This window comes from Pseudomonas entomophila L48 (assembly GCF_000026105.1).
GTDB classification, from domain to species: Bacteria; Pseudomonadota; Gammaproteobacteria; order Pseudomonadales; family Pseudomonadaceae; genus Aquipseudomonas; species Aquipseudomonas entomophila.
In genome coordinates, this window is sequence record NC_008027.1 from 3,600,094 (window position 1) to 3,797,500 (window position 197,407).

Annotated in this window: 169 protein-coding genes, 2 tRNA genes, 2 rRNA genes and 1 riboswitch (1 of these 174 cut by a window edge); of the genes, 101 read left to right on the forward strand and 72 right to left on the reverse strand. The window is 64.7% G+C overall.

The window, feature by feature from the left end:
• Nucleotides 1-59: 59 nt before the first annotated feature.
• Nucleotides 60-674 (reverse strand): LysE family translocator, encoded by a 615-nt coding sequence (locus tag PSEEN_RS15435; RefSeq protein ID WP_011534479.1) that lies wholly within the window; start codon nucleotides 672-674, stop codon nucleotides 60-62.
• A gap of 113 nt (nucleotides 675-787) precedes the next feature.
• Between PSEEN_RS15435 and PSEEN_RS15440 the strand changes: the two genes are divergently transcribed.
• Entirely contained in the window at nucleotides 788-1,240 is a 453-nt protein-coding gene (locus PSEEN_RS15440; RefSeq protein WP_011534480.1) for an Lrp/AsnC family transcriptional regulator, read from the forward strand.
• Nucleotides 1,241-1,628: 388 nt separating this feature from the next.
• Nucleotides 1,629-3,041: a purine-cytosine permease family protein gene (locus PSEEN_RS15445; protein WP_011534481.1), complete on the forward strand. Its 1,413-nt coding sequence runs from the start codon at nucleotides 1,629-1,631 to the stop codon at nucleotides 3,039-3,041.
• Nucleotides 3,042-3,144: 103 nt separating this feature from the next.
• On the opposite strand, the gene PSEEN_RS15450 is transcribed toward PSEEN_RS15445, so the two are convergent.
• A complete protein-coding gene (locus tag PSEEN_RS15450) occupies nucleotides 3,145-4,374 on the reverse strand; it encodes an acyl-CoA dehydrogenase (RefSeq protein ID WP_011534482.1) in 1,230 nt (409 codons plus the stop codon).
• A 140-nt stretch (nucleotides 4,375-4,514) separates the two neighbouring features.
• On the opposite strand from PSEEN_RS15450, the gene PSEEN_RS15455 reads away from it, so the two are divergent.
• From PSEEN_RS15455 to PSEEN_RS15475, 5 genes are all read left to right on the forward strand, one after another.
• Nucleotides 4,515-5,441: a LysR family transcriptional regulator gene (locus PSEEN_RS15455; RefSeq protein ID WP_011534483.1), complete on the forward strand. Its 927-nt coding sequence runs from the start codon at nucleotides 4,515-4,517 to the stop codon at nucleotides 5,439-5,441.
• A gap of 143 nt (nucleotides 5,442-5,584) precedes the next feature.
• Nucleotides 5,585-5,893 (forward strand): YecR family lipoprotein, encoded by a 309-nt coding sequence (yecR, locus tag PSEEN_RS15460; protein WP_011534484.1) that lies wholly within the window; start codon nucleotides 5,585-5,587, stop codon nucleotides 5,891-5,893.
• 131 nt (nucleotides 5,894-6,024) lie between these two features.
• Nucleotides 6,025-7,152, forward strand: a complete 1,128-nt coding sequence (locus PSEEN_RS15465; RefSeq protein ID WP_011534485.1) for a saccharopine dehydrogenase family protein — start codon at nucleotides 6,025-6,027, stop codon at nucleotides 7,150-7,152.
• Between the two features lies 1 nt (nucleotide 7,153).
• The gene (locus PSEEN_RS15470) at nucleotides 7,154-7,633 is read left to right on the forward strand and encodes a DUF2269 family protein (protein ID WP_011534486.1); all 480 of its coding nucleotides are present in this window, start codon (nucleotides 7,154-7,156) and stop codon (nucleotides 7,631-7,633) included.
• 171 nt (nucleotides 7,634-7,804) lie between these two features.
• Nucleotides 7,805-8,959, forward strand: coding sequence for a cysteine desulfurase family protein (locus PSEEN_RS15475; protein WP_044488215.1), 1,155 nt, complete (start codon nucleotides 7,805-7,807; stop codon nucleotides 8,957-8,959).
• 124 nt (nucleotides 8,960-9,083) lie between these two features.
• Here PSEEN_RS15475 and PSEEN_RS15480 read toward each other — a convergent pair whose 3' ends face one another.
• The 3 genes from PSEEN_RS15480 to PSEEN_RS15485 form a co-directional block, all read right to left on the reverse strand.
• The gene (locus PSEEN_RS15480; protein ID WP_011534488.1) at nucleotides 9,084-9,281 is read right to left on the reverse strand and encodes a hypothetical protein; all 198 of its coding nucleotides are present in this window, start codon (nucleotides 9,279-9,281) and stop codon (nucleotides 9,084-9,086) included.
• A 21-nt stretch (nucleotides 9,282-9,302) separates the two neighbouring features.
• Complete coding sequence (locus PSEEN_RS26685) at nucleotides 9,303-9,446, reverse strand: hypothetical protein (RefSeq protein ID WP_011534489.1); 144 nt, start codon at nucleotides 9,444-9,446, stop codon at nucleotides 9,303-9,305.
• 102 nt (nucleotides 9,447-9,548) lie between these two features.
• Entirely contained in the window at nucleotides 9,549-10,433 is an 885-nt protein-coding gene (locus PSEEN_RS15485) for a LysR substrate-binding domain-containing protein (protein WP_011534490.1), read from the reverse strand.
• Between the two features lie 101 nt (nucleotides 10,434-10,534).
• Here PSEEN_RS15485 and PSEEN_RS15490 point away from each other — a divergent pair, with 101 nt between their 5' ends.
• Nucleotides 10,535-11,491: a DMT family transporter gene (locus PSEEN_RS15490; RefSeq protein WP_011534491.1), complete on the forward strand. Its 957-nt coding sequence runs from the start codon at nucleotides 10,535-10,537 to the stop codon at nucleotides 11,489-11,491.
• 117 nt (nucleotides 11,492-11,608) lie between these two features.
• Here PSEEN_RS15490 and PSEEN_RS15495 read toward each other — a convergent pair whose 3' ends face one another.
• The 5 genes from PSEEN_RS15495 to PSEEN_RS15515 form a co-directional block, all read right to left on the reverse strand.
• Nucleotides 11,609-12,328: an HvfC family RiPP maturation protein gene (locus PSEEN_RS15495; RefSeq protein WP_011534492.1), complete on the reverse strand. Its 720-nt coding sequence runs from the start codon at nucleotides 12,326-12,328 to the stop codon at nucleotides 11,609-11,611.
• Entirely contained in the window at nucleotides 12,321-13,154 is an 834-nt protein-coding gene (locus PSEEN_RS15500; protein ID WP_011534493.1) for an HvfB family MNIO-type RiPP peptide maturase, read from the reverse strand. The genes PSEEN_RS15495 and PSEEN_RS15500 overlap by 8 nt, the downstream gene beginning before the upstream one ends.
• Nucleotides 13,155-13,221: 67 nt before the next feature.
• On the reverse strand, nucleotides 13,222-13,716 hold the full coding sequence (locus PSEEN_RS15505; RefSeq protein ID WP_011534494.1) for an HvfA family oxazolone/thioamide-modified RiPP metallophore: 495 nt from the start codon (nucleotides 13,714-13,716) through the stop codon (nucleotides 13,222-13,224).
• Nucleotides 13,717-13,967: 251 nt separating this feature from the next.
• On the reverse strand, nucleotides 13,968-14,528 hold the full coding sequence (locus PSEEN_RS15510) for a DUF4174 domain-containing protein (protein ID WP_011534495.1): 561 nt from the start codon (nucleotides 14,526-14,528) through the stop codon (nucleotides 13,968-13,970).
• A 207-nt stretch (nucleotides 14,529-14,735) separates the two neighbouring features.
• On the reverse strand, nucleotides 14,736-19,211 hold the full coding sequence (locus PSEEN_RS15515; protein ID WP_011534496.1) for an NEL-type E3 ubiquitin ligase domain-containing protein: 4,476 nt from the start codon (nucleotides 19,209-19,211) through the stop codon (nucleotides 14,736-14,738).
• A 269-nt stretch (nucleotides 19,212-19,480) separates the two neighbouring features.
• Between PSEEN_RS15515 and PSEEN_RS15520 the strand changes: the two genes are divergently transcribed.
• From PSEEN_RS15520 to PSEEN_RS15540, 5 genes are read left to right on the forward strand one after another with little or no spacing between them, the layout of a single operon-like run.
• Entirely contained in the window at nucleotides 19,481-20,818 is a 1,338-nt protein-coding gene (locus PSEEN_RS15520) for a UDP-glucose dehydrogenase family protein (RefSeq protein ID WP_011534497.1), read from the forward strand.
• Nucleotides 20,806-21,816: an NAD-dependent epimerase gene (locus PSEEN_RS15525; RefSeq protein WP_011534498.1), complete on the forward strand. Its 1,011-nt coding sequence runs from the start codon at nucleotides 20,806-20,808 to the stop codon at nucleotides 21,814-21,816. Before PSEEN_RS15520 ends, PSEEN_RS15525 begins: the two co-directional genes overlap by 13 nt.
• Nucleotides 21,817-22,548, forward strand: coding sequence for a glycosyltransferase family 2 protein (locus PSEEN_RS15530; protein ID WP_011534499.1), 732 nt, complete (start codon nucleotides 21,817-21,819; stop codon nucleotides 22,546-22,548). It begins immediately after the preceding gene.
• Nucleotides 22,545-22,817 (forward strand): lipid-A-disaccharide synthase N-terminal domain-containing protein, encoded by a 273-nt coding sequence (locus PSEEN_RS15535; protein WP_011534500.1) that lies wholly within the window; start codon nucleotides 22,545-22,547, stop codon nucleotides 22,815-22,817. The genes PSEEN_RS15530 and PSEEN_RS15535 overlap by 4 nt, the downstream gene beginning before the upstream one ends.
• Nucleotides 22,818-22,820: 3 nt before the next feature.
• The gene (locus PSEEN_RS15540) at nucleotides 22,821-24,392 is read left to right on the forward strand and encodes an ArnT family glycosyltransferase (protein ID WP_044488219.1); all 1,572 of its coding nucleotides are present in this window, start codon (nucleotides 22,821-22,823) and stop codon (nucleotides 24,390-24,392) included.
• A 47-nt stretch (nucleotides 24,393-24,439) separates the two neighbouring features.
• On the opposite strand, the gene PSEEN_RS26690 is transcribed toward PSEEN_RS15540, so the two are convergent.
• The 3 genes from PSEEN_RS26690 to PSEEN_RS15555 form a co-directional block, all read right to left on the reverse strand.
• A complete protein-coding gene (locus PSEEN_RS26690) occupies nucleotides 24,440-25,804 on the reverse strand; it encodes a pentapeptide repeat-containing protein (RefSeq protein ID WP_158020262.1) in 1,365 nt (454 codons plus the stop codon).
• A gap of 220 nt (nucleotides 25,805-26,024) precedes the next feature.
• Nucleotides 26,025-28,391: a DNA polymerase II gene (locus PSEEN_RS15550; protein ID WP_011534503.1), complete on the reverse strand. Its 2,367-nt coding sequence runs from the start codon at nucleotides 28,389-28,391 to the stop codon at nucleotides 26,025-26,027.
• 149 nt (nucleotides 28,392-28,540) lie between these two features.
• On the reverse strand, nucleotides 28,541-29,746 hold the full coding sequence (locus PSEEN_RS15555) for an MFS transporter (RefSeq protein ID WP_011534504.1): 1,206 nt from the start codon (nucleotides 29,744-29,746) through the stop codon (nucleotides 28,541-28,543).
• Between the two features lie 114 nt (nucleotides 29,747-29,860).
• On the opposite strand from PSEEN_RS15555, the gene PSEEN_RS15560 reads away from it, so the two are divergent.
• On the forward strand, nucleotides 29,861-30,772 hold the full coding sequence (locus tag PSEEN_RS15560) for a LysR family transcriptional regulator (protein ID WP_011534505.1): 912 nt from the start codon (nucleotides 29,861-29,863) through the stop codon (nucleotides 30,770-30,772).
• On the opposite strand, the gene PSEEN_RS15565 is transcribed toward PSEEN_RS15560, so the two are convergent.
• A complete protein-coding gene (locus tag PSEEN_RS15565; RefSeq protein ID WP_011534506.1) occupies nucleotides 30,753-31,673 on the reverse strand; it encodes a LysR substrate-binding domain-containing protein in 921 nt (306 codons plus the stop codon). The genes PSEEN_RS15560 and PSEEN_RS15565 overlap by 20 nt on opposite strands.
• Nucleotides 31,674-31,844: 171 nt before the next feature.
• Here PSEEN_RS15565 and PSEEN_RS15570 point away from each other — a divergent pair, with 171 nt between their 5' ends.
• From PSEEN_RS15570 to PSEEN_RS15605, 8 genes are all read left to right on the forward strand, one after another.
• Nucleotides 31,845-32,621 carry a YqcI/YcgG family protein gene (locus PSEEN_RS15570; protein ID WP_011534507.1) on the forward strand — a complete coding sequence of 259 codons (777 nt, stop codon included), beginning with the start codon at nucleotides 31,845-31,847 and terminating at the stop codon, nucleotides 32,619-32,621.
• A 2-nt stretch (nucleotides 32,622-32,623) separates the two neighbouring features.
• A complete protein-coding gene (locus tag PSEEN_RS15575) occupies nucleotides 32,624-33,247 on the forward strand; it encodes a LysE family translocator (RefSeq protein WP_011534508.1) in 624 nt (207 codons plus the stop codon).
• 28 nt (nucleotides 33,248-33,275) lie between these two features.
• A complete protein-coding gene (locus PSEEN_RS15580; protein WP_011534509.1) occupies nucleotides 33,276-34,361 on the forward strand; it encodes a hypothetical protein in 1,086 nt (361 codons plus the stop codon).
• Between the two features lie 93 nt (nucleotides 34,362-34,454).
• The gene (locus tag PSEEN_RS15585) at nucleotides 34,455-35,192 is read left to right on the forward strand and encodes a hypothetical protein (protein ID WP_011534510.1); all 738 of its coding nucleotides are present in this window, start codon (nucleotides 34,455-34,457) and stop codon (nucleotides 35,190-35,192) included.
• Nucleotides 35,193-35,382: 190 nt separating this feature from the next.
• Nucleotides 35,383-36,081: an AzlC family ABC transporter permease gene (locus tag PSEEN_RS15590; protein ID WP_011534511.1), complete on the forward strand. Its 699-nt coding sequence runs from the start codon at nucleotides 35,383-35,385 to the stop codon at nucleotides 36,079-36,081.
• Entirely contained in the window at nucleotides 36,078-36,392 is a 315-nt protein-coding gene (locus tag PSEEN_RS15595; RefSeq protein ID WP_011534512.1) for an AzlD domain-containing protein, read from the forward strand. The genes PSEEN_RS15590 and PSEEN_RS15595 overlap by 4 nt, the downstream gene beginning before the upstream one ends.
• Complete coding sequence (locus PSEEN_RS15600; protein WP_011534513.1) at nucleotides 36,389-37,225, forward strand: AraC family transcriptional regulator; 837 nt, start codon at nucleotides 36,389-36,391, stop codon at nucleotides 37,223-37,225. Before PSEEN_RS15595 ends, PSEEN_RS15600 begins: the two co-directional genes overlap by 4 nt.
• A 59-nt stretch (nucleotides 37,226-37,284) precedes the next feature.
• Complete coding sequence (locus tag PSEEN_RS15605; protein ID WP_011534514.1) at nucleotides 37,285-37,512, forward strand: hypothetical protein; 228 nt, start codon at nucleotides 37,285-37,287, stop codon at nucleotides 37,510-37,512.
• A gap of 155 nt (nucleotides 37,513-37,667) precedes the next feature.
• Here the strand turns inward: PSEEN_RS15605 and PSEEN_RS15610 are convergent, their stop codons facing one another.
• The 5 genes from PSEEN_RS15610 to PSEEN_RS15630 form a co-directional block, all read right to left on the reverse strand.
• The gene (locus PSEEN_RS15610; RefSeq protein ID WP_011534515.1) at nucleotides 37,668-38,147 is read right to left on the reverse strand and encodes a copper chaperone PCu(A)C; all 480 of its coding nucleotides are present in this window, start codon (nucleotides 38,145-38,147) and stop codon (nucleotides 37,668-37,670) included.
• Nucleotides 38,148-38,756 carry an SCO family protein gene (locus tag PSEEN_RS15615; RefSeq protein ID WP_011534516.1) on the reverse strand — a complete coding sequence of 203 codons (609 nt, stop codon included), beginning with the start codon at nucleotides 38,754-38,756 and terminating at the stop codon, nucleotides 38,148-38,150. It abuts the gene before it with no gap.
• 284 nt (nucleotides 38,757-39,040) lie between these two features.
• Nucleotides 39,041-39,625 (reverse strand): Fe-S biogenesis protein NfuA, encoded by a 585-nt coding sequence (gene nfuA / locus PSEEN_RS15620; RefSeq protein WP_011534517.1) that lies wholly within the window; start codon nucleotides 39,623-39,625, stop codon nucleotides 39,041-39,043.
• Nucleotides 39,626-39,682: 57 nt separating this feature from the next.
• Nucleotides 39,683-40,717: an acyltransferase family protein gene (locus tag PSEEN_RS15625; RefSeq protein ID WP_011534518.1), complete on the reverse strand. Its 1,035-nt coding sequence runs from the start codon at nucleotides 40,715-40,717 to the stop codon at nucleotides 39,683-39,685.
• Between the two features lie 164 nt (nucleotides 40,718-40,881).
• Nucleotides 40,882-43,182, reverse strand: a complete 2,301-nt coding sequence (locus PSEEN_RS15630; protein WP_011534519.1) for a fatty acid cis/trans isomerase — start codon at nucleotides 43,180-43,182, stop codon at nucleotides 40,882-40,884.
• A gap of 172 nt (nucleotides 43,183-43,354) precedes the next feature.
• On the opposite strand from PSEEN_RS15630, the gene metH reads away from it, so the two are divergent.
• Both metH and PSEEN_RS15640 read left to right on the forward strand, forming a co-directional pair.
• A complete protein-coding gene (gene metH / locus PSEEN_RS15635) occupies nucleotides 43,355-47,062 on the forward strand; it encodes a methionine synthase (RefSeq protein ID WP_011534520.1) in 3,708 nt (1,235 codons plus the stop codon).
• 355 nt (nucleotides 47,063-47,417) lie between these two features.
• Entirely contained in the window at nucleotides 47,418-47,690 is a 273-nt protein-coding gene (locus PSEEN_RS15640) for an acyl carrier protein (RefSeq protein WP_011534521.1), read from the forward strand.
• A 2-nt stretch (nucleotides 47,691-47,692) separates the two neighbouring features.
• Here PSEEN_RS15640 and PSEEN_RS15645 read toward each other — a convergent pair whose 3' ends face one another.
• Nucleotides 47,693-49,366, reverse strand: a complete 1,674-nt coding sequence (locus tag PSEEN_RS15645) for an AMP-binding protein (protein ID WP_011534522.1) — start codon at nucleotides 49,364-49,366, stop codon at nucleotides 47,693-47,695.
• Nucleotides 49,367-49,652: 286 nt separating this feature from the next.
• On the opposite strand from PSEEN_RS15645, the gene PSEEN_RS15650 reads away from it, so the two are divergent.
• Genes PSEEN_RS15650 through PSEEN_RS15665 form a run of 4 tightly spaced genes read left to right on the forward strand, consistent with a single transcriptional unit; the run spans nucleotide 49,653 to nucleotide 55,223 of the window.
• Nucleotides 49,653-50,816 (forward strand): isovaleryl-CoA dehydrogenase, encoded by a 1,164-nt coding sequence (locus PSEEN_RS15650; protein WP_011534523.1) that lies wholly within the window; start codon nucleotides 49,653-49,655, stop codon nucleotides 50,814-50,816.
• Nucleotides 50,817-50,835: 19 nt separating this feature from the next.
• Nucleotides 50,836-52,443 (forward strand): carboxyl transferase domain-containing protein, encoded by a 1,608-nt coding sequence (locus PSEEN_RS15655; protein WP_011534524.1) that lies wholly within the window; start codon nucleotides 50,836-50,838, stop codon nucleotides 52,441-52,443.
• 3 nt (nucleotides 52,444-52,446) lie between these two features.
• Nucleotides 52,447-53,262 (forward strand): gamma-carboxygeranoyl-CoA hydratase, encoded by an 816-nt coding sequence (locus tag PSEEN_RS15660; RefSeq protein ID WP_011534525.1) that lies wholly within the window; start codon nucleotides 52,447-52,449, stop codon nucleotides 53,260-53,262.
• Complete coding sequence (locus tag PSEEN_RS15665; RefSeq protein ID WP_011534526.1) at nucleotides 53,259-55,223, forward strand: acetyl/propionyl/methylcrotonyl-CoA carboxylase subunit alpha; 1,965 nt, start codon at nucleotides 53,259-53,261, stop codon at nucleotides 55,221-55,223. The genes PSEEN_RS15660 and PSEEN_RS15665 overlap by 4 nt, the downstream gene beginning before the upstream one ends.
• Before the next feature lie 88 nt (nucleotides 55,224-55,311).
• Here PSEEN_RS15665 and PSEEN_RS15670 read toward each other — a convergent pair whose 3' ends face one another.
• The gene (locus tag PSEEN_RS15670) at nucleotides 55,312-55,968 is read right to left on the reverse strand and encodes a LexA family protein (protein ID WP_044488837.1); all 657 of its coding nucleotides are present in this window, start codon (nucleotides 55,966-55,968) and stop codon (nucleotides 55,312-55,314) included.
• Between the two features lie 129 nt (nucleotides 55,969-56,097).
• Between PSEEN_RS15670 and PSEEN_RS15675 the strand changes: the two genes are divergently transcribed.
• The 3 genes from PSEEN_RS15675 to PSEEN_RS15685 all read left to right on the forward strand — a co-directional run bounded on the left by PSEEN_RS15675 (nucleotide 56,098) and on the right by PSEEN_RS15685 (nucleotide 58,679).
• A complete protein-coding gene (locus PSEEN_RS15675; protein ID WP_011534528.1) occupies nucleotides 56,098-56,412 on the forward strand; it encodes a DUF6124 family protein in 315 nt (104 codons plus the stop codon).
• A gap of 430 nt (nucleotides 56,413-56,842) precedes the next feature.
• Entirely contained in the window at nucleotides 56,843-57,361 is a 519-nt protein-coding gene (locus PSEEN_RS15680; RefSeq protein ID WP_011534529.1) for a DUF4880 domain-containing protein, read from the forward strand.
• 169 nt (nucleotides 57,362-57,530) lie between these two features.
• Complete coding sequence (locus PSEEN_RS15685) at nucleotides 57,531-58,679, forward strand: M14 family metallopeptidase (RefSeq protein WP_011534530.1); 1,149 nt, start codon at nucleotides 57,531-57,533, stop codon at nucleotides 58,677-58,679.
• A gap of 145 nt (nucleotides 58,680-58,824) precedes the next feature.
• On the opposite strand, the gene PSEEN_RS15690 is transcribed toward PSEEN_RS15685, so the two are convergent.
• The 7 genes from PSEEN_RS15690 to PSEEN_RS15720 all read right to left on the reverse strand — a co-directional run bounded on the left by PSEEN_RS15690 (nucleotide 58,825) and on the right by PSEEN_RS15720 (nucleotide 65,141).
• On the reverse strand, nucleotides 58,825-59,793 hold the full coding sequence (locus PSEEN_RS15690) for a Csu type fimbrial protein (protein ID WP_011534531.1): 969 nt from the start codon (nucleotides 59,791-59,793) through the stop codon (nucleotides 58,825-58,827).
• Complete coding sequence (locus PSEEN_RS15695; protein ID WP_158020299.1) at nucleotides 59,790-62,123, reverse strand: fimbria/pilus outer membrane usher protein; 2,334 nt, start codon at nucleotides 62,121-62,123, stop codon at nucleotides 59,790-59,792. Before PSEEN_RS15695 ends, PSEEN_RS15690 begins: the two co-directional genes overlap by 4 nt.
• A 68-nt stretch (nucleotides 62,124-62,191) precedes the next feature.
• Complete coding sequence (locus PSEEN_RS15700) at nucleotides 62,192-62,968, reverse strand: fimbrial biogenesis chaperone (RefSeq protein ID WP_011534533.1); 777 nt, start codon at nucleotides 62,966-62,968, stop codon at nucleotides 62,192-62,194.
• A 37-nt stretch (nucleotides 62,969-63,005) separates the two neighbouring features.
• Complete coding sequence (locus tag PSEEN_RS15705) at nucleotides 63,006-63,503, reverse strand: Csu type fimbrial protein (protein WP_011534534.1); 498 nt, start codon at nucleotides 63,501-63,503, stop codon at nucleotides 63,006-63,008.
• Between the two features lie 3 nt (nucleotides 63,504-63,506).
• Complete coding sequence (locus PSEEN_RS15710) at nucleotides 63,507-64,040, reverse strand: Csu type fimbrial protein (RefSeq protein ID WP_011534535.1); 534 nt, start codon at nucleotides 64,038-64,040, stop codon at nucleotides 63,507-63,509.
• A gap of 18 nt (nucleotides 64,041-64,058) precedes the next feature.
• Complete coding sequence (locus PSEEN_RS15715; RefSeq protein ID WP_044488839.1) at nucleotides 64,059-64,589, reverse strand: Csu type fimbrial protein; 531 nt, start codon at nucleotides 64,587-64,589, stop codon at nucleotides 64,059-64,061.
• 24 nt (nucleotides 64,590-64,613) lie between these two features.
• Entirely contained in the window at nucleotides 64,614-65,141 is a 528-nt protein-coding gene (locus PSEEN_RS15720; protein ID WP_044488223.1) for a Csu type fimbrial protein, read from the reverse strand.
• A 270-nt stretch (nucleotides 65,142-65,411) separates the two neighbouring features.
• Between PSEEN_RS15720 and PSEEN_RS15725 the strand changes: the two genes are divergently transcribed.
• The 3 genes from PSEEN_RS15725 to PSEEN_RS15735 are packed head-to-tail and all read left to right on the forward strand — an operon-like array spanning nucleotide 65,412 to nucleotide 70,529.
• Nucleotides 65,412-67,652, forward strand: coding sequence for an ATP-binding protein (locus PSEEN_RS15725; protein ID WP_011534538.1), 2,241 nt, complete (start codon nucleotides 65,412-65,414; stop codon nucleotides 67,650-67,652).
• Nucleotides 67,653-67,666: 14 nt separating this feature from the next.
• Nucleotides 67,667-68,128, forward strand: coding sequence for a response regulator (locus PSEEN_RS15730; protein WP_011534539.1), 462 nt, complete (start codon nucleotides 67,667-67,669; stop codon nucleotides 68,126-68,128).
• Nucleotides 68,129-68,138: 10 nt separating this feature from the next.
• Entirely contained in the window at nucleotides 68,139-70,529 is a 2,391-nt protein-coding gene (locus PSEEN_RS15735; RefSeq protein WP_011534540.1) for a hybrid sensor histidine kinase/response regulator, read from the forward strand.
• A 50-nt stretch (nucleotides 70,530-70,579) separates the two neighbouring features.
• Here PSEEN_RS15735 and PSEEN_RS15740 read toward each other — a convergent pair.
• Both PSEEN_RS15740 and PSEEN_RS15745 read right to left on the reverse strand, forming a co-directional pair.
• Nucleotides 70,580-70,654: transfer RNA gene (locus tag PSEEN_RS15740), tRNA-Gln, on the reverse strand.
• 605 nt (nucleotides 70,655-71,259) lie between these two features.
• Nucleotides 71,260-72,336: an ABC transporter substrate-binding protein gene (locus tag PSEEN_RS15745; RefSeq protein ID WP_011534542.1), complete on the reverse strand. Its 1,077-nt coding sequence runs from the start codon at nucleotides 72,334-72,336 to the stop codon at nucleotides 71,260-71,262.
• Nucleotides 72,337-72,552: 216 nt separating this feature from the next.
• Here PSEEN_RS15745 and PSEEN_RS15750 point away from each other — a divergent pair, with 216 nt between their 5' ends.
• From PSEEN_RS15750 to PSEEN_RS15760, 3 genes are all read left to right on the forward strand, one after another.
• Complete coding sequence (locus PSEEN_RS15750; protein ID WP_011534543.1) at nucleotides 72,553-74,205, forward strand: nitrite/sulfite reductase; 1,653 nt, start codon at nucleotides 72,553-72,555, stop codon at nucleotides 74,203-74,205.
• Nucleotides 74,189-74,683 carry a DUF934 domain-containing protein gene (locus PSEEN_RS15755; protein ID WP_011534544.1) on the forward strand — a complete coding sequence of 165 codons (495 nt, stop codon included), beginning with the start codon at nucleotides 74,189-74,191 and terminating at the stop codon, nucleotides 74,681-74,683. Before PSEEN_RS15750 ends, PSEEN_RS15755 begins: the two co-directional genes overlap by 17 nt.
• A 132-nt stretch (nucleotides 74,684-74,815) precedes the next feature.
• On the forward strand, nucleotides 74,816-76,384 hold the full coding sequence (locus PSEEN_RS15760; RefSeq protein ID WP_011534545.1) for a hypothetical protein: 1,569 nt from the start codon (nucleotides 74,816-74,818) through the stop codon (nucleotides 76,382-76,384).
• Between the two features lie 111 nt (nucleotides 76,385-76,495).
• Here the strand turns inward: PSEEN_RS15760 and PSEEN_RS15765 are convergent, their stop codons facing one another.
• On the reverse strand, nucleotides 76,496-77,344 hold the full coding sequence (locus PSEEN_RS15765; RefSeq protein WP_373694302.1) for an AraC family transcriptional regulator: 849 nt from the start codon (nucleotides 77,342-77,344) through the stop codon (nucleotides 76,496-76,498).
• Nucleotides 77,345-77,739: 395 nt separating this feature from the next.
• Here PSEEN_RS15765 and dkgB point away from each other — a divergent pair, with 395 nt between their 5' ends.
• The 6 genes from dkgB to PSEEN_RS15795 all read left to right on the forward strand — a co-directional run bounded on the left by dkgB (nucleotide 77,740) and on the right by PSEEN_RS15795 (nucleotide 84,050).
• The gene (gene dkgB, locus PSEEN_RS15770) at nucleotides 77,740-78,543 is read left to right on the forward strand and encodes a 2,5-didehydrogluconate reductase DkgB (protein ID WP_011534547.1); all 804 of its coding nucleotides are present in this window, start codon (nucleotides 77,740-77,742) and stop codon (nucleotides 78,541-78,543) included.
• A gap of 63 nt (nucleotides 78,544-78,606) precedes the next feature.
• Nucleotides 78,607-79,788, forward strand: a complete 1,182-nt coding sequence (locus PSEEN_RS15775; RefSeq protein ID WP_011534548.1) for an MFS transporter — start codon at nucleotides 78,607-78,609, stop codon at nucleotides 79,786-79,788.
• Nucleotides 79,789-80,059: 271 nt separating this feature from the next.
• Nucleotides 80,060-80,524 carry a nuclear transport factor 2 family protein gene (locus tag PSEEN_RS15780; RefSeq protein ID WP_011534549.1) on the forward strand — a complete coding sequence of 155 codons (465 nt, stop codon included), beginning with the start codon at nucleotides 80,060-80,062 and terminating at the stop codon, nucleotides 80,522-80,524.
• Between the two features lie 224 nt (nucleotides 80,525-80,748).
• Nucleotides 80,749-81,027 (forward strand): hypothetical protein, encoded by a 279-nt coding sequence (locus tag PSEEN_RS15785; protein ID WP_011534550.1) that lies wholly within the window; start codon nucleotides 80,749-80,751, stop codon nucleotides 81,025-81,027.
• Nucleotides 81,002-81,745 carry an ATPase gene (locus tag PSEEN_RS15790; RefSeq protein ID WP_044488228.1) on the forward strand — a complete coding sequence of 248 codons (744 nt, stop codon included), beginning with the start codon at nucleotides 81,002-81,004 and terminating at the stop codon, nucleotides 81,743-81,745. Before PSEEN_RS15785 ends, PSEEN_RS15790 begins: the two co-directional genes overlap by 26 nt.
• 124 nt (nucleotides 81,746-81,869) lie before the next feature.
• Nucleotides 81,870-84,050, forward strand: coding sequence for a KAP family P-loop NTPase fold protein (locus PSEEN_RS15795; RefSeq protein WP_011534552.1), 2,181 nt, complete (start codon nucleotides 81,870-81,872; stop codon nucleotides 84,048-84,050).
• 213 nt (nucleotides 84,051-84,263) lie between these two features.
• On the opposite strand, the gene PSEEN_RS15800 is transcribed toward PSEEN_RS15795, so the two are convergent.
• Complete coding sequence (locus PSEEN_RS15800; RefSeq protein WP_011534553.1) at nucleotides 84,264-85,325, reverse strand: sigma-54 interaction domain-containing protein; 1,062 nt, start codon at nucleotides 85,323-85,325, stop codon at nucleotides 84,264-84,266.
• 326 nt (nucleotides 85,326-85,651) lie between these two features.
• Here PSEEN_RS15800 and PSEEN_RS15805 point away from each other — a divergent pair, with 326 nt between their 5' ends.
• The 3 genes from PSEEN_RS15805 to PSEEN_RS15815 are packed head-to-tail and all read left to right on the forward strand — an operon-like array spanning nucleotide 85,652 to nucleotide 89,123.
• The gene (locus PSEEN_RS15805; RefSeq protein ID WP_011534554.1) at nucleotides 85,652-86,719 is read left to right on the forward strand and encodes an ABC transporter substrate-binding protein; all 1,068 of its coding nucleotides are present in this window, start codon (nucleotides 85,652-85,654) and stop codon (nucleotides 86,717-86,719) included.
• 13 nt (nucleotides 86,720-86,732) lie between these two features.
• Nucleotides 86,733-87,956 (forward strand): lipase family protein, encoded by a 1,224-nt coding sequence (locus PSEEN_RS15810; RefSeq protein ID WP_011534555.1) that lies wholly within the window; start codon nucleotides 86,733-86,735, stop codon nucleotides 87,954-87,956.
• A 15-nt stretch (nucleotides 87,957-87,971) separates the two neighbouring features.
• Nucleotides 87,972-89,123, forward strand: a complete 1,152-nt coding sequence (locus PSEEN_RS15815; protein WP_011534556.1) for an LLM class flavin-dependent oxidoreductase — start codon at nucleotides 87,972-87,974, stop codon at nucleotides 89,121-89,123.
• 82 nt (nucleotides 89,124-89,205) lie between these two features.
• Here the strand turns inward: PSEEN_RS15815 and PSEEN_RS15820 are convergent, their stop codons facing one another.
• From PSEEN_RS15820 to PSEEN_RS15830, 3 genes are all read right to left on the reverse strand, one after another.
• Nucleotides 89,206-89,607 carry a GFA family protein gene (locus PSEEN_RS15820; protein WP_011534557.1) on the reverse strand — a complete coding sequence of 134 codons (402 nt, stop codon included), beginning with the start codon at nucleotides 89,605-89,607 and terminating at the stop codon, nucleotides 89,206-89,208.
• 79 nt (nucleotides 89,608-89,686) lie between these two features.
• Complete coding sequence (locus PSEEN_RS15825; protein WP_011534558.1) at nucleotides 89,687-90,418, reverse strand: class II aldolase/adducin family protein; 732 nt, start codon at nucleotides 90,416-90,418, stop codon at nucleotides 89,687-89,689.
• A 15-nt stretch (nucleotides 90,419-90,433) separates the two neighbouring features.
• Nucleotides 90,434-91,480, reverse strand: a complete 1,047-nt coding sequence (locus PSEEN_RS15830; protein ID WP_011534559.1) for an ABC transporter substrate-binding protein — start codon at nucleotides 91,478-91,480, stop codon at nucleotides 90,434-90,436.
• Nucleotides 91,481-91,871: 391 nt separating this feature from the next.
• Here PSEEN_RS15830 and PSEEN_RS15835 point away from each other — a divergent pair, with 391 nt between their 5' ends.
• From PSEEN_RS15835 to PSEEN_RS15860, 6 genes are all read left to right on the forward strand, one after another.
• On the forward strand, nucleotides 91,872-93,104 hold the full coding sequence (locus PSEEN_RS15835; protein WP_011534560.1) for an acyl-CoA dehydrogenase family protein: 1,233 nt from the start codon (nucleotides 91,872-91,874) through the stop codon (nucleotides 93,102-93,104).
• A gap of 73 nt (nucleotides 93,105-93,177) precedes the next feature.
• On the forward strand, nucleotides 93,178-94,950 hold the full coding sequence (locus tag PSEEN_RS15840; protein ID WP_011534561.1) for an ABC transporter ATP-binding protein: 1,773 nt from the start codon (nucleotides 93,178-93,180) through the stop codon (nucleotides 94,948-94,950).
• Complete coding sequence (locus PSEEN_RS15845) at nucleotides 94,943-96,757, forward strand: ABC transporter ATP-binding protein (protein WP_011534562.1); 1,815 nt, start codon at nucleotides 94,943-94,945, stop codon at nucleotides 96,755-96,757. Before PSEEN_RS15840 ends, PSEEN_RS15845 begins: the two co-directional genes overlap by 8 nt.
• A 153-nt stretch (nucleotides 96,758-96,910) precedes the next feature.
• A complete protein-coding gene (locus tag PSEEN_RS15850) occupies nucleotides 96,911-98,059 on the forward strand; it encodes an LLM class flavin-dependent oxidoreductase (protein WP_011534563.1) in 1,149 nt (382 codons plus the stop codon).
• Nucleotides 98,060-98,070: 11 nt separating this feature from the next.
• Nucleotides 98,071-99,138: an ABC transporter substrate-binding protein gene (locus PSEEN_RS15855; protein ID WP_011534564.1), complete on the forward strand. Its 1,068-nt coding sequence runs from the start codon at nucleotides 98,071-98,073 to the stop codon at nucleotides 99,136-99,138.
• Nucleotides 99,135-100,193, forward strand: coding sequence for an ABC transporter substrate-binding protein (locus tag PSEEN_RS15860; RefSeq protein WP_011534565.1), 1,059 nt, complete (start codon nucleotides 99,135-99,137; stop codon nucleotides 100,191-100,193). Before PSEEN_RS15855 ends, PSEEN_RS15860 begins: the two co-directional genes overlap by 4 nt.
• 28 nt (nucleotides 100,194-100,221) lie before the next feature.
• On the opposite strand, the gene PSEEN_RS27110 is transcribed toward PSEEN_RS15860, so the two are convergent.
• The 5 genes from PSEEN_RS27110 to PSEEN_RS15875 form a co-directional block, all read right to left on the reverse strand.
• Nucleotides 100,222-100,356: a hypothetical protein gene (locus PSEEN_RS27110; RefSeq protein WP_269446428.1), complete on the reverse strand. Its 135-nt coding sequence runs from the start codon at nucleotides 100,354-100,356 to the stop codon at nucleotides 100,222-100,224.
• Between the two features lie 15 nt (nucleotides 100,357-100,371).
• Complete coding sequence (locus tag PSEEN_RS15865; RefSeq protein WP_011534566.1) at nucleotides 100,372-102,564, reverse strand: lipase family protein; 2,193 nt, start codon at nucleotides 102,562-102,564, stop codon at nucleotides 100,372-100,374.
• 8 nt (nucleotides 102,565-102,572) lie between these two features.
• Nucleotides 102,573-103,169, reverse strand: a complete 597-nt coding sequence (locus tag PSEEN_RS26215; RefSeq protein WP_231845275.1) for a hypothetical protein — start codon at nucleotides 103,167-103,169, stop codon at nucleotides 102,573-102,575.
• Between the two features lie 187 nt (nucleotides 103,170-103,356).
• Nucleotides 103,357-104,181, reverse strand: a complete 825-nt coding sequence (locus PSEEN_RS15870; protein WP_011534568.1) for a DUF4123 domain-containing protein — start codon at nucleotides 104,179-104,181, stop codon at nucleotides 103,357-103,359.
• Nucleotides 104,178-106,235, reverse strand: a complete 2,058-nt coding sequence (locus PSEEN_RS15875; protein ID WP_011534569.1) for a type VI secretion system Vgr family protein — start codon at nucleotides 106,233-106,235, stop codon at nucleotides 104,178-104,180. The genes PSEEN_RS15870 and PSEEN_RS15875 overlap by 4 nt, the downstream gene beginning before the upstream one ends.
• Before the next feature lie 319 nt (nucleotides 106,236-106,554).
• Here PSEEN_RS15875 and PSEEN_RS15880 point away from each other — a divergent pair, with 319 nt between their 5' ends.
• From PSEEN_RS15880 to PSEEN_RS15905, 6 genes are all read left to right on the forward strand, one after another.
• Nucleotides 106,555-108,795 carry a TonB-dependent receptor gene (locus tag PSEEN_RS15880; RefSeq protein WP_011534570.1) on the forward strand — a complete coding sequence of 747 codons (2,241 nt, stop codon included), beginning with the start codon at nucleotides 106,555-106,557 and terminating at the stop codon, nucleotides 108,793-108,795.
• A 280-nt stretch (nucleotides 108,796-109,075) separates the two neighbouring features.
• Nucleotides 109,076-111,508 carry a TonB-dependent receptor plug domain-containing protein gene (locus PSEEN_RS15885; RefSeq protein WP_011534571.1) on the forward strand — a complete coding sequence of 811 codons (2,433 nt, stop codon included), beginning with the start codon at nucleotides 109,076-109,078 and terminating at the stop codon, nucleotides 111,506-111,508.
• Nucleotides 111,509-111,759: 251 nt separating this feature from the next.
• Entirely contained in the window at nucleotides 111,760-112,521 is a 762-nt protein-coding gene (locus PSEEN_RS15890; protein ID WP_011534572.1) for an ABC transporter permease, read from the forward strand.
• Nucleotides 112,521-113,267 (forward strand): ABC transporter permease, encoded by a 747-nt coding sequence (locus tag PSEEN_RS15895; RefSeq protein WP_011534573.1) that lies wholly within the window; start codon nucleotides 112,521-112,523, stop codon nucleotides 113,265-113,267. The genes PSEEN_RS15890 and PSEEN_RS15895 overlap by 1 nt, the downstream gene beginning before the upstream one ends.
• An 11-nt stretch (nucleotides 113,268-113,278) precedes the next feature.
• Nucleotides 113,279-114,070, forward strand: a complete 792-nt coding sequence (locus PSEEN_RS15900; RefSeq protein ID WP_011534574.1) for an ABC transporter ATP-binding protein — start codon at nucleotides 113,279-113,281, stop codon at nucleotides 114,068-114,070.
• Between the two features lie 235 nt (nucleotides 114,071-114,305).
• Nucleotides 114,306-116,228, forward strand: coding sequence for a tyrosine-protein phosphatase (locus tag PSEEN_RS15905; protein ID WP_011534575.1), 1,923 nt, complete (start codon nucleotides 114,306-114,308; stop codon nucleotides 116,226-116,228).
• Here the strand turns inward: PSEEN_RS15905 and PSEEN_RS15910 are convergent.
• The 3 genes from PSEEN_RS15910 to crcB form a co-directional block, all read right to left on the reverse strand.
• The gene (locus PSEEN_RS15910) at nucleotides 116,216-117,205 is read right to left on the reverse strand and encodes a helix-turn-helix transcriptional regulator (protein WP_011534576.1); all 990 of its coding nucleotides are present in this window, start codon (nucleotides 117,203-117,205) and stop codon (nucleotides 116,216-116,218) included. The two genes, PSEEN_RS15905 and PSEEN_RS15910, sit on opposite strands and share 13 nt — an antisense overlap.
• Before the next feature lie 106 nt (nucleotides 117,206-117,311).
• Entirely contained in the window at nucleotides 117,312-119,189 is a 1,878-nt protein-coding gene (locus PSEEN_RS25815) for a tetratricopeptide repeat protein (RefSeq protein WP_011534577.1), read from the reverse strand.
• A gap of 103 nt (nucleotides 119,190-119,292) precedes the next feature.
• Nucleotides 119,293-119,670, reverse strand: coding sequence for a fluoride efflux transporter CrcB (crcB, locus tag PSEEN_RS15920; protein WP_011534578.1), 378 nt, complete (start codon nucleotides 119,668-119,670; stop codon nucleotides 119,293-119,295).
• A gap of 72 nt (nucleotides 119,671-119,742) precedes the next feature.
• Nucleotides 119,743-119,804, reverse strand: a riboswitch (Fluoride riboswitch).
• A 373-nt stretch (nucleotides 119,805-120,177) separates the two neighbouring features.
• Between crcB and nhaA the strand changes: the two genes are divergently transcribed.
• Nucleotides 120,178-121,380, forward strand: coding sequence for a Na+/H+ antiporter NhaA (nhaA, locus tag PSEEN_RS15925; protein WP_011534579.1), 1,203 nt, complete (start codon nucleotides 120,178-120,180; stop codon nucleotides 121,378-121,380).
• A gap of 111 nt (nucleotides 121,381-121,491) precedes the next feature.
• On the opposite strand, the gene PSEEN_RS15930 is transcribed toward nhaA, so the two are convergent.
• From PSEEN_RS15930 to PSEEN_RS15955, 6 genes are all read right to left on the reverse strand, one after another.
• Nucleotides 121,492-122,256, reverse strand: coding sequence for an SDR family oxidoreductase (locus tag PSEEN_RS15930; RefSeq protein WP_011534580.1), 765 nt, complete (start codon nucleotides 122,254-122,256; stop codon nucleotides 121,492-121,494).
• Nucleotides 122,257-122,474: 218 nt separating this feature from the next.
• Nucleotides 122,475-122,550 (reverse strand) — tRNA-Gly (locus PSEEN_RS15935).
• A gap of 64 nt (nucleotides 122,551-122,614) precedes the next feature.
• The gene (gene pgsA, locus PSEEN_RS15940; protein ID WP_011534581.1) at nucleotides 122,615-123,175 is read right to left on the reverse strand and encodes a CDP-diacylglycerol--glycerol-3-phosphate 3-phosphatidyltransferase; all 561 of its coding nucleotides are present in this window, start codon (nucleotides 123,173-123,175) and stop codon (nucleotides 122,615-122,617) included.
• A 33-nt stretch (nucleotides 123,176-123,208) separates the two neighbouring features.
• Nucleotides 123,209-125,032 carry an excinuclease ABC subunit UvrC gene (gene uvrC / locus PSEEN_RS15945; protein WP_011534582.1) on the reverse strand — a complete coding sequence of 608 codons (1,824 nt, stop codon included), beginning with the start codon at nucleotides 125,030-125,032 and terminating at the stop codon, nucleotides 123,209-123,211.
• Nucleotides 125,033-125,041: 9 nt separating this feature from the next.
• Nucleotides 125,042-125,680: a response regulator transcription factor GacA gene (gene gacA / locus PSEEN_RS15950; protein ID WP_011534583.1), complete on the reverse strand. Its 639-nt coding sequence runs from the start codon at nucleotides 125,678-125,680 to the stop codon at nucleotides 125,042-125,044.
• A 63-nt stretch (nucleotides 125,681-125,743) separates the two neighbouring features.
• The gene (locus PSEEN_RS15955; RefSeq protein WP_011534584.1) at nucleotides 125,744-126,133 is read right to left on the reverse strand and encodes a helix-turn-helix domain-containing protein; all 390 of its coding nucleotides are present in this window, start codon (nucleotides 126,131-126,133) and stop codon (nucleotides 125,744-125,746) included.
• Nucleotides 126,134-126,749: 616 nt separating this feature from the next.
• On the opposite strand from PSEEN_RS15955, the gene PSEEN_RS15960 reads away from it, so the two are divergent.
• From PSEEN_RS15960 to PSEEN_RS16010, 11 genes are all read left to right on the forward strand, one after another.
• Nucleotides 126,750-128,057: a nucleotide sugar dehydrogenase gene (locus tag PSEEN_RS15960; protein WP_011534585.1), complete on the forward strand. Its 1,308-nt coding sequence runs from the start codon at nucleotides 126,750-126,752 to the stop codon at nucleotides 128,055-128,057.
• A 29-nt stretch (nucleotides 128,058-128,086) separates the two neighbouring features.
• A complete protein-coding gene (locus tag PSEEN_RS15965) occupies nucleotides 128,087-129,619 on the forward strand; it encodes a glycosyltransferase (protein WP_011534586.1) in 1,533 nt (510 codons plus the stop codon).
• Nucleotides 129,620-129,635: 16 nt separating this feature from the next.
• A complete protein-coding gene (locus PSEEN_RS15970; protein ID WP_011534587.1) occupies nucleotides 129,636-130,781 on the forward strand; it encodes a PilZ domain-containing protein in 1,146 nt (381 codons plus the stop codon).
• 9 nt (nucleotides 130,782-130,790) lie between these two features.
• On the forward strand, nucleotides 130,791-132,239 hold the full coding sequence (locus PSEEN_RS15975; RefSeq protein WP_011534588.1) for a tetratricopeptide repeat protein: 1,449 nt from the start codon (nucleotides 130,791-130,793) through the stop codon (nucleotides 132,237-132,239).
• On the forward strand, nucleotides 132,236-133,678 hold the full coding sequence (locus PSEEN_RS15980; protein WP_011534589.1) for an alginate export family protein: 1,443 nt from the start codon (nucleotides 132,236-132,238) through the stop codon (nucleotides 133,676-133,678). The genes PSEEN_RS15975 and PSEEN_RS15980 overlap by 4 nt, the downstream gene beginning before the upstream one ends.
• Nucleotides 133,679-133,690: 12 nt before the next feature.
• Nucleotides 133,691-135,118, forward strand: coding sequence for an MBOAT family O-acyltransferase (locus PSEEN_RS15985; RefSeq protein ID WP_011534590.1), 1,428 nt, complete (start codon nucleotides 133,691-133,693; stop codon nucleotides 135,116-135,118).
• Between the two features lie 70 nt (nucleotides 135,119-135,188).
• Nucleotides 135,189-136,271 carry an alginate O-acetyltransferase gene (locus PSEEN_RS15990; protein ID WP_231845276.1) on the forward strand — a complete coding sequence of 361 codons (1,083 nt, stop codon included), beginning with the start codon at nucleotides 135,189-135,191 and terminating at the stop codon, nucleotides 136,269-136,271.
• Nucleotides 136,272-136,289: 18 nt separating this feature from the next.
• A complete protein-coding gene (locus PSEEN_RS15995) occupies nucleotides 136,290-136,919 on the forward strand; it encodes an alginate O-acetyltransferase AlgF (protein ID WP_011534592.1) in 630 nt (209 codons plus the stop codon).
• Nucleotides 136,920-136,949: 30 nt separating this feature from the next.
• The gene (locus tag PSEEN_RS16000; RefSeq protein WP_011534593.1) at nucleotides 136,950-138,344 is read left to right on the forward strand and encodes an alginate O-acetyltransferase AlgX-related protein; all 1,395 of its coding nucleotides are present in this window, start codon (nucleotides 136,950-136,952) and stop codon (nucleotides 138,342-138,344) included.
• A 92-nt stretch (nucleotides 138,345-138,436) separates the two neighbouring features.
• Nucleotides 138,437-139,546: a polysaccharide lyase gene (locus PSEEN_RS16005; protein ID WP_011534594.1), complete on the forward strand. Its 1,110-nt coding sequence runs from the start codon at nucleotides 138,437-138,439 to the stop codon at nucleotides 139,544-139,546.
• Nucleotides 139,547-139,560: 14 nt separating this feature from the next.
• Nucleotides 139,561-141,054 carry a right-handed parallel beta-helix repeat-containing protein gene (locus tag PSEEN_RS16010; protein WP_011534595.1) on the forward strand — a complete coding sequence of 498 codons (1,494 nt, stop codon included), beginning with the start codon at nucleotides 139,561-139,563 and terminating at the stop codon, nucleotides 141,052-141,054.
• Between the two features lie 22 nt (nucleotides 141,055-141,076).
• On the opposite strand, the gene PSEEN_RS16015 is transcribed toward PSEEN_RS16010, so the two are convergent.
• The gene (locus PSEEN_RS16015; protein ID WP_011534596.1) at nucleotides 141,077-141,508 is read right to left on the reverse strand and encodes a GNAT family N-acetyltransferase; all 432 of its coding nucleotides are present in this window, start codon (nucleotides 141,506-141,508) and stop codon (nucleotides 141,077-141,079) included.
• Between the two features lie 15 nt (nucleotides 141,509-141,523).
• Nucleotides 141,524-141,919: a DUF488 domain-containing protein gene (locus PSEEN_RS16020; RefSeq protein ID WP_044488232.1), complete on the reverse strand. Its 396-nt coding sequence runs from the start codon at nucleotides 141,917-141,919 to the stop codon at nucleotides 141,524-141,526.
• Nucleotides 141,920-142,047: 128 nt separating this feature from the next.
• Between PSEEN_RS16020 and PSEEN_RS16025 the strand changes: the two genes are divergently transcribed.
• Nucleotides 142,048-143,664, forward strand: a complete 1,617-nt coding sequence (locus PSEEN_RS16025; RefSeq protein ID WP_011534598.1) for an inorganic phosphate transporter — start codon at nucleotides 142,048-142,050, stop codon at nucleotides 143,662-143,664.
• Between the two features lie 78 nt (nucleotides 143,665-143,742).
• Here PSEEN_RS16025 and PSEEN_RS16030 read toward each other — a convergent pair whose 3' ends face one another.
• The 6 genes from PSEEN_RS16030 to PSEEN_RS16055 form a co-directional block, all read right to left on the reverse strand.
• On the reverse strand, nucleotides 143,743-144,438 hold the full coding sequence (locus tag PSEEN_RS16030; RefSeq protein WP_011534599.1) for a glutathione S-transferase N-terminal domain-containing protein: 696 nt from the start codon (nucleotides 144,436-144,438) through the stop codon (nucleotides 143,743-143,745).
• Nucleotides 144,431-144,979 (reverse strand): GNAT family N-acetyltransferase, encoded by a 549-nt coding sequence (locus PSEEN_RS16035; RefSeq protein WP_011534600.1) that lies wholly within the window; start codon nucleotides 144,977-144,979, stop codon nucleotides 144,431-144,433. The genes PSEEN_RS16030 and PSEEN_RS16035 overlap by 8 nt, the downstream gene beginning before the upstream one ends.
• Nucleotides 144,980-145,083: 104 nt before the next feature.
• Nucleotides 145,084-145,857: an OmpA family protein gene (locus PSEEN_RS16040; RefSeq protein ID WP_011534601.1), complete on the reverse strand. Its 774-nt coding sequence runs from the start codon at nucleotides 145,855-145,857 to the stop codon at nucleotides 145,084-145,086.
• A gap of 10 nt (nucleotides 145,858-145,867) precedes the next feature.
• Nucleotides 145,868-146,263 carry a DUF4398 domain-containing protein gene (locus PSEEN_RS16045; protein WP_011534602.1) on the reverse strand — a complete coding sequence of 132 codons (396 nt, stop codon included), beginning with the start codon at nucleotides 146,261-146,263 and terminating at the stop codon, nucleotides 145,868-145,870.
• A 518-nt stretch (nucleotides 146,264-146,781) separates the two neighbouring features.
• Nucleotides 146,782-147,270, reverse strand: coding sequence for a PaaI family thioesterase (locus tag PSEEN_RS16050; RefSeq protein ID WP_011534604.1), 489 nt, complete (start codon nucleotides 147,268-147,270; stop codon nucleotides 146,782-146,784).
• Nucleotides 147,271-147,458: 188 nt separating this feature from the next.
• Complete coding sequence (locus PSEEN_RS16055) at nucleotides 147,459-148,844, reverse strand: amino acid permease (RefSeq protein WP_011534605.1); 1,386 nt, start codon at nucleotides 148,842-148,844, stop codon at nucleotides 147,459-147,461.
• Between the two features lie 252 nt (nucleotides 148,845-149,096).
• Here PSEEN_RS16055 and gcvA point away from each other — a divergent pair, with 252 nt between their 5' ends.
• Together gcvA and PSEEN_RS16065 are read left to right on the forward strand one after the other, a co-directional pair.
• The gene (gene gcvA / locus PSEEN_RS16060; RefSeq protein ID WP_011534606.1) at nucleotides 149,097-149,993 is read left to right on the forward strand and encodes a transcriptional regulator GcvA; all 897 of its coding nucleotides are present in this window, start codon (nucleotides 149,097-149,099) and stop codon (nucleotides 149,991-149,993) included.
• 230 nt (nucleotides 149,994-150,223) lie between these two features.
• Nucleotides 150,224-151,474 (forward strand): 2-aminoadipate transaminase, encoded by a 1,251-nt coding sequence (locus PSEEN_RS16065; protein WP_011534607.1) that lies wholly within the window; start codon nucleotides 150,224-150,226, stop codon nucleotides 151,472-151,474.
• 3 nt (nucleotides 151,475-151,477) lie between these two features.
• Here PSEEN_RS16065 and PSEEN_RS16070 read toward each other — a convergent pair whose 3' ends face one another.
• Nucleotides 151,478-151,780 (reverse strand): hypothetical protein, encoded by a 303-nt coding sequence (locus PSEEN_RS16070; RefSeq protein ID WP_011534608.1) that lies wholly within the window; start codon nucleotides 151,778-151,780, stop codon nucleotides 151,478-151,480.
• 205 nt (nucleotides 151,781-151,985) lie between these two features.
• Between PSEEN_RS16070 and PSEEN_RS16075 the strand changes: the two genes are divergently transcribed.
• Nucleotides 151,986-152,414 carry a hypothetical protein gene (locus tag PSEEN_RS16075; RefSeq protein WP_011534609.1) on the forward strand — a complete coding sequence of 143 codons (429 nt, stop codon included), beginning with the start codon at nucleotides 151,986-151,988 and terminating at the stop codon, nucleotides 152,412-152,414.
• A 68-nt stretch (nucleotides 152,415-152,482) separates the two neighbouring features.
• Nucleotides 152,483-154,594, forward strand: coding sequence for an elongation factor G (gene fusA / locus PSEEN_RS16080; protein WP_011534610.1), 2,112 nt, complete (start codon nucleotides 152,483-152,485; stop codon nucleotides 154,592-154,594).
• 91 nt (nucleotides 154,595-154,685) lie between these two features.
• Here the strand turns inward: fusA and PSEEN_RS16085 are convergent, their stop codons facing one another.
• Nucleotides 154,686-156,128 carry a SulP family inorganic anion transporter gene (locus PSEEN_RS16085; RefSeq protein ID WP_011534611.1) on the reverse strand — a complete coding sequence of 481 codons (1,443 nt, stop codon included), beginning with the start codon at nucleotides 156,126-156,128 and terminating at the stop codon, nucleotides 154,686-154,688.
• 308 nt (nucleotides 156,129-156,436) lie between these two features.
• On the opposite strand from PSEEN_RS16085, the gene PSEEN_RS16090 reads away from it, so the two are divergent.
• The 17 genes from PSEEN_RS16090 to PSEEN_RS16170 all read left to right on the forward strand — a co-directional run bounded on the left by PSEEN_RS16090 (nucleotide 156,437) and on the right by PSEEN_RS16170 (nucleotide 177,512).
• A complete protein-coding gene (locus PSEEN_RS16090) occupies nucleotides 156,437-157,201 on the forward strand; it encodes a secretin N-terminal domain-containing protein (RefSeq protein WP_193383908.1) in 765 nt (254 codons plus the stop codon).
• A gap of 496 nt (nucleotides 157,202-157,697) precedes the next feature.
• Entirely contained in the window at nucleotides 157,698-159,023 is a 1,326-nt protein-coding gene (gene aceA, locus PSEEN_RS16095) for an isocitrate lyase (protein WP_008096174.1), read from the forward strand.
• A 236-nt stretch (nucleotides 159,024-159,259) separates the two neighbouring features.
• A complete protein-coding gene (locus tag PSEEN_RS16100) occupies nucleotides 159,260-159,922 on the forward strand; it encodes a lysoplasmalogenase (RefSeq protein ID WP_011534613.1) in 663 nt (220 codons plus the stop codon).
• Nucleotides 159,923-160,302: 380 nt separating this feature from the next.
• Nucleotides 160,303-160,716, forward strand: coding sequence for an NADH-quinone oxidoreductase subunit A (locus PSEEN_RS16105; RefSeq protein WP_011534614.1), 414 nt, complete (start codon nucleotides 160,303-160,305; stop codon nucleotides 160,714-160,716).
• Nucleotides 160,717-160,725: 9 nt separating this feature from the next.
• On the forward strand, nucleotides 160,726-161,403 hold the full coding sequence (locus tag PSEEN_RS16110; RefSeq protein WP_008096180.1) for a NuoB/complex I 20 kDa subunit family protein: 678 nt from the start codon (nucleotides 160,726-160,728) through the stop codon (nucleotides 161,401-161,403).
• A gap of 79 nt (nucleotides 161,404-161,482) precedes the next feature.
• Nucleotides 161,483-163,264, forward strand: a complete 1,782-nt coding sequence (gene nuoC, locus PSEEN_RS16115; RefSeq protein ID WP_011534615.1) for an NADH-quinone oxidoreductase subunit C/D — start codon at nucleotides 161,483-161,485, stop codon at nucleotides 163,262-163,264.
• A 2-nt stretch (nucleotides 163,265-163,266) separates the two neighbouring features.
• On the forward strand, nucleotides 163,267-163,764 hold the full coding sequence (gene nuoE, locus PSEEN_RS16120; RefSeq protein WP_011534616.1) for an NADH-quinone oxidoreductase subunit NuoE: 498 nt from the start codon (nucleotides 163,267-163,269) through the stop codon (nucleotides 163,762-163,764).
• On the forward strand, nucleotides 163,761-165,125 hold the full coding sequence (gene nuoF, locus PSEEN_RS16125; RefSeq protein WP_011534617.1) for an NADH-quinone oxidoreductase subunit NuoF: 1,365 nt from the start codon (nucleotides 163,761-163,763) through the stop codon (nucleotides 165,123-165,125). Before nuoE ends, nuoF begins: the two co-directional genes overlap by 4 nt.
• 133 nt (nucleotides 165,126-165,258) lie before the next feature.
• On the forward strand, nucleotides 165,259-167,973 hold the full coding sequence (gene nuoG / locus PSEEN_RS16130; protein ID WP_011534618.1) for an NADH-quinone oxidoreductase subunit NuoG: 2,715 nt from the start codon (nucleotides 165,259-165,261) through the stop codon (nucleotides 167,971-167,973).
• A complete protein-coding gene (gene nuoH / locus PSEEN_RS16135) occupies nucleotides 167,970-168,977 on the forward strand; it encodes an NADH-quinone oxidoreductase subunit NuoH (RefSeq protein ID WP_011534619.1) in 1,008 nt (335 codons plus the stop codon). The genes nuoG and nuoH overlap by 4 nt, the downstream gene beginning before the upstream one ends.
• A gap of 11 nt (nucleotides 168,978-168,988) precedes the next feature.
• On the forward strand, nucleotides 168,989-169,537 hold the full coding sequence (nuoI, locus tag PSEEN_RS16140; RefSeq protein ID WP_011534620.1) for an NADH-quinone oxidoreductase subunit NuoI: 549 nt from the start codon (nucleotides 168,989-168,991) through the stop codon (nucleotides 169,535-169,537).
• Nucleotides 169,538-169,547: 10 nt separating this feature from the next.
• Nucleotides 169,548-170,048, forward strand: coding sequence for an NADH-quinone oxidoreductase subunit J (gene nuoJ, locus PSEEN_RS16145; protein WP_011534621.1), 501 nt, complete (start codon nucleotides 169,548-169,550; stop codon nucleotides 170,046-170,048).
• A gap of 3 nt (nucleotides 170,049-170,051) precedes the next feature.
• Complete coding sequence (gene nuoK, locus PSEEN_RS16150; RefSeq protein ID WP_008096201.1) at nucleotides 170,052-170,360, forward strand: NADH-quinone oxidoreductase subunit NuoK; 309 nt, start codon at nucleotides 170,052-170,054, stop codon at nucleotides 170,358-170,360.
• Nucleotides 170,357-172,210: an NADH-quinone oxidoreductase subunit L gene (nuoL, locus tag PSEEN_RS16155; protein ID WP_011534622.1), complete on the forward strand. Its 1,854-nt coding sequence runs from the start codon at nucleotides 170,357-170,359 to the stop codon at nucleotides 172,208-172,210. The genes nuoK and nuoL overlap by 4 nt, the downstream gene beginning before the upstream one ends.
• 40 nt (nucleotides 172,211-172,250) lie before the next feature.
• The gene (nuoM, locus tag PSEEN_RS16160) at nucleotides 172,251-173,783 is read left to right on the forward strand and encodes an NADH-quinone oxidoreductase subunit M (protein ID WP_011534623.1); all 1,533 of its coding nucleotides are present in this window, start codon (nucleotides 172,251-172,253) and stop codon (nucleotides 173,781-173,783) included.
• Between the two features lie 7 nt (nucleotides 173,784-173,790).
• Nucleotides 173,791-175,260 carry an NADH-quinone oxidoreductase subunit NuoN gene (gene nuoN / locus PSEEN_RS16165; protein WP_011534624.1) on the forward strand — a complete coding sequence of 490 codons (1,470 nt, stop codon included), beginning with the start codon at nucleotides 173,791-173,793 and terminating at the stop codon, nucleotides 175,258-175,260.
• Between the two features lie 200 nt (nucleotides 175,261-175,460).
• Nucleotides 175,461-177,512, forward strand: coding sequence for a TonB-dependent receptor family protein (locus PSEEN_RS16170; protein WP_011534625.1), 2,052 nt, complete (start codon nucleotides 175,461-175,463; stop codon nucleotides 177,510-177,512).
• A 170-nt stretch (nucleotides 177,513-177,682) separates the two neighbouring features.
• Here the strand turns inward: PSEEN_RS16170 and PSEEN_RS16175 are convergent, their stop codons facing one another.
• Nucleotides 177,683-178,747 (reverse strand): AI-2E family transporter, encoded by a 1,065-nt coding sequence (locus PSEEN_RS16175; RefSeq protein WP_011534626.1) that lies wholly within the window; start codon nucleotides 178,745-178,747, stop codon nucleotides 177,683-177,685.
• A gap of 124 nt (nucleotides 178,748-178,871) precedes the next feature.
• On the opposite strand from PSEEN_RS16175, the gene trhP reads away from it, so the two are divergent.
• Complete coding sequence (gene trhP, locus PSEEN_RS16180; RefSeq protein ID WP_011534627.1) at nucleotides 178,872-180,197, forward strand: prephenate-dependent tRNA uridine(34) hydroxylase TrhP; 1,326 nt, start codon at nucleotides 178,872-178,874, stop codon at nucleotides 180,195-180,197.
• On the opposite strand, the gene PSEEN_RS16185 is transcribed toward trhP, so the two are convergent.
• Nucleotides 180,198-180,854 (reverse strand): hypothetical protein, encoded by a 657-nt coding sequence (locus tag PSEEN_RS16185; protein WP_011534628.1) that lies wholly within the window; start codon nucleotides 180,852-180,854, stop codon nucleotides 180,198-180,200.
• A 248-nt stretch (nucleotides 180,855-181,102) separates the two neighbouring features.
• On the opposite strand from PSEEN_RS16185, the gene PSEEN_RS16190 reads away from it, so the two are divergent.
• The 4 genes from PSEEN_RS16190 to PSEEN_RS16205 all read left to right on the forward strand — a co-directional run bounded on the left by PSEEN_RS16190 (nucleotide 181,103) and on the right by PSEEN_RS16205 (nucleotide 184,734).
• Entirely contained in the window at nucleotides 181,103-182,830 is a 1,728-nt protein-coding gene (locus PSEEN_RS16190; RefSeq protein WP_011534629.1) for a copper resistance system multicopper oxidase, read from the forward strand.
• Nucleotides 182,823-183,728, forward strand: a complete 906-nt coding sequence (locus PSEEN_RS16195) for a copper resistance protein B (protein ID WP_011534630.1) — start codon at nucleotides 182,823-182,825, stop codon at nucleotides 183,726-183,728. Before PSEEN_RS16190 ends, PSEEN_RS16195 begins: the two co-directional genes overlap by 8 nt.
• A gap of 140 nt (nucleotides 183,729-183,868) precedes the next feature.
• Nucleotides 183,869-184,297: a DUF411 domain-containing protein gene (locus tag PSEEN_RS16200; RefSeq protein WP_011534631.1), complete on the forward strand. Its 429-nt coding sequence runs from the start codon at nucleotides 183,869-183,871 to the stop codon at nucleotides 184,295-184,297.
• Complete coding sequence (locus PSEEN_RS16205; RefSeq protein ID WP_011534632.1) at nucleotides 184,297-184,734, forward strand: YqaA family protein; 438 nt, start codon at nucleotides 184,297-184,299, stop codon at nucleotides 184,732-184,734. The genes PSEEN_RS16200 and PSEEN_RS16205 overlap by 1 nt, the downstream gene beginning before the upstream one ends.
• A 100-nt stretch (nucleotides 184,735-184,834) precedes the next feature.
• Here PSEEN_RS16205 and PSEEN_RS16210 read toward each other — a convergent pair whose 3' ends face one another.
• The 6 genes from PSEEN_RS16210 to PSEEN_RS16235 all read right to left on the reverse strand — a co-directional run bounded on the left by PSEEN_RS16210 (nucleotide 184,835) and on the right by PSEEN_RS16235 (nucleotide 190,356).
• Complete coding sequence (locus tag PSEEN_RS16210) at nucleotides 184,835-185,419, reverse strand: DinB family protein (protein WP_011534633.1); 585 nt, start codon at nucleotides 185,417-185,419, stop codon at nucleotides 184,835-184,837.
• Nucleotides 185,420-185,430: 11 nt separating this feature from the next.
• The gene (gene zapE / locus PSEEN_RS16215; RefSeq protein WP_011534634.1) at nucleotides 185,431-186,531 is read right to left on the reverse strand and encodes a cell division protein ZapE; all 1,101 of its coding nucleotides are present in this window, start codon (nucleotides 186,529-186,531) and stop codon (nucleotides 185,431-185,433) included.
• Nucleotides 186,532-186,675: 144 nt separating this feature from the next.
• Nucleotides 186,676-187,824, reverse strand: a complete 1,149-nt coding sequence (locus tag PSEEN_RS16220) for a PQQ-dependent sugar dehydrogenase (protein ID WP_011534635.1) — start codon at nucleotides 187,822-187,824, stop codon at nucleotides 186,676-186,678.
• 21 nt (nucleotides 187,825-187,845) lie between these two features.
• Nucleotides 187,846-188,145 (reverse strand): hypothetical protein, encoded by a 300-nt coding sequence (locus PSEEN_RS16225; RefSeq protein WP_011534636.1) that lies wholly within the window; start codon nucleotides 188,143-188,145, stop codon nucleotides 187,846-187,848.
• Nucleotides 188,146-188,281: 136 nt separating this feature from the next.
• The gene (speB, locus tag PSEEN_RS16230) at nucleotides 188,282-189,253 is read right to left on the reverse strand and encodes an agmatinase (RefSeq protein WP_011534637.1); all 972 of its coding nucleotides are present in this window, start codon (nucleotides 189,251-189,253) and stop codon (nucleotides 188,282-188,284) included.
• A 23-nt stretch (nucleotides 189,254-189,276) separates the two neighbouring features.
• Nucleotides 189,277-190,356 (reverse strand): extracellular solute-binding protein, encoded by a 1,080-nt coding sequence (locus PSEEN_RS16235; protein WP_011534638.1) that lies wholly within the window; start codon nucleotides 190,354-190,356, stop codon nucleotides 189,277-189,279.
• Between the two features lie 102 nt (nucleotides 190,357-190,458).
• Between PSEEN_RS16235 and PSEEN_RS16240 the strand changes: the two genes are divergently transcribed.
• The gene (locus tag PSEEN_RS16240; RefSeq protein WP_011534639.1) at nucleotides 190,459-191,349 is read left to right on the forward strand and encodes a LysR family transcriptional regulator; all 891 of its coding nucleotides are present in this window, start codon (nucleotides 190,459-190,461) and stop codon (nucleotides 191,347-191,349) included.
• Between the two features lie 72 nt (nucleotides 191,350-191,421).
• The gene (locus PSEEN_RS16245) at nucleotides 191,422-191,892 is read left to right on the forward strand and encodes an LEA/WHy family protein (protein ID WP_011534640.1); all 471 of its coding nucleotides are present in this window, start codon (nucleotides 191,422-191,424) and stop codon (nucleotides 191,890-191,892) included.
• A gap of 3 nt (nucleotides 191,893-191,895) precedes the next feature.
• Here PSEEN_RS16245 and PSEEN_RS16250 read toward each other — a convergent pair whose 3' ends face one another.
• Nucleotides 191,896-192,819 carry a carbon-nitrogen hydrolase family protein gene (locus PSEEN_RS16250; RefSeq protein ID WP_011534641.1) on the reverse strand — a complete coding sequence of 308 codons (924 nt, stop codon included), beginning with the start codon at nucleotides 192,817-192,819 and terminating at the stop codon, nucleotides 191,896-191,898.
• A gap of 83 nt (nucleotides 192,820-192,902) precedes the next feature.
• Complete coding sequence (locus PSEEN_RS16255) at nucleotides 192,903-193,166, reverse strand: hypothetical protein (protein ID WP_011534642.1); 264 nt, start codon at nucleotides 193,164-193,166, stop codon at nucleotides 192,903-192,905.
• Nucleotides 193,167-193,294: 128 nt separating this feature from the next.
• Here PSEEN_RS16255 and PSEEN_RS16260 point away from each other — a divergent pair, with 128 nt between their 5' ends.
• Nucleotides 193,295-193,615 (forward strand): ElaB/YgaM/YqjD family protein, encoded by a 321-nt coding sequence (locus PSEEN_RS16260; RefSeq protein ID WP_011534643.1) that lies wholly within the window; start codon nucleotides 193,295-193,297, stop codon nucleotides 193,613-193,615.
• A 7-nt stretch (nucleotides 193,616-193,622) separates the two neighbouring features.
• Here the strand turns inward: PSEEN_RS16260 and PSEEN_RS16265 are convergent, their stop codons facing one another.
• Entirely contained in the window at nucleotides 193,623-194,240 is a 618-nt protein-coding gene (locus PSEEN_RS16265) for a MiaE family protein (protein ID WP_011534644.1), read from the reverse strand.
• Between the two features lie 156 nt (nucleotides 194,241-194,396).
• Between PSEEN_RS16265 and PSEEN_RS16270 the strand changes: the two genes are divergently transcribed.
• Entirely contained in the window at nucleotides 194,397-195,260 is an 864-nt protein-coding gene (locus tag PSEEN_RS16270) for a universal stress protein (RefSeq protein ID WP_044488240.1), read from the forward strand.
• A 161-nt stretch (nucleotides 195,261-195,421) separates the two neighbouring features.
• Here PSEEN_RS16270 and rrf read toward each other — a convergent pair.
• A 5S ribosomal RNA gene (gene rrf / locus PSEEN_RS16275) occupies nucleotides 195,422-195,537 on the reverse strand.
• Between the two features lie 133 nt (nucleotides 195,538-195,670).
• Nucleotides 195,671-197,407: ribosomal RNA gene (locus PSEEN_RS16280) — 23S ribosomal RNA — on the reverse strand; it runs 1,156 nt beyond the window's last position.

Below are 197,407 nucleotides of genomic sequence, written 5' to 3' on the forward strand. Positions count from 1 at the left end.
TCTCATAGACGCTGCTGGGGTTGCGGCGGGCATCTGGTGGCCCTGAAAGAGGTGCCTCCTCAACGCATCTGCCCGACCACCAACCCCAGCGCGATCGCGATCATCACCACCCCCGACAACCGCCCCACCACCCGCGCCGCCGCCGGCCGGGTGCGCAGCACCGCCTTGGCGCCATAGCCGACCATCAGGTAGATCACCAGCGAACTGCACAGGTGCACCAGCCCCAGCAACAGGATCTGCGCCGGCACCGGCCAGCTCGACTGCGGGTCGGTGAACTGCGGCAGCAGCGCCAGGAACAGCAGGAACACCTTGGGGTTCATCCCACTGACGCAAAAACCCTTGAACGCCCAACGCGACCCGGAATCGCCCGCGCCATCCTCGCCGGCCTGGGGTACCGACGGGCTGAGCAGCAGGTTGCCACCCAACCACAACAGGTAGGTGCAGCCGGCCAGCGTCAGCAGGGTCAACGCCAGCGAGTGCCCGGCAATCAGGCTGCCGACCCCGGCCGCCACCACCAGGGTCGCAAGGAAATGCCCCGACAACATCCCCGCCACCGCCGGCAGCACCCAACGCCCGCGCATGCCGGCGGAAATGGCATAGGCCCAGTCCGCACCGGGGCTGATCACGAACAGGAACGACACGGCCCAGAACGCCGCCAATACACTCATGGCCACTTTAAGTCTTCCTTTCAAACAGGTTTCGTTGAAAGAAAGATTACGGATATCGCCCGGGGATTTTCTTTCGTATATTCCCGTAACCACCCAAGAACCTGGAAGATTCTTCCCCCATGGACAGAACCGATCGAAAGATCCTTGCCGAGCTGCAAAAAGACGGGCGCCTGTCGGTGACCGAACTGGCCGAACGCGTGGGCTTGAGCCTGTCGCCCTGCCATCGGCGGCTCAAGGCGCTGGAAGAATCCGGCGCGATCCTCGGTTACCACGCGCGCCTGGCGCCCGCCGCCCTGGGCCTGAACTTCGCCGCGCTGGTGTTCGTGACCCTGCGCGAGGTGACCCGCCAGCCGGTGGCGGACTTCGAGGCGGCGGTGAGCGAGATCCCGCAGATCGTCGAGGCGCAACGGCTGTTCGGCGACCCGGACTACCTGCTGCACGTGGTGGCCAAGGACCTGCCGGCGTTCCAGAAGCTCTATGACGAGCAATTGACCAGCATTCCCAACGTAAAGCGGCTGAGCTCGACGCTGGTCATGAAAGAGGTGATCCAGGATCGGTTGTTGCCGATGTAAAGGGCAGCGCCTGGTTCGCCGGCAAGCCGGCTCCTACGGAGGCAACGCAAACCTCGGTAGGAGCCGGCTTGCCGGCGAATGGGCCAGCCCAGGCAATACAATTTTGTGCTTCAGTAATGCTCACTGTGCACCACCGCTGCGCCCCCAATACCACCTGACACCTCTGCAACCCAGCGGTTTCAGGGCCTTGCGCCACCTGGCACCTTCCTTGCTGCCGTCCACCGCTTGACCTCCCACCAGCCTTAGGTTTTTTAAGGCCCATGAGCACAAATTTACTAATTTCCCCTTCCCCGCCCGCCCCCCATCATCGCTCCAACAAGAACGCGTCGCCCTTTGCCGGCACGCCCCCGGGCACCCGCGGTTGCCCCTCCTTGCCTTGGAGTCAGTCATGACCAGTGCAGCCAATTCGGCACCCCTCATCGAGAAACACACGATCGGCTACGTGCCGCCGCAAGACCGCCATGGAAAGGTAAGGGATCTGTTCACACTGTGGTTCGGCGGCAACATCGCGCCGTTGCCCATCGTCACCGGCGCGCTGGGCGTGCAGCTGTTCCACCTGAACCTGGTCTGGGGCATCGTCGCGATCCTCGTCGGCCACCTGGTCGGCGGCGTGCTCATGGCGCTGCACTCGGCCCAGGGTCCGCAGATGGGCATCCCCCAGATGATCCAGAGCCGCGCCCAGTTCGGCTCGCTCGGCGCGCTGCTGGTGGTGGTGATCGCCGGGGTCATGTACATCGGCTTCTTCGCCTCCAACATCGTCCTGGCCGGCAAGTCGCTGCACGGGGTGGTCGAAGCCGTGCCGGTGTCGGCAGGCATCGTCGTCGGCGCCCTGGGTTCGGGGATCATCGGCATCATCGGCTACCGCTTCATCCACGTGCTCAACCGCATCGGCACCTGGGTGCTGGGCATCGGTATCGTGGTCGGGTTCGGCTACATCTTCAGCCACGTGCAGAGCGACGACTTCCTCACCCGCGGCGGCTTCAACCTGGCCGGCTGGCTGGCCACCGTGTCGCTGGCGGCGCTGTGGCAGATCGCCTTCGCGCCCTACGTGTCGGACTACTCGCGCTACCTGCCGGCCGACGTGAAGGTGTCCTCGACCTTCTGGACCACCTACCTGGGCTCGGCCCTGGGTTCGAGCCTGTCGTTCATCTTCGGTGCGGTCGCGGTGCTGGCGATCCCGGCCGGCATGGACACCATGGACGCCGTGAAGTTGGCCACCGGAACCTTGGGTCCGATCATGCTGGTGCTGTTCCTGCTCAGCGTGATCAGCCACAACGCGCTCAACCTGTATGGCGCGGTGCTGTCGATCATCACCCTGGTGCAGACCTTCGCCTACCGCTGGATCCCCACCGCCAAGAGCCGTGCCGTGCTGTCGCTGATTGTCCTGGCCGCCTGCTGCGTGGTGGCGGTGTTCGCCTCGGCGGACTTCATCGGCCACTTCGTCGACATGGTGCTGGTGCTATTGGTGGTGCTGGTGCCGTGGACGGCGATCAACCTGATCGACTTCTATGTCATTCATAAAGGCGACTACGACATCCAGTCGATCTTCAAGGTCGACGGCGGCATCTACGGGCGCTACAACCCGCAGGCGCTGATCGCCTATGCGGTGGGCATCGCGGTGCAGATCCCGTTCATGAACACGCCGCTGTATGTCGGGCCGGTGTCCGCGCACATCAATGGCGCCGACCTGTCGTGGCTGGTGGGCCTGGCGATCACCTCGCCGCTGTACTGGTGGCTGGCCAGCCGGGACAGCGCGTATCGTCGTCGCCAGGTGAGCGCGAAGCTGGCGGCTGCGGCCTGACGGCTCTTCGCCGGCAAGCCGGCTCCTACAGGTCAGATACGGGCCTGTAGGAACCTGCTTGCCGGCGCAACAAAAAACCCGCCAAAGCGGGTTTTCTGCCAGGTCAATGACTGCTGCGCAGCATCTCCTTCGGCACGTACTTGCCAATTTCGTACTTGCCGATCGCCGCCCGGTGCACTTCATCCGGCCCATCGGCCAGGCGCAGGGTGCGCTGCATGGCGTACATGTAGGCCAACGGGAAATCACCGCTCACCCCCGCCCCGCCATGTATCTGGATGGCCCGGTCAATCACCTTCAGCGCGACATTCGGCGCCACCACCTTGATCTGGGCGATCTCGCTGCGCGCCACCTTGTTGCCGACAGTGTCCATCATGTACGCGGCCTTGAGGGTCAACAGCCGCGCCATGTCGATCTCCATGCGCGAGTCGGCGATCTTGTCGATGTTGCCGCCCAGGCGCGCCAGCGGCCGGCCGAACGCGGTGCGCTCCACCGAGCGCTTGCACATCAGCTCCAGGGCGCGCTCGGCCATGCCGATCGAGCGCATGCAGTGGTGGATGCGGCCCGGGCCGAGGCGCCCCTGGGCGATCTCGAAACCGCGGCCCTCGCCGAGGATCACGTTTTCATAGGGCACACGCACATTCTCGAACAGCACCTCGGCGTGGCCGTGGGGGGCGTCGTCGTAGCCGAACACCGGCAGCGGGCGGACGATCTTCACCCCCGGTGTGTCGGTGGGCACCAGGATCATCGAGTGCTGCTGGTGGCGCTGGCCATCCGGGTTGGACAGGCCCATGAAGATCATCACCTTGCAGCGCGGGTCGCAGGCGCCGGAGGTCCACCACTTGCGGCCGTTGATCAGCCACTGGTCACCGTCGCGCACGGCGGTGGCGGCCATGTTGGTGGCGTCCGAGGAGGCCACGTCCGGCTCGGTCATGGCGAACGCCGAGCGGATCTCGCCGCGCAGCAGCGGCTCGAGCCACTGGCGCTTCTGCGCCTCGCTGCCGTAGCGCACCAGCACTTCCATGTTGCCGGTGTCCGGCGCCGAGCAGTTGAACGGCTCCGGGCCCAGCAGCGAGCGGCCCATGATCTCGGCCAGCGGCGCATACTCGAGGTTGGTCAGCCCCGCGCCATATTCCGACTCGGGCAGGAACAGGTTCCACAGGCCTTCGGCGCGAGCCTTGGCCTTGAGCTCCTCGACGATGGCGGTGGGTTGCCAGCGGTCGCCCTCGGCGACCTGGCGCTCGAACACCGGCTCGGCCGGGTAGACGTATGCATCCATGAAAGCGCTGACGCGCTCGCGCAGTGCCTGGACCTTGGGCGAATAGGCGAAATCCATCGGGGCTACCTTCCGTCAATGAAGAACATGGGCCTGAGCCTAGAACAGCCGCCCGTCATCCACCTAGTCTATTTTCTACGTGTATAAACATTCATAACCGATATATGATCGGCCGATAACTCCAACAAAGAGCGGCGCCCATGAACCTCAGCAAGGTCGACCTCAACCTGTTCATCGTCTTCGACGCCATCTACACCGAAGCCAACCTGACCCGCGCCGGGCAGATCGTCGGCATCACCCAGCCGGCAGTGTCCAATGCCCTGTCGCGCCTGCGCGAGACCTTCAACGACCCGCTGTTCGTGCGTACCGCCCAGGGCATGGTGCCCACGCCCATGGCGCAGAACATCATCGGCCCGGTGCGCAGCGCGCTGACGCTGCTGCGCACCTCGGTGCAGGAAAGCCGCATATTCACCCCGCTGCAGGCCAGCAAGACCTTCCGCATCAGCATGACCGACCTCACCGAGGCGGTGATCCTGCCGCCGTTGTTCCAGCGCCTGCGCCGGCTGGCCCCGGCGCTGGTGATCGAAAGCTTCCTGTGCAAACGCCGCGAGACCACCAAGGAGCTGGCCGCCGGGCGCCTGGACTTCGCCGTGGACGCGCCGCTGAACACCGACCCGCAGGTGCGCCACGTCAAGCTCATGCAGGACCGCTACGTCTGCGCCATGCGCCCCGGCCACCCGCTGGCCGAGCACAAGCTGACCCTCGACACTTACCTGGGCATGACCCACATCCACATCTCCAGCCGCCGCAACGGCCTGGGCTATGTCGACCTGGCCCTGGGCAAGATGGGCGTGCAGCGCCGCGTCGCCCTGCGTTCGCAGCACTACCTGATGGCCTCGCAGGTGCTGCAGCAGACCGACATGGTGATGACCGTGCCCGAGCGCTTCGCCCGCCGCCACCAGTTGCGCCATCAACCGCTGCCAGTGGAGGTACCGCCACTGGAAACCCACCTCTACTGGCACGAAAGCACCGACCAGGACCCGGCCAACCGCTGGATGCGCGAGCAGATCATCGAGTTGTGCGAACGGGTGGTGGTGCAGGACGAGCAGGCGCTGGAAAACGCCTGAACATTGCAATGATGGCGAACAGCCGCTAGCACACCCGTGCTATCGGCCAGCGCCTGGGCCCATGCTACCGTCGACGGCGTTCTCCCTTATGTGACACGTGGCCCGGCGCCTTCTGCCCGAGCCCTGCAAAGGACCCTGCCGACATGAAGACAACCCTCGCCACACTCACCCTCGCCGCACTGCTCCTCAACGGCTGCGCCACCCCCAAACAGTGGGAAGCCACCGGCGGCAGCAAGAACGACGGCCTGGTGCAGGTCTCCTACGAACAGGGCCAGTTCGAAAGCGGCCAGAGCGACGCGGCCCAGGGCCTGCAGGTCGCCACTGCGCGCTGCAAGACCTGGGGTTATCGCAACGCGGAAATCACCGGCAGCGAAAAGAGCATCTGCCGCACCATGGGCCAGTTCAACTGTCTGCAAACCACGGTCACCCAGGACTACCTCTGCCAGAAATGACCCCTTCCCCATCGCGGGGGCCGGCTGCATGGGCTCCCGCACCTTGCCCCGCTTGCATTGCCATGGCCTTTCGGTAACCCTTGCGCCGCCCTGAGACGGGCTTTTCGGATTCACGGCACAAGGAATGGAACATGGCCCTCAGGATTCTGGTGATCGGCGCCTACGGCAACTTCGGTCGCATCATCAGCCAGCACTTGAACCAGATGCCGGGCGTGCAACTGGTCATCGCCGGGCGCAATGCCGCTTCACTTGAAGGCCTCGGACACGCATTGGCCGGCCCCAACGCCTCGCTTCAAGGCACTTGGTGCGGCGATGCCATGGCCCCCGGCTTCGCCGAGGCCTTGCGCCAGCTGACGATCGACTGGGTAATCCACACCGGCGGCCCGTTCCAGGGCCAGCCATACAGTGTCGCGCAAGCCTGCATCGCGGCCGGCGTCAGCTACTGCGACCTGGCCGATTGCCGGGTGTTCGTCAATGGCATCGGCTGCCTGGACGCCCAGGCGCGGCAAGCCGGTGTCGCCGTGCTCAGTGGTTGCAGCTCGGTGCCAAGCCTGTCCTCGGCGATTCTCGATGAACAACGCCAACACTTCAGCCGCATCGACGTGATCGAGCATGGCATTTCCTCGTCGGCGAAGATGCCCGGGCTGTCCACCATCGAAGGCGTGCTCGCCTACGCCGGGCGGCCGATCCGCCAATGGCGCGATGGCCAACCCTGCGACGTCGACGGCTGGCTGGGGCTGCAGGTGCGTCACCTGCCGGGGCTGGGCTGGCGCCTGCTGAACAACGTCGACGTGCCGGACATGGACATCTTCGCCAGCCGCTACGGTGCCCGCACCCTGGCGTTCAAGGCCGGTTCCGGGCTGATGCTCGGCGGCCTGGCCAACGCGGCACTGGCGCTGCTGGTCAAGTACGGGCTGGTGCGCGACCCGCGGCCCTGGGCGCGGCGCCTGCACCGATGGGGTGGGCGCTTCGAGCGCTGGGGCGACGGCAAGAGCGCCATGTACCTGGATGTGCGTGGCGTCGATGGCCACGGCCAGCCGCTGCGCATGCAGGCCCAGGTCAGCGCCCTCGACGACAAGGGCCCGCAGATCCCCAGCTGCGCCTCGGTGGCGCTGATGGCCAAGGTGGTCGAGGGTTATGTACCCACCCCGGGTGCCCGCCCCTGCGTAGGCGAGATCAGTGTCGAAGAATACCTGGCCGCCATCGGTGCACCCGACCAGGTGCGCTTCAGCGTCGGCTTCCAGCACGGGCGCCACTGACATGGACTACCTGCTGCTCAAATACCTGCATGTGATCGCCGCCGTGTTCCTGTTCGGCTTCGGCATGGGCTCCTACCTGTACCTGATCGCCGCCCACCGTACCGGCGATGCGCGGGTCATCGCGGCCGTGGCGCGGATGGTGGTGCGCTTCGATGCCTGGATCACCACGCCGGCCGGGGTCCTGCAGTTGCTCACCGGCATCGGCATGGCCAGGCTGGCGGGCATGGACTGGAGCGCCGGCTGGTTGCGCGCGGCCTTGCTGATTTTCTTTGCCGTCGGGGCACTGTGGTTGCCGGTGCTGTGGCTGCAAATGCGCATGCAGGCCCTGGCTGCCGGGGCGGCGGCAACGGGTGCTGCGCTGGGCGCCACCTACCAACGGCTGTACCGCGGGTGGATGTGGATGGGGGTCGCCGGGTTTGCCGGGATGTTCCTGATGGTGGTGGTGATGGTTTTCAAGCAAGCGCCTTGGGAATGGTTTTGATGCCTTGTAATTAGCCTGGGGAAAAATTCCTACAAAATCGGCCTAACTAGAAATGTTTATCTCCAATTTCGCCATCAATCGTCAAAAAGAAAAAACCTTCCTCCAGGCGTGCCAGTAGGATTTCACACATGGGCACCGGCTGTCGGCGCCCCTGCACGGACACGCGCGATCATGCCCACCGCACCTTTGTATTTCGACTACGCCGCCACCACTCCGGTCGACGACCGGGTCATCGAAGCCATGATGGCCTGCCTGGGCCGTGAAGCGAATTTCGGTAACCCGGCCTCCAGCGGCCACGCCCATGGCAAGGCTGCCCGCGAGGCCGTGGAGCAGGCACGTTGCCAGGTGGCTGAACAGATCGGTGCGCAGCCCGACGAGCTGGTGTGGACCTCCGGCGCCACCGAGTCCAACAACCTCGCCCTCAAAGGCATCGCCCAGGGTTTTGATAAACCTGGCCACCTGATCACCAGCCAGCTCGAACACAAGGCAGTACTCGACACCGCCGCCGAACTCGAACGCCTGGGCTGGGCGGTGACCCGCCTGGCGCCGGACGCCCGGGGCCTGATCCAAGCCGAGGCCGTGCAGGCGGCGTTGCGCGCCGAAACACGCCTGGTGTCGCTGATGGCGGTGAACAACGAACTGGGCACGATCACCGATTTCGCCAGCATTGGCGCGCGGGTGCGTGCACACGGCGCGCTGCTGCATGTGGATGCCGCCCAGGCCGTTGGCAAGGTGCTGATCGACTTGGCCCGGCAACCCGTGGACCTGATGTCGTTCTCGGCACACAAGGCCTATGGCCCCAAGGGCATCGGCGCCCTGTTCGTCGGCGCCCGTGCCCACCCGCTGTTGCGCGCGCAGATGCACGGCGGCGGCCATGAGCGCGGGCTGCGCTCCGGCACCCTGGCCACCCACCAGATCGTCGGCATGGGCAGCGCGTTTGCCCTGGCCGGCCAGCCGGGCGATGGCGAGCATGCACGCCTGCAACGCCTGAGCGACAGATTGCGTGATGGCTTGCTGGGGTTGCCAGGGGTGCGCCTCAATGGCTGTCCGACGCAGCGCATTGCCCACACCCTGAACCTGTGCATCGACGCCAAGGGGTTCAACAGCAACGCGCTGGCCGGCGAGCTGGCGCTGTCGACCACCTCGGCGTGCAACTCGGCCGCCAACAGTGCCTCCCATGTGCTGCTGGCCCTGGGGCTCAGCGAGGCGCAGGCACGCAACAGCGTGCGGCTGAGCATCGGGCGCTACACCACAGAACAGGATGTGGACAAGGCGGTCGAAGTGTTTGGCCGAGTGATTGCGGCGGGGTCGGTTGCCTTGTGGTAACAAACGTCCCCCATTGACCTGATTTGAGCTCTGTAGGAGCGGCTTCAGCCGCGATCACCCGCACAGCGGGTGCCAGGCACCGCGTTGCCTGCATCGCGGCTAAAGCCGCTCCTACAGGAACACCTCAGAACCGGATTATCGGCCCTTCGATGTCGTTGGGCGGGGGTACCTCGGGATAACGTGGCAGGTGCGGTGGCGGAACGTCAGGCTTCGGATACACCGGCGGCATCACCGGCATGATGGTCGCATCGGTGCCGCCGGCAACTCGCTCCAATTCCTCTGGATCAAGCACACGCAGCATGCGCGAATCTTCAATCGACATGGGTATCGCTCCATTGTTGAGTCAGCAACCGGCGCGCGAACCGAACAGTTCTTCGGGCCATTCGGGAAACTGCGGTGGCGGGTCGCCCGGGCGCTGCCCGCCTCCGGCCACCGCTTCGATCTGCGCTTCATCCAGTTCCTGCAGCGCTTGTTCAACCTCGATCATCGTGAACGCTCCTTGTTGGGGAAAGCGTGTCGATTATCGGCCGGTTGCCCCGGCTTGACCCTAGGGCTGGTGTACTAGCTGCACATTGCCACCAGCCGTCCTTCACTGCCCGGACAGAAAACTCACCAACTGCCGCCCATGCGAGCTCAGCGCCTCCCAGCCACGGAAGCAAATGCGCAGTTCCAGGGTCGCCCAACGCTCCTCCAGCGCCACCGGACACACCGCCAGCTCCTGCTGGGCGCGCAGCGCCGCGGTTTCCGGCAGCATGGCGATGCCCGCATGCTGGGCCACCAGCTGGGCGATGGCCTCGAAGCTCGGCGCACGCACCCGCACCTTCAACGGCATGGCCAGGTTCATCGCCAGCTCTTCGACGAAACGCTGCATGGCCCGCTCGGGCGGCAGGCAGACGAAGGGATAGCCCAGGGCATCGCCGAGACGCAACTGGCCACGCCCGGCCAAGGGATGATCGACGGGCACCAGCAACACCAGGCGTTCGGTGCGAAACGGCAGCGAGACCACGCCGTCGTTGACCAGGTTGCCGTCGTACACACCAATCTCGCACTCCCCGCCCAGCACCACCCGCAACACATCGACGCTCTTGTGCTCGACCAGTTGCAGGTCGACCTCCGGATAGTCCGCCAGGAACGGCCCCAACACCGCCGGCAGCAACGTGCTGTTGGTCACGGTCGAGGCTGCCACATGGAGCGTGATGCGCCGTTGGCCGGCCAGTTCCCGCATCGTGTCCTGCAGCTTCTGCGCCTCGCCCAGCACACCACGCGCCGCCTCCAGCACCAGCCGCCCGGCCGGTGTGAGCTGCATGCCATCAGCCTTGCGGATGAACAGGGCCAGGCCGCTGCGCTCCTCGAACAGGCGCAGACGGGTGCTGGCCGCCGACACCGCCACCGGGAAGGTCGCCGCAGCCTTGCTCAGGCTGCCGCTGCTGGCGATGGCGGCGATCAGGCGCAGATCGGTCAGGTCGAAGTGCACGGGCTTCTCCAAATCAGAACGCTACGTTCGAGAAAAAGCGATTCTAGCGCGACAACCTTCTATTCAGAATAAGCCACGCCCTCACCTGCATCGGATTCGCCATGACCCACCTGCCCGCCCCGCTACAACGCGCCCTCGCCAACGGCAGCCTCTATGCCGTGCTCGCGGCACTGGGTTTCAGCTTCAAGGCCATCTTCGTCAAGCTCGCCTATGCCGCAGGTTCGGTGGATGCCATCAGCCTGCTGGCCTTGCGCATGGCCCTGTCGTTGCCGCTGTTCGACTGGCTGGTGTGGTCCAGTCGTCGCCAGGGCGGCGCGCCGCTGACGTTGAGCGACGGGCTGCGCGTGGCCCTGCTCGGGCTGTTCGGTTACTACCTGGCGAGCCTTTTCGACTTCTATGGGTTGCAGTACATCAGCGCCGGGCTGGAGCGGCTGATCCTGTTCACCTACCCGACCCTGGTGCTGCTGATCCAGGCCGTCGCCCAGCGCGAGCGCCCCACCCTGCGCACGCTGGCGGCCATGGGCCTGTGCTACCTGGGGCTGGGTATTGCCTTCGTCCATGACATCGCCAGCTCGGGTGTCGGCAGCCAGGTGATCCTCGGTTCGCTGTGGGTGTTCGCCAGCGCGGTGACCTACGCGCTGTACTACTCGGGCACCGGGGCGATGCTCAAACGCATGGGTTCGATGCGCCTGGCCGGGTTATGCGGCACGGCGTCGTCGTTGATGGTGCTGGGCCATTACCTGTTGGTGGCGGACGTTGCACCCCTGCTGCAACTGCCGAGTGCGGTATGGATGTACGCAGCGTTGATGGCGCTGTTTTCCACGGTGCTGCCGATCTACTGGGTGGCCCTGGCGATCCAGCGCCTGGGGCCGACCCACACGGCGGCGGTGGGCAACCTGGGGCCAGTGCTGACGGTGCTGGCGTCGTGGGCGATCCTCAACGAGGAGATCTCGCTGTACCAGGTGGCCGGGTTGGCGCTGGTACTGTTCGGGGTTTCGCGGTTGAAGCCGGCGAAGAAGGAAGCCCCTTCCTCCTCGGCCGAAGAAGCGGCGGCGTAGTTACCCCCAGGACCGCGCTGTCGCATAGGGTACAGAGCTGCGAGCCCCCTCAAATCTTGCACGCTCCCACGGGGAATCGCGTAAATCCCGAGCATTGTGCAAGACAGTCGCTCCCAATTACGCCGTGGGGCCTCGGCGGGTTCCGACGATGATGCTCTGGTCGCGTAGTTGCTCCAGCAGCATCAAGCCCTGGCGCTGCACCTCATCATTACCCAGTGCCCGCAAGCGCTCACGCCCGCTGCCCGGCAGCCCCATCAACAGTTGCCAGGCCATCGGCGCCACCCGGGCGAATCGCACCTGCAGCCCCGCGTCGCGATAGACCAGCAACAAGGTCGGTGCCCCGGGCGGCTCGACTGGCTGGAAATCCTGCCCGATGCGCTCCACCGGCCAGCGATAGGCCAACACCCGCGCCACGCACGAAAGCAGCGGCTCGCCGTCGAGCAGGTCCCCCAAGGGGTCATGCGGCGGATCCTCGGCATCGCTCAGGTACAGCTGCGCCTCGATCCATTCGTAATGCGCCAGCTCCAACTGCCAGGGCGCATCGAGCTCGATCCCTTTCAGGTAGTCGATGAACGCCGTGGCGACTTCGCTGAACAGCGGGGTCTGGCTGCGGTAGTGCGCGTAGAAATCCTGCACCCGCGCCTGCCAGCGCGCCTCCCCCAAGGTACTGCGCAACACCGGAAAACTGCCGGCCAGCAAGCCTTCGACAGTGCCAAAGAACAGTTCACGATAGACCGCCAGGCGTCGCGCCTCGATGCCCGGCGGCGGTGGATTGGCAACGGGGTCGCGCAGGTGCCGGGCCAGGGTGAACTGCTGCTCACGCAGGGAATCAGCCATGGCGCGGCCCTCCATGGCGCTGTTGCAGGTCACGAATACGGGCCGTTTCGGCCAGCAGCTCGGCCAGCGGCGGGTAGTTGAAGTCACGTTCGAGCACGGTCGGCTGCGCGCCAAACCGTTCACAAGCCCGGGCGAACAAGGCCCAGACATCCTCCTTGACCGGCGCGCCGTGGGTGTCGACCTTGAGGTCGGGCGCTTCGTCGTAGTGGCCGGCCACATGCATGCCCACCACTCGCTCGCGTGGGATGCCCGCAAGGAAGGCATGTGCCTCGTAGCGATGGTTGCAGGCATTGACGAAGACATTGTTGACGTCCAGCAGCAAGTCGCAATCGGCTTCATCGAGTACCGCGCGAATGAAGTCCAGTTCGCTCATGGCCTGGTACGGCGCGGCGTAGTAGCTGATGTTCTCTACCGCAATGCGCCGCCCCAGCAGATCCTGGGCCTGGCGGATGCGTGCCGACACATGGTGGACAGCCTCTTCGGTGAACGGGATCGGCAGCAGGTCGTAGAGGTGACCATCGTCACTGCAATAGCTCAGGTGCTCGCTGTACAGGTTCACCTGATGGCGGTCGAGGAAGCGCCGGGTGAGCCCAAGGAACGCCTCGTCCAGCGGCGCGGTGCCGCCCAGCGACAAGGACAGGCCATGACAGGCGATGGGAAAGCGCTCGGCCAGGCATTCAAGTTTCTGGCCAAAGGCACCGCCAACGCCAATCCAGTTTTCCGGGGCGCACTCCAGGAAGTCCACCTCGCCCGCTTGCATCTCCAGCAGTTCGGGCAGCAGGCCTCGGCGCAAGCCGAGCCCGGTATGCAACGGGGTGTCGATCATGATGGGAAGGCTCCAGCTAGGCGACGGGCCGACCGTGGCGCATATCGGCGCCACGGTCGGGTGCAGGTCAGGAATTGCCGGTCAGATGGCTGAACAGCCCGTCGGGCATCGCCTTGCCGTTGGCCTTGTAGATCGCCGCCAGGTGGTCGGCGGCTTCCTGTTCGGAGATCAAGCCATCGTGGTTGCTGTCGATCTTGTCGAAGTCAGCGGCGCGGTCCTTGGCCACCACGAGGAACTCCTCGCGCGAGACCTTGCCGTCGTGATTGCTGTCGGTGCGCGCGAACGAGGCGTCGCCGCACTTGCCTTCACCGCATTTGCCCTCGGTGCCGGCCTTGGCGCTGGCACCACACTTGCCCTCGCCACACTTGCCCTCGGCGCCGGCCTTGGCACTGGCGCCGCATTTGCCCTCACCGCACTTGCCCTCGCCAGGTGTCTTGGCCGAAGCCAGTTGGTAACCCTGGCTCAGGGGTTCCACGGCGAAGGCGGAATTACCCAGGACCATGCCGCCGAGCAGGGTGGCGCCGAGCAGGCCGAGCGTATTACGGGTGGTTTTGGTTTTCATGGTGTAGCTCCACGGGTGGTTGAAAAGTGGAGCCATTTGGCCTGGGCGGTGTGTCGCGGGTGTATCGCGCAGCAGCGGGTTTTGTATGAAAGCAGCACAAGACGAGCGTTGGATACAGTGCGATACAAGGAGTTGAGCATCGTGGCAGCGGGTTTGCCCCGCGATAGCGCAAATAGCTGCGCACAATCTGCCTGGTGGGCAGCCATCGCGGGGCAAGCCCGCTTCCACGATGGCCTCAGTCGCCTGCGTGATCAGTCGTCGAGCGGTTTGGGTGGCGCCGCGGGCTTGGCCGGCTTGGCCGATTTACCGGGCTTGCTCTCCTTGGGCGCGGGCTCCGGGACACTGGCCACCGGCTCCGGCGCCGTGACCGCTTTCTCGCTGGCGGGCAGTTCATCGACCGCCTTGAAGATCACCTGCGGGTCGATCTTCTCGCCGCTGTCATCGTCCTTGAGAATGTGCCGCTCGCCATCCTTGCCCACCAGGATCACCTTGGTGCCCTTGCTGGCACCCAGCTTGAGCTCGCGGATCAGGGCCATGGTGGCCTGCTGCTCGAGGTTCTTGTCCTCGCGCTTGCCCATCATGTTGGCAACGCTGTACAGCACCAGGTTGCGCTCGGTGAAGCCCGCCCGGGTGGCCGGGTCCTCCAACGCCTGGTTCAGGCCACGCAGGGTCGGATCGGCCGTGCTTGGGGCAATGATGACCAGCGGCCTGGCCTTGCCCAGCTCCTTGGCCAGCGGTGCGTCACTGTCTGCGGCCAGCAGCGGCCCGGCGATGGCGATCAGGGTGGCAAAGGTCAATGACCGAACGAGCATGCGTATCTCCTTGTTCTCTCGATAACACCAAAGACTGCGGATCAGGGAGAAAGATCCGACGCGGGAGCCTAAACCACCTGATCAAACAGGTGGTCAGGCGAAAGGTAACTGGCCATTACCGGATCGCCCCTGACCCGCCGCGGCCTCCCCGCGAAACCGCCCACGGCTGACCTGAGCATAGTCCAACGCCACTGCCCGCGAGGCGCTTCAGTGCAGGGCGACCTGCCAGGTACGCGCGCTCCGGGTCAAGGCTTCGCGGGTCAGTGCCAGCAAGGTGTCGTGCTCGCGCTGGCGGATCCGCGCCTGCAGCCGTTCGATGGCGGAGTCCGGCGCGTTCAGGGCGAGCAGGTCGTCGAGCTCGTCGTGGTAAGCCTGGGGCACGCGCAGCCGTTCGGCGAAGGCGCCTTCGAGGTACTGCCGCCAGAACCCCAGCCCGACCATCCATTCGGTGATCGCGTTCTCGGTCTGGGCCGCGACGATACGGTTGCGTGCCCAGGCGATGTCGGCGGGCGTGAGGTTGGCCACCCCACGGTAGAGCATGCCCTCGAGGGCCAGCGGCAGGTCCAGCTCGTCTCGCAGGTCAAGGCGATAGGCCAGCGCCACTTCGAGCGACTCCACGCCGGCGGTCGGCATGGCCTCGGCATGGGCCCAGGCCAGTTCGTCGAGCTTCTGCAAGCGCCACAACTGGCCACCGAGATGCACAAGCGCCTGCTCGCGATTGCCCGCCAACTGGCCGTGCTCGGCCCGCCAGACCTTCAGGCGCACTTCCAGGTCGCTGAAGCGGAAGGTGGCGCTGTCTTCGCAACGGGTCACCACCGCGTTGTCGAACAGCGTTTGCCGCAACTCGACGTGTTTCTGCATACCCAGCATCATTCGGCGCACCCGATCGGCCAGATAGCGGGCACTGAAATCGCCCTGGAAATCGGCCGACCCCGTCAACTCAGCCAATAGATGAAAAAAGGCGCGGGAGTCTTCCAGGCCTTCAAGATCGCTCCAGACGGCCGCCATCTCATCGCGTACCTCAGGCTCCACCAGGTCGAGCCAGCGTAGTTGAATGGGTACCTGACTGCCCGTGACGGCATGCCACGCTGACACGGCCTGGTCGTTCGCCGCCAGCAGGTTGCCGAACATCAGCACCCGGCCCCGGCGCCACAGACGTGATTGATGCAGGCCCTCCGGCAGCGTAGCGATGCCGTTGTCGCTCAAGTCCAGCGTATGCAGCCTGGGCAACTGCAGAACTCCGAAGGGCATGTCGTCGATCTGCGTCTGGGCCAGCAGCAGTGCGTTGAGCTTGGGCATGCCAAGCACCGAGAACGACCTGCGCAATGGGTTGTGCGACAAGTTGAGGTAGACCAACGACCTGCAGCCCATCAGGGTCAGGGTCTGCCCGGCATCCAGGGTAATTCGGTTACTGGACAGGTCCAGCACTTGCAGGTGCTCGTTCAGCGCCAGCGACAACGGCAGCTGTTGCAACTTGCAGCCGGTGATCTCCAGCGTGCGCAAGTTAGGGAACGCACGCAGGAAGTCGTCCGGGATCAGGCGCAACCGCATCGCGCGTAGGGCCAGGCTCGACACATGAGGAAAGCTGACCTGAGGGGGAATGCTCGGTAGCTGCTGCAGGCGACTGGCGGTCTGGGTCAGCAGGTACCCGCCCTCAACGGTCTCGCCACTGGCAAGCTCCGGGATCAGGAAGCGCCAGCAGTCCATAAGCCCCTGTCCCAGTTCGCGCCGGGCGTCCCACTCCGTGGTGGCGAAGGCCTTGCGCTGCCAGGTCTTCAGGGTCTTGGCCAGGAGGGCGTGCTGTTGCTCCAGCACGCCCAGTTCGGCATCGGCGTAGCGCCCCGCCTGCTGTACCTGTTCGAACCAGCCCTGCATCTGTGCATCGCTGAAGGCCGGGTACAAATCGCGCAACCTGGCCGACAGGGCCCTGGGCCTGTTGTTGGAGCGGCCGAGCCAGCGGCGCCAGCCGCTGAGCGGATAACCGATGCGGCCATCATCGAGCCGTTGCGGCGCCAGGAACGAGGTAGCTGGACGCTCAAGGCCAAGTGCCTCGGCAACGGCCTGGCGTTGCTCCGGTGTCTGGCGTGCCAGCTCTGTGCGCAAGCCCGCGGCGAACGGCTCGTCGATAGCCATCGCGGCACGCTGCTCGACGGAATAGCCCTGGGCCAGTGTTTCGAACAGTTCCCCCGGTGTGCCCAGCACATTCCCGTTCCTCTCCCTGAGCACGAACTCGCCGCCGCGATGGACCAAGTGCAGTTCGCGTCCTGTACCGTCGGTGCTCAGCAGCGGCTCGCTGGCCTCGCCATCGAACAGCTGCCAGCGCACCGCCGTGGTGGAGGCCGGTTTTTTCCCGAGCAGGGTCAGCACCACGCGCGCCAAGTCGAGGTTCTGCGGGGTATCGAAGGCCAGTGCCTCCAGCACCCTGGCCATGCGTATGCGCCTGACTCGGGTAGCGGCTGCCTGGGCCATCGCCAGGGGAACCTGGTCATGCTCGACCAAGGCTTGCCGATCACTGTCGCGGGCTGCACGGAGCAACGCCTGGGCAGCGGCACGATGCAGACTGGCAAAGTCGCGCTGCAGCACCCGAGTCGCATCGGTGGGTGGGTATTGCTCGTCGTACAGGCGTTGCAGCAGGTTGCGCCGTCGGGCCCAGAGGTGCTCCCCCAGCGCTTGGTCATCCATCCGTGCGGCACCCGGCAACGCCCTGGCCTCGGCCAGCATTGACAGGTCGGTGATATCAGCTCCCGAACGCAATTGGCCAGCCAGGCCCTGGATGCGCTCAGCCAGCGCCATGCGGTTCACCGTGTCGAGCAGTTCGGCATGCGCAGGCCTGCCAAGCACATGCAGGCCCCGCAAATGACTGGCATCCAGGCCATGGATGAACAGGGCCTGGTCGATCCGCGCATCGTCCAGCGTGGCGAACTCGCCACCGAGGCGACGGAACATCCTGTGGCGGTCCTCCCACTCCAGTGGCGACTCGTCCCATACTCGCCAGGCTCCCGCCGTGTTGTGCCGCAGCAGCGGCCCATGCCCCTGGCGTGGACGCAATTGCCATTGCTCATCCGAAACGCGTTGAATCACGGGATAATGGTGCCCCTCCATGTTGATCCAGTGGCGGTCGCCCTGGCGCAAGATACCCTGCTCGTCCATCACCGCATCGGCAGGCGGTGCCTCGCTGCGAAAGGGCACCAGGTCGCCATTCCACAGCTTTTCACTGCCATCCTCGAGACGCGCCGCCACCAGTTCGTCCACCGGGTGCCAGGCCCGGCGAACCGCCGCCACCCCCGCCACGGTACCCCCCACCACGGCCACGGTCCTGCCAACCGCCAGGGCATGGTCGAGCGCCGCCTTGGTATCGCCGTCCTGCCAGTCCTCGACCGCCTGGAACGTTTCCTTCAACAGGTCCCAGGCCATCACCGCCAGCAACGCGGCGCCGATCTGCGGCACGAACAACCCAGCCAGGCCCAGTAAGGTCCAGCCTTCGGCAACCAGCTGCTTGTCATGGGCAACCTGTACCGCACGATCGAGCTGCGCCACCGGTGGCGCGATCACTGCGGCGTCATCCTTGATCTGTGCGATGCAGGCGCTGGCCAGGTGCTCGAACAACGCAGCGGGGTAGGCTTGCATGTGTTCATCCAGGTCGCGGGTGGCCCAGTTGGTCACGTCACCCAAACGCTCATCAACCTTGGCGAAAAAGCGCTGGCTGTCGCGACGCTTCACGAAACGTCGGAAGAAGCGCTGGTACTCGGCCTTGCGCAAACGCATGCCCAGCACCCGTCGGGCAAACGCCTCCAGGTCATCACAGGCACTCCAGGGCCCCTGCGGGTCACCCGGGATGTACACCAGCACACGCTTGCTGGTATCGCGCAACCAACCCTTGTCGATCACATCCAGCACGACGATCTGCTGCAGGTCGCAACCGAAGGCCCGCAATTGCTTGGCGATGACTGGCGCCCCCGCCAGCGACCCCGGCTTGCCATCGTGATACAGGCCGGTCACCAGCGCCAGTTCGGCCTCGCTCAGCACGCCATCGACCTTTGCCTTGCAGGCATCGACCAACAGGTTGGCCCGCTGCAGTTGGGTGAGCAACGACTTGACGCCCTGCCCGTTGATCTCGGCGTCCAGTACACCGGCCAGGTGCTCCTGGTAACGCTTGCCCAGGTCCAGCTCACGGCACAGCGCGGCAAACCCCAGCGCACCGGGACGCGCCAGTCCCTTGCCTGCCGCATCGACCACGGCATTGCGGCGCGGCTGGCCACCGACGCCGGTTTCCTGCACGGTGAAGTTGCACAACGCCGCCTCGAGCAGCGGTATCTCGTAGTCGTCGGTGCCCTGCAAGGGATAGCGCCCCGCGACCAGGCCACCTTCGTTCGCCAGGTGGAAGTACTGCCGTCGCAGGTACAGCATGTCAACTGCGTGATCGACCTGGTAACGCTCGGCCAACGCCTGCTGCAGCAGAGGCCGGGTGAACGCGTCGATCCCCTGCAGGCGTGCGAACACCTTGCCCAGCGCCTGCCGGCAGGCCAGGCTGGTCTTCAGCGCCTCGCTCAACACGCTGAACTGCGCCGGGGTCAGCCCACTCATCCACGACGGCAGGCGCCGGGCGATCAGCCGGTCCTGATACGCCTGTTCGATGGCCAGCGTGTCGACGCTCGTTGCCGGTTGCTTGGCAGTAGTGCCCATGTCGTACCTCCAGGTCAAAGTGGCGTACGAGGCTATCCACTGCCTTGGTGCAACATCGGCTAGTTAATTACCACCCACCTTGCAGGCCGCCCCCCCGAACACGCCGCGTTGGTACCTACGCGGCCAAGTGTTGAGTGACAGCTTGATTAACAAAACTTAAACAACGCTGTGACATTTTTTTACAACTTGTCAGCCGAGGCTCTGCACGTCAGCACAGCCCTGAACGGCATTGGCCATTACCTGCCCAGATTCGATCATGGAGCTGCTAGATGAAGGTGACGGTTTTCGGTACCGGTTACGTTGGCCTCACCCAGGCGGTGTGCCTGGCCCAGGTAGGGCATTCGGTGATGTGCATGGATGTCGACGCTGAACGGGTCGCCCGCTTGAACCAAGGGCACTGCCCGATCTTCGAGCCGGGCCTGGCGGCCATGTTGGAGAAGAACCTCGAATGCGGCCGGCTCACCTTCACCACCGATGCCTGGCGCGCCAGCAACCACGCCGGTTTGTTGTTCATCGCCGTCGGCACTCCGCCGCTCACCGATGGCAGCGCCGACCTGCGTCATGTGTTCGCGGTGGTCGACAGCATCGTCGCGCACGCCGACGGTTCCCGGGTCATCGTCAACAAGTCCACCTCACCGGTCGGCACGGTCGACCGCATCAAGGCGCATATCGACCAGCGCGTGGCCGACAACCGTGTTTTCCAGATACTCAGCAACCCGGAATTTCTCAAGGAAGGTTCGGCCGTTGACGACTTCATGCGCCCCGAGCGCATCATCATCGGCGGCGCCGGGCCAGCCGAAGTGGAGCTGTTGCGCGAGCTCTACCTGCCATTCAGCCGCAACCGCGAAAAACTCATGGTCATGGACGCGCGCAGCGCCGAGCTGACCAAGTACGCCGCCAACTGCATGCTGGCGACGAAGATTTCCTTCATCAACGAGATCGCCAACCTGGCCGAGCATGTGGGTGCCGATATCGAGATGGTGCGCCGCGGCATCGGCTCGGACCCGCGCATCGGCTACGACTTCATCTACCCCGGCTGCGGCTTCGGCGGCTCGTGCTTCCCCAAGGATCTGCAGGCGCTGCGCAAGTGCGCCGAGGCCGAAGGCTTCGAACCGCACCTGCTGCGGGCAGTGGAGTCGGTCAACGAACGGCAGAAGAACCGCCTGTTCGACAAGATCGCCCGGCACTACCCCGAGGGTGTGCAAGGCAAGGTTTTCGCCGTCTGGGGCCTGGCCTTCAAGCCCAACACCAACGATATCCGCGAGGCCTCCAGCCGCGTGCTGATCGAAGCCCTGTGGGCCGCGGGCGCAAGGATCCAGGCCCATGATCCCCAGGCCATGGCGGAAATCCAGCGGCACTATGGCGAGCGCGCGGACCTGCGCCTGGTGCACTGCAAGGACGACGCGCTGGAGGGCGCCGACGCCCTGGTGATCGTGACCGAGTGGCAGGACTACCGGGTGCTCAACCTGGACCAGGTGCCGCAGTTGCTGGCCGACCGGGTAGTGTTCGACGGCCGCAACCTGTTCGAACCCGAGCACATGGCCGCCGCGGGCCTCACGTACTACGGCATCGGCCGTGGCCAGGCGCAGCCGCCATGCCCGTACTGATCACCGGCGCCGCCGGCTTCATCGGCTTCCACCTTGCCCGGCGCCTGTGCCAGGAGGGCCTGGAGGTGGTGGGCATCGACAACCTCAACGCCTACTACAGCGTCGAACTCAAGCACGCACGCCTGAAGCAGCTGGCCGAATGGCCGAACTTGCGCTTCGTGCCCCTCGACATCGCCGACCAGGACGCGCTGCTGCAACTGTTCGCCGCGCACGCTTTCACCGAGGTGATCCACCTGGCCGCCCAGGCCGGGGTGCGCTATTCCCTGGACAACCCCGGCGTGTACGGCCAGTCGAACCTGGTGGGTTTTCTCAACATGCTCGAAGCCTGCCGCCAGTATCGCCCCCGCCACCTGGTCTACGCCTCCAGCAGTTCGGTCTATGGCGCCAACGCCAAGCTGCCGTTCTGCATCGAAGACCCGGTGGAGCAACCGGTCTCGCTGTACGCCGCGAGCAAGCGCGCCAACGAACTGATGGCCCACAGCTACGCGCACCTGTACCAGATCCCCATGACCGGCCTGCGTTTCTTCACCGTGTATGGCCCCTGGGGCCGCCCGGACATGGCGCTGTTCAAGTTCACCCAGGCCATGCTCGAAGGCCGGCCGATCGACCTCTACAACCACGGCCGGATGGGCCGCGACTTCACCTACATCGACGACATCGTCGAAAGCATCCGCCGCCTGCGCGTCAAGCCGCCCAAGGCCAGCGAAGGGCAGCCGCCCTGGCAGCTGTTCAACATCGGCCGCGGCGAACCCGTCGAGCTGCTGAGCTTCGTCGAATGCCTGGAGGACGCCCTGGGCATCAAGGCACAGCGCAACTACCTGCCGTTCCAGCCGGGGGACGTGCACCAGACCTGGGCCGATGTGTCTTCGCTGGCGCACTGGATCGATTTCTCCCCGAGCACCTCGCTGGAACACGGTGTGCGGGCATTCGTCGGCTGGTACCGGGACTTCTACACCGCTACCCGCCGTGCAACCACGACAACAACACAGGAAGCCTGAATGACCGAACCCCTTGACCTGTCGGTACTGATCCCCGCGAAGAACGAGGTCGACAACCTGCCCTCGCTGCTGGCGGAAATCCGTACTGCATTGGCGAATGAGCGCTATGAAGTGCTGGTGGTCGACGACGGCAGCAGCGACCAGACCCTGGCCATGCTGCAACGGTTGAAAAACGAAGGCTTCCAGCCATTGCGCATCCTGCGCCACGAGCGCTCGCTGGGCCAGAGCACATCGATCTGGCATGCCGCCCAGGCCGCCCGTGGCCGCTGGCTGGCGACCCTGGATGGCGACGGCCAGAACGACCCGGCGGACATCCCCGGCATGCTCGCGTTGGTGCGCGGCAACGAGGGCGTCAAGCTGGTGGCCGGCCACCGCGTCAACCGCCGCGACACGGCCAGCAAGCGCTGGGCCTCGCGCTTGGCCAACGGCCTGCGCAGCCGCCTGCTGAAAGACGCCACCCCCGACACCGGCTGCGGCCTGAAGCTGATCGAGCGCGCGGCCTTCGTCGGCCTGCCCTATTTCGACCACATGCACCGCTTCATCCCGGCGCTGATCCTGCGCCACAACGGCCGCATGCTGGTGCACCCGGTCAACCACCGCCCACGGCATGCCGGCATCTCCAAGTACGGCAACCTCGACCGCGCGCTGGTCGGCATTCTCGATTTGTTCGGGGTCTGGTGGCTGATCCGCCGCACCCGCCTGGACGCCCGTCCACAGGAGCTCGAAGGATGACCCGCGAAACCCTCTGGCTGATCATCGGCTTCGCCGGCCAGGCCGTGTTCACCGGCCGCTTCGTGCTGCAGTGGCTGTACAGCGAATTCAAGCGCCGCAGCGTGATCCCGGTGGGTTTCTGGTACCTGAGCATGCTCGGCAGCGCGTTGCTGCTGACCTACGCCATCTACCGCCAGGACCCGGTGTTCATCCTCGGGCAGGCCTTCGGCATCCTGGTCTACCTGCGCAACCTGCAGCTGATCGCCCGTTACAAAGAGCAGAAGGAATAGCCCTTGCCACGGATCAAGACGCTCGGCGTCGAACGATTGGCGCTGGTCGCCCTCGCCTTGCTGCTGATCGGCGCCGGTATCGGCTGGCGCCAGCCGATGAACGTCGATGAAGAACGTTTTCTCGGCGTCGCCCTGGAAATGCTGCAGAACGGCAACTGGTTCATCCCGCACCGCGCCGCGGAGATCTACGGCGACAAGCCGCCGCTGTTCATGTGGACCGTGGCCCTGTTCACGGCCCTGACCGGGTTGCCCAAGGTCGCCCTGTACCTGCCCGGGCTGCTGTCGGCGGCGACCATCACCCTGGTCCTGCATGACCTCGGCCGACGCCTGTGGAACCGGCGGATCGGGCGTATCGCCGCGCTGCTGTTCCTGGCCACCTACCAGACCTACAGCATCCTGCGCACCGGGCAGATCGACAGCTTCCTGTGCCTGTGGGTGGCGCTGGGCCTCTACGGCATGGTCCGCCACCTGCTGCTGGGGCCGGCCTGGGGCTGGTTCTACCTGGCCTGCGCGGCCATGGGGCTGGGCATCATCAGCAAGGGCGTGGGTTTCGTCCCGGCGCTGATGCTGCTGCCCTACGCCTGGGCCGTGCGCCGGGGCTGGCGCGGGGTCGTGGCCATGCCCGGCCAGGGCTGGCGCTGGAGCCTGGGGTTGGTCTGGCTGCTGCTTGGCTGCGCGGTGTGGCTGCTGCCGTTGCTGGTGTCGATCGCCCAGGGCGGTGGCGCGGCGGAGCTGGCCTACCTGAAGGAGATCTTGCTGCGCCAGACGGCCAATCGCTATGCCAATGCCTGGGACCACCGTGAACCGTTCTGGTACTTCTTCGTCGAGGTCATTCCCAAGTACTGGCTGCCCCTGATACTGGCCCTGCCGTGGCTGGTGCCGGCATGGCGCAAGCAGCTGCAAAAGCGCGACGGGCGTATTCTCCTGCTGCTCGGCTGGGTGGCGCTGGTGCTGCTGTTCTTCAGCTTGAGCAGCGGCAAGCGCAAGCTCTATATCTTCCCGGCGCTACCAGGCCTGGTGCTGGCCATCGCGCCGCTGGTGCCCTGGCTGCTCAAGCGCTGGTTCCAGCAACGGCCGGTCTGGCGCAAGGTGTTCGTCACGGTCGCGGTGGTGTGGTTCTGCCTATGGTTCGCCCGAGGTTTCGTAGAGCCCGCCAAGGAAGGCCGCAACCCCCACGAAACCCTGATGGCCGATGCCGCGCGGGCCACCGGTGGCGCCGAGCTGGTGCTGGTCAACTGGCGCGAGGGGCATTGGCTGTTCGCTCGCCAGCCGATCATTCATTTCGGCTTCGCTGGCCGCTCCACCGCAGATACGGCGGTCTACTGGTTACGTCGCCACCCCAGAGCCTATGCGCTACTTCCAGCCAACGAAGTGGGGCGCTGCTTCAGCGCCGATAAGGCCCGCAGGTTGGGCGATACCTCTCGGTCCAAGTGGTTTTTGGTCAATGCCGATGCCGACAATGGCCAGTGTCACGTTACTGCCCCCACACAGGTCTTTTCATTCAGCTGGGCCAGCTCGTCCCAAACGCGCGCTCAATGTGAGTGCCTAGCATGGAAATGGGCAGCCAACAGGTGATGAGGTCGCTGAATATTCGGCAACCTGGGGGAAAGGCTGCCGATGGTTCACTTAATTCTGAATATATTCCTCAGGGCAAGGCCCACGAGAAAAATAAGTAGCAAGGAGATAGACTTCTGCAGCACTATGACAATGGTTGCAGCGAGGCTGATAAAGCCATCACTGGCAATAAGCGCCAACCTGAGAGGCTCAGCCATTTTCTCAAGACCAGGCAACGGGATCGCCTGCAGTACAGCAAATTCAACACCTGCCATATTGAAGCTGCAGCGCTGGGTGGTAGGTAGACAATGTGTTGCCCACGACAGTACTGCATAAATGCATGAAAACAGAATGAAGGATGCCAAGTAGGCAAACAAGGGCCTCGACAGACTGGAGCCATAACGGGAGAGTTTTTCGTAGAAGTAGAACAGGCAGCGCCTTGCGCCTTTCTGTCCATGGGCAATTTCCGCCATTTCCAACTGAAAGAACATATGTTCCTCTTGAGGCGCTTGTAGCTGGCTAAAGGAGAGCCGCAGGTTGCGATAAGTTCTGATGTAAAAATCCTTACCTGTTGCCGGCGGAAAAACAACGGCTTTAAATGACATATCCTGATGAAGTGCACAACCAAAAAAATCTGGAGGTTGATTGAATGTAACGCCATCAAAAATGGTAGTATCGCGAAACTCACGATTCTTGAAGCTAACGAAACCCTTGAAGACACTTCGCTCAAAGGAAATCTTATTGAATGTTTTACTCGTTGATCCGTAAGGTATCCAGTCCACCGCATCGACTGTAGGGTCCTGGATAGTTTCAAAACAGACGCCATCTGCAAAAAAACAATCAGAGAAATTTATATCAGAACCAAATTTCACTCCATTGAAACGCACAGAATGACCAAACGAAGACCCTGAAAAATCGTTATTCCCTTCAAACTCCGCATAATCAAAGTCAATCCAGTCATCCAGCTGGATCGACACCAGCTTTGTATACCTTGAAAATTTGGCATGCTTGAAGCTCGAGCGCGCGTCCACTGCAGCATTGGAAAAATCAGATGACTCCCCAAAGACAGCTCGCTCAAACGAAGTGTGACGCGGAAATATTGCATTTTTAAAGTCCGCTCCCGCTCCAAACTTGAAACCATCGAAGCATATTTCCCCGCCAAAATCCCACTGCTTCCCGTTAAAATCGACACTCGAAAAATCAGCAATGTTTACGTGATCAAAGTGACCATAGCGTTCCGCCGGAAATTTATCTCTCCAAGCGTTCCAGACAGTAGCGCCCAATTTGGCGAGTGCCATGCAACCTGCTTTGCTGATGCGCTCAGGCGTACCATGCTCTTCGCATTGAAAGAACATCACCAGTTGCTCCCTGATATGTTCCTCAATACCAGCGAGTCGTGTCCGGATGTCCGTGTGTTCCTGAGTTTCTGACATGCTGTGCCCCAGCAAAAATGATTGTTTTAGAAGGTGACCATCCCACCTAACAGCAGGCAGTTTGGTGGGATCTTCGCAGATATCTGGACTCAGTGGGTTTTACCCGCCTTTTTTGACTACCGGCAGGTTGAACCGAGCCTCATACTCCCTACAATGATAGCAATATGGCATCACCCAAGTTCCAACACAACCCTGCCATCCTTCAACACCCGTGCGAAGTCTAGAAGTTGAAACTCAGCTGTTTCAGGCTTCGTAAATCGACGGTCCGCTCGGCGACAAAGGGCAGGATGGCGTCGGCCACCGGCTGCAACTGCCGGGTCAGGTAGTGCTCGTGGTCGATGGGCGCCTGGCGGTTCTCCAGTGGCTCGGGGCCGGCCGTGGTGATGACGTAGCTGATCCAGCCGCCGCGTTGATACTGCAGCGGGCGCCCGAGGCGACGGTTGTATTCATCCGCCAGGCGCGCGGCACGCACATGGGGCGGCACGTTGCGCTGGTAGTCGGCCAGCGGACGGCGCAGGCGCTTGCGGTAGATCAGCAGTTCGTCCAGCTCTCCGGCCATCGTGCGCTCCACGTACTCGCGCAGGTAGTCGCGATAGGGCTGGCCACGAAAGATCCGCCCATAGAGTTCCTGCTGGAACTGCCGGGCCAGCGGCGACCAGTCGGTGCGCACCGACTCCAGCCCCTTGTAGACCATCTCCTCGCTGCCGTCGACGCGGCGCACCAGGCCGGCGTAGCGCTTCTTGCTGCCCTCTTCCGCGCCACGGATGGTCGGCATCAGGAAACGCCGGTAGTGGGTTTCGTACTGCAGTTCCAGGGCGCTTGCCAGGCCCATGGTTTCGCCCAGGTGCAGCCGCCACCACTGGTTGACCTCGGCCACCAGTTCGCGGCCGATGCGTGCAGCAGCGTCCTCGTCGTGGGCGCCTTTGAGCCAGACGAAGGTGGAGTCGGTATCGCCATAGATCACGTCGAAACCGCGCGCCTCGATCAACAGCCGGGTCTGGCGCATGATCTGGTGCCCGCGCATCGTGATCGACGAGGCCAGGCGCGGGTCGAAGAAGCGGCAGCCGCTGGAACCCAATACCCCGTAGAAGGCGTTCATGATGATCTTCAGCGCTTGCGACAGCGGCGCGTTGCCGTCGCGCTTGGCCGCCTCGCGCCCCTGCCACACACGCTCGACGATGGCCGGCAGGCAATGTTGGCGGCGCGAGAAACGCGCGCCCCGGAAACCCTCGACCGAATGCGCATCGTCCGGCTGGCGCAGCCCTTCGACCAGGCCCACCGGGTCGATCAGGAAGGTACGGATGATCGACGGGTACAGGCTCTTGTAGTCCAGCACCAGCACCGAGTCGTACAAGCCCGGCCGCGAGTCCATGACGAAACCGCCTGGGCTGGCTTCGCCTTCGCGGCTGCCAAGGTTGGGCGCGACATAGCCCATGCGGTGCATGTGCGGGATGTACAGGTGGCAGAACGCGGCCACCGAGCCGCCGCTACGGTCCACCGCCAGGCCGGTGACCGATGCGCGTTCGAGGAGGAAGTCGAGCAGCCGGGTGTGGGCGAAGATCCGCGTGACCAGCTCGCAGTCCTTGAGGTTGTAGCGGGCCAGGGCCGGCTTGTCCTCGGCGAACATGCGGTTGATCTCGTCCATGCGCTGGTACGGCGTGTCGATGGCCTTGCCCTCGCCCAGCAGCTGTTGGGCGACGCTTTCCAGGCTGAACGAAGGGAAGCTCCAGGTCGCCGAACGCAGCGCCTCGATGCCATCGATCAGCAACCGGCCGGGGGCCTCGGCGAAGAAGTGGCTGCGGCTGCCGTGCTCGCGCAGATGCATCGGCGCGCCATCGCGGCCCAGGCACAACGGCACGTTCAGGCGCTGGGCGTGCTCGTGGAGCAGGCGCAGGTCGAACTGCACCAGGTTCCAGCCGATGATCGCATCGGGGTCGTGGCGGGCCAGCCACTGGTTGAGGCTGTCGATCAGCGCGGCGCGGTCGGCGCAGTAATGCAGGTTGAAGTCCACCTCGCAGACCGCGCCGTTGGCCGGGCCGAGCATGTAGACGTCGCGCTGGCCGCAACCTTCCAGGGCGATGCTGTACAGCTCGCCGCGCTCGCTGGTTTCGATGTCCAGCGACACCAGGCGCAGTGGTGGGCGGTAGTCCGGGTCGGGCTTGAGCTGGGCGTCGAGCAGCACGCCCTGGGCGTCGAGACGGCCATCGAAACGCACTGGGGCGGTAATGAAGCGCTCCATCAAATAGCGCTCGGGTGGGCGGATATCAGCCTCGTAGACCTCCACCCCAGCCGTGCGCAGGCGCTTGTCGAGGGCGATCAGCTGGCGGTGCTGCTGGCAGTACAGGCCCAGCACCGGGCGCTGGTCGAAGTCGCGCAGTTGCAGGGGTTTGAGCTCGACGCCCTGCTCGCCCGCCAGCAATGCCCTGGCGTGTTCGGCATGCTCGACGGGGATGAACGCCACCGAGGGCTGCGCGGCCAGGCGCAGCCGTCGTGGCCCCTGGTCGGTGGCCAGCCAGTACTCCACGCAAGTGCCTTCGGGCGTGTCATGCCAATGACGGGTTAGGACAAAGCCCTGTTGCAGCTGCACCGCGTGAACCTCGGGTCGTCATGCTCGATGGCTGATTCTACCGCCTAACCGCGCCAGACGATGCATTCCTGTGGGCGCCGGCTTGCCGGCGAACCAGACGATGCGGTGGTTGGCACCGGCGTCGCCGGTGTTCGCCGGCAAGCCGGCTCCTACCTTGCGCCTGCTACAAACCCCGCTTGCCGCCCGCTGAAGGCCAGCAACCACGCCACGGCAACCAACACGAGCACCACCGCGCCAAACGACCCTGCCCCCGCGCCCGTCAACAACAACCCGCCCACGATCCCGCCCAGGGCAATCGCGCTGTTCCACACCGTCACCAACATCGACTGGGCGACATCCCCGCCCTCGCCCGCCGCGTCGGCGCAGGCCGTCTGCAGCAAGGTCGGCGCACCGCCATAGGTCAGCCCCCACAAGGCCACGCTGGCATGCACCAGCCAAGCCGAACCCTGCACATGCCCAAGCGCCAGGGTCGCCAGGGCGAAGCCGCCCAGGCTTATCAGCACCAGCCCACGCAGGCGTCGGTCGACACCCAGCCCGACCAGCACGATCCCCGCCAGCGAGGCCAGGCCGAAGGTCATCAGCACCTGGCCAACCTCGCCCGCCATGCCCGCGGCCGCCAGCAGCGGCACGATGTAGGTGTACAGAATGTTATGCCCAAGGATCCACGCCAGGATCACCAGCAGCACCCTCGCCACCCCCGGCGTGCGCAGTACCTGCATCGCCGCCGGGCGCTTGCCGGCCACCTGCCCCGGGAAGTCCGGTACGGCCCGCAGCACCCAGGCCGCCAACAGCAATGCGGCCAGGGTCACCACCACGAAGGTGGCACGCCAGCCCAGCCAGGCCCCCAGCCAGGTGGCAATGGGCAGCCCCAATGACAGGGCGATGGGTTGCCCGAGCATGGCCACCGCCATCGCCTTGCCCTGCTGCGCCGGCGCCACCATGCGCCGCGCATGCCCGGCGATCAGGCCCCAGGCCAGGCCGCCGGCGGCGCCACTCAGAAAGCGCAGCGCCAGCGTCAGGTAGTTGTCGGTGGACAGCACGGTCAAGCCGTTGAACAGGATGAAACCGCCAATGGCCAGAAACAAGGCACGACGGCGCCACCAACCCTGGGTCAGGGTCACCAGCGGGATGGCAGTGAGCAGCGAGCCCAGTGCGTAGGCGGTGACCCACTGCCCGGCCATGGCTTGGCTGATCGCCATGCCATCGGCGATCTGGTCGAGCAGGCCCGCCGGCAACGTTTCACTGAGAATCGCGATGAAACCGGTCAGGGCCAGGGCCAGCAGGCCGCTCAACGGCAGCCTTGTGGCGCTGGCGGCGGGTTCATTGACGCTGGCCGCGGTGGATGTCGAATTCATGGGTGCCTCCTGGGTTCAATCGAGGCAAGCATCTTGCGGCGTTGCGATATTGCGGAAAAAGCCGGGTAGAATTCCGCTCACCCAGGACATCGATGTCCGCAATCGGAGTGCAACATGGACAGCCTCAGCGGCTTCGTGGTCTTCAACCGGGTTGCCGAAACCCGCAGCTTCGTCGCGGCCGGCCAATCCCTGGGCATCAGCGCCTCGGCGGTGGGCAAGCGCGTGGCGCGCCTGGAGGCCCGGCTGGGGGTACGCCTGTTCCACCGCAGCACCCGCAGCATCACCCTGACCGCCGAAGGCGCGCTGTTCCTCGAGCGCAGCCGGCGCATCCTGGCCGAGATCGAGGCCACCGAACAGGCGCTCTCGCAAGCCAGCGGCACGCCACGCGGGCGACTGCGGGTCAGCCTGCCGCAGGTGACCGGGCTGGTGATGCCGGCACTGGCCGAGTTCATGGCGCGCTATCCGGATATCGAGCTGGACCTGGACTTCAGCGACCGCATGGTGGACATCGTCGGTGAAGGCTTCGATGTGGTGATGCGCGGCGGCCAACCCCTGGATTCGCGCCTGAACGCCAAGTTCCTCGGGCACTTCCAGCATTGCCTGGTGGCCTCGCCGCAGTACCTGCGCGAGCGCGGCACGCCGCAGCATCCGCGTGAGCTTGCCGCGCACAGTTGCCTGCATTACCGCTTCCCCAGCAGCGGCAAGCTGGAAACCTGGCCGCTGCGCCGGGAACACCCCGAGCAGGACTACGACATCCCCATCTCGATGGTCTGCAACCACGTCGAGACGCGGGTCTGCTTCGCCCTCAATCACCGCGGTATCACCTGCCTGCCGGACTTCAACGTGCGCAAGGAACTGGCCAGCGGCAGCCTGGTGAGCGTGCTCGACAGCTTCATGGAGCGGCGCGGCAGCTTCTACCTGCTGTGGCCGTCGGGCCGGCAGATGCCACCGAAGCTGCGGGTGTTCATCGACTTCATGCTCGAACGGGTGCTCCCCGCGACCCAGGTCAGCCGTACAGGTAGTTGATGTCCCGGTGCGGCAACGGCGGTACCTGGGCCAGCAGGAAGTCACGCAGTTTCTGCATCTGCCGGGCCTTCGGGCTGGATTTCAGCCAGGTCATGTAGTAACCGTCGCCGGTGGCCACCGCATGCGGGAAGGGGGTGATCAAGTTGCCAGCCGCCAGATCGGCGCTGGCCAGCACCAGGTCGACCACGGAGATGCCCAGGCCCTGCTGGGCCGCCGAAATACCCTGGTCGAGGGTGTCGAACACCTGGCCCTGGTCGATGCTGATATCCAGCGCGTCCATGCGCGCCAGCCAGCGCCGCCAGTCGCGCCGGTCCGGTGAAGGGTGCAGGAATTCGCAGTGCCTGAGCGCCGCCAGCTCCGGCGCGGGGCTGTCGAGGTACTCGGGGTGGCAGACCGGAATCAGCCATTCATCGAACAGCTTCAGGCTCTCCACGTCCGCCGGGAAACGCCCGTTGCCCAGCAGGATGGCGCAGTCGTAGGGCTCGGAATAGAAGTCCACCGCATCGATGTCCATCCACACACTCGACAACTGCACCGAACAGCTGTTGTCGACCTTCTTGAAACCATCCAGGGCCCTTAGCAACCAGCGCACGGTCAATGTCGACGGTGCCTTCAGGCGCAGGCCGTAGCGGTCCTGGCGCAACAGCGCGCAGGCGTTCTCGATGATCTTGAAGCCGACCTTGAGCTCCTGGGCCAGCAGTTGGCCGTGCTCGGTCAGGCGCAGCTTGGGGCCGCGCCGCTCGAACAGGTCGCAGCCGAACATGGCTTCAAGCGTCTTGATGTGGTGGCTGACCGCGCCCTGGGTGAGCGCCAGCTCCTGCGCCGCGCGGGTGAAAGAGCCGTAGCGCGAGGCCACTTCGAAGGCACGCAGGGCGTGCAAGGCTTGAATCCGTTCCGACATCGGCGCCATCCAGAGCATGAGTGAGGCTAATAGTAGGTCATAGTTCCAGGCGTTTTACAACGCGGGATGCATCTCGGAAAATGCCGGTAAATAACAATTATCTATAGCCAAACCGCCTGAATAATACGGAAAAGTTATTTAACGCTGCATTTGGATAGATCTGGGGAAATCATGTTTACGGGTTATGGAAACTGCTACCGCCTGGATGCGCTAGAGCTGGCCGATGAACATGTGCAGAACAGACACCACTGGACGCACAAGACCATAGAACACTTCAAGGAAACCCTCGCCCACCCCGACTTCCCGTGCCTGTTCGGGCGCAAGGCGGTCACCGCGCGCACCTGCCACATCATCTTCGCCCGGGCGCAGCAACTGGCCGACGACATCGCCCGGGGGCTGGCCGACTACGTCCGCACCGTCGAACCGCTGCCGATAAAGCAGCGCATCGGCCATCCGCTGCTGGTGTTCCTCGAGACTGCACCGAACACCACGCTGAGTGACCAGCAGGCCCTGGCCTGGGATGTGCTGCGCCAGGTCCATGCCCGCGACCCGCAGCCCTGGCCTGAAGCCGTCCCCCAGGACCCGCACGACGCGCACTGGTCGTTCTGCTTCGCCGGCATGCCGTTGTTCATCAACATGAGTTTCCCCGGCCACCTACAGATGAAGAGCCGCAACCTGGGCAAGCACATCGCCTTCGTCATCAACGCCCGCGAGAGCTTCGACGAAGTCGCCAGCGCCCAGACCGAAAGCGGCCAGCGCATCCGCGCGCGCATCCGCGACCGGGTCCGTCACTACAACGATGGCGTGATGCCAGACACCCTCGGCTTCTTCGGCCACGGCGACAACTTCGAATGGAAACAGTACCAACTGCAGGAACCCGGCTCGCTGAACCCCGCGCGCTGCCCGTTCCATACACAAGCAACAGCTGACTCACTGATCGAGAACTGAACGTGAATACCGCACTGACCGCCACCTACGCCCTCACCGTCCTGCTGCTGATCGCCACCCCAGGCCCAGTGGTGGCCCTGATCGTCAACACCGCCGCTGCCTCCGGCTCGCGCAAGGCCCTGTTCACCGCCGTCGGCACCAACTGGGCGTCGCTGGTGCTGATCGGCGCCGCCGCCTGGATCATCATGACCAGCGCGGCCATCGACAAGGCCTGGCTCAACGGCATGAGCCTGCTGGGGTGCCTGTTCATCGGCTACATCGCCGTGGGCACCCTGCGCGAGGCCCTGCAGGCGCCGGTCGAGGTCGCCCCCAGCACGGTGCCGGCAGGCCGTGGCGGCCTGGTCCAAGGGTTCATGGTGGGTATCTCCAACCCCAAGGACATCATCTTCTTCATCTCCTTCTTCCCGCAGTTCATCCAGATTACCGAGTCGTTCGGCAAGAGCATGGTGGTGCTGTCGCTGCTGTGGATCGCCATCGATTTCGCCGTGCTCAGCCTGTACATCTTCGCCATCGGCAAGATCGCCTCGCAGCGCAGCAGCCGGCTGATCAGCCTGGCCTCCGGGGTCGCGCTGCTGCTCATCGCCATCGTCGGCCTGGGCTACAACCTCAGGGAACTGGCGGCCTGAGCCCATTGCCCATCAACCAGGAGCGCCCATGACGATCCTCGACACCCCGGTGGCAGACCCCATGGGCAGCACCCATCCCCTGCAGCACGACTACCAGCGCTTCCTCCAGCTGGGCAGCCGGCGCATTCCGCACACGCTCTACGTGCATGAGCGCGGCTACCGCTCCGGCACCATCAACACCGACGCCCTGGGCATGCGCTACAGCCATTTCGCCGGCAAGCGCTTCTCGGTCGCCGAGCGCGGCGGCCTGGCGCGGGTCAACCTGCTGGTGGGCGGCTCGACCGCCATGGGCATCGGCGCCAGCTCCGACGAACATACGGTGGCCTCGTACCTCTCGCTGCTGACCGGCGAGATCTGGCTCAACCTGGCCGGCTGCGGGCTCAACGCCACCCAGGAACTGCTGATGTTCCTCACCCACCAGCACCGCTTCGGCCAGATTGGCCATGTCGTGGTGTTCAGCGGGCTGAATACGCTGGCGCAGGAAACGCTGGGCGAGATAATGACCAGCGCGCAAACCGGGCAACAGGACTTTTTCAACCGCTTCCATGAAGGCGTTCAGCCCACCGAGGAACCGCGCCGCGACTCCTTGTGGCAGCGCCTGGGCCATGCCCTGGCGCCGCGTCGCCCGGGGCCCTGCCCCGCACTGGAGCCGGTGTCCAGCCCCGACAAGCGCCTGATCCGCGCCGCCGACAGCATCGGCCGCACACTGCGCCAGTGGGACCGCCTGCTGGCCGACGGCCACACCACCCTGACCTTCATCCTCCAGCCCCTGCTGCCCTGGTGCAGGGAAGCGCTACCCACCGGCGAGCAGGCCATGCTCGAACGGCTCGAACAACAGCCGTCCAATTTCGATCGCCTCATCGATGGCGCCTTCGACAGCCAGTTGCACATGGCCTTCTTCCGCCGTATCAAGAGCCAGGCCGACCCCGTCCCCTGCTACGACATGAACAGCATGCTCAGCAGCTCGCCGGTGTTCGCTGAAAGCCTGTTCGCCGACCGCCTGCATTTCAACGATCTGGGCAACAACGCCCTGGCCAAGGTGATCACCGCCAAACTTGGCCTGGCCCAGGAAAAATACGCCCAGCGCAAGGTCACGCCGATCAAGCTCGTCTGATAAGGAATTCCCCGACTATCGTCGAGCACACTCGGGTGGATAGAATAGGCCGGTCATCGCCCCTGATCCGCCTGAGGCACCCGCGCCCCCGTCATGACCATCGAAGCCGCCCCCAAGCGCCGTAGCGCCCACGCAGCCCTGCTGCCGCTGCTGCTGACCTCCTTCGCTGCGCAGGCGCTCGACGTGAGCATCGACCCGCATGCCGACCTGCTCTATCGCCAGGCCCTCCCCCTGCTGGAGCAAGCCGACAACCAGGACGACACGGCCAGCCCCCTGCGTACCAGCGCCGGCGACCCGGAGCTCAGCCGCCAGGGCCAGGCCCTGGCCCGCACCCTGCCCACCGCGGTGGCGTTGCTGAAGAAGTCTGTCGCCCTCGACCACCCGGTGGCCCAGTATCGCCTGGCCCTGTACTACACCACCTATCTACCAGCCGGGCAGATTGCCGACGCCGCCTGCCCGCTGCTCGAAGCCAGCCTCAAGCAGGGTTTCGCGCCACCGGCCCTGGCCATCGCCCGCTGGTGCTCGCCCTACAGCGCCAGCCCTGCCTATCGCCAGGCGCTGGAGGCGATCCCCAGCATGGCCACCCTGTACGCGCCCTACTACCCCCAGCCGGCGACGCACCTGGCTTGCAGCCGCAGCCGGCCGCAAGGGCTGGAAATGCAATGGGGGCGCCAACGTGATTACCAGGCCGAGGTCTACCGCCTGCTCGGCGAGCTGGACCCGCAACAGCGCCAGGCGCTGATGCAGAAGGCCGTGGACATCAACGGCTGCGCCGCGGCGCAGCAACGCCTTGTAGGAGCCGGCTTGCCGGCGAACACAACACCTCGATAACGGTCACTGATCTGGCACGCCCCCTGTAGGAGCGGCTTCAGCCGCGACCACCCGCGAAGCGGGTGCCGGACACCCCGCTGCCTGCATCGCGGCTGAAGCCGCTCCTACAGGCCAAACAAGCAAGATCGTTCAAGCCAGCCCTTCGCCCCTCTGGCATGCTGGCCTGCCCTGTCGAGCCGTTGCCTTGCCCATGTCCAGCCCGCCTATCGCCCGTCACGCCTTCCTCAAAGGCGCCATCGCCATCCTGCCGCTGTCCCTGGCCGTCGCCCCCTGGGGCCTGCTGGCCGGCTCCATGGCCATCGAAGCCAACCTCAGCGCCTGGGAGGGCCAGGGCCTGTCCGCCATCGTCTTCGCCGGTGCCGCGCAACTGGTGGCCATCGGCATGCTCAAGGGCGGCGCCAACCTGTTCTCGATCCTGCTCACCACCCTGCTGCTGACTTCGCAGCACCTGCTCTACGGACTGTCGATGCGCCCGGTGATGTCCGGCCTGCCGACCCGCTGGCGGCTGGGCCTGGGTTTCCTGCTCACCGATGAGTTCTTCGCCCTCACCAGCCACCACGACCAACAGCAGTTCAACCGCTGGTACGCCCTGGGCGTCGGCCTGACGTTCTATGTAGCGTGGAACCTGTTCACCCTGGCCGGCATTGTCCTCGGCCAGAACATCCCGCACCTGGACCAACTGGGCCTGGACTTCTCCATCGTCGCCACCTTCGTCGCGCTGATCGCGCCGCTGGTACGCAACCTGCCGACCGTGGTGTGCGTGGCGGTGTCGCTGTTCTGCTCGGTGCTGTTCAGCTACTGGCACTGTGAAACCGCCCTGGTGGCCGCCGGCCTGCTGGGCATGGCCGCAGGCTTCGTCTGCCAGAAATTCTCCGGAGGCCGCTCATGATCTGGCTGCTGATCTTCGCCATGGGCGCGGTGGTGTTCCTCAACCGCTACGCCTTCCTCGAACCGCGCCTGCCGCTGCGCCTGAGCTCCAACGCGCGGCAGTTCCTCGGCTTCGCCGTGCCTGGCATGCTCACGGCGATCTGCGGGCCGATCATCTTCCTGCCCGGCCACCAGCTCGACCTGAGCCCGCTCAACCCCTACCTGCTCGGCTCACTGGTGGCCATCACCCTGGTGCTGTTGACCCGCAGCGTGTTGCTGAGCATGCTGGCGAGCATGCTGATCTTCTTCCTCCTGCGCAGCTGGCTGGCATGAGCACGCCCCTGCGCGAACAAGCCCACCTGTGGCAGGCGCCCGCCCTCGGCGACGTCGAGATGCTGCACGCCCGCTACATCCAGCAGCGTTTTGCCCCGCACGTGCATGAAGGCTATGTGTTCACGGTGATCGAGTCCGGCGCCCAGCGTTTCTGGCACCGCGGCAGCGAGCACCTGGCGCCGGTGGGCAGCATGGTGCTGATCAACCCCGACGAGTTGCACACCGGCGCCACCGCCCACGAGGCCGGCTGGCGCTACCGCGGTTTCTATCCCGAGCACGAGCGGGTCACCGGCGTGCTCGAGGAGCTGGAGCTGGGCCGCCACGGCCTGCCTCGGTTCAAGGACAGCGTGATCCAGGACCCGGCCCTGGCCGCCGCGTTCAGCCAGTTGCACCAGCTCTCCGAGAGCAACGCCAGCGCCTTGGAGCAACAGACCGCCTGGCGCCATGCCGTGCTCGCCCTGGTGCAGCGCCACGGCCATTGCGCCGAGCCCGCCGCCCCCGGCAACGAGCCACTGGCCGTGGCCCGGGCCCGTGAGCTGCTGGAGAGCCAACTGGCCGAACCGCCATCGCTGGAAGCCCTCGCGGCTGCGGTTAACCTCTCCCCGTTTCACTTCGCCCGGGTGTTCCGTCAGGCCACCGGCCTGCCACCCCATGCCTGGCTCAAGCAGCGCCGCCTGGCGCGCGCAAGGGAGCTCCTGAGAAGTGGCCTGCCGGCCCTGGAAGTCGCTTTCGTCCTGGGCTTCGCCGACCAGAGCCACCTCAGCCGCCAGTTCAAGCAAGCCTACGGGGTCACGCCCGGGGCCTATCGCCAGGCTTGCCTGGGCCTGGCATAGCGCTCAGGCAGGTCGGTGGGGCGCTGCTACACTCAAATGGCTGAACGGAGGATCCCGCCATGTCCGAACGAGAGCTCACCACCTTGATATCGCTGATGAACCAGCGCCAGGCCTGCCTGAGCAGCGCCTGCAAGGAGATCGCCGACTGGATCGACCGGCAGGGCGACGTGCCCGCCGCCGGGAAGATCCGCGCCAGCCTCAAGGCGCTGGAAGCCGACGAGGCCCAGGTGCGCAAGACCCTGACCTCGCTGAGCATCGAACGGCCACTGCCTCGTTTCCGCAGCTGACTGCCCCCGCAGACTTATCGGGATTTACGCCCTTCCCTGTAGGAGCGGCTTCAGCCGCGATGCAGGCGACGCGGTGTATGGCACCCGCTTCGCGGGTGATCGCGGCTGAAGCCGCTCCTACAGAGATGGCGCAGGGCTTGAGCTGGTGCAGTCGATCAGTGGTTCATGTGCATATGGTCGTGCCCGCTGCTCTCGGCGGTCAGCGCACGCACTGGCGCTTGAACCTGCAACGTCTCTTTCGCGCCCTTGGCATCCTCGATGGTCAAGGTCAGCGGCACCTGCTCACCTTCCTTCACCTGCTGGTTCAGGCCCATCAGCATCACGTGCAGACCATTTGGGTCCAGCGTCACCGCCTTGCCGGCCGGCAGCTCGACCGCCTTCACTTCACGCATGCCCATCACGTCACCGTTCATGGTCATCTCGTGTACCTGCACGGTCTTGGCCACGGGCGAAGCAACGCTTACCAGCTTGCTGTCGCTGCTGGCGGTGAGGGTCATGAAGGCACCGGTGGACTGCTGGTGCGGCACGCTGGCGCGCACCCAGGCGTCGCTCACGGTGGTCTGGGCCAGGGCCGGCAGGGCCAGGCTCATCAGGGCCAGGGCGGCCAGGCCGCGCTTGATCGGTTGCATCGACATTCAGCAGATCTCCATCAGGGTGACCAGGTCCTCGGCGCATTCCTGGGCGTTCAGGGAATGGCCCAGGCTCAGGCGCAGGGTGCCACGCGTATCGTAGACGTAGCTGGTGGACGAGTGAGAGATGGTGTAGGTATCGCCGGCCGGGACCTTTTCGTAGAACACCCTGAACTCCTTGGCCACCTCGGCGATTTCTTCCGGGGTGCCGGTCAGGGCGATGATCGAAGGGTCGAAGGCCTTGGTGTAGGCGTCGAGCACTTCAGGGGTGTCGCGTTCCGGGTCGAGGGTGATGAACACCGGCTGGAACAGGTCGCGGTCACGGCCCCGGAGGATCTTGCGGATCTGCGCCACACGCGCCAGCGCAGTCGGGCAGACCGCCGGGCACTGGGTGAAGCCGAAGAAGATCATCGGCATCGAGCCGTAGAAGCTCGACAGGGTGCGCTCGTTGCCTTGCGGGTCCTTGAGCTTGAACTTGCGCCCGAGGATTTCGTTGCTCATGTTCTTGCCGTACTTGAAGTCCAGGCCGCGGGCCGGGCTGCAGCCCGCCAGCAAACCAAGCCCCAGTACGCCCATCCCGGCGACTACCGCGCGCCGGGTCAACAGATCAGTCATGGAACCATCCTTTACAGGGAAGGTGCCGGCCCTTGGGGTGGGCCGAGCGAAAACCGGCGCATTCTGGCATGACACCCCCTGGGCATCTACCCGACCTAGGGGGAATCGGGCTGCAGCCCTTTGAATACGGGGCGCGACCGGTTGTCGCAGGGATTGAATCCGTAACAGTTTGTTGCTAGGAGTCAATGAAATTCGCCGGCAAGCCGGCTCCTACAAGTACAGCGCGGTCCACTGTAGGAGCCGGCTTTGCCGGCGAAAAGGCCAGTGCGAACACCCACTAACTATCAGTAGTAGGCGTTTTCCTTGTTGGTGTGGTCAGTCACGTCACGCACACCCTTGAGCTCCGGAATACGCTCGAGCAGCGTGCGCTCGATACCTTCCTTCAGCGTCACGTCAGCCTGGCCGCAACCCTGGCAACCGCCGCCGAACTGCAGCACGGCAATGCCGTCGTCGACCACGTCCACCAGGCTCACGGCGCCGCCGTGGCTGGCCAGGCCCGGGTTGATCTCGGTTTGCAGGTAGTAGTTGATGCGCTCGTTGATCGGGCTGTCTTCGTTGACCATCGGCACCTTCGCGTTGGGGGCCTTGATGGTCAGCTGGCCGCCCATGCGGTCGGTGGCGTAGTCGACCAGCGCGTCTTCGAGAAACGGCACGCTGACGGCGTCGAGATACGCGGTGAAGCTCTTCAGGCCCACCGGCTCGTCGTCGGGCTTCTCTTCGCCCGGCTTGCAGTAGGCGATGCAGGTCTCGGCGTACTGGGTGCCCGGCTGGGTGATGAAAATGCGGATGCCGATGCCAGGCGTGTTCTGCTTGGAGAGCAGATCGGCCAGGTAATCATGGGCGGCGTCGGTAATGGTTATAGCGCTCATGGAAGTTCCTCACAGACTTGCCGGCAGTGTACGCCAACCCGGCCTTCGAACAAAGTCCTAGCATTTGACTCGGGATAGCGCCAAGGCCGGTTCCCGCGCAGGTTCCACTGCGACCCAGCCCTGCAGGCGCCGGTACAGGCCACGTTCCAGCCATTGGTAGCTGAGCCACGACATTAGTCCGATTGACGGCACGCAGATCGCAAATACCAAGTACGGGTTCAACTGCAGCCGCTGGCTGGCGAACAAGCCGCCGTACAGCACCAGCACATGGACCAGGTACACCGAGTAGGAGCAATCGCCCAGCGCCTTGAGCACCCGGTTGCCCTTGAACCACGGCTCCAGGGCGATGAACGCCAGCACCACCAGCGCGCTGGGCAGGCCCCAGTGCAACAGGCGCTGGGAGGCATCCAGGTGATACAGGGCGAAACCGGCCACGCCCAGCAGCGCCAGCGGCAACCACAGGCCCTCGCGGATCAGCCCCCGGCGATAGAGCACGCCCAGGCCGATGCCCAGCAAGAACTCATAGACGATGTCGTTGTTGTAAAAGCGGCTCAGCACGCCCAACCGGCCCAGCACCTCGCTGACCAGCAGCAACGCCGCCGTCACCAGCAACAGGTGATGGCGCTGGCGCACCAGGAAGGCCAGGCCGAACAGCAGGTAGAAGAACATCTCGAAATTCAGTGTCCAGCCCACGTTGAGGGTCGGGTACAGGCCGTAGCCACCGGGGTTTTCCGCCGGGATGAACAGCAGTGACAGCAGCAGGTGCTGCCAGGCGAACACCTGGTGCGGCATCCAGCGGCTGGCGACCAGCATCAGCGCCGCCATCAGCAGGGTGTAGAACCAGTAGGCCGGAACGATGCGCAGGGCGCGGTTGAGCAGGAACCGCCCAGGGGCGATGGCCTTGTCGCGGGTCGAGAGGTAGATCACCAGGCCGCTGATGACGAAGAAGATGTCCACCCCGACCGCCCCGCGATCGCTGAGCAGTTGGCCAAGGGGGCCGGTGGCGTGGAAGTCGAAGAAGATCTGCATAAAGTGGTGGCAGACCACCACCCAGGCGGCGAATGCCCGGAGTGCCTGAAGCGAATACAGCATGAAATACCCTGCGATTGCCGGTGAGTTCGGGCCTTGCGTCGCGATCGTTCGCCGGCAAGCCGGCTCCTACGTGGGTTGTAGGAGCCGGCTTGCCGGCGAACGGGCTGCACAACACCCACCTGCCTCTCCGACCGCAGCATGCCGGGAAAGGTCAGGCCACCCGATCAGAGGTTCTCGTAGCGGTTCATGTCCAGCACCCCCGCCTCCACCGGATCGGTCTCCTGGATATAGCGGTTCAGGTCATGGAAGTAGCGCCAGAACTCCGGGTGGCTGCGGCGTACGCCCCAGCGCATGACGATGCGCTCGAACTTGGCCGTGTCGTCGCGGGCCGCTTCCAGGTCCTCGACGAACTCCGGCACCTCCTTCGCAGGCACGTTGAAGATGAAGTTCGGGTAGCTGCTGAGCACGCCCGGCACCAGGGTCAGGGTGTCCAGCCCCGGCTGGTAGCGGTAGGCCTCGCCCAGCAGGAACGCCACGTTGCTGTGGGCACGGTTGCGCAGCAGGCTGTACACCTGGCGCTGGCCGCCCTGCCCTTCGATGCGCAGCATCGTCGCCTCGGGCAACTGGTCGATCACTTTCAGGCCCGCGGCCGGGCGCGACACCAGGCGGCTGAGCGACTGCTCGACGTCGCGGAACTCTTCGCTCATCTGCGGTCGCGAGCAATAAGCGCTCAGGCAGCGGTTGATCGGATCTGGCGCGGCATTCAGGCTGCCGGTGCGCTGCAATAGTTTCAGGCCGAAATCACGCTTGGGGTCGTGCTTGTCCAGCTTCAACGCGCTCGGGGTGCTGGTGTCGATGTCCTCGTAGTCCATCCACATCTTCACCTTGCCGCTGTTCTGGTACCAGTTGCCCAGGATCTCACTGCGCTTGCCGGCCGGCATCAGGCGCAGGAAATTGACCTCAGCGCCATTGCGGATCAGGTCGAAGTACAGGCGCGTCTGCAACTGATGCGAGACGTTGCCGAACACATCGAAGTTCACCGCCAACTGATAGTAGGTGCGCTCGAACAGCGGGTAGTCGAACAGCCACATGGTCAGTGGCACGTCACCGATCAGGCCCTTGGTCACCGAGGCGCTGTCGAAGTGGCGGAAGATGCTGAGCAAGGCGTTGTCGTTGCCCGCCCACAGCGTCGACCAGCTCGGCGCCGGCTGCTCGGCGTAGGCCTCGCGGCGCAGCGCCTCGTACTCGTTGCGCTTGTCGCGGTAGGCATGCCAAAGGCCCAGCACGCTGCCGACGTCGTCGATCTGGCCGGGCATGGCCAGCAACGGCGTGGCCTCGCCCCGGTACTTGGCGTCGGTGATGTACAGGTCGTGGGCCGGCTCCTGGAACAGCGCCCAGAAGTTGTCGCGGATCACGTCGGTGGCGATCTGCCCGCGGCACACCGGGCCACGGATGAAGGTGCGCACGAAGTACTCGGCGTTGTCCAGCATGAACTGGTAGCGGGCCACCGCCGGGATCGCCTCGAAGGTCTCGAACGGGTTGGCGCGGTGCCGCGGGCCGTAGCCGGGCAGCGCGCTGGCATGCCAGTCGCCGCTGTAGAACAGCTGCTTGACCCGCTTGAGCTTCTGCGGGCCCATCGGGTAGGTGATGTGGGTCTTGTGGACGATCACGCCCTGCACCGGCACCAAGCGGTAATAGAAGTCGGTGCCCGGTGGATCATTGGGGCGGCGGGTGGCGATCAGGTCGACCGGCCGGCCGCTCGGGGTGCGCGAACGCACCCACTGGAAGAAGTGGCCCTGCTCACCGCCGACGAAATAGATGTGGGCCAGGAACAAATGCTCGTACAGCCAACGGGCAACCAGTGCCTCGGTCGAGCCCGGGCGGTTGAGCAACTCTTCCCATTCGAAGATCTGCCGGGCTTCCGCCGCGTTGGGCACGAACTGGGTCTTCTCCACCGGCGCGCCAGCCGCCAACCAGCGTTGCAGCGTCTGGTACTCCTGGTCGGTCAGGCCGGTGACCGCCAGCGGCATGCCCTCCTTCGGATGGGCACCGGCATAGGCGTCGAACTCGTGGGGCATGGGGCACATGTTGTTGCGGTTGAGCCCCAGCACGATCTCGTCCGGCAGCTTGGCGTTGGGCGTGAGCGGTGTCTTGTGGCCCAGCTCGAGCATGCGCGCCATCAGCGCGGCCTGGCTGCCCTGCTTGTCCAGCACCGAGTAGAACCCGGCCTTGCGCCAGCCGGCCTCGTCGTGGGCGTCGTAGAACAGCCGCGTGGTGGGCACCGCCTGGCTGCGCTCGCCCTGGTACACCGGCACCTTCGAGGCGCCACGCTCGGCGCCCTCGGCGCTGCCCAGGTTGAGCTGGCAGGCGGCATCGTTGCAGGCGTGGCAGGCCACGCACTTCTCGGTGAAGATCGGTTGGATGTCCCGGGTGTACGAAATCGCCGGGCTCGATTGGGGGGCCTGCGCGAACGCCACGCCACTGATCAGCAGGGCGAAGACGCTGGCAAGTATGCGAAGCAACATGTGCCGAAAGTCCTGGTTTCTGAAAGCCATCACGATATGCCTGACCGGGTCCTGGGTGCTGGGGCATGCGCCAACATGAAGGAAATTCATGCAAAACGGCGGCACGCCTAAAATCCGTGCAGCTTTGTTATTATTCGGCACCTTCTGATATTCGCCCGACCAGGTAGTTCCTATGTCCGACCGCAGCGCTCGTTTACAAGCACTCCAGAAAGCACTCAAAGAGCGCATCCTGATCCTCGACGGCGGCATGGGTACTATGATCCAGAGTTACCGCCTGGAGGAACACGACTATCGTGGCACGCGCTTCGCCGATTGGCCAAGCGACGTGAAGGGTAACAACGATTTGTTGCTGCTCACCCGCCCCGATGTGATCGCCGCGATCGAGAAAGCCTACCTCGACGCCGGCGCGGATATTCTCGAAACCAACACCTTCAACGCCACGCAGATCTCCCAGGCCGACTACGGCATGGAAGCGCTGGTGTACGAACTCAACGTCGAGGGTGCGCGCGTGGCCCGCCAGGTGGCGGACGCCAAGACCCTGGAAACCCCGGACAAGCCGCGCTTCGTCGCCGGCGTGCTCGGCCCGACCAGCCGCACCTGCTCGATCTCCCCCGACGTCAACGACCCCGGCTACCGCAACGTCACCTTCGACGAGCTGGTGACCAACTACATCGAGGCCACCCGTGGGCTGATCGAAGGCGGCGCCGACCTGCTGCTGATCGAGACCATCTTCGACACCTTGAACGCCAAGGCGGCGATCTTCGCCGTGCAGCAGGTGTTCGAGGAAGACAACGTCGAGCTGCCGATCATGATCTCCGGCACCATCACCGACGCCTCCGGCCGCACCCTGTCCGGCCAGACCACCGAAGCGTTCTGGAACTCGGTACGCCACGCCAAGCCGATCTCCATCGGCCTGAACTGCGCCCTGGGCGCGAAAGACCTGCGCCCGTACCTGGAAGAGCTGGCCGGCAAGGCCGATACCTTCGTCTCCGCGCACCCCAACGCCGGCCTGCCCAACGCCTTCGGCGAATATGACGAAACCCCGGCGGAAATGGCCGCGGTGGTCGAGGAGTTCGCCGCCAGCGGCTTCCTCAACATCATCGGCGGCTGCTGCGGCACCACCCCGCCGCACATCCAGGCCATTGCCGAGGCCGTGGCCAAGCACAAGCCACGGGCCATCCCGGACATCCCCAAGGCCTGCCGCCTGTCGGGCCTTGAGCCGTTCACCATCGACCGCCAGTCGCTGTTCGTCAACGTCGGCGAGCGCACCAACATCACCGGCTCCGCCAAGTTCGCCCGGCTGATCCGCGAAGAGAACTACACCGAAGCCCTGGAAGTGGCCCTGCAGCAGGTCGAGGCCGGCGCCCAGGTGATCGATATCAACATGGACGAAGGGATGCTCGACTCCCAGGCCGCCATGGTCCGCTTCCTCAACCTGATCGCCGGCGAACCGGACATTTCCCGCGTGCCAATCATGATCGACTCCTCCAAGTGGGAGGTGATCGAGGCGGGCCTGAAGTGCATCCAGGGCAAGGGCATCGTCAACTCGATCTCGATGAAAGAAGGCGTCGAGCAGTTCAAGCACCACGCCCGCCTGTGCAAGCGCTATGGCGCCGCCGTGGTGGTGATGGCCTTCGACGAGGTCGGCCAGGCCGACACCGCCGCACGCAAGAAAGAAATCTGCCAGCGCAGCTACGACATCCTGGTCAACGAAGTGGGCTTCCCGCCGGAAGACATCATCTTCGACCCGAACATCTTCGCCGTGGCCACCGGCATCGAGGAGCACAACAACTACGCCGTCGACTTCATCGAAGCCTGCGCCTACATCCGTGACCACCTGCCCTACGCCCTGAGCTCGGGCGGTGTATCGAACGTGTCGTTCTCGTTCCGTGGCAACAACCCGGTACGCGAGGCGATCCACTCGGTGTTCCTCTACCACGCCATCCAGAACGGCCTGACCATGGGTATCGTCAACGCCGGCCAGCTGGAGATCTACGACGAGATCCCCGCCGCCCTGCGCGAAAAGGTCGAGGACGTGGTGCTCAACCGCACCCCGCACGGCACCGATGCCCTGCTGGCGATTGCCGACGACTACAAAGGCGGCGGCGCCACCAAGGAAGTCGAGAACGAAGAGTGGCGCTCGCTGCCGGTGGCCAAGCGCCTTGAGCATGCGCTGGTCAAAGGCATCACCGCCCACATCGTCGAGGACACCGAAGAGTGCCGCCAGCAGTCGGCGCGCCCGATCGAGGTCATCGAAGGCCCGCTGATGAGCGGCATGAACGTGGTCGGCGACCTGTTCGGCGCCGGCAAGATGTTCCTGCCCCAGGTGGTCAAGTCGGCCCGGGTGATGAAGCAGGCCGTGGCCCACCTGATCCCGTTCATCGAGGAAGAGAAAGGCGACAAGCCCGAGGCCAAGGGCAAGATCCTCATGGCCACGGTCAAGGGCGACGTGCATGACATCGGCAAGAACATCGTCGGCGTGGTGCTCGGTTGCAACGGCTACGACATCGTCGACATGGGCGTGATGGTGCCGGCCGAGAAGATTTTGCAGACCGCCCGCGAGCAGAAGTGCGACATCATCGGCCTGTCCGGCCTGATCACCCCGTCGCTGGACGAGATGGTCCACGTCGCCCGCGAGATGCAGCGCCAGGACTTCCACCTGCCGCTGATGATCGGTGGTGCCACCACCTCCAAGGCGCACACGGCGGTGAAGATCGAGCCCAAGTACTCGAACGACGCCGTGGTGTACGTCACCGACGCCTCGCGCGCGGTGGGCGTGGCCACGCAACTGCTGTCGAAGGAACTCAAGGCCGGCTTCGTCGCCAAGACCCGCGAAGAATACGTGGAAGTACGCGAGCGTACCGCCAACCGCAGCGCCCGCACCGAGCGCCTGAGCTACGACCAGGCCATCGCCGCCAAGCCGCAGTACGACTGGGCCGGCTACCAGGCCGCGGTGCCTAGCTTCACTGGCGTCAAGGTGCTGGAGAACATCGACCTGCGCACCCTGGCCGAGTACATCGACTGGACCCCGTTCTTCATTTCCTGGGACCTGGCCGGCAAGTTCCCGCGCATCCTCACCGACGAAGTGGTCGGCGAGGCTGCCACGGCGCTGTACAAGGACGCCCGCGAGATGCTCGACAAGCTGATCGACGAGAAGCTGATCAGCGCCCGCGCGGTGTTCGGTTTCTGGCCGGCCAACCAGGTCGAGCATGACGACATCGAAGTCTATGGCGATAACGGCGACACCCTGGCCACCCTGCACCACCTGCGCCAGCAGACCATCAAGCCCGACGGCAAGCCCAACTGGTCGCTGGCCGACTTCGTCGCCCCCAAGGACAGCGGCGTGACCGACTACGTCGGCGGCTTCATCACCACCGCCGGCATCGGTGCCGAGGAAGTGGCCAAGGCCTACCAGGACAAGGGCGACGACTACAGCTCGATCATGGTCAAGGCCCTGGCCGACCGCCTGGCCGAGGCCTGCGCCGAGTGGCTGCACGAGCAGGTGCGCAAAGAGCACTGGGGTTACGCCAAGGACGAGCACCTGGACAACGAGGCGCTGATCAAGGAGCAGTACAGCGGCATCCGCCCCGCGCCAGGCTACCCGGCCTGCCCGGATCACACCGAGAAGGAAACCCTGTTCCGCCTGCTGGACGGCACCGCCATCGGCGAGACCGGCCCCAGCGGCGTGTTCCTCACCGAGCACTTCGCCATGTTCCCGGCGGCGGCGGTCAGCGGCTGGTACTTCGCCCATCCGCAGGCGCAGTACTTCGCCGTGGGCAAGGTGGACAAGGACCAGGTCGAGCGCTACAGCGCGCGCAAGGGGCAGGATGTGAGCGTGAGCGAACGTTGGCTGGCGCCGAACCTTGGTTACGAGGGCTGAGCCCCGTCGTCGACGATCCTGGTGGGAACAAAACACTGCTCCCGTTGACCCAACGAGGATCTTGTAGGAGCGGGCTTGCCCCGCGAACACCGGCTCTGCCGGTGCCAGGCTCCGCGTCGCCTGATTCGCGGCTGAAGCCGCTCCTACAGGGCCGTGCAAACCAAACCCCCACCCGGTAGGAGCCGGCTTGCCGGCGAACACCGGCACAGCCGGTGCAATCCTCCGCACCGCCTCCTCGCGGGTCGGGCAACCCGGAGCACAAATCCCACAGCCCCGCACCTAGCATTTCTACCAGTAGCCGCCAACACCAAGGCGCGCTAAAGAGGATCATCTCTCCTCCCACGGCAGCCCCAGCATGCACTCTCGGCTCTACATCGCTTTCCACCTGCGCTGGATCATCAGTTACTTCCTCGAGCAGAGCCTGCACCAGATCCGCCCCGACATTTCCCTTGGCGAACTGGGTGCCGACAGCTTCGACATGTTCGAGCTACAAGCGCTGATCGAAGAAACCTTCGGCATCCTGATCCACCAGCCACTGCGCCCCTACCTCACCTTCGCCGAACTGGTCGACCTGATCTTCCGGACCATGCCCGAGCCAGAAACATCGGCAGGGCCGCCCCTCACCTGACATCATCGCCCTGCCAGCTCCTCGACACTGATCTCCTGCATCCGAAACTTCTGCACCTTCCCCGTCACCGTCATCGGAAATTCATCGACAAAGCGGAAATGCCGCGGCGTCTTGAAATGCGCCAGCCGCGCCTTGCACCACTGCTGCAACTCCTCCGCCGTGGCACTGTGCCCCGGGTGCAAGCGAATCCACGCCACCACCTCCTCGCCATACTTGCTGCACGGTATCCCCACCACCTGCGCCTCGGCCACCGCCGGGTGGGTGTGGAAGAACTCCTCCAACTCCCGCGGATAGATGTTCTCGCCGCCACGGATGATCATGTCCTTGTTGCGCCCGACGATGCGCACATAGCCGTCATCGTCCATCACTGCCAGGTCGCCGGTATGCATCCACCCAGCCGGGTCGAGGGCGTCATGGGTGGCCTGCAAGTTGTCCCAGTAGCCGAGCATCACGCTGTAGCCCCGGGTGCACAACTCGCCGATCTCGCCACGGGCAACGATGCGCCCATCGACATCCACCAGCTTGGTCTCCAGCTGCGGATGGGTGCGGCCGACGGTGGTCACGCGCAGTTCCAGGCCGTCGTCGGGGCCGGTCTGCAGCGACACCGGGCTGGTCTCGGTCATGCCATAGGCGATCTGCACCTCGGCCATGTGCAGTTGGTCGATCACCTTGCGCATCACCTCGATCGGGCAGGTGGCGCCGGCCATGATGCCGCTGCGTAGCGTGGACAGGTCCAGCGCGGCACGGCTGGGGTGGTCGAGCAAGGCGATGAACATGGTCGGCACGCCATAGAGGATGCTGGCACGCTCCTCGGCCACGGCGCGCAGGGTGAGCTCGGCGTCGAAGGCGTCGTTGGGGTAGATCATGGCGCTGCCGTGGGTGATGCAGCCCAGGTTGCCCATGACCATGCCGAAGCAGTGGTACAGCGGCACCGGGATCACCATGCGGTCGCGCTCGGTCAGGCCCAGGCTCTCGCCGACCATGTAGCCGTTGTTGAGGATGTTGTAGTGGCTCAGCGTGGCGCCTTTGGGTGCGCCGGTGGTGCCGGAGGTGTACTGGATGTTCACCGGCTGATCGAATTGCAGGCCCTGTTGCCGGGCTTCGTAGGCGACTACCTCAACCTCCCCTGCCCGCCCGGCCAGCGCGGCCCAGGGCAGGAAGCCAGCGGGTGGCTCGGCGGCCAGGCTGATCACGCCGCGCAGGTCGGGCAGGCGTTCGCTGGCCAGCTCGCCCAGGGCATGGCTCGCCAGCTCAGGCACTAGTTCCTGCACCATCGCCTGGTAGTCGGAGCTCTTGAAGGCATCCGCGCACACCAGCCAGCGGCAACCGGACTGGCGCAGCACGTATTCCAGCTCGCCCACGCGGTAGGCCGGGTTGATGTTGACCAGGATCGCACCAACCTTGGCCGTGGCCAGTTGCAGGATGCACCACTGGGCGCAGTTGGGCGCCCAATTGCCGACCCGCTCGCCGACCTCCACGCCCAGCGCCATCAAGGCCCGGGCGTGCACATCGACCTCGGCGGCCAGCTCGCGCCAGCTGTAGCGCAGGTGCTGGTGGCGCACCACCAGCGCCTCGCGCTCGCCGTGGCGGGCGACGGTGGCGTCGAAGGCCTGGCCGATGGTCTGGGTGAGCAAGGGTTTGTCCTGGCGGCCGCGTGTGTAGCTTGGTTGAGGCATGGCGATCCCTTCTTGTGGTTGTTCTGGGCATGACTGAAGCAGGCGGCAATTACTCTGGCGCAGATTTACGTTTACGTAAAGGTTATGTTCCGATTGACACGTTCGAAAGGCAGGTTTACGTTAACGTCAACCACGCATCACGCCGACCCTGTAGGAGCGGGCTTGCCCCGCGATGAGGCCGGACCAGGCAGTACTGCTGGCCGTTCTGACGGGCATCGCGGGGCAAGCCCGCTCCTACAGGGCCGGCGTGGTACCTCGAATTTCAAGAACAAGAAGGTGCCCGCACATGCATTACCCCAGCCTGAACTTCGCCCTGGGCGAGACCATCGACATGCTCCGCGACCAGGTGCGCACCTTCGTCGCCGCCGAGCTGGCGCCGCGCGCCGCGCAGATCGACCACGACAACCTGTTCCCCGCCGACATGTGGCGCAAGTTCGGCGACATGGGCCTGCTGGGCATCACCGTCCCTGAAGAATACGGCGGCGCCGGCCTGGGCTACCTGGCCCACGTGGTGTCGATGGAAGAGATCAGCCGCGCCTCGGCCTCGGTGGCCCTGTCGTACGGCGCCCACTCCAACCTGTGCGTCAACCAGATCAATCGCAACGGCACCCACGAGCAGAAACTCAAGTACCTGCCCAAGCTGATCAGCGGCGAACACATCGGCGCCCTGGCCATGAGCGAGCCCAACGCCGGCTCCGACGTGGTGTCGATGAAGCTGCGCGCCGAGAAACGCGGCGACCGCTACGTGCTCAACGGCAGCAAGACCTGGATCACCAACGGCCCCGACGCCAACACCTACGTGATCTACGCCAAGACCGACCTGGACAAGGGCCCCCACGGCATCACCGCATTCATCGTCGAGCGCGACTGGAAAGGCTTCACCCGCAGCAACAAGTTCGACAAGCTCGGCATGCGCGGCTCCAACACTTGCGAGCTGTTCTTCGATGACGTCGAAGTGCCGGAAGAAAACATCCTCGGCCAGCTCAACGGCGGTGTGCGCGTGCTGATGAGCGGCCTGGACTACGAGCGCGTGGTACTCGCCGGTGGCCCCACCGGCATCATGCAGAGCTGCATGGACCTGGTGGTCCCGTACATCCACGACCGCAAGCAGTTCGGCCAGAGCATCGGCGAGTTCCAGCTGATCCAGGGCAAGATCGCCGACATGTACACCCAGCTCAACGCCAGCCGCGCCTACCTGTACGCCGTGGCCCAGGCCTGCGACCGCGCCGAGACCACCCGCAAGGACGCCGCCGGGGTGATCCTGTACACCGCCGAGCGCGCCACGCAGATGGCCCTGGAGGCGATCCAGATCCTCGGCGGCAACGGCTACATCAATGAATTCCCGGCCGGCCGCCTGCTGCGCGACGCCAAGCTGTACGAGATCGGGGCCGGCACCAGCGAGATCCGCCGGATGCTGATCGGCCGCGAACTGTTCAACGAAACCCGCTGAGCACAAGGAACCGGCGCACATGGCTACCTTGCATACCCAGATCAACCCGCGCTCGGCGGAGTTCGCCAGCAACAGCGCGGCCATGCTCGAACAAGTCCAGGCCCTGCGCGGCCTGCTCGCCCAGGTCAGCCAGGGCGGCGGGCCGAAAGCCCAGGCGCGGCACACCTCGCGTGGCAAGTTGCTGCCCCGCGAGCGCATCGACCGCCTGCTCGACCCAGGCTCGTCATTCCTCGAGATCGGCCAGCTGGCCGCCCATGAGGTGTATGGCGAGGACGTGCCGGCTGCGGGCGTGATCGCCGGCATCGGCCGGGTCGAAGGCGTGGAGTGCATGATTGTGGCCAACGACGCCACGGTCAAAGGCGGTTCTTATTACCCGCTGACGGTGAAGAAGCACCTGCGCGCCCAGACCATCGCCCTGCAGAACCGCCTGCCGTGCATCTACCTGGTGGACTCCGGCGGCGCCAACCTGCCGCGCCAGGACGAGGTGTTCCCCGACCGCGAGCATTTCGGGCGGATCTTCTTCAACCAGGCCAACATGAGTGCCTTAGGGATTCCGCAGATCGCCGTGGTGATGGGCTCGTGCACCGCCGGCGGCGCCTATGTGCCGGCCATGGCCGACGAAGCGATCATGGTGCGCCAGCAGGCGACCATCTTCCTTGCAGGCCCCCCTTTGGTGAAAGCCGCGACCGGTGAAGTGGTCAGCGCCGAGGACCTCGGCGGCGCCGACGTGCACTGCCGCACCAGCGGCGTGGCCGACCATTACGCCGACAACGACGAGCACGCCCTGGCCATCGCCCGGCGCAGCGTCGCCAACCTCAACTGGCACAAGCAGGGCAAGCTGCAATGCCAGGCGCCGATCGCGCCGCTGTACAACGCCGAGGAGTTGTACGGCGTGGTGCCGGCCGACGCCAAGCAGCCGTTCGACGTGCGCGAGGTGATTGCGCGCCTGGTCGACGGTTCGGTGTTCGATGAATTCAAGGCGCTGTTCGGCACCACCCTGGTGTGCGGCTTCGCCCACCTGCACGGCTACCCGGTGGCGATCCTGGCCAACAACGGCATCCTCTTCGCCGAGGCCGCGCAAAAAGGCGCGCACTTCATCGAACTGGCCTGCCAGCGCGGCATCCCGCTGCTGTTCCTGCAGAACATCACCGGCTTCATGGTCGGCAAAAAATACGAAGAAGGCGGCATCGCCAAGCACGGCGCCAAGCTGGTGACCGCGGTGGCCTGCGCCCAGGTACCGAAGTTCACGGTGATCATCGGCGGCAGCTTCGGTGCCGGCAACTACGGCATGTGCGGCCGCGCCTACGACCCGCGCTTCCTGTGGATGTGGCCCAACGCACGCATTGGCGTGATGGGCGCCGAGCAGGCGGCCGGGGTGCTGGCCCAGGTCAAGCGCGAACAGAGCGAGCGCAGTGGCGAGGTGTTCAGCGCGGACGACGAGAAGAAGCTCAAGCAGCCGATCCTCGACCAGTACGAACGCCAGGGCCACCCCTACTACTCCAGCGCCCGGCTGTGGGATGACGGCGTCATCGACCCGGCGCAGACCCGCGACGTGCTCGGCCTGGCGCTGTCCGCCGCGCTGAACGCCCCGATCGAACAGAGCCGCTTCGGCATTTTCCGGATGTGACCCATGAGCGACTTCGCGACTATCGAACTGGTCAAGGACCCTCGCGGCTTCGCCACCCTGTGGCTGAGCCGGGAAGACAAGAACAACGCCTTCAACGCGCAGATGATCCGCGAGCTGATCGTCGCCCTCGACCAGATCGCCGAGGACGCCAGCCTGCGCTTCGTGGTGCTGCGCGGCCGTGGCCGGCATTTCAGTGCCGGCGCAGATCTAGCCTGGATGCAGCAGTCGGCCGAGCTGGACTTCAACACCAACCTTGACGACGCCCATGAACTGGGCGAGCTGATGTACGCCCTGCACCGGCTCAAGGCGCCGACCCTGGCCGTGGTGCAAGGCGCGGCCTTCGGCGGCGCGCTGGGGCTGATCAGCTGCTGCGACATGGCCATCGGCGCCGAAGACGCCCAGCTGTGCCTGTCGGAAGTGCGCATCGGCCTGGCCCCGGCGGTGATCAGCCCATTCGTGGTCAAGGCCATCGGCGAGCGCGCAGCGCGCCGCTATGCGCTCACCGCCGAGCGTTTCAGCGGTGTGCGCGCCCGTGAGCTGGGCCTGCTGGCCGAGGTGTGCCCGGCCGCCGAGCTGGACGCGCAGGTCGAGGCCTGGGTCGACAACCTGCTGCAGAACAGCCCCCAGGCCCTGCGCGCCACCAAGGACCTGCTGCGCGAAGTGGACGATGGCGAGCTGAGCCCGGCCCTGCGCCGCTACTGCGAGAACACCATCGCCCGTATCCGCGTCAGCACCGAAGGCCAGGAGGGCTTGCGCGCCTTCCTGGAAAAACGCCGCCCCGCCTGGCAAACCGAGCACAAGAAGGAGCCGCGCCCATGAGCCGCCCCACCCTCACCACCCTGCTGGTCGCCAACCGTGGCGAGATCGCCTGCCGGGTGATGCGCACCGCCAAGGCCCTGGGCCTGACCACCGTGGCCGTGCACAGCGCCACCGACCGCGAGGCGCGCCACAGCCGCGAAGCGGACATCCGCGTCGACCTGGGCGGCACCAAGGCGGCTGAAAGCTACCTGATGATCGACAAGCTGATCGCCGCGGCCAAGGCCAGCGGTGCCCAGGCGATCCACCCGGGCTATGGCTTCCTCTCGGAGAACGCCGGTTTCGCCCGCGCCATCGAACAGGCCGGGCTGATCTTCCTCGGCCCACCGGCCAGTGCCATCGATGCCATGGGCAGCAAGTCAGCGGCCAAGGCGCTGATGGAGGCTGCCGGCGTGCCGCTGGTGCCGGGCTACCACGGCGAGGCCCAGGACCTGGACACCTTCCGCGCCGCCGCCGAGCGCATCGGTTACCCGGTACTGCTCAAGGCCAGCGCCGGGGGCGGCGGCAAGGGCATGAAGGTGGTCGAGGACGAAAGCCAGCTGGCCGACGCCCTGGCCTCGGCGCAGCGCGAGGCGCAGTCGTCGTTCGGCGATGCGCGGATGCTGGTCGAGAAGTACGTGCTCAAGCCGCGTCATGTGGAAATCCAGGTGTTCGCCGACCAACATGGCAACTGCCTGTACCTCAACGAACGTGACTGCTCGATCCAGCGCCGCCACCAGAAAGTGGTCGAGGAAGCGCCGGCGCCGGGCCTCTCCCCGGACCTGCGCAAGGCCATGGGCGAGGCCGCAGTACGCGCGGCCCAGGCCATTGGTTATGTCGGCGCCGGCACCGTGGAGTTCCTGCTCGATGCCCGGGGTGAGTTCTTCTTCATGGAGATGAACACCCGCCTGCAGGTGGAGCACCCGGTCACCGAAGCCATCACCGGGCTCGACCTGGTGGCCTGGCAGATCCGCGTGGCCTGTGGCGAGCCGCTGCCGATCACCCAGGATCAGGTGCCGCTGATCGGCCATGCCATCGAGGTGCGGCTGTACGCGGAAGATCCGGCCAATGAATTCCTGCCGGCCACCGGTACCCTGGCGCTGTACCGCGAGTCTGCGCCGGGCGAAGGGCGCCGGGTGGACAGTGGCGTCAGCGAGGGCGATGTGGTGTCGCCGTTCTACGACCCGATGCTGGGCAAGCTGATTGCCTGGGGTGAGGACCGCGAGCAGGCGCGTCTGCGGTTGCTGGCGATGCTCGATGAGTTCGCCATTGGCGGGTTGAAGACCAATATCGCGTTCCTGCGCCGCATCCTGGCGCACCCGGCGTTTGCGCAGGCGGAGCTGGATACCGGCTTCATTCCGCGTCATCAGGACGTGTTGTTACCTGCACCCCAGGCGTTGCCTGCGCAATTCTGGGAAGCCGCCGCCGAGGCCTGGTTGCAAAGCGAGCCTGCGCAGCAGCGCCAGGACGACCGCGCCTCGCCGTGGGCGGCCCGCGATGGCCTGCGCCTGGGTTTGCCGGCGCGCAGTAGCCTGCACTTGCAGTGTGAGGGGCATGAGCAGGCGGTGGCACTGGAGCGCAGCGCGCCTTCGACCTATCGGTTGGTGGGTGAGCAGCTGTACCACGATCAGGACGGCCTGCGTCGTCGTCACCTGGCGGTGCGCCGGGGCGGTACGCTGTACCTGCAATGGCAGGGTGAATTGCATGCCGTCAGCGTTCATGACCCGATTGCTGCGGCGGAAGCCAGCCACAGCCACCAGGGCGGGCTGGGCGCGCCCATGAACGGCAGCATCGTGCGGGTGCTGGTCGAGCCGGGGCAAGTGGTGGAAGCCGGGACCGCGCTGGTGGTGCTGGAGGCGATGAAGATGGAGCACAGTATTCGGGCGCCCCATTCTGGGATGGTGAAGGCGCTGTTCTGCCAGGAGGGGGACATGGTCAGCGAAGGGACAGTGCTGGTCGAGCTAGAGGCGGAGTCTGCTCAATAGCTGTTCGCCGGCAAAGCCGGCTCCTACAAGGGTCCGCGCCTGGCGCACAATCTGTAGGAGCCGGCTTTGCCGGCGAAGGCCATCTCTCCTATAGCACGCCGTGCATCCTCACCACGACGCCGAGAAACTCGCACCCCTCCTCGCAGAGCACGGTCGGATACAAGGTATTGAGCGGCCTGAGCATCCGCTGCCCGCCCTCTTCGATCAACTCCCTCAGCACCGCTGGCTTGCCAGGCTGCCTGGCCACCACCAACCTGCCCGGCGCAACCTCGATCCCCGCATCCACCAAAACCAGCACCCCCTGCGGCAAACTCCTGCCACTGGCGGCGTTCATCGAGTCATTCTCCACCGGTAACCAGAATGCATTACCGGCAGGCATATAACCGGTCAGCTCCTGGGTTTCACTGGACTCGGGCAACGCGCCCTGCAGGTCGGCCCAGCTCAACACCGGAAAGCGAAAACTGGCATGGCGCATGGCATTGACCGAAAGCGGCCGCTCCACCGCGTAAACACCCCGCTCCTCGCGCGCCATGATGTCGCGCTCGACCACCATCACCCGCGCCTCCAGGTACACCAGCCCAAGCTGCTCCAGCTTTTCGTTGACGGTCTCCAGGGTCGGCCGGCGCGTGCCACGCAACCAATGGCCGAGGCCGCCTTGGGTCATGCCCAGCCGTTCGGCCAGTTGGTACTGCTTGAGGTTGTGCTCGCGCTTGTAGCGCGACAGAAATTCGATCCAGTTTTCCATGGCGGTGAACGATACGGACTGGATGAACGGCATCAATACACATCTGGAATTATCTTAGCAGACAAAATTAATACATATTGACCTAGTATCGGTATTCCTTGTCCTTGAAGGGATTTCACAGGTGCTGGAATGAACAAACCGATAAACGAAGATACAGATCTCGACGAAGAAGCCGCCCGCCGCGCCCTCGACTACTACCTCAACCCCACCCCCACCGCCGCTGAGCTGGAGCGCTCGCTCTGGACCCTGCGCGAAGGCGTGACCGCCACGCAAGCCAGCGAGCAGGCCATGGCCCTGCTGCGCTGCGCCTCGGCCACGGCACAGGAAACCGGCGCCCATCTGCAGGGCACGACGCGGGAAGTGGTGTATGCGCTGATGCACATGATCAACATGGCCCGCGCGTTACTGGAACAGCGCAATGCCATGGAGAAAACGTCGATCTGAAGGGAGAACGTGATAGCCGACGAACGGCAATGGCCCCGATTGCCGGGGACTGGAGGTGCGTCAGAAGGATTTTTTTACCGGAACGCGGAAAAATCATTTGACTGGCAAATGATAACGATTATTATTGCACTCAGCAGGTCGCGAGACCCGCTGGATAACCTGCAACGTCCTCAGGTCGGACGCTCAGATTATCTCCTCATCAGGCTAATCACGGTTTTTGACCCGGCTTTTTGCCGGGTCTTTTTTTTGGCTCTTCAGGCTAATGAAGATCGTTGATGGCCGCGATGATAGCAAAAATGTGTCAACACGTGAACGCTCATTACAAAAGTTTGCGGAATCAGCACTTGAGAATCAATCTCGTTAAGGCTAAGCTGGCTCCGCATCAAGGAAGATGCCCCCACCCCTCAATTTCATGAGCAAGGAGCTGTCCATGACCCGCCTGCTGCTGCCCCTTGAGCACGACCCGCGCACCGCCGAGCAAACCCGCGACGACGCGTTGCTGCACGCCCTCAAGCGCCTGCCCCGTCGGGTCCAGCAAGTGTTCCTGCTCAACCGTCTTGACCAGGTCGGTTTCGCCGAGATCGGCGAACGCCTCGACCTGCCCTTGATCAATATCGAACGCCACATGAACCAGGCCCTGCAGACCGCCCGTGCGCCGGGGGATGCCCTGGCGAGTGTTGCTGGCCAATGGTACGTGCGCCTGCAGAGCCCGCAGGTGACCGCCAGTGAACGCATCGATTTTCGCCGCTGGCTGGATGCCGACCCCGACCACCTGCGTGCCTTCCACGAAACCGAATTGCGCTGGCGCAGCCTGCTTGCACCGGCGCGGCAGCTGGGGCACGACGGCTGGTACCAGCAAGGGCGGGCGGCACTGTCGCTGGGTGGCTGCTCGATTGCCGTGGGGTTTGCCATTGCAGCCCTGACCGCATTGGGTTTGCTGTCCCTGTAGGAGCGGCTTCAGCCGCGATGCAGGCAACGCGGTGCCAGGCCCCGCCTCGCGGGGGATCGCGGCTGAAGCCGCTCCTACAGAGGGCGTGCCAAATGGTTTGCCAGGGATGGGAGCCCGCCGCCAAGCGGTGTAGAGTACGGTCACAACAAACGCCAACAGGAGGCTGGCAATGACCGTGACGCTCTCCCCGCTGCACATCGACTGCGATTTCGACTCCGGCAACATTCTGGTCAAGGACGCCAGTAACCCGGCGCACGTCCACCTGGACATCCGCAAGGACAGCCACAGCGACCACTTCCAGTGGTTCCACTTCAAGGCCAGCGGCCTCACCCCAGGCCAGGCCCACCGCTTCAGCCTGGACAACGCCCATGCTTCCTCCTACAAGAACGCCTGGGACGGCTACCACGCCGTGGCCTCCTACGACCAGCAGACCTGGTTCCGCGTGCCCAGCCAGTTCGACGGCAAGGCGCTGAGCTTCGAGCTCAAGGCCGAACACGAGCAGGTCTGGTTCGCCTACTTCGAGCCCTACCCCCGCGCCCGCCACAACCAATTGGTCGAGCGCGCCCGGCAGATCCCAGGCGTCGAGCTGCTGGCTAGCGGGCGTAGCGTGCAGGGCCGCGATATCCCGCTGCTGCGCGCGGGCAACGGCGCGGCTGGCAAGCGCAAGCTGTGGATCATCGCCCAGCAGCACCCGGGCGAGCACATGGCCGAATGGTTCATGGAAGGTGTGATCGACGCCCTTGAAGCCAATGGCCCGGTCATCCAGCAACTGCTGGCCAAGGCCGACCTGTACCTGATCCCCAACATGAACCCGGATGGCGCGTTCCTCGGCCACCTGCGCACCAACTTCAAGGGCAAGGACCTCAACCGGGCCTGGCAGGACGCCAGCGTCGAGCTGAGCCCGGAAGTGTTCTTCGCCCAGAGCCAGATGAAGCTGCATGGCGTGGATGCGTTCATCGATGCCCACGGCGACGAAGAGATTCCCCATGTGTTCACCGCCGCCTGCGAGGGCAACCCGGGGTACACGCCGCGAATCGAGAAGCTGGAAGAGCAGTTCCGCAGCACCCTGTGCAGCCTGACGCCGGACTTCCAGACCAAATACGGCTACACCCGCGACGAGCCGGGCCAGGCCAACATGACCCTGGCCTGCAATGCCGTGGGCCAGGCCCATGACTGCCTGTCGCTGACCCTGGAAATGCCGTTCAAGGACCATGACGATGCGCCGAATCCGCGTACCGGCTGGTCGGGCGAGCGGTCGAAGGCGTTGGCTGGAGCGGTGCTGGAAACGCTGCTGAAGATGGTAGACGACCTGCGCTGAGCAACACGCCTCCCTTTGTGGGAGCGGCCTTGTGTCGCGAAAGGGGCGCGGAGCGGCCCCGGGATCTGTGCATCAACGCTGAGATCCTGGGGGCGCTCCGCGCCCCTTTCGCGACACAAGGCCGCTCCCACAGGAGTGGTGTTACTCAAAACTGCACATCCAGAATCACGTTATCGGTATAGGTCGCCGCCGGCGGCGTGGCCTGGTCGGTGTACACCTTGGCGTTGTAGTTGAACACCTGGCTCCCCGTGCCGGTGCCCGCCCCCGGGTTCACATCGGCATCACTGCTCGCCCGCCGCGCCGTGGTCAGCGAGCCCCAGCGCACCGCGCCGGCACTCTTGAAGATGTCGTAGGCCAGGTAGTTGTTGGCCGCCGACTTCATCCGCCGCCGCCCGCCCGAGACGTTCTGCCCGTCGTCCAACCCCACGGTGTAGGTGCTGCCCTTGGTGCACGACAGGCTGACGCTCTGGCTCACGGTGCCGAACCCCGCCACCACGGGTGCACTGCCGAAGCTGATGTTGGGTGTGGTGATCTGGCAGTCGTTGGTCACCGTGAGGCTGACCACGATGCTCTGGTTGCCGCTGCCGATGTCGCGCCCCAGGCATAGGTTGCCGATGCCGATGCCCGAGCAGTAGTTCCAGCTCCAGGCGATGTTCAGGGTTTCCTGGTACACACCCGCCGCGACGTTGGCGCCAACCACGGTCTTCAAGTACAGCGGCACGGTCTTGGGGCTGCTGCCATTGAGCAACCCAAGGGCGTCGAGGATGCCGTTGCGGGCGAAGTCGAACTGCACGCCGCGGCTGATCGGGTAGCTGGTGGTGTTGTCGGCATAGATCGTATAAGGGATGACATCGCCGGTCGGCCCCACCAGCCCGCTGGTGGCGGAGGTGATGGTGGCGTAGAAGTGATCGGAGCTGACCAGCAACGACAACAGCGAGCCGGTGCACTGCAACCCGGCGTTGGTGGTGGAGGCGTTCTGTACCGTGGTACGCACCAGGGTCGAGTTGATCGAGCCAAAGGCCGCCGGGGCGGTGGCCACCGACGAACACAACGCCCAGGCGGCACCGTCTGGCAGCAGCAAGCTACCCAGCAGCAATGCCTTGAGCACCTTCATCGACACACCAAAGGGCCGATCAGCGGGATCGGCCCCTCCCCTTCGGGTAAGTCGAACGCCACCTGGCACTGCCCACCATCAGCCTTGTCCACGACCAGGCGGTTATGGGGCGCCAGGTTCTCCAGGTACACCAGCCCGTCCCAACCCACCACCGCCTCGCTGCCACTCTCCTGGTGCAGTACATGACTGCCCAGCTTGAGTGCCTGCTGGTCACTGTCGACCAGCACCAGGCTCGCCGCCCGTACCTGCCTGAGCGGGAACTCCAGCAAGTAGCCGCTGCCCCGGCGCACGGCCACGCGCTGCTCCACCTGCGGCGCCAGCACATCGGCCGGCAACTCCATCGGGTCGATCTCGTACTTGCCCCGGTAATAGCCGCTGCTGTACGGCACCAGCAGGTGGCCGTTGCGGTCGGTGCGGCCGATCTGCTGGTTCTCGTAGCGCACCGGCACGTCGGCGTAACCACTGGTGCTGACCACCACGAAAGCGTCGTCGATGCGGTTGGCGGCGAACAGCCCGGCATCCATCAGCACCAGCGAACCGCTGGCATCGGCCCAGCGGGTCATCTCGCCGCTGCTGCCGTAGACCCCGGCCTGCAACTGCACCGACTGCAGGCGCCAGGTCACGTCGGCCTGGCGATAGGCATCGCGGTTGCCGCCGGTGGCGTAACCGAGGTTGTAGCCCACCCCGCCGCCGACCGGCACGGCGCGACTGTAGTTGACCCGCTGCAAATCCTGGCCGTCCTTGCTGCGTTCGGCGCTGAAGGCCAGGGTGCCGCGCAGGTCGAAGGGGATCACCAGTTGCGCCTGCACCGCCCACTGGCTGTCGCCGACCTCGCGGTTGGCCGACAGGTACAGGCTGCTGTTGCCCCACAGCGGCTTGCTCCAGCTCAGGTTGACCAGCCGGGTACGCGTGCCGTCGCCGGCGCGCACATCGAAGTAGCCGGCACCCAGGCTGCCATAGCGATCCAGGTTCAGGCTCAGGGTGGCCTGCTCGCTGCGCTGGCTCAGGCGGGTGTAGGGGCTGTCGACCAGCGACAGGTCGGCGTAGTCGCCGTGGCGTTGCACGCGCTGGTAGTTGAAGCCGATGCGCCGGCTGTTGTACTGGTAGCCCAGCGCTACCTGCTGGCCCGTGTCGCCCTCGAATCGGCTCTGCGCCACCGCCGCGTTGAGCACGCCGAAGTTGCCCAGGCGCAGGTTGCCGCCCAGGCCGCCGAGCATCATCGACTGGGCGGTTTCGGCGTGGGTTTCCAGGGTGAAGTAGTCGGAGACACCGTGGCGCAGGCTGGCCGACGCCACGCCCGGGCCATAACCAAAATCGCGCACGGCATAGTCGCGGCGCAAACTGCCAGCCGCCACCGAGAAATCCGAAAGTCCCTTGGCCAGCAGACTGCTGGTGACATAGAACGGCAAGGTGGTGGACACCTGCCGGCCGAGGGCGTCGGTGGTCACCACCACCGCCTCGCCGGCACCGTTGATGAACGGCACGTTGGTCAGCGTGTAGGGGCCCGGCTGCAACTCGGTGGTGCTGCTCTTGTAGCCGTTGATGAACAGGTCCAGCGAGGTCGGCACCGCCGCTTCGCCGGCAAAGGCCGGCAACGGGTAGGTGACCAGGTCGGGACGGGCACTGAAGTCCCGCGACAACTGCAGCCCGCCAACGCGCACCGAGGTGGTCCAGGGCAGCGCGCCGGTCACCAGGTCCCCCACCTCGTAGGTGAGCAGACGCTGGTCATCGGTGTAGCGGAACGTGGTGTCGTAGCGCAGGAAGCCCTGGCGGCCGTTGTCCTGGGCGCCGTTGAACGACTGGCGCCACTGCCCGGTGGTGGAGAACGTGCCCCAGTCATCGAACAGGCGCAGCTCGTTCCAGGCGGCGAGGTAGCTGCCGCCTTCGTCGGTGTCGTTGAGGTAGGCGTCGTAGTTGAACAATGCTCCAAAGCTGCTGCGGGCATCGCTGGCCGGGTACAGGCTGCGGTCACCCAGCTGCTGCTCGGGCAGCCAGGCCGGCGGCACCTGCAGCAGCAGGCGCTGGTTCTGGCTGTCATAGTCGCTGTGCAGACCGGGGATATCCTCCAGCGCCACTTCGCCACGCGGGTCGCCCGGCAGCTTGATCCCGGCGCCGCGCAACACCTCGCTGTCCAGGTACAACCGCCCGGCGCGCTGCTGCACCGGTACCAGCTCAGCCTTGCCCACCTGGTTCACCAGCAGGTCGAGGTACAGCGTCGCATCGGTGATGGCGGCACTCTCGGTGGGGGGCGGCGGCAGTTCGTCGGCCACGCCCAGGCCAGGGCCCAGCACCGCCAGGCCCAGCCACAACCGGTGCGTTGCCACCCGCACCCAGCTCACACACGATGTCCAACCATTGCCGGGTCCTCCCTGGCCCCTGACAGACGTTCACCCGCGTATCACTGGCCCTGCTTGATGGCCTGCGCCGCGTCCTGGCCATTGACCCGGCCCTTGAGCACACTGGCTGCCCCGAGCGCGCCCGGGGCAGGCCAACGCATGCTGGCGCCAGGCAACACATAGCCCAGCAAGCCTTCGACCAGCGGTTTATCCTGCCCGCCCTGCTGCAACACCACATCGGTCAACCGGGCATGCACGGGCCCGGTGTTGCGCAGTTCGACATAGGGTTTGCCCTCCACGGTCACCGCACGCCAGCTCAGCTGCGGCTTGCCGACCCCTTCGGCGCTGCGCTTGCCCTCCGGGTCGGGCTTGCCCCACAGCCCTTCGCCGTAGACGAACAGCGGCACCGAGTAACGCATCTGCAGGCGGATGGCCGCCTTCGGCCCGTCGCTGGCGGTGTCGGCCGGCAAGGGCGAAGGGATCTCGTCGATGATGATGCGGTAGGCCTGCTCCTGGCCGGCCGGTGAGCTGCCGGTACGGGTCAGCCGGATCAGTTGTTTCTGCCCCGGCGCAATATTCGCCACCGGTGGGCTGCCGATGATCTCGCGCTGGTTCTGGAACTGCTCCTGATACTCGCCCTGGCGCCAGGCGAACACCCGCACCTGCAGGCTGGTCGGCGCCGACCCACGGTTCTCCAGCCACAGCGCGCCGGCCTTCTGGTCGGCTTCCAGCACCGGGTCGATCGGCCAGATCAGCACCGACGTGGCGGCCATGGCAGGCGCGCCGGCCAGCAGCAACATCCCGATCAGTCCCCGCGCCAGTTTCGCGCCTGCCCCCATGCCCCTCTCCTTCTGCTCGTCGATTGCGGCGGCTGGTTCACCAGGCCACCGTCACTTGCACCACGTCGGTGTAGGTCCCGGCCGGCAAGGTACCGGTCAGGGTCGTGCGGCCGTAGACCGGCAGCTTGATCGCAGTCGGGTCGCTGTAGCTCACGGCAACGCTGCTGCCTATCCCCAGGCTCTGGGTATAGGCCGCGTCGCGGTAAAGCTGGTAGGCGAGCACTTGCGTACCGCCGCTGCGCTTGAGGTAGCGATTGCCGCTGGCGCTGTTCTGGCCACCGTCCAGGCTCATGCTCACCGCTACACCCGGGGTGCACTGGAAGGTCACCGTGGTGCCGCCGAGCGAGGTACTCAGGGTGGCGGTGGACAACGCCGACTGGGTGCCGAAATCGAGCACGCCGTAGTTGGTCACGCCGCCCACCACCAGGCAGCCGGCAACGATCTGCGCACTGACCTGGAATGTGCTGCTGGTCGCCGCCTGCAACATGCCCGGCACGACCAGGCACAAGCCTGCGCACAGCGCCCTGCCGGCCATGGCTCAGAAGCTCAGCTCGACGGCCACCGTATCGGTGTAGGTACCCGCCGGCAGACCGGCCTTGCCCTTGGCCTGGCCATACAGGTTGACCGTCTGCGCCACGCCCGTGCTGGTCGGCAGGGTGATGGTGCCGTCGATGGCCAGCAACTGGGTGTGCCCGGCGTCGGTGTAGAAGTCATAGGGCACGAAATTGCCCGAACCATCGGCCAGGGCCCGGGTCCCGCCGGCGGACTGCGAGTCATGGGCGCCGGCACGCACCTTGATCGTCGGTACCGTGCCTGCCGAGCAGAGAATGCTCATGGCGCCGCCACCGCCGCCGAGCACCTGGCCATTGGCGGTCGTGAACAACGAGTCCTGGGTGCCGAAGTTGAGGCTGCCGAAGTTGAGCCCCGAGGTGCCGCCGCTGCCATTGACCTGGCAGGCGGCGGTGAGGATCAGGGTCGAGCTGATCGTGCCGGTCACGGTGGCGGCCTGGGCATTGGCTGCCAGGGCCAGGCCGAGGCCTGCGAGGATGCAGCGGGTGAGGTGCTTGGGCATTGCGAATCTCCTTGCGTGTTACCAGTCCAGGGTCACCCGTAGGGTGTCGCGATACAGCCCGACAGGCAGGGCGCGCGGCTGCGCGACCACCACGCCGTAGATGGGCACGGGCACTTGCTCGGTGTTGCTGATGGTGAAGGTGCGGGCCTGGCCGATGCCGTAGCGGCTGTTGCCACCTGGGTCGACCGCCAGTTGATAGGGGATGAGTTCGCGGCCATTGCTCAGGCGGCGCACGCCATCGCTGCCATTGAGCCCGCCGTTGATCCGCACGCTGAAAGCGCGCACCTGAGGGGTGCAACTGATCTGCAGGCTGCCCTCGGCGCCGGCCTCGTCCACGCGGCTGGTCAGCGCCTGGTCCCAGGTCGGGCCGCGCGAACCGAAGTCCATCACGCCGGGGTTGCCACCCACGGTCGGTTGCTGGCTGTTGATCTCGCAGGCGGCGCTGATCACCAGGCGCGCCTGGATAAAGCCGGTGCTGGTGCCATGGGCCACACTGCCGGGCAGCAGCAGCGGGCCCAGTGTGAGCAGCAGGATCGAGGTGCGTTGCAATGCGTCCTTGTGCATGGGCATCCCCTACCAGGTGACCGTGACTTTGAGCAGGTCGGCGTAGAGCCCGGCGCGGGGTACCCAGGCCAGGCTGTCGATTCGTGCGAAAAGAGGGAGTTCGACCGAGCCGCTGTCCGGCACCCGTGCCGATTGCGCCACGTCCACCGCCAATGGCTGGCGCCAGGCGGCGTCGCGGTACAGACGGTAAGGGATTGGCCGGGCGTTGCTGTCGCGGCTGGCCAGGTAGCGAAGCTCGCCGACACCGCCATGCTGTCCGCCATCGACGCGCACCTGATAAGGCGTGTCGGGGTTGCATTCCAGGCGTGGTGGCCGCTGGCTGAGCAGCACCCCACTCAAGGGCGCGCCCGAACCGTCCAGGCGTGCGGCACTGCCCAGATCGATCCGGCCCAGGGCCTGCGCACCGGCATCGCGCTGCTGGTTGACCAGCATGCAACCGCGCTGCACGCGGATCTGCACCTCGACGAGAAAGTCCGCCGCCACGGCACCGCCGCTCAACCACAGGCCCAACAGCCCGGCCATCCAGCGCTCCGTCACCTGTCATTCCTTGTCTGTATGCGTTGAGCTTGAGCGTAGCAGTGGGATTGGCGCAGAGTGGCCGTGCGCCACCGCTCTTTGGCATTAATTCCTTGGATGGAGCCACCAGAAATATCCGAAAAAATCAGTGCTTGAAGCAGCATCCCTTCAAATACCCACCCCTCAAATAGTCATATGCCGACAAACCGGCCATGGTTCTGATACCTTGCAGGGCGACTATCCTGTGCCATACGCACCCTGTGCGTGGACGGACCCTGCCAGGAGCACCTCGTGACCACTGCCCCGCTTTCCCTCGACCAGGCCATCGAACGCTGTGCCCAGGAACCTATCCAGGTACCGGGCAGCATCCAGCCCCATGGCTTTCTACTGGTGCTGGACAACACCAGCCTGCGCATCCTCCAGGCCAGTGAAAACACCGAACGCTGGCTCGGCGTGCCGGCCCTGGAACTGCCAGGCCGGGCATTCGACGCACTGGTCAGCGAAGACTTCGACCTGCGCCAGCACCTGACGTCCCTGCCGGAAGACGAGATATTCCCCTTCCACATCGGCGATGTCCGCCTGCGCGAAGGTGCCCCCTGCCAGGCGCCGCTGCGGGTATTGGCCCACCGCCACGACCAGGTGCTGATCCTCGAGTTCGAGCCCTGCCGCGGCTCGGCCAAGGGCGACTACTACCCCCTGGTGCGGGCCTTCGTCAGTACCCTGCACCAGGCCACCAGCATCGAGGACTTGCTGCAGCAGTCGGTACGCCAGATCAAGCGCATCACCGGTTTCGGCCGGGTCAAGGCCTACCGCTTCGACACCGAAGGCAATGGCACGGTGCTCGCCGAAGACGCCGACCCGGGCTATCCCCAGTACCTGGGGCTGTGCTTCCCGGCCTCCGACATCCCGCGCCAGGCCCGCGAGCTGTACCGCATCAACCGCATCCGGGTGATCGAGGACGCCGACTACCAGGCCTCGCCGCTGGTACCTGCCGCCAACCCGCGCACCGGCAAGGCCCTGGACATGAGCTTCGCCTCGCTGCGCAGCGTGTCCCCGGTGCACCTGCAGTACATGCGCAACATGGGCACCCTGGCGTCGATGTCGCTGTCGATCGTGGTCGACGGCAAGCTCTGGGGCCTGCTGTCGTGCCACCACGACCAACCGCGGGCCGTGGACTTCCAGACCCGCACCGCCTGCGAACTGCTGGCCAATGTCCTGTCGCTGCAGATCGAGGCCCACGAGTCCCACAACAGCACGCGCTTGCTGCTCGACCTGCGCCAGCGCATCGTGCACATGCTTGCTTCGATGGCCGACCAGGACAGTGTCGGCGACGGCCTGCTCGCCCTGCCCGAAGTGATGCTGCAGTTCGCCGATGCCACGGGCGCAGCAATCATCAGCGCCGAGCGTTGCGACCTGATCGGCGACACGCCACCGGCGGCGCAGGTCAACGCCCTGGTGCACTGGCTGGCCCAGCGCGGCGAAGACCTGGTGTTCCACACCGACAACGCGCAGCGCGACATCGACGTGCTGCCGGAGCTGGGCCAGCATGCCGCAGGCGTGCTGGCCGTGGCCATCTCGCAGCTGCACTCGCACTACCTGCTGTGGTTCCGCCCGGAGCAGGCGCGCACGGTGAACTGGGCCGGGCGCCCGGAAAAGCAGGTCGCCCCCCTGGGCAACCTCAACCCGCGCCACAGTTTCGAGCGCTGGCAGGAAGAAGTCCGCGGGTTCAGTGCCGCCTGGCACCCGCTGACCCTCGAAGGCGTGCGGGAGCTGCGCGGCGCGGTGCTCGGCATCGTCCTGCGCAAGGCCGAGGAACTGGCCCAGCTGGCCGGCGAACTGAAACGGTCGAACAAGGAACTCGAGGCCTTCTCCTACAGCGTGTCCCACGACCTGCGCGCGCCGCTGCGGCACATCGCCGGCTACAGCGAGCTGCTTGGCGAAATCGAAGGCGAACACCTGACCGAGCGCGGCAAGCGCTTCCTCGGGCATATCGGCGAAGCCGCGCAATTCGCCGGCACCCTGGTGGACAATCTGCTCAATTTCTCGCAGATGGGCCGCTCGGCGCTGCGCCTGTCGGATGTCGACCTCAATACCCTGGTCGATACCATCCGCACGGAGATGGCCCCCGACTACGCCGGCCGGTCGATCCTCTGGGACATCGCCGCGCTGCCCAAGGTGATCGCCGACCCCGCCTTCATCAACATGGTCCTGCACAACCTGATCGCCAATGCCGTCAAGTACACCCGCCAGCGCGACCCGGCACGCATCGAGGTGGGTGCCGTGCAGCACCGGCACGAGATCGAGGTGTACGTGCGCGACAATGGCGTGGGCTTCGACATGGCCTATGCCGACAAGCTGTTCGGGGTGTTCCAGCGCCTGCACCGCATGGAGGAGTTCGAGGGCACCGGCATTGGCCTGGCCAGCGTGCGGCGGATCATCGAGCGCCATGATGGCCGCGTCTGGGCCCAGGGCTGCCAGGGCCAGGGCGCCAGCTTCCACTTCACCCTCCCCCGTCAACCGATGACCGCCTGAGGCCGCCGCCCATCATGCTCAAGCCCATCCTGCTGGTCGAAGACAACCCCCGGGACCTGGAACTGACCTTGCTGGCCCTGGAACGCAGCCAACTGGCCAACGAAGTCGTCGTCGTGCGCGACGGCGCCGATGCCCTGGACTACCTGCTGCGGCGCAATGCCTTTACCGAGCGCGCCGACGGCAACCCGGCGGTGATGCTGCTGGACCTCAAACTGCCCAAGGTCGACGGCCTCGAGGTGCTCAGGGAGGTGCGCGCCACCGCACAACTGCGCAGCATCCCTATCGTCATGCTGACCTCTTCGCGCGAGGGGCCGGACCTGCGGCGCGCCTATGAGCTGGGGGTCAACGCCTACGTGGTCAAGCCCGTGGAGTTCAAGGAGTTCGTTACCGCGATTTCAGGCCTGGGGATGTTCTGGGCCGTGCTCAACGAGCCGCCGCCCGGCTCGCTGCGCCTGAACCGTCGCGACGACCACTGAGGCAGTCACCATGCACACGACGCCACTGAAACTGCTGATGGTCGAAGACAGCTCCATGGACGCCGAGCTGATCCTGATGCGCCTGGAGCGCAGTGGCTTGCAGGTGCAGTCGCGGCTGGTATTCGACCACGTCGGCGCCGAACACGCCCTGCGCATGGGCACCTTCGACCTGATTCTGTGCGACTGCGTGCTGCCCGCCTCCTCGGGCACCGAAGTGCTGGCCATCGCCCAGCGCATCGCGCCGGATACGCCGTTCATCTTCCTCTCCGGCATCTATGGTGAAGAGCACGCGGTGGAGATGATCCGCCTGGGCGCCACCGACTACGTACTGAAGAAGAACCTGCCGCTGCTGCCCAAGGCCGTGCATCGAGCCCTGACTGAAGTGCAGGAACGTCAGCGTCGGCGCCGCGCCGAGGAGGCCCTGGCCGACATGGAGGCCCGCGCGCGGATCGCCATCGACGCCGCCGGCATGGGCAGTTGGGACTACAGCCCACAGGATGGCCGCATGCAGTGGGATGTGCGCTGCAAGACCCTGTTCGGCCTGCCCGCCGACACCGAGATGAGCCTTGAAGTGTTCTACGCAGGCATTCACCCCGAAGACCTGCCCAGTGTGCATGACGCGGTCGAGCGGGCCATGCATGAGGACAGCGGCGGCCATTACCGGGTCGAATTTCGCAGCGCCCCAGCTGGCGCGCTCGAGCCGCGCTGGTTGCTCTCCAGTGGCCAGACCCAATTCGTCGATGGCCAGTGCGTGCGTTTCTCCGGCGTGCTGCAGGACATCCATCAGCAACGCCAGGCCACCCGTGCCCTGGAACAACTCAATGAGATACTCGGCGAACGGGTCGAGCGCCGCACCCGCGAACGCGACCGCGCCTGGGAACTGTCCCAGGACCTGCTGGCGGTGCTCAACAAGGACCTTACACCCGTGGCGTTGAACCCGGCGTGGGAGGCGAGCCTGGGCTTCACCCGCGAACGCCTGGGGCAGATCCCGCTGCTGCAACTGCTGCCGGAAGCTGACCAGCAAGCCTTTCTCGCCGAGATCGGCGCCCTGTCCGAGGGCCGCACCAGCGTGCGCTTCGTCGGCCGCATCCTGCATGCCGGCGGCCAGCCGCGCTGGCTGTCGTGGGTGGTGGTGCCGGATGACAGCCTTCTGTATGTGGTGGCCCGCGATATCTCCAGCGAGCGCGAGTCGGCGCTGGAACTGGCCGAGGCCAACACCCGCCTGCGCGAACAGATCGACGAACGCGAACGCATCGAAGCGGCGCTGCAGCAGATGCAGCGCCTGGAGGCGGTCGGCCAGCTCACCGCCGGGGTGGCTCACGATTTCAACAACCTGCTGACGGTCATCCTCACTGGCGCCAGTTTTCTCAAGAACGACCTGGACAAAGGCCTGCTGGACAAGGCCCATGGCCGCCTGAAACACATTCGCGAAGCCGGCGAACGTGGCGCCAAGCTCACCGCGCAACTGTTGGCGTTTTCCCGCAAGCAACGCCTGGAGCCGGTGCCCCTGAACCTCAACCGCACCCTCGGCGGGCTGGAGGAACTGCTGTGTCGCACCCTGGGCGGCCGTGTCTCGGTGCGCCTGGACCTGGATACCCACCTCTGGTTCGCCCTCACCGACCCGACCCAGACCGAGATGATCATTCTCAACCTGGCGATCAATGCCCGCGATGCCATGCCCGACGGTGGCCAGCTGACCCTGGCGACCCGCAACACCCGAGTGAGCGCCCAGCCTCAGCGCCCGCAAGATCCGGAACCCGGCGACTATGTGATGCTGACCATCAGCGACACCGGCTGCGGCATGAGCGAAGAAGTGGCGGCCAAGGTTTTCGAGCCCTTCTTCACCACCAAGGACATCGGCAAGGGCTCCGGCCTGGGTCTGGCCCAGGTGTTCGGCTTCGCCAAGCAGAGCGGCGGTGGGGTGCGTATCGACACGGCACCCGACCGCGGCACGCAGGTCAGTGTGTACCTGCCCTCGGTCAGGGCCCAGGCTGATCACCCCGCACCGGACCTGGACAAGGGCCGCCCGCTGGCCGGTGGCGGCGACCGCAGCATCCTGCTGGTGGACGACGACCATCTGGTGCGCGAAATGATCGGCGATGTGCTGCGCCGCCAGGGCTATCGGGTGCGCCAGGCGCACAACGGTGAACAGGCCCTGGCGTTGCTTGATGACACCACCGACCTGCTGCTGACCGACTTCGCCATGCCCGAGCTCAATGGCGCGCAACTGGCACGAGCGGCACGAGAACGCTACCCGCAGCTGCCCGTGGTGTTTCTGACCGGCTACGCTGAACTGGACGGCGAGGAACTGCCAGGCAGCCTGGTGATCCAGAAACCCGTGCACGAACAAGTGCTGGCCCTGGCGTTGGCCGAGTTGTTGGAAATCGGGAACCTGAAATGAAAAAAATCGCCAGCCGGCGATTTTGATTTGCTTTGAAAGCAGAGAAGAAATGGCAGGGGCGGCTGGATTCGAACCAACGCATGGCAGGATCAAAACCTGCTGCCTTACCGCTTGGCGACGCCCCTGTATCGGATATGACAAGCGCCTGATGCGCTGCCAACCTGACAATTCACCGCAAGCTCCGTGTGTTGCTGTGCGGGAATGGCCGGCACTTTAACAACCTTTTTCCAAGGTGGGAAGCTTTTTTTTAAAAAAAAATCATAGAAAAACAGCAGGTTAGTCGCCGGCGCCGGATTATGCGGTGATCATTTCAAGCGAACGGTGACGCAGCACATGCGCGAGCATCGGCGATGGATGCGCCAAACTGCAGCGTATTTTTGCACCCGTACAGGCGCCAGAGTGAGTCGGTGTCCACATGGCTGTTGAGCGTACCCACACCGACCATCACCAGCCCCACGAAGCCCACCGCCCGCGGATATCCCTTCCGCAGGCGGCTCTCACGTGAGCTTCACGGCCAGGACATATCACCCGCTATTGATGGCTGACCCAATACACCGCCGTGACCACCACCAGCACGATCAGACACAGGATCGCCCAGGCATCGACACTGCTGTCAGCTTTGCGGACCTTGCTTGAATTTCCCATTGCATTACCTCTTGTAGTGGTTATGGGAATGCACTTCGCAAGCAGCAGTTAAGTCCAGCAATGCCCTTCACTCAAGCAGGGTCTTTCAGTAGTCGACGGGTGACATGAGGAAGGGATAGCGAAAATCCGCTGCCCGTCCTTCGGCGCTGTAACGGTGAAAATCGATACCGTGGCCGTCCTGATCCAACAGCCTCAACCAGCGCCGGGCCTTGTCCACGTCGATCAGTTGCAGCGATGGCACCTGGTGCTTCTGCTGCCCGTCGCGGTCCACTGCCAGGCCCAATGCGTCATCATGCAACATCACCATGGCCCAACCGCCCATGGTGAAATGCCCGCCCATCAACACCCCCAGGCGCCCATCGATACGCGCCCGCAGCGCCTCGGGCGAGCTGTTGACCGCGCTGAACACCACATCGCGCCCCGGCACCCGGCCCGCCGCCTCGAACGCCCGCATGGCACCGAAGGCCATCTCGTCGTTGGCCGACCACACCAACTGCGTGCCCGGGTAGCGCTCCAGCAGCATCTGCGCCTGCTCGAAGGCGCGCTGGCGACTCCAGCCGCCATACACCACCTGGCGCAGGCGGACCTGGGGATAGTCGGCCAGCGCCCGGCGCATGCCCAGTTCGCGCAACTGCGAGGCGGGCGTGGTTTTCACGCCGGCGAACGCCAGCAGGTCGACCGGGCCATCGGCAGGTGGCAACTGCGCGACCATCGCCTTGAGCATCTGATAGCCGGCCTCCTCGTCATTGCTGACGAGGGTGCCGAGAATCCGCGGGTACTTCTCCGGCTGGGACTGGGTGCTGCGCAACTGGTCCTCGGTCAGCCCATTGTTGACCAGGAACAGCTTCACCCCTGTGCCACGGGAAAGGCGGATAACCTCCGGCGCCACGTACTGTTCGTTGACCAGCACCAGGTAATCGGGGCGTTGCGGCCCCTGCAGCACCGCACGGGCCAAGGTCAGCGTGCGGTCGGCACTGCGTTCGCTGTACTGCACGCGCAGCGCCATCCCCAAGTCCTTGGCGGCGGCCTGCATGAAACGCGAATAGTCGACCCAGAACGTTTCGTTGGAATAGCCCGGGTTGAGAAACACCACCGAGGCAGCCTGCGCGCCGACTGCCAGCGGCAGGCTCAGGCACAGGCCCTGGCACAAGGCCTTGAGCATGCGGTTACATCCCTGCGAAACAAACCTCGGATTATAGACAGGTGGCGTACCGGAACGGACAAATGCCAGTCAGTCTCACTTAGTCCAAATGGTTCTTTTCATATGCAAAAACATCACTTTAGCGCATAAACCCACTCTGCTATCGTTCCTCGGCTCCGACCCGGAGTGCGCGGCCGTGCGCGCGATTAGCTGCATGCAGCCTGAGACAGGACTTATATGTACGTATACGACGAGTACGATCAGCGGATCATCGAGGACCGCGTCAAGCAGTTCCGTGATCAGACCCGCCGCTACCTGGCCGGTGAGCTGAGCGAAGAAGAATTCCGCCCTCTGCGCCTGCAGAACGGCCTGTATATCCAACGTTTCGCGCCGATGCTGCGTGTCGCCGTGCCCTATGGCCAGCTGAACGCCCGCCAGACCCGCATGCTGGCGAAGATCGCCCGCGACTACGACAAGGGTTACGCGCACATCAGCACCCGCCAGAACGTGCAGTACAACTGGCCAGCGCTGGAAGACATCCCGGAAATCCTGGCTGAACTGGCCACCGTGCAGATGCACGCGATCCAGACCAGCGGCAACTGCCTGCGCAACGTCACCACCGACCAGTTCGCCGGTGTCGCCGCCGACGAGCTGGTCGACCCGCGCCCTTGGTGCGAGATCGTCCGCCAGTGGACCACCTTCCACCCCGAGTTCGCCTACCTGCCGCGCAAGTTCAAGATTGCCGTCAACGGTTCGAGCGACGACCGCGCCGCCATCGAAGTGCACGACATCGGCCTGGAGCCGGTGCGCAACGAAGCGGGTGAACTGGGCTTCCGCGTCCTGGTCGGCGGCGGCCTGGGCCGTACGCCGGTGATCGGTTCGTTCATCAACGAGTTCCTGCCCTGGCAGGACCTGCTCAGCTACCTGGACGCCATCCTGCGCGTGTACAACCGTTACGGTCGCCGTGACAACAAGTACAAGGCGCGGATCAAGATCCTGGTCAAGGCGCTCACCCCGGAAGTGTTCGCCGAGAAGGTCGAGGCCGAGATGGCCCACCTGCGCGGCGGCAGCACCACCCTGACCGAAGCGGAAGTCGAGCGCGTGGCACGCCACTTCATCGACCCCGACTACCTGGCGCTGGACAACGTCGACTACGGCGCGCAGGACCTGGAGCACCCTGGCTTCGCCCGCTGGCGTTCGCGCAACACCCGCGCCCACAAGAAGCCGGGCTACGTCGCCGTCACCCTGTCGCTCAAGCCCACCGGCGTCGCCCCGGGCGACCTGACCGACAAGCAGCTCGACGCCGTCGCGGACTTCGCCGAACGCTACAGCTTCGGCTTCCTGCGCACCTCCCACGAGCAGAACATCATCCTCGCCGACGTCGAGCAGCGCCAGTTGCACGCCCTCTGGCTGGAACTGCGCGAGCAAGGCTTCGCCACCCCGAACATCGGCCTGCTGACCGACATCATCTGCTGCCCGGGCGGTGATTTCTGCTCCCTGGCCAACGCCAAGTCGATCCCGATCGCCGAATCCATCCAGCGCCGCTTCGACGACCTGGACTACCTGTTCGACATCGGCGAGCTCGACCTGAACATCTCCGGCTGCATGAACGCCTGCGGCCACCACCACGTCGGCCACATCGGCATCCTTGGCGTGGACAAGAAGGGCGAGGAGTTCTACCAGGTCTCGCTGGGCGGCAATGCCGCCCGCGACGCGAGCCTGGGCAAGATCCTCGGCCCTTCCTTCGCCCAGGACGACATGGCCGACGTGATCGAGAAACTGATCAGCGTGTACGTCGAGCAGCGCACCGAAGACGAGCGCTTCATCGACACCTACCAGCGGATCGGCATCGACCCCTTCAAGGAACGCGTCTATGCAGCGAATCATTAAGAACAACCAGATCGTCGACGAAACCTGGCACCTGCTGCCCAAGGACGTTTCCATTGACGAACTGACCAACTGCGACGACTACATCGTGCCGCTGCAACTGTGGCGCGACCACCCGAGCCTGCTCAAGGCTCGCGACGGCGGCCTGGGCATCTGGCTGGACAGCGACGAGGAAGCCGAGGAAATCGGCGAAGACGTCGAGCACTTCCAGGTCATCGCCCTGAACTTCCCGGCCTTCACCGACGGGCGCAACTACTCCAACGCGCGCCTGCTGCGTGACCGCTACAAGTTCAAGGGCGAGCTGCGCGCCATTGGCGACGTGCTGCGTGACCAGCTGTTCTACATGGCCCGTTGCGGCTTCGACGCCTTCGCCATCCGTGCCGACAAGAACCCAGAAGACGCGCTGCAAAGCCTGAAGGACTTCTCGGTCACCTACCAGGGCGCCACCGACGAACCGCTGCCGTTGTTCCGTCGACGCTGACCCTAGCGCCGGGGCTGCCACGCAGCCCCAGCCACTTGCTCTGCATCGCAAAAATATCTGATCTTCTGCTCAGGTTTGCTAATGGCACGCCGATATCAAGGCGTACTCATTAACTCCGCAAGGAAAGCGATGATGAGCCCGATCACATCCGCACTGCGCTTCACCCCCGTGTACAACGCCTCCCCTGCCCCGCAGAGCCTCGATACCCGCCAGACCGCTGCGGCCGCCAGCACCCCCGGCACCCAGGTCATCCTTGGCCAGGACACACGCATTCCCGACTCGCAGACCTACTCCTCCCGAGGCACGTTGGGTAACGCCCAGCCCCGCTACGTGTGGGAGCAGGACAGCATCGACAAACTGAGCATGCACATGCTCGGCAGCATCAAGGGCAACAGCACCGCCGCGCGCTTCCAGGGCCTGGGCACCGCCCTGATGGAGCAACTGGTGGCCAACGGTGGGCAGCGCGTCTCACAGTCGGCGCTGCAGGTCGGCGAGAACAGCGAAATCGCCCCCGCCCTGCTGGCCCTGCAACAGTCAAGGCTGCGCGAACACGCCAGCAACAGCATCACCCTCAACCTCACCACCGCCTCCGGCGCCACGGTGAAGCTTGGGTTGTACAACGGTGAACAAGGCCTGGCCGTGGACGCCGATGTACAGGGTGGCACGCTCAGCGCCGAAGAACTCAAGGGCCTGGCTACCCTGGCAAATGGTTTCCAGTCGGCCATCAACGGCCTGACCCAGGAGACGCCGAGCCTGCAGCTGGGCGCCCTGCTCAAGCTCGACCAGACCCTGTTCACCGGCCTGCAAATGAACGCCAGACTGCAAACCTCCAGCGGCGAGTTGCAGACCTTCGACCTGCGCATGGACGGTTCGACCCGCAACCTCAAGCTGCAAGGCCCGAGCGGCCAGATTCAGCTCGACCTGGACACCCAGGGTGGCGTGGTGCTGGGCAACCAGCAGCAGCGCCAGGCCGCCGTGAGCAATTACCTGAGCCAGTTCGACGCAGCCCAGGCACGTGGCAAGGGCAACGCCCAGCTGATGACCCTGTTCAAGGACGCCTTCAGCCAGCTCAACAGCGTGGACGACAGCAGCCCGCGCCCAGCCGGGCATGAGGATACGATCAACCGGTACAGCCGCTCGCTGCTCAGCGGCCTGGCCGACTTCGACGCCTCGATCAGCCAGACCAGCCAGCACCTGAATTCGCACCGCCTAGATGAGGAAGACCGTTTCAGTTACCAGGTGTCGCAAGCCACCTCGAACAACGGCGGCGGTACCAGCCTCGACGTCAAGCAGCACCAGCAGGCCAAGCTGGACGCTGCCTGGCACACCGAGCTGTCATCGTCGGCCAAGCTCGACCAAGTCGTCGACCCGAACAACTATCGCTACCACATGCTCAATGAGCAGGCCAGCGCCAGCACCCACGTCGGCTTCGTCAACGGCGCCCTGAGCGAAGCCAGCGCCACCCAGGAAGCCAGCAGTACCCACCGGGTGATGACCTACCAGAACGGCGAACTCAAGTCCGATGTCAGCACGCCACAGTCGGTGCGCAAGTCCCGGGACCTGATGGAGATGCTCAACCAGTTGCTCAAGCAGGACGAGCAGGCCCGCCGCATCGGCGTCCAGTCGAATCTCGACCAGCAGCTGGCCGCGAACAGCCACCTGTGGTTGCTGCAGACCGATCCGTCGAAAATCGCTGATTGATCCGCGCCCGTTCGCTTTGTAGGAGCGGCTTCAGCCGCGATCACCCGCGAAGCGGGTGCCAGGCAACGCGTTGCCTGCATCGCGGCTAAAGCCGCTCCTACAGGACCCATTTCAGCGCAAAGGCACATAGATGTCCGTCTGCCACTGCTCGAGCGGCGTCTGCGGGTAGATGCTCAGGTAATGGAAGAACAGCGGGTGATCACGCAGTTCCTCGCCACTCACTGGCAACCAGTCGCGGTAGAGCGGGTAGATCGTCTCGCCGATATGATCAGGCGACCCCACATGCCGCACCACCGCGCAGCGCCCGCCGGGCAGGCTCAACATGTGCACGCCTTCGTCGTTGGGCTGCAGCGCCTCGAACAACTCGCCACAGATGGCGAAGCGAAAGTCCTCGGGCGTGGTGGTGTCCGGATTGTTGTAGGGGATACCGAAACTGCGGCTCGTGGCCACGGGCGATTGCCCGCTGCGCTTGCGCCACTCGATGAAACGGCCCACGGTCTCGCTGACCTGGCCAGGCGGGCCGCGATGCTCGAGCGCGGCCAGTTGAACTTCGGCGAAATCGACGATTCGTACCTGCATGGTGATGCTCCTGGAAAAATGAGGAATGTCGAACACCGTATTCCAGCGTTGCCAGTCGGGTTGGCGGCGGAATGCGCTAGGCGCCTGGCCGAAGGCGCGCCGGAAGGCCCGGCTGAACGCCTCGGGGCTTTCGAAGCCGGCGCCCATGGCCGCGTCGAGCACGCTGTAGTCCGCCTGGCAAACCAGCCGGTGAGCGGCGCGGCGCAGGCGCATCAACTGCACGTAGCGAGCAACCGGCACGCCCACATAGGCGCTGAACTGCCGATGGAAGTGGAACGCCGAGAAATGCGCCACCGCGCTCAGGGCGTTGACCGACAGGTCGCCTTCGAGGTTGTCCTCGATATAGGCGAGTACTGCCTCGAAGCGCTTCTGGTACAGCATAGGGGTGGGCAGGTCGGACACCGGGGCAAGCTCCTGAAATACGGTAGGCCGTAGCATCATCGATACAGGCCCGATCATACCTAGCCGCGTTTGCTCAGGGCGCCCTGAACATCATCAGACCACTTACCCTGTAGGAGCCAGCCTTGCTGGCGAAGGCCACACCACGGTCCAGCGTCGGGCCGGTTCGCCAGCAAGGCTGGCTCCTACAGGTGAAACGCAGCGCCCATTGCTTACCTCTTACTCACAAGCCGCCCAGGCATTAATGACTTTTAGTCAAAAGACCTTGGCCCGGGAGTGTCTTAATCAATCCCGCGGAAACCTGCAGACTGCAACCACTCGATCAACTGGCGCAGCACCGCGCAAGCCCGATCCCCACCCTCTCAAGGAGCAGCCCCATGAGCATTCCATCCTTCGGCCTCGGCACCTTCCGCCTCACCGGCCAGGCCGTCATCGATTCGGTCAAGTCCGCGCTCGAACTGGGCTACCGCGCCATCGACACCGCGCAGATCTACAAGAATGAAGCCGACGTCGGCCAGGCCATCGCCGAAAGCGGCGTGCCGCGCGACGAGCTGTTCATCACCACCAAGATCTGGGTCGACAACTACGCCGCCGACAAGCTCGTGCCCAGCCTGCGCGACAGCCTGGCCAAGCTGCGCACCGACCATGTCGACCTGCTGCTGATCCACTGGCCGGCGCCGGGCAACGGCGTCGAGCTCAGCGAGTACATGCAGGCCCTGGCCGACGCCAAGGCACTGGGCCTGACCCGCGAGATCGGCATCTCCAACTTCAACATCGAACTGACCCGCCAGGCCATCGCCGTGGTCGGCCAGGGCGAGATCGCCACCAACCAGGTCGAGCTCAGCCCCTACCTGCAGAACAGCAAGCTGACCGCATTCCTCAAGGAGCAAGGCATCACCACCACCTCCTACATGACCTTGGCCTACGGCAAGGTGCTGAAGGACCCGGTGCTGGCCGAGATCGCCGCCAAGCACAAGGCCACCGTCGCCCAGGTGGCGCTGGCCTGGGCGCTGCAGCTGGGTTATGCGGTGATCCCGTCGTCGACCAAGCGCGAGAACCTGGCCAGCAACCTGCTCGCCCGCGGCCTGCACCTGGACGCCGACGACATGGCCCGCATCGCCACGCTCGAACGCAACGGCCGCGAAGTCAGCCCGGATGGCCTGGCGCCGATCTGGGACTGACCTGAACATTCGAGCCGCCCTGCCAGGGCGGTTTCGCCTTCAACACGCAACACGGAGCTCCCGATGAGCACGCTTTCCCCCAAACGGGTCCTGTTCGCCCTGGCCATCGGCGCCTTCGGCATCGGCACCACCGAATTCACCCCCATGGGCCTGCTGCCGGTCATCGCCGAGGGCGTCGACGCCAGCATCCCCAGCGCCGGCATGCTGATCACCGCCTACGCCATCGGCGTGATGGTTGGCGCGCCGATCATGACCCTGCTGTTCAGCCGCTTCGGCAAGCGCGCCGCGCTGATGATGCTGATGGGCATCTTCACCGTCGGCAACCTGCTGTCGGCCCTGTCACCCGACTACTACACCCTGCTCGCCTCGCGCCTGATCACCAGCCTCAACCATGGCGCCTTCTTCGGCCTGGGCGCGGTGGTCGCCGCCAGCGTCGTGCCCAAGGACAAGCAGGCCAGTGCCGTGGCCACCATGTTCATGGGCCTGACCATCGCCAACATCGGCGGCGTGCCCGCGGCCACCTGGCTTGGCCAGCAGGTCGGCTGGCGCATGGCCTTCGCCGGCACCGCCGTGCTGGGCGTGCTGGCCATCGCCGCGCTGTGGTACGCCCTGCCCAAGGGCGAGCGCGGCAGTGTGCCCCATGTACGCAAGGAGCTCGCCGTGATCGCCCGGCCCAATGTGCTGCTGGCCATGGCCACCACGGTGTTGGGGGCCGGTGCGATGTTCACCCTGTACACCTACGTCGCCCCGGTACTGGCCGACCTGACCGGCGCTTCCGACACCTTCGTCACCCTGGGCCTGGTGCTGATCGGCGTGGGCTTCACCCTCGGCAACAGCCTGGGCGGCAAGATGGCGGACTGGTCGCTGGATGGCGCGGCGCGGATCTTCCTCGGCGCCCTGGCAATCATCATGTTGCTGATGCCGCTGGTGCTGGGCAGCCATGTCGGCGCGGCCATCGCGCTGCTGGTGTGGGGCATGTTCACCTTCGCCGTGGTGCCGCCACTGCAGATGCGGGTGATGATCGCCGCCGCCGAAGCGCCGGGCCTGGCGTCCTCGATCAACGTCGGTGCGTTCAACCTGGGTAACGCGGTGGGTGCCGCGCTGGGCGGCGCGGTGATCAGCCTGGACCTGGGTTATGCCGCGGTGCCCATGGCCGGTGGCCTGCTGGCGGCCGGTGGGTTGCTGCTGGTGTGGCTGGGTGGGCGGGCCAAGGTGCCGCGTAGCGCCGTCGGTGAGGCGGTATAGCGGCTGCGCTTTCAACGTGTTCGCCGAAAAAGTTGCAGCGCCTGTGAGATCCAGCGCCGCCCGCGCGGCGCTGGATCTCACAGGCGCTGCAACTCAAGCGGCGGGCCCTTGACGGCCTTCATACGATCAAAAGCCCCCGCCCTACCCTCTGCCTACTGTTCCGACAGGCACAATTATGAAGTGCCGGGAGCATCGATTCTCAGCCAGGCGCCTTGGGCGTAGCCTCCTTCCCTACCAGGCCACTCCAGGCCTCAACCAGAGGAACAGCGCAATGTCCCGCCCCCCACTGCCACCCTTCACCCGCGAAACCGCCATCGAGAAAGTCCGCCTCGCCGAAGATGGCTGGAACAGCCGCGATGCCGCCAAGGTCGCCCTGGCCTATACCACCGACACCCACTGGCGCAACCGCGCCGAGTTCTGCAACAGCCGCGATGAGGCACAGGCCTTCCTCACCCGCAAATGGAACCGCGAGCTGGAATACCGCCTGATCAAGGAGCTCTGGGCCTTCACCGACAACCGCATCGCCGTGCGCTACGCCTACGAGTACCGCGACGACAGCGGCCAGTGGTTCCGCGCCTACGGCAACGAGAACTGGGAGTTCGCCGAAGACGGCCTGATGCGCAACCGTCATGCCAGCATCAACGAACAACCCATCAGCGAGGCCGAGCGCAAGTTCCACTGGCCGCTGGGGCGGCGGCCGGATGGCCATCCTGGGTTGAGCGCATTCGGTTTCTGAGCCCTGGGGCCATCCGGGCATGGGGCTGCCAGGCAGCCCCATTCGGCGTACAGGACAAGGACTACGCGAAACGGGGAAAAAGGGAATACAAGGTTGTGCCAGACTCAGCCGCACGCCACCCCAGGACTCCGCCCATGCCTCCTCTTGATGTCATTCCCCCGTGCCGGCGCTATGATGCCTCCCAAGTACGCAACAGCCCCCCTGTTGCACGGAGGTATTCCTTCATGGCCGCAAAAGCAAAAAAACTCTCCGAGCAAGCCCTCGACGCCCTGGAGCGTCAGGTGCCACGCCACGCCAGCGAGGCCACCCACTCCGCCTATCTACGTGCGCTGCAGGCCAACCAGCAAGGTGTGCTGTGTATCGACGAAGGTGAGCTGGTGCGGGTTGCCGCCGACGGTGTCAGAACCGTGCTCGACAAGGCCCGGCCACGGCGCAAGGTCAAGGTCGGCGAGGTAATCACCGTGCGCAAGGTCAATGATGGCACGACTGACGAGCGTCCCTAGGCTACGGGTGTTCGCAGGCCCCAACGGCTCCGGAAAAAGCACCATCAAGGCCGACTTGCCGGCGGCGCTGACGCGCCTCTTCGTCAATGCTGACGACCTGGAACAAGAGGCGAAGTCCACCGGGTTCATCGACCTGGCACCTTTCGACATCGCCACCAGCCTGCCGGAACTGCTCTGGTTCCATACCGAGCACTATCTCATCCAAACCAAGCAGTTGACTGACCAGGCCCGGCAACTCACGCTTCTAGGCAGCAATGTCGACTACCGGGCCGTGCGAGTAAACTCGTACTTCGCCTCGGTGATCGCGGACTTCATCCGCCAACGCTTGCTGGATACAAACCAGAGCTTCACCTTCGAAAGCGTCATGTCGCACCCAAGCAAGATCGAATTCATGCGCCAGGCCCAGGCACGGGGCTATCGCACCTACCTCTACTTCGTCTCCACCGAAAACCCGCAGATCAACATCGAGCGGGTAGCCATTCGCGTGCGTGCCGGAGGGCACCCGGTCAGGGACGACCTGGTACGCAGCCGCTACTACCGCTCGCTGGACCTGTTGCCAGAGGCCATCGCCGCCAGCCACCGTGCATACGTGTTCGACAATTCCGGCCAGTGCGCTGTATGGCTGGCAGAGATCACGGCGGGCACGCAACTGGAGTACCGTAACGAAGAGATACCTGACTGGTTCTTCGAGCACTATGCCGATGTGGTGGAGCCTTGAGAAAGCTACTTCATCTTGACTGCATGTACTTTACCAATGACAGTGCTGCACTTGATCCATAGCGCTTTTTCCAACACCTTCTTCCCCAACACTTCCAACACACACCACCAGCATGAAGACACGCATGAGCACATTTGAATTCACGGATGATCGTCCCATTACGAAAAGCGAACAAGATCTGCTTGGACGCACGGCGTTCGCCAGCAGCTTGGCACGCGCCATTTCAAACTGGAAGAATACCGAAAGTTTGGTCATAGCCCTCACTGGTCCGTGGGGCTGCGGAAAAAGCTCAATCAAGAACCTCGTGATCGAAACACTCGACAATGACAAAAAACACGACATCATGGAATTCAACCCATGGGAGTGGAATGCTCAGGAAAAGCTCACAACTCTATTTTTTGATGAGGTCTCGCGAACCGTCGGCAGAAAAGACAAGAGCAAAGAAAGCAAGCAACTGGCCAAGGCGTTACGCCGCTATGGAAATCGACTTAAGACAACCGCAACGATTTTGGAGAAAACGTCAATTTTTCTCCCCCTGCTATTTTCTTCAGTTGCGTTCACAGCTCTGGCAACTTTTTTGAATAAGCCGGAGTGGATGAATTTCGCCGCAGCCACGGGTTTCATTTCCATCGCCACTGCACTGAGCGCCCCTTTGAAAAAGGTCGCCGCATTTCTCACTGGAAAATCCGAAGACCTTGAAAAAGACGCGAAAGAAAACGAGCTCACGCTCTATGAAATAAGGGCAGAAATTCGAACACTATTGGAAGCCAGAAACAAACCACTACTCATTATAATGGACGACATCGACCGTCTATCACCCGAACAGACACAACAGGTGTTTCAAGTCATCAAAAGCAACATGAACTTCCCAAATGTTGTTTTTCTGCTCCCATTCCAAAGAGACACCATCGAAGAGAACCTCAAGCGATCCGGCTTCAACGGCAGCTATCTCGACAAAATAATCCAGGTCACATTCAACGCACCCACAATCCCCAAAGACAAGCTGCACGCCGTTCTGTTCGAAAAGCTCAATTCAATACTTACTGAAGAGCACCAGCTACAGGAAGGTTTCGACCACAACTACTGGAACTCCATTTTCAGAGAAGGCATCGAGCCATTTTTCAGAAGCCTGCGAGACGTCTACCGCTACCACTCGACCTTATCATTCCATTGCGCATTGTTGCGCGGCTCCGACGTCGCCGAAGTCAATGCCATCGACCTCTTTGCACTGGAGTGCCTCCGCGTGTTTGCCCCACAGTCCTATGACAAGCTGGCGCAGTGCAAGAAGGAGTTGACTACTCCCACTTCCCCGCAAAACAAAGACCATGTCACCTCGACACTCTCATCCATAGCGAACCTGGCCCCAGCTGAGTTCAAGGTTGCCGTAACAACCACTATAAAACTTCTATTCCCCTGTATTACCGGAACTACAAGCCGGCTCAGTTGGGCGCACAACTCTCGAGTCTGTCACCCTGAGATGTTCGCCCGATACTTCGAACTGTCCATCAACGAAGCCGACATTACAAACTCCTTCATCCAGAACCTGAGCACAAAAATAACTGACACCCTCTATTTCTGCGACACGATCGCGCGCCACGGCGAACTGCAACAAAGAGATATCTTGGGCAAGCTAGCACTCAAGGTTAGTACTTTCCCACTGGACAAATCTTCAAGTGTAATAAAAACCTTGCTGAGCGCTGGTGAACATATAGCCGTCGGCGAGTCCTCCTTTGTATCACTATCGGCAATCACCGAGCTAGCAGAATTGACGATTAGTTTCCTTCGCCGCATTGATGACAGCCAACAGCGTGAAAAAATATTCTTCAGCGAAATAGAAGAAACCAAGGCACTTTCCAGCCTCTGCGCACTTATAAACCTAGAAAAATCCGCCCATCACTCGAACAATATCATCCTCACGCCAAGCGTACTCAACAAATTATCTGATACCTTCAACACCATCGCCCTCGACATTGCCAACGATGACCCGGATGCCTTCCTCAAACATCGCAGATTTATAACTTTCATCGCGCAGCTGAACAAAACGAGCAATAGCGGCAGCACCTGGATAAGTAATGCCGTCAACAGTGTTGATCGATTCCTACTTTTCGCAGAGGCCATGATAGTAAAACGGACTACCTTTTCAAGTGGCATGACCAGAGAGCACAACTCCATCGATAAATATTTGGTCAAGGAATTCATTGATTTTGATACCTGCCAGCACTGGATCTCTCGAACACTCAAACTTTACCCATATCGATTGAGTGATGAACCGATACGCCTGTTTCTGGAAACAATTAAAGAGTAGCTTTCATACCCGGTCACCACGCACATCAGGTACCGGTATGAAAAATGCCTGTACGAAGGCCAGGCAAAGCGAACCGGGGTGAGGGAGCGCTACTGGACTAACCGATCCTTCCGAGCCCCGTTTCAATACAGTGTTGGCAAGTGCGAATGAGTTTCGTGCAGCGCCTAGCCCCTGTCAGGCCCTTGAATAGGCTAATTGCCCTCTTCAACCGACTTAGCTGGATTTCAACTCCCCGATTTTCTCCAACCGCGCCCGCACAATATTCCGGCTGATGTTCAGCAACCGCCCAGTCTGCAACTGATTCCCATGGCAGTACCGATACGCCGAGCGAAACACCGTTTCCTCGATATGCTCGTACAGGTCCGGCAGGTTCTGCTCGAACAACGCCAGCAACGCACTCTCCAAGCTTACCGGTGCCGTACTGGCAACGGCCGGCAACGCCGCCACTTCCCCATAGCCCACCGCCTGCGGGCGCATATCCACCAGGTGCAGGTCGGCTGGCGCCACCTGCTGCTGGCGGCACACCAACAAGGCATGGTGGATGGCGTTCTCCAGCTCGCGGATGTTCCCCGGCCAGCTGTGCGCCAGCAATTTGCGTTCGGCGTCCGGGCTCAAGGTCGCACGCTCGTAGCCCAGCCGCCGGCAATGCTCCTCGATGAAAAACTCCGCCAACGGCAGGATGTCGCCTGGCCGCTCACGCAGCGGCGGCAGGCGGATGGTGGCCACGTGCAGCCGGTAGAACAGGTCCTCGCGAAAGTGCCCCGCCACCACAGCATCGGCGAGGTTGACGTTGGTCGCCGCCACCAGCCGCACATTGATCGGGATCGGTGTGCGCGAGCCGAGGCGCACCACCTCGCGCTCCTGTAGCACACGCAGCAGCTTCACCTGCATGTTCAACGGCAAGTCGCCGATCTCGTCGAGGAACAGCGTCCCGCCGTTGGCCGCCTCGAACCAGCCGGCCTTGTTGGAGGTGGCGCCGGTGAAGGCGCCTTTCTCGTGGCCGAACAGCTCGCTCTCCACCAGGGTTTCGGCAAAGGCACCGCAGTTCACCGCCACGAAGGGTTCGCGATGACGCCGGCTGAGGGTGTGGATGTGACGGGCGACCAACTCCTTGCCGGTACCGGTCTCCCCAATGATCAGGGTGTTGGCTTCACTGGGTGCCAGGCGCTCGATACGGCTGAGCAACTCCTGGGAGCGTGGGTCCTTGAACACGAGCACGGTGGCGCGCACGGATTTGGTCAGCTCGCGGGCATGGGGATGGGTGATCAGCGACATGGGGGCATTCCTGGCAATTGTGCGCGCCTCCATAGTGCATGAAACAATTTAGACCGAAAAATTATTAATAAATATTTATATATTCGATTTGAGAATATTTAAAAACCAGCAGCCCGACTGCTGCTGGAGCAACAGCCAGTCAACACCGTCTTGCGTGGGCATCAGCACCACGAGCGCGGCGAGCAGGCTGGCAATGTCGACTGCAGGCCCCGTCACACAAGGCCTACAGCGTTCCCCAAGGTACCCTGGCATGCATTTCGCTCCTGCCTGGCAAACGCCTGGGCCGCTCAAACGTGCGGTCTGCACACTGTCAGGAGCTGAACATCATGAAGACTATCTGGCGCCACAGCCTGGCCCTGCTCGGGCTGCTACTGAGCCTCGCGTCCTGGGCCAGCGAGCCTCCCAAATCCGTGCGCATTGCCATCGTCGCGTTCACCCAGGGTGGCGCTCCGGTTTTCGGCGGCATCCCAGGGCGAGTGATCGAGGACGGCTGGCTTGCCCAGCAACTCCAGCAACGCGGTATCCAGCTCGACTGGGTGGCCCTGCCCCACGCCGGCGCTGGCCCGCAGATCAACGAAGGCTTCAGCAACGACAGCCTGGACTTCGCGGTACGCGGCGACCTGCCATCGGTGATCGCCGGGGCCGGCAATGTCCCCGGCAAACTGGTCGTGCCTGGCGGCAGCGGCAACAACGTGTACCTGGTGGTGCCGGCCAACTCCACGGTACGCAGCATCCAGGACCTCAAGGGCAAGCGCCTGGCCCTGCATCGGGGGCGGCCGTGGGAGTTCGCCTTCAGCAACTTCCTGCAAAGCCAGGGGCTGCAGCTGACCGACTTCAAGATCGCCAACCTCAACCCACAGGTCGGCGCGGCCGCCGTGTCGGCGGGCAAGGTGGATGCCGCCGTGCTGCTCAGCGAGGCCTATGCCCTCGAGGACAAGGGCGTGGCCCGCATCCTCTGGTCGACCAAGCAGGGCGCCAACGACTGGCGGCTGGTCTCCGACCTGTGGGGCACCGACCGCTTCATCGAACAACACGCCGACATCACCCAACTGGTGGCCACCGCCTGGGTCAAGGCGGCGTGGTGGATTTCCCAGGAGCAGAACCGCGACGGCTACTACGCCTTGTCCTCCCGCGCCGGCGTCGCCGAGAGCGTGCTGCGCCGTGACGACCAGGACGATCCGGTGGCCTGGAAGGCGCGCTGGGCGCCGAAGAGCGACGCCCAACTCAAGGCCCACTACCAGGCGCTGGCCCGCTATGCCCTGGACAATCGCCTGATCCGCACGCCCTACGCCATCGACGATGACCTGGCCACCGGCTTCACCCGCCAGGCGCTGCAGGACCTGCAACTGACCCATTACTGGCCGTCGCTCGACGCCCAGCTCAGCCAACACTGACAGAGAACCCTCCATGAAGCTGCCTGCCTCACTCACCCTGGGCCTGACCGCCCTGGCACTGTCGATAGGTGCCGTCGCCGCCGACACCTTTGCGCCCAAGCCCGACCCGCAACAAGGCGATGGCCGGGTCTCGGCGTTCTACACCTGGAGCAAGGCCATCCCGGCCGCGCCCGGCAAGCTGCTGCGCAGCGAACCGCTGGACCCGGCCCTGAGCCTGCCCAACGCGGCCAGCGCCCAGCGCATCCTCTACACCTCGCTGGACGGCATCGATGGCAAGACGCCGATCGTGGTCTCCGGCGCGCTGTTCATCCCCAAGGGCAAGGCACCCGCCGGTGGCTGGCCAGTGGCGAGCTGGGGCCATGGCACGGTGGGCGTCGCCGATATCTGCGCACCGTCCTGGGCCGGGCGCTCATACCGCGATGTGCAGTACCTCGACCGCTGGCTCGACGAGGGCTATGCGATCGTCGCTACCGACTACCAGGGCCTCGGCGTGCCGGGTGGCCACCCGCTGCTGAACAACCGCATGGCGGCCTACGGCATCCTCGACGCGGCGCGGGCGGTGGTCGCCGGCGTGCCGGGGCTGGCCAACAAGGTGCTGATCGTCGGCCAGTCCCAAGGCGGGGCTGGGGCGTTCGCGGCGGGCGCCTATGCGGCCACCTATGCACCGGACCTCGGCGTGAAGGGCAGTATCGGCACCGGGGTGATCTACACGATTGGCGCCAAGAACGTCGGCGAGCAGGATCCGGACAAGGTCGACCCGTCGCTGGCCTACGGTTTCTACACCTTGCTGGCAGCGCAGCAGTACGACCCAAGCATCGACCCGCGCGACTTCTACACCGCCAAAGCCCTGCCGCTGTTCGAGCAGGCACGCAGCAGCTGCCTGTCGTCGCTGGTCAGCGACGTGGTCGGCACCGGCCTGACCCCGGCCAATGCCAGGAAGGACTACCAGGGCAACCAGCTCGAAGCCTGGCAGGCCCAGGTGTCGTACCCGACCCTCAAGCTCGCGCAGCCGATCTTCATCGGCACCGGCGCCGAGGACAAGACCCCCGCCGCCAGCACCCAGGTGGCCCTGATGCAGGACGCCTGCAAAGCCGGTTCCGTGGTCCAGGGCCACCTGTACAAGGGCCTGGGCCATAGCGAGACGGTCAATGCCTCGCTGAAGGATTCCATCCCCTTCGCCCGCCAGGTCATCAGCGGCCAGCCCGTCACCCCCAACTGCAATCCCAGCGTCCAGTAAGCCAGGAGCACCACCATGAGCCTCGAATTCTTCACCCGCCTGCCACTGCACGGCGAAACCCAGTTCCTCCCGGGCGACCCGCGCAACCGCGGCGACTGGCACGCCGGCGGCCCCAGCACCGGCGCGGTGTCCGGCTTCGCCGTGGGCGATCACTTCAGCTACATCGACTACCTCGGCCAAGTGGCCAGAGCTGCCGAAATCAATGGTTTCGGCGGCGCCCTGATGGTCAACGCGCCCTCCGGCGAGGAGCCGTGGACGGTGTGCTCGCTGCTGGCCCGCGAGACCCGCACGCTGAAGTTCGTCACCGCCTTCCAGCCCTATCACTACACGCCCTGGGTCGCGGTGCAGCAGGCCGCCACCTACCAGCGCGCCACCGGCAACCGCCTGGTGTGGAACATCATCAATGGCGGCTCGGACGCCATCCAGCGCCAGGTCGGCGACTTCGAGGGGCACGATGAGCGCTACACCCGCGCCACCGAGTTCATGGATGTGGTGCGCGGTTACTGGCACAACGACAACTTCCACTACGAAGGCCGCTACTACCGCGCCGAGGGCGGTGGCCTGCGCGGGCCGCTGAAGAAGGCCGAACTGCCGCTGATCTGCACTGCCGGCTCTTCGCAGGCGGCCCGCGAATTCGCCGCCAAGCATGCCGACTTCTACCTAATGCGCGCCGAGCATCCTGACGAAATCGCCGCGTTGATTGCCGATATCCGTGCCCGAGCCTTGAAACATGGGCGCACCGACATCCGCTTCGGGTTGTCCATCGACGTCATCACCCGCGACACCGAGGCGGCGGCCCTGGCCGAAGCCAAGCGCTTCTTCGACGAAGGCGTGGCCAAGGGCACGGTCCAGGCCCGTGCCGCCCACGCCGGGCTGCGCACAGCGCGCAAGCTGAGCTATGAGCACGAATACGCCAACCAGGGCGAGGCGCCTGCCTTCGACGACTTCTTCATCCACCCCAACGTCTGGACCGGCTTCGGCTACATCGGCATCCCGCCAGGTTGCGCATTGGTTGGCAGCCATGAAAACGTGGTGGCGCGGATCCGCGAATACCACGCCATCGGCATCGGCCTGTTCTTCCTCGCCGGCTACCCGCACCTGGAAGAGGCCTATCGCATTGGCGAGCACATCCTCCCGCACTTTCGCGGCGAACGCGCCTCCCTCTGATTTCTCACGACCTCTGTAGGAGCGGCTTCAGCCGCGATCACCCGCGAAGCGGGTGCCGGGCAACGCGTGGTCTGCATCGCGGCTAAAGCCGCTCCGACAGGGCGAGCGGGCCAATTTTCCACCAGCGGGGACGGGACGAAACGAAGGAGTGGTAGGCCGGGCGCAGCGCTTGCTCGCCCTTGGCGTCGAAGCACCCCAACAGCAACCCGACGGTAGGCGCATCGTCTATCGCGCCCAGGCTGCTGCCGCAGGTCGAGCAGAATGCGCGGCTGGACTGCGCTGAGGCCCGGTACAGGGCCGGCAAGCCACCCTCGCCGACCCACTCCACGGCCTCCTTGTCGAACTCCACCCAGCACAGCGTCAGGCCGCCCGAATGGCGTTGGCACATGCCGCAGGAGCACGTGTGGGGAAACCGTGGTTCGCCCTTGGCAATGAAGCGGATGCGGCCGCACAGGCAGCCGCCTTTGTAACGGATGGTTTTCATCAGGCATTTCCTTGGCTACCGCCGCCTCGTACAGCGCACGGAAAATGTATCTCTCGCCGCGGAAATTGCCAGTGACGAATCAGTTGCGGCGGTCGATGCCGGGCACCAACCCCAGCTCGGTGGCGCGCTCATACAGGCCACTCATCTTCCATTGCTGGGTGAGCACACCCGGTCCATAGGGCCGCGAGCCACCGAGTGCATCGGCGAGCAACTGGATCTGCGCGCCCTCCTCCAGCAACAGGATGAATTCGGCGGTGGCGCGCAGGCCCTGCTTGCCCCACACGGTAGCGCCGCCGTTGGCCTCGAGAATGGCCAGGTTGAAGGGATTGGCGGCGATCTGCTCGAGGATGAAATCCACCTCGGCCTGGCGCCGGTCGATGTAAACCGGCAGCTCGCGAGCCAACTGGTAGCGCTGCACCGGCACGTAGTGGAACGGCAAGGTGCGGTGGGTCTGCGCCCAGGCACCGAGGTAAGGCGTATGCACGTGGGACACGGTGGTGATGTCGGCATGCTGCTGGAACAATTTGCTGTACCGCCCCAAGCCACCCTTGCCCTTGCCGAGGATGACATTGCCGGCGAAGTCGCTGACCGTCGCCTCCAGCGGCTTGCGGTAGCTCCACGGGCCAGCGTAGTTCACCGCCACCAACAGTTCCTGCCCCGGCACCCGCTCGATGAAGCCGACGGTGCCGTTGGCGGTGATGGTGTTGGTTTCACGGAACACGGTGAACGCGGCTTCGGCCTCGGCCAGTACCTGGTCGATGAAGGCTTGCAGTTCGGCGGTGAGGGGGCGTTCGTTGAGCAGTACGGTCATGGTCGATCTCCGGAGTCAGGCGCGGCGTTGGGCCAGCAGGTCATGGGCGGCTTGCAGGGGGCGGTGGTCGACCCAGTCGGCGAGGTCGAAGTCGCGCGCCAGGAAACCGTGCAGGTTGAGGAAGGTCTTCTGGGTGTCGAGGAAGGCCAGGCGCTGGGCCGACAGGTCCGGCGCCAGGGTGGCGTGGAAGTCGCCGCGATAAGCCTCGGCCACGCCCTGGCTGCCGGCACGGGTTTCGTCCTCGAGGATGGCGTTGAGCGCCTCGCGGTTGCCGGCTGCCCAATCGGCAGCGCGCAGGGTCTGGGCGAGGAAGCGCGCCACCAGGTCGAAGTGCTCGTCAAGCAGCGACTGGTGAACGGTGATCGGCCGTGGCGTGCCATTGTTGATGCGGTGTCGTGGGTCGGGCAGCGCGTCAAGGTCGACCCCCACCACCAGGCCGAGGCGGCGGGCGGCGTCGGCGGCGGCGGCGCCTTTGACATACACCGCGTCGACCTCGCCGCGCACCAGGTAGTCCAGGCCCGACCACAGCCGTTGCAGGCCCAGCTGCGGGGTGCTGGCACCCTGCTGGTCGAGTAGCGCCACCTCCACCAGATGCACGTCATCGAAGGTCAGCCCCGCCGAGGCCAGCGCGCCCTTGTAGCCGTGCAGGCTCATGGCCCGGGCGATGCTGCCGGGGCGGTCGTCCCCCCAGGCCGGCAGCGCCAGGCGCTTGCCGCGCAGGTCTTCGGGGCGGCGAATGTTGCTGTCCGGGCGGACCAGCAGGGTCTGCCACTCCTCGATCCAGGTCAGGCCGACCAGCCTTGATGGCGCCCCGGCGGCGCGAGCAGCCAGGGCCGGCAGGTTGCCACCCTCGCGAAACAGGCCGGGGAGCAGGTGATCGTAGTGGTGATGGCCGAGCTGACGGGCTTCCTGCAGGGTGTCGATGGGCAGCCCGTCACGGGCGAACTCTTCCTGCAGCCAGCCGAGCTTGTAGGCGATGCCGGAGGCGGTCGGTACCGGGCAGCGGGTGAACCAGAGGCGGTCCAGTGTTTCAGGTTGCAGGGCGGTTTGGGCGAGGGTCATGGATAGCTCCTTGGGCGTCGTGCAGGGTGTGTTGCAGCGGTCGTGCCAAGGGCTGGAAGGCCCGGAACATGGAGACTGTGCGCGAGTACCCCGGGCCAGGTTGCTGGCCTGGGAGCAGGCATGCGGGGCGAGTGCTGCCAGATCAGCAGGCGGCGGGCCGAGGGTGTTGCTGGAGCAGCATTTCACCTTGGGAATCTCGCCGCAGGCCAACTACTGCGAGGGCTCCACTGGAGTGGCAAAGAAGTTGCTCTGGCGTTGTCAGGATCAGGGCCGCTGCGCGCCCCATCGCCAGCAAGCTGGCTCCTACCGGTATTGCGTTGACCTGTAGGAGCCGGCTTGCCGGCGATGGGCTGCAAGGCAGCCCCCGCGAACACCGCCATCGAGGTCAATCATGAGCATCATCGAACTGCCCCCCGCCTACCGCATCACCAGCGAAACCGAAGCCCTGCGCATCGCCCGTGAAGTCGCCAGCGAAATCGCCACCCTCGCCGCCGACCCGCGCAACAACGACCAACTCCCCCGTGCGCAGGCCGAACGGCTGTCGCACAGCGGCCTCACCGCCATCGGCGTCCCCACGCAGTTCGGCGGCCTCGGCGCCTCGGTCGAGACCCTGGTCGAAATCGTGCGCCTGATTTCCACCGCCGACGGCGGCGTCGGCCAGTTGTTGCAGATCCATAACGTCATGCTGCGTGGCCTGTTCGACGGCTACCCCGACGAAGTCCGCGACCGCGTGCTGGCCGATGTGCTGGCCGGCAAACGCCTGGGCAATGCCCTGGCCGAGGTCGGCGGCAAGAACAAGTTCGCCCTCAAGACCCGTGTCGAACGCCGCGCCGACGGCAAGCTCGTGCTCAACGGCAGCAAGTTCTATTCGACCGGCGCCTACCTGGCCGACTGGATCTGGCTGACCGCCGCCAGCGAGGACGGTGGCGCCGGGGTACTGTTGCACCGGGATACCCCTGGCCTGACCCTGGTCGATGATTGGCGGGCTTTCGGCCAACAGCACTCGGTGAGCGGCACGGTGAAGTTCGACGAGATCGTCCTCGACGAGCGTTTCGTCACCGTGCGCAGCGGGCCGATGAAACGCACCGGGCTCACTTTCCCGCAAATCCTCCATGCCGCCATCGACACTGGCATTGCCGCAGGCGCGTTGCAGGCGGCGGTGGCCTACCTGCGCGAGCATGCCCGGCCCTGGGTCGAGAGCGGTGTCGAGCGGGCCAGCGACGAGCCGCACATCATCCGCCAGGTTGGCGAGTATGCCGTCGCCCTGCGCGGCGCCGAATCGGTGCTGCGCGAGGCCGCGCGGGTATTCGACGCCCATGAGCGCGACCCCGGGGACAAAGCGCTGCAGGATGAGCTGATCCTCTCGGTGGCCACCGCCCGGGCACATGCCGATGGTGCGGCGCTGAAGATCTCCAGCGACCTGTTTTCGTTGCTCGGGGCCAGCGCCTCGTTGAGCAAGTGGAACCTGGACCGCTTCTGGCGCGATGCCCGGGTGCACACCACCCATGACCCGATCCGCTGGCGGCTGCACAACGTCGGCAACCATTACCTCAATGGGGCGGACCCTGGGGAGTACACGGCAGTGCTCAATGCCAAGGAAGCGCAAGGCGCCACCCGTCGTTGAGGCATGCGCCGGGGGCGCTGTGCGCCCCCGACGATCTCGACCACCTCCCGCCTACTCCAGACCCGAGCCCTGCATGCCCTCAAGACACCCCCTCCTGCGCGCCCTGGCCATCTACCGCGAGATGCCCTGGCGCTTCGCCCTGGTCACCACCCTCTATATCGCCGGCAACCTGACCCTGGCCTGGCAACAATGGCTGATCGGCCACGCAGTCGACGATGTCGGCGCCGGCCGCGCCGTCACCCGCCTGGCCGATGGCAGCCTCGACGCCACCCTGGCCTGGCACTGGCTGTGGGCACTGCTGGCCATCGCCCTGGCCCGCAGCCTCCTGCAATACGCCGCCGCCGTGCTGTCACTGGTGCTCAGCCAGGCCCTGCTGACGCGCTTGCGCGAACGCATCCTCGAACAGGTCCAGGCCCTGCACCTGGGCTACCACTGGCGCCATGGCATGGGCGAGCTGGTCACCCGCACCACCCGCGATGCCGACAAGGTTCGCGATGCATTGATCACCTTCTGGCGGCAGATCATCGAGACGCCGCTGGTGGTGCTGGCGGCGGTCGGCCTGCTGTGCTGGTACGACCTGCTGCTCGGCGTGGTGCCGCTGCTGCTGACGGGTGTCGGGCTGGGGCTGTTCGTGTGCCAGACCGAGCGCCTGGTCACCCTCGACCGGGCTGTCGCCTCAGCCTACGACCAGGTGAGCCAGGATCTGTCGGAAGGCATCGGCGGGGTGCGGGTCATCAAGGCGTTTGGCCTGGAAGGCCAGCGTATCGCCCGCTTCTCGGCACAGGTGACAGTGTTCGGCACGCATGCCCGCGCCGCCCTGGCCTACGCCAGCTCGCGAATACCCCTGCCTCAGGCAGTGGTCGCCCTTGGGCATGTATGGATCCTGGTGTACGGCGCCCATCGGGTGGCCGCCGGGCAGCTGGGCATCGGCGAGCTGGTGACCTCGCTGCTGGTGGCCACCACGCTGGTGTTCCGCATCGAGGGCATCGGCCGGGTGATGCAGACGTTCGCCGATGCACGCGCCAGTGCCGAGCGCATCTGGCAGCTGATCGACGAACGCCCCGCCATCCGTAGTGGCCTGGGCACCCTGCCGGACGGGCCACTAGGCCTGAAGCTGGAGCAGGTGCGCGTGGGCACACCGGAAGCCGCACGCGACCTGTTGCAGGGTTGCTCGCTGCACCTGCGTCCCGGCGAGGTGGTGGCGCTGGTCGGCGCCACCGGCAGCGGCAAGAGCCTGCTGGCCAGCCTGTTGCCGCGCCTGACCGATGTGGACGGCGGCAGCGTACGGGTCGGCTCCGACCGCACCGGCTGGCACGATGTGCGCGACATCGACCTGAACACCCTGCGCCGTCGGGTGCAGGTATTGCCGCAGGAGAGCTTCCTGTTTTCCGATTCGCTGGCCGCCAACCTGCGCCTGGCCACGCCAGAGGCCAGCGACAGCACGCTGCGCGAAGCCCTGCGCCTGGCCGCCGCCGAGGACGTGCTGGAGCGCCTGCCCCAAGGCCTGGATACGACGCTGGGCGACCGTGGCGTGAGCCTTTCCGGTGGCCAGCGCCAGCGCCTGTGCCTGGCCCGCGCCCTGCTTGGCGCACCGGACATCCTCTGCCTGGACGATGCCACCAGCGCCCTTGATGCCCACAACGAGCGTCGCGTGCTCGACAACCTGCGCCGCCAGCAAGGGCGTGCGCCGACCCTGCTGTTGATCACCAGCCGATTGTCCACCCTGCTGCTGGCCGACCGCGTACTGCTGCTCGAAGGCGGGCGCATCAGCGCCAGCGGCCGCCACGCCGAACTGGCGGCGCACAACGCCCACTACCGCGAGCTGTTGGGGATCGAGCATGGCTGAAAGCGATATCGACATCGAACAGCGCCTGGCGCGCCAGACCCTCGATCGCGGCATGCTGCACCGCCTGCTGCCGCTGCTGCGGCCGATCCGTGGGGCGATCATGAGCGTGATCGGCCTGGAGCTGCTGCTGGTGCTCACCGTGTTCCTGCGGCCTTGGTTCGTCCGCGAGCTGATCGACCGTGGGTTGCTCCAGGAAGCTGGCCACTGGCTGCTCGACGAGCGCCTGGTGCTGTGGCTCGGCCTGGGACTGGCCGCCAGCTGGTTGGGGCGCTTCCTGCTGGCCGGGGCTTCGCAATTCATTGCAGGCAACGCGGCGATCCGCGTGCTCGGTGCCCTGCGCGTGCAGGTGTTCGCCCATGTCCAGGGGCTGTCGGTCAGCTACTTCGACCAGACCCGCGCCGGGCGCATCATCGCCCGCGTCGACCGCGACGTCGACGCGCTGGAGCCGTTGCTGGTGCAAGGCCCGCCGGAGCTGATCGGCGCCCTGCTGCGTTGTTGCCTGGCCGGGGTGATGCTGTGGCGCATCGAGCCGAGCTTCTTCTACAGCCTGGCTGCCACCGTCCCGCTGCTGGTGCTGGCGACCTGGCGTTTCAAGCGTGTTTCACAACGCAGCTGGGCCAGGGTCGCCGAACAGCGCAGCCGCTTCACCGCGCACCTGGTCGAAAGCGTCAGCGGCGTGCGGCTGATCCAGCAGTGTGGCCGCGAAGCCGGCAACCTGCGGCGCTACCGGCGTTTGCTGGAGGACTTCAACCAGGCCCTGATCCGCGGCAGCCTGCGCACCGGCTGGTTCGCCCCGCTCACTGCGCTGTTGAGTACGGCGGGCATGGCCGTGCTGTTGCTGGTGGGCGCCTTTGGCCTGGCCGAGGGCCGGGTGAGCGTCGGCCAGATTGCCGAGAGCCTGTTCTACGTGTTCCTGTTCCTCGGGCCGCTGCAAGAGCTGTCGGACCTGTTCGAGCGCTACGCCACCGGCAGTGCCTCGGCGCAGCGTATCTTCCTGCTGCTCGACACCCGCGCCGAGGTGCGCGACCCAGATCAACCGCGAGCACAGGGCCGGGCTCGTGGCCAAGTGAGCTTCGAGCAGGTCGGTTTCGCCTACAACGCCCGGCCGGTGATCGACGGGCTCGACCTGCACATCCGCGCAGGCGAGGTGCTGGCCATCGTCGGCCCTTCGGGGCATGGCAAGAGCACCCTGGTGCAGTTGCTCACGCGCTTCTACGACGTGCACAACGGCGCGGTGAAGCTCGACGGTATCGACCTGCGCGAACTGGCCCAGCACGACCTGCGGCGCAACGTCGGCGTGGTGCTGCAGGACAACGTGCTGTTCAGCGGCAGCATTCTCGACAACCTGCGCCTGGCCCGGCCCGAGGCCGATGATGCCCAGCTGGTCGCCGCCGCCCGCGAGCTGGGCGCCGACGAAGTGCTGGAGCGTCTGCCGCTGCAATACCACACTGAAGTCGGCCCGTTGGGCAGCCACCTCAGCCATGGCCAGCGCCAGTTGGTGTGCCTGGTGCGCGCCTACCTGGCGGACCCTGCGGTGCTGGTGCTCGACGAAGCCACTTCGGCGGTCGACGTGCACACCGAGCGGCGCATCCAGCAGGCGCTGCGGCGGCTGTGCCAGGGGCGCACGGCGATCATCATCGCCCACCGCCTGGCGACCATTCGTGACGCCGAGCGGATTGCCGTGGTGCGCCATGGGCGGGTTGTGGAGCTGGGGCGGCATGCCGAGCTGGTCGAGGCTGGTGGCGCGTATGCCGGACTGTACGACGCCTATCTGCGCAGCGCCGGTGAGGTGAACGCCGAAGCCTGACCCTGGCCTGCTGCTGCTCATGCAATCGCTGCTGCCCGACTGCTGCCACAGCAGCACGCTTCCCTAGCCCCCCCAGCAATTCGGGCCCCGCACCGCCCTGGCACAGCCGTTGCACCACCTTCCCCATCGCCAACCTCCCCTTCAGGAGCCCCCATGACCACCGAGTTCTTCTGGCGCCTGCCCTTGGGCACCGACGGCCCGCAGCTGTCCACCGACCGCCACAACCGCGGAAACCCGAACCACCGCCCCGGCCACATCGCCCCCGGCCGCCTGCCCAACGGCGAGGCCGATGGTTTCACCTACATTGACTACATCGCCCAGGTGGCCAAGGCCGCCGAGCTGGCCGGTTTCGAGGGCGCCCTGCTGCCCACCGGTCCCGAGCCGTGGATCGCCGCCGCCGCGCTGGCCCGCGAGACCCGGCGCATCCGCTTCCTGATCGCCTTCCAGGCCACCTGGACCCTGCCCGCCTATGCCGCGCAGCAGGCGGCGATCCTGCAGAACCTCAGCGGCGGGCGGCTGGACTGGAATATCATCACCGGCGGCAACCCCGCCAGCCAGCGCGCCAACGGCGACTTCCTCGAACACGACCTGCGCTACAAGCGCACCGGCGAATTCCTCGACGTGATCCAGGGCCTATGGGCCAATGATACGTTCTCCTACGAAGGCGACATCTACCGCCTGGAGCACGGCAGCCTGCCGCCGGGCCTGCAACACGAGCGCAAGCCTGGGGTGTACTTCTCAGGCTTCTCCGATGCCGCACTGGAGGTCGCCGCCCATCACGCCGACGTGTACCTGAACTGGGCCGAGCCCATCGACAAGCTCAAGCCGCATATCGAGCGGGTGCGCGAACTGGCCGACAAGCAGGGCCGCACGGTGCGCTTCGGCTTGCGCGTCGACCTGTTCGCCCGTGAGACAGAAGAGCAGGCCTGGCGCGAACTGCGCCAGCAGTTCGAACGCCTCGAAGGCAAGAGCAGCGCCATCGCCAAGGGCTTCGCCAGCGGCTCCGACTCGGTGGGCGGCGCGCGCCAGGCTGCCTACCACCAACACCTGCAGGACTTCGACGCGCTGAAGCTGGCACGCAACCTGTGGGCCGGCTTCGCCAAGGCCAAGCCCGGCCCGACGGTGGGCCTGGTGGGCAGCCACGAGCACATCGCCGAACGCCTGGCCGAGTACCGCGACGCCGGCTTCTCGACCTTCATCCTGGCGGCCAACCCGCACCTGGAGGAAGCCTTGCGCATCGGCCAGGAAGTACTGCCACTGGTGCAGCCGCCCGCCGCCGCGCCACTGAAGGCCAGCGCCTGAGGAGCACGAACATGAGCCACCCCCTCGACACCCTCTGGTACACCCGTTGCCCGGTGCCCACCGGCCTGGGCATCGCCGTGCAGCAAGGCTGGCTGCAGCAAGACCTGGCCGCCCTCGGCACCCGCGTGCAGTCGGTGCGCGAAGCCGACGAGCAGGCCGTACGCGAATCGCACTTCGACCACACGTTGCGCAACTCGGTGCGCCACGGCGGCAGCATCCCGGCGATCTGGGCCCGCGCCCAAGGCCGCGAGACCCGCGTGATCGGCCTGTCCTGGGCCGACGAGGCGCAACTGATCCTGACCCGCCCGGACAGCGCCATCCACAGCGTTAAAGATCTCAAGGGCCGGCGTTTCGGCCTGCCCGACTGGGCCGCGGTGCAGATCGACTTCACCCGCGCCCAGGCCCTGCGCGGCCTGGAAAACGCGCTCAGGCTCGACGGCCTGCAAGTGGGCGACCTGCAACTGGTCAACTACCGCTACGCCGGCACCTTCAGCGACCGCCCGGTACGCAATGTCGCCGGCACTCCGGTATCCACCTCAGAGGGCGAAGGCCGCAACCTGGAACTGGCTGGCCTGCTGCGCGGCGAAGTGGACGCGATCTTCCTCAAGGGCGCCAGCGCCGTGCAGCTGGCCCACGCCTTCGGCCTGCGCACCGTGATCGACACCGGCAGCCACCCAGACCCACTGATCCGCTGCAACAACGGCACGCCACGCACCCTGGCCGTGGACAGCCACCTGCTCGAGCAGCACCCACAGGTGGCCCACGCCATCCTCGCCAGCGTGCTGCGCGCCGAGCACTGGGCGCACCAGCACCCGGACGAAACCCGCCGCTACCTGGCGCACGAGACCAACAGCAGCGAGTACTGGGCCGCCGTGGCCTACGGCAACGACGCCCACCTGCGCCTGCGCACCGCCCTGGACGAGCAGGCCATCGACGCCCTGCAGGACTTCGTGCACTTCCTCCAGCGCTGGCACTTCATCCCCGCAAGCTTCGCGGTGCGCGACTGGATCGACCGGCAGCCGCTGGAAGCGCTGCTCGCCACGACAACCCCCATGGACAGGAAGCCCGTCGCCCTATGAGCAAGCCCCTGGAAACCCTCTGGTACACCCACAGCCCGGTACCCACCGGCCTCGGCATCGCCGTGCAGTCCGGGCGCCTGGCCCAGGCCTTCGCACCGTTCGGCACGCGCATCCAGTCATTGCGTGAGTCCAGCGAACGTGAGGTACGCGAGGCCCACTACGACCACCACCTGCAGAACTCGGTGCGCCACGGCGGCAGCATCCCGGCGATCTGGGCCTACGCCAGCGGCGTCGAGACCCGGGTGCTGGGGCTGAGCTGGATCGACGAGGTGCAGTTGATCCTCACCACCGAAGAAAGCGGCGTGCGCGGCATCCGCGACCTGAAGAACCGCCGCTTCGGCCTGCCCAAGTGGGCCAACGTGCAGATCGATTTCACCCGCGCCCAGGCCCTGCGCGGCCTGGAGAACGCGCTCAAGCTCGAAGGGCTGAACGTGGCCGATGTCGAGCTGGTGGACTACCCCTACGGCGGCACCTACAGCGACGAACCCAAGCAGCACCTGTACGGCTCGGAAGTGGCCCTGGACACCCGCCGCGTGAGCCGGCGCAACAACGAGTTGATCGGCCTGCTGCGCGGCGACATCGACGCGATCTTCCTCAAGGGGGCCCACGCGGTGCAGCTGGCCCACGAGTTCGGCCTGCGCGTGGTGGTCGACACCGGCAGCCACCCCGACCCACTGATCCGCAGCAACAACGGCACCCCACGCACGTTGACGGTGGACACCCACTTGCTGCACGAGCATTTCGACGCCAGCCGTATTTTGGTCGATACCGTGCTGCGCACCGAGCAGTGGGCCTGGGCCAACCCCGAGGAGACCCGGCGCTTTCTCGCCCGCGAGCTGAACACCAGCGAGTACTGGGTGGCGGCGGCCTATGGCGAGGACGCCCACCGGCGCTTGCGCACGGCGCTGGATAGCCGGTCGATCGCGGCGTTGCAGGACTTCAGCGAGTTTCTCCATCGCTGGGGGTTCATTCCACGGCGCATCGACGTGCGCGAATGGATCGACTCGAGCGTGCTGGAGCAGGTGATCGGGTCGACATCGCGCCTGGCGGTTTGAACGCGGCGCCGGGCAAGCCGGCCACTGCTCATATGAGGTCGAGCGGGTCGTCGAGGCTGGCGAACAGCTCGTCGAACGTCACCACGTTGATGTCCTGTTCCTTGGGCGCCATGGCCAGCGGTGCGGCCTGGGTGCTGGCGGCGTGGGAAGGGCCCGAGCGCACGCTCCGGGCCCTTTTTTATATCAAGTTCAGGGGATCCAACGGATCGCTCTCGGCATCGAGCATGGCGAAGATTTCGTCGGAGGTGACTTGGATTATCGGTGGCTCGTTCGAAGGAAGCTCGGCGGGGGCCATGACAAGCTGCTCTTCGCGGTTGTTCACGTCATGGGCGTGCCAGCGGGCGAGTACGGTTTCGAGTTCGGGGTGGTTGGCGAGCGAGCCGTAGACCTGGGCTGCGGTGACGGTGGTGGTGGCGAGCGCAGAAAGCCGCGTCAGGGTGGCTTCGAGTCGGCGGCGTTCCTCCTGCATGATTTGCAGCCGGTTTTCATGTTGACGACGGTGTGGGTCCGCCTGCTTGATCGACGCCTGCCTGCGCTGGATCTGTTCATCGAATGAAACCAGCATTGCGCGGATCAGCGACAGTTCACGGCGGGTGACAGGAGGTGTGTTGGCCTGCAGGACCTCCTGATGGCGGCGCAACGCGGCCCAGCAGGCGGGGATATAGGCAACCATGAAATGGTCGCCGACCCTGAACAGTTGATCCATGAACGCCATACGTTCGGGCAGGCCATACTCGTGCCGCAGCATGCGGTTGCACAGCGCTTGCTCGGTGATGGTGCTGCAGCCGGGCGTCCACAGCACGGCGGATTGACGGCCAGGCGCGAAGGGAATGCTCATGAAATGGCGCAATTCGCCGTGGTGCTCGTAGGATTCGGCCAGTTCGAAACCGAGACTGCTGAGCACCGTCTTCATCCCCAGGGGCGCTTGCATATGGGCCTGCGCGACATCCTGCCGGACCCGCTCGAAGGGACGGTGCATCCAGCTGGCGGGGACACTGGGGACCGGGTCGTTGTCGTTGACGATGCGGTGGTGAACCAGATTGGCAGCGCCTTGCATGAAGGTGGCGTCGCCGGCGCGGGGGGCACCGAAGGTGTAGAGTTGGATGTCGATGCCATCTGTTTGGCGGCGAAGCATTTCCGCCAGAAGCAAGGCGACTGCACCGCCAAGGCTGTGGCCGCAGATGACCAGCCGTTGATGGGTGTGGAACCTGTCCATGTACTCCCGGACGAAATTATAGGCTTGCATAGCGGATTCATAGAATCCTCGATGAACTCGCCCTTCCCCTTCATTGAACTCCACCTGTAACGCATCTGCATCCCGAAGCGCATCGGCCATGAATTCGCTGGTACCCCGGATTGCTATCAACATCTGATCAGGCGTGTGAACAATAAATGCCTGAGTATCCGTTGCGTTGAACCGATTTCTGTCATCAAGAAAATGAAGCTTGGCGGGATGCTCTTGAAGATCTCTCTGTTCCGGATGGTTGTAGGGATACAGGTCGGGATCAAAAGGCGCGATTTCCCATCGCTGCGAGTACGGCACTTCTTCATAGAACGGGTAGAACGACTGCGTCAGTTTCGTATCGACCCTCCAGATCTCCCTGAATGCACTCAGCGACTCGGCAAACCAGTTGCCAACGCTGGGCTCAAGGGGAAAGCTGACCGTCGATGCCCGGACCGGGTGCCCATCCGGTTCTTGCCCGAACGGCGAATAGCTCAGCGTGGCCATGAGTGCCAGCTGATACATATTCAACACACAAAAACCTGGATCCTTCGACAGCACCAACCGCAAGGCGCGCAGGGGGCGGACTTCCAGCACCGTGTGCTGGTTGGGCCTCAGGCACACGCCGTGGGCACCATGCCCGCGCATGAGTTTTTTTGCGTGTTTCTCCAAAGGAAAATTAGACTTTGTCGGGGGAGGTAGATGGCAGGCGTACCGGACAAGATCACGAACCTCGACCTGGAAAAAGTGGTCGCACAAGGCTTGAGCAGGGTTGTCCAAGGACCGGGAGCCATCTTCATGTCTGAACCGAGTAGCTTCTGCGCGAACTTGTAGCTCCGTAATTTTTAAAGGGTAAAATTTTCGCTCGATCAAAGTCGTATAAAACTCATCGACACCGATATAGCCTGTCAAAAGTGTAACAACCAACCCGCCACTATAGTGCGCTATAACAGTACCCTTCCCTTGAACATCCAGCACCCCTTGATAAGTCACTCCCTCCCGATCGATTGCCTCATAGCCTAGCCCTGCATATGGCTCGCCTTGTCCAAACTCATCGACTAACTGAAAGCTGGTCCGGCAGTCCTGTATCGGGCAAGCGAAAATTTTCGGGTTAATGGGCAATGACAATTCGTCCACGATATCTTTCATAACAGTTGCTACTCCTTACACCCAGGATGAATTGTGCAAATTTCGCCATTCGGCCCCGTAAAATGACTGAAATCAGATGTGTTACCTCTGCAAAAGGCATAAGGATCTTCAAAACCTTTACCCATACATCTTTTCCACCCGTTTGGAAATTTGACCCACCTCCCGCCTTCGCCCGGCTCCTCCTCTTCAAGCAAACGAACATTCATTTTTATGGTCTTCCCCGGTAGTTGATCCAATGTATAAGCGGCATACACTATCCCTAATCCGATTTCTCCACGACTGACATCCTGCCGACAACTCAACATCTTTCTCAATTGGCGATTTTTTCCCATCGTTCTAAACATCCAATGGCATTCACCATAAAAAACATCTTCACCATCTTTTTTGAATGTGCGTTTATTTTTACCTTCATATTCAGAATAAATATGCATACCCGCACGCGCATAACTATCCACCCTATTGACCCGGGTCGCCTCTGACCACCGTGCAAATATCTTTATCTCGACAGTTTTCAATACCATCTGACAGCCCTTTATCAGAGTGCGTATTTGTATCTCTATTTCTGGCTTGTACTCTCCCAGCCAAGGTCGGTTATATTCCGGCATGGTGCGTGTCCAGTCTGTGACGGTGCATGGGGTACCAGGCTCCGGTTCATAGAGTGCGCCCGCCCAATAAGAAAAATTCGGCGGTAACTCCCCCACCAGTGTGAAAGTATTCGGCTGCCATTCAGAGCAGCTGGTCTGTAGCAATACGGCCGCTACAACAACTCCTCGTTTCCTCCAAGACTTCATTTCACGTTCTCCCTTGCTCTAATGGCGCAATCCGTCGCATCCGCTGAAAATGTGCCTCGGGTGTTTCCTCCGGCCACCGCGCCCAGTCCTCCCCGACCTTGAACCCCGGCGAGCGCAAGCTGCTGAGCAACAGAAACTCCAACTGCGCAGACGCCTCCCAACCCCAGGCCTTGGCCTGCTCCAGCCGTCGCCCAAGCCAGGCCTCGTGGTCCTGTTCACTCGCCAGTTGCAGATAGCGTTCGTAGTCATACCGCACCAGGTACCGGTCAGCATTCACAAGCAGCGTCACCTCGGCGGCAGGTGCCGGCACCCGCAGCCAGGCTGGCTCGGAGGGCACGGGGTAGCTACCGGGGGCCGGGTTATCCACAACCCGCCAGACATCCGTTTGCCAGTAACAGAGGCTGAGGGTCGGGCCGAGGTAAGCTGGCAGTTCAACCTGAGTCAGGGCATTCAGGGCACGGGCCAGCACGCGGTTATCGTGAAAGCGGTACAGCCCGTGCCCAACCATCAGCCGCGCCCGCCAGTGGCTGAGCCAGCCCACCCAGTCGCCGGGCGCCAGGCTCGCCAGCCAACCCCAATGCGTCTGCGGCGCCGAAAGGTCCGGCTCGGCCAGGCGCAGTTCGGCATCGCCGACGAGGAATGCGACCGGCCCGGCACCGGCCAGCTGGGCTGCTGGTGTCTGGTTGTACAAGGCGCTCCAACGGTCGCTACCCAACGTCGCCATCAACACTTGCCGAGTGCGAGCCTCGCCATCCAGCAACAGCACAACCTCACGGCCCTGGGCACGTTGCGCGGCCATCCACAGCCACGGATCCTGATTGTTCATCGAGTACCTCCAAGCGGCAGGCACCGACCATTGGCGCAGGCCTCGCAGAGCGGGCAGTAGTCCTGGTCGGCCTGTTTGCTTGCCGCTACCAGGGCCAGCATCACTGGCGCCACCACCTTGGGCAGCGCGGCTGGCCCTTGGCTGCCCGCCAGCTCAGGCGGCAGCGGAGCCACCGCTTGGCTGGCCGCCGGCGCCCCACCGATCTGGATCGGGCTGCTGCAGAAAATCCCCGCGCCATTGATCACCAAGTGCTGCCCGCCAACCTTGAGGGTGATGCTGGCACCGCCCTCCACCACCACCTCGCCGTCCGCCGACACCTGCACCTGGCGCCCGGCGTGTTGCACCAGCACCGTGCCCACGCGGGTCTGGCTGCCCTCCTCGACCACCAAGTGGTCGCTGGCCCGCACCAGCACCTGCCGATGCCCGCCGACGGTGCGCTGCTCCTCGGCCTCCAGGGTGACCCGGCTGGGCCCCTTCACCCGCACCTCGCGCCGGCCACCGATTGCCTCATGGCTGTCGTTGCCCACCTGCCGCTCGTAGTCGCGCTGGGCGCGCAGGTACAGCAGCTCCTGCCCCGCGCGGTCCTCCATGGCCAGTTCGTTGTAGCCCCCGCCGCCACCCAGGCTGCGGCTGCGCAACACCGTGCGGCTGCGGTTTTCGGGCAAGGCATAGGGTGGCGGGTGCAGGCTGTCGGGCAGGCAGCCGCTGACCACGGGCTGGTCGGGGTCGTTGTCGAGGAAGCTGACCACCACCGCCATGCCGACCCGGGGCAGCGTGACCGCGCCGTAACGGTCGCCGGACCAGCTGGACAGCACCCGCAACCAGCAGCTGGTGTGCGCGTCGCCCCGGCCTTCGCGGTCCCAGTGGAACTGCACCTTGACCCTGCCCAGGGCGTCGCAATACACCTCCTCGCCGGGTGGGCCGGTGACCTTGGCCACCTGGCCGCCGGGCACCTGCGGCCGGGGCCGGGCCAGCGGCGGGCGGAACAGCACGTCCCAGGGGATGGCGTTGAAGGTGTTGCTGTAGCGCGTCTGCGCGTCGGCTGCGGCGTGCTCCTCGAGCACCTGGGGCTGTTGGCCCTCGTGGTGGACGTGGGTGAGCAGCCACAGGTCGTTCCAGGCCTCGCGGGGGTGGTCGTTCAGCTGCAGCAGATGGCCGCTGCGCAGAAACGCCGCGTCGCTGGCTCCTTCGGCCAGGCAATGGTTGAAGCGACAACGCTGCAACGCCCGCTTGCTCAGCGAAGCGCCCCGCTGCTGGTCGAGGGTCTGGCGCAGGCTGCCAGGGTAGGCGTAGTGCTCCAGGGGCAGCACCTGGGCCTCGCCGGTGCTGCTCGGGTAGGCCAGCGGCAGCGCGGCCTTGCGAAAGTCATGGTCGCGCAGCTCCACCTGGTTGACCGCGGTGCGCACGCTCACGCCGAACTGGCTGACCACCTGGGTGTCGGCCTGCAGGCCGGTGGGGGGATGAAAGCCCAGGGCGCGCCCGAGCCGGGGGAAGTGCGACTGGTGGTCGGCGAACACCACGCCGTGGCCCTGGCGCGAATGCTGGAAGTGGTAGTGGATGCCGTCTTCCTGGCACAGCCGTTCGATGAACGCCAGGTCGCTCTCGCCGTACTGCACGCAGTACTCACGCGGTGGATAGGGTTCTTCGAGGAGGAAGCGGTAGCTGTCACCCAGCAGCCCGTGCTCTTCGAGCACCTGGCCGATGATCTGCGCCACCGTGCGCTGCTGGAAGACCCGGTAGTTGGTGCGCAGGCCCAGCCGCGCCAACCGTGGCTCCAGCCGGGCGTGGTAGTGCGTGAGGCGGTCGCCGATCACGCCCTGGCGGAACCGGCTGATGACACCGTGGATACCGCAGTCCAGGCCGTCGAAGGCGAGAAAGGCCGGTTGGTTGAGCATCCGCTCGAGCGGCAGGCGGGCATTTTCGCTGACCAGTTCGAGCTCGAAGCGGTAGAGCCTGCTGATGTATTCGTCGCCGCTGAATTTCAGGACCTGAAGCTCAGGCTGGACTGCCGGTACATGAAACCGCAGGCGGTCGGGGGGTAATGAGTCGAACATCCGTTGTCCCTGGTTGGGCCACCTTGGCCGGGGCGCAGCATTGCCCCCTGCAAAGTGGGGAAAACCGCCAAGCTAGCGGAACTTCTCCGCCAGATATGCAGGACCGATCCGAGCTCGCGTAGGAGCTTTCCTTGGAACGCGTAAGACATTTATGAAGCCCCTGCTGCGCCAGCAACACCCAGCAAGCACCTCTCTGTTGTCCAATCCGCACAGCGCCTGAAAAAATCCAATAAAAACAAGTAAAAACAATAAGTTATGAGACTGGCACAGTCCCTGCTCCAGCACTCCCCAACAACGTTTCAATATGGGGAGACTCCACATGCACCAACGCCATCCACTTGCCCGCCAGATCAGCCTCGCGCTGCTGCTCGGCAGCACCGCCAGCCACACCTTCGCCGCCGCCGACAACAAGCCCGAACCGGCCCTGGAGACCGTCACCGTCACCGCCCAGCACCGCGAACAGACGCTGCAGGAAGTGCCGGTGGCCGTGTCGGCCATCAAGGGCACGCAACTGGTCGCCGACGGCGTGCGCGCAATGGGCGACATCACCACCTTCGTGCCCAACGCCTCGGCCAAGAACCCCGACGGCGACGGTCGCCCGCGCTGGTACATCCGCGGCCTGGGCACCGGCGACACTGGCGCGGCGACGGTCTACCCAGTGGGTATCTATGCCGACGACGTCTACCTCAACGCCCCCGTCGCCGGTGGCGGGCCGCTGTTCGACCTGGAGCGCATCGAGATCCTGCGCGGCCCGCAAGGCACCCTGTACGGCAAGAACACCACCGCCGGCGCGGTCAACGTGATCTCGAAGAAACCGACCTTCGACACCGACGGCTATGGCACGGTCGGCTTCGGCAGCAAGAACGAGCGCATCCTCAACGGCGCCATCGGCGGCACCCTGGTGGACGAGAAACTGGCCGGGCGGGTATCGCTGTATTCCGAAGAGCGCGACGGCTTCCAGAACAACGACTACGACGGCAACACCTACGGCGACGTGAACAAGAAGGCGGTGCGCGTGCAGTTCCTCGCCCAGCTCAACCCCGACCTCGACGCCCTGTTGAAACTCCACAGCCGCCAGTTCAAGGGCGACGGCAGCAACGGCTCATTGCCGGTGGGCCGCTACTACAACGTCGGCTACGAGCGCCCCAACGGCCGTGACATCTCGCTCAACGTCAACGAGGACTACCGCCTCGACCACGACGGTGCCTCGCTGACCTTCAATTGGTACCTGGGCGACTACACCCTGACCTCGATCAGCGCCTACGACTACATCCGCAACCGCTCCACCACCGACGCCGACTACACCCCCTACGAAGTCAACGGCGCCGCGATCACCGACAACAGCTACCGCCAGTGGTCCCAGGAACTGCGCCTGGCCTCGCCGGAGGATCGCCCGCTGCACTGGCTGCTCGGTGCCCACTACTTCCACGAAGACCTCGACAGCGCCGCGCAGCGCATCGTCGCCCCAGGCCCGACACCCAACGGCACCGGCTCCAACCAGGTCGGCACCACGGCCTACCGCGATCTGGGCTTCGACCACTGTACCGACAGCTACGCGCTGTTCGGCAACGTCACCTATGAATTCACCGACGCCTTCAGCGTGACCGGCGGCCTGCGCTGGACCCAGGAGAAAAAAGACATCGACCTGGACCTGGTGCAACTGACCCGCGCCACCGCCAACGGCCCGCTGATCCCCATCGCCGGTGCCGGCAGCAACGGCAACCGCCAGGAAGACAAGACCTGGGAGGCCTGGACCTACGACCTGACCCCGGAATACCGCATCAACGACAACCTGCGGGTGTTCTTCCGCTACGCCCATGGCTTTCGCTCCGGTGGCTTCAATACCGGGCTGTCCACCAGCCTGGCGCAGCTGACCACGGTCGACCCGGAAGAACTGGACGCCTACGAGCTGGGGCTCAAGTCCGAGTGGTTCGACCGGCGCCTGACGGTCAACGCCAACGTCTTCTACTACGACTACTCGGACATCCAGGTGAACCTGCTGACGGTCAACGACGGCGTGCTCACCACCGCCCTGACCAACGGCGCCAAGGGCAAGGTCAAGGGCGCGGAGCTGGAGCTCGAAGGCCAGCCCACCGAACGCCTGCACCTGCGCGCGGCGCTGTCGTTCCTCGACACCGAGTACACCGACTTCAAGAACACCAACCCGACCACCGGCGTGGTGACCGGCGACTACAGCGGCAACAGTTTCGTGCGCTCGCCGCGCAATGTGGTGTCGCTGGGGGCCGACTACACCCTGCCGCTGGACGTGCCCGGGCGTGTGGTGGCCGGTGGCGACGTGAGTTTCCGCGACAAGGAGTACTTCCTCGCCGACCGCCAGGGCAGCGCCGACGCGACCCTCAGCCAGCCGCACTACACCTTGGCCAATGCGCGGCTGAGCTGGTTCAGCGCCGACGACAAGCTCAGCGTCACCGGTTTCGTCAACAACCTCACCGACCGCCGCTACCAGGTGCATGGCCGGCCCAACGGTGGCGCCGGGCAGTACGTGATCACCTACGGCGATCCACGCACGGTCGGTCTGAGCGTCACCAGCCGGTTCTGACTTTCTGCCCTTGGGGCTGCTGCGCAGCCCTTTCGCGACGCAAGGCCGCTCCCACAGTGACCTCGGGAAACCTGAGCCCCACTGCAAACCTGTAGGAGCCAGCCTTGCTGGCGATGCCCGGCAAGGCCGGGCCAAGGGCACTCGGTGATCTATGCCTGCTAGGCCAGCTTCCACAAAGAAGACAGTTGCTCCCACAGGGAGCGCGCAATCCTTGTGGGAGCGGCCTTGCGTCGCGAGAGGGCCTCGCAGAGGCCCCACTGCCATTAAAAAGGACACCCCCATGCCCCACCTCACCCCCTTGGCCCTGAGCCTGGCCATCGGCAGCCTCGCCCTGCCCGCCCTCGCCGCCGCCCCACTCGACACCGTAGTCGTGGTCGGCACCCACCGCAGCGACCTCACCGCCCTGCAGAGCGCCGCCCCGGTGGACGTGCTCAGAGGCGAGAAGCTCCAACAGACCGGCGCCCAGGACCTGTCCGGCGCCCTCACCGCCCTGTCACCCTCGTTCAACTACCCCCAGTCGCCACAAGGCGCCTTCGCCGGCTCCATCGCCCAGGGCGCCTCGCTGCGTGGCCTGGCCTCCGACCAAGTGCTGGTGCTGGTCAACGGCAAGCGCCGCCACACCAGCGCCAACGTCACCCGCCAGGGCCTGGTCAATGGCCGCGGCGCGGCGGCGGTGGACCTGAGCCTGATCCCGCTGTCAGCCGTGGAGCGGGTCGAGATCCTGCGCGACGGTGCCGCCGCCCAGTACGGCTCGGACGCCATCGCCGGGGTGATCAACATCGTGCTCAAGGAACGCGACGACGGCGGCAACATCGGCTACCGCTTCGGCGGCTACGACAAAGGCGATGGCCTGCAACGCAAACTCAGCGGCTGGAAGGGCCTCGCCCTGCCCAACGACGGCTTCCTCACCCTGGCCTTCGACGCCGGCAGCCAGGACCCGGCCAGCGACACCCGCGACGACAACCGGTTGTTCTACCCCGGGTCCACCAGCACCAACACCCCGCGCGAGCAGAACAATCGCTACCGCAACTGGCGCTGGGGCTCGGGCAATGTCTCGGACCAGTACAACGTCACCGCCAATGCCGAGATGGGCCTGGGCGAAGGCCTGAGCGCCTATGGCCTGGCCACCTATGCGCACAAGAACACCGACGCCGAGAACTTCTTCGACCCGCCCACCACCCTGCGCAACAACTATGGCAGCGTGGCCCTGGCCCGCTACCCGGACGGGCGCCTGCCGATCACCCGCTACAGCCTTGAGGACTATGCCGTCACCGGCGGCCTGCGCTACGAGGACGAGACGCTCGGTCACTTCGACCTGGCGCTGAACCACGGCAACAACCGCCTCGACTCCACCGACCGCGACGCCATCAACCCCAGCTGGGGCAGCGCCAGCGCCTCGACGATCTACACCGGCCGGCGCGAGGCCGACCAGACCAACCTTACATTGGACTGGACCCGCGACTTCGCCACCGACCTGCTGTTCAAGCCACTCACCGTGTCCGCCGGCCTGGCCTGGCGCGAGGAGAACTACCAACTCACGGCCGGTGATGCCCAAGGCTGGCAGAACGGCCCCCTGTTCAACACCGTCGACCCGCTGACCGGGCGACGCATCCCTGGCTATTACTCGGGCATCACCCAGGTGGACGCCGCCTCGCTGGATCGCCGGGTGATCGGCGCCTACTTCGACCTCGAAGGGCAGCTCAGCGAGAAACTCCAGGCCGGTTTCGCCCTGCGCAGCGAGCACTACTCGGACTTCGGCGACACCACCAACGGCAAGCTGTCGCTGCGCTACGACTTCACCCCCGAGATCGCGGCCCGGGCCAGTGCCAGCACCGGCTATCGCGCACCGTCGCTGGTGCAGGCGGGGCTGTCATCGTTCAGCGTGCAGGTGGTCGAGCAACCACCGGGCAGCGGCAACTGGGTCGAGGTGCAGCAGCGCACCCTGCGCGCCGACAGCCCCGAGGCACGGTTGCTCGGCGGCAAGGCGCTCAAGCCGGAGGAGTCGACCAACTTCTCCGTGGGCCTGGTGTGGCGCCCACTGCCCAACGCCTCGTTGACCGTCGACGCCTACCGTATCGACATCGACAACCGTATCACCCTCTCCGACCAGTTGCCGGCCGCAGTGGTCGGGCCGATCTTCGCCGGCACGCCCTACGCCAATATCCAGAGCGCGGCGTTCTACACCAACATCGCCGACACCCGCACCGACGGCATCGAGCTGGCCGGCCACTACCAGCTCGACCTCGGCGCCTGGGGCCGGCTCGACCTCAACGGTGGCTATGCCCGCAGCAACACCCGCATCACCGGGCTGGACGATGTGGGCGGCATCCCCGGCAACCAGATCATCGGCCGCAACACCCAAGGGCTGATCGAGGACGGTACGCCCAAGGACAAACTGACCCTGGGCGCCAACTGGCTGTACGACGGCTGGAGCGTGACCGTGGCCCAGCGCCGTTATGGCCAGTGGCAGAACCGCAACGCCGCCAACCCGGCCCTGGACCAGACCTTCGGCGCACAGTGGGTGACCGACCTCGATGTAGCCTACCGCTTCGGCCTGGGGCTGACCCTGTCGGTGGGTGCGATCAACCTGTTCGACAGCCACCCGGACAAGCTCGAAGGCGCGCAGCTGTATGGCGTGCAGAAGTACTCGATCACCAGCCCCGAAGGCGCACAGGGCGCGTTCTACTACACCAGCCTCAGCTACGACTTCTGATTTCTCCCATCCCCTGTAGGAGCCAGCTTGCTGGCGAACCCGGCACAACGCCTACCCGACCAGACACCGCGTTGCGCCCTTCGCCAGCAAGCTGGCTCCTACAGAGGCCAGTGCTGACTCACTGCTTCTCTATCAACACTGCACTGCTGCCCTGCCAGCACGTCCATCCGATCACCCCCGGAATCAAGGCCCGCCGCCGCTGGCACAGCTCTTGCGATAGCCCATCACCACCCGTCACCCCAAGGCCCGCCATGCCACCGCTCAACGCCCTCACCTGGCTGATCTCTCCCCTCGCCCTGCTCGCCCTGTGGGCCGGGGTCGCCGCTGCCGGGCTGTTCCCGGCCAACCTGCTGGTACCACCAATGGAGGTCTGGCGCAGCTTCGCCGACCTGCTGGCCACCGGCGAGCTACAGGAGCACCTGCTCGGCAGCCTGTCGCGCCTGGGTCTGGGCTTTGCCGGCGGCGCCCTGGCGGGCCTGGCATTCGGTACCGCCATGGCCCTGTCGCGCACGGTCGAGGCCTACTGCTCGCCGCTGTTTCACACTGTGCGCCAAGTCCCCAGCATCGCCCTGATCCCGATGCTGGTCCTGCTGCTGGGCATCGACGAGACATTCAAGGTGGTCATCGTCGCCAAGACCGCGTTCTTCCCCGTGGCCCTGGCCACCGTCGAAGGCATCCGCGCCATACCACGCAACCATTTCGAGGTGGCCGCGGTGTACCGCCTGCCCTGGCCGACCCTGGTCGGGCGCATCGCCTTGCCTGCGGCAGTGCCAGCCATCGTCACCGGCATCCGCGTCGCCCTGACCCGCGCCTGGGTGGTGCTGGTGGCCTGCGAGCTGTTGGCCGCCGACAGCGGCCTGGGGCAGATGATCGAGATGGGCCGGCAGATGCTGCGCATCGATGTGGTGATGGTCGGCGTGGTGCTCACCGGAGTGATCGGCTTCGCCCTGGACTTCTCGTTGCGCCGCCTGGAGCGGCGCCTGTCCGGTTGGCAAGCGGTCGGGAGGTCGTGATGAAACTGCGCGGTCTACTGTTGCCGTTGCTGCTGATCGCAGCCTGGGAATACGCCTCACGCCAGAATGCCGTGGGGGCCTACGCCTTCGTCCCGCTGTCGTTGATCGGTGGCGCCTTCATCGAGCTGCTGGGCAACGGCGAGTTGCTGGTGAACCTGCTGGCGAGCCTCGCACGCACCAGCATCGGCTTGCTGCTGGGGATCCTCGGTGGCGTCAGCCTGGGCGCGCTGATGGCGCTGTCACCGCTGGCCAACCGCCTGATCGCCCCGCTGTTCCACGCCCTGCGCCAGGTACCGATGCTTGGCTGGATCCCGCTGATCGCCCTGTGGCTGGGCAATGGCGAAGCCGCCAAGCTGCTCATCGTCAGCTTGGCGGCGTTCTACCCGATGGTGCTCAACACCTTCGAAGGCCTGCGCCAGGTCGATACGCGCCACCGCGAGGTCGGCCAGGTGCTGGCCCTCGACCGCTGGCAGCAGTTGCGCCTGGTGCTGCTGCCCGCCGCCCTACCAAGCATCGCCACCGGCGTGCTGCAGGCCCTGGCCTTCGCCTGGGTCACGGCGGTGGGCAGCGAGCTGTTCCTCGCCTCCGGCGCCGGGCTCGGCAACCTGATGATGAACGCCGAGGCCGGGGCACGCATGGAGATCATCGTGATCTGCGTGCTGTGCATCGGCCTGTGCGGCTACCTGATGACCTGGCTGTCCACCCTGCTCGCCCGCCGCCTGCTGCGCTGGCGCCCCACCCGTTGAAAGGCCCGACCATGAACGCGATCGCCCACGCTTTCCCCGCCCACGTGCACACCGGCGCGCTGAGCATCCGCAACCTGAGCAAGACCTACCCGCTTCAAGGCCAGGCCATGCCGGTGCTGCAAGGCATCGACCTGGACATCCACCCGGGTGAGTTCGTCAGCATTCTCGGCGCCAGCGGCTGTGGCAAGTCCACCCTGCTACGCCTGATCGTTGGCCTCGACCCGGACTATCAAGGGCAGATCCTGCTCGACGGCCAGCCAGTGAGCGGGCCAGGCCTCGAGCGCGGCATCGTGTTCCAGGACCATCGTTTGTTCCCCTGGATGACCCTGCGACAGAACATCGCCCTGGCGCTGAAGAACCACGACCTGCCTACCGCCGAGAAAGCACGGCGGGTCGACGAGCATATCGCCCTGGTCGGCCTGCAAGGCTATGAACAGGCCTACCCGCACCAGCTTTCCGGCGGCATGGCCCAGCGCGGCGCCATCGCCCGGGCGCTGGTGAACAAGCCCAAGGTACTGCTGCTCGACGAGCCGTTCGGCGCCCTCGACGCCCTGACCCGCGTGCGCCTGCAGCAGGAGCTGCAACGGATCTGGGTGCAGGAGCGCTGCACGGTGATCATGGTCACCCACGATATCGAAGAGGCGCTTTACCTGGGTGACCGGGTGATCGTGATGGACGCCCACCCGGGGCGGATCGGTGAACAGGTGCAGCTGGAGCTGCCCCACCCGCGCGAACGCAACGACGGCCTGTTGCAGCACTACAAGCAGCGGCTGCTGGCGCAACTGGTTGCCAAGCTGCCCTGAGTGCAGTGTTGTGGCTCGTTCGCCAGCAAGGCTGGCTCCTACAAAGTACGGGGTGGTCACCCGTAGGAGCCAGCCTTGCTGGCGATGCCCGGCATCGCCGGGCGCGATTGGACATCCCGCGCAGCCTTCGGCCGAATTGCGCAGGCTTTTGCGCGATTGCGGCATCTGTAACATTCAGTTTCATATATCGCCCCAACAGTAGCCTCCTCAATGCATCCCCAACGAGGCCACTGCCGTGTTCCAACGCGTTATCTGCTCCCTGTCCCTGCTCACCCTGTCCATCGCCACCGCTCACGCCGCCGAAAGCTACCCCCTCGATACCCCGCGCCTGCGCGGCATGGACAATTTCCGTGATGTTGCCGGCACCACGCACGCCTACACCACGGCCCATGACGGGGTCATGCGCGCCGGCGTGTTCTACCGCGCCAACGCCCTCACGCCAACCGCGCCGGACCTGGCCACCCTCAACGGCCTGAACATCAGTGCCGTGTACGACCTGCGCACCCCCAGCGAAATCACCGCCACCCCCGACACCCTCCCCAGCGGCGCCGTCTACCGCAACATCGACATCATCGGCAGCACCACCTCCGGCGCCAATATCACCAACATCGCGTTCACCAGCGCCGCCCAGGCCCGGGCGATGATGCAGGAAACCAACCGCGCCTTCGTCAGCGACGCCGGCATGCGCGGCCAGTTCGGCGTGCTGTTCAACGCGCTGGCCAACGCCGATGGCGCCGCGCTGTTCCACTGCACCGCCGGCAAGGACCGTACCGGCTGGACCGCCGCCGTGCTGCAGAGCATCGCCGGTGTCGACCAGGCGACCATCATGGCCAACTACCTGGCCACCAACGACTACACCGCCGCGCGGATGGCTGCCACGCTCAAGGCGATGCCGCCCGCCATGGCGGCCATCTACCAGCCATTGCTGGGGGTGGAAGCCAGCTACCTGCAGGCCGGCCTCGACCAGGTCACCGTCCAGTACGGCAGCATGGACAACTACCTCAAGCAGGGCCTGGGCCTGAGCCAGGAGACGATCTACGTGCTGCGCGGCAAGCTGGTGCGCTACGCCAGCCTGCCCGGCCAGGCGGGGCTGCAAGGCAACGCCGCCGCCGGCGCGCAACTGCTCGGGCAATTGCAGGACAGCGAACTCTCCGGCCACTACAGCGCCTACAACTATTACCTGCAATCTGCCATCGACAGCGGCAGCCTGGGTGGCGTCGAGGCGACCGTGGGCGGCCAGGTGCACGCCGATGCGGCGAGTTTCCTGCTGCGCCAGGGCGCGCAGATCGACCTGGCAGCGGCGCCCCATGCCAGTGGCGCCGACCTCAAGGTCGGCCAGGCGCGCCTGTGGAGCACTGCCCTGGCCGGCTACCTGGGCACCGACGGCTCGGCCCAGGCGCGCAGCAGCAACGAGCACAGCCAGGGGATGATGGTCGGCCTGACCCAGCGTTTCTCCGAACAGCTCAGCGCCCATGCCGGCGTGGGTTACAGCCGGGGCAATGTCGGCGGTGCCGGGGGCGAGGCGGACACCGACCTGGGCTTCCTTGGCCTGGGCCTGCGCCTGGCCCCCGAAGGGTTGGAGCGCGGCGTGTTCGTCGAGGCCACCGCCAACGCCGGCTGGCTCGACTACAGCAGCAAGCGCGAGCTGGGCGGTGGCCTGGGCACGGCCCAGGGTGACAGCCACGGCACCCTCGCCGGCGCCAGCCTGGCGTTGGGCTTTCGCCTGCCGCTGCAAGCCATGGTCCTCGAACCGAGCCTGGGCCTGAGGGTCAGCCATGTAGACCTTTCGGGCTTCCACGAGAAAGGCAGCGAATTGGCCCTGGAGGTCGATGACCTGCAAGCCACCCGCCGCAGCGCCACGGCCAACCTCAAGGCCGCCTTCGCGCCGGTCGCGCTTGGCGGCGGCTGGCAACTGGTGCCGGGGGTCGAAGTAGGCTACGAGCGGGCCCTGGGCGATCATCGGGTCGACAGCCAAGGGCACCTGCTGGGGCTGGATATCGAGCAACGGGCTGCCTTCGACAACCGCGACCAGTTTCTCGGCGCGGCCAGCCTGACCGCCACCATTGGCGGCCTGAGCCTGGGCGCGGAACTGGCCGCCAATGGTGGCGGCGACAGCCACGGGGTCAGCGGCGGACTGAAGGCCAGCTACGCCTTCTGACCGGCAGCGGGCCCACGCAGGCCGCGCCTGACTTCGGTGGGGCGCACGCCATAGGCCTGCTGGAAGTACTGGGCAAAGCGCCCGGCGTTGCTGAAGCCATAGCGCAAGGCCACCTCTGCGACCCCGCCAACGTCGCCCTGCGCCAGGTCCTGATAGGCCCGCTCCAGCCGCACCTGGCGCTGGAAGCCGGCGATCGAAGTCCCGGCGAAACGACGAAAGCCATCCTGCAAGGCACGCAGGCTGACATTGGCCAGCGCCGTCAGTTGCGCGCTGCTCACCATCTGCCCGGGGTGATCGCGCATGTAATCCATGGCAAGCCGCACATGCCGTGGCGCAATCATCGGCGTGGGCCGGCGCAGGGCGTCGGTGTGGTTGTGTGGCCAGGCTTCGAGCAGCGCATCCACCAGCATCTCCTGCAACCTCACGGGCATCAGCGCGCCAGCTTCGAGCAACGGCTCGAAGCTGTCACCGGTCGCCAGTTCGAGCAGTGCGCGAATGCCCCGGAACGCCGCTACCTCCAGGTCCACCATCGGCTCGAAGCGAATCGGTACCTGCACGGGCCGGCCAAGCAGCAGCGCCAGGCGCTCGGTGAACAACCCACGGCGGATCGACATGCCGCACTGGGCATGGTCCTCGACAAAACGCATCGAGCGTAGCTCGGCCTTGTCGATCGCCAAACCCACCCGGGCGACACCAATCGATTCGCCACGGTGGGCGAAGATGACCTTGCCGGCGCTGGGCAACACGAAGGTGATTTCATCCTGGGGCGCGGGCAAGGCGATGGTGAAGTCACCCCGGTAGTGCATGCGACGCACGCTCATGTCCTCCAGGCGCCCGTACACGCCACCGATGACGATGCCGCCGGGCAGCGGCGGCAGGTCGGCGTAAAGGTTGCCGAACAGCCGGCCGAACTGCACGGCGAAGTCCTCGCTGCGCATATCAGTGGAGCGCAGGATGATCTGCTTGCAGGACGGCATGGGATGCACCTCTGACGGTCTCCTTGAACGACAGGTTGCGCGGCGGCGCACACGCGCCCGTACGCTACCTGTCACTCATGACAACGGCGTGACGGGCCTGGCGCGGTCACGCCCCCGCACGCTCGGCCACCCGTGGTGGAATCCGCGCCGCCTTGCCATCCGCGACCATCAGTTCCCGGTAGCGCCGGTAGCTCTGCCGCGCCTTGTCCTGATCGCCAAGCCCCCAGTAGCTGTCCGCCAGGTTCAGGTGGGCGACGATACGCTGCGGATCAGCCGCGATGACTCGCTCGAGCAGGATCCGCGCCTGCTCGAAATGGCCGGCTTCGGCGAACAGGAAGGCCAGGTCGTTGGACCAGCCCAACCGGTCGGCGTGGAAGAAGCGCTCGACCACGTAACGCTGCAGATCGCAATTGGCCTCGCCACCGACGATGCCCAGCGCGCCCAGTTGGCGCTCAAGGCCCGCCAGGTCGCCCTTGCGATAACTGGCCAGGGCCGCGGCGGCGGACTGTTCGAGGTCGACCGGCAGCACCTTCCAGGGCTCGTTGGCCGCCTGCAGTTGTGGGTAGGCCGCCTTGAGGTCGTGGAAGGCACGGGTACCGTCGAAGTCCTTGAGCCGCTGGTGCAATGCAAGGGCCGATTCGACGAAGTAGGTGCTGGTGAAGGCCTGCCCGCACTGATAGCGGTGGGTGTTGAGCAGCACACCGAACAGCTGGATGTCTTCACGCTTGGGGGTGTAGCCGAAGATCAGGTTGTAGTTGAAGCTGTCGTTGCCCGCCTCCCGCGTGCTCAGCACGATCACGTCGCCGCGCAGGGTCATGTTCAAGCGCACGGCGTGCGGCTTGCCCTCGATACCGGTAACGGTCAGTGCACCACGCTTGGGCTGCGCCACCGCCACGTCGAAGCCGTCGAAACGGCCTGGGTTCGACGTGCTGGCAATGGCCGGCAAGGCCTTGAAAGCATCGAGCGCTTCTTCGACATAGTCGCTGTTGGCGTAGTAGGCAGTCAGGGTTTTGACCTGGTTGCCCGCATCGGCGATGACCAGCCGCTCGTCATCGCGCTTGCCGGTAAGGCGCATGGGCAGCGTCGTCGAGTCTTGCTGGCTGCCATGCTTGGCCAACCACTCGGCCAATGCATCGGCGCCCGGCTTGCCGGCAACCTGGGCGGCCTTGGTCAACGCGGCGCGAGCCTTGTCCGGTGCCTGGCAGGGCCGTTCGGAGGCGATAAGGCTACTGCCATCGCAGTAGAAATACGCCAGCCCGATCCACTCCTCTGGATCTCCCTTGGCAGCCGCCATGAACATCGCCTCAGTCCGGGCATGCCCCAGGTAGGGTGCCATCTGCGACAGGCTCAGGCTTGCCGCTTCGCTGCTGGCGACCGGGTCACCGGAGGCCGCGGCGCATACGTAGTTCTCGATGCCCGCCTCGAACAGCTCCCGCGTTGGCAAGTACTGTTCCAACGCCCCGAGCCGGGTGAACACCTCGCCCCTGGCGGCACAACGTTTCTCTTCAGGGGAATTGCCCATTCGTTGCTTCAGGTCGAGGTCCTGCGGGGCGACCGACCAGTCCTCGACCGCGTCCAGGGTCCAGCAGCCCTGCTTGTGGAAGCGATAGACCTTGATCGCATTCAACCCCTGGCGCTTGTCGATCACATGGGCACTCTGCCCGTCGATCCAGACCTGCACTTGATCGGAATCCAGACCCTGGCTGCCAAACAACGGATAGTCGAGACCTACGCCACGTGCCTTGTCGGTGACAGGGACGATGCCCGCCGAGCTCGGTGCCAGTCGCAACAGCTCGATCTCGGGCGCGACGAACGCACGCTGCACGGCTGGGTCATGGGCATAGGCACGCAGGAAAACCGCGAAGTCACCGGACGGGCAAACGGCCGGAGGCTCCGCAGCCTGGGCCAGCCCGGGAAGCAGCGCGCAGACGGCCGCGCTTAATAGGAGGTGCACGCCGCCACGGCGCATGCCAGGAAACTGCATGGATCAATATCCTTATCGAAAACACCAGGCGCCCTGCTATGTGCGTGGGCGACTGGTTGGGGGCGCGATGATACTCCGTCCGGGCACCTTGCGGCGTACCCATTCAGCCCAGCCAGCGTACCAGGGCGAACCCGGCGAACGTCATCAGCAGCGAGCCGAGCACATGGGCCAGCACCGTCGCCATTGCCCAGCTGGCGCGGCCGTGCATGAGCATCGACACGACTTCGGCCGAGAACGTCGAGAAGGTGGTCAGGCCGCCACAAAAACCGGTGGTGATCAGCAGGCGCCAGGCCGGGTCGAGGTTGGGGAAACGCAGGAAGAAGGCCATCGCCCCACCGATCACGAAGCCACCGATGAGGTTGACCAGCAAGGTGCCGAACGGCATGCCGGCGAACAGCGAATTCGGGCGCAACGCCAACACCCAGCGCAGCACGCACCCGGCACTGCCACCCACGACAACGGAAACAAGGGAAAGGTACATCGACAAGCTCCATCAAAGGTCCGAAAGACCCCCATGGAGAGACAGGCATACGCCTACGCGCCCTTCGATGGGGGTTGCGTAGGCATCATCAGCGCTGAGGCGGTTCAAGGAGGAATGCCATCTCCTGGGCCACGATGCTACGTGGCCCCTGCCAGGGTGACAAGCGCGCTTGGCAACATTTGGACGCAAAATTACAGCACATCCCTTCGTTCGCATCGTTAGAATGGCCGCCTGGCGTGTGCTGCGTGCGCCCGGGAGCCCTTCCCGAATACGGAGAACATTCATTTGTTTTCCGTGAGATCCGTCCATGTTGCACGCATGCCTCCATTCCCCATGGCCCTTCCCTGCCCGTGTCTGCACGGCGTGGGTTGTTGCGCCGCGTTACCCATCCTTCTGCTCGCCCTTTCGCGCAATGGTCCATGCTGCATGGAGCCATGGTTTCGCCGTGCCTGTCGCACGCCGCGTCACCGTCTGCGCGTGGGCGACGTCATGAACGAGGACCGCTACATGAATGCCCCCCTCCACCCTCTCAAGCAGCCTTCGATGCTGCGTCAGCTGCTGGCCACCGAAGCGGCCGGCGGCGTACTGCTGATGTTCACCGCCGCCCTGGCCATCATCATCGCCAACAGCCCCTGGGCCAGCGCCTACCAGCACCTGCTGCACCTGCCGGTCGGCCCGGTGCTGACCGACAAGCTCGGCCCGATGACCGTGCACATGTGGATCAACGACGGCCTGATGGCGATCTTCTTCCTGCTGGTGGGCCTGGAGATCAAGCGCGAGCTGGTCGACGGCCGCCTGGCCAGTTGGGAGCAGCGCCGCCTGCCGGCCCTGCCGGCGCTGATGGGCATGGCTGTGCCGGCGCTGATCTACCTGGCCGTCTCCCGCGGCGAGCTTGGGCTGGCCGGTGGCTGGGCGATTCCCGCCGCCACCGACATCGCCTTTGCCGTCGGCGCCCTGGCGCTGCTCGGCAAGCATGCGCCGCTGTCGCTGAAAGTGATGCTGGTTTCGGTGGCGATCATCGACGACATGGGCGCGGTGGCGATCATCGCGGTGTTCTACACCTCGTCGATCAACCTGCTGGCGCTGGCCGGCGCCGCCGGCATCGTTGCCGTGCTGCTGGCCTTCAACCGCCTGCGCGTGGTGGCCCTGTGGCCCTACCTGATCGGTGTCGCCGCGCTGTGGTACGTCACCCTGCTGTCGGGCGTGCACGCCACCATCGCCGGCGTGGTCGGCGCGCTGCTGATTCCCTACAGCGCCGGTAGCGGTGCCGAGCGCGAAGCCAGCCCGTTGCTCAAGCTGGAGCACGGCCTGGCTCCCTGGGTGGGCTTCCTCATCGTGCCGGCCTTCGGCTTCGCCAACGCAGGTGTCTCATTCGGCGACCTGGGCTGGAGCGACATCTTCGCCCCGCTGCCGCTGGCCATCGCCCTCGGCCTGCTATTGGGCAAACAGCTTGGGGTGTTCGCCGGTGTGCTGCTGGCGGTGAAGAGCGGCCTGGCCAGCAAGCCACGTGGCGCCAGCTGGTTGCAGATCTATGGCGTGGCGATGCTGTGTGGTATTGGCTTCACCATGAGTCTGTTCATTGGCGAGCTGGCCTTCCCGGGCCAGCCCGAGAAGATCGATGCGGCCAAGATCGGCATCTTGCTGGGGTCGCTGTTGTCGGCGGTGATTGCCTGCGTGATCCTGCGCTTTGCGCCCAAGCAGGCAGATTGATGTAAAGCCCTCCACCTCGACCTCTGCCTGCGCGATCCTTGTAGGAGCGGCCTTGTGCCGCTCCTACAGGAAAAGGCGTGGAAGCGGGCTTTCCCCGCGATTGAACACACTTCAGCCCCGAACAATCGACACCCCGCCATCCACCACCATCGCCGCTCCGGTCATGAAGCTTGACGCCTCCGAAGCCAGGAACAATGCCGCCTCGGCGATTTCCTCCGGCCGGGCCAGACGCTTGAGCGCATGCAGCCCTTCGACGTGAACCCGTGCTTCGGGGCTGCTCATCACGCTGCGGCCCATGGGCGTATCGGTGCCACCCGGCAGTAACGCATTGGCACGCACGCCGTGCGCACCATGCTCCGCCGCGATCACCTGGGTCAAACCTATAAGCCCCGCCTTGCTCGCCGCATAGGCGGCCATGCCCGGCATGCCCACGCCATGGCCGACGAAGGTCGAGGTGAAGATCAGCGAACCGCCACCACGGGCCAGCAACGCGGGGATCTGTGCCTGGGCGCAGAGGAAGGCGCTGGTGAGATTGGTATCGAGGGTGTGTTGCCAGGCCTCCAGCGTCAGGTCAGGTACAGGCGCCAGATCACCCAGCGTGCCGGCGTTGTTGAAGGCGATGTCCAGGCCGCCGAAGTGCCGTATGGCCCTACCGACCAGCTCAGTTGCCAGTGCAGGGTCGGTGATGTCACCGGGCACGGCAACGACCGCCCCCTGGCCGCCTGCGTCCAGCTCATCCAGTAATTGCTCGAGTTCGTTCTGGCGACGTGCCGTGACCACAAGCCGCGCGCCCTGCCTGGCGAACAGTTTCGCCGCTGCACGGCCAATGCCGGAACTGGCACCGGTGATGATTGCCACTTTGTCTGTCAGTTGCATGATGGAGCCTCGTCCTGAGGGTGGTTACACGGTTGTGCGAACCACTCTCGGGTACGGTGCCGACAGATTCACTCCGTTTCTTGCGCCCAGCATCCATCCTGCACCGTCGATGTGCGGCCGAGGATAAATGAAGGAAAGGACACAAAAAATCCAGGCACAAAAAAAGAGGCCTTTCGGCCTCTTCTTTGTGATCCCAGCGACGCACTGCGGATCGAATTTGGAGCGGGAAACGAGACTCGAACTCGCGACCCCGACCTTGGCAAGGTCGTGCTCTACCAACTGAGCTATTCCCGCGTCGTGATGGGGGCCATTCTATCGAATTGCAGAACGGCGTCAACCCCTTGATTCAAAAAAACTTTTATTTCTGTTCCGAGCCTTCGCGCAGGTGCGGCCAGGCGGCCAGCAGGTAGTGCACCATCGACACCAGGGTCAGGCCGGCGGCCACCAGCAGCAAACCATAGCCCAGCACCACCCAGAAGGTCAGCACCGGCGGGTTGGCCAGCAGGATTACCAGCGCCAGCATCTGCGCGGCGGTCTTCCACTTGCCCAGGTTCGACACTGCCACATGCGCCCTCGCCCCCAGCTCGGCCATCCACTCGCGCAGCGCCGAGACCACGATCTCGCGGCCGATGATCACCGCCGCCGGCAGGGTGAGCCAGAAGTTGGCGTGCACCTGCACCAGCAGCACCAGGGCCACGGCCACCATCAGCTTGTCGGCCACCGGGTCGAGGAAGGCGCCGAATGGCGTGCTTTGCTGCAACCGACGGGCCAGGTAGCCGTCGAGCCAGTCGGTGGCGGCGGCGATGGCGAACACCGTGCTGGCGGCCATGTAGCTCCAGTGATAGGGCACATAGAACAGCAGGATGAAGATCGGGATGAGCAGGACGCGTAGAACGGTGAGCAGGTTTGGAATATTCATCGGTACGACTGGCTGCGAGTTGAGCCCGGCATTCTACTCGCTATGCAGGCTGGCATAAATCGACTCGGCAAGCTTTTTACTGATGCCCGGGGCCTTGGCGATCTCGTCGATACTGGCGCGGTTGAGCTCTTGCAAGCCGCCGAAATGTTTCAGCAGGTCGCGGCGGCGCTTCGGTCCGACCCCGGCCACATCCTCTAGGCTCGAGGTGCGGCGGGCCTTGCCGCGGCGGGCGCGGTGGCCGGTGATGGCGAAACGGTGGGCCTCGTCGCGGATCTGCTGGATCAGGTGCAGGGCCGGCGAATCACCCTTGAGGGTGAACTCGTGGGCCACGTCATTGAGGTACAGGGTCTCGAAACCGGCCTTGCGGGTCACGCCCTTGGCCACCCCCAGCAGCGTCAGGTCGCCGAAGCCCAGCTCCTGCATCACGTCGCGGGCCATGTTCAGCTGGCCCTTGCCGCCGTCCACCAGCAGCACGTCGGGCAGCTTGCCCTCGCCGTCCTTGATTCGCCCATAGCGGCGCTGCAGGGCCTGGTGCATCGCCGCGTAGTCGTCGCCGGCGGTAACGCCTTCGATGTTGAAGCGGCGGTAGTCGGACTTGAGCGGGCCCTCGGGGCCGAACACCACGCAGCTGGCCACGGTGGCTTCGCCGCTGGAGTGGCTGATGTCGTAGCACTCCAGGCGCTGCGGCACTTCGTCCAGGTCGAGCACCTGGGCCAGTGCCTCGAAGCGCGCGGCCATGTGCTGGCGGTTGGCCAGGCGGGCGTTGAGGGCCTGTTCGGCATTGGTCACCGCCAGTTGCTGCCAGCGCGCCCGGGTACCGCGCACCCGGTGGCTGATGCTGAGCTCGCGGCCACGCAGCGTCTGCACGGCCTCGGTGATGGCGTCGAAGTCCTCGTGCACCACATTGACGATCAATTCGCCCGGCAGTTCGCGCTCGGCATTGCCGAGGTAGTACTGGGAAAGAAATGCGGCCATGACTTCGGCCACTTCTTCCTCGATACCTACCTGCGGGAAGAAGTTCTTGCTGCCCAGCACCCGGCCACCACGCACGCTGATCAGGTGCACGCAAGCGCCACCCGGGTTGACGAAGGCCGCCACCACGTCGACATCGCCCGAACCACCCTCCATGTACTGCTGGTCCTGGACCCGACGCAGCAAGGCGATCTGGTCGCGCAGCTCGGCGGCCTTCTCGAAGTTCAGGGCCATGGCGGCCTTTTCCATCTCGGCGTTGAGCTCGTTGCCCAGCTGCTGGCTGCGGCCTTCGAGGAACATCACCGAGTGGCGCACGTCCTCGGCGTACTCCTCGGGCGTCACCAGGCCCACGCACGGGCCTTTGCAGCGCTTGATCTGATACTGCAGGCACGGGCGGGTACGGTTGGCGTAGTAGCTGTCCTCGCACTGACGCACCGAGAACGCCTTCTGCAACAGGCTCAGGCTCTCGCGGATCGCGCCGGCGCTGGGGTATGGGCCGAAATAGCGGCCCTTGGCTTTCTTTGCGCCACGGTGGATGCCCAGGCGCGGGAATTCACCGTCGGAGAGGAACACGTACGGGTAGGACTTATCGTCACGCAGCAGGATATTGTAGGGCGGCCGCCATTCCTTGATCAGCGTCTGCTCGAGCAGCAGCGCTTCGGTTTCGTTGGCGGTGATGGTGGTTTCGACCTGGGCGATGCGCCCCACCAGGGCAGCCGTCTTCGGCGCCAGGCCGGTCTTGCGGAAATAACTGGCCAGGCGTTTCTTGAGGTTCTTGGCCTTGCCCACGTACAGCAGCCGGGCTTCGGCGTCGAACATCCGGTACACGCCCGGGCGACCGCTGCAGGTCGCCAGGAACGCGCTTGCGTCAAAAGGTTGAGACATGAGGTGTGCTTAAAGACTTGCGTCGACCATACCGTGACGGACGGCCAGCAAGGTCAATTCGACGTCGCTGGTGACCGAGAGTTTTTCGAAGATCCGATAACGGTAAGTATTGACGGTCTTGGGGGACAGACACAACTTGTCGGAGATGATCTGCACTTTCTGGCAGCCGACGATCATCAGGGCGATCTGGATCTCCCGCTCCGACAGGGCGTCGAACGGCGAGCCCTGGGGCTGGAACGACTTCAACGCCAGTTGCTGGGCGATCTGCGGGCAGATGTAGCGCTGGCCGGCGAAGGCCAGGCGAATCGCCTGGACCATCTCGTCGAGCCCGGCCCCCTTGGTGAGGTAGCCGGCGGCGCCCGCCTGCAGCAACCGGGTGGGGAACGGGTCTTCCTCGCACACGGTCACCGCGACCACTTTCGTGTCCGGATGGCTGCGCAGCAGTTTGCGCGTTGCCTCCAGGCCGCCGATCCCTGGCATCTTCACGTCCATCAGGACCACGTCGGGCTTGAGCTCACGGGCGAGTTTGAGGGCGGACTCGCCGGAGTCCGCCTCCCCCACCACTTGCAGGCCGTCGATGTCGGCCAGCATGCGCGTGATGCCGGTACGCACCAGATCGTGATCGTCGACCACCAGGACCCTAATCAAGCAGACACCTCGTTAGTGGGGCGATTGGATCCCGCCACCTTAACAAAAAATTTCACGGCGAACCTAGCGCAAAGCGTCATGGAAATACGCCTGCCGGTCGAGGCGCCGTACCCGCGGCGCATCCGGCCCGTCCATTTCACCTGCCAGGCGGTTGAGCAGGTGCCATACCGCGGCCTGGTCGGCCGACGGCAAACGCCGAAAGGCGCCGAGCAGACGGTCTTCGTCGGCGGTCAGGCTGTCCAGGGGCGCGGGGGTGCAGACCCCGCTCAACACGTACAGCGCATCGACGCCCTTGGCCGCCACGGCGGCGAGGTAGTCCATGCGGGGGGTGCGTTCACCGCTTTCGTACTTGCCCTGGGCGTTGGGCTCTACCCCCCCGATATCGCCGAATACGCGCTGGGTCAGGCCCAGGCGTTCGCGCTCTTCTCGTAGGCGGGGACCAAATCCGTTCATCTGCGTGCCTCCTTTGCATGGATGGTAGACGGGTGCATCCAGCACCCGAGTGAATGCGTCTGCATTCGCTCGGCACTATGCCAATTGGATCCAATCCTTGCAAGCCATCATTGCGCCACGCCACTGCCCCGCCCCGGAAAGCCGGGGCAATGGGCGGACGCATCGGGTTGAGTTGCCTGGCACCGGCCTTGCCGGTGTTCGCCGGCAAGCCGGCTCCTACAGGGGCGCGTTAGCAAAATGAATCCAACAACAAAAAACGAGGACTGCAAGACATGAAAGACCACGTTGAGAGACCTGAAGCAGGGGTGAGATTGACGCCATTTTATCGTCAATCATGGGTCAAACATTTTTTTGACGCCCAACTTTCATAAACTTTAACCACCTGTTTTTATTAGATTTTTATTAAAACGATAGAAACTTTTAAAAAACTTCAAACTTGCAGAATGCCAGTACTTGCCTAACTAAGAAAAACCTCCTTAGGATGTAAAAAGACAACCAGAAACAGCCTGCACCGCCTTATTCAAGCGTGGCTTGATCGTGCACGTTTGCCACATCGAAAACTTCAATGAATGGACTATCTCGGCCGGGTTGTGCCGCGCCTGAGGGAGAGGGATCTATGAACATCAGCATCTTCGGACTCGGTTATGTGGGGGCGGTGTGCGCCGGGTGCCTGTCGGCCCGTGGGCATCAGGTACTGGGGGTGGATGTCACCCAGGACAAGATCGACCTGATCAACCAGGGCCGCTCGCCAATCGTCGAGCCGGGCCTCGAGCAGTTGCTGCTCGATGGCGTGCGCCAAGGGCGCCTGCGTGGCACCACCGATGTGCAGGCGGCGATACTGGCCACCGACCTGTCGCTGCTGTGCGTGGGCACCCCCAGCAAGAAGAATGGCGACCTCGATCTGGTGTACATGGAGACCGTATGCCGGGAGATCGGCGCGGCGCTGCGCGACAAGGCCAGCCGCCACACCGTGGTGGTGCGCAGCACGGTGCTGCCGGGCACGGTGAAGAATGTGGTCATTCCCTTGCTGGAACAGGCTTCGGGCAAACGGGCCGGCGTCGACTTCGGCGTAGCGGTCAACCCGGAGTTCCTGCGCGAAAGCACGGCGATCCAGGACTATGACTTCCCGGCCATGACCGTGATCGGCGAGCTCGACACGCAGTCCGGCGACCTGCTCGCCTCGCTGTACCAGGGCCTCGACGCCCCAGTGATCCGCAAGTCGGTCGAAGTCGCCGAGCTGATCAAGTACACCTGCAACGTGTGGCACGCCACCAAGGTGAGCTTCGCCAACGAGATCGGCAACATCGCCAAGGCCTCGGGCGTGGATGGCCGCGAAGTGATGGACGTGGTCTGCCAGGACTTCAAGCTCAACCTGTCGCGTTACTACCTGCGCCCCGGCTTCGCCTTCGGCGGCTCGTGCCTGCCCAAGGACGTGCGCGCCCTCACCTACCGCGCAGGCCAGCTGGACGTCGAGCATCCGCTGCTGGCCTCGATCATGGCCAGCAACCGCCACCAGGTACAGCAGGCCTTCGACCTGGTGACGCAATACGGCAAGCGCAAGATCGCCCTGCTCGGTTTGGCGTTCAAGGCCGGCAGCGACGACCTGCGCGAAAGCCCGCTGCTGACCCTGGCCGAACAATTGATCGGCACTGGCCATGACCTGCGCATCTTCGACGCCAACGTCGAGCACGCCCGCCGCGTCGGTGCCAACCGCCAGTACATCGAGCAACAGATCCCCCATGTCAGCGCCCTGCTGCGCAGCGACCTGGCGCAGGTGATCGACGAGGCCGAGGTGATCGTGCTGGGCAACAACGACGAACGCTTCGCCCAGGCGCTCGCGATCGAGAGCGGCAAGCAGGTGATCGACCTGGTCGGCTTCATGACCGGGCCGAGCAACGCCCGACACCAGGGCATCTGCTGGTAAACCCCGCCGCACTCAGGAGCGACAAGCACATGGAACGACAGCATCAGCGGCCCGCCGAGGCCCCGGGGTACCTGCGCGCGGCTGCCCGCTTCTGTGCCTGGGCGCAGCTTGCAGGGCTGATCGCGCTGGCCGCGCAGATGGTCGCGCCGCAGTACCTGGACCCCAGCCACCACCTGTTCATCTTCATCATCGGCACCCTGGGCATGTGGCGCTATGGCAACGCCATCGTCCACTACCTGCGCGGCATGTACTTCCTGCACTGGCGCTTCCCGCGCCTGCGCCGCCAGGTCGAACGCCTGGGCGACGCGGCGTTGCCGTCGCACCTGTTCATGGTGGTGACCAGTTTTCGCATCCCCACCCATACCACCTTCAAGGTCTACCAGTCGGTGTTCCAGGAAGTGCAGCGGTTGAACGTACCGTGCACGGTGATTGCCTCGATCGTCGAAAAGGGCGACGAGAAGTTCATCAAGGACATCCTGCGCAGTGAAGTGCAGGGTCGCGACGACATCGACCTGGTGATCGTCCGCGCCCGTGGCACCGGCAAGCGTGACGGCCTGGCCCATGCCTTCCGTGCCCTGTCGCGGCAGATGCCGATGGAGGATGCGGTGGTGGGCGTGGTCGACGGCGATACCATGATGCTGCCGGGTTGCGTCGAACGGGCCGTGAAACTGTTCGCCCTGCTGCCCGATGTGGGTGGCCTGACCACCAACGAGTTCTGCGAGGTCGAGGGCAGCCGCTGGATGCGCCAGTGGCATTCGATGCGCTTCGTCCAACGGCATATCAACATGTGCTCGATGGCCCTGTCGCACCGGGTGCTGACCCTCACCGGACGGCTGTCGTTCTTCCGCGCCTGTGTGATGACCGAGCCGGCCTTCATCCGCGATGTCGAGGCGGACTTTCTCGAGCACTGGCGTTTGGGCCGTTTCCAGTTCCTCACCGGCGACGACAAGTCCAGCTGGCTGAGCCTGATGCGTGCCGGCTGGGACACCTTCTACGTGCCCGACAGCCACACCCTGACCGTCGAGCACCCGCCCAGCGACAGCTTCTGGGTCGCCACCCGGCAATTGATGTTCCGCTGGTACGGCAACTCGCTGCGGCAGAACTTCCGCGCCACCGCCCTGCTCGGCCGCGCGCGCCTGGGGTTGTTCACGCTCTACGTACTGCTCGACCAGCGCGTGTCGATGTGGACCTGCCTGATGGGCCTGACCGCCTCGCTGGTGGCCGGCCTGGTGTTCGGCATCCAGTACCTGCTGGTGTACCTGTTCTGGGTGCTGGTCTCGCGCAGCCTGGTGACGGTGCTGTTCGTGTTCGCCGGGCACCCGGTCAGCCCGATGTACCCGTTCGTTCTCTATTACAACCAGATCGTCGGTTCGCTGATGAAGGTCTACGCGATGTTCCACATGGACCAGCAACGCTGGACGCGGCAGAAGACCACCCTGGCCACCGGCAGCGTCGACTTCGACGCCAGCCTCAACCGCTGGTCCTCGAAGGCGATGCTGTGCGCATCCATCGCCATCTTCTTCGGGGTCATCACCGTTCTCCTGGAACTCTCGCACCGTTAAGGAAAGGCGCCTGCACATGAGTACTTCGAATACCCCAACGGCCAACATCGTCCACGAGGCCATCGACGAGCGACAGTACGTGCGCACCCGGATGAACGCCCGTGTGCGCCTGTCCACCAAGGGCCGCGAGCCCTTCGCGGCGGACCTGCAGGATATCTCCCTGGGCGGTCTCGGCCTGCTGCACGCGGCGCCGCTGACCGTGGGTGCGCTGTACGACGCATCGATCCAGTTGCGCCTGAACCAGGTCGACCTGGCCATCGATGCCAAGGTGCGCATCGTCTCCCAGCGCGGCCAGGAGGTCGGCGCCCAGTTCGTCGACCTCGACGCGCAGAAGCGCGACATCCTGCGCTACCTGATCAGCGCCTACCTGTCGGGCGAGGTCGCCGACATCAATGGCCTGTTCAACGTGATGCAGCGCGAGAACTACATCAAGGCGCGCAAGCACCAGCAGGCCAGCGCGCGCACCCCGGGCGAGCGCCTGAAGGCCATTGCCGGTACCGCGCTGTACACCGCCGCGGGTCTGGCGGCGCTGGGTTTCGTCGCCTACAAGGGCTACCTGCTGTTCTTCCGTATCCCGGCCGTGCAGGCCACGGTGGCGGCCAACGCCCAAGTGATCAGCATGCCGGACAACGGCTACGTGAAGTACCTGCTACCCGCCAACGCCACCGAGGTGCAGGCCGGCCAGCCGCTGGCGAACATCTCCACCCAATTGGCCACAAGCTTCACCAGCCCGGCGGACATGAAGGCCCTGGCCGACCTCGCGCCCGGTGACCTGCAGGCGCTGCTGGGGCGCGCCAGTGTCGAGACGGTGATCAACAGCCCGTGCGACTGTCAGGTCTGGTACCCGTCGCAACCGCTGGATGGCTTCGGCTACAAGGCCGCGCCGATGCTGCACCTGCTGCCCAAGCACGAGGGCCTGTTCGTGCGCGCTAACGTGCCGTTCGACAAGCTCGCCGATGTGAGCCGCGTGCGTTCGGTAGATATGCAGGTGTTCGGCCTCGACCAACACTTCAGCGGCACCGTGGTGGATGCCCGCTCCGACGAGGTCAACCGCAACCTGGCCCTGACCATCCAGCCGGACAGCCCGCTACCGGCGGCGGCCTACCAGAAGGCGGTGGCGGTCGACCTGTACCTGGGCCTGCCGTTCGGCAGCGGCAACTGAGGGCCGGCCATGAACGCCAAGAACCCGCCGCGCCTGTTGCTGGCCGGCCTGGGCCTGGTCTGGGCCGGCAGTGCCTGTGCCGGGCAAAGCCTGGAGCAGATCCGCTACGCGCTGTACAAGGACCCAGGGGCTGATGTGGTGACCGACCTGCGTCAGCTCGCCGACCGTGGCGACCTGGCCTCCAAGCAGTTGCTCGGCGATGTGCTGGCCAACAGCGACGGCGCCAACCGTCAAGAGATCGTGCGCTTGTACCAGGAAGCCTTCGCCGACGGCCATGGCCAGATCCCGGCGCTCGCCTCGCTGGCGCGCTTGCTCGACCGAACCCCGCGCCTGCAACGCAGCCATGAGGCGTGGGTGCGCCAGGCCCTGACCCGCTACCCCAACGATCTCGACCCGCGCAGCACCAGCACCAGCCTGGAGGTGTTCCTGGTCTACCCGCAGCTGTTCCCCGGAGAACGCGCCGCCGAACTGCTGGCGCTGTACGAGCAGAGCTGCCTGCTCAATTGCCGGCCTGAGCTCTACCGCGCCGTGGTCGCCGAGCGCCAGGGCGAGCGCGCCGAGGCCGAACGCTGGTACCGCAAGGCCGCGCGCATCGACCCACGCGGCGTCGATCGCTACTACCGCTTCCTGGGTGAGCGCCAGGACACCGCCTTTCTGGTCTTCGCCCGCAGCCTGGCGCCCGAAATGGCCGCTTTGCCGGTGGAGGTCGTGCACCGTATCGGCGCGCTGCTGGACAACATCCATGGTGTGTTCCGTGGCGAGCTGGACGCCGAGCGCGAACAACGCCAGGGCAGCGCCATGGGCCCCAAGGTCGAGCCAACGCCTGAACAACTGGCCCGCGACAAGGCCAATGAAAAGCTGCGCGCCGACGGCATTGCCGAAGCCCAGCGCTGGCTGGACCATGCGGTCGCCCGTGGCTACCTGCCGGCGCTGGTGTCCAAGGCCAACTTCATGATCTCCAACCCCACCGAGCACAACGCCGAGCAAACCCAGGCGCTGATCGCTCAGGTGCGGGCCAAGGAACCGACCCGGGCCAAGGCGCTGGAGGCGGCGTTCTACATGGTCAACAACTGGCTGACCCTCGACCCGGAAAAAGCCCAGGTGTTGATCGACGAACTGATCGCCGCCCGCTACCCCGACGCCCAACTATTGCTTGGCGACCTGTACAGCAAGGGCGGCCTCGACCAGCCCGACCAGGAACGCGCTCTGGCCATCTGGCAGCAGCAGGCCGAGCAAGGCTCGACGGCGGCCTGGTACCGCATGGCCACCGTGTACCTGCGGGGTCGGGCGATCTGCCACGACCCGGTCAAGGCCTACACCTACGCACGCATCGCCCTGGACCTGGGCGAGAGCCGCGCCCGCGGCCTGCTCAAACGGCTGGACAAGACCCTGCCCAAGGATGACATCGCGCGCGCCCTGGCCGCGCGCAACGATCTGTTGAAGGAAGCCCCTCTGTGAAAGCGCACCACTCCCTGCTCGGCGCCCTCCTCGCCCTGGCACCGTTGCCAGCGGCCCTGGCGCTTGAGGAAGTCACCGGCCCCGAAGCCGACAGCAGCGCCCCCGTACGCGTGGCCAGCGCCGATGTGCCCGTGATCACTTCGGAGTACTTCAACAAGCTCACCGTGCAGACGGGCTACGGCCCGCAGGACTCGCAAGTCGGCCGTGATCGCGAGACCTTCTACAGCCTGCGCTACGAGCCATCGTTCGCCTGGTACTCGCCGGAAAAACGTTGGGCCAGGTGGATGGTCTACGGCCGCCTGTGGCTGAACTACGATTCCAGCCAGTCGAGCAACCTGGCCAACGAATCGACCAACAACAACGAGCGCGAGCAGCCCGAGGGCTGGTACGCCGAGCTACGCGAGCTGTATGTAAAGCGCAACCTGATTGGCGACGACCCGCGCTTTTCGCTGTCGTTCGGCCGCCAGCGTTTCTCCGACGACTACGGCATCTGGTGGGACGACAGCCTGGAGTCGCTGCGCTTCAACTACCAGGGCACCTTCTCCGACGCCTTCGTCGCGGTCGGGCAGAAATTTCGCAACTACAACACCGACGTCAACTCGCTGGCCGCCAGCGAGGAACGCACGCTTTACCTCATGGGCCAGTACGCCTATCGCTGGAGCCCGAACAACCAGGCCGGCCTGCGCCTGATGCAGGAAAACGACCGCAGCGGCCACAACATCGATGACCGCTACGACTTCAAAGGCTGGCGCTACGGGCTGTTCTTCAAGGGCGACCACCTGCCGCTGGCCAGCGACTACCACCTGGAACTGGCGGCGCTGGATGGCAAGATGGACAACACTGCTGGCAACGGCATCACCACCACCGGGCACAGCAGCCGCGGCTGGGCGGCGTTGGGCGAGGTCGGCAAGCGCTTCGACACCCTGCCGTGGACCCCACGTGTGGCCCTGCGCGGCGGCCTGACCGACAAGCCGGACAACGACAACGACGGTTTTCGCCTGAACCCGATCCAGTCCGACCGCATCACCCGCCAGGGCGCTTACAGCACGCGCCTGACCAGCGCGTTCGTTGCCCTCGACCTGCGCAACCTGAGCTACTACGGCATCGCCCTGGAAACCCGCCCCACCCCGCGCAGCGCCCTGGACCTGCGGGTCACCCAGCTCAACCTGCGCGACCCGGGCGGCGCCCTGCCGATCCGCCTGGCCGCCGATGCCCGCGCCCGGCGCCAGGGCGAACTCGACGCCGGCCTGCACGGCAAGGGCGACAACGTCGGGCAGATGATCGACCTCAACTACTACTGGAAAATGTTCCCGGTTGCCCTCGACGGCAAGCACCTGGATATCAACACCCTGGTCAGCGCCAGCTACCTCAACGCAGGCAGCGCGCTGGACACCGGCGACGACTACCAGCTGAGCGTCGGCTTGGTGATCAGCTACTGAGGACGGGCCGCCATGATCTTCGCTTCCAACGTGTTCCTGTTCCTCTACCTGCCCCTGTTCCTGGCCATCTACTACCTGGCCCGGCCGCGGTGGCGCTCGCTGGTGATCGTGGCCGCCAGCTACATTTTCTACGCCTGGTGGCGCCCGGACTTCCTGCTGCTGTTCGTCGCCATCACCGCCTGGAACTACGGCTTCGGCCTGGGCATCAAGGCGCGCCTGGACAGCGCTGACAAACGCGGGGCCTTGCGCCTGCTGTGGCTTGGCGTGGCCGGCAACCTGGCCACGCTCGGCTACTTCAAGTACGCCAATTTCGGCGCCGAGGTGCTGGCCCTGCTGCTGGCGCCGCTGGGCATCAATACCTGGACCCTGGAGCACATCTTCCTGCCGCTGGGCATATCGTTCTACGTATTCCATGCCCTGAGCTACATCGTCGACATCTACCGCAAGGATGCCACGCCGACCCGCAGCTTCATCGACTTCGCCGCCTTCGTCGCGCTGTTCCCGCACCTGGTGGCGGGGCCCATCCTGCGCTACAGCCAATTGGCGCCGCAGCTGCGCCAGCGCAGTCACTCCATGGAGCTGTTCTCCCTGGGCGTGTGCCGCTTCATGCTCGGTTTCATCATGAAGGTGCTGATCGCCGACCGCCTGGCGCCGATCAACGCGCTGTTCGTCGGCGAAGGCACACTGCAATTCAGCGATGCCTGGTTCGGCCTGGTGGTGTCGACGTTGCAGTTGTACTTCGATTTCGCCGGCTACAGCCACATGGCCTTGGGCCTGGCGCTGATGATGGGCTTTCGCTTCCCGGAAAACTTCAACCAGCCCTATGTCTCGCAGAGCATCACCGAGTTCTGGTCGCGCTGGCACATGACCCTGGCACATTTCCTGCGCGACTACGTGTACTTGCCACTGGTGCGCAAGCGCGTGGCCGGCGCCCTGCCGGCGCTGGTCTGGACCATGTTGCTATCCGGGCTGTGGCACGGCGCGAGCTTCGCCTTCATCTGCTGGGGGCTGTTCTTCGGGGTGGGGATGGTGCTGGAGCGCACGTTCGGCCTGGCCACCAAGCTCAACACGCCCTACCGCCTGGGGCGCAACCTGCGCACGGCGCTGCTGATCACCTTCAGCATGCCGCTGTTCTTCACCATGGACCTGCGCCACAGCCTCGCCATCTACCAGGCGCTGCTGGGCTTCAACGGCCTAGGTTCGCTGGAGCTCTACGTACTGGGGGCCTCGAAGATGGCCATGAGTTTCGCCGTGGTGGCGCTGGCGTGGCTGGTGCTGGCGGGGATCAACAACGTGCGGTTCTACGCCGGCAACCAGGACGGCTACTTCATGCGCCATGTGGGTGTGCTGCACAGCCTGTTGCTGTGGGGCGGCTTCCTGCTGGCGCTGAGCAGCCTGGCGGCCAGTTCGTTCTCGCCGTTCCTGTATTTCCAGTTCTAGGAGATCCCTGCTGGGGTGCGTCGATCAACGAATCAACTTTATGTTCTGTGGGAATCACATGTACCCAGTGATGAAATCGGCCAGCAAGGCCAACGGTGTGCTCTTCGCCCTGGTGCTGGCGGCGATGTTCGTCTATTCGCTGCCCCCTGTGGTGAGCTTCGCCCGCAACCAGACCGACGCCTGGAACCTATTCGTCGACGGCAAGCTGTTGCGCACGTTCGAACAGGCCTACGACAAGCGCTTCTTCCTGCGCGATCCGTCGATCGGGCTATGGGCAGACGCCCAGTTCCAACTGTTCGGCGAGGGCACCCAGGGCGTGGTGCTGGGCAAGCACGGCTGGCTCTACACCGGCCAGGAATACCGCGTGCCCAACGACCTGGACGCCAACCTGGCCAGCCAACTGCAACAGATCACCCAGGTCGCCCAGCGCTTGGCCAGCCATGGCAAGCACCTGGTGCTGCTGCCGCTGCCAATGAAGCTGGACATCTATGCCCAGCACGCCCAGCGCGCCTTCGACCCGAGGGTATCCAGCCTCTACGCACGCTTCGTCACTGACCTGCAGGCCCGGCAGCTGGATGTGGTGGCGCTGCGCGAGGCCTACCTGCGCAACCTGTCCGGGCCAGCGCTGTTCCTCAAGTCCGACACCCACTGGAGCCCGGACGGCGCGCGCCTGTCCGCCTACGAGCTGGCCCGCCAGCGCCCGCAATTGCTGGGTGACCAGGTGTATGTGTCGCACAAGACCGGCGAGAAACAGGTCAAGGGCGACCTGATGAACTACCTGCAGTTCGACCATGCGCGCCTGGCGCCGCAGTTCGGCCCCAGCCTGATCGAGCTGTACGAGACCCTCAAGGCCGAGCAGACCAGTGACGAACTGTTCGCCGAGCAGACCCAGAGCCTGCTGTTGGTGGGCACCAGCTACAGCAAGATCGACGACTGGAACTTCGTCGGCTTCCTCAAGGAAGCACTCAACCGCGACCTGCTGTCCGTCGCCGTGGAGGCCCGCGGGCCGTTCGAGGCGATGAACCAGTTCCTGGCCAGCGACCAGTTGCAAGACCCACGGATCGACACGGTGATCTGGGAGTTTCCCCTGCGCACCCTGCTCGCGCACCGCCCCGACACAACCCGTCATACCGCCCAACCCGGGCATTTCTGACGTTCAAAGGAGCACTTGATGAAGCCTTCACCCCTGTTCACCGCCGTCGCCCTGATTGCTGCCAGCCACACCACCCTGGCCGCCGAAGGCAACGCCGATCTGTATGACGCCGTGGCACCGGCCGACTCGGCGTTCGTGCGCGTGCTCAACCTGTCCGACGCCAACATCGAGGTGACCCTCAGCGGCAAGGTCAACCCACAGAAGGTCGCCCCAGGGCAGCTCGGGGGTTACCGCTTCGTGCCGGCGGGCGCGCACAAGATCGGCGTCGGCGCCAACGCCATCGAGCCGACCCTGGCGGCCAACGCCGCCAGCACCGTGGTGTACGACGGCAAGCAGTTGAACCTGATCGCCGACCAGTACGTCAACGAACCGAAAAAGGCCCAGGTGGCCTTCTACAACCTGACCCCGGCCCAGGCCACGCTGCGCACCGCCGATGGCAAGCATGAGGTGGTCAAGGCCCTGGCCAACGGCCAGACCGGCGCTCGCATGGTCAACGAGATCAAGATCGACTTCGCCGCCTATGTGAATGACCAGGAGGTGGCCAGCTTCGACGAGCTGTTCCTGAAGAAAGGCCGCTCTTACAGCTATGTGCTGCTGCCTGGCAACCGCAGCTTGAGCCTGGCAAACAGTATCGACCCGACCGAGTGACGCAACGCCGAACGCAAGGATGACTGGCCCATGAACACCCTCCTCCCCCTCGGCCTGGCGGCCACCCTCGCGCTGCTCAGCCTGCCGGGCCAGGCCGCCGAACCCGCCACGCCCGGCTGTGAGAACCTGCGCTGCATGGCCTGCCCGGCCCTGGCCGAACCGCAGCACTATGCCGAAGGGCGCATGAAGCTGATGCGCCAGATCGTCCCCGGCAAGGCGCGCTGGCTGTTCCGCTCGATGGTCGACCTGACCAACGATTTCGGCATCCCCGCGCCCATGCGCCCGGAGTTCGCCCGGTTGATGGCCACGTTTCACCGCCAGGGCATCCAGGTGGCCATGGCTATCCAGCCGACCCGTGGCCTGATGCACCGCGACAAGCTCCAACCCGATCATTTGCACGGCTTCGACTACGACCGCGCCAGCCGCAACCTTGACGCCTATCTGGGGCAACTGCGCCAGGGCGGCGCGGTGGTGGCGCCAATGATGCAGCTGGTGCGCCAGCCGCCCAAGGGCGAGTATTTCTTCCGCCGCGACCACCACTGGACCCCAGCCGGCGCCGAAGCCACGGCCAGGTTGATGGCCGAGGAGATCCGTCGCCAACCGTTCTATGCTGGCCTGACGAAAAAGCAGTACCACACCGAGCCCGGGGTGATGGTGCCCAAGGATGGCACGCTGAACCTGGCCTTGAGCTACATCTGCGGCAACAACTACGGTTTCCAGTACGTGCGCGGCTACCAGACCGTGCCGGTGGCCAACGACAGCGAGGCCCTGTTCGACGACGCACCCGACCCCGAGGTGATCCTGGTCGGCGACAGCAACGCCGCGGCCCGTGAGGACGAGAGCAAGCAGTTCAACTTCGACGGCTACCTGAAGCAGTACCTGGAGGTGGATATCCTCAACTACGCCCTGCCCGGCGTGGGCGAGGACGGCTCGCTGCTGGAGTACCTGCTGTCTGCCGACTACAAGCCCGCGGCGCCGCCCAAGTTGATCATCTGGGAACTGCCGGCCAACTACCGGCTGGATTCACCCTTGATGTACCGCCAACTGGTGCCGGCGATACAAGGGGGCTGCAAGGCGTCGCAAGCCGTGCTGGCCACCAAGCTGCAACGCCCGGCGCTGACGGTCGGCGAACGTATCGAGCTGTTGAGCAATGCCGGCAGTGCACGCCAGGCCCTGTCCAACGGCTTCCTCGATATCCGCCTGAGCGACAGGAACGTCAAGGACTTCTACCTCATCGTCTATTACGACAACGGCGCCCGCGACAAGGTGTGGTTCCGCCGTGAGGCGGCGGTGAGCGGTGGCCAGTATTACCTGGAGCTGAGCAAGGCACCTGAGTTCGCCGGCGCCAACCTGCTCTCGGTGTTTCTCGAGCCGACCAAGGCCGGCACCGCCGCTACCGAAGTGGAGACGCGGCTATGTCTGTGATCGGAAGCGTTGGGGCTGCTTTGCAGCCCATCGCCGGCAAGCCGGCTCCTACAAGGGATCGCACACCTGGGGTAGGAGCCGGCTTGCCGGCGATGGGCCGCAAAGCGGCCCCAGGCCTTTCAACCCTGATCATGCTGGCCTTGCTGCTCCCCCAAGCCCAAGCGGCCCAACCGATCTGGCCCCCTCGCGCCACGCCGCAATCGACCATGATCGCCGACTACCGCACCCTGCCCTGCCCGAAGGAGCCCCCACCGCCCTACACCGGCAGCCTGCAACTGCAAAGCAAGTACGACCCGCGTGACGCCAGCAAATCCACCCTGCGCGCCAGCCCCGACACCGACAGCGAACGCATCGCCGGGCAGATCAAGCCGTTCATCGCCGGCCTGGTCCAGGCCGGCAAACGCTTCCAGCAGGCAAAGAAGCCCAAGCAAGCCAACCTCGCCCTGGCCTGCCAGGCCCAGTGGCTGGAGCACTGGGCCAAGGCCGGCGCCCTGCTCGCACCGGACGCCAGCAACACCGGCATGGCCGCGCGCAAATGGGCATTGGCCGCCATGGCCGGCAGCGTGTTGCTCACCCAGGCCGCCGCCGATGGCAAGGTACGGCTGAGCGCCACGCAGCAGCAATGGTTCACCCTGCTCGGCGAACAGGTGATTCGTGAATACGATCCACGGCGAACCTCCACCACCGTGTACTTCAACAATCACGACTACTGGGCCGCGTGGGCGGTGGCCGCCACCGGCATGCTGGTGGGCCGTGATGATTTCATCCGCTGGGCCGACGGCAACCTGCGCCGGGGCCTGGCCCAGGCCGTGCGCCGTGGCGACTATGCCTACCTGCCGCTTGAAGTGGCGCGCAGCAAGCTGGCCGCCAACTACAGCCAGTACGCCCTGGTGCCCCTGGTGCTGCTCAGCGAATCGGCCCGCGTCAACGGCCTGGCCTGGAGCGACGACGACCAGCAGACCCTGGACCGCCTGGCCCGTTTCGCCGCCCGCAGCGTGCTCGAACCGGACACCCTGCCCGAGCTCAAGGGCAAGCACCAAGCCAGGGTCGCCCCCTACAAGCTGGCCTGGCTGATTCCCTTCCTCGCCCGAGCGCCCGGCCATCGCCTGGCCCGCCAGTTGTACGACGAAGAAGATGGCGAGGTGGACAACTACAGCCAGATCGGCGGCCCGCTGAAGCCGGCCTATTCCAACCTGCCTTGAACAAGGATGCTCCCATGGCCCCCCTTACCCGCCTTTACTGCCTGGCCGCCCTGCTGCTGGCAAGCACCGTCCAGGCTGCGCCCGTCATCGAAACCCTGTCTCTGGAGCAACACCAACGACAACTGACTGAGCTGCGTCAGCAAGCGCACCAGGCCGTGGCCTTCGAACAGGCCACCCGCCCACAACCACCAGGCCGCGCCAGCGTCACCCTGCAACCAATGTTCTCGTCCCAGGCCGGCAGCTGGCCGTTCGAGCCCTTCGTCAACAACGGCCTGTTCCGCGCCATCGCCGGCTACCAGGCACACCATCCGCAGGCCGTGATGCTGCGAGGGGGCAGCATCACCCTGGCGCAACTGCATGATGCGCTGAACGATGCCCGTATCCTCAAGCGCTATAAAGATGGCTACCTGTTGAGTTATCCGCTGATGATCGGGCCAGATGCCGGCCTGGTGCTGGAGGACACGCACCTCTACCTTTACACCGTCTCCGGCACCGCCCTGATCAACCAGGGCTGGCTGGGCTTGAACCACTCGACAGTGGAAAGCATGGCCGGCGACAAGCCAAGTAACACCGACCGCGCCTGGCGGCCGTTCGTAATGGCCTGGGCCGGCAGCCACACCCAAGTGGTCGACTCTACGCTCAGGCGCCTGGGCTACAACGCCAACCTGTCCCGTGGTTTGAGCACTGCGCTCAGTACCCAGCAGCCGAGCACCACCCGCCCGGCCACGGTGTTGATCGAGAACAGCCAGTTCAACGAGCTGTCCAGCGCCGTTGAGCTGCAACACAGCCAGGCGACCATCACAGGTAGCCAGTTCGAGCACTCGCAGCAATACGCCATCGACGTCCGTGACAGCCAGCTGAGCCTGAGCGGTAACCAGTTGCGTGGCATCGCCAACAACAGCGGCGTGCGCCTGCGCGGGCAAACCCGGGCAAGCGTGCAGGACAACCTGATCCTCGGCGCCACCAAGGCGGCCATCGAAATCAGCGAGCAGCGCGGCGCCGTGCTGGTGGCCGGCAACCGCATCGGCGACAGCCGCGGCAATGGCATCCAATTGCGCAACCTTGCGCCTACCCCGTCAGCCCCCTTGCTTATCGACGACAACCTGCTGGCCAGCAGCCAGGGTAGCGCGGTTGACGCCAGTGAAGTTGCGGCGTTCGCGCTGGTAGGCAACCGCATCGGCAATACCCAGGAGTACGCCGTCAGCCTGCGCAACGCCGCGCCGTTGCCAGGGCCGCTGCTGATCAGCGGCAATCGCCTGGGGCAGGTAGGCAAGGCGGTGATGCGGGTCGAGGGGGTTCGGGAGGTCGAGCTGGGGCGTAATACTTTCGATGGCAAGGCATTGCTGCAGAACCTGCTGATTGGCGACCTGCTGCCGTTGCAGGGGCAGGTGCTGGAGGCAACGGTGGCGCGAAGCCAGATTATCCGAGTGTGTCACTGTAGGAGCGGCTTCAGCCGCGATGCAGGCAACGCGGTGCTTGGCACCCGCTGCGCGGGTGATCGCGGCTGAAGCCGCTCCTACAAGGATCGCATCAAGCCACCGGGCGCTGCATCCGCACAAAGCATTCGTCCATGCCCACCTCGACGAAACCCCGGCGCTGGTACAGGCGCCGCGCCGGGTTGCTGCTGAACACCGTCAAGCGCAGCAACGGCAAGCGCCGCTGCGCCGTCCAGCTGGCCAGGTGTTCCAGCACCCAGCCGCCGATACCCCGGCCACGATGTTCAGGCAGCAGGTGCAACTCGCGGATGTACAACGCCTGGCGGTCCTGGCTCAGGCTGCAGAAGCCCAGCACCTGGTCGTACTCGACCACCAGCCACTGCTCGCGCCAACCCCAGGCCTCGTCGAAGGCTTCCTCGATCCATAGCAAGTCGAATTCGCGGTAGTACGGCAGCATGGCGCGGCGGGTCAGGTCACGGGCGAAGGTGCGGTGGCTATCGGTGGCGGGGATCAGTTGAAGGGGCATTATCGAACACACAGGTCAGGGGGTTTCAGGGGCATAGCAAACCGGCGAGCTGCCCGGACCACGCCGCTCCAGTTCGTCTTCCAGCCAGCGGGCCAGTACCTGGGCATTGTTGTGCTCGGTGTCCTTGCCGGCATACAGCAGGGTCAAGACACCCTTGTCGGCCAGGTCCAACAACGGGTACCAGTGCTCGGGATGGGCGGCCAGCTCCTGTTGGTAGCACAGGGTAAAACCGGCGAAATCCAGCTCTGCGGCATGGAACGCCTTGCGCAGTGCGTCGGAAGGCGCCACCTCGCACAGCCACAGCGCCTGCAGCTCATCCTTGCGCATGTTGCGCGGCCACAGGCGATCGACCAGCACGCGCTGGCCATCGCTCGGCAATGCCGCTTCGGAGACACGCTTGCATCGAATCATCGGGCACCTGTGCGACATCTCACTCCAGCAAGCCTAGGGTGTTCATTGACCGAGGTCACGCACTAGTAACGAATTGTTTCTATGCTGAAAGCCTTCGGCACCCTTGCCCGACGCCAACCGGAGCCCCCATGGCAACCCCGTCACTGGCCAGCCAGCCGCAACTGACCCACCGCAATTCACGCCCCCAGCTTGCTCACAAACCCAGCCGCGCCACCCTCACCCTGTTCATCGGCCTGCTTCTCACCGGCCTGGCCTACACCTTCTGGAGCCTCAAACAGGACGTCAGCGCCAGCGGCACCGTGGTCACCACCGCCACCCCATTCCTGCTGCTGGGCCTGGCCCTGCTGATCGCCCTGGGCTTCGAATTCGTCAACGGTTTCCACGACACCGCCAATGCCGTGGCCACGGTGATCTACACCCACTCGCTGCCGGCACCGGTGGCGGTGGTGTGGTCCGGGTTGTGCAATTTTCTGGGCGTATTGCTTTCCAGCGGCGCGGTGGCGTTCGGCATCATCGCCCTGCTGCCGGTCGAGCTGATCCTGCAGGTGGGCTCGACCACTGGTTTCGCCATGGTCTTCGCCCTGCTGCTGGCGGCGATCATCTGGAACCTGGGCACCTGGTGGCTGGGCCTGCCGGCCTCCTCCTCGCACACCCTGATCGGTTCGATCATCGGCGTGGGCGTGGCCAACGCGCTGATGCACGGGCGCGATGGCACCAGCGGGGTGGACTGGGCCCAGGCCAGCAAGGTCGGCTACGCCCTGCTGTTCTCGCCGTTGATCGGTTTCGCCTGCGCCGCCCTGCTGCTGCTGGCCCTGCGCGCGCTGGTCAAGCGCCAGGAGCTGTACCAGGCGCCGGAAGGCCAGACCCCGCCGCCCTGGTGGATCCGCGGCGTACTGATCCTTACCTGCACCGGCGTGTCCTTCGCCCATGGCTCCAACGACGGGCAGAAAGGCATGGGCCTGATCATGCTGATCCTGGTCGGCACGCTGCCAATGGCCTATGCGCTGAACAAGACCATGCCCAACGAGCAGGCCCTGCAGTTCTCGGCGGTTGCCGAAGTGACCCGCCAGGCCTTGGTGCGCAACGCGCCGCAGCCGGCGCCCGACGACCCGCGCCAGGCCCTGACCGACTTCATCAGCGCGCCCAAGGCCAGCCCGGAACTGGTCCCCGCCCTGGCCAAGCTGACCGGCATGATCGGCGAGGAAGTCAAAGGCTACGGCTCACTCAAGCGTGTGCCCGCCGAGGCCATGGCCAACGTGCGCAACGACATGTACCTGACCAGCGAGGCGATCCGCCTGCTCGACAAGCACCAGCTGGCCCGCTTCGACGCCGACACCCGCCGTCATGTGCAGTTGTTCAAGCGCCAGCTCGACGACGCCACCCGCTATATCCCGCTGTGGGTCAAGGTGGCAGTGGCCATCGCCCTCGGCCTGGGGACCATGGTCGGCTGGCGGCGCATCGTGGTCACGGTGGGTGAAAAAATCGGCAAGACCCATTTGAGCTATGCCCAGGGCGCCTCGGCCGAGGTGGTGGCGATGTGCACCATCGGTGCGGCGGACATGTTCGGGCTGCCGGTGTCGACCACCCACGTGCTCAGCTCCGGTGTGGCCGGTAGCATGGTGGCCAATGGCTCAGGCATCCAGAAACGCACCCTGGTCAACCTGCTGATGGCCTGGGTGCTGACCTTGCCAGCGGCGATGCTGCTGGCCGGGAGCCTGTACTGGCTGCTCAACCAGCTCTTCTGACCTGTAGGAGCCAGCCTTGCTGGCGAACCGCATACACCGCCGTTCGCCAGCAAGGCTGGCTCCTACAAGGGCAAGTATTCAGCCTGGAATCTTCAAACCACGCTGCACCGCCGGGCGCTCAAGGAAGTTGGCCAGCACCCGCTGAACCTCCTTGAATTCATCGAACCCCACCAAATCCCGCGCGTTGTAGCGCTCCACCAGGTTGCGCACCCAGGGGAAGATGGCGATATCGGCGATGCTGTACGCGTCCACCATCCATTCACGCCCCTTCAGGTGCCTATCCAGCACGCCCAGCAAGCGCTTCGATTCGTTGACGTAACGATCCCGCGGCCGCTTGTCCTCGTAGTCCTTGCCCGCGAAGAAGTGGAAGAAGCCCACCTGGCCAAACATCGGCCCGATGCCGCCCATCTGGAACATCAGCCACTGCAGCGTCTGGTAGCGCCGGGCCGGATCGTGGCTCAGCAACTGACCGCTCTTCTCGGCCAGGTACTGCAGGATCACCCCCGACTCGAACAACGGCAGCGGTTGGCCACCGGGGCCATCCGGGTCAAGGATCGCCGGAATCTTGTTGTTGGCGCTCAACGAGATGAACTCGGGGCTCAGCTGGTCGTCCGTCTCGAAACTGACCTTGTGCACTTCGTACGGCAGGCCGATCTCCTCAAGCATGATCGAGACCTTTACACCGTTGGGCGTGGCCAGTGAATACAGTTGCAGCCGCTCGGGGTGCTGGGCCGGCCACTTGCGGGTAATGGAGAACGCGGACAGATCAGTCATGTTCAGGCCTTGGTTGTATAGGGTTGGTGGACAACGCGGCATCCCTGACCATCACCCAGTCACGATGGCGCTCCTCGCCACACGGGAAGACCGCCTCCCCCACTTTGCGAAAGCCATTGCGCTGGTAGAAGCGGATGGCCCGCGCATTGAGCTCGTTGACGGTGAGGCGCACCGTACCGTGGGCGTGGACCAGGGTCGCCTCCAGCAGCCGTTGCGCAGCACCCGTGCCATGGGCACTGGGCAACAGATAGAAGCGGGAGATCTCCACACGATGGTAGGCGGCGGTGATGTCCAGGCGGCCAGGCGCCAGGTCGAGCATGCTGTAACCCACCACCTGCCCCGCCTGCTCGACCACCAGCAGGCGCTTGTGCGGATGCTGCAGGTGCATCAGGAAATGCTCGGGCTGAAGGTTGTGGGCGATATAGTGCTGCAGCGCGGCGGGGGCGCTGTCGGGAGGGCTGGCCAGGGCGAAGGTGGCCTGGCCGACATGGCTCAGGGCGCTGCTGTCAGCGTCGCGGGCCGGGCGGATCTGGTAGGGCATGGCAACATCCTGTCGGGCGTCCGGATCGCCTCCGACAATGCCAGCCCCGCCGGGGCGGTGCAAATGAAAAGGCGACCCGGTTTGCACCGGATCGCCTCCAAACCTCAGTAACGCGTCCTTACCGGTTCCGCGTCGCGGGAAACGATCACCTCCACCCGGCGATTGAGCTGACGCGAGTGCGCGTCGGCGTTGCTCGCCACAGGGGACGCCTTGCCGTAACCGGCGCTGACGATACGCGCTGGGTCCACACCCTGGCGACGCAGCGCGTGGGCCACGGCCGCCGCACGGTTCTCCGACAACCGCAGGTTCAAGGCGTCGCCACCGGTGGAATCGGTGAAGCCCTCGACCCGTACCTTGCGCTCAGGGTTATCCCGCAGGAACTGCGCCAGGCGCTGGATATCGTCGTGGCTGTGGCTGCGCAGCTCGGCGCGGCCGGTGTCGAACAGCACATCGCCGAAGGTCACCACGGTGCCACGGTCGGTTTCCTTGCCCTTGAGTGCCTTCAGTGCATTGAGCTGGGCGGTGCGGACTTCCAGGCGCGCCTCGGCACGCCGGGCTTCGATGCCACGCATGCCAGCCTCGGCCGTGCGCAGGCGGATGGTTTCCTCGGCCGTCTCGATCCTGCGGTTGGCCAGGTAGGCCAGCTGCTCGACCTCGGGCGACTTGCGGCTGACCAACGAGGCCTCCTCGGCCTTGCCCAGCGCGGCTTGCGCCTGCTGGGTTTCCAAGGCGGCGATACGATGAGACTCCGGTTTGCCCTGCAGGGCCGAGAAGGCTTCGCGGGCCTCCACCAGGCGCGGGCTTTCCGGGGTCGCGGCGCAGCCGGCGATCACCAGGGCGAGCACGGACATGGCCGGCAGCAGATAACGTTTCGACATGTTCGGCTCCTTACTGGCCAGATTTCGTTGGGACGGCACCCGGCTCGGTGAGCATTTCATGCTTGAGCACCTCGATACCTTTTTCCGCGGTTTTCAGCTGTTCTACGGTGCGCTGTGCCCGGGCCTTGGTTTCGGCCAGGCGGGCATCGGCCTCGGCCTGCTGGGCCAGGGTGCGGACCTGCTCGTAGCGCTTCTCGCCGAAGGCACGATCCATGGCGCCGAGCTTGTCCTGGGCGGCGCGCATCTCCACCGGCGCGTATTGCGTGGCATCGGCGGCGACCGCGCGGTTGACAGCGCTGCGGGTGAGTTCGATCTGCTCGGTGGGGACCGTGACACTGGCACAGCCGCCCATGATCATGAGCAGGCCGGCCAGCGGCAAAATCTTGCGGTTAAAACGGACACGCATGGAAAAACTCCTGTGCTGCGTACGCGAACCGGCGATCGGCGAGCTTCGCTCATCACCGGAATTGGACTGAATACGTAGGAAATGTCTTGGTTTCTCGTCATAAAACCGGCTGCGACGCGGAGACGGAGTCCTTTCCGGCATCAGGAATACGCGAGCACCCAAGACAGACTGTTGCGAAAACGGCATCAGACTATTCCCAGCGAACCAGCGGTCGAATAGGACTTTTCGCAATTAGGCTGTAAGGAAATTCGACAGGCGATTGGCCATTCTCCTCCCGGCCCGGCCTGTGCCTTGCAGGTATCGAGCGGGGTTGGGTTCTATTCCGTCTAGCAGGGTATTTCCGTTGGGCATGATGCCGCCTCCAGTCCGAGCAATCGTCACGTCGAAACGGCGCTTGCTGACGGTAGGATTTCGGCTTGGTTGGCGTCTAATGACAGAAATATCAGGTGGGAGGCCGTGCTGTAGGCCGACCGCAACGGATACGGTCAGCCCACACGGACAAAGCAGGCGCCCAGGGCCTAACCCTGCTGGTGGGCCTTGAGCTTGAGTTTTTCGGTGTCGACCCGCACGAACACCGAGTCGGCGAGCACCGTCAGTACATCACCGGCCCAGACCTCGCAGATCACCCGGCTCTTGCGCCCGACCTCGCCTTCGACCCGCGCCTTGAGCAGCAACTCGACGCCCATCGGCGTCGGTTTGAGGTAAGTCAGCCCGAGCTGGCCAGTGACGCAGTCGATCCGTGGCAGGCTGCCGGCCTCGCGGCCTTCGGCGCGGTAGTGATAGGCCATGGCGGTCCAGTTGGAATGGCAGTCCACCAGCATCGCCAGCAAGCCGCCATAGACCAGGCCCGGCCAGCCGGTGAAGGTCTCGTCGGGAGTGTGGCGGCATAGCAGGTGAATGCTATCGGTGTCCCAGTGGCTCTGCACATGCAGGCCGCTGGGGTGAGCGCAGCCGCAGCCGTAGCAGATACCTTCGGGGGCGGCGAGGCGTTGCAGGGAATCGGTCATGGGCGTCCTTTGCTTGTTGGAGTTGGGCAGGCAGCACTGGCCGATGGTAGCGCCACGTCCCACGCCTGCGTCAATACCGTTTCCAGGTAGGAGCCAGCCTTGCTGGCGAGCCAGGCAACGCGGAGGCTGGCACCGGCTGTGCCGGTGTTCGCCGGCAAGGCCGGCGCCTACAGGGATCGCATCGGCTGTCAGGTGTTGAGCAACGCCGGGACCCGATTGCGCCGCTGGGTCAGCGACACCAGCAGGATGAACAGTGTCACCCCGGCGGTCATCAGCGTTTCGTAGCGGTAGGCGTCACTGAACAGCATGTAGCCCAGCACCATGACGATGGTGCCGATCACCAGCCAGGTCAGCCATGGGAACAGCCACATCTTCAGTTCCAGTGGCCGGCCCTCACGCTCGGCGCGCGCCCGCATGCGCAGTTGCGACACGGCGATCACCAGGTACACCAGCAGGGCGATGGCACCGGTGGTGGACAACAGGAAGCCGAACACCTTGCCGGGAAACACATAGTTGACCAGGCAACCGGCAAAGCCCGCCAACGTCGAAAGCACGACCGCCACCGTCGGCACACCGGCACCGGAAATACGCTTGGTCATGCCCAGCGCCTGGCCACGGGCCCCCAGCGAATACAGCATGCGCGAGGCGGTGTACAGGCCAGAGTTCATGCAACTGGTCACCGCCACCAGCACCACCAGGTCGACCAGCAGCTTGGCACCCGGCACGTTCAGCACCTCCAGCACCCGCTGGAACGAACCGACCGCCTTGAGCCCCGGGTCGTTCCACGCCACCAACGACACCACCAGGAAGATCGACGCCAGGTAAAAGATGGCGATGCGGTACACCACCAGGTTGGTGGCGCGGCGGATCTTGTCCTTGGGGTTGGCGGTCTCGTCGGCGGCGATGGTGACGATCTCGGCACCGAAGAACGAGAAGATGGTGATCAACACGCCCCCCAGCACTGTGCCAAAACCGTTGGGCATGAAGCCGCCGGTGTCCCACAGCCGGCTGACACCGGAGACGTCGGCCAGCGGCCAGAAACCAAACACCGCCAGGCTGCAGACCACGATGAAGGCAATGATGGCGACCACCTTCACCAGGGCGAACCAGTACTCGAACGCACCGAAATTCTTCACGCTGACCAGGTTGCTGCCCGCCAGCACGACCATGATCAGGAAGGCGAACAGCCAGGACGGCACGCCCGGAAAGTACGCATGCAGGATATCCGCGCCGGCGATGGCCTCGACCGGGATGATCAGCACCCAGAACCACCAGTACAGCCAACCGATGGTGAAGCCCGCCCACGGCCCGATGGCCTCGCTGGCGTAGGTGGAGAACGAACCGCTGTTGGGGTTGGCGATGGCCATCTCGCCAAGCATGCGCATCACCAGCAACACCAGCAAGCCGGTCATGGCGTAGGAGATGAGAATGGCCGGGCCGGCGGTGGCGATGGCATTGGAAGAGCCGATGAACAGCCCGGCGCCGATGATGCCGGCAATCGAAATCATGGACACCTGACGCGAGGTCAGGCCGTGTTGCAGGGAGCGCTGTTTCTTGTGGTCTGGCGATGCCATGGGGAACCCTCGAATGGGTCGGCCGCCGCAAGGACGACTGAAAGTTGAAGCAGAATTCTGTAGGTCGGAGTTGCTCGTTGTTGTTGTTGTGAAACGCCGGTCGCTAACTTTCCCCCTCTTTGAACAATGGGTTGTCATTGTTGATCCAGGTCAGTATTAATCTATGGCGCCGACTCAACAAACGACCTTTTCGAAGCACATCATTCCCTCATGGATTGAACTTCTTCCATTTTCGCTGGGTAGTACCTCGCCATGTCCAGACGTCTGATGCCCTCCACCACCGCCCTGCAATGCTTCGAGGCGGCTGCCCGCCACCTGAGCTTCACCCGTGCCGCGCAGGAGTTGCACCTGACCCAGAGCGCGGTCAGCAAGCAGGTGGCGCAGCTCGAGGAGATGCTGGCCCACCCACTGTTCCAGCGCATCCGCAGGCGCCTGCACCTGACCCCGGCAGGCGCGCTCTACCTCGCCGAAGTGAACAAGATCCTCACCCAGATCGACATCTCCAGCCGCTACATCCTCAGCTACGGCGACGAGACCGAGGTGCTGCGCATCGCCACCCAGCCCACCTTCGGTGCGCGTTGGCTGGTGCCCAGGCTCAAGGGCTTCGGTGTTCGCCACCCGCGTATCCACCTGGATATCCGCAACGAACTCGAGCCCTTCGATCTGGTACAGGCCAAGGCCGACATCGCCTTTTTCTTCGGCCAGGGCACCTGGCCGGGGGCAACCTGCATCGAACTGTTCAGTGAAGAAGTGCTGCCGGTATGCGCACCCAGCTTGCTGGCGCAGCAGCGCTTCACCAGCGCCGAGGCCCTGACCGAACACCGCCTGCTGCAATGCGCCTCGCGCCCGGAGGCCTGGCACGAGTGGTTCCTGGGTTTGGGCCTGCACAGCCAGAACAGCTACCACGGGCCGCGCTTCGACACCTTCTACCTGTGCATTCGCGCCGCCATCGCCGGGTGTGGTATCGCCCTGATCCCACGTTACCTGGTGGCCGAGGAGTTGGCCGAAGGCAAGCTGGTGGTGGCCTGGGATCATCCGCTGGCAAGCAACGGCCGGCACTTCATGGCCCATGCCGAGCATGCGGCCGAGGTGCCCAAGGTGCGGGCGTTCGTGCAGTGGATTCGCGAGCGGGTGGCCGAGGGGGATTGATGTCGCCTGTACAGGCCCCTTCGCGGATAAATCCCACCCAGACAAGCCTTGCGCGATCCTTGTGGGAGACCTGTAGGAGCGGGTTCACCCGCGAAGAGGCCAGCAACAGCAACACAGCTTTCAGCCTTGGTCACGAATTAAAGGAATGACTGCAATCAATTAATTCGTTTGCGAAATATAGACCCGGCACGTTTCGATAATGACTAATTCGAAAAACAGGCCGCGCGTACATGAACCCGGAAAGTATCAGCCAATCCATCGCCATCGTTCACCCGATCACACTTTCCCATGGCCGCAACGCTGAAGTCTGGGACACCGATGGCAAGCGCTACATCGACTTCGTCGGTGGTATCGGCGTGCTCAACCTGGGCCATTGCAACCCCGCCGTGGTCGAGGCGATCCAGCAGCAGGCCACGCGCCTGACCCACTACGCCTTCAACGCCGCGCCCCACGGCCCATACCTGGAGCTGATGGAGCGCCTGCGCCAGTTCGTCCCGGTCAGCTACCCACTGGCGGGCATGCTCACCAACAGCGGCGCGGAAGCGGCGGAAAACGCCCTCAAGGTCGCCCGCGCCGCCACCGGCAAGCGTGCGATCGTCGCCTTTGACGGCGGTTTCCACGGACGCACCCTGGCCACCCTCAACCTCAACGGCAAGGTCGCGCCGTACAAGCAGCGTGTGGGCGAATTGCCCGGCCCGGTCTATCACCTGCCCTACCCCAGCCCGGACACCGGCGTGAGCTGCGAGCAGGCACTGAAAGCCATGGAGCGCCTGTTCAGCGTGGAGCTGGCGGTGGAGGACGTGGCGGCGTTCATCTTCGAACCGGTGCAAGGCGAAGGCGGCTTCCTCGCCCTCGACCCCGCCTTCGCCCAAGCCCTTCGGCGCTTCTGCGACGAGCACGGGATCCTGATCATCATCGACGAGATTCAGTCCGGCTTTGGCCGCACCGGCCAGCGCTTTGCCTTCCCCAGGCTGGGTATCGAACCGGACTTGCTGCTGCTGGCCAAGAGCATTGCCGGTGGCATGCCACTGGGTGCGGTGGTCGGGCGACAGGCGATCATGGGCGCGCTGCCCAAGGGCGGGCTGGGCGGCACCTATTCCGGCAACCCGATCGCCTGCGCGGCGGCGCTGGCGAGCCTAGCGCAGATGACCGACACCAATATCGCCACCTGGGGCGAGCGCCAGGAACAGGCCATCATGGCGCGTCATGCACGCTGGCAGGCATCTGGCGTGTGTGCCGGGCTCGGACGCCTGACAGGTACCGGCGCGATGCGCGGGCTCGAGTTCGTAAACCCGGACGGCAGCCCGGCACCGGCGCTGCTGGCCAAGGTGCTGGAGACGGCTCGCAGCAGAGGCTTGCTGCTGATGCCCAGTGGCAAGGCACGGCACATCATCCGCCTGCTGGCCCCACTGACCATTGAGCCTGAAGTGCTCGAGGAAGGGCTGGACATCCTCGAGCAGTGCCTCATGGAACTGAACTGAACGTTACAGGCCCAGCTCTTCGGGGGTGGGCATGTCGCACTCGAAGGCAATCCAGCCGCCTTCGAGTTCGGCGTGGCCGTTGACGATCAAGCCGTAGTAGGTCAAGCCGTTCTCCAGCGTGACGCAGATGTGCGTGGCGCCTTTTTCCGGTGCCGCGAGCGTACCGACGAAATGCACCTTCTTCAGGACTTCGGTCACCGCCTCGAGGCCGACGCGCATGTTGGTGTTTTCCGAAGCCTCGGTATCGCCCCCACGGTCTTCGGCGCTGACGGTCACGGTGGCGATGTACGGGTACTTGGTGCTCAAGCGGGTTACCTCGGGTGGAGTGGATGGTAGAACGGCGCCTAGGGTACGGCAGCCACACCTGGTTGTCTGCAACGACCTGTTCGCCGGCAAGCCGGCTCCTACGGATCTGCGCATTGCCCGTGGGAGCCGCCGATGCACATGGCCTCGCCCGCCCCGATCTGTTAGGGTGCCCGCCGATGCACGCCACACCACGCGAGGATACCGAGTGAGCGCCGAACAACCCCTGATCGCCGACCTGTTCGAGGTCGACAAACGCCTGACCCTCAAGCCCGTCGTGGACTTCAACAGCTACCTGCGCAACGCCTTCGGCGACGGCCCCTGCCGCTGCCACCGCTGCGTCGAGGGCGCCGGCGACGAGAGCGGCTACGAGCACCGCCACAGTTTCGAACTGGAAGGCCGCACCCTGCACCGCCGCTTCGCCAGCACCACTGGCAGCGACGTGCTGATGGCACTGAAAAAGGCCTGGCTGTCCTACACCAAGGCTGAGCTGATTACCGTCGGCGTGCTGGACATGACCACCCTGAAAGCCTTCACCGAAGCCGCCCTGCACGAACGCCTGCTGGCCCTGCTGCCTGCCAGCGGCCTGGCGCGCGAAGTCGATGGCCAGTGGCAGTTGCAGGTGCTCGCCGACTGACGGTCGCCCCGGCAGGATTCTCCCGCTCTGCTACCTTGGGAGAATCCTCACCCACAGGTGACCCGACCATGGCCCGCACGACCCCCATCGAGCTGTACCGCAACATCGGTATCGTTGCCCACGTGGATGCCGGCAAGACCACCACCACCGAGCGGATCCTGTTCTACACCGGGGTCAACCACAAGATGGGCGAGGTGCACGACGGCGCCGCGACCATGGACTGGATGGCCCAGGAGCAGGAGCGCGGCATCACCATCACCTCGGCGGCCACCACCGCGTTCTGGCAGGGCTCGACCAAGCAGTTCGCCGACAAGTACCGCTTCAACATCATCGACACCCCCGGCCACGTCGACTTCACCATCGAGGTGGAGCGCTCGTTGCGTGTGCTCGATGGCGCGGTGGTGGTGTTCAGCGGCGCCGACGGCGTCGAGCCGCAATCCGAGACCGTGTGGCGCCAAGCCAACAAGTACCATGTGCCGCGCCTGGCCTACATCAACAAGATGGACCGCCAGGGCGCGGACTTCCTGCGCGTGGTCAAGCAGATCGACAAGCGCCTGGGGCACCACCCGGTGCCGATCCAGCTAGCCATCGGCGCCGAGGAAAACTTCATCGGCCAGATCGACCTGGTGAAGATGAAAGCCATCTACTGGAACGACGCCGACCAGGGCACCAGCTATCGCGAAGAAGAAATTCCGGCCGAGCTCAAGGCACTGGCCGATGAATGGCGCGCGCACATGATCGAAGCAGCGGCCGAAGCCAACGACGAGCTGACCATGAAATTCCTCGATGGCGAGGAGCTGACCATCGATGAAATCAAGGCAGCCCTACGCCAGCGCACCATCGCCAATGAAATCGTGCCGACCATCCTCGGCTCGTCATTCAAGAACAAAGGCGTACCGCTGATGCTCGACGCGGTGATCGACTACCTCCCCGCCCCTTCCGAAATCCCGGCGATCAAGGGCACCGACCCGGACCACGAAGACAAGCACCTGGAGCGCCATGCCGACGACAAGGAGCCCTTCTCGGCCCTGGCCTTCAAGATCGCCACCGACCCATTCGTCGGCACCCTGACCTTCGCCCGGGTGTATTCCGGTGTGCTCAGCTCCGGCAACGCGGTGCTCAATTCGGTCAAGGGCAAGAAGGAACGCATCGGCCGCATGGTGCAGATGCACGCCAACCAGCGCGCCGAGATCAAGGACGTGTGTGCCGGTGACATCGCCGCGCTGATCGGCATGAAGGACGTCACCACCGGCGACACCCTGTGCGATATCGACAAGCCAATCATCCTCGAACGCATGGATTTCCCCGACCCAGTTATCTCGGTGGCCGTGGAGCCGAAGACCAAGGGCGACCAGGAGAAGATGGGCATCGCCTTGAGCAAGCTGGCCCAGGAAGACCCGTCGTTCCGGGTCAAGACCGACGAAGAGACCGGCCAGACCATCATTTCGGGCATGGGCGAACTGCACCTGGACATCATCGTCGACCGCATGCGCCGCGAGTTCAACGTCGAGGCCAACATCGGCAAGCCGCAAGTGGCCTACCGCGAGAAGATCCGCAACACCTGCGAGATCGAGGGGCGCTTCGTTCGCCAGTCGGGCGGTCGTGGCCAGTACGGCCATTGCTGGATCCGTTTCGCCCCGGGCGATGAAGGCAAGGAAGGGCTGGAGTTCGTCAACGAAATCGTCGGCGGCGTGGTCCCGCGCGAGTACATCCCGGCCATCCAGAAAGGCATCGAGGAGCAGATGAAGAACGGCGTGCTCGCCGGTTATCCACTGATCAACCTCAAGGCCGCGGTGTACGACGGTTCGTACCACGATGTCGACTCCAACGAGATGGCCTACAAGATCGCCGCCTCGATGGCCACCAAGCAGCTGTCGCAGAAAGGCGGCGCGGTGCTGCTGGAACCGGTGATGAAAGTCGAGGTGGTGACGCCCGAGGAGTACCAGGGCGACATCATGGGCGACCTGAGCCGGCGCCGGGGGATGATCCAGGATGGCGACGAGACGCCGGCCGGCAAGGTGATCCGCGCCGAGGTGCCGTTGGGCGAGATGTTCGGCTACGCCACCTCGATGCGCTCGATGACCCAGGGGCGGGCCAGCTACACGATGGAGTTCACCCGCTATGCCGAGGCACCGGCGAGCATTGCCGATGCCATCGTCAAGAAGAACCGCGGAGAATGATGATGCGGTTCGCCGGCAAGCCGGCTCCTACAACGCGATCCAGTAGGAGCCGGCTTGCCGGCGAACCCGCCAGCTCAGGCACCACGCGCTCTCAATGCTGCTCCCCCGCCCGCTTGAGCAGCTTCTTGCAGCGCTCCGACAAGTGCACCACCCGCAGCTGCTTGCCCGCCTTGGCGTAACGCTCACGCAAGGTCTGCAACGCCGCAATCGCCGAATAATCGACAAAGCTCAGGTGCTGGCAATCCAGGGTGACCTTGACCGGATCGTTGGCCGGGTCGAACTGGTTCAGGAACGGCGTGGTCGAGGCAAAGAACAGCGTGCCATGCACCTGGTAACGCTTGCCGCCCTCGCCGTCCTCATGGCTGTCCGCATACAGCTCCCGCGCATGCTGCCAGGCGAAGTTGATCGCGGCGATGACGATCCCGAACATCACCGCCATGGCCAGGTCGGTGAACACCGTGACCACTGTCACCGCGACAATCGCCAGCACATCGCTCACCGGCACTTTGTTCAACACCCGCAAGGAGGCCCAGGCAAACGTCTGCTGGGCCACCACGAACATCACCCCCACCAGCGCCGCCAGCGGGATACGCTCGATCAGCGGCGACAGGAACAGCACGAACAGCAGGATCATCACCCCGGCTACCACGCCAGAAAGCCGCCCACGCCCATTGGAGCTCAGGTTGATCACGGTCTGGCCGATCATCGCGCAGCCGCCCATGCCACCGCACAGGCCCGAGACCATGTTGGCCGCCCCCAGCGCCACGCATTCGCGGTCCGGGTAGCCGCGGCTCTCGGTGATCTCGTCGGTGAGGTTGAGGGTCAGCAGGGTTTCCAGCAGACCGACCATGGCCATCAGGAATGCATAGGGCGCGATGATCTTCAGGGTCTCGAGGTCCCAGGGCACATCAGGCAGGGCCAATTGCGGCAAACCTCCGGCGATGTGCGCCATGTCGCCGAGGGTGCGGGTCGGCAGGCCGAGCAGGTAGACCAGCAGGCCGACACCGAGGATCGCCACCAGTGCCGGCGGCACCGCCCGGGTCAGCTTTGGCAGTAAGTAGACCACCAGCATGGTCAGCGCCACCAGCCCGATCATCAGGTACAGCGGCGTACCACTGAGCCAGTGGCCGCCCTCCTTGAAGTGCTCCAGCTGGGCCAGGGCGATGACGATGGCCAAGCCGTTGACGAAGCCGAGCATCACCGGGTACGGCACCAGGCGTACCAGCTTGCCCAGGCGCAACACGCCGAACAGGATCATCACCACCCCGCCGAGCAGCACCGTTGCCAGCAGGTACTGGGCACCGTGCTGCACCACCAGGGCGACGATGACCACGGCCATGGAACCGGCTGCGCCGGAGATCATGCCCGGGCGGCCACCGAACAGCGCGGTCAGGGTGCAGATGATGAAAGCGCCATACAGGCCCATCAGCGGGTTGAGGTGGGCCACCAGGGCGAAGGCGATGCACTCGGGCACCAGGGCGAACGAGGTGGTGAGGCCGGCGAGCAGGTCGGCGCGTAGACGAGCAGGTTTCATGAGGGTCCTGTGCAGGAGGCGAAGGCGACACACTTTCTTTGTGGGAGATTGCCCGCCCTTCGGGCTGCGCCGGGGTCCGTTGTAGGAGCGGCTTTAGCCGCGATGCAGGCCACGCGGTGCCCGGCACCCGCTTCGCGGGTGATCGCGGCTAAAGCCGCTCCTACAGGGGGCGTGCCAAATCAATGGGCGGGTGAAACTGAAATTCGAGGGTTGATGTTACGGAATTTGCCTCGCAGCAGCCAGTCACCACCCCACCCTTTCATGTGCCTGTGATCCAGGCCCGGCAAGATGCCGACAAATTTGCCATCATGTTCATTCCACCCGCGGAGATCATGGACATGCCGCTACGCCCCCTCATCGCCTCCCTGCTGCTGGCCGCCAGCCTAACCGCCCAGGCCGCCACCGAGGTCATCCCCCTGCAACACCGCGGCAGCGCCGAACTGCTGCCCGCCGCCCAGTCCTTCCTGGGCAAGGACGGCACCGTCAGCACCTTCGAGGACAAGCTGATCGTCAACGCCTCCCCCGAGCGCATCGACGACCTGCGCAGCCTGCTGCAGCAACTCGATACCGCGCCCAAGCGCCTGCTGATCAGCGTCGACAACAATGACAGCAACTTCCAGGACAACCACGGCAACGCACGGGTCATCCAGTACGGCACCAGCAACCGCGATGGCGGCATGCAGCAGGTGCAAGCCAGCGAGGGGCAGCCAGCGCTGATCCAGGTCGGCCAGAGCGTCCCGATCACCAGCACCGCCACCGACGGCTACGGGCGCCTGCAAACCAACACCGAGTACCGCAACGTCACCCAGGGTTTCTATGTCACGCCACGCCTGAGCGGCGACACGGTGCGCCTGCAGATCAGCACCAACAACGACCGCATGAGCCAGGAGCGCCCCGATGTAGTGAAGGTACAAAGCACCGACACGACCGTCACCGGCAAGCTCGGCGAGTGGATCACCCTGGCCGGATACAACCAGCAGAGCCAAGCCGATATCAGTGCGTCAAGCCGCACCTACAGCACCCAGCGCGGTGAAAACATGACTTTGCGTGTCAAAGTCGACCTTCTCGACTGAATCCAGGCAATTCAAGGCCTCGACCAAAGGCCTTGAAACTGACCGCAGAGTCGCATTAGACCAAAGATGTAGTAAGCGCAAAAAAGCACTACAAAACATTTGACAGGCTCTTTTTGGCAAAGGCATGATGGCCTCGCTCCCGCTAATCAGAGGCCCTGGCAAGGGTCTTCGGAGCGCCCTCCCCACCACCCGCGGAGGCGCTTCGTGTCCATACGGCCCATAAGGCGGTTCGACGGGATTGCGACTGCAACGAAGAAGTTGTCCCGAGGGACGGAAGCGCATCACCGCAGTTCTGGCAATCGCGTCGCACCGCAGCAAGGCAACCACGAGCCGACCTGCAGGGCACACCTTCGCCTGGCCTGCACACCCTTCCCCTTCGCACCTCCTCCGTTCGCCGCCGCACTCCCCCGGACAGCACAGCCGCCAGGCCCTCTGACCCGCGTATCCGAGCATCAGCACAATTACACTCAAGATCGATGCGACGAGGTTTATTTCCATGGCACTGACACGCGAACAGCAAATTGCAGCCCTCGAGAAAGACTGGGCCGAAAACCCGCGCTGGAAAGGCGTGACCCGTACCTACACCGCCGCTGATGTCGTTCGCCTGCGTGGCTCGCTGCAGCCAGAGCACACCTTTGCTCGCCAAGGCGCAGAAAAACTGTGGAAGCTGGTCACCGAAGGTGCCCACCCGTCCTTCCGCCCAGAAAAAGATTTCGTCAACTGCATGGGCGCCCTGACCGGCGGCCAGGCAGTGCAGCAGGTAAAAGCCGGCATCCAGGCCATCTACCTGTCCGGCTGGCAGGTTGCCGCCGACAACAACTCGGCCGAGTCGATGTACCCCGACCAGTCGCTGTACCCGGTCGACTCGGTACCGACCGTGGTCAAGCGCATCAACAACGCCTTCCGTCGCGCCGACCAGATCCAGTGGAAAGCCGGCAAGAACCCAGGCGACGATGGTTACATCGACTACTTCGCCCCGATCGTGGCTGACGCCGAAGCCGGTTTCGGCGGCGTGCTGAACGCCTACGAGCTGATGAAGAACATGATCGAAGCGGGCGCCGCCGGCGTGCACTTCGAAGACCAGCTGGCCTCGGTGAAGAAATGCGGCCACATGGGCGGCAAGGTCCTGGTCCCCACGCAAGAAGCCGTGCAGAAGCTGGTGGCCGCGCGCCTGGCCGCCGACGTTTCGGGCGTGCCGACCATCATCCTGGCCCGTACCGACGCCAACGCCGCCGACCTGCTGACCAGCGACTGCGACCCGTACGACCAGCCGTTCGTGATCGGCGAGCGTACCCGTGAAGGCTTCTATAAGGTGCGTGCCGGCCTCGACCAGGCCATCGCCCGCGGCCTGGCCTACGCCCCGTACGCCGACCTGATCTGGTGCGAAACCGCCAAGCCGGACCTGGACGAAGCCCGTCGCTTCGCCGAAGCGATCAAGAAGGAATACCCGGACCAGATCCTGTCGTACAACTGCTCGCCATCGTTCAACTGGAAGAAGAACCTGGACGACGCCACCATCGCCAAGTTCCAGCGCGAGCTGTCGGCCATGGGCTACAAGCACCAGTTCATCACCCTGGCCGGCATCCACAACATGTGGCACGGCATGTTCAACCTGGCGCACGACTACGCCCGCAACGACATGACCGCCTACGTGAAGCTGCAGGAGCAGGAGTTCGCCGACGCCAGCAAAGGCTACACCTTCGTGGCGCACCAGCAGGAAGTCGGCACCGGCTACTTCGACGACATGACCACCGTGATCCAGGGTGGCGCATCGTCGGTGACCGCCCTGACCGGCTCGACCGAGGAAGAGCAGTTCCACTGATAGTGGCTTGCTGAAAGAGGCCCAGGGCTTGCGAAAGCCCTGGGCCTTTTTTTGTTCGCCTGTAGGAGCCGGCCTTGCCGGCGAACACCGGCACAGCCGGTGCCATCCATCGCGTCGCCTGCTTCGCCAGCAAGGCTGGCTCCTACGGTTCGAGGCAGGCCTGGGCAAACAGGTGCGAACGGGCAATATCCGGGATCAGGTCTAAGCTTGAGGCTACCCCATAGCAAGGACTGCCCATGCCCCGCCCTGGCCACCTGTTCCTCATCGCCGCCGCAGCCGCCGCCTGCTATCTATATGCACTGGCGAGCGACAACGCGCTGCTCGGCCTGCTGGTCAAGCCCATTCCGGTGCTGGCCCTGATTGCCTGGCTGAGCACAACACCCGCCACGCCCTACCGCCGCTGGATCATGCTCGGCCTGGCCTTCTCGGTACTTGGCGACATCTTGCTGGCCATCCCCCACGACCTGTTCGTGTTCGGCCTGGCCGCGTTTCTCTGCGCGCACCTGGCCTACCTGCGCGGCTATTGCACGCTCACGTTGCGCCCAAACTACCCGGCCCTGGCCTTCGCCCTGGTGGTCGGCGGCTCGCTGTTCAGCCTGCTCGCCAGCCACGGCCTCGGTCCACTGCTCATACCGGTGGCGTTCTACGCCCTGGCCATCGGCGCCATGCTCTGGCGCGCGCTCGCCTGCGGCGGCCTGGCCGCGCTGGGTGCCTGCGCCTTCGTGTTCTCCGACAGCCTGATCGGCATCGACCGCTTCGTCAGCCCGTTCGCCGCCGCCGAGTACCTGATCATCCTCTGCTACTGGCTTGGGCAGTGGCTGATCGCCGCCTCGGTCATGCGGCACTCAACTGCACAAGTATTGACCCAGAGCGGTGCGAGCCGCCTCGGAAGCTGCTAGAACGAGAGTTTTTCGCATTTGCAAGTGGGCAGATTGCCCGAGGAACTTTACAAGGCTCAGAAACGCTAAAACATTACAGCCCAAGCTAAATGATATTAATTATCATTACACAACTAAGCGGTCGTTACGCGAGGCAAGAAACATAATTAACAAAACCGCGCGCAATGCCCGAAAATCAAGGGTTTCAGCCAGTTAGAGATGATTTTTGTTCTTAAACCTACGAATAAATTTGCAACGGAAATTTTACTTGCTCTGGGTTTACCCATAAAATCAGCGCGATTGATTCAGCTGCGACATTTGGTCACTGCGTCTGCGACACCACGTCGCCGCTCTACTTATTTCAGACTGCAGAGCTGGGTCTCTGTATAAGGATTTCAAGCATGTCCGATTCGGCAGGACTCATCGCCCACAACTGGGGCTTTGCCATCTTCCTCCTGGGTGTCGTCGGCCTGTGTGCCTTCATGCTCGGCCTGTCCAGCCTGCTCGGTAGCAAGGCCTGGGGCCGCGCCAAGAACGAACCCTTCGAATCCGGCATGCTGCCCGTCGGCAGCGCCCGCCTGCGCCTGTCCGCCAAATTCTATCTGGTCGCGATGCTGTTCGTGATCTTCGATATCGAAGCCCTCTTCCTGTATGCATGGTCTGTGTCCGTCCGCGAAAGCGGCTGGACCGGATTCGTCGAAGCACTCGTTTTCATAGCAATTCTGTTGGCTGGTCTTGTCTACCTATGGCGCGTCGGGGCGCTCGATTGGGCTCCCGAAGGTCGCCGCAAGCGGCAAGCGAAGCTGAAACAATGAGGCTTTGGCATGCAATACAATCTCACCAGAATCGATCCGGATGCACCCAACGAGCAGTATCCGGTCGGTGAGCGGGAAACCGTCACCGATCAACTGCTAGAGGACCAGGTCCACAAGAACATCTACATGGGGAAACTCGAAGATGTGCTGCGTGGCGCGGTCAACTGGGGTCGCAAGAACTCCCTCTGGCCGTACAACTTCGGCCTGTCCTGCTGCTACGTGGAAATGACCACGGCCTTCACGGCACCCCACGACATCGCCCGCTTCGGCGCCGAAGTCATCCGGGCCTCGCCGCGCCAGGCCGACTTCATGGTCATCGCCGGGACCTGCTTCGTCAAAATGGCGCCGATCATCCAGCGCCTGTACGAGCAGATGCTCGAACCCAAGTGGGTCATCTCCATGGGTTCGTGCGCCAACTCCGGCGGCATGTACGACATCTACTCGGTCGTTCAGGGGGTCGACAAGTTCCTCCCCGTGGACGTGTACGTGCCTGGCTGCCCGCCGCGCCCAGAAGCCTTCCTGCAAGGCCTGATGCTGCTGCAGGAATCGATCGGCCAGGAGCGACGCCCGCTTTCCTGGGTTGTCGGTGATCAAGGCATCTACCGTGCCGAGATGCCCGCCCAGAAAGACCTGCGTCGCGAACAGCGTATCGCGGTAACCAACCTGCGCAGCCCCGACGAAGTCTGATCCAGCGACCTGCCGCCCGCTCCCGAAGGAGCCGGCGGCCTGGCTTCATTCTTAACGCTGACCCAAAGCGACCGAGACCATGACAGCGGACAACGCTATTTATATTCCGCCCTACAAGGCTGACGACCAGGATGTGGTCGTCGAACTGCACAACCGTTTTGGCGCCGACGCATTCGTCGCCCAGGAAACCCGCACCGGCATGCCGGTATTATGGGTAAAACGTGCCCAACTCAAGGAAGTGCTGAGCTTCCTGCGCGGCGTCGCCAAGCCGTACAGCATGCTGTACGACCTGCACGGCGTCGACGAGCGCCTGCGCACCCAGCGCCGTGGCCTGCCCGCCGCCGATTTCAGCGTGTTCTACCACCTGCTGTCGGTAGAACGTAACAGCGACGTGATGATCAAGGTGTCGCTGAGCGAAGGCGACCTCAACCTGCCGACCGTGACCGGTATCTGGCCCAACGCCAACTGGTACGAGCGCGAAGTCTGGGACATGTTCGGCATCGACTTTGCCGGCCACCCGCACCTGAGCCGCATCATGATGCCGCCGACCTGGGAAGGTCACCCGCTGCGCAAGGACTACCCGGCCCGCGCCACCGAGTTCGACCCCTACAGCCTGACGCTGGCCAAGCAGCAGCTTGAAGAAGAGTCGGCACGCTTCAACCCTGAAGCCTGGGGCATGAAGCGTCACGGCGCCAACGAGGACTACATGTTCCTCAACCTCGGCCCGAACCACCCTTCGGCCCACGGTGCGTTCCGTATCGTCCTGCAGCTGGACGGCGAAGAGATCGTCGACTGCGTCCCTGACATCGGCTACCACCACCGTGGCGCCGAGAAGATGGCCGAGCGCCAGTCCTGGCACAGCTTCATCCCCTACACCGACCGTATCGACTACCTCGGCGGGGTGATGAACAACCTGCCGTACGTGCTCGCGGTCGAGAAGCTGGCCGGCATCCAGGTGCCGCAGAAGGTCGACGTGATTCGCATCATGCTCGCCGAGTTCTTCCGCATCACCAGCCACCTGCTGTTCCTGGGTACCTACATCCAGGACGTCGGCGCCATGACCCCGGTGTTCTTCACCTTCACCGACCGCCAGCGCGCCTACACCGTGATCGAGGCGATCACCGGTTTCCGCCTGCACCCGGCCTGGTACCGCATCGGTGGCGTCGCCCACGACCTGCCACGCGGCTGGGACAAGCTGGTCAAGGACTTCGTCGAATGGCTGCCCAAGCGCCTCGACGAATACACCAAGGCCGCCCTGCAGAACAGCATCCTCAAGGGCCGTACCATCGGCGTCGCCGCGTACAACACCAAGGAAGCCCTGGAATGGGGCACCACCGGTGCCGGCCTGCGTGCCACCGGCTGCAACTTCGACCTGCGTAAAGCCCGCCCCTACTCCGGCTACGAGAACTTCGAGTTCGAAGTGCCGTTGGCCCACAACGGCGATGCCTACGATCGCTGCATGGTCCGCGTCGAGGAGATGCGCCAGAGTATCCGCATCATCGACCAGTGCCTGCGCAACATGCCGGAAGGCCCGTACAAGGCGGATCACCCGCTGACCACGCCGCCACCGAAAGAGCGCACCCTGCAGCACATCGAGACCTTGATCACCCACTTCCTGCAAGTCTCGTGGGGCCCGGTCATGCCGGCCAACGAGTCGTTCCAGATGATCGAGGCGACCAAGGGCATCAACAGTTACTACCTGACGAGCGACGGCGGCACCATGAGCTACCGCACCCGGATCCGTACCCCGAGCTACCCGCACCTGCAGCAGATCCCTTCGGTGATCAAAGGCAGCATGGTCGCGGACCTCATTGCGTACCTGGGCAGTATCGACTTCGTTATGGCTGACGTGGACCGCTAAGCATGAACAGCACGCTTATCCAAACCGACCGTTTCGCCCTGAGCGAAACCGAGCGCTCGGCCATCGAGCACGAGATGCACCACTACGAGGACCCGCGCGCGGCGTCCATCGAAGCCCTGAAGATCGTCCAGAAAGAGCGCGGCTGGGTGCCGGACGGCGCCATCTATGCCATCGGCGAAGTGCTGGGCATCCCCGCCAGCGACGTCGAGGGCGTGGCCACCTTCTACAGCCAGATCTTCCGCCAGCCGGTCGGCCGCCACATCATCCGCGTGTGCGACAGCATGGTCTGCTACATCGGCGGCCATGAGTCGGTGGTCAGCCAGATCCAGAGCGAACTGGGCATCGGCCTCGGCCAGACCACCGCCGACGGGCGTTTCACCCTGCTGCCGGTGTGCTGCCTGGGCAACTGTGACAAGGCCCCGGCGCTGATGATCGACGACGACACCTTTGGCGACGTGCAACCGGCTGGCGTTACCAAACTGCTGGAGGGTTACGTATGACCATCACTTCCTTCGGCCCGGCCAACCGCATCGCGCGCTCGGCCGAAACCCACCCGCTGACCTGGCGCCTGCGTGACGACGGCGAGCCGGTCTGGCTGGCCGAGTACGAATCGAAGAACGGCTACGCCGCTGCCCGCAAGGCACTGGCCGAGATGTCCGCCGACGACATCGTGCAGAGCGTCAAGGACTCCGGCCTCAAGGGCCGTGGCGGCGCAGGCTTCCCCACGGGCGTGAAGTGGGGCCTGATGCCCAAAGACGAATCCATGAACATCCGCTACCTGCTGTGCAACGCGGATGAAATGGAACCCAACACCTGGAAAGACCGCATGCTGATGGAGCAACAGCCCCATCTGCTGGTCGAGGGCATGCTGATCAGCGCCCGTGCGCTGAAGGCCTACCGCGGCTATATCTTCCTGCGTGGCGAATACACCACCGCGGCGAAGAACCTCAATCGCGCCATCGACGAAGCCAAGGCCGCAGGCCTCTTGGGCAAGAACATCCTCGGTTCCGGTTTCGACTTCGAGCTGTTCGTGCACACCGGCGCCGGGCGCTACATCTGCGGTGAAGAAACCGCGCTGATCAACTCGCTGGAAGGCCGCCGCGCCAACCCACGTTCCAAGCCGCCCTTCCCTGCCGCCGTCGGCGTATGGGGCAAGCCGACTTGCGTGAACAACGTCGAGACCCTGTGCAACGTCCCAGCCATCGTCGCCAACGGCAACGACTGGTACAAGTCACTGGCCCGCGAAGGCAGCGAGGATCACGGCACCAAGCTGATGGGCTTCTCCGGCAAGGTGAAGAACCCCGGTCTGTGGGAGCTGCCGTTCGGCGTCACCGCCCGTGAGCTGTTCGAAGACTACGCCGGTGGCATGCGCGACGGCTTCAAGCTCAAGTGCTGGCAGCCTGGCGGCGCCGGTACCGGCTTCCTGCTGCCCGAGCACCTCGATGCGCAGATGTACGCCGGTGGCATCGCCAAGGTCGGCACCCGTATGGGTACTGGCCTGGCCATGGCGGTCGACGACAGCGTCAACATGGTTTCGCTGCTGCGCAACATGGAAGAGTTCTTCGCCCGCGAATCCTGCGGCTGGTGCACCCCGTGCCGCGACGGCCTGCCGTGGAGCGTGAAGATGCTGCGCGCCCTGGAGAAAGGCCAGGGCCGCGCCGAAGACATCGAGACCCTGCTGGGTCTGGTCAACTTCCTCGGCCCAGGCCGTACCTTCTGTGCTCACGCACCGGGTGCCGTCGAGCCATTGGGCAGTGCCATCAAATACTTCCGGTCCGAGTTCGAGGCCGGTGTCGCTCCCGCTAGCGCGGCCGACACCCTGCGCCCGAACCTGGCCAAGCCGATCGTGGTCGGCGCATAACAAGATGAAGCAGCGGATGGTCCGTGCCATCCGCCAGCCCGCAGGCCGGCCCGAACGATTCGAGGCCGGCCGCAGGCTCACCGATTTCCATTAGCCACGCCCGCCCACGCGGGCCAACGAAGAACTTTGAACAATGGCCACTATCCACGTAGACGGCAAAGCGCTCGAAGTCAACGGTGCGGACAACCTGTTACAGGCCTGTCTGTCGCTCGGCCTCGACATCCCCTATTTCTGCTGGCACCCGGCGCTCGGTAGCGTCGGTGCCTGCCGGCAGTGCGCGGTCAAGCAGTACACCGACGAGAACGACACCCGTGGTCGTATCGTCATGTCCTGCATGACCCCTGCCTCCGACGGCACCTGGATCTCCATCGACGATGACGAGTCCAAGGCGTTCCGCGCCAGCGTCGTCGAATGGCTGATGACCAACCACCCGCACGACTGCCCGGTGTGCGAGGAAGGCGGTCACTGCCACCTGCAGGACATGACGGTAATGACCGGCCACAACGAGCGCCGCTACCGTTTCACCAAGCGTACCCACCAGAACCAGGACCTCGGCCCGTTCATCGCCCACGAGATGAACCGCTGCATCGCCTGCTACCGCTGCGTGCGCTACTACAAGGACTACGCCGGCGGCACCGACCTGGGCGTGTATGGCGCCCACGACAACGTGTACTTCGGTCGCGTTGAAGACGGCGTGCTGGAAAGCGAGTTCTCCGGCAACCTCACCGAGGTCTGCCCGACCGGTGTGTTCACCGACAAGACCCACTCCGAGCGCTACAACCGCAAGTGGGACATGCAGTTCGCCCCGAGCATCTGCCATGGCTGCTCCAGCGGCTGCAACATCAGCCCCGGCGAACGTTATGGTGAACTGCGCCGCATCGAGAACCGCTTCAACGGCTCGGTGAACCAGTACTTCCTGTGCGACCGTGGCCGCTTCGGCTATGGCTACGTCAACCGCAAGGACCGCCCACGCCAGCCGCTGCTGGCCGACGGCACCAAGCTGAGCCTGGACGCTGCACTGGACAAGGCCGCCGACCTGCTGCGCGGCCGTACCATCGTCGGCATTGGCTCGCCACGCGCCAGCCTGGAAAGCAACTACGGCCTGCGTGAGCTGGTCGGTGCCGAGTACTTCTACTCCGGTATGGAAGCAGGCGAACTGGCCCGCGTGCGCCTGGCGCTGAACGTGCTGAATGACAGCCCGCTACCAGTCCCGACCCTGCGCGACATCGAAGACCACGACGCTGTGTTCGTGCTTGGTGAAGACCTCACGCAAACTGCCGCCCGTGTCGCCCTGGCCGTGCGCCAGGCCACCAAGGGCAAGGCCGAGGCCATGGCCGAGTCGATGAAGGTCCAACCATGGCTGGACGCCGCGGTGAAAAACATCGGCCAGCATGCGCTGTACCCGCTGTTCATCGCTTCGCTGGCTGAAACCAAGCTGGACGACGTCGCCGAGGAGTGTGTACACGCCGCCCCTGCCGACCTGGCCCGCATCGGTTTCGCCGTGGCTCACGCCATCGACCCGAGCGCTCCGGCCGTCACTGGCCTGGACCAGGAAGCTCAAGCCCTGGCCCAACGCATCGCCGATGCCCTGGTCGCCGCCCAGCGTCCGCTGGTGGTCGCCGGTACTTCCCTGGCGGACCCTGCGCTGATCGAAGCCGCCGCCAACATCGCCAAGGCCCTCAAGCTGCGCGAGAAGAACGGTTCCCTGAGCCTGGTCGTCCCTGAGGCCAACAGCCTCGGCATGGCGATGATGGGCGGCGAGTCTGTCGACGCCGCGCTGGACGCGGTCATCAGCGGCAAGGCCGACGCCATCGTCGTACTGGAGAACGACCTGTACGCCCGCGTACCGGCCGCCAAGGTCGACGCCGCCCTCGCTGCGGCCAAGGTAGTGATCGTTGCCGACCACTCCAAGACCGCCACTCTGGACCGCGCGCACCTGGTACTGCCGGCCGCCTCCTTCGCCGAAGGCGACGGTACCCTGGTCAGCCAGGAAGGCCGTGCCCAGCGCTTCTTCCAGGTGTTCGACCCGCAGTACCTGGACAGCAGCATCCAGATCCACGAAGGCTGGCGCTGGATGCACGCCCTGCGTGCCACCCTGCTGAACAAGCCGGTGGACTGGACCCAGCTGGACCACGTCACCAGCGCCTGCGCCGAAGCCGCCCCGCAACTGGCCGGCATCGTCAACGCCGCGCCAAGCGCCGCGTTCCGCATCAAGGGCATGAAGCTGGCCCGCGAGCCGCTGCGCTACTCCGGCCGTACCGCCATGCGCGCCAACATCAGCGTGCACGAGCCGCGCACGCCACAGGACAAGGACACCGCGTTCGCCTTCTCCATGGAAGGTTACTCGGGCTCCGCCGAACCGCGCCAGCAAGTGCCGTTCGCCTGGTCGCCGGGTTGGAACTCGCCGCAGGCCTGGAACAAGTTCCAGGACGAAGTGGGTGGCCACCTGCGTGCCGGTGACCCGGGCGTGCGTCTGATCGAGTCGCAAGGCGACAAGCTCAACTGGTTCACCGCCATTCCGGGCGCGTTCAACCCGGCTCGCGGCACCTGGACCGCGGTACCGTTCTTCCACCTGTTCGGCAGCGAAGAGAGTTCCTCGCGCGCCGCCCCGGTACAAGAGCGTATCCCTGCCGCCTACGTCGGCCTGGCCAAGTCCGAGGCCGACCGCCTGGGCGTCAACGACGGCGCGCTGCTGAGCCTGACCGTCGCCGGCGTTTCGCTGCGCCTGCCGCTGCGTATCAATGAAGAACTGGGCGCTGGCCTGGTTGCGCTGCCCAAAGGCCTGGCCGGCATTCCGCCCGCCATCTTCGGTGCATCCGTCGAAGGTCTGCAGGAGGCAGCACAATGAGCTGGTTCACCCCCGAAGTGATCGATGTGATCCTCACTGTCGTGCGGGCCATCGTGGTCCTGCTGGCCGTGGTGGTCTGCGGCGCGCTGCTCAGCTTCGTCGAACGGCGCCTGCTGGGCTGGTGGCAGGACCGCTACGGCCCGAACCGTGTCGGCCCGTTCGGCATGTTCCAGATCGCCGCCGACATGCTGAAGATGTTCTTCAAGGAAGACTGGAACCCGCCCTTCGTCGATCGCATGATCTTCACCCTGGCGCCGGTCGTGGCCATGAGTGCCCTGCTGATCGCCTTCGTGGTCATCCCGATCACCCCGCTGTGGGGCGTGGCCGACCTGAACATCGGCCTGCTGTTCTTCTTCGCCATGGCCGGCCTGTCGGTCTATGCCGTGCTGTTCGCCGGCTGGTCGTCGAACAACAAGTACGCCCTGCTGGGCAGCCTGCGGGCCTCGGCGCAGACCGTGTCGTACGAAGTGTTCCTCGGTCTGGCACTGATGGGCGTGGTGGTGCAGGTGGGTTCGTTCAACATGCGCGACATCGTTGAATACCAGGCCAACAACCTGTGGTTCATCATTCCGCAGTTCTTCGGTTTCTGCACCTTCTTCATCGCTGGCGTCGCCGTGACCCACCGTCACCCGTTCGACCAGCCGGAAGCGGAACAGGAACTGGCCGACGGCTACCACATCGAATATGCCGGCATGAAATGGGGCATGTTCTTCGTCGGTGAGTACATCGGCATCATCCTGATCTCGGCGCTGCTGGTAACCCTGTTCTTCGGTGGCTGGCACGGTCCGTTCGGCATCCTGCCGCAAGTGCCGTTCCTGTGGTTCGCCCTGAAGACCGCGTTCTTCATCATGCTGTTCATCCTGCTGCGCGCCTCGATCCCGCGCCCACGCTATGACCAGGTGATGGACTTCAGCTGGAAGTTCTGCCTGCCGCTGACCCTGATCAATTTGCTGGTGACCGCTGCGGTTGTGCTCTACAACACGCCAGCCGTCGCGGCCCAGTGAGGATTTGACCCATGTTCAAGTATATCGGCGACATCGTTAAGGGCACCGGCACCCAGCTGCGCAGCCTGGTGATGGTGTTCTCCCACGGGTTCCGCAAACGCGACACCCTGCAGTACCCCGAAGAGCCCGTGTACCTGCCGCCACGCTACCGTGGCCGCATCGTCCTCACCCGCGACCCCGACGGCGAGGAGCGCTGCGTGGCGTGCAACCTCTGCGCGGTGGCCTGCCCGGTCGGCTGCATCTCGCTGCAAAAGGCCGAGACCGAGGACGGCCGTTGGTACCCCGAGTTCTTCCGCATCAACTTCTCGCGCTGCATCTTCTGCGGCCTGTGCGAAGAGGCGTGCCCGACCACCGCGATCCAGCTCACTCCGGATTTCGAAATGGCCGAGTTCAAGCGTCAGGACCTGGTGTACGAGAAAGAAGATCTGCTGATCTCCGGCCCCGGCAAGAACCCTGACTACAACTTCTACCGTGTTGCGGGTATGGCGATCGCTGGCAAGCCGAAGGGCTCTGCGCAGAACGAGGCCGAGCCGATCAACGTGAAGAGCTTGCTCCCATAAGGACAGAAAGATGGAATTCGCTTTCTACTTCGCATCCGGTGTCGCCGTTGTCTCCACGCTTCGCGTGGTGACCGGCACCAACCCCGTGCACGCCCTGCTCTACCTGATCATTTCGCTGATCTCCGTGGCGATGATCTTCTTCTCCCTCGGTGCGCCGTTCGCCGGCGCCCTGGAAGTGATCGCCTACGCCGGCGCCATCATGGTGCTGTTCGTCTTCGTGGTGATGATGCTCAACCTCGGGCCGGCCTCGGTCGCCCAGGAACGTGGCTGGCTCAAGCCGGGCATCTGGGCGGGGCCGGTGATTCTCGCCGCCCTGCTGCTGCTGGAGCTGCTGTACGTGCTGTTCGTCACCCCGAGTGGCGCGGCCATCAGCGGTACCACCGTGGACGCCAAGGCCGTCGGCATCAGCCTGTTCGGCCCGTACCTGCTGGTGGTCGAACTGGCGTCGATGCTGCTGCTCGCCGCGGCCGTCACCGCCTTCCACCTGGGCCGCAACGAGGCGAAGGAGTAAATCATGGGTGCTATCCCTCTCGAGCATGGTCTGGCGGTCGCCGGCATCCTGTTCTGCTTAGGTCTGGTTGGCCTGATGGTCCGCCGCAACATCCTCTTCGTGCTCATGAGCCTGGAAGTCATGATGAACGCCTCCGCCCTGGCGTTCATCGTCGCCGGTGCCCGTTGGGTCCAGCCCGACGGCCAGGTGATGTTCATTCTGGTGATCAGCCTGGCAGCCGCCGAGGCCAGCATTGGCCTGGCGATCCTGCTGCAGCTGTATCGCCGCTTCCACACTCTCGACATCGATGCTGCCAGTGAGATGCGCGGATGAACCTTATCTTCCTGACGTTCGTATTCCCCCTGATCGGCTTCCTGCTGCTGTCGTTCTCGCGCGGCCGCTGGTCCGAGAACCTGTCGGCGCTGGTCGGCGTCGGTTCGGTGGGCCTCTCGGCCGCCGTGGCCGCCTACGTGATCTGGCAGTTCAATGTCGCCCCGCCTGAAGGCGGCGCGTACAGCCAGCTGCTGTGGCAGTGGATGTCGGTGGACGGCTTCGCGCCGAACTTCACCCTGTACGTGGATGGCCTGTCGGTCACCATGCTGGGCGTGGTCACCGGCGTCGGCTTCCTGATCCACCTGTTCGCTTCCTGGTACATGCGTGGCGAAGCCGGCTACTCGCGCTTCTTCTCGTACACCAACCTGTTCATCGCCAGCATGCTGTTCCTGGTGCTGGGCGACAACCTGCTGTTCATCTACTTCGGCTGGGAAGGCGTGGGCCTGTGCTCGTACCTGTTGATCGGTTTCTACTACAGCAACCGCAACAACGGTAACGCGGCACTCAAGGCCTTCATCGTCACCCGTATCGGCGACGTGTTCATGGCCATCGGCCTGTTCATCCTGTTCGCCCAGCTGGGCACGCTGAACGTGCAGGAACTGCTGGTGCTGGCACCGCAGAAGTTCCAGGCCGGTGACACCTGGATGGTCCTGGCGACCCTGATGCTGCTGGGTGGCGCGGTCGGTAAATCGGCCCAGCTGCCGCTGCAGACCTGGCTGGCCGACGCGATGGCAGGCCCGACTCCGGTTTCGGCGCTGATCCACGCGGCCACCATGGTGACCGCGGGCGTGTACCTGATCGCCCGTACCAACGGCCTGTTCCTGCTGGCGCCGGACATCCTGCACCTGGTCGGCGTCGTGGGTGGCGTCACCCTGGTCCTGGCCGGCTTCGCCGCGCTGGTACAAACCGACATCAAGCGTATCCTCGCCTACTCGACCATGAGCCAGATCGGCTACATGTTCCTCGCTCTGGGTGTTGGTGCCTGGGACGCAGCGATCTTCCACCTGATGACCCACGCCTTCTTCAAGGCCCTGCTGTTCCTTGCCTCCGGTGCGGTGATCGTTGCCTGCCACCACGAGCAGAACATCTTCAAGATGGGCGGCCTGTGGAAGAAACTGCCGCTGGCCTACGCCAGCTTCGTGGTCGGTGGCGCCGCCCTGGCCGCCCTGCCGATCCTGACCGTGGGCTTCTACTCCAAGGACGAAATTCTTTGGGAAGCCTTCGCCAGCGGCAACAGCGGCCTGCTGTATGCCGGCCTGGTCGGCGCGTTCATGACCTCGCTGTACACCTTCCGCCTGATCTTCATCGCCTTCCACGGCGAAGCCAAGACCGAAGCCCATGCCGGCCACGGCATCAGCCACTGGCTGCCGCTGGGCGTGCTGATCGTGCTGTCGACCTTCGTCGGTGCCTGGATCCATCCGCCGCTGGCAGGCGTGCTGCCTGAAAGCGCCGGCCACGCCGGTGGTGAAGCCAAGCACTCGCTGGAGATCGCCTCGGGCGCCATCGCCATCGCCGGTATCCTGCTCTCGGCCCTGCTGTTCCTGGGCAAGCGCCGCTTCGTTACCGCGGTCGCCAACAGCGGTATCGGTCGCGTCCTGTCGGCCTGGTGGTTCGCCGCCTGGGGCTTCGACTGGATCTACGACAAGCTCTTCGTCAAACCTTACCTGCTGATCAGCCACCTCCTGCGCAAGGACCCGGTTGACCGCAGCATCGGCCTCATCCCTCGGATGGCCCGTGGCGGCCACGTCGCCATGAGCAAGACCGAGACCGGCCAGCTGCGCTGGTACACCGCCTCGATCGCCGTGGGCGCCGTGCTGGTGCTCGGTGCCGTGGTAGTGGCCGCGGTATGACTATGAATCTTGCGACTTTGCCAAAGGAAACCAACCCGTCATGATTTTGCCTTGGCTGATCCTGATCCCCTTCATCGGCGGCTTCCTGTGCTGGCTGGGTGAGCGCTTCGGCTCCACCCTGCCGCGCTGGATCGCGCTGCTGACCATGTCCCTGCTGCTTGGCATCGGCCTGTGGCTGTGGGCGAACGGCAACTACACCCTGGCGCCCGCCCCTGGCGCGGAGCCCGCCTGGGCCCTCGAGTACAAAGTCGAGTGGATCAAGCGCTTCGGCATCAGCATCCACCTGGCCCTCGACGGCCTGTCGCTGCTGATGATCCTGCTCACCGGCCTGCTCGGTGTGCTGTCGGTGCTGTGCTCGTGGAAAGAGATCCAGCGCCACGTCGGCTTCTTCCACCTCAACCTGATGTGGATCCTCGGCGGCGTGGTCGGTGTGTTCCTGGCACTCGACCTGTTCCTGTTCTTCTTCTTCTGGGAAATGATGCTGGTGCCGATGTATTTCCTCATCGCGCTCTGGGGTCACAGCTCCACCGACGGCAAGAAGACCCGGATCTACGCGGCGACCAAGTTCTTCATCTTCACCCAGGCCAGCGGCCTGATCATGCTGGTGGCGATCCTCGGCCTGGTGCTGGTCAACTACAACACCACTGGCGTGCTCACCTTCAACTACAGCGACCTGCTCAAGGCCGAACTGCCGGCCGGCGTCGAGTACGTGCTGATGCTGGGCTTCTTCATCGCCTTCGCGGTGAAGCTGCCGGTGGTGCCGTTCCACTCCTGGCTGCCTGACGCCCACGCCCAAGCACCGACCGCCGGTTCCGTGGACCTGGCGGGCATCCTGCTGAAGACCGCGGCCTACGGCCTGCTGCGCTTCGCCCTGCCGCTGTTCCCGAACGCCTCGGCCGAGTTCGCGCCGATCGCCATGACCCTGGGCCTGATCGGTATCTTCTACGGTGCCTTCCTGGCCTTCGCCCAGACCGACATCAAGCGCCTGGTGGCGTTCTCCAGCGTCTCGCACATGGGCTTCGTGCTGATCGGCATCTACTCCGGCAGCCAGCAGGCCCTGCAAGGCGCGGTGATCCAGATGCTGGCCCACGGCCTGTCGGCCGCCGCGCTGTTCATCCTGGCCGGCCAGCTGTACGAGCGCCTGCACACCCGTGACATGCGCGAAATGGGTGGCCTGTGGCACCGCATCGCCTACCTGCCTGCGATCAGCCTGTTCTTCGCCGCCGCGTCGCTGGGGCTGCCGGGCACCGGCAACTTCGTCGGCGAGTTCCTGATCCTGATCGGCAGCTTCGCCCACGTACCGTGGATCACCGTGATCGCCACCACCGGCCTGGTATTCGGTTCGGTCTACTCGCTGATCATGATCCACCGCGCCTACTTCGGCCCGGCCAAGGCCGACACCGTGCTGGCCGGCATGGACGGTCGCGAGCTGATCATGGTGCTGGGCCTGGCGGGCCTGCTGATCCTGCTGGGCGTGTATCCGCAGCCGTTCCTGGACACCTCTGCCGCCACCATGAGCGGTGTGCAGCAGTGGCTCGGTTCCGCTTTCACTCAACTCGCTTCGGCCCGGTAAGAGCGCTATGGAATTCACCACTCAACACTTCATCGCATTGGCGCCGATGCTGATCACCACCCTCACCACGGTGGTGGTGATGCTGGCGATCGCCTGGAAGCGCAACCACTCGCAGACCTTCCTGCTGTCCACCGTGGGCCTGAACCTGGCCCTGCTGTCGATCCTGCCGGCCCTTAAAGTCGCGCCGCTGGCGGTCACAACGCTTGTGACCATCGACAAGTTCGCCTGCCTGTACATGGCGATCATCCTGGTGGCGACGCTGGCCTGCGTCACCCTCGCCCACGCCTATCTGGGCGAAGGCTCTAAGGGCTTCCCGGGCAACCGTGAAGAGCTGTACCTGCTGCTGCTGATGTCGGCGCTGGGTGGCCTGGTGCTGGTCAGCGCCAACCACCTGGCCGGGCTGTTCATCGGCCTGGAGCTGCTGTCGGTGCCGGTCTACGGCCTGGTGGCGTACGCCTTCTTCAACAAGCGCTCGCTGGAAGCCGGCATCAAGTACATGGTGCTGTCGGCCGCCGGTTCCGCCTTCCTGCTGTTCGGTATGGCGCTGCTGTACGCCGATGCCGGCAGCCTGACCTTCGACCAGCTGGGCAAGGCCCTGGCCGCCACCAGCATGCCGAGCCTGCTGGCGCAGCTGGGCCTGGGCATGATGCTGGTGGGCCTGGCCTTCAAGCTGTCGCTGGTACCCTTCCACCTGTGGACCCCGGACGTGTACGAGGGTGCTCCGGCACCGGTCGCCGCGTTCCTGGCCACCGCCAGCAAGGTCGCGGTGTTCGCCGTGGTCGTGCGCCTGTTCATGCTCTCCCCCGCCGCCAGCAGCGGTGTACTGAGCACCGTGCTGGCGGTGATCGCGGTCGCCTCGATCCTGATCGGCAACCTGCTGGCGCTGACCCAGAGCAACCTCAAGCGTCTGCTGGGTTACTCGTCGATCGCCCACTTCGGTTACCTGGTCATCGCCCTGGTCGCCAGCAAGGGCCTGGCCATGGAAGCCATGGGCGTGTACCTGGTCACCTACGTGATCACCAGCCTGGGCGCGTTCGGCGTGATCACCCTGATGTCCTCGCCATACGCCGGCCGTGACGCCGACGCCCTGTACGAGTACCGCGGCCTGTTCTGGCGCCGTCCGTACCTGACCGCGGTGCTGACCGTGATGATGCTGTCGCTGGCCGGTATCCCGCTGACCGCAGGCTTCATCGGCAAGTTCTACATCATCGCCACCGGTGTCGAGTCGCAGCTGTGGTGGCTGGTCGGCGCCCTGGTGCTGGGCAGCGCCATCGGCGTGTACTACTACCTGCGCGTCATGGTCACCCTGTACCTGGTCGAGCCGAACCTGCGTCGCCACGACGCCCCGCTGAAGTGGGAACAGCGCACCGGCGGCGTGATGCTGCTGGCGATCGCCATCCTTGCCTTCGTGCTGGGTGTATACCCGCAGCCGCTGCTGGAGATGGTGCAGCAGGCAGGCCTGCAACTGATCGGCTGATCGGTTCCAAGCGTCACAAGACACCCCGCCTCGGCGGGGTGTTTTTTTGCGTGCGGTTCGCCGGCAAGCCGGCTCCCACGGTGGTTCGTCTGCTCCTCGTAGGAGCCGGCTTGCCGGCGAACCGATTACAGATCGACCACTGTGCTTCGTCTGCCCTTTGCAGCGTCAGACTCCCGCACTCGATCTGGAACCCCGTCCCCATGCGCCCCACCCTCCCCTACTCCCTGCTGGCCCTGTTCGTCGCCGGCACCACCCAGGCCGCCAACCGCGTCGAACTCGACCAGGTGCTGATCCAGGACCAGCAGCAGTCCGAGCTGGAAACCGCCGCCGACCGCCTGCGCGAAATCCCCGGTGCCAGCAACCTGGTGGACATGGACAAGGTGGGCCAGGGCCGGGTGGCCAGTAACCAAGACGTATTGGCCTACCAGCCCGGGGTGTTCGCCCAGTCGGCGGGCAACGACGGCATCAAGCTGTCGATCCGTGGCTCGGGCATCAACCGCGCGCCGGGCGCCCACGGCTCCGGGGTGTACACGATGTTCGACGGCCTGCCGCTGACCGGCCCGGGCGGCACGCCCTACGAACTGTTCGAGCCGCTGTGGCTGAGCCGCGCCGAAGTGCTGCGTGGTGCCAACGGTTTCGACCAAGGCTCGCTGGCCCTGGGCGGCGCGATCAACTATGTGACCCACACCGGCTACGATGCCGCGCCCCTGCAGGTGCGCTACGAAGCCGGCAGCCGTGGCTATCAGCGCCGGCATATCAGCTCCGGCCAGGTACTGGGCAACCTCGACTACTACATCGCCCTGACCGACGCCGAGTACGACGGCTACCAGCACCACAGCAGCGGCAGCGCCAAGGGCATGGCCGCCAACGTCGGCTACCGCTTCAACCCGAACCTGGAGACGCGTTTCTACCTGCGCTACCGGGAAACCGAGAACGACCTGGCCGGGCGCCTGACCAAGGACCAGATCAAGCACCACCCCCGCGCCGCCAACCCGGCCTACCTGGCCCGTGACGACAGCCGTCCGCAACCGGGCAGCACCTGGGTGGGCAACAAGACCACCTTCTTCCTGGATGACGATTCGCGCCTCGAGGCGGGGCTGGTCTATCACGACTACCCGATGGACCTGCGCGAGGGGCCGATGCGGCTGAAGGTCGCCTACAGCGATGTCAGCGGTACACTGAACTACCTGCGCCGCGACACTCTGTTCGGTCACGAGAGCAAGACCACGATCGGCTGGCGCACCACCAAGCATCTGCCCAACAGCGGCGCCTCGCAGTTCGCCCGCCCCAGCGGCGACAACTTCGGTGCCCGCACCCGCGATTTCAGCTACCAGGGTTCGGACACTGTGTTGCACGCGGGTAACGACCTGGAGCTGGTCCCCGACCTGTGGCTGACCACGGGCCTGGCGATGATCTACACCCGCCGCGAGAGCGACGTCACTTACCCGACCACGGGTGGCAAGGTCAGCCAGCATGACTGGGACTATGCTCCGCGACTGGGCCTGCGCTACGACATCCACCCGGACCTGCAGGTCTACGGCAACCTCAGTCGCTCAGTGGAACCGCCACATCCGTGGTCGCTGGTCTGGAGTGCGCCGGTCGCCAACCAGCCCATGAAGATGCAGAACCAGACAGCCACCACCCTGGAGCTCGGCGCCCGTGGCGATTCGGTACTGGGGCATTGGGACCTGGCGTGGTACTACGCCCAGGTACGCCACGAACTGCTGAACGTGGAAGTCGTGCAAGGCTTGCCGTTCAAGGAATTCAACGCCAGCCCCACCGTGCACCAGGGCATCGAAGCCGGCCTGGACAGCCTCCTCTGGGAGCAACCCGGCACCGGCAAACTGAGCCTGCGCCAGGCCTACACCTTCAGCGACTTCCACTACCGCGACGACGACAAGTTCGGTGACAACCGCCTGCCCGGAATCCCCATGCACTACTACCAGGCCGAACTGCGCTACGACTGGCCGAGTGGCTTCTACGCCGGGGTGAACACGCAAATGGCCTCCAAGGTGCAGGTGGACTACGCCAACAGCTACCACGCCGACGCCTACGCCCTGCTCGGCGCACGCCTGGGCTGGGACTCGCCGAAGCAGGACTGGCAAACCTGGCTGGACCTGCGCAACCTGACCAACAAGCGTTACGCGGCGACGGTGACGCCGGGGTACAACGATGCCGGGCAGGACATTGCCCGCTCGACGCCAGGCGAAGGGTTCGGGGTGTATACAGGGGTGTCCTACAGCTTCCGTTGAGCATTGGCCCTGTTCGCCGGCAAGCCGGTTCTCATGGAGCAACACATAACCCACTGATTTGGCCAGACCTCTGTAGGAGCGGCTTTAGCCGCGATCACCCGCGAAGCGGGTACCAGGCACCGCGTTGCCTGCATCGCGGCTGAAGCCGCTCCTACAGAGGATTCAGTGCCCTACGAAGGCAACTGCACCTGCGGCTTGCTCGACACGAAGATCGCCCAACTGGACACGAACAACGCCGCGATCAACGGCCCGATCACGAACCCGTTGAGCCCGAACACCGCCAGCCCTCCCAGGGTCGATACCAGCACCAGGTAGTCCGGCATCCGCGTATCCTTGCCCACCAGAATCGGCCTTAACAGGTTGTCCACCAGCCCGATCACCAGCACCCCGAAAGCGATCAGCACGACCCCCTGCCACGTCGCCCCGGTCAGCAGGAAGTACACCGCCACCGGCCCCCAGACGATCCCCGCGCCCACCGCCGGCAACAACGACAGGAACGCCATGAGCACCGCCCAGACCAGCGCACTGGGGATGTCCAGCACCCAGAAGATCAAGCCGCCCAATGCCCCCTGGGTGATCGCCACCAGTAAGTTGCCCTTGACCGTCGCCCGCACCACGCGCTTGAACTTCAGCTGCAACCGACGTTTCTGCTGCTCGGGCAGCGGCACCGCCTGGCGCACCTTGCGCGCCACTTCCGCCCCTTCGCGCAGGAAGAAGAACAGCAGGTAGAGCATGATGCCGAAGCTCACCAGAAACTCGAAGGTGCCCTGACCGAAGCTGAACGCCTGGCCAGCGAGGAACTGACTGCCCTCGGTAGCCCACTTGCTGATCTTCTCGCGCAGGCCGTCGAGGTTGCCCATGCCCATGCGGTCGAGGAAATGCTGGGCATAGGCCGGGAGCATGTCCTTGCCGCGCTCGATGTAGCCGGCGATATCCAGTTGGCCGCTCTCGATGCGCTGGTACAAGGCGGCGCCCTCCTGCACCAGCAGGGCACTGATCACGATCACCGGCAGCACGGCGATCAGCAGGCAAGTCACAAGCGCCGTCGCCGTGGCCAGGTTGCGCCGTCCACCGAAGCGCAACAACAGGTGGCGCTGCAAGGGCGAGAAAAGAATCCCGAGAATCACCGCCCAGAAGATCGCACCTGCGTATGGCAGCAAGATCCACAGGAAGGCGACGGTCACCAGTGCCAGCAGCACGGTCAGGGCTTTGTTCTGCAACACCGTTTCGTTCATGGGCATTCCTCGTGGGCTCAACCCTTTAGTGCCCTGCCCATTGGCAAAAGTGCCGTTGACCCAGATCAATACCCACGATTGGCCAGCGCCTTAGCATCCGCGCCTTTTGCCCCCGGTGCGCACCATGACCTCCTTCGCCAAGCCCGAACTGCTCGCCCCCGCCGGCACCCTCAAGACCATGCGCTACGCCTTCGCCTACGGCGCCGATGCGGTCTACGCCGGCCAGCCGCGCTACAGCCTGCGGGTGCGCAACAACGAATTCGACCACGCCAACCTGGCCCTCGGTATCCAGGAAGCCCATGCCCTGGGCAAGCAGTTCTACGTGGTGGTCAACATCGCCCCGCACAACGCCAAGCTGAAGACCTTCCTCAAGGACCTGGCGCCGGTGATCGAAATGGGCCCGGACGCGCTGATCATGTCCGACCCCGGGCTGATCATGCTGGTGCGCCAGCACTTCCCGCAGATGCCCATCCACCTCTCGGTGCAGGCCAATACGGTGAACTGGGCCAGTGTGAAGTTCTGGCAGGGCCTGGGCCTGACCCGGGTGATCCTGTCGCGGGAACTGTCGCTGGAAGAGATCGAGGAAATCCGCCAGCAGGTGCCGGACATGGAGCTGGAAATCTTCGTCCACGGCGCGCTGTGCATGGCCTACTCCGGGCGCTGCCTGCTGTCGGGCTACCTGAACAAGCGCGACGCCAACCAAGGCACCTGCACCAATGCCTGCCGCTGGAAGTATGAGGCGACCCCGGCGACCGAGAACGCCACCGGCGACATCGTCCGCGAATTCGAGCCGACGCTGGGCATCGGCGCCCCCACCGACCAGGTGTTCCTGTTGCAGGAGTCCAACAGTACGGGCGAGGAGATGCCAGCGTTCGAGGACGAGCACGGCACCTACATCATGAACGCCAAGGACCTGCGTGCGATCCAGCACGTCGAGCGGCTGACCCACATGGGTGTGCACTCGCTGAAGATCGAGGGGCGCACCAAATCGCACTTCTATTGCGCCCGCACGGTGCAGTCATACCGCCAGGCCATCGACGACGCGGTGGCCGGGCGGCCGTTCGATCGCGGCCTGATGGACAACCTCGAGTCCCTTGCCCAGCGCGGCTATACCGAAGGTTTCCTGCGCCGCCATGTGCACGACGAGTACCAGAACTACCAGCGTGGCAATTCTGTGTCCGAGCGCCAGCAATTCGTCGGTGAGTTGACCGGGGCACGGGTCGACGGCCTAGCCGAGGTGAAGGTGAAGAACCACTTCGCCGTGGGCGACCATCTGGAGCTGATGACCCCGCGCGGCAACTACCACTTCGACCTCGAGCGCATGCGTGACCGTTTGCAACAACCGCTGCAGATCGCACCTGGCGACGGTCACACCGTGTACCTGCCCATTCCCGAGCAGGTGCCACTGGCGTATGGCCTGTTGATGCGAGATCTGCCTGATGTACCGTGATCAGTCTATTGGCAGCTCAAGCAGCGCACGCCGCGACCAACGCGTCAGGTCCGCGTGAATCTGCTCGCGAAAATCCGCGAACCGCTCCCGGTCAAAGCGATAGGCGGTGCCGATTTTCCACACCACCATGTCGCGGCGCACTTCGGTCCAGAAATCGAAGTCGCGTGTCTCGACCGTTGTGTTCAGCCTGAATGCGTAAACCGCGAAGTTAATCCCGTCTTGGGCATCTTTATGACAGGGGGTCAACATGAACGAGGAGGATTGGCCATCCTGCGCGCCCGTTTCGAAGAACCTCCTGGCGAATTGGCTGCCACGCAACACATCCAGGGCGTCGCGGGCCTGCCTGGCCAAAATCGCTGGAATGTGGCCGGTACCGATGGGGCCAAGCTGACCGTCGAATTCGGCGAAGCTGCCCACCACCTGCGGGGGTTGGCTCAGGCTCTCCAAACTCGCACAACCATGCTTTTCGAGACGGTTGCGAAAGCGATCCAGCCAGCTTTTCCAGAGCTCGTTTCGATCGAGAACGCGACTGGCAAAGCCTTCGGCGTGATCCAACAGGTCGAGCACGTCGGTGCGCTCTTCCCACGACAGGTCTGGGCCAAGGCCGATCAGGTTGGACTCGGACTGCGAAAGTGAAGCCAGCGAAGGAGTGATCATGGTCTTACAGCCAATCAAGAAAGGGAGCCCCACCCTAAAGCCCCAGTTGCCAGGCCGGCATGGGGAACACCTACCCTGCTGGCGTTCAGAAGGGTGATACCTGCGGCTACAGGCCTCCCGGAAGCCGCCGACCGTAATCCCGGAAGCGGTTCGACATTGCGGCTGCTGACAAATCTGTAATCCGCCTCTCAGGTATCTGACAGGCGCGGGCGGCGAGGATCGTGGCACTTTCGCAGCGAGAGCACGCCATGCCACCGACTCCAACCCGCCGCACCTTCGTCAAGGGCCTGGGCGCCGTCACCGCCCTCGCCGGCCTGGGCCTCTGGCGCCCACTGGCCCAGGCCGCCGAAGGCCGGCGCCCCCTGCATGACCTGAGCGGCCAGCAGTTCGAACTGTTCATCGGCCAGACCCCGGTCAACATCACCGGCCGCCCACGCACGGCGCAGACCATCAATGGCAACCTGCCCGGCCCGCAACTGCGCTGGCGCGAGGGCGATACCGTGACCCTGCGGGTGCGCAACCATCTGGACCAGCCCACCTCGATCCACTGGCACGGCATCATCCTGCCCGCCAACATGGACGGCGTGCCGGGCCTGAGCTTCGCCGGCATCGAACCCGGTGGCGACTACCTCTACCAGTTCACCCTGCGCCAGAGCGGCACCTACTGGTACCACAGCCACTCCGGGTTGCAGGAGCAAGCCGGCGTGTACGGTGCCATCGTCATCGAGCCTCGCGAACCTGAAACGCACCGCTATCAGCGCGACCACGTACTGCTGTTCAGCGACTGGTCGGACCAGGCGCCGGAAGCCCTGATGGCCACCCTGAAGAAGCAGTCCGACGCCTTCAACTACCACAAACGCACGGTGGGCGACTTCGTCGACGATGTCGCTGAAAACGGCTGGGGCAAGGCCGCCGACAACCGCTGGGCCTGGGCGAAGATGCGCATGAGCCCGACCGACCTCGCCGACATCAGCGCCGCCAGCTACACCTACCTGCTCAACGGCCAGCCCCCTGCCGGCAACTTCACCTGCCTGTTCCAGCCCGGCGAGACCGTGCGCCTGCGCCTGATCAATGCCTCGGCGATGACCTACTTCGACTTCCGCATTCCAGGCCTGAAGCTCACGGTGATCGCCGCCGATGGATTGCCGGTGACGCCTGTCACCGTGGACGAACTGCGCATTGCCGTGGCCGAGACCTACGACGTCCTGGTAACCGTAGGCGACCTGCCCGCCTACACCTTGTATGCCCAGAGCATGGATCGCACCGGTTTCGCCCGTGGCACCCTGGCGCGCACGACCGGCCTGCAGGCCCCCGTGCCCGAACCGGACCCGCGTCCGGTACTGAGCATGGATGACATGGGGCATGGCGGCATGGGCCAGATGAACCATTCCAACATGGCGGCAATGGACCACGGCACCATGGCAGGCATGGATCATTCGGGCATGGCCATGATGCAAAGCCATCCTGCCAGCGAAACCGACAATCCACTGGTGGACATGCAGACCATGGCCCCCCGCGCCAACCTGGCCGACCCCGGAATCGGCCTGCGCGGCAACGGCCGCCGCGTGCTGACCTACGCCGACCTGCGCAGCCCCTACCCCGACCCGGACGGCCGCGAACCGTCGCGGGACATCGAGCTGCACCTGACCGGGCACATGGAGCGCTTCGCCTGGTCGTTCGACGGCATCAAGTTCAGCGACGCCGAGCCATTGCGCCTGAAGTACGGCGAGCGAGTACGCATCACCCTGGTCAACGACACCATGATGACCCACCCCATCCACCTGCACGGCATGTGGAGCGACCTGGAGGATGAACAGGGCCGCTTCCTGGTGCGCAAGCACACCATCGACATGCCGCCCGGCAGCCGCCGCAGCTACCGCGTCAGCGCCGACGCCCTGGGCCGCTGGGCCTACCACTGCCACCTGCTCTACCACATGGAGACCGGCATGTTCCGCGAGGTACGGGTCGATGAATGACATCCACAACCGCCGCATCGTCACCGGTGTCGCGCTGCTCGCCCTGTTGGTCAGCGAACGGGCACTGGCCGCCGGCATGGAGCCTATGAACCATGGCGCCATGCCCATGGACCATGGCCAGATGAACCACGGCGCCATGCCCATGGATCACAGCCAGATGAACCACGGTGCGGCGCCGCCCAACCAACCGCGCACGCCGCTGCCGCTGATCACCGACGCCGACCGGCGTGCCGCCTTCCCGCCGTTGCCGGGGCACCAGGTGCATGACCGGGCGACCAACTGGGCGGTGATCGTCGACCAGCTGGAGTACCAGAACTTCGAAAGCAGCAGCGCCGTGAACTGGAACGCCACCGCCTGGGTCGGGGGCGATATCGACCGCCTGTGGCTGCGCAGTGAGGGCGAGCGGGAGCAAGGCAAGACCCACAAGGCCGAACTGCAGGCGCTCTGGGGCCATGCCATCAGCCCCTGGTGGGAGCTGGTCGGCGGCGTGCGCCAGGATTTCAAGCCCGCCAGCGGCCAGGCCTGGGCCGCCTTCGGTATCCAGGGCACACCGCTCTACGGCCTGGAGCTGGAGGCCACCGCCTATGCCGGCGAGCGACAGCAGACTGCGCTGCGCCTGGAGGCCGGTTACGCTATGCTGCTGACCAACCGCTGGGTCCTCGAGCCCACCGTCGAGGCCAACTTCTTCGGGCGCAACGACCCCGGGCGCGAACAAGGCTCGGGCCTGGCCGAGAGCGAAGTGGGCCTGCGCCTGCGCTACGAGATAACCCGCGCCTTCGCCCCCTACGTCGGCGTCAGCTTCAACCGCCTGCACGGCAACCGCGCCGACCAGGCCCGGGAAGACGGCGAGGACATCGGCCAGACCCGCTGGGTGGCCGGGGTTCGCTTGCGCTTCTAAGCCCTTGTAGGAGCGGCTTCAGCCGCGATGCGGGCACCGCGGTAAGTGGCACCCGCTTTGCGGGTGATCGCGGCTAAAGCCGCTCCTACGGAGCCGGCGCTGAATCAACCAGATGTGTACCGTTTCACAGGAGCTCCACCATGCTGCGCAAACACCTGCTCACCCTCGGCCTGCTGGCCATCACCAGCCTGGCCCAGGCCGCCGAGACCATCGACGTCTACCGCGACCCCAACTGCGGTTGCTGCAAGGCATGGATCAAGCACCTGAGCGACAACGGCCTCACCGTCAACGACCACGTCGAACCGAACATGAGCGCCGTCAAGCAACGCCTGGGCGTGGCACCTCGCCTGGCCTCGTGTCACACCGGGGTAATCAACGGCAAGTTCGTTGAAGGCCATGTGCCAGCCGAACAGGTTCGCCTGCTGGCCAAGCGCGACGACCTCAAGGGCATCGCAGTACCCGGCATGCCTATGGGCTCTCCAGGCATGGAGATGGGTGACCACAAGGATCCATACCAAGTCATCGGCTTGACCCAGGACGACCAGGACACCGTGGTCGCCACCTACTGATGCTCAGTCTCTGGGCGCTGTTCCTCAGCGCCTTCGGCGCCGCCACCCTGCTGCCGCTGCAGTCCGAAGCCGTGCTGGTCGGGCTGCTGATCCGCGATCCCCATGCCTGGGCGACCTTGCTGCTGGTCGCCACCCTGGGCAACGTGCTGGGCTCCATCGTCAATTGGGTGCTGGGCCGGGCCATCGAGCATTTGCGCGATCGTCGCTGGTTCCCGTTCAGCGCCAGCCAGCTTGAGCGCGCCCAGCAGCGCTACCGGCGTTGGGGGCAGTGGTCGCTGTTATTGAGCTGGATGCCGGTGATCGGCGATCCGCTCACGCTGATCGCCGGGATCATGCGCGAGCCCTTCTGGCGTTTCGTGCTGCTGGTAACTTTGGCCAAAGGTGGACGCTATATCGTGGTGGTGATAATTACCCTGGGTTGGTTTCACACCGCGTGACACCTTGGCGCCTGTTCCCTGTAGGAGCCGGCTTTGCCGGCGAACACCGGCCTTGCCGGTGCCAGCCTCCGCGATGTCTGCTTCGCCGGCAAGCCGGCTCCTACAGGGGGGGCCAGATCTGCGCCTCGCTCCAGCCCAATTCAGCGAAATCATCGGCCCGCAGCCCCGCTTCCTCCTCACAAAAGAACTCATCCAGCTGCGGTGGCTTCACCGCCGTGTCGCTGAGCATCGCATGCACCTGCCCGCGATGATGGATCTGGTGCTCGAACAGGTGCGACAACAATCGCAACCGCCGCTCACGCTGCACCCGGTCCGGCCGCACGATGCTCACGTAACGCGCCAGCTGGTCATCACTCAACTGTCGACAGTAGGCGATCAACCTTTGGTCGGCCTGGGCCTGCTGGGCCTGCAGGTCGGTGCAGGTGGCGAATGGCTGTTCCGGCTGGAAAAAGCGCTCGCCATCTGGATCCGGCGCCTCGCCGCGCTGTTCGCACTCCAGCGCATCGAGATAGAACCAGTCCACCGTCAGCAGGTGGTTGAGGGTGGCTTTGATCGAGGGGAAGAAGCTGCAACGGGGGGCGACGAATTCGTCCTGGGTCAGTTGCAGGCAAGCCTTGTACAGGCGGTGGTTGGCCCAGCCGTTGTTGTAGGCCAGGGTCAGCAGATGATGCGACAGCGGCTCCATGGTCGGCTCCTTCAGGCGAAGCGTTGCAGTTGCATCTCCCGTAGCCGGCTCAGGGTCCGTTGGTACGGGAACGCCAGATACCCTTGAGTGTAGAGCGCTTCGAGCGCAACCTCGGCCTCCAGGTACAAGGCCACCCGACGGTCGTAGCATTCATCGACCAAGGCGATGAAGCGGCGCACGCTGTCATCCTTGGGTGCCAGGGTGGGGAGCGTGCGGTCACCGGCCTCGACCCGCGCGGCGCCATCCTCGGTGCCACGGGCGATGCGCCCGGCCTGCTGGACGCCCCCCAGGGCCGGTATGCCGCTGACCAGAATCGCCGGAAAACGGTCGCACAAGGCCATGAAGTCCATGGCCGCCAGGGGTTGTTCGCAAAGGTCGGTGAAGCGGCACCAGATGGCCTGGGCGCTGCGCCGAACGACATGGATCTGTCGCGAGCCGAGCTGCAAGGGTTGGTCATGGCCCTCATCGTCCTGGCTCAACTGCTGGAACACCGCCTCCAACGCGCTTGGCTGCCCCGGCTCGCTGATCCAGTAGCGCTGGTGTCGCGCCCCTGGGTGCAAACGGTGGTCCTGTTCACCGGCTACCGCCAGTACACGCATGTGGCGCTCGATGGCCGCAATGGCCGGGAGAAAGCGCTCGCGATTGAAACCGTCACGATAAAGCTGGTCGGGAGGCTGGTTGGACGTAGCGACGATCACAACCCCTTGGTCGAACAGCACCTGGAACAGGCGGCCAAGGATGATCGCGTCGCCGATGTCACTGACGAACAGTTCGTCGAAGCACAGTACCCGGATTTCACGGGCCAGCTCCCGGGCTAGCGCCTTGAGCGGGTCGCCGGTGCCGTTGAGCTGGAACAGACGTTGGTGGACCCAGGCCATGAAGTGATGGAAATGCTGACGCCGGGCAGGTATCTCCAGGCAACGGTGGAACAGGTCCATAAGCCAGGTCTTGCCACGGCCGACCGGGCCCCAAAGATACAGGCCTTGGGGTGATTTGCCTTTAAGCAAGGCGTCGAAACAAGCCTGCAACGCGGTAACGGCAGCAGCCTGGGCGGGATCGGGAAAGTAGCCTCGCTCGCCGAGGGCCTGCTGGTAGAGAGATTCGGGGGTCATGCCGGGCCGCCGGAAGAGAAAGCACTATGGTACGACAGCGGCGGCCTCTTCGCGGGTAAACCCGCTCCCACAGATACCACGGATGCCGCCCCCTGTAGGAGCCGGCTTTGCCGGCGAAGAGGCCGGCTCAGTCAGCCAGGCTTGTCAGCCCTCCTTCAACCCCACCTTCAACAATGCCCCATCCTTGGCATCGGTCAGCACATACAGGTACCCGTCCGGCCCCACCCGCACATCACGGATTCGCGCTTTCAAGTCCCCCAGCAAGCGCTCTTCATGCACCACCTTGTCGCCCTCGAGCTGCAGCCGGATCAGCTCCTGGGTCGCCAGCGCCCCGATGAACAGGTTGTGGTCCCAGACCTTGAACGTCGGGCTATCGTAAAACGCCATGCCGCTGATGCCCGGCGACTTCTCCCACACATGGTGCGGGTCGACCATACCGTCGACATGCTTGCCCTTGGCCTCGGGAATGGGCAGCAACGAGTAGTTGATGCCATGGGTCGCGATCGGCCAGCCATAGTTCTTGCCCGGCGCCGGAATGTTGATCTCGTCGCCACCGCGCGGGCCATGCTCGTGGGTCCACAGCTTGCCGGTCCAGGGGTTGAGCGCCGCGCCCTGCTGGTTGCGGTGGCCGAACGACCAGATTTCCGGGCGCACGTTGTCGCGGCCGACGAAGGGGTTGTCCTTGGGGATCTCGCCGTCGGGCAGCAGGCGCACGATCTTGCCCTGCAACTTGTCCAGGTCCTGCGCCGTGGGCCGCTGGTTGTTCTCGCCCAAGGCGATGAACAGGTAGCCGTCACGGTCGAACACCAGGCGCGAACCGAAATGGTTGCCCTCGGACAGCTTGGGCTGCTGGCGGAAGATCACCGTGAAATGCTCGATCCGCGCCAGGTCCTGCGAAAGCTGGCCACGGCCAACCGCCGTACCGGCCTTACCGTCGCTACCTGCCTCGGCGAACGACAAGTACACCGTGCGATCCTTGGCGAAGTCTGGCGACAGGACGACATCGAGCAGCCCACCCTGCCCCTCGGCCCAGACCTTGGGCACGCCGGAGAGCGGTGGCCCCACCTTGCCATTCGCGCTCACGACACGCAGATTGCCTGGCCGCTCGGTGACCAGCATACCCTTGCCATCCGGCAAGAAGGCCAGCGCCCAAGGGTTGCGCAGGCCGTCGGCCAGTGTACTGACGGTCAGCAAGCCCTCTTCACTGGGAAACTGCTGCTCGGGCGCGGCATGGGCCAGCAAGGGGAACAGGCTGGCGGCGGCCAGGGTGGTCAACCAGCTACGTGGCGTCATGTTCGATTCCTTCGAAAGGGCTCAGGGCACGCGTTGCGAGTCGCGTGGTGGCCGGGTGGGTTCCAGGTTCGGGGGCTGTTGCTGGCGACGCAGGTTTTCGCCGTTGCCGATGCTGCGATTGTCGAGAGTCGGCGGACGTGGGATCGGCTGGGTGGAGGCGCCGGGCACGGGAGGCGTGGCGGGCACGCTGCCCTGCCGGCTATTGGGGTTGGCGCGCATGATCGGGCTGTTGTAGGGGTTGTTGCTGTCGTTGGCGGCCAGCACCGCCGGCGGCAAGGCCAGCAGCAGGCCGAGGGCCAGGGTCGTGAATGTGGGATTCATGCTTCACCTCCGCTACGAAAAGGCGCGCCTCAGCGTTGGATAGCCTAAGACGCGCAGGGTTCGATGCAACCGTCGAGGTAATTCTCGATGTTTCAACCCTCTCCCCCGTAGGCGCCGGCTTGCCGGCGAACCGCTGTTAAACCGCCTCCTCCTTGTCCACCTTGTGCCGCGCCGCATAAAGACAAAGCATCTCCATCGCCAGCGTCGCCCCCGCCAGTGCGGTGATGTCGGCATGGTCATAGGCCGGCGCCACCTCCACCAGGTCCATCCCCACCAGGTTGATCCCACGCAACCCGCCCAGGATCTCCAGTGCCTGCAACGTGCTCAGTCCCCCGCAGACCGGCGTGCCGGTACCGGGCGCATAGGCCGGGTCCAGGCAGTCGATATCGAACGTCAGGTACACCGGCCGCTCGCCGACCCGCTGGCGGATCGCCGCGACGATCGCCTCGGTGCCCTGGCGATGCACCTGCCGCGCATCGAGGATGGCGAAGCCCTGGCTGTCATCGTTGGTGGTGCGCAGGCCGATCTGCACCGAGTGCGCCGGGTCCACCAGGCCTTCGCGGGCGGCATGCCAGAACATGGTGCCATGGTCGATGCGCTTGCCCTCCTCGTCCGGCCAGGTATCACTGTGCGCGTCGAAGTGGATCAACGCCAGCGGGCCATGCCGCCGGGCATGGGCCTTGAGCAACGGGTAGCTGATGAAGTGGTCGCCACCAAGGGTGAGCATGGCGCAGCCGGCATCGAGGATACGCTCGGCATGGGCCTGGATGCTGTCGGGTACCGACTCTGGGGTGCCATTGTCGAAGGCGCAGTCGCCGTAGTCGATTACCGCCAGGTGGTCGAACGGGTCGAACGCCCACGGCCAGTGCCGGGCCCAGGCCTGCTGCACCGACGCCGTGCGGATCGCCCGCGGCCCGAAGCGCGCCCCTGGCCGGTTGCTGGTGGCGGTGTCGAATGGCACGCCGCTGACCACTACATCGACGCCGCGCAGGTCACGGCTGTAGCGGCGCCTGGAGAAGCTGGTGATACCGGCGTAAGTACTCTCGGCAGACGTGCCGTAGAGGCTGTCACGGGTGATGGCCTGGTCGTTGTCCTGGGCGAGATCCACGGTTTGTCTCCTGTTGTGATTATCTACTGACGGCTGCGGAAGGTGGTCCACAGGCGGTTGCGTTGGCGCAGGTCGGACAGCGCCATGCTGCGATCGGCGAACAGCCGCTGGCGCACCTCGGCGGGAGGATAGATGTCCGGGTCGTTGCGGATCGCCGCGTCCACCAGCGGCGTGGCGGCCTGGTTGGCATTGGCGAAGAACAGCGTGTTGGTCAGCGCGGCCACCGAGTCAGGGCGCAACATGAAGGTGATGAAGGCGCGTGCGGCCTCTGGGTGAGGTGCATCCTTGGGGATCACCAGGTTGTCCTGCCACACCAAGGTGCCTTCGCGGGGGATGCGATAGACCAGTTCGAAAGGCTTGCCGGCCCGGCGCGCCTGGTCGGCCGCCATGGCCGCGTCGCCGTTGTAGGTCAACGCCAGGCACACGCTACCATTGGCCAGGTCGTTGATCTGACGGCCATTGGCCACGTAGCTGATCGACGGTTGCAGCTGCTGCAACAAGGCTTGGGCGGCATTCAGGTCGGCCTTGTCCTGGCTGTAAGGGTCCTTGCCGAGATAGTTGAGGGTCAGCCCGATCACCTCCTGGGGCGAATCGGGCATGGCGATTCCACAGTCCTTCAGGCGGCTGGCATATTCGGGCTTGAACAGCAGGTCGAGGCTGTCCAGCGGCACATCGCCCAGGCGCTGGCGCACCGCCTCGACATTCACTCCCAGGCCCAGGGTCCCCCAGGTGTAGGGCACGGCGTGGAGGTTGCCTGGGTCGGCCTCGGCCAGCTTGACCAGCAGGTCCTTGTCGAGGTTGGCATAGCCGGGCATCGCCTGGGCGTCGAGCGGTTGCAAGGCGCCGGCCTTGAGCGCCCTGGCCAGCACGGTGGCCGAAGGCACCACCACGTCATAACCACTGCGGCCGGTGAGCAGCTTGGTTTCCAGCACTTCAGTGGTATCGAAGGTGTCGTAGCGCACCTTGTATCCGGTCTCTTTCTCGAAACGCTCCAAGGTCTGCGGGGCCACGTAATCGGCCCAGCTGTACAGGTTGACGACCTTCTCCTCGGCCTGAAGCGGCAGGGCGAGGAGCAATGGGAACAAGCACAGCATTCGACGCATGGCGGACACCTCGGCAAAAGGGTGGATGCCGTCAGCATGCCTGCCGGGTTACATTGCAAAAATGGCAACTTTGCGAAGCTGACATTCACCAGGAGCAATGTGATGCTCGGACAATTGCACGACCCGGACCTGCACCTGCTGCGGCTGTTCGTCACTGTAGTCGAGGCCGGCGGGTTCAGTGCCGCCCAGGGCGTGCTGGGGCTGAGCCAGCCCAGCATCAGCCAGCAGATGGCGCGGCTGGAAACGCGCCTGGGCTATCGCCTGTGCAGCCGAGGCAAAGGCGGCTTCCGCCTGACCGAGAAAGGCGAGCTGCTGCTGCAGGCGACCCAGGGCCTGTTGCTGCAGATCGAACAGTTCCGCCAGCAAGCCAATGGCGTGGCCGGCCGATTGCTGGGCACGGTACGCATCGGCCTGGCCGAGAACCAGGACAAGCGCATCACCCTGCGCATCGCCCAGGCCGTTGCCCGTTTTCGCCAGCGCGAAGAATCTGTGCAGCTGGAACTGACCAGCGCCCCGCCTGCCGAACTGGAGCGCCTGCTGCTGGAACAACGCCTGGACTGCGCGATCAGCTACTTTTCGGGCGCGCAGGCCGCATTCGACTATGTGCCGCTGTTCGACGAACAGCAACGGCTCTACTGCGGCAAAGCGCATCCGTTGTTCGACGCAAGAGACATCACCCGGGACCAGCTACTGGGCGTCGACCAGGTGCGCCATCCCTATCGCTTTCTCAAGCAGGGCGAGCCCTTCCAAAGCCGGCACAGCATGGCAGTGGCCGAACAGATCGACAGTGCGCTGACGTTCATCCTTTCGGGCCAGCATATCGGTTACCTGCCATGCCACTGCGCCGCCCCCTGGGAAGCACAGGGATTGCTCAGGGCGCTGGATCCGCGGCTGGACTTCGTGGTGCCGTTTACCTTGGCCCGGCATCGTGGGCAAATGCCGGGGGAGGCCCAGCAGGCTTTCGTCGAGGATCTGCTGGCGGTGTTCGAATGAGGGACACCCTTTCAACCCCGCCGTGCATTTGCCACACTGCCGACTTGCCCGTGAACCTAGGCCGTGAAAACCATGCTTGTGCGCTGCTGCCTGATCCTGCTGTTGACCCTTGGCCTGAATGCCTGCGCCCTGTTTCAGGGCCGTGACCCGCTTAACATCAGCGTGGTCGGCATCGACCCCTTGCCCGGCCAGGACATGGAGTTGCGCATGGCGGTGAAGATCCGCGTGCAGAACCCCAACGAAACACCGGTCGACTTCAACGGCGTAGCCCTGACCCTCGAGGTCAACGATCAACCCCTGGCCGCCGGCGTGAGCGATCAGCGTGGGCATATCGGCCGCTATGACGAAGCGATGATCGTGGTGCCGGTCAGCATCACCGCCTTCGCTTTCCTGCGCCAGGCCTATGGCCTGAGCCGCGTGGATTCGCTGCAGGGCTTGCCCTATGTGCTGCGTGGCAAGCTGGCCGGCGGCCCGCTGGGCACGGTGCGCTTCACCGACCAGGGCAGGCTCGACCTGCCCAAGGCAGCAGGCGCAGGCTGGTGATCGTCAGCCGATGAAACGCACACCCGGACGTGGGCGTTCATCCACGCTGAGCTCGAATACATCCGGCCGCGCATAGTGGCCAACCACATCGAAGTCGTAACGGGCACGCACCAGCTCGTCGGTATCGACTTCGGCACAGACGAGCCCTCGCGCGCCCAGCAACGGCCCGGCCAGCACATCGCCCAGCGGGCCGACGATCAGACTGCCACCGTTTATAAGCGGCCGCTCGGCTGGCCAGTTGGCCACCTCCATGCCGAGCGCCGCGGGCGAATCCTGTACCTGGCAGGCACTGATCACGAAACAGCGCCCCTCCGCCGCGACATGGCGCATGCTCACCTGCCACAGTTCGCGCTCATCCACCGTCGGCGCGCACCACAGCTGTACACCCTTGGCGTACATCGCAGTGCGCAGCAAGGGCATGTAGTTCTCCCAGCACACCGCGGCACCAATGCGCCCGGCGCGGCCGTCGACCACCGGCAGCGTGGAACCGTCGCCCTTGCCCCAGATCAGGCGCTCGGTACCGGTCGGCATCAATTTGCGATGCTTGGCCACCAGCCCACCTTCTGGCTCGAAGAACAGCACCGTGCAGTACAGGGTATTGCCGCTGCGCTCGATCACCCCAAGCACCAGGCTCGCCCCCGTGCGCGCCGACAGCCCGGCCAAGGCAGCGGTCTCGCTACCAGGCACGTCGATCGCATTGGCGAAATAACGGGCGAAGGCTTCCCGACCCTCGGGCAAGCGGTAGCCCAGTTGGGTACCGAAGCCTTCCCCCTTGGGGTAGCCACCGAGCAGGGCTTCCGGCATTACCACCAGTCTGGCACCAGCCTCGCGGATTGCCTGCTCGTAGCCGAGGATCTGCTCCAGGGTGGCAGCTTTACCTTCGGGCAGCGAACCGACCTGCAGGGCAGCAACGATGGACTTGGGCATCTTGGAAACTCCTGTCAGGGGAAAGTCTGGAAGAGTCTCCGACGCCAGCTATCGGTGCAACAGTGGCGTGATGTTCGCCTGGCTCAGCGACTGGCGTTGGCGGCAGCCATCATCTTGTTGACTTCACTGCGCACCAGCTGCGTGAACTCGGGCGGCGACATGCCGTCCAGTTCGGCGCGCACCCAGTCAGCCCACTTGCTCTTGCGTCGCGGCTTTTCCGCGATCAGCCGCGCAGCCTCGCCCTTGGCCTTGCCAAGATTGCTCTGCCAGTACTCGAACAGACGCGCCTTTTCCGCCTCGATCTGTGCCCGTTCCTGGAAGCTCATGTTGGCCAGATTGAAACTCATGGGTAATACCTGCCGCTGGAAAATGGGCGTTATCTTACACGCTAGCGACCGGGCACGGGAAAGCCGCTGCAACTTTCCCGACGCCGTGGCATCCACTGTTCAACCCCACTCGCCACGAGGATATGTACATGGCCAGGAAAACCGCCGCATCAAACGACAGTGAACAGATCAAGGATCAGGTGTTCAGCGAGCTTCAGGCGTTGATCGAGGAATCGGAGAAACTGCTTACCGAGAGCGTTTCGCTGGTCGGTGAGGAAGCCGATACCCTTCGCGCCCAACTGGGCCTGAAGCTGCGCCAGGCGCGCGATGCCACTGGCAGGCTGGGGCAACGGGCCCAGCCGGTGGTCGACGCCACGCAGGAATACATTGGCGGGCACCCCTGGCAAACCGTGGCGGTCTCCGCAGGCTTCGGCCTGGTGGTCGGCCTGCTGCTGGGGCGTCGGCAGTAAACGCCGCTCAGGCGGCCAACGCCATTGGGATACCGCTGTGGAAGCGCAGCTCCTGGTCAGGTGACACGATCAGTTGCGCTTCCGCTTCACGTACTTGCTCGATGACACGCGCGATGTCCGCTTCTTCACCGTAGTGATGGGCCAACTTCAGGTAGCCCTGGTAGTGCCGAGCCTCGCTCTTGAGCAAGCCGTGGTAGAAGGTGCCGAGTTCTTCGTCCAGGTGCGGTACCAATGCGGCGAAGCGCTCGCAGCTGCGCGCCTCGATGAAGGCCCCCACCACCAGCGTATCCACCAGTTTGACCGGCTCATGCGCCCGTACCAGCCTGCGCAGGCCGGAGGCGTAGCGCCCTGCCGACACTGGCCGCAACGGCACGCCACGGCGCTTCATCAACCGTAGCACCTGTTCGTGGTGCACCAGTTCTTCGCGAGCCAGGCGCGACATCATGTTGATCAGGTCGAGGTGCGTGTTGTACTTGGCGATCAGGCTCAACGCCGTGCTGGCAGCCTTGAACTCACAGTTCTTGTGATCGATCAGCAAGGTTTCCTGGTCGGCCAGCGCCGCCTCGATCCAGGCGTCAGGGGTACGGCAGCCCAGGAAGGCGTCGATTTCAGGAATCAGGGACATAGCACTCACAATCACACAGGACACTGGCAGGACCGGCGATTATACCGGCGGCGACGTCGAGTGCCAGTGGCTATGCTTGATGCATGTCAACCGACGCCAGGAGGAGCGCCGTCTATAGTCAGGCATTGGCCGCCATTGAGAAGGGAGTTCACGCCCATGCAAGCCGTCCGCAGCATCCTCGTCGTCCTCGACCCCGAGCACGCCCACAGCCGCGCCCTGACCCGGGCAAAACTGATTGCAGGCGTGACCGGTGCCCGCCTGCATCTGCTCATGTGCGACAAGAAGCAGGACCACAGTGCCTTGCTCAGCCTGCTGAGTAGCCAGTTGCATGATGATGGTTACGACAATGTCACCCATGAGCAGCATTGGAAGGAAAGCCTGCACGAATCGATCATCCATGTGCAGCAGGCGGAAGGCTGTGAACTGGTGATCAAGGAGCATCGCCCGGACAATCCGCTGCGCAAGGCATTGCTGACGCCCAATGACTGGAAGCTGCTGCGCCAGTGCCCATGCGCGGTACTGATGGTCAAGAGCGAGCGGCCCTGGATGGGCGGCAAGATTCTTGCGGCCGTGGATGTGGGCAACCAGGACGAGGATCATCGCCGGTTGCACGCCAGTATCATCGACCATGGCTATGCCATTGCCAGCCTGGCCAAGGGAGAACTGCACGTCATCAGTGCCCACCCCTCCCCCATGCTGTCGGCGTCCGACCCGGTGTACCAGCTCACCGAGACCATCGAGCAGCGCTATCGCGAGGCTTGCAAGGCGTTCCAGGCGGAGTTCGATATCAGTGATGATCGCCTACATATCGCCGAAGGGCCTGCGGATGTGTTGATCCCTTATACCGAAAAGCAGTGTGATGCCGTGGTGACCATCATCGGTACCGTGGCGCGCACCGGGATTTCCGGGGCCCTGATTGGCAATACCGCAGAGGTCGTATTGGATTCGCTGGAGGGGGACGTGCTGGTGCTCAAAAGCGAAGAAGCGACGGCACACCTCGCGGAGTTGGCACGAGGCTGAGCCCTTGTAGGAGCCGGCTTGCCGGCGAAGGGCGCGACGCGGTGGCTGGCACCGGCGGTGCCGGTGTTCGCCGGCAAGCCGGCTCCTACGAGGGGTGTGTTTCTTGGGCGCAAAGACAAAACCCCTACCTGCATGCGCAGATAGGGGTTTTGCGAAATGAATCTTGACGATGACCTACTCTCACATGGGGAAACCCCACACTACCATCGGCGATGCATCGTTTCACTGCTGAGTTCGGGATGGGATCAGGTGGTTCCAATGCTCTATGGTCGTCAAGAAATTCTGTTGCCAGAAGATCCAGATGGATACTCCAGCGAATTCGGATATGTGATTTGTGATGTTGCGAACTTTCGGTTCTTTCGTCTTCACCACCACAATCTGCGTTCATGTGCAGATTGCTTGGGTGTTATATGGTCAAGCCTCACGGGCAATTAGTATTGGTTAGCTCAACGCCTCACAGCGCTTACACACCCAACCTATCAACGTCGTAGTCTTCGACGGCCCTTCAGGGAGCTCAAGGCTCCAGTGAGATCTCATCTTGAGGCAAGTTTCCCGCTTAGATGCTTTCAGCGGTTATCTCTTCCGAACATAGCTACCCGGCAATGCCACTGGCGTGACAACCGGAACACCAGAGGTTCGTCCACTCCGGTCCTCTCGTACTAGGAGCAGCCCCTCTCAAATCTCAAACGTCCACGGCAGATAGGGACCGAACTGTCTCACGACGTTCTAAACCCAGCTCGCGTACCACTTTAAATGGCGAACAGCCATACCCTTGGGACCGGCTTCAGCCCCAGGATGTGATGAGCCGACATCGAGGTGCCAAACACCGCCGTCGATATGAACTCTTGGGCGGTATCAGCCTGTTATCCCCGGAGTACCTTTTATCCGTTGAGCGATGGCCCTTCCATACAGAACCACCGGATCACTAAGACCTACTTTCGTACCTGCTCGACGTGTTTGTCTCGCAGTCAAGCGCGCTTTTGCCTTTATACTCTACGACCGATTTCCGACCGGTCTGAGCGCACCTTCGTACTCCTCCGTTACTCTTTGGGAGGAGACCGCCCCAGTCAAACTACCCACCATACACTGTCCTCGATCCGGATAACGGACCTGAGTTAGAACCTCAAGGTTGCCAGGGTGGTATTTCAAGGATGGCTCCATGAGAACTGGCGTCCCCACTTCAAAGCCTCCCACCTATCCTACACAAGCAAGCTCAAAGTCCAGTGCAAAGCTATAGTAAAGGTTCACGGGGTCTTTCCGTCTAGCCGCGGATACACTGCATCTTCACAGCGATTTCAATTTCACTGAGTCTCGGGTGGAGACAGCGCCGCCATCGTTACGCCATTCGTGCAGGTCGGAACTTACCCGACAAGGAATTTCGCTACCTTAGGACCGTTATAGTTACGGCCGCCGTTTACCGGGGCTTCGATCAAGAGCTTCGCTTGCGCTAACCCCATCAATTAACCTTCCGGCACCGGGCAGGCGTCACACCCTATACGTCCACTTTCGTGTTTGCAGAGTGCTGTGTTTTTAATAAACAGTCGCAGCGGCCTGGTATCTTCGACCGGCGTGGGCTTACGCAGCAAGTGCTTCACCCTCACCGGCGCACCTTCTCCCGAAGTTACGGTGCCATTTTGCCTAGTTCCTTCACCCGAGTTCTCTCAAGCGCCTTGGTATTCTCTACCTAACCACCTGTGTCGGTTTGGGGTACGGTTCCCAGTTATCTGAAGCTTAGGAGCTTTTCTTGGAAGCATGGCATCAACCACTTCGCGCTCTAAAGAGCACTCGTCATCAGCTCTCGGCCTTGAGATCCCGGATTTGCCTAAGATCTCAGCCTACCACCTTAAACTTGGACAACCAACGCCAAGCTGGCCTAGCCTTCTCCGTCCCTCCATCGCAATAACTGGAAGTACAGGAATATTAACCTGTTTTCCATCGACTACGCTTTTCAGCCTCGCCTTAGGGACCGACTAACCCTGCGTCGATTAACGTTGCGCAGGAAACCTTGGTCTTTCGGCGTGCGAGTTTTTCACTCGCATTGTCGTTACTCATGTCAGCATTCGCACTTCTGATACCTCCAGCAAGCTTCTCAACTCACCTTCACAGGCTTACAGAACGCTCCTCTACCGCATCACCAAAGGTGATAC

Excerpts from the sequence above, each read along its gene's own strand:
- PSEEN_RS15655 (WP_011534524.1), top strand. The coding sequence starts at position 50,836 with ATGGCTACCTTGCATACCCAGATCAACCCGCGCTCGGCGGAGTTCGCC.
- PSEEN_RS16250 (WP_011534641.1), bottom strand. The coding sequence starts at position 192,819 with ATGCCCAAGTCCATCGTTGCTGCCCTGCAGGTCGGTTCGCTGCCCGAA.
- PSEEN_RS15765 (WP_373694302.1), bottom strand. The coding sequence starts at position 77,344 with ATGCTGTACCAGAAGCGCTTCGAGGCAGTACTCGCCTATATCGAGGAC.
- PSEEN_RS15440 (WP_011534480.1), top strand. The coding sequence starts at position 788 with ATGGACAGAACCGATCGAAAGATCCTTGCCGAGCTGCAAAAAGACGGG.
- PSEEN_RS15745 (WP_011534542.1), bottom strand. The coding sequence starts at position 72,336 with ATGCTCAAGGCCTTGTGCCAGGGCCTGTGCCTGAGCCTGCCGCTGGCA.
- PSEEN_RS16000 (WP_011534593.1), top strand. The coding sequence starts at position 136,950 with ATGAACACCCTCCTCCCCCTCGGCCTGGCGGCCACCCTCGCGCTGCTC.
- PSEEN_RS15490 (WP_011534491.1), top strand. The coding sequence starts at position 10,535 with ATGACCCACCTGCCCGCCCCGCTACAACGCGCCCTCGCCAACGGCAGC.
- dkgB (WP_011534547.1), top strand. The coding sequence starts at position 77,740 with ATGAGCATTCCATCCTTCGGCCTCGGCACCTTCCGCCTCACCGGCCAG.
- PSEEN_RS16105 (WP_011534614.1), top strand. The coding sequence starts at position 160,303 with ATGTCCGATTCGGCAGGACTCATCGCCCACAACTGGGGCTTTGCCATC.
- PSEEN_RS15775 (WP_011534548.1), top strand. The coding sequence starts at position 78,607 with ATGAGCACGCTTTCCCCCAAACGGGTCCTGTTCGCCCTGGCCATCGGC.
- zapE (WP_011534634.1), bottom strand. The coding sequence starts at position 186,531 with ATGACCCCCGAATCTCTCTACCAGCAGGCCCTCGGCGAGCGAGGCTAC.
- nuoK (WP_008096201.1), top strand. The coding sequence starts at position 170,052 with ATGGGTGCTATCCCTCTCGAGCATGGTCTGGCGGTCGCCGGCATCCTG.
- PSEEN_RS15755 (WP_011534544.1), top strand. The coding sequence starts at position 74,189 with ATGCAGCGAATCATTAAGAACAACCAGATCGTCGACGAAACCTGGCAC.
- PSEEN_RS15785 (WP_011534550.1), top strand. The coding sequence starts at position 80,749 with ATGGCCGCAAAAGCAAAAAAACTCTCCGAGCAAGCCCTCGACGCCCTG.
- PSEEN_RS15455 (WP_011534483.1), top strand. The coding sequence starts at position 4,515 with ATGAACCTCAGCAAGGTCGACCTCAACCTGTTCATCGTCTTCGACGCC.
- PSEEN_RS16190 (WP_011534629.1), top strand. The coding sequence starts at position 181,103 with ATGCCACCGACTCCAACCCGCCGCACCTTCGTCAAGGGCCTGGGCGCC.
- PSEEN_RS15830 (WP_011534559.1), bottom strand. The coding sequence starts at position 91,480 with ATGACCCTCGCCCAAACCGCCCTGCAACCTGAAACACTGGACCGCCTC.
- PSEEN_RS16200 (WP_011534631.1), top strand. The coding sequence starts at position 183,869 with ATGCTGCGCAAACACCTGCTCACCCTCGGCCTGCTGGCCATCACCAGC.
- PSEEN_RS15825 (WP_011534558.1), bottom strand. The coding sequence starts at position 90,418 with ATGACCGTACTGCTCAACGAACGCCCCCTCACCGCCGAACTGCAAGCC.
- PSEEN_RS15640 (WP_011534521.1), top strand. The coding sequence starts at position 47,418 with ATGCACTCTCGGCTCTACATCGCTTTCCACCTGCGCTGGATCATCAGT.
- PSEEN_RS15710 (WP_011534535.1), bottom strand. The coding sequence starts at position 64,040 with ATGCCCAAGCACCTCACCCGCTGCATCCTCGCAGGCCTCGGCCTGGCC.
- PSEEN_RS15995 (WP_011534592.1), top strand. The coding sequence starts at position 136,290 with ATGAAGCCTTCACCCCTGTTCACCGCCGTCGCCCTGATTGCTGCCAGC.
- PSEEN_RS16225 (WP_011534636.1), bottom strand. The coding sequence starts at position 188,145 with ATGAATCCCACATTCACGACCCTGGCCCTCGGCCTGCTGCTGGCCTTG.
- nuoI (WP_011534620.1), top strand. The coding sequence starts at position 168,989 with ATGTTCAAGTATATCGGCGACATCGTTAAGGGCACCGGCACCCAGCTG.
- PSEEN_RS16005 (WP_011534594.1), top strand. The coding sequence starts at position 138,437 with ATGGGCCGCAAAGCGGCCCCAGGCCTTTCAACCCTGATCATGCTGGCC.
- PSEEN_RS16170 (WP_011534625.1), top strand. The coding sequence starts at position 175,461 with ATGCGCCCCACCCTCCCCTACTCCCTGCTGGCCCTGTTCGTCGCCGGC.
- PSEEN_RS16010 (WP_011534595.1), top strand. The coding sequence starts at position 139,561 with ATGGCCCCCCTTACCCGCCTTTACTGCCTGGCCGCCCTGCTGCTGGCA.
- PSEEN_RS15910 (WP_011534576.1), bottom strand. The coding sequence starts at position 117,205 with ATGCCGTCCTGCAAGCAGATCATCCTGCGCTCCACTGATATGCGCAGC.
- PSEEN_RS16025 (WP_011534598.1), top strand. The coding sequence starts at position 142,048 with ATGGCAACCCCGTCACTGGCCAGCCAGCCGCAACTGACCCACCGCAAT.
- PSEEN_RS15560 (WP_011534505.1), top strand. The coding sequence starts at position 29,861 with ATGGACAGCCTCAGCGGCTTCGTGGTCTTCAACCGGGTTGCCGAAACC.
- PSEEN_RS15795 (WP_011534552.1), top strand. The coding sequence starts at position 81,870 with ATGAGCACATTTGAATTCACGGATGATCGTCCCATTACGAAAAGCGAA.
- PSEEN_RS15670 (WP_044488837.1), bottom strand. The coding sequence starts at position 55,968 with ATGGAAAACTGGATCGAATTTCTGTCGCGCTACAAGCGCGAGCACAAC.
- metH (WP_011534520.1), top strand. The coding sequence starts at position 43,355 with ATGTCCGACCGCAGCGCTCGTTTACAAGCACTCCAGAAAGCACTCAAA.
- PSEEN_RS15595 (WP_011534512.1), top strand. The coding sequence starts at position 36,078 with ATGATCTGGCTGCTGATCTTCGCCATGGGCGCGGTGGTGTTCCTCAAC.
- nfuA (WP_011534517.1), bottom strand. The coding sequence starts at position 39,625 with ATGAGCGCTATAACCATTACCGACGCCGCCCATGATTACCTGGCCGAT.
- PSEEN_RS15890 (WP_011534572.1), top strand. The coding sequence starts at position 111,760 with ATGCCACCGCTCAACGCCCTCACCTGGCTGATCTCTCCCCTCGCCCTG.
- pgsA (WP_011534581.1), bottom strand. The coding sequence starts at position 123,175 with ATGAATATTCCAAACCTGCTCACCGTTCTACGCGTCCTGCTCATCCCG.
- PSEEN_RS26685 (WP_011534489.1), bottom strand. The coding sequence starts at position 9,446 with ATGATCGAGGTTGAACAAGCGCTGCAGGAACTGGATGAAGCGCAGATC.
- PSEEN_RS15730 (WP_011534539.1), top strand. The coding sequence starts at position 67,667 with ATGCTCAAGCCCATCCTGCTGGTCGAAGACAACCCCCGGGACCTGGAA.
- PSEEN_RS15955 (WP_011534584.1), bottom strand. The coding sequence starts at position 126,133 with ATGAACGGATTTGGTCCCCGCCTACGAGAAGAGCGCGAACGCCTGGGC.
- PSEEN_RS16185 (WP_011534628.1), bottom strand. The coding sequence starts at position 180,854 with ATGATCACTCCTTCGCTGGCTTCACTTTCGCAGTCCGAGTCCAACCTG.
- nuoJ (WP_011534621.1), top strand. The coding sequence starts at position 169,548 with ATGGAATTCGCTTTCTACTTCGCATCCGGTGTCGCCGTTGTCTCCACG.
- PSEEN_RS15975 (WP_011534588.1), top strand. The coding sequence starts at position 130,791 with ATGAACGCCAAGAACCCGCCGCGCCTGTTGCTGGCCGGCCTGGGCCTG.
- nuoM (WP_011534623.1), top strand. The coding sequence starts at position 172,251 with ATGATTTTGCCTTGGCTGATCCTGATCCCCTTCATCGGCGGCTTCCTG.
- PSEEN_RS16240 (WP_011534639.1), top strand. The coding sequence starts at position 190,459 with ATGCTCGGACAATTGCACGACCCGGACCTGCACCTGCTGCGGCTGTTC.
- PSEEN_RS15510 (WP_011534495.1), bottom strand. The coding sequence starts at position 14,528 with ATGCTCGTTCGGTCATTGACCTTTGCCACCCTGATCGCCATCGCCGGG.
- PSEEN_RS15985 (WP_011534590.1), top strand. The coding sequence starts at position 133,691 with ATGATCTTCGCTTCCAACGTGTTCCTGTTCCTCTACCTGCCCCTGTTC.
- PSEEN_RS15850 (WP_011534563.1), top strand. The coding sequence starts at position 96,911 with ATGACCACCGAGTTCTTCTGGCGCCTGCCCTTGGGCACCGACGGCCCG.
- PSEEN_RS15810 (WP_011534555.1), top strand. The coding sequence starts at position 86,733 with ATGAAGCTGCCTGCCTCACTCACCCTGGGCCTGACCGCCCTGGCACTG.
- PSEEN_RS15650 (WP_011534523.1), top strand. The coding sequence starts at position 49,653 with ATGCATTACCCCAGCCTGAACTTCGCCCTGGGCGAGACCATCGACATG.
- PSEEN_RS15610 (WP_011534515.1), bottom strand. The coding sequence starts at position 38,147 with ATGTCGATGCAACCGATCAAGCGCGGCCTGGCCGCCCTGGCCCTGATG.
- PSEEN_RS15675 (WP_011534528.1), top strand. The coding sequence starts at position 56,098 with ATGAACAAACCGATAAACGAAGATACAGATCTCGACGAAGAAGCCGCC.
- PSEEN_RS15885 (WP_011534571.1), top strand. The coding sequence starts at position 109,076 with ATGCCCCACCTCACCCCCTTGGCCCTGAGCCTGGCCATCGGCAGCCTC.
- PSEEN_RS15805 (WP_011534554.1), top strand. The coding sequence starts at position 85,652 with ATGAAGACTATCTGGCGCCACAGCCTGGCCCTGCTCGGGCTGCTACTG.
- PSEEN_RS15530 (WP_011534499.1), top strand. The coding sequence starts at position 21,817 with ATGACCGAACCCCTTGACCTGTCGGTACTGATCCCCGCGAAGAACGAG.
- trhP (WP_011534627.1), top strand. The coding sequence starts at position 178,872 with ATGACCTCCTTCGCCAAGCCCGAACTGCTCGCCCCCGCCGGCACCCTC.
- PSEEN_RS15505 (WP_011534494.1), bottom strand. The coding sequence starts at position 13,716 with ATGAAAACCAAAACCACCCGTAATACGCTCGGCCTGCTCGGCGCCACC.
- PSEEN_RS15470 (WP_011534486.1), top strand. The coding sequence starts at position 7,154 with ATGGACTACCTGCTGCTCAAATACCTGCATGTGATCGCCGCCGTGTTC.
- PSEEN_RS15570 (WP_011534507.1), top strand. The coding sequence starts at position 31,845 with ATGTTTACGGGTTATGGAAACTGCTACCGCCTGGATGCGCTAGAGCTG.
- PSEEN_RS16110 (WP_008096180.1), top strand. The coding sequence starts at position 160,726 with ATGCAATACAATCTCACCAGAATCGATCCGGATGCACCCAACGAGCAG.
- PSEEN_RS16020 (WP_044488232.1), bottom strand. The coding sequence starts at position 141,919 with ATGATTCGATGCAAGCGTGTCTCCGAAGCGGCATTGCCGAGCGATGGC.
- nhaA (WP_011534579.1), top strand. The coding sequence starts at position 120,178 with ATGAATGCCCCCCTCCACCCTCTCAAGCAGCCTTCGATGCTGCGTCAG.
- PSEEN_RS15880 (WP_011534570.1), top strand. The coding sequence starts at position 106,555 with ATGCACCAACGCCATCCACTTGCCCGCCAGATCAGCCTCGCGCTGCTG.
- PSEEN_RS15685 (WP_011534530.1), top strand. The coding sequence starts at position 57,531 with ATGACCGTGACGCTCTCCCCGCTGCACATCGACTGCGATTTCGACTCC.
- PSEEN_RS15790 (WP_044488228.1), top strand. The coding sequence starts at position 81,002 with ATGGCACGACTGACGAGCGTCCCTAGGCTACGGGTGTTCGCAGGCCCC.
- PSEEN_RS16090 (WP_193383908.1), top strand. The coding sequence starts at position 156,437 with ATGTTCATTCCACCCGCGGAGATCATGGACATGCCGCTACGCCCCCTC.
- PSEEN_RS15500 (WP_011534493.1), bottom strand. The coding sequence starts at position 13,154 with ATGATCGACACCCCGTTGCATACCGGGCTCGGCTTGCGCCGAGGCCTG.
- nuoF (WP_011534617.1), top strand. The coding sequence starts at position 163,761 with ATGACCATCACTTCCTTCGGCCCGGCCAACCGCATCGCGCGCTCGGCC.
- PSEEN_RS15660 (WP_011534525.1), top strand. The coding sequence starts at position 52,447 with ATGAGCGACTTCGCGACTATCGAACTGGTCAAGGACCCTCGCGGCTTC.
- PSEEN_RS15960 (WP_011534585.1), top strand. The coding sequence starts at position 126,750 with ATGAACATCAGCATCTTCGGACTCGGTTATGTGGGGGCGGTGTGCGCC.
- PSEEN_RS16040 (WP_011534601.1), bottom strand. The coding sequence starts at position 145,857 with ATGTCGAAACGTTATCTGCTGCCGGCCATGTCCGTGCTCGCCCTGGTG.
- PSEEN_RS16035 (WP_011534600.1), bottom strand. The coding sequence starts at position 144,979 with ATGCCCTACCAGATCCGCCCGGCCCGCGACGCTGACAGCAGCGCCCTG.
- PSEEN_RS15705 (WP_011534534.1), bottom strand. The coding sequence starts at position 63,503 with ATGGCCGGCAGGGCGCTGTGCGCAGGCTTGTGCCTGGTCGTGCCGGGC.
- PSEEN_RS15475 (WP_044488215.1), top strand. The coding sequence starts at position 7,805 with ATGCCCACCGCACCTTTGTATTTCGACTACGCCGCCACCACTCCGGTC.
- PSEEN_RS16015 (WP_011534596.1), bottom strand. The coding sequence starts at position 141,508 with ATGCCCCTTCAACTGATCCCCGCCACCGATAGCCACCGCACCTTCGCC.
- PSEEN_RS16265 (WP_011534644.1), bottom strand. The coding sequence starts at position 194,240 with ATGTCCCTGATTCCTGAAATCGACGCCTTCCTGGGCTGCCGTACCCCT.
- PSEEN_RS15780 (WP_011534549.1), top strand. The coding sequence starts at position 80,060 with ATGTCCCGCCCCCCACTGCCACCCTTCACCCGCGAAACCGCCATCGAG.
- PSEEN_RS16100 (WP_011534613.1), top strand. The coding sequence starts at position 159,260 with ATGCCCCGCCCTGGCCACCTGTTCCTCATCGCCGCCGCAGCCGCCGCC.
- PSEEN_RS15495 (WP_011534492.1), bottom strand. The coding sequence starts at position 12,328 with ATGGCTGATTCCCTGCGTGAGCAGCAGTTCACCCTGGCCCGGCACCTG.
- PSEEN_RS16030 (WP_011534599.1), bottom strand. The coding sequence starts at position 144,438 with ATGACTGATCTGTCCGCGTTCTCCATTACCCGCAAGTGGCCGGCCCAG.
- PSEEN_RS15750 (WP_011534543.1), top strand. The coding sequence starts at position 72,553 with ATGTACGTATACGACGAGTACGATCAGCGGATCATCGAGGACCGCGTC.
- PSEEN_RS15520 (WP_011534497.1), top strand. The coding sequence starts at position 19,481 with ATGAAGGTGACGGTTTTCGGTACCGGTTACGTTGGCCTCACCCAGGCG.
- PSEEN_RS15615 (WP_011534516.1), bottom strand. The coding sequence starts at position 38,756 with ATGACTGATCTGTTGACCCGGCGCGCGGTAGTCGCCGGGATGGGCGTA.
- PSEEN_RS15630 (WP_011534519.1), bottom strand. The coding sequence starts at position 43,182 with ATGTTGCTTCGCATACTTGCCAGCGTCTTCGCCCTGCTGATCAGTGGC.
- PSEEN_RS15645 (WP_011534522.1), bottom strand. The coding sequence starts at position 49,366 with ATGCCTCAACCAAGCTACACACGCGGCCGCCAGGACAAACCCTTGCTC.
- PSEEN_RS16065 (WP_011534607.1), top strand. The coding sequence starts at position 150,224 with ATGAACCCGGAAAGTATCAGCCAATCCATCGCCATCGTTCACCCGATC.
- PSEEN_RS16085 (WP_011534611.1), bottom strand. The coding sequence starts at position 156,128 with ATGAAACCTGCTCGTCTACGCGCCGACCTGCTCGCCGGCCTCACCACC.
- PSEEN_RS15965 (WP_011534586.1), top strand. The coding sequence starts at position 128,087 with ATGGAACGACAGCATCAGCGGCCCGCCGAGGCCCCGGGGTACCTGCGC.
- PSEEN_RS15930 (WP_011534580.1), bottom strand. The coding sequence starts at position 122,256 with ATGCAACTGACAGACAAAGTGGCAATCATCACCGGTGCCAGTTCCGGC.
- nuoN (WP_011534624.1), top strand. The coding sequence starts at position 173,791 with ATGGAATTCACCACTCAACACTTCATCGCATTGGCGCCGATGCTGATC.
- PSEEN_RS15480 (WP_011534488.1), bottom strand. The coding sequence starts at position 9,281 with ATGTCGATTGAAGATTCGCGCATGCTGCGTGTGCTTGATCCAGAGGAA.
- PSEEN_RS15690 (WP_011534531.1), bottom strand. The coding sequence starts at position 59,793 with ATGAAGGTGCTCAAGGCATTGCTGCTGGGTAGCTTGCTGCTGCCAGAC.
- PSEEN_RS15840 (WP_011534561.1), top strand. The coding sequence starts at position 93,178 with ATGCCCTCAAGACACCCCCTCCTGCGCGCCCTGGCCATCTACCGCGAG.
- PSEEN_RS26690 (WP_158020262.1), bottom strand. The coding sequence starts at position 25,804 with ATGTCAGAAACTCAGGAACACACGGACATCCGGACACGACTCGCTGGT.
- PSEEN_RS16205 (WP_011534632.1), top strand. The coding sequence starts at position 184,297 with ATGCTCAGTCTCTGGGCGCTGTTCCTCAGCGCCTTCGGCGCCGCCACC.
- nuoH (WP_011534619.1), top strand. The coding sequence starts at position 167,970 with ATGAGCTGGTTCACCCCCGAAGTGATCGATGTGATCCTCACTGTCGTG.
- PSEEN_RS26215 (WP_231845275.1), bottom strand. The coding sequence starts at position 103,169 with ATGCCGGAATATAACCGACCTTGGCTGGGAGAGTACAAGCCAGAAATA.
- PSEEN_RS15870 (WP_011534568.1), bottom strand. The coding sequence starts at position 104,181 with ATGAACAATCAGGATCCGTGGCTGTGGATGGCCGCGCAACGTGCCCAG.
- PSEEN_RS15565 (WP_011534506.1), bottom strand. The coding sequence starts at position 31,673 with ATGTCGGAACGGATTCAAGCCTTGCACGCCCTGCGTGCCTTCGAAGTG.
- PSEEN_RS16260 (WP_011534643.1), top strand. The coding sequence starts at position 193,295 with ATGGCCAGGAAAACCGCCGCATCAAACGACAGTGAACAGATCAAGGAT.
- PSEEN_RS15555 (WP_011534504.1), bottom strand. The coding sequence starts at position 29,746 with ATGAATTCGACATCCACCGCGGCCAGCGTCAATGAACCCGCCGCCAGC.
- PSEEN_RS15760 (WP_011534545.1), top strand. The coding sequence starts at position 74,816 with ATGAGCCCGATCACATCCGCACTGCGCTTCACCCCCGTGTACAACGCC.
- PSEEN_RS15590 (WP_011534511.1), top strand. The coding sequence starts at position 35,383 with ATGTCCAGCCCGCCTATCGCCCGTCACGCCTTCCTCAAAGGCGCCATC.
- nuoC (WP_011534615.1), top strand. The coding sequence starts at position 161,483 with ATGACAGCGGACAACGCTATTTATATTCCGCCCTACAAGGCTGACGAC.
- PSEEN_RS15585 (WP_011534510.1), top strand. The coding sequence starts at position 34,455 with ATGACCATCGAAGCCGCCCCCAAGCGCCGTAGCGCCCACGCAGCCCTG.
- PSEEN_RS15735 (WP_011534540.1), top strand. The coding sequence starts at position 68,139 with ATGCACACGACGCCACTGAAACTGCTGATGGTCGAAGACAGCTCCATG.
- gcvA (WP_011534606.1), top strand. The coding sequence starts at position 149,097 with ATGTCCAGACGTCTGATGCCCTCCACCACCGCCCTGCAATGCTTCGAG.
- PSEEN_RS15900 (WP_011534574.1), top strand. The coding sequence starts at position 113,279 with ATGAACGCGATCGCCCACGCTTTCCCCGCCCACGTGCACACCGGCGCG.
- PSEEN_RS16195 (WP_011534630.1), top strand. The coding sequence starts at position 182,823 with ATGAATGACATCCACAACCGCCGCATCGTCACCGGTGTCGCGCTGCTC.
- aceA (WP_008096174.1), top strand. The coding sequence starts at position 157,698 with ATGGCACTGACACGCGAACAGCAAATTGCAGCCCTCGAGAAAGACTGG.
- PSEEN_RS16175 (WP_011534626.1), bottom strand. The coding sequence starts at position 178,747 with ATGAACGAAACGGTGTTGCAGAACAAAGCCCTGACCGTGCTGCTGGCA.
- PSEEN_RS16045 (WP_011534602.1), bottom strand. The coding sequence starts at position 146,263 with ATGCGTGTCCGTTTTAACCGCAAGATTTTGCCGCTGGCCGGCCTGCTC.
- PSEEN_RS15875 (WP_011534569.1), bottom strand. The coding sequence starts at position 106,235 with ATGTTCGACTCATTACCCCCCGACCGCCTGCGGTTTCATGTACCGGCA.
- nuoG (WP_011534618.1), top strand. The coding sequence starts at position 165,259 with ATGGCCACTATCCACGTAGACGGCAAAGCGCTCGAAGTCAACGGTGCG.
- PSEEN_RS15625 (WP_011534518.1), bottom strand. The coding sequence starts at position 40,717 with ATGCTGTATTCGCTTCAGGCACTCCGGGCATTCGCCGCCTGGGTGGTG.
- PSEEN_RS15445 (WP_011534481.1), top strand. The coding sequence starts at position 1,629 with ATGACCAGTGCAGCCAATTCGGCACCCCTCATCGAGAAACACACGATC.
- PSEEN_RS15800 (WP_011534553.1), bottom strand. The coding sequence starts at position 85,325 with ATGTCGCTGATCACCCATCCCCATGCCCGCGAGCTGACCAAATCCGTG.
- crcB (WP_011534578.1), bottom strand. The coding sequence starts at position 119,670 with ATGTACCTTTCCCTTGTTTCCGTTGTCGTGGGTGGCAGTGCCGGGTGC.
- PSEEN_RS15815 (WP_011534556.1), top strand. The coding sequence starts at position 87,972 with ATGAGCCTCGAATTCTTCACCCGCCTGCCACTGCACGGCGAAACCCAG.
- PSEEN_RS16210 (WP_011534633.1), bottom strand. The coding sequence starts at position 185,419 with ATGGAGCCGCTGTCGCATCATCTGCTGACCCTGGCCTACAACAACGGC.
- PSEEN_RS15820 (WP_011534557.1), bottom strand. The coding sequence starts at position 89,607 with ATGAAAACCATCCGTTACAAAGGCGGCTGCCTGTGCGGCCGCATCCGC.
- PSEEN_RS15600 (WP_011534513.1), top strand. The coding sequence starts at position 36,389 with ATGAGCACGCCCCTGCGCGAACAAGCCCACCTGTGGCAGGCGCCCGCC.
- PSEEN_RS15680 (WP_011534529.1), top strand. The coding sequence starts at position 56,843 with ATGACCCGCCTGCTGCTGCCCCTTGAGCACGACCCGCGCACCGCCGAG.
- PSEEN_RS15990 (WP_231845276.1), top strand. The coding sequence starts at position 135,189 with ATGAAATCGGCCAGCAAGGCCAACGGTGTGCTCTTCGCCCTGGTGCTG.
- PSEEN_RS15580 (WP_011534509.1), top strand. The coding sequence starts at position 33,276 with ATGACGATCCTCGACACCCCGGTGGCAGACCCCATGGGCAGCACCCAT.
- PSEEN_RS15845 (WP_011534562.1), top strand. The coding sequence starts at position 94,943 with ATGGCTGAAAGCGATATCGACATCGAACAGCGCCTGGCGCGCCAGACC.
- uvrC (WP_011534582.1), bottom strand. The coding sequence starts at position 125,032 with ATGTCTCAACCTTTTGACGCAAGCGCGTTCCTGGCGACCTGCAGCGGT.
- PSEEN_RS15535 (WP_011534500.1), top strand. The coding sequence starts at position 22,545 with ATGACCCGCGAAACCCTCTGGCTGATCATCGGCTTCGCCGGCCAGGCC.
- PSEEN_RS15970 (WP_011534587.1), top strand. The coding sequence starts at position 129,636 with ATGAGTACTTCGAATACCCCAACGGCCAACATCGTCCACGAGGCCATC.
- PSEEN_RS15665 (WP_011534526.1), top strand. The coding sequence starts at position 53,259 with ATGAGCCGCCCCACCCTCACCACCCTGCTGGTCGCCAACCGTGGCGAG.
- PSEEN_RS16055 (WP_011534605.1), bottom strand. The coding sequence starts at position 148,844 with ATGGCATCGCCAGACCACAAGAAACAGCGCTCCCTGCAACACGGCCTG.
- PSEEN_RS15895 (WP_011534573.1), top strand. The coding sequence starts at position 112,521 with ATGAAACTGCGCGGTCTACTGTTGCCGTTGCTGCTGATCGCAGCCTGG.
- PSEEN_RS16050 (WP_011534604.1), bottom strand. The coding sequence starts at position 147,270 with ATGACCGATTCCCTGCAACGCCTCGCCGCCCCCGAAGGTATCTGCTAC.
- PSEEN_RS15700 (WP_011534533.1), bottom strand. The coding sequence starts at position 62,968 with ATGGGGGCAGGCGCGAAACTGGCGCGGGGACTGATCGGGATGTTGCTG.
- PSEEN_RS15450 (WP_011534482.1), bottom strand. The coding sequence starts at position 4,374 with ATGGATTTCGCCTATTCGCCCAAGGTCCAGGCACTGCGCGAGCGCGTC.
- PSEEN_RS15515 (WP_011534496.1), bottom strand. The coding sequence starts at position 19,211 with ATGGGCACTACTGCCAAGCAACCGGCAACGAGCGTCGACACGCTGGCC.
- yecR (WP_011534484.1), top strand. The coding sequence starts at position 5,585 with ATGAAGACAACCCTCGCCACACTCACCCTCGCCGCACTGCTCCTCAAC.
- PSEEN_RS15605 (WP_011534514.1), top strand. The coding sequence starts at position 37,285 with ATGTCCGAACGAGAGCTCACCACCTTGATATCGCTGATGAACCAGCGC.
- PSEEN_RS16255 (WP_011534642.1), bottom strand. The coding sequence starts at position 193,166 with ATGAGTTTCAATCTGGCCAACATGAGCTTCCAGGAACGGGCACAGATC.
- PSEEN_RS15860 (WP_011534565.1), top strand. The coding sequence starts at position 99,135 with ATGAGCAAGCCCCTGGAAACCCTCTGGTACACCCACAGCCCGGTACCC.
- PSEEN_RS15855 (WP_011534564.1), top strand. The coding sequence starts at position 98,071 with ATGAGCCACCCCCTCGACACCCTCTGGTACACCCGTTGCCCGGTGCCC.
- PSEEN_RS16220 (WP_011534635.1), bottom strand. The coding sequence starts at position 187,824 with ATGACGCCACGTAGCTGGTTGACCACCCTGGCCGCCGCCAGCCTGTTC.
- PSEEN_RS15525 (WP_011534498.1), top strand. The coding sequence starts at position 20,806 with ATGCCCGTACTGATCACCGGCGCCGCCGGCTTCATCGGCTTCCACCTT.
- PSEEN_RS16235 (WP_011534638.1), bottom strand. The coding sequence starts at position 190,356 with ATGCGTCGAATGCTGTGCTTGTTCCCATTGCTCCTCGCCCTGCCGCTT.
- nuoL (WP_011534622.1), top strand. The coding sequence starts at position 170,357 with ATGAACCTTATCTTCCTGACGTTCGTATTCCCCCTGATCGGCTTCCTG.
- fusA (WP_011534610.1), top strand. The coding sequence starts at position 152,483 with ATGGCCCGCACGACCCCCATCGAGCTGTACCGCAACATCGGTATCGTT.
- PSEEN_RS16245 (WP_011534640.1), top strand. The coding sequence starts at position 191,422 with ATGCTTGTGCGCTGCTGCCTGATCCTGCTGTTGACCCTTGGCCTGAAT.
- PSEEN_RS16270 (WP_044488240.1), top strand. The coding sequence starts at position 194,397 with ATGCAAGCCGTCCGCAGCATCCTCGTCGTCCTCGACCCCGAGCACGCC.
- nuoE (WP_011534616.1), top strand. The coding sequence starts at position 163,267 with ATGAACAGCACGCTTATCCAAACCGACCGTTTCGCCCTGAGCGAAACC.
- PSEEN_RS15835 (WP_011534560.1), top strand. The coding sequence starts at position 91,872 with ATGAGCATCATCGAACTGCCCCCCGCCTACCGCATCACCAGCGAAACC.
- PSEEN_RS25815 (WP_011534577.1), bottom strand. The coding sequence starts at position 119,189 with ATGCAGTTTCCTGGCATGCGCCGTGGCGGCGTGCACCTCCTATTAAGC.
- PSEEN_RS15465 (WP_011534485.1), top strand. The coding sequence starts at position 6,025 with ATGGCCCTCAGGATTCTGGTGATCGGCGCCTACGGCAACTTCGGTCGC.
- PSEEN_RS15865 (WP_011534566.1), bottom strand. The coding sequence starts at position 102,564 with ATGAAAGATATCGTGGACGAATTGTCATTGCCCATTAACCCGAAAATT.